Raw genomic sequence first — 230,686 nt, 5'->3', positions numbered from 1 at the left:
CCGGTCAAGCCACTGATAAAGGCGGCGGGGATGAATACCGCACACAGTACCAACGCGGTGGCGATAATCGGCCCGGTCACTTCGCTCATGGCTTTTTCAGTCGCCGGGAACGGCTCCAGGCCCAGCTCGATATTACGCTCGACGTTCTCCACCACCACGATGGCGTCGTCCACCACAATCCCGATGGCCAGTACCAAGCCGAACAAGGACAAAGCGTTGAGCGAGAACCCGAACAGGTGCATCACCGCAAACGTACCGATCAACGATACCGGCACCGCCACCAACGGAATGATCGAGGCACGCCAGGTCTGCAGGAACAGGATCACCACCAGCACCACGAGGATCAGCGCTTCGAACAGGGTGTGCACCACTGCTTCGATGGAGCCGCGTACAAAGATCGTCGGGTCATAGGCGATGCGGTAATCCATGCCCGCCGGGAAGCTCTTTTTCAGCTCGGCCATTTTGCTGCGTACATCGTTGGAGATGTCGATAGCATTGGAGCCGGGGCGCTGGAATATCGGAATCGCAACCGCAGGCTGGTTATCGATCAGCGAGCGCAGCGCGTATTGGCTGGACCCCAACTCGACCCGGGCGATGTCCTTGAGGCGCGTGATTTCACCGTTGTCGCCGGCGCGAATCACAATGTTCTCGAACTCTTCCTCGGTGACCAGGCGGCCCTGGGTATTCACCGACAACTGGAAGCTGGTGTCCGTCGGCGCAGGCTGGGCGCCAAGAGCACCGGCTGCGACCTGACGGTTCTGTTCGCGGATCGCGTTGACCACATCGGTCGCGGTCAGGTTGCGTGAGGCCGTCTTGTTCGGGTCAAGCCATACGCGCAGGGAGTAGTCGCCCATGCCGAACAACTGCACGTCGCCCACGCCGCCCAGGCGGGCCAGCTCATCCTTGATGTTGAGGATCGCGTAGTTGGACAGGTACAGCATGTCGTAACGCTGATCCGGGGGAGGTCAAGTGCACCACCATGGTCAGGTCGGGGGAGGCCTTGTCCACGGTGATACCGATGCGCGTCACTTCCTCAGGCAGTTTCGGCTGAGTCCGCGTTACACGGTTTTGCACCTGTACCTGCGCATTATCCAGGTCGGTGCCCAGGGCGAAGGTGATGGTCAGGGTCAGCTTGCCGTCGGCGGTCGACTGCGAGGACATGTACAGCATGTTCTCGACGCCGGTGATGGCTTGCTCCAGCGGAGCAGCCACGGTTTCACCGATGACTTTAGGGTTGGCGCCCGGGAAGTTGGCGCGCACCACCACGGTCGGTGGCACCACTTCCGGGTATTCACTGATCGGCAACTGGAACAGCGAGATCGCACCGGCGATCAGGATCAGCAGCGAGAGCACCGCTGCGAAGATCGGCCGCGAAATGAAGAACTTGGAAAAATTCATCTTGAGTCGTATCCCTTAACCGCGTGGCGTCGCAACGGCTGCGAGTTTGGGCGCGGTTTTTTCCGGCGCCACTTGCTCCAGGTTGCTGGCTTCAAGCGCTTGTCGTTGTTGTGCCAAGGCAGCGAGGGTTTCCTTGCTGGCCATCGGGATGGTTTCCGGTGCAACCGGCGACCCGGGGCGAACGCGCTGCAGGCCCTTGACGATAATCGTGTCGTCTTTGTTCAGGCCGCTGCGCACGATGCGCAACCCTTCGATCTTCGGCCCCAGTTCCACCGAGCGATAGGCCGGCTTGTCGCCGTCCATCACCAGCACGAATTTCTTGCCGAGGTCGGTGCCCACCGCTTCGTCGTTGATCAACACGGCAGAGTAGGTGCCGCTGCCCACCAGCTTCAGGCGTGCGTACAGGCCAGGGGTGTATTCGCCCTTGCTGTTATCAAACACGGCGCGACCACGGATGGTGCCGGTGGCCGGGTTGACCTGGTTGTCGACGAAGTTCATCTGGCCCAGGTGCGGGTTGCCGGTTTCATTCGACAGGCCCAGGTACACCGGGGTGGTGGCACCACGACGGCCTTGGCGGGCCAGTTCGGTGTACTTGAGGAACACCCGCTCATCGGCGTCGAAGTAGGCGTAGACCTTGTCGGTCGACACCACGCTGGTCAGCGCCGTGGTGTCGGCGGTGACCAGGTTGCCGGCGGTGATTTCGGCACGGCTGACACGGCCGCTGATCGGCGAGGTGACGCGGGTGAAGCTCAGGTTCAACTTGGCCAGGTCCAACTGCGCCTGAATCCCTGCGACGGCGGCGCGGGCTTCCTGGGCGGAGGTGGTGCGCGAGTCAGCCAGTTCGGCGGAAATCGCATTGCTCTGGCGCAGGCGTTCGCCACGCTGGGCTTCGTTATCGCTGCGGGTGGCGGCGGCTTTGGTTTGAGCGAGCTGGGCCTCAAGACGACGCACTTCAGCCTGGAACGGACGCGGGTCGATCTGGAACAGCAGGTCGCCTTTCTTGACCAAAGCGCCTTCGGTGAAAGCGACTTGGTCAATCTGGCCAGAAACCCGCGGACGAATCTGTACGGTTTCCGGCGCCTCCAGGCGGCCGGTGAACTCGTCCCACTCGTTGACCGGTTGTTCAAGCACCTTGGCCACGCTGACTTTGGCAGCTGGCATGGCGGCCGCTTGTTCCGGAGATTTGCCGCACGCGCTCATCACCACCACGGCCAAAATCGCCAGGGGGAAGCGCAAATGTTTGAGTGACTGTTCCATGAGGTGCATCCGCCAATGTATTTGAGATGGGCGGATCATGCGCGGCGAGGTGCTATGTCACGAATCGAATGAAGCAAAGGTAACTATCATTCGGAATGATATAAGCGCGGGATTAGCCCTCTAGGATGCGGCTTTCGTTAGGGTGCTATCAATAGGAGTGATGACAAAAGACTGTTGCTGCCATCGCAATGACGATTGCCGGTCAGGTTCACCGGATAATCCGCCCTCGATCAGTTTGAGCACTGCCCAGACCAGAAACAATTTGTCACATGCAAGCCTGTTTTCCGACTTCTGTTGAAATAGGCAATAAATTCCCTTGATCAGACAATCACCTCTACCGGCTAACTCCACATACTCCGAGCACACTGGGAAACTCATCGGAGGAAGGCCGGGCCGGTTCGCATTTCATGAAAAACCTTGATCTCCAAGTTATCCAGCAAGCCACCACGTGGCTCGAACAAGACCGTTGCGTTTGGCTGTGCACGGTGCTTGCAACGTTTGGTTCAGCACCACGAGGCCCTGGGTCTCTATTGGCAGCCCTGTCGACAGGCGAGTTCTGCGGTTCACTTTCGGGAGGCTGTGTAGAGGAAGACTTCCTTGAACGGTTGGGGCGCCATGAGTTCGTCGAGCATAACCATGTCGTGCGTTACGGTGAGGGCGGGCTTGCACCCTCACTGGAGCTGCCGTGTGGCGGCGTACTCGACGTACTGGTCGAAAAGTTCGAACCCGATTGCGCCGCTAAAGCGCACTTCGCAGTCCTGCTGGGCGCGCTGCAAGGCCGCCAGCGCGTGGTGCGGCATATCACGCTTGGAACCAATGCCCGACAGACTCAGAGCGATGCGGGTGCCACTGCACCGGTCGTCGTTGACGCCGATCAGGTGCGGATTCGTATGGGGGCCGCGCAACGATTGTTGATTGCCGGCCTGTCGCCGGTGGCCGAGTTCTGCGCCGGTTTCGCGGTTGCCTTGGGTTATGAGGTGATCGTCTGCGACCCGCGCGCGGAGTTGACCGCTGCCTTCAGCATGGCCGGGGTGGAAGTACTCAAGGTGTTTCCTGCCACGTTCATTGCCGAGGGCGGATGCCATGACGGCACGGCGATTGTGGCGTTGACCCACGACCCGCGCATGGACGACCTGACATTGCTGGAGGCGGTGAGGACCCGCGCTTTTTACATCGGCGCCATGGGCTCCAGGCGCACCAGCGAAAAGCGTCTTGAGCGGGTCAAGCGCATTGGCGCGTTGGCGCCGCAGATGCTCGAGCGCATTCATGCGCCGATTGGACTTAACTTGGGGAGCAAGACCCCAGCCGAGATTGCCCTCGCAGTCATGGCGGATATTGTTCGCTTTAGCAACGGAGTCGCTCGTGACCAACTCTAGACCTGTGCTGATCAAGGAATCCTATGGGCAACCTGTGCTCATGAAAGAACCGATGGCGTGCGCCGTCAGCCGTCTTGCGGGCGCGGTTGACCTGGTGTTGGGCGGCGATGACGAAAGAATTGGGGCATTGCCTGGGCTGGACCTGTACCGGCGCTTGGACATCACGGCACCCATGCACTGTATTTACGGCCTGGGCATTGGCGTCACCTTGCAAGGTTGCAAGCGGGTATTGGTCGGCAGTGAAGTGCTGACCTACGGGCCCGGCCAGTCCATGGTGACCAGCGTTGATCTGCCGGTCATTTCACAGGTCAGCCAGGCGAGTACGGCCCAGCCGTTCCTGGGAATGATGCTGGCGCTGGACAACGCCACCGTGATGCAAGTGGCTGACCGCATGAAACTGTCCCAACGCATGCGGGAAGACGAATTCCGAGCGGTGACTGTACAACCCCTGGACGCTGGGGTGCTGGATGCCGTGCGGCGCCTGGTGGAGCTGCTCGGCGAGCCACAATTGCTTGAAACCCTGGCCCCGCTGATCAAGGAAGAGCTGATTGCGCGGCTATTGAGCGGTGCCCATGGCCCGCAGTTGCTGCATGTGATCGCAGCCGGGTCGCCCAGCCAGCACATTGCCAGGACCGTTGCCTGGCTGAAACTCAACTATCGCCAGGCACTGCGCATGGATGACTTGGCGGCCCACGCCCATATGAGCCCGTCGACGTTTCGCCAGCATTTTCGCGCCTTGACGGGCATGAGTCCGTTGCAATATCAGAAGCAACTGCGGTTGCAAAGTGCGCGGCAGTTGATGCTCAGCCAGGGCGTGGATGCAAGCAGTGCCGGTGGCATGGTGGGGTATGAAAGCTCGTCGCAGTTCAGTCGTGAATACAGCCGTCTGTTTGGCGAGCCACCGCAACGCGACATCAAGCGAATCCGCGTCTAGCAGCGTCGGATAGTGGAGGGCGCCGTCGCCGCGTTGGCGTTCGCGCTGCCGTCCGTTGAACCGCGCCGTTGCAACAACTCAATCTGATCGGCCGGCACCAGCGTGCGCAAGGTTTTGTAAAGCACGCGGGTTTCCAGCAGGTTCCATACCCGCAGCATGGTTTCCAGCGCATCCAGTGGCTTGCTGATGAAATCCCTGGCGCCGAGCGCGAGGGCGCGCAGGCGGGTGTCGCGGGTGGCGTCGGCGGTCAGCACGAGGATCGGCAGGTATTCACCCTGGGGGATGCGCCGGTTGAGTTGTTCCAGCACGGCAAAGCCATCGAGCTCGGGCATGTGCAAGTCGAGAATCACCAAGTCCGGTTCGAAACTGTTGAACAGCTCAAGTGTGCGCAATGGCTCAGTGCTGCTCACCACGTTGTTCAGCCCTTCGCGGGCGAGCAATTGCTCCACCAGGTCGAGATTCGGGCGTTGGTCGTCGATGATCAGAATGCGCAGGTCGAGGTTCACGCGGGCTCCGGAAAGTATTGTTCGAGGTGGGCAAGAAACGCGGGGACGTTAATCGGCTTATTCAATATGGCCGTCGCGCCCGCGTCATGCAGGGCCTGGCGGGTGAGGTCGCTGGTATCGGCGGTGATCATCAACACCGGTGTGTACCGGGTGATCGCGGACCGGCGCAAGCGCTGCAGCACGGTGAGGCCATCCATGTCCGGCAGTAACACGTCCAGCAAAATCAACCGGGGCGCATGTTGTGCGGCCAGGTCCAGACCCAGTTGGCCTTGCATGCTGGACAGCAGCTTTATGCCCGGCCTGCGGTGCAGCAAGGTTTCGATCAGCGCCAGGCTGGAGAGATTGTCCTCGATGTACAGCACCTTGCCCTGAATCGAGGGGGGCAGGGCGCACCGGCGTGGTCTCGACCACGGCAGCGGCCGGGTCGCTGGGCGCCTGCACCCGCACCAACGGCAGCTCCAGGGTGAAGCGTGAACCGACACCCTGCTGGCTGTCCACGCTCAGTGTGCCATTCATCTTTTCCAGCAGGCTTTTACTGAGTGCCAGGCCCAGCCCGCTGCCTTCGACGTTCGGGTCGGCCCCCAGGCGCTCGAACGGCTTGAACAACTGCCCGATGTGGTCGGCCGCGATGCCCTTGCCGGTATCGCAGACGGCTACGCGGATGCTTGGCCCCAGGGCCACGACCTCCAGGCTGACCTGGCCCTGGGGCTGGTTGTATTTGATGGCGTTTGACAGCAGGTTGAGCAGCACCTGGGTCAGGCGTTGCCGATCCGCCACGATGCCGATATCCACCGCCAGCGTAGGCAGTGGCTGCAACTGGATCCCTGCGTCGGCGGCCATGGGGGATACCAGCGTCAGCGCCTCCTGCAGCGACGCCGCCAGGGGAATCGGCTCGATGTTCAGGGGCAAGCGCCCGGCCTCGATCTTGGCAATGTCCAACACTTCGTTGATCAGCGTCAGCAGGTGCTGGCCGGCGCGCAGGATATGACCGACTTGCGCTTTTTGCCCTGCCGCCGAATCCAGGTCCAGCAGTTGCGCAAAGCCCAGGATCGAATTGAGCGGGGTGCGCAGTTCGTGGCTCATGCGTGAGAGAAACTCGCTCTTGGCCCGGCTGGCACGTTCGGCTTCCTCGCGAGCGGTGCCCAGCGCAATCTCCGCCGCACGACGGTCGGTGATGTCGCGGGTGATCTTCGAGAAACCCCGCAAAGCACCGGTACTGTCGTACTGCGCGGTGATCACCACGCTGGCCCAGAAGCGCGTGCCGTCCTTGCGGCAACGCCAGCCTTCTTCGGTGTAGTCACCGTCGCGGGTGGCCTCGCGCAGCGCCATGTCCGGGTGTTGTGGGCATTCTTCAGGCAGGTAGAACACCGAGAAGTGCTGGCCAAGAATCTCCTGCTCGGTGTAGCCCTTGATCCGCTCGGCGCCGTTGTTCCAACTGGTGACATGGCCTGCGCTGTCGAGGGCGAAGATCCCGTAGTCCTTGACCCCGTCGATGATCAGCCGCAAGCGCTCTTCGTTCTCGCGCAATGCGCGTTCGCGCTCGGCCAGCAGCCCCCGGCCTCCACCAACCGCGTGCCCAACTGGCCGATCTCGTCATTTTCCGGCGGGTGCGCCCGCAGCGGCTGCCCGAGGGCCAGGCGTTGCGCGTTGCCTTGCACTTGCTGCACCCGGGCAACAATGCCCTTGGACAGAAACAGCACCGCGACGATTGCGCCAAACAGCCCGCAGATGGCCGCCAGCCAGGTCGACAGCAGCAGCCGCTGGCGCGTCTCGGCCGCAGCCGAAGTGCGCTCAGCGAGCAGCGAGTCTTCAAGGGTGAGCATGGTGCCGATGTGCTGGCGTAAAGCATCCAGGATGTGTTTGTTGCTGACGAGAATGCTGGTAATCGACTCAGCGCTTGTCGTCGGGTCGTTGAGCATGTCCTCCAGCCCATCGATTTTGCTGTTGATCAGCGGCGTGATCGACGCGAGCTGTTCGCGCACCCGTTGATCGCGAACATTCTGGTCGAGGCGGCGCAGGGCTGACTCAATCTGCGGCTTGGCGTTGAGGTAGCCCGGCAGGAAATCATCGCGGTGGGTCAGCAGGTAGCCGCGCACGCTGGCGGCGGCTTCGGCCAGCAGCGTGTGCACGGCGCGGATATCGCCTTGCACGCGCAGCACTCGGCGCACGTCCTCTTCAGCGCGGGCGGTCTGCCGCTCGGTGATGTAGATCAGCACCAGGGACAACAACAGCACCACCAGCGGCAGCGAAATCACCACCAGCGCTTTGCCGCGCAGGGGCAAGTCCGCCCAACGCCTGGCGTACATGCGCATCATGCTTGCGTCACCAGGCCCAACGCGATACCCCGCACGGCGGCCTGGGTGCGATCGGCCGCACCGAGCTTGCCGATCACCCGTTCGACGTGTGCTTTAGCGGTGCCGGTGGTAATCCCCAGGTGCGCACCGATTTCCCGGTTGCTCATCCCGTTCGCGACCAACCCGAGCACCTGACGCTCGCGTGGGGTCAGGTTTTCCGTGGCCGCCGCGCCGTTGGCGTTGCGCTCGGTCATGCGCCGCAGCAGGCGAGCGCTCACCGCACTGTTGAGCGCTTCTTCACCGGCGGCCACCCGTTGCAAGGCGTCGATTACCTCGTTCCGGCTGGCGTCTTTAAGCAGGTAGCCCACCGCCCCGGCATTCATCGCGGCTTCCAGATGGTCGGGGCTGTCATCCATGGTAAAAATCACCACCTTGACGGCCGGCAGGCGCTGTTGCAGCAGGCGGGCGGCGCCGAGGCCATTGAGCACCGGCATACGAATATCGAGGATGACGATGTCGGGCAGCAACTGTTCGCACAGCTCCACCGCTTGCTGGCCATCACGGGCCTGGCCGACCACTTCGAATTGCGGGTGACCGGCCAGCAACGCGACAAACCCGGTGCGCGTGACTTCATGATCGTCGGCCAGCACCAAGCGCAAGAGTGGGCTCATTGAGGTGTTCCGTTCAGGTGGGCCGGCACGCGGGCGTGCAGTTGGGTGCCGCACTCGATGCTGCTGGCACAGGTGAAATGGCCACCCAGCAGGCTGGCGCGCTCGTGCATGGTGGCGAGGCCCAGGTGCTGGGCGCCCAGGGTGTCGAGTGGCTGGCCTGGGGCAAAGCCTTTGCCGTCGTCGTTCACCCGCAGCGAAACCTGGCCGTCGTGCAGTGCCAGGGCCAGTTGCACATGGCTGGCCTGCGCGTGCTTGAGAATATTGTTGATGGCTTCCTGGCCGATTCTGAACAAGGCGATTTCCACCTGACTGGGCAAGCGCCCCGCGTAGGCGGTGGTCCACTGCACGCTGACGGCGGCTTCGCGCAGGCGGTCAGCTTCTTTGTCGAGCGCCTTGAATAGGCCGAAATCATCCAGCACCGTCGGGCGCAGGCCGGCGATCAGTTGCCGGCCTTCCCCCACCGAGTGTTGGGCCAGGGTCAGAATCGCCTGCAGGTCTGCATTCAACGTGTCTGGCAGCGTCGGGCAGCGGCCGGCAAACCCTTGCAGGCGCTGATGTAACCCCGCGAGGGTTTGCGCCAACCCATCGTGCAAGTCGTAGGCCACGCGCTTGCGCTCGTCCTCCTGGGCCCGCAGCAGGCGGTTCACCAGGTCGGACAGCGTCCTGTCGCGGGTTTTGAGGGTAGTCAGCAATCGTTGGTTTTCCAGGTGCGCGGCCAACAGCGTGGCGAGCAATTGCAGGGATTCACTGTCTTCATGGTCTGGTGCGCGCAGGCTCACACTGTTGCCCAGTACCAATACGCCAAAGGCATCGCCATCGCTGCCGCGCAGCGGTACTTGCAACACACTGGGCAGGGCGCTTCCCGGTAGCTCCAGCCAGCACGGTGTGCGTAAGCGGCGATCGGCGACGGCAGCGAGGCTGCTCAGTCGATCCTGGCTGCCATGGCGTGCTGTGACAGTGGCGCATCCCTCGGCATCCCACTCCTGAATCAGCCCGTGGTCCATCGCAAGAAACGCGCCTGCCCGCGCCAGCACGCGTTCGCGCATGGCATCAGGCGCCAGTTGCGGTAATGCCTGCCCGGTGTCCACCAGCAACCGCAAACGCGCAGTGCGACTTTCGGATTGTCGATAATGCGCACGGATAGCCAGGGCACTGCCGGGATCGTGTGGCGTGTTTTGCATGCTTGGGCTCCGGTGTCACAGGCTCGCGGGCGCGAGGGAGGCTATTAAACCTTGTTGAGCGGGTTGCGCGCCATCTGCCAAATGGCATAGCTAAATAACTCCGGTTGGCCGATGGCGGGCGTGCAGGCGATTGGCAAAGTGTGCTCACCCACAACAGGAGCATCCCAATGAACTTTAAAGCCGTGTCGATCGCCGTGATTTTCGCCTTGAGCGCCCCCCTTCGTGCAGGCTGCCGAGACGTCACCGTATGTCTACCGCGAGGTGGCCCAGGCGCCTGCCAATGCGAAAGACCGCGAGATTGCCGGGTTGTTTGACCGTTGGAACAGCGCCTTGCAGACCGGTAACGTCAAGACAGTGGTCGACTTGTATGCGCCGGGCGCGGTGTTGCAGCCGACCGTGTCCAACCAGGTACGTACCACGCCGGAGCAGATCACCGACTACTTCGATCACTTCCTGATGCTCAAGCCGGTAGGCCAGATCAACTACCGTGAGATCCGCCAGCTTGGCACTAATGTGGCGATGGACAGCGGGGTCTACACGTTCACCCTGACCGAGGCGAACGGCAAGAAACGCCACGTGCAGGCACGCTACACCTTCGTCTACGAGCAGGTGGGTGGCCAGTGGAAAATCCTCAACCACCATTCCTCGGCGATGCCTGAAGTGCAGGTGAAACACGCCAAGCAGTAACCGTTGATTTAAACAGTCCACGCCCTTGCGGGTGTGGACTTTTTTGCGTTTGCGCCACATCAGATCGGGCAAGCAATCGCGTCGATCAGGCAACCATGGCGCGCCGGGGGCACAGCATACTGGTGAGGACTTACCCAATCGATAAGCGTCAAGTGCGCCTTTTTTGGAGAACACTCATGCGTTCGCCTGACCGCGGCACCCAGTTCAGCCAGTTCGTTGAGTTCGTCGTCGACCCACTGCATGTGCAGGATCTGGTGACGGCTTTGATCGAGCGCGTCGAGCGCTTTACCCGTCTCTGCCCCGGATTTATCAGCGCGCAGGTGCACGTCAGCGAGGCCGGCGACCGGGTGCTGATGCAACTGTTGTGGCCCTCCAGGCAATCCGGCGAGCTGGCGATTGAACGCGCCCAAACGGTTGAGCCGGATCTGTTTCACCTGGCACGCCAGCACCACGCCAGCGCCCTGTTTTTCAGCACCTTCAATGCGCTGGCGCAGGTGTGCGCAGTACCGGCTTCCGAAGGTGGGGGGCAATGACGCCTGCGGGGACGTTCAAGTGGGCGCACGTCTTGCCGGCGGAAAGAGCAGCACTGCTACTGGGTTTCGCCTTTCATTTCTGCGTGTTGGCCAGCTACTACCTTGGTGCGGCCTTTGCGTGACGCATTGGGCCTGGAGGGCGGCGCAGACAAGTTACAGTGGCTGTTCACCGCGACATTTGTGGTGATGCTGCTGATGGTTCCGCTGTTCGGCGCGCTGGTATCACGGCTGCCGGCAACGCGGTTCATCCCGCTGATCTATCGCCTTGTGGCAGGCACCATGCTGGTGTTTGGTGTGTTGATTACGGCAAAAATTGCGCCTGTGCAGGTTGGCCAGGTGTTCTTCGTGTGGATCAGCGTCTACAACCTGTTCATCGTCTCGATTTTCTGGAGCGTTCTGGTCGACCGCTTTTCCAGCGAGCAAGGCTTGCGCTTGTTTGGCTTTATTGCAGCGGGCGGGACGCTGGGCACGTTCATTGGCCCACTGTTGGCCGCCACCCTGGCCACCCGGCTTGGGCCGATTGCACTGACGCTGGCAGCAGCACTGCTGCTGGAATTGGCGGTGCGTTGCTATCGGGCACTGTTGTCACGCACCGATGCGCAGGCGACGTGCCAGGCGCAAGGGCATCGCGGGATGGGCGGCAGTATGCTCGCCGGCCTCACGCTGATTGCTCGTTCACCCTATCTGCTGGGGCTGGTGGTGTTCATGCTCCTGCACACCACGGCTGCCACCTTTCTGTACTTCGAGCAGGCTCGGATAGTCGCTGGGAGCTACGCGGATGTGGCCAGCAGAACCCGGTTTTTTGCGCTCATCGATCTTATCGTTTCGGCCTTGACCTTGACCTTTCAACTCTTGCTCACGGCGCCGTTGATTCGCCGGGTGGGCGTCGGTGGTGCGCTGGTGGCGCTGCCCGTGGTGACGCTGGTGGCATTCACTGCAATGGCGATGTCGCCCGTGCCGGCGACGGTGGCGTTGGCGCAGGGCTTGCGTCGTGCGATTGAATTTTCGGTGGTGCGTCCGGCACGTGAAGTGCTCTGGACCGTCGTCAGCCGTGAGGAAAAGTACAAGGCCAAGAACGTCATCGAGACCCTGGTGTATCGAGGTGGGGATGCGCTCAGCGGTTGGCTTTCGGTCGGGTTGGCTGCAGCGGGCGCCGGGTTTGGCGTGGTCGCGGTGTTGATTGTGCCGGTCGCCGGCATGTGGGGCGGGGTGTGCTTTTGGTTGGCAAGGCGTCAACGACAGATGGCTGCCAAGGCATCAGTTCAAGCAACTGATGCCGAATAGGGCAATTATTGTGCGCCGTCCAGCAACCATTGGGCGATTGACTTCGCGTCGGCGTCAGACACCTGAGTTTGCGGCGGCATCGGCATCGGCCCCCATTTGCCGGTGCCGCCAGCCTTGATGCTGGCTGCCAGTTGCTCAGCCGTGGTATCGCTGCCAGCATACTTTTGCGCGATACCTTTCCAGGAGGGGCCCACCACCTGTGCATTGGCTTGATGACAGCCCACGCAAGCGTAACGCTGGACCAGTGCCTGGCTCGCTACAGCCTCGCTGGTGAGTGTGCCCAGTGCCGCCGCAAGCAGGGCGCTGTAGGCCAGGAGGGGCGCCCGAGGCATCCGCGGTAATTTCAGGTATTGGTTCAATTGGAGTCTCTCTCAATCAATCAAAAAGGCGGTGCAGCCGAGTGCACCGCGTGGCTCAGGCGAGCTTGAAGGGCAATTCACGTAAAGGCTTGCCGGTGATTTGCGCAATGGCGTTGGCGAACGCCGGCGCCAGCGGCGGCAGGCCAGGTTCGCCCATGCCGGTGGGCGGCTCCGCACTCGGCAGCGTGTGCACCGAAAACTCCGGCATATCGGCGATGCGTGGCACGCTGAAGTCGGCAAAATTGCTTTGCTGCACCACACCGTCCTTGAGGGTGATGGCGCCGCCCGGCAGGCACATCGACAGACCCATCAAGGCTGCGCCCTGTACCTGGGCTTCGACGCTGCGAGGGTTGACCACCAGGTTGCAATGCACGCCTGCGGTCACATGGTGCAGCACTGGACGGCCGTCCTGTACCGAGGCTTCGACGACATAGGCCACCACCGAACTGAACGACTCATGCACCGCCACACCCCAGGCGCGACCCGCCGGCAGTTGGCGCTTGCCGTACTCACTCTTGTCCACCGCCAATTGCAACGCCGCGCTATGGCGCGGGCTTTTGTCGGCGAAGAGTTTCATCCGGTAAGCCACGGGATCCTGCCGGGTGGCTCGGGCAATTTCATCAATCAACGTCTCCATCACGAACGCGGTATGGGTGGAGCCCACACTGCGCCACCACAGCACCGGCACGTTCAGCTTGGGGTGATGCACTGTCAGGCGCATCGGAATCGGATAGGGGTCACGCAGGCCCTCAGTGGCCGTGGGGTCAATGCCATTCTTTACCCGCCCACCGAACATGGTGCCCGTCACGATCGACTGCCCGACCAGCACGTGGTCCCAGGCCAGGACATTGCCGCTGTCGTCGAAACCGATGCGTGCGCGGTGCAGGTGCATGGGGCGGTAGTAGCCGCCTTTGATGTCGTCTTCGCGGCTCCATACGGTGCGCACGGGCACGGTTAACCCCGCTGTTCGTGCCGCTTTGGCCACTTCACAGGCCAAGACCACAATGTCGCTGGTGGCGATGCCGCGCCGCCCGAAACCGCCGCCGGCCGTCTGTACGTTGATCTGTACCTGTTCGGGCTTGAGATTCAGCACGCGTGCGGCCGCGGCGTTGTCGGCCCCGGCAAACTGGGTACCGACCCATAACTCGGCGCGGCCCTGTGACAGTTGCACGGTGCAGTTCAGCGGCTCCATGGGGGCATGGGCCAGGTACGGAAACACAAACTCGGCTTCGAGGGTATGCGGCGACGTTGCCAGCGGCGTCATATCCGCATTGAAAAGCTGGGGCCCCGGGCGACCGGCCTGGGCTTTGTAGTCGGCCAGTTGCCGCTCGCTGTCGACCTTTTCTACCGCCGCCGTATCCCACTGAACGTTGAGGGCATCACGCCCCTGTTTGGCCTGCCAATAGCCTTCAGCCAAGACGGCCACGCCTTCAGCACCGCCATCAAGCGGCACGCGATAGACCGCCTTTACACCACGGATGGCGCGTGCTGCGCGGTCATCCAACGCCGCCAGCCTGGCGCCGAATACCGGGGGGCGCGCCACCACGGCGGTGAGTTGCTCCGGCAGGCGCATGTCAATCCCGAAATCCTGTTGGCCGCTGCTCTTGGCTTTGGCATCGATGCGCGTCGTGGCCTGGCCAATGATGCGGAAATCCTTGGGATCCTTGAGGCTGACCTGGTCCGGTACCGGCATTGCCATCGCGGCCTCGGCCAGTTCGCCGTAGCTCGCGGTACGGCCACCCGGGCCTAGCACCCGGCCGGCGCGGGTACCCAGACGGGCCACGTCGACGTTCCAGCGCGCTGCCGCAGCAGCCAGCAGCATGGCGCGAGCGCGGGCACCGAGTTCGCGGTATTGGGTGTAGCTGTTCTTGATGGAGTTGGAGCCACCGGTCAGGTGCATGCCAAAGCGCGGGTCCTGATAGGCGATGTCACTGGTGCCGTTGCGACTGCGCACCAGGCTCCAGTCGGCATCCAGTTCTTCGGCAAGAATCATCGGCAAGCCGGTCTGTACGCCCTGGCCGAACTCCAGCCGGTTAATGGTCACGGTCACTTCGCCATTGGAGGCGATCTGTACGAAAGCGTTGGGTTGCTCAGTCGGCTTCAGCGGCTCCATCGCCACGCCGTTAGCCTGCTGCGCCAGGGCCAGGTGTGGAAAGGCGCCCAGGGCCAGGCCGCCGATCCCGAGTATCTTCAAGAAACTACGCCGGGCGTAGGTGGCAGGGCCGTCGACCTGATCGCGCTCCAGCATATGTTGCAAGGCGCGAGGCAGCTCCTCTGGAAAAAGATCGTTCAACATGGGGCTGCTCCTGTCAGGCAAGGGCTTTGGCGGCGTCAGCCACCGCAGCACGGATGCGCACGTAAGTGCCACAGCGACAGATGTTGCCCATCATCGCCGAGTCGATCTCCGCCGCCGTGGGCTGCTTGCCCTTGGGTTGAGCCTTGAGAAAGGCCGTTGCGCTCATGATCTGGCCGCTCTGGCAGTAGCCGCATTGCGCCACGTCGTGTTTGACCCACGCCTCGTGCACGGCCGTGCCGACGGGGTCACTGCCGTTGGTAGCCGCCTCGATCGTGGTGATCCTGCGACCCAGGGCGGCGGTTATCGGCGTGACGCACGAACGAATCGCCTGGCCATCCAGGTGCACGGTGCATGCGCCACACAGCGCTGCGCCGCAGCCGAACTTGGTGCCGGTCATGCCCAGCGCGTCGCGCAGGGTCCAGAGAATGGGGGTGCCGGGGTCGACGTCGACGGTGTAGTCACGGCCATTGATAGTGAGGACGCTCATCGTTGACAGCTCTCTTGATAATCAATCGGGGTCAGTGTTTTCAACATGCGGCGTGTGCCCTGGCGACAGCTGTCACCGGGTCATGCCTCAGGCGGCAAATTCAACAAACGTCGCAATGCCGGTGCATCGGTATTGGCTCTGAAGCCGACGCCACCGCGTTGAAAGCTGCGCGCCGTGGACAGATCGCCAGTGATGACCGGCTCAGCGGCGACATCGCGCACCAGCTGTGCAGCCACTTGAAGCGCCTCGGGGTCATTGCTGGCGATGGGCACGCCCAAGGGTTCACCGTTACCGCGAGCGGACGCATTGACCGCCGTGGCATCCACCGCGCTGAAGGCCCTGACCAACCGGGTGCCGGGCAAGTACTTGGCCGAGGTTTCGCCGACACCGTTGGCGTAGGCTTCGCGCGAGAGGGGATTGCCTTCATCCGGCGCAGGGTTGGTCGCATCCAGCACTATTTTGCCGCGCAGTTGCGGGGCCAGGTCGCGTCCGAGTTGGGGCAGGGCGTTATAAGGAACGGCGAACAGAATGACCGATCCGAACGCAGCGGCCTGCTGGGGAGTACCGGCCGACGCGAGCGGGCCGAGCTCCTTCACCAGCGCGTCAAGCTCTGCCGGGTTGCGTGTGGAGAACATCACGCCATGGCCTGCCTTGACCAGCAATTGGCCGATGGTGCCACCGTGTGAGCCGGCCCCGATGATCGCGATGCGCAGTTTTTCTGTCGCATTGGCGGTGATCGGGCATAGTCCGAGTGTCCAGAATGCAACGAGTGCAAATGCTACGGAACGTAGAAATACAGGCATGTGCAAGGTCCTCTTAAACCAGGTGCTGACCGAAAAATCCTGACAATTTGTCGACTGCAGGGCTTACATATTGCGGTTTGTCGTACATGTCGATATGCGTTGCGCCGGGCACCAGGTGAAGTTCCTTGGGCTGCTTCGCGTTCTTGTACGCCACCTCGCTGATGTACAGGCTGTCGGCGTTACCGCCCGCGATCATCAGCACAGGCCGTGGTGAAATAGTCTCGATCTGATCAAACGCGAAGAACGCCATTTGCGCGGGCAGGGCGGAGAACACTGAGCGGCCGGGAGCGTTCGGGTGCTGGCCACGCGGCGTGCGGTAATACTCGTAGCCTTCGCGGTACATGACCGGCGTGCTGGGGGTAAAATCCTTGCTTGACTCCGGCACTGTGGCGGTCAGCCGAATCGGCTCCCCACGCGCCTCGCGACTGCGTTGCGCCGAGGCGTCCTGCAGCAGCTTCATACGCTCCTCGTAGCTACGTGCATTGGCCAGACCATTGCGGCGCAGGTCACCAATATCCGCGGCGCTGACGGTGGCCACAGCTTTGATACGTTGCTCTGTCTGGGCTGCGTTCAGCACATAGCCACCGCCCCCGCAGATGCCCAGGGAGCCGATGCGATTGGCATTTACCTGGGCCAATGTGCTGAGGAAGTCCACCGAACTGCTGATGTCATCGACGCGTGCGGTAGGCAGTTCCATCAAGCGTGGTTCACCGCCGCTGTCGCCTTGGTAAGAGGCGTCGTAAGCCAGGGTGATAAAGCCCTGCTGGGCCAGGCGCAGCGCGTACAAGCCTGCGGTTTGCTCCTTGACGCCGCCGATGGGGTGAGTGATGACAATGGCGGGGTACTGCTTGTTGGCATCGAAGTTGGCGGGTTTGAACAGATTGGCCGTGATATGACTGCCCGTATTGCGGTTGGGGTAGCTCACGCGCTCGACCGAAATACCCTGTGTGTCAGGCTGGCCAATGACGGTGGGGCCGAAGGCGGCTTTCGTTTGAGCAGACGCCAGGCCCGGTGCGAGCAACCCAGGCCCGGCAATCGCAACGCTGCACAGCGCGACTGCTGAGGCACCCATGAAAATACGGCGATTTTCGTCTACATCACTTTTCTTCATGGCTGACTCCGGGGTCGGCATGGGTACGGAAAGTAAAAAGTATAAGTGGCCGCCCTGGTCGCCCGTTTGCTCAAACGAGGCAGATGATTGCCTGATATGGCGATATTGAGTGCCTCTCGTGAGCGTGCAAACAGCTGAACTTCAAACGTCTTGAATCAGGCAATGATGCCGCTGGATCAGGCAATTTCAGACGCGATTAACTTTTCATACTCACTGCGCACCAACGCTTTCCCGACCCGTGTGAGTAGGTTCCATGAATAACAACCCAATTCGATTTGCCTGCAACGGCTGCGGCGTTTGCTGCAAGGGCCGTTTGATTCCCCTGACGTTGAGTGAAACCCGGCAATGGTTACAGCGAGGGCACGACGTGGCGGTGCTGCTGGAAGCATTCAATGAATCGACCTGGGCTGCACATCCCGGCCAATATGCTCACAGCGCCAGGCGTGCGGTTGAAGTGGTGAGTGGGCGTGCACCCGTCCGGGTCGTTGCGATAATGGCCGGCAATGCGCTTGGGCAGTGCCCGAACCTGGGGGCGGATGATCGGTGCGGTATTTATGAGCAACGGCCGCTGGTGTGCCGGATCTATCCGATGGAAATCAACCCGTTCATTGCCTTGCGCCCGGAAGACAAAGCCTGCGCGCCGCAGGTCTGGGAAACGGGTGAGGTGTTGTTCACAGACCGGATCGTCGACCCGCTGCTCAACGATCAAGTCGAGCGCTCCCGACAAGCCGACCGCGACGATGCCGAGGCGAAAATCGCCGTATGTGAAGACCTGGGGCTGAACGTTGCCGCGTGGAAAGGCAATGCGCTGGCGGTTTACCTGCCCGCGCACGCGACGCTGCTGGCGGCGATCAATCGCTACGATGCGGGGGATCATTCGCCCGCCACGCAGACGTGGAAGGTACGAGCGGATGACGACACCTTGCGCACGCAACTTCATGTGCTCGGTGTGGCATTGGCTGAGCAGGGCCAGGCTGACTATATTTTTCACCGGGTCTAGACGGCCGAAAGGCGACGCGGGCGCGTCGCCTTTCACGCTCACCTCAGGAATCGACCAGGCCAAGCGCTGCTTGATGCAGGCGCTGTCCTTGTACCGGGATGCGCGCCAGCGCCTCTTCGAGGGTGCGCAGGTCCTGCTCGGTCAGCCGAACCGTCGTTGCACCGAGGTTTTCTTCCAGACGATGCAATTTTGTCGTGCCGGGTATTGGCACGATCCAGGGCTTGCGTGCCAGCAGCCAGGCCAGGGCGAGTTGGGCCGGGGTTGCATTCTTGTCCCCGGCGATTCGCTTCAAGGCATCCACCAGCGCCATATTTGCCAAACGCGCCTCGGCTGAAAAACGTGGCACCGCACTGCGGAAATCACTCTCGTCAATTTTCGTGTCAGGGGTAATGGAGCCTGTCAGGAAGCCCGCGCCCAGTGGGCTCCACGGCACAAAACCAATACCCAGTTCTTCGCAGGCTGCGAGTACGCCGTTATGTTCGACATCCCGAGTCCACAGCGAGTATTCGCTTTGCACCGCAGCCACCGGTTGGGTCGAATGCGCACGGCGAATGGTTGACGCGCTTGCCTCGGACAAGCCCCAGTGCTTGACCTTGCCTTGGGCGATCAACTCACCGACCGCACCCGCAACGTCTTCAATGGGCACGTTGGGATCGACTCGATGCTGGTACAGCAGGTCAATCTTTTCGACTTTCAGCCGCGCCAGCATCCCGTCCACGGCCTTGCGCAAGGTGGCGGGGCGACTGTCCAAGCCGTAGCGCGATCCATCCGGGTTCAAGCCGAAGCCGAACTTGGTCGCGATGTGCACCTTATCGCCATAGGTGGCGAGGGCATCGCCCACCAGTGATTCATTGATAAACGGGCCGTAGACCTCTGCGGTATCGAAAAGGGTAACGCCGCGTTCGACCGCAGCGTGGATCATGCTCACGCCCGCAGCCTTGTCCAGCGGTTGGCCGTAGGTGGTATTCAACCCCATGCAGCCGTAACCCAGTTCTGAAACCACCAGCCCATTGGTACCGAGTGTTCTGGTTTTCATGCTGTTCTCCGCTCTTGATTCCCATAAGCGCCACTGCATTTTCCAACCGCAGTGCGCACCGCTCAGCACGCTTGCGCGTGCAAGAAACGTCTCTATGTTGGGCGTCTTTGCTGTTGGCTGTTTGCTTGATTCGGGGCAAGCCTTGCCTGAACTGACGATTATTAACCCGCCGCGAACGCTCAGCCCGGGCAGGCCCGAAGTTCGCCGGAACAGGCAGTATTTGCCTTGAATCAGGCAAGTCGCGAGTTGGGTGCAACGCCGAAGATAGGCGCGCTTTAAACCGCCCGCGTTGAAACGGAGTGATACATGTCGAAGTTTTTCATTGAACGCCCGATCTTTGCGTGGGTACTGGCGCTGATTGTGATGCTGGTGGGCACGTTGTCGATTCTTAACCTGCCCATCAACCAATACCCCACCATCGCAGCGCCCGCGGTTGCGATTCAGGTCAACTACCCTGGAGCTTCCGCCCAAACCGTGCAGGACACCGTGGTGCAGGTGATCGAGCAACAAATGAACGGCATCGACAACCTTCGCTACATCGCGTCGGAGAGCAATTCCGATGGCAGCATGCGCATTATCGTGACGTTCAACCAAGGCACCGACTCGGACATCGCCCAGGTTCAGGTGCAGAACAAGCTGAACCTTGCGTCGCCGCTGCTGCCGCGTGAGGTGCAACAACAGGGCTTGCGGGTCACCAAGTTTCAGCAAAACTTCATGATGTTTATCGGGCTGGTGTCCACCGACGGCCAATACACCAAGGAAGACCTGTCCAACTACATCGTTTCGAACATTCAGGATCCGATTTCCAGAACCTCCGGCGTGGGTGATTTCCAGGTGTGGGGCACGCAATACGCGATGCGTGTGTGGCTCGATCCAGCCCGGCTCAACCAGTTCCAGCTGACGCCGGTGGATGTGACTGCAGCGATTGAAGCGCAGAACGTGCAGGTCGCTTCAGGTGCGATCGGCGGCCTGCCTGCGCGCAGTGGCACGGTGTTCACTGCGACGATCATCGGCAAGACGCGCCTGCAAACCTCAGAGCAGTTCGGGGACATCTTGCTGAAAGTCAACGGCGATGGTTCCCAGGTGCGCCTGAGTGATGTGGCAAGCATTGGCCTGGGCAGCGAGAACTACAGCATTGATGCACAAAGCAATGGCCGGCCCGCTTCGGGTATTGCGATCCGCTTGGCCACTGGTGCCAACGCGCTGGATACGGCCAAAGCTATCCGCGCGACTGTGGATCGCTTGAAGCCATTTTTCCCGGCCGGGGTCGAGGCGATTTACCCCTATGACACCACGCCGGTGGTCACTGAATCGATCAAGGGCGTGGTCTACACGCTGATGGAGGCGGTGGTACTGGTGTTTCTGGTGATGTTGCTGTTTCTGCAGAACCTGCGTGCCACGATCATCACCACCATGACGGTGCCGGTGGTGCTGCTGGGCACCTTCGGGATACTGGCCGCGGCGGGGTTTTCGATCAATACGCTGACCATGTTCGGCATGATCCTGGCCATTGGTTTGCTGGTGGATGACGCCATTGTTGTGGTCGAAAACGTCGAACGGGTGATGGCCGAGGAGCATTTGTCGCCCAAGGCCGCCACGCGCAAATCGATGCAGCAGATCCAGGGCGCCCTGATTGGTATCGCGCTGGTGCTGTCGGCGGTATTGCTGCCGATGGCATTCTTCGGCGGCTCCACCGGGGTGATCTACCGTCAGTTCTCGATCACGATTGTTTCGGCCATGGTGCTCTCGGTGTTCGTGGCCTTGATCTTTACGCCGGCATTGTGCGCGACGATGCTCAAGCCGATTGATCCACGTGAGCACGGCAAGCCCAAACGCGGCTTTTTTGGCTGGTTCAACCGAGGTTTTGACGCTTTTGTGAATGGCTACGAGCGTGGGGTCGGCCAGATTATCCGTCACAAGGTGCCGGGCTTTGTGGTGTACCTGGTGATCGTTGCCGGCATGGTCTGGTTGTTTGCGCGCATTCCAGCCTCGTTCTTGCCTGCCGAGGATCAGGGGGTGATTTTTACGCAGGTGCAGACACCGGCCAACAGTTCGGCCGAAACCACACAAAAAGTCCTCGACCGCATGACACGGTTTCTACTCGATACGGAGCAGGGCGAGGGCAAGGCCGTGAGTTCGGTGTTTACCATCAATGGCTTCAACTTTGCCGGCAGAGGACAGAACTCGGGGATTGCGTTTGTACTGCTCAAACCCTGGGATGAGCGCGACAGTGACAACACCGTGTTCAACGTTGCACAACGTGCGCAGCAGGCGTTCTCGAAGTACCGCGACGCGATGGTGTTCGCCATTGTGCCGCCTTCCGTGCGGGAGTTGGGCAACGCCACGGGTTTTGACTTCTACCTGCAAGACCAGGACAACGTGGGTCATGCAAAACTCATGGAGGCGCGCAGCAGGTTCATTGAGCTGGCCGCGCAAAGCCCGATCCTCGCGGCCGTTCGGCCCAATGGCCTGACCGATGAGCCGCAGTACCACCTGACCATCGACGATGAGCGCGCCCGGGCGATGGGGATTTCCTTACTGACATCAACACCACCCTGTCGGTGGCGTACGGGAGCAGCTACGTGAACGACTTCATTGACCGTGGCAGGGTCAAGCGGGTGTACGTGCAGGGTGACCCGGACTCACGTAACTCGGCCGAAGACCTGTCCAAATGGTTTGTGCGTAACGACCAGGGCCGGATGGTACCGTTCTCGGCATTTGCCAGCGCCGAGTGGGGGTTCGGTTCACCGAAATTATCGCGCTACAACGGTGTACCGGCCGAGCAGATACTCGGCACGCCAGCGCCAGGTTACAGCTCGGGGGAGGCCATGGACGAAGTCGAGCGTATCGCCGCAGAGCTGCCACCAGGTGTGGGTATCTCGTTCACCGGCCTGTCTTATGAAGAGCGCCTTTCCGGCTCGCAGGCGCCGGCTTTGTATGCGTTATCAATCCTTGTGGTGTTCCTGTGCCTCGCGGCGCTCTATGAAAGCTGGACGATTCCAATCGCGGTGATGTTGGTGGTGCCCCTTGGCGTGATCGGCGCCTTGATGGCCACCGCCATGCGCGGGCTGTCCAACGACGTGTTCTTTCAGGTCGGGCTGTTGGTGACCGTAGGGCTGGCGGCAAAAAACGCAATTCTGATCGTGGAGTTTGCCAAGGAACTGCACGAGAAAGGCAAACCGCTGCTTGAAGCCACTGTCGAGGCGAGTCGCATGCGTTTGCGGCCGATCATCATGACCTCAATGGCCTTCATCCTGGGCGTGCTGCCGCTGACCCTTTCCAGCGGTGCCGGCTCCGGCAGCCAGCACGCCATCGGTACCGGGGTAATCGGCGGCATGATCACCGCCACGGTGCTGGCGGTTTTTTGGGTGCCGCTGTTCTTCGTCGCCGTGTCGTCGTTGTTCAAAGGCACGCATCTGAAGCAGGGCGACACGGCGACGGAAGATGAGGCAGAGCGCTGAAGCAATCAGAAGTCCAGCGTCACGCCGCTATACAAAGCACGCCCGTCACCCGGTGAGTGCAACGACGCACGCGCACCGTCGGGGTCGTACCAGACGTACTCGTAATAGCGGTTGGTGAGGTTTTTAAGCTGCAGGTCAACGCTGACCGACGGGGTCACCTGGTACGTAGCCCCCAGGTTCATCAGGACATAGCCGCCGTAGGTGCCCTTGGTGTTCTCGCGCTCCAGATAATAGTTCGTCTGGCCGTTCATCCAGCCGGTGAGTTGCAGGGCCGGCGTGGCCTGGTAACTGATACCGGCGTTGTACAGGTGGTGGGGGATGTGGTCGATTTCCTGGCCTTTGCTGTTGGGCAGCGTTGCACTGGGCTGGAGGATCTTCGAGTACTGCCAGGCGTAGGCCATCCAGATCTCGGTGTGTTCATTGGGGTGCAGGTTCAACTGGGCGTCGTAACCCCAGCGGCGGGTTTCGCCGACGTTATCCGACTCGCCGCTGGGGTCATTGAGCCGCCGGCTGACTTCGCCACTGGCCTCCTGCTGCCAATAAGCCACGCGGCCGTCGATCCAGTCGGCGGGGGTGAATTTGATCCCGGTTTCCCAACCTTCATTGATCGACGGGGCCAGGTCGGTGTCCCTCGGCGGAATCTTGTAGGCCGCCGCGCCGGTGCCGACCTGGAACGTACGCCCCCAGTTGGCGTAGAGGCTGGCCACGTCCCAGGGTGAGTACACCACGCTGAGCTTGGGTTGTTTGATCAGCCCGTAGTCATTGATGGCGTAGTCCATGCCGGTCATTTGGTTGGTGAAGTCTCCCTGGATCTTGTCGACGCGGTACGCCGGGATGATCTTCAGCGACTCAAACGGCTTGATCTCGGCCTGCAGGTAGGCGCCGTAAGTGTCGAAGTCAAATCTCTGGTCGCGGGTTTGTGCCAGGCGCACCCGGTCTTTGGTGCGGTAGCGCTCGCTGGTGTTCTGTTGCTGCTGTACGTCTGCGCCGCCTTCCAGGGCGAAGTCGTAAAGCCAGCTGACCTGCGGACGCCATGTCAGGGAGGTGAGGGCGCCGTACTGGGTTTCGTAGGCGTCGCGCTCCTGCTGGGCGCTGGTGCGCCAGTATTGCGTCCAGCGTCGGTCGTCAAAGGTATTGACGTAGGTTTTTGCCGACCAGGCCAGGTGCTCGGCCAGTTCAGTGTCGAAATGCACGCTCAGCTGGTTCATGCGCCGCGTGCCTTTGTCGGTGGCGTTGTAGCTGTTGGTCATGGTTGGGTGGCGGTGCGCATCGTCTTCGCTCAAGTAGCCGGGCTCCTGCGCCTCGGTTTCGTAGTGACGGGCGATCAGCCCAACGCGGTAGCTGTCGTCGTCCGGGGTGTAGAACCATTTACCCGACAGCGAAAATTTGTCCGCCGCGGCGTGATCGCGGTAACCGTCGGATTTTTGGTAAGCGAAGAAGTAATTCTGCGTCCAGTTGCTGCCCTCGAGGCCTGTGGCGAGTTGCGCCTCCCGGGTGTTGTAACTGCCATAACGCAGCCGCGCCTGGGTGTACTCGCCGCCGGTGCGGGTAAGCATGTTCACGTTGCCGGCGATGTTGTTCAGGCCATAGCGCGCATCGCTGGTGCCGCGCACCACTTCGATACTGTCCAGTTCCAGCGGGAAAATCATGTCCATGAACGGCATGTTGCCGTCATTGCTGTTGCTCGGAATACCATCGATCAGCAGCTTCACCGCATTCACTTCACCTTCGCCATTGAAGCCGCGAAACGAGATCTTGCCGGAGGTAGTGCCCTGGTTGAATTCGGTGAGCATCACCCCCGGCGCACGGCTGAACAGCTCCCAGCTGTAGTTGACCGGCATCTTTTGCAGAATGTCCGCGCCGAGAATATCCACCGAACTCAGCACACTGGCGGTGTTCAACGGGCCGCTGCTGCCGGTCGCACCCTGGACCGTGACGGTGCCGAGGGTCAGGGTCGAATTTTCGCTGTTGCCGGTAGCTGTGAGCGAGTGAAACGTAAGCAGGCCGGTTGAAAGCAGCGGCCACAGGTAACGCGAACCCGGGCGACGCTTGGCGCCGGGCACAAAGAATGAAGCAGGCATGAGGCAAACCTCTTGATGACCAAAAGACGAACACAACGAATGTGAGGTCGATCAGGCAACAGGTGAGGCGCGTGGGCTCAGGTTCGGCCAGCGGATCCTGGGGTGCAACGCTGGCAGGGGCGGGTTGTCGAGGAGGGTGTCCGGTGTGAAGCGCGGCAGCCAATGCCGGTAATAATCGGACGGCAACGCGGCCAGGCCCGCATGCCCGCAGCAGCAGTCGCCGTGTTTCATCGCGGTTTTCGCCGGGCCCGACTGCAGCGGGTCGAGCAGCTTGCCAAAGCCTGGCGGCAGGGCTTGCGAGGCGCCTGCGGAGCAAAATCCGCCCCACAGCATCAGGCCGACATCCGGCGTCTGCATCGCGCGGCTCAGCGGCATGGCCAGCATGTTCAGCAACAGGGCCAGGCAGGCGACCCAGGGGCTTATGCGTTTGAACGTGGCCATCACAGATGTCGTGGCAAAGGGGCGGGTATTTAGCCGCAGTTCGGGCATGAAGTAAAACGCGCTATTTTGCCGCAGGCAGCGCGCGTGCAGTGTTGGTGGCGCAACAGCGGTTCAGTAAAGTGTTCGATTGCCCAGGCCGCAATGTGGCAGCGGGCTTGCCCGCGATGGCGTCATATCAGCCGACACAGGCATTGGCTGACACACGGCTATCGCGGGCACGCCTGCTTCCACATTGGCGCTCTAACGGCTTGGCATGAATTGTGTTGTCAGTCGCTTGAGCTGACCCGACAACGGGAGGGAAATCCCCACCTTTCATAAGAACCCACACCCATGCACAACGTCTTGCAACGCACAGTTATCGCCAGCCTGCTGGCACTCGCAGCTCTGGGCGGGCCGCTGTCTACCGTCGCCCAGGCCGCCAACGATCAACAGTTCATTCCGCTGGCCACCTACCGGGTCGGCGCGTATGCCTCCAGTGGTATCCCATGGTGGGCGGGCGAGATCGACTACTTCCGCTATATCAACGAGGTCGAAGGCGGGGTAAACGGCGTGAAGCTGGTCTGGCAGGAATGCGAGACCGAGTGGAAGACCGACCGCATCATCGAATGTTATGAACGCTACAAGACCGGCCTGGATGGCGCGCCTACCGGGTTCTTCTTCACCCACAGCACCCCGGCCTCCTATGCGTTGATGGACCGTGCCGCCGTCGACCATACCCCGTTGATCGACGGCGCCGGAGGGCGTACCGAGTCTACCGACGGCCGTGTGTTCCCGTATGCGTTCCCGTTGCTGCTCAACTATTACGGGCAGGCGTCGCTCGGTATCAACTACATCGCGCAGCGCGAAGGCGGCCTGGACAAGCTCAAGGGCAAGAAGATCGTCACCGTCTACCATGATTCCGCCTACGGCCGCGAAACCCAGGCCGCCCTGCAATTGCTCGCCGAAAAATACGGTTTCGAGAATATTCAGATCCCCGTGGCCGACCCGGGCAACGAGCAATCCACCCAATGGCGCCAGGTTCGCCAGATCAACCCGGACTGGGTATTCCTGCGCACCTGGGGCGTGTCCACGCCGGTCGCGATCAAAACCGCCGTGCGCTTTGGCGTGCCGGTGGACCGCCTGATCGGCGACGTATGGGCCGGCTCCGAAGCCGATGTGATCCCCGCTGGAACCGCCGCCAAAGGCTACCAGGCGCTGGCGCCATTCCCTGGCGGCGACACCTTCGAGATCCATAAAAAGCTCAAGCAATTCATCCTCGAACCGGGCAAAAGCAACCTCAAGGACCCCAGCTACTTCGGCAAGGTCTACTACAACATCGGCCTGATCAATGCCGCCATCGCCGTGGAAGCGCTGCGCACCGGCCAGGCCAAATTCGGCAACCGGGCACTCAACGGCGAGGAAACGCGCTGGGCGTTTGAGCACTTGGATATCGACCCCGCACGCCTCAAGGCCATGGGCTTCGAAGGGCTGCTGGCACCCTTGAAGCTGTCCTGCGCCGACCATGAAGGCGGCGGCTCAGCCCGGGTGCAGCAGTGGGACGGGCAAAAGTGGGTGCTGGTGACCGACTGGCTGCAGGCCGACCGCGCCACCTTGCGCCCGTTGATCGAAGCCAAGTCGGCCGCGTATGCCCAGGAGAAGGGCATCACGGCGCGTGACTGCGCGGCGCAGTAAGCCTCAAGCGGCGGTTGCGGTGACTTGTCGGCCAGGGATGGCCGCAATCAGCTCACGCGTGTAATCGCTGGCGGGCGCATTGAAGATCCGCTCCACCGAACCTTGTTCAATCACCCGGCCATTGCGCAACACCAGCACCTCATGGGCAAAGTTGGCGACCACCGACAAGTCGTGGGACACCAGCACATAGGCAATCCCCATCTCGCGTTGCAACTCTTGCAGCAAGTCGAGGATGTGCGCCTGCACCGACACGTCCAGCGCGCTCACCGGTTCGTCAAGCAGCAACAGGTCGGGCTTGAGCGCCAGGGCCCTGGCGATGGCGACCCGTTGGCATTGGCCGCCCGACAGCTCACGCGGCAAGCGGTCCAGAAAGCTCACGGGCAAGTGCACGCGGCTGATCAACTCACGCGCTGCGTGCTCCAGCGCCGCGCCTTTAAGCAAACCGAACGACACCAGCGGCTCGACGATGCTGTCGAACACGGTGAAGCGTGGGTCCAGCGCGGCAAACGGGTTTTGCTGCACCAGTTGCAGGCGCTGGCGCAGCGGGCGGAAGTCGCGCCAGCTGAGGTCGGTGACGTCCTGTTGTTCGAACCACACCCGCCCGCTGTTGGGTTTCTCCAGGCCCAGGGCGATGCGCAGTGCGGTGCTTTTTCCCGAGCCGGACTCACCGACGATGGCCAGGGTTTGCCCAGGGAACACCTGCAGGCTCAGGTCCTCGAGCGCCACAAGCGTCGCGTCCTCACCCTTGACTTTGGGCAGTGCGAAGCTCTTGCCGACGTTCTGCAGGCGCAGGATCGGTGGTTGCGTCGAGTCACGGCGCGCCAGGGGTTCCCGACGTTTGGCGAACGCCGGGGCCGCAGCGATCAGTGCCCGCGTGTAGTCGTGCCGGGGCGCGACCAGGATTTGCCGTGGCGGGCCCTGTTCGACCACCTCGCCTTGCTGCATCACCAGGATGCGGTCGGCGCGGTCAAGCGCCACGCCGAGGTCGTGGGTGATGATCAACAACGAAATCCCACGCTCACTGACCAGGCGCTGCAAGTGGTCGAGGATCTTGCGTTGCACTGTTACGTCCAGCGCGCTGGTGGGCTCGTCGGCGATGATCAGGCGCGGGTTGCCGGCCAGGGCGATGGCGATCAGCACGCGCTGGCGCATGCCGCCGGACAGCTCATGGGGGTACTGGCGTGCGCGCAGCACCGGCTTGTCGATGCCCACCTGTTGCAGCAACTCGACAATATCGGCGTCGACGCCGGGGTAGCGCTTGCCCTTGGCCAGCACCAGCGCTTCGGCAATCTGCTGGCCGACGCGCAGGGTCGGGTTGAGGCTGACCATCGGGTCCTGGGGCACCAGGCCGATGGTGCGCCCGCGCAGGTTGCGTTTCTGCCGTTCGCTGGCGTGGGTCAGGTCGTGGCCGTCCACCCACAGCTCACCGGCGCTGATCTGTGCGTTATCCGGCAACAGGCCGAGGATCGCGTTGGCCAGGGTCGATTTGCCCGAGCCAGACTCGCCGACAATCGCCAGCGTCTCGCCTTGGGCGATGGTCAGCGACAGACGATTGACCGCCAAGTTGCCGTGCCGGTAGCTGACGCTGAGTTGACGAACATCCACTAAAGCCGTCATCGCTGGATCTCCTCGAAAGTGCGGGCGATATGGTTAAGGCTGAATACCACCGCGACCAGGAACAGGCCCGGCAGCAGGGACACCCAGGGCGCCGTGATCAGAAAGTGCCGCCCGTTGGCGATCAGCGTGCCCCATTCCGCCGCCGGCGGGGCGGCGCCGAAGCCGAGAAAGCTCAGACCCGCGGTAGCGAGGATGGCCGCGCCAAAATCCAGGGTCGCCAATACCGCCACCGGGCCCCAGGCATTCGGCAGAATGTGCCGCAGCAAGGTCCGGCCCCAGCTGGCACCGCCCAAGCGTGCGGCTTCGACGTAAGGCAGGGTTTTGACCCGCAGCACCTCGGCGCGGGTGGTGCGGGCGAACCCCGGAATTATCCCGACGCCCACGGCGATGGCCACCGGCACCGTGCCGAAGCCGATGGCGGTGACGATTGCCAGGGCCAGCAGCAGGCCGGGCAGGGCCAGCAACACATCGACAAAACGCATGATCACCGCATCGATTCGGCCACCGGCAAAACCGGACAGAATGCCCAGGCCCAGCCCGCCCAGCAGCGCGATACCCACGGCCAGAAAGGCCGCCAACACCGACAGGCTGGAGCCGTAGACCACGCGGGTGTACAGGTCGCGCCCCAGTTCATCGGTGCCGAACCAGTGGCTCAGGTTCGGCGCGCTGAGCTTCACGGCGGGCGCGGTGGCGTAGGGATCGAAGCTGGTCAGCCATTGCGGCACTACCGCTGCGACTAAAGCGAACACTACGATCAGCAGCGCCAGGCTGAAGCCGGGCCTGCGCAGCAAGGGCAGCACCGCCGCCGATGCGCGTTGCCGACGGGTTCGGCGTTGCCACAAGGGGGCCGCACGGCCCAGGTTCTGCTCAAGGATCGTCATGGTTCAGGACACCTTTGGCGTGTGGGAGATGCGCGGGTCGAGCCAGGGGTAGAGCAGGTCGACCAGCAGGTTGACCACTACAAATGCCGCCGCCGACACCGCGACAATCGCCAGTACCACCGGAATGTCCTGGCGCAGCACCGCTTCCTGGGCCAGGCGACCGATGCCGGAGCGAGCGAAGATGGTCTCCACCAGCACCGCACCGGACACGGTGTTGCCGACTTGCAGGCCGATCAGCGTGAGGATCGGCAGCGCCGCATTCTTGAACCCGTGGCGCGCCTGCACCTGGCCACGGCTCAGGCCCTTGGCGTAAGCCGTGGCGATGTACGACTCTTTCCATACCCCCTGAAAGCTGCGCTGCAGCACCTGGGCGTACACTGCCGCACTCGGAATCGCCAGGGTGATCGCCGGCAACACCAGGCTTTCAACGCCACGGCTGCCGGTGGCCGGGAACCAGCCGAGGCCGAAGGCGAACACCTGGATCAGCAGCAGGCCCATCCAGAACACCGGCACCGAGAACCCCAGGGAAGGCAAACGCGCCAAGGCTTTTTTCAACGGTTGCCAGCGAATGTAGGCGGTCAGGTAGGCCAGGCCGATGCCGCCGACCAACGACAGCACAATCGCCAGGCCGGCCAGGGACAGGGTCTGCGGCAGGCGTTCGGCGAGCAACTCGGCCACCGGGCGGTTGAGCGACAGCGACTGGCCGAAGTCCCCGCGCAACGCACCCAGCAGCAGGTCGACATATTGCTCGAACAGGCCCTTGTCCAGCCCGTAATAGGCCCGCGCTTTGGCCAGGTCAGCCACCGACAGCGAGTCGGCTTCCATGCCCGAGGCGCTGAGCATGATCGACAGCGTGTCACCCGGCAGCAGATAGAGGATGAAGTAGGTGATGCTGTAGGCGCCCCATAGCACCAATAGGGCCTGGCCGACACGGCCGATCAGGTAGCGGCTCATGGCGTGCCGATCTCGATATCACCCAGCAGCGCGAAGCCCTCGGCGGTCCAGCGGAAGTTTTTCACCTTGGCCGACGTCGCCGCCTGCCACACACGCTCATACACCGGGAATGCCGAGCTTTGATCAATCAACAGGTCTTGAAGGTCGCCGTAGGCGGCTGCACGTTGTTGGCTCTGGGTGGCGGTGATCCCGGCATCAAACAGCGCCGTGGCTGTTTGCAGGACGGCCGGTTCGTAGGTGTTGGTGGCCACGGTGGAGCTGTTGGCGCTGCGCGGATCGAGGATGGTCTGCAGGATGATCGGGTCGGCACGGGTCATGTAGTTGATGGTCAGGTCGTAGTTGCCGGCGGAGTTGTTGGCCACCCATTCGGCGCGGGTCACCACGCTGAGTTTCAACTCGATACCGACCTTGCGCAGTTGGTCCTGGATCAGTACGTCACCGGCGGTTTCGGCCGGGCTGATGTTGTAGCTCAAGCTCAGGCGCTTGCCGTTTTTCTGCCGGTAACCGTCGGCGCCTTTGGCCCAACCGGCCTGATCCAACAGTTTCTCCGCACCTGCAGGGTCGTAGCCGAGCTTGCTGCCCTGGCTTTTGAAGTAGGGCGTGGTCACGTCGAAGATGCCGTCCACCACCGGGAACTCGGCGTTGTACACGGTGCTGGCGTAGCTCTTGCGGTCGATGGACTTCTGCACTGCAAGACGCACCTGTTGATCGGCGAGGATGCGTTCGCCACGGGTGTTGGGGTACAGGTTCAACGCAGGGCCCGGCAGCGAGCGGCTCTGGATGGTCGCGCCCTTGGACTGGAACAGTTTCAGGTCGACTTCCGAGAACGGGTTGCGCGGCCACAGGATGTCGGCCTTGCCTTGCAGGAACAGGCCGTTGCGCACGCTTTCTTCAGGGATGTAGCTGATGTCCACGGCTTCCAGGTGCGCTTCGCCCTGGTTTTTCATATTGGCCGAGGCCCAGGCGTAACCCTTGCGTTTGGTCAGGTGGGCGCCGACTTCCGGCGTGTAGCTGGCCAGCACGAACGGCCCGGTGCCGATAATCTTGCCGAGTGAGCGCTCCTTGGCCGTCAATGCATAGGAAGCGGGCGCGAGGATCGCCAGGTTGGTGGTGGACGTGGCTTGCAGGAACCCTGCGTTGGGCTTGGCCAGTACCAGTTTGACGGTGAAGTCGTCGACCACTTCGGTGTGGTCAAAGCCCGCCAGGTAGGTGGCGCCGAAGGTGGCCGGCAGCGCGGTAGCCAGTGCCTTGTCGCTGTCGAAGGCGGTCTTCACTGCTTTGGCATCGAAGCGCTCGCCGTTGCTGAAGGTCACGTTGTCGCGCAGGTGGAAGGTGTAGGTCAGCGCGTCGTCACTGACCTCCCAGCTCTTGGCCAGCCAGGGAATGATCTTGCCGGTTTGCGGGTCTTGGTCGGTGAGGGATTCGGCGACATTGCGCAGCAGCACCCGGTGTTCGAGCCAGTAGACCTGGAACGGGTCGACGCTGACCAGCGTGGTGTTGTCGCCAAAGAAGGCGATATTCAGGGTCTTGCTCGCCTGGGCCTGATCACCCGAAGGTGAGCAGGCGGTCAGGCTCAAGGCCAGGGCGCAGGAGGCCAGCAGACGGCTTGGCAATGTGGATCTATTCAATGGAGTGCCCTCGTTTTCGATTCGGCTTAAAAGTCGTAGGCCAGCTTGGTGTACCAGTAGCCGCCGCCCGGGTAGAACGGTGGGTTGCCGTAGGCCGCCAGGCCCAGGTTGCTGTAGACGGCATGTTTGTCGGGGCGTACGTCGAAGATGTTGGTGCCACCGATGCTCACGGTGAGGCTGTCGACGAAGGTGTAGCTCACGTCCAGGTCGGTGATCCATTTGGCGCCGAAGCTGCGGTCGCCCGTGGGGTTGACCGCCAGGGTCTTGACCGCGCCGTAGCGCGCGGTCTGCAGGTTGACGGCCAGGTCCTCGACCTTCCAGTTGGCGCCCAGGATCCACTTGGTTTTTGGGGAGGCGTCAGTCAGGTCGCCTTCACGGTCGCGGCCCACCAGGGTCACGCCTGAGCCCGCCAGTGCACTTGGCGTGTCACGGGAGCCTTCAATCGTGGTTTTGTTCCAGTTGAAGCCCAGGCTCCAGCGCACATCACCCCAGGCATCCAGTGGCGTGGTGTGGTCGGCGACCACGTCCAGGCCACGGGTGCGGGTGTCGAAGGCGTTGGTGTAGTAATTGACCCAGGTGCCGGTGGGCACGCCCTGGGCGGCGAGGATCGCATTGACCGCGCCATTGCCTTGGTCATAGATATTGCTGGTGAGGGCGATGCGGTCATCGATGTCGATCAGGTAGGCGTCGGCGGTGATGCTGGTGCGCGGCGCCGGTTGCCAGGTCAGGCCCAGGCCGAGGTTGCGTGACTTCTCCGGCTTGAGGTCATCGCCGCCCAGCGCCTTGGCCAGGTTGCTGCCCGAAGGGGTCAGGCGCGTGACCGCGGGCACCACATTGCCGTTCACATCGACGGCCACCCGATTGTCGGCCACGGTGTAGCCGATCTGCGTCAGCGACGGCGCACGGAAACCGGTGCCGACCGTGCCGCGTACCGCCACGGTGTCGGTCAGTTCGTAGCGCGAATTGACCTTCAGGCCGAAGGTGTTGCCTGAATCATCGTCGTAATGTTCCACCCGGCCGGCCAGGTCAAGGAACCAGCGCTCGGTCAGGTCAAACCCGAGGTCCAGGTAGCCGGCGTAGTTGTTGCGGATCAGGCTGACTTCATCCTCGGGGCGAATCGTGACGGCGGCCTGCGCGCCCGAGGCGGCCGGGTAAGTGCCGGTGATATAGGCTTCGGGGTCGCCGGCGAAGGTACTGAAATGCTCCCAGCGATGCTCCAGGCCAGCCGAGACCTGCACCGGCGAGGTGAGGTTGAACAGGCTGTCGTAGCGGCGCGTGAAGTCGAGGTTGTTGACCCATTGCTCGAAGCGGAAGGTCGCCAGGTTGTCGAATTTGGTGGGCGAGGCGGTGCCCAGCGACGGGTTGATATTCAGGTCGCTGGAGTGGTGGACGTTGTTGCGCCCGTAGGTGGTGCTCAGGTCCCAGTTCCATTCGGCCAGTTGGCCTTTGCCGCCGAACAGCAACTGGTAGTCGCGGTCCTTGATGTTGTTCAGCGGGAAGTAGCCGTCGGGGAATACCTCAGGCACGGCGGCCCGACCGGTCGGCAGGCGGAAGTAGTTGGCCGCCTCGGCATCGCGCTCGCCGTAGGTGGAAAAGGAGTAAAGCGTCAGGTTTTCCAGCGGCAATTCGGCGTTGTAGGCGAGGTTGAAGGCCTTGAGGTCGGGGTCGCCGTTCTTGATCGCCACCCGGTCCCAGGCGGCTTGTTTGGCCGGGTCGTTGAAGGCGCGCACGCTGCTGTCGGCCTTGTCGTTCCAGGACGCTTCGCCACGTTTACGGGCGTCGGCGGAGAGGTGGAAAAAGCCCCGCTCGCCGAGTTTGAAGCCTTGGTCGCCGGCCACCTTGATGGTCTCACCCTGGCCGGAATACAACTGCCCATAGCTGGTTTCCAGGTGCCCGCCGTTGTTGGCGGACTTGAGGATGATATTGATCACCCCGGCCACCGCGTCCGAGCCGTATTGCGCGGCAGCGCTGTCTTTGAGCACTTCGATATGGTCGACCGAGCTGACCGGGATCAGGTCGATGTCCACCGCATTCGCGCCGCTGTTATCAATCGAACCGCGCTGGCCGGTGGCGCCGTTGTGTCGGCGTTTGCCGTTGACCAGCACCAGGGTGTACGCCGGGCCGAGGCTGCGGTTGCTCAGGGGGCGCGTCACCGAGTTGTAGCCAGCGATATTGGTGCCGAAGTTGAACGAGGGCAGCAATTTGGCAATCGCCTCGGACAGCTCGGCGCGCCCGGTCTTGAGCAATTGTTCACTGTTGATCACATCAATCGGCGCCGGGCTGTCGGCGACAGTGCGTTCCTGGCCACGCAAACCGGTGGAGATCACGGTCACGGTGCCGAGCTTGGCGTCTTCCGTCGCAGCCTCGGCGAAGGAGGGCGCGGCGGCCAGCAGCAACGAGCCGGTCAGCAGCGACAGGTGAAACTTTTTAACGGGAGCGGGGCGTGTGATGTCGGGCATGTAGGCAACCTGGTGGCTTTGGGTACGTCCTCCGCCAGGCATGGGGTCGGTCTGTGAAGCGAAGATATCTCTATAAAAAACCGTGTGGAAAGTCTTTTTTGGAATAAGCTAATTATCAGATATTGTTATCTTGTTATTTTATAAGATCATCTATTTTTATTATGTGTTGGCGCGCACTGCTGCTCCCCGCTTGATGTGCCAGGTGTCGAGGCCTGTCATAATCCGCTCTCGCTTAAGTCGCCACCGATCATCACCGGCAATCCAGCCTGATTTCAGAACCCGTAGGGAGTGCATGCCATTGAGGGTGCTGTTCAATCGATTGAGCGCGTTTACCGTCCAGGCGCGCCGGGCGCTTGGGTTGGTGTGGGACACCTCGCGCCCGTTATTCATGGGGCTATTGCTGGCCACGATCATTGCCGGTCTGTTGCCGGCGTTGGCTGCCTGGATCGGCCAGCGCATTGTCGATGGCGTGGTCCACGCCATGCAGATTCATGCCGCCGGCAGCCAGGCGCCGGTCTGGCCGGTGATGCGCTATGTGCTGGCCGAGGCGGGTGTGCTGGCGCTGCTGGCCGCCGCGCAACGCGCCTTGTCGATGCAGCAATCGTTGTTGCGGGTGCAGTTGGGGGTGAAGGTCAACCTGATGATTCTGGAAAAAGCCCAGACTCTGTCGCTGCTGCAATTCGAAGACGCCGAGTTTCACGACAAGCTGGTGCGCGTGCGCCAAGGCGCGTCGACCCGGCCGCTGAGTCTGGTCACAAAGGGCTTGGGCCTGGTGCAAAACCTTATCTCGCTGATCAGCTTTGCCGTGCTGTTGGTGCATTTTTCGCCGTGGGCGCTGGTGATTCTGGTAGTCGGTGCGTTGCCGGTGTTCTTCGCCGAGACGCATTTTTCGGGCAATGCGTTCCGCCTGTTCCACCGGCGTGCGCCGGAGACCCGCCAGCAGAATTACCTGGAATCGCTGCTGTCCCACGAAGCCCATGCCAAGGAGGTCAAGCTGTTTGGCCTGGCGCCGTTGTTCCTGAAGCGCTACCGCGACAACGCCCAGCGCTTGTATACCGAGGACCGCCAATTAACGGTGCGCCGCGACGCCTGGGGCTTTGCCTTGGGCCTGCTGGGCACTGCAGCGTTTTACCTGGCTTACGCCTGGGTGGTGTTGGACACCGTGCGCGGCCAGACCAGCCTGGGCCAGATGACCATGTACATCGTGCTGTTCAAACAAGGGCAAAGCGCGATTACCGCCAGCCTCAGCGCGATTGCCGGTTTGTATGACGATAGTTTGTTCCTGTCGGACCTTTATGAGTACCTCGAAACCCCCGTGGTAGTGCCGCGTGGCCGGCTTACCCAGGGCGTGCGTCCAGGGGATGGCCTGCGCTGTGAGCAGGTGGGGTTCAGCTACCCCAATGCCGAGCAGCCGGCGCTGAGCAACATCAACCTGCACCTGGCGCCGGGGCAAAGCCTGGCGTTGGTGGGCGAGAATGGTTCGGGCAAGACCAGCCTGATCAAACTGCTGACGCGTCTTTATACCCCGGACGAAGGTCGAATCCTGCTGGATGGCAGCGACCTGCAAGACTGGGATGAACACACGCTGCAGCAACGCATCGGGGTGATTTTCCAGGATTACATCCGCTATCAGATGAGCGTCGGTGAAAACCTCGGGGTGGGCGATGTCGAGGCGTTGAACGACGAGGCGCGCTGGCGCACGGCTGCGACTCAAGGGGTGGCCGCCGAATTCATCGAGCGCCTGAGCAATGCCTATGCAACGCAATTGGGGCGCTGGCTTGGCGGGCAGGAACTGTCTGGCGGGCAATGGCAGAAGGTCGCCTTGTCACGCGCTTATATGCGTCAGGAGGCAGACCTGCTGATTCTTGACGAGCCGACTGCCGCGCTGGATGCCGGGGCGGAGGCGGCAGTGTTCGAGCACTTTCGTGAGCATGCCAAGGGGCGCATGACCCTGTTGATTTCCCATCGCTTCTCCAGCGTGCGCAATGCCGACCACATCATCGTGCTGGACGGTGGGCGGATTCTGGAGGAGGGCAACCACGCTCAACTGATGGCGGCGGGCGGGCGGTATGCCGAGTTGTTCGATGTTCAGGCGCGGGGGTATCGCTAGGTACCGAGCGCCTGTTGAATCGTGGCGAATTGTGTCAGGCAGACCCTCAGGTCAAGGCGGCACAGTTTCCGGCACTGGTAACGGCCGAAGGTCAACATCGGCACTTCAAGCCTTGTGCGCGGCAGATCAGTCACCTTTCAAGCGGCCCGCAACCGTCCGACGCTGACCTGGAACGTGGCCGCAACACAGCCAACGATACCTCCAGGGTATCCATTCAGACCTTATCCATATTGGACGCCCCATACCCCAGGCGTCAGCCTACGCCCAATGAATTAAGCCCCAATAACTATAAAAGAGGCGCAACCATGACCGTGCTATTGAGTGAGCGCAGCCAGATATTCCAGCGTGCCGATGCCTACGCGGTATCGGACTACGTCAACCAGCATGTGGGCAGCCACTGTATCCGCCTGCCGCCAAAAGGTCGGCCGCAGGCGAGCATCAGCCATCGCACCTTCTCCAGCCTGGACTTGTGCCGCATCAGCTACGGCGCGCCGGTACGGGTCACGTCGGTGGCGCTGCAAACCATCTATCACTTGCAGATCCTGCTGACCGGCCATTGCCGTTCCAATTCACGCGGTGTGGAGCATGTGTTCGGGCCGGGGGAGATCCTGCTGATCAACCCGGATGACCCGGTTGACCTGACCTATTCCGCCGACTGCGAAAAATTCATCATCAAGTTACCGGTGCGCCTGCTGGAAAACGCCTGCCTTGAGCAGCATTGGAGCCTGCCGCCGGCGGGCATCCGTTTTGCGACGGCACGCCATGCGCTCAGCGAAATGGATGGTTTCCTGCAATTACTGGGGCTGATCTGCCATGAGGCGGAAAACGCCGCCGAGCCGCAAATGCAGGGCCTGTATGAGCGCATCGTGGCGAACAAGCTGCTGGCACTGCTGGCCAACAACGTGTTGCGGGTGATCCCCCAGCCGGCTCAAGGCGGCGGCTTTGAGGCGGTGCGCGAGTTTATCGAGCAGCACCTGGCCGAGGACATCAGCGTCGAACAACTGATGGCGGTCGCCAAGGTCAGCGAGCGCTCGCTGTATAGCCTGTTTGAGCGCCAGGTCGGCGTGTCTCCGCGTGACTACGTGCGTCGACGCAAACTCGAACGGGTGCACGCACGCCTGCAACTGAGCACTGCGCGCAGCGTGACCGAGGTGGCGCTGGACCATGGCTTCATGCACCTGGGGCGCTTCAGCGAGGCCTATCGCAAACGCTTCGGCGAGCTGCCGTCGCAGACCTGGAAGCGCCATCGCTAAGCGCCCTGCGCCAGGCGGATAGTGATGTGCAGAAAGCGGATATTGGGGAGCCGGTAAAACACCTACGGTGAGGGTGCCTGATACAAGAACAACGGAGGGCCTGCCCCATGATCAGCACACTCGACCGCCTCGCCAACCAATTGCGCGAGTCCGTTCAGGAAGATCCCGCTACCGGGGTTTTCCGTTGCCGCCGCGACATCTTCACCGACCCCGCGCTGTTCGCCCTGGAAATGCAGCATATCTTCGAGGGCGGTTGGCTGTACCTGGCCCACGAGAGCCAGGTGCCCGAGGTCAACGACTACTTCACCACCTGGATCGGCCGCCAGCCCGTGGTCATCACCCGTGACAAACAGGGCAGCCTGCATGGGCTGGTCAACGCCTGCGCGCACCGCGGCGCCATGCTGTGCCGGCGCAAACAGGGCAACAAAGGCTCGTTTACCTGCCCGTTTCACGGCTGGACATTCAGCAACGCCGGCAAGCTGCTCAAGGTCAAGGATGCAAAGACCGGGGCTTATCCGGACAGCTTCGACTGCGACGGTTCCCATGACCTCACACGCCTGGCGCGCTTTGAAAACTACCGTGGCTTCCTGTTCGGCAGCCTCGGTGAAGACGTGCCGGAACTCAGCGATTACCTGGGAGAAACCCGCGTGATCATCGACCAGATGGTTGACCAGGCACCGCTGGGTCTGGAGGTGCTGCGCGGCAGCTCATCGTATGTGTACGACGGCAACTGGAAGTTGCAGATCGAGAACGGCGCCGACGGCTACCACGTCAGCTCCGTGCACTGGAACTACTCGGCGACCATGGGCCGGCGCAATTACGCGGCGGAAGGCACGCGTACCGTCGACGCCAATGGCTGGTCGAAAAGCCTGGGTGGCGTCTATGCCTTCGATCACGGGCATATCCTGCTGTGGACGCGCCTGCTCAACCCCGAAGTACGCCCGGTGCACGCACACCGCGCCGAGCTGGCCGAACGCCTGGGCCAGGCGCGTGCCGACTTTATCGTCGACCAGACCCGCAACCTGTGCCTCTACCCCAATGTGTACCTGATGGACCAGTTTTCCACGCAGATCCGTGTGGTGCGGCCGATTGCGGTCGACAAGACCGAAGTGACGATCTACTGCATGGCGCCTATCGGCGAAAGCGCCCAGGAGCGGGCGACGCGCATCCGCCAGTACGAGGATTTTTTCAACGTCAGCGGCATGGGCACCCCGGATGACCTGGAAGAGTTCCGCGCTTGCCAGACCGGTTACCAGGGCGCGAGCAGCTTGTGGAATGACCTTAGCCATGGCGCCAAACAGTGGGTCGATGGGCCCGACGAGAACGCCCTGGCGATGGGCATGCACCCGCAACTCAGCGGGGTTAAAACCGAAGACGAAGGCTTGTTTGTGCGCCAGCATGCGCACTGGGCCCAGAGCCTGCAGCGGGCGATCCAGCGCGAACAACAAGGGCTGATCGCCAGCGACCGCGAGGTGCAGCCATGAGCCTGCCCCGTGACCGCCTGCTGGACTTTCTCTACCGCGAGGCGCGCCTGCTGGACGACCGCCAATGGGATGAATGGCTGGCGTGCTACTCGCCCAAGGTGGAGTTCTGGATGCCCGCCTGGGACGACCACGACACCCTCACCGAAGACCCGCAAAGCGAAATCTCGCTGATCTACTACCCCAGCCGTGACGGCCTGGAAGACCGCATCTTCCGGATCAAGACCGAGCGCTCCAGCGCCAGTACGCCCGAGCCGCGCACCGTGCACATGCTCACCAACCTCGAAGTGCTGGCCGACGACGGCGCGCAAGTGGAGTTGCGGTTCAACTGGCAGACCCTCAGCCATCGCTACAAGACCACGGACAGCTATTTCGGCACCTCTTTCTACCGCCTTGATACCCGCGCCGAACAGCCGCTGATCACGCGCAAGAAAGTCGTGTTGAAAAACGACTACATCCACCAGGTCATCGACATCTACCACATCTGAGGACACCGCCATGCGCTATGCCATTGCCCTGAACTTCGAGGATGGGGTGACCCGTTTCATCGACTGCAAGGTCGGTGAAAAGGTCCTCGATGCCGCCTTCCGCCAACGCATCAACCTGCCCATGGACTGCTCGGACGGCGTGTGCGGCACCTGCAAATGCCGCTGCGAAACCGGCGCTTATGACCTGGGTGACGACTATATCGAAGACGCCCTCAGCCAGGACGAAGCCCAGGAGCGCCAGGTGCTGACCTGCCAGATGGTGCCGCAGTCCGATTGCGTGATTGCCGTGCCGCTGCCTTCCAGCGCCTGCAAGACCGGCACCGCGCAGTTTGCCGCGAGGCTTACGAGCATTGTCCGGCATGCCGATGCCGCGCTGGAGGTGAGTTTCGAGCTGGATCAGGCGCCGGTGTTTCTGCCTGGCCAGTACGTGAACATCGGCGTGCCCGACAGCGGGCAGACGCGCTCGTATTCGTTCAGCAGCCGCCCTGGTGACCGCCGTGCGAGCTTTCTGATCAAGCACGTGCCCGGCGGTTTGATGAGCGGCTGGCTGGAGCGCGCCCACCCGGGCGACAGCGTGTCGATGAGCGGGCCTTTGGGCAGTTTCTACCTGCGTGAAGTCGCACGGCCGCTGTTGTTGCTGGCCGGCGGCACCGGCCTGGCGCCGTTTCTGTCGATGCTTGAGGTGCTCGCGCAGCGTGGTGAAAGCCGCCCGATCACGCTGATCTACGGCGTGACGCGGGATCAGGACCTGGTGTTGGTCGAGGCGCTGCAGGCGTTCACTGCGCGCTTGCCCGGGTTGAGCCTGGTGACCTGCGTGGCCGACCCGCACACCGTCCACCCGCGCCAGGGCTATGTGACCCAGCACATGCCCGATCAGGCGCTCAACGGCGGCGAGGTCGACGTGTACCTGTGCGGCCCGCCGCCGATGGTCGACGCGGTGCGCCAGCACTTCAAGCAGCAAGGCGTGACCCCGGCCAGTTTCCATTACGAGAAGTTCACCCCTAACGCCATCGCCAGCAGCGATGCGGCCTGAGGAGATGCCCATGCACCCACGTTTTCACAACAAGGTCGCGCTGGTCACCGGCGCGGCGCAGGGCATCGGCCGGCGGGTCGCCGAACGTTTGCTGGAGGAGGGCGCCTGGCTCGTCGCGGTCGATCGTTCGGAGCTTGTGCATGAATTGCAGCACGAACGGGCGCTGATTCTCACCGCTGACCTGGAACAGCACGCCGAGTGTGCGCGGCTGATGGCTGCGGCCCGGGCGCGGTTCGGGCGCATCGATATTCTGGTCAACAACGTCGGCGGCACTATTTGGGCCAAGCCCTTCGAGCACTACGCCGAAGGGGAGATCGAAGCCGAAGTGCGCCGTTCGTTGTTTCCGACGCTGTGGTGCTGCCATTGCGTAGTGCCCTACATGCTGGAGCAGGGGAGCGGCGCCATCGTCAATGTGTCCTCGGTGGCCACACGCGGGGTCAACCGCGTGCCCTATGGCGCGGCCAAGGGCGGGGTAAATGCCCTGACCGCCTGCCTGGCGCTGGAAACCGCCGGCAGCGGCATCCGCGTCAACGCTACCGCGCCCGGCGGCACCGAGGCACCGCCGCGCCGTATCCCGCGCAACAGCCAGCCGCAGAGCGAGCAGGAGCGGGTCTGGTACCAGCAGATCGTCGACCAGACCCTCGACAGCAGCCCGATGAAGCGCTACGGCAGCATCGACGAACAGGCCGGCGCGATTCTGTTCCTGGCCTCTGACGAAGCCTCCTACATCACCGGCGTGACCTTGCCGGTAGGAGGTGGAGACCTCGGCTGACCCGCTGTACCTGCAGACACTGACTCACAACAACAATAAAGAGAGCACTGCCATGCGTACCCATGATGTTCATTCAATTATTGATAATGCGCCGTTCAACCGCTTTCACTGGCTGGTCGTGAGCCTGTGCGCCTTGCTGTTGATCTTTGACGGTTATGACTTGTTTATCTACGGCGTGGTACTGCCGTCGATCATGCGCGAGTGGGGGCTGACCCCCTTGCAGGCCGGGGCCCTGGGCAGCTATGCGCTGTTTGGCATGATGTTCGGCGCGTTGATCTTCGGCACCCTGGCCGACCGCTTTGGGCGCAAGAAGGGCATCGTGGTGTGCTTCGCGCTGTTCAGTATCGCCACGGTGGTCAACGGCTTTGCCAGTAGCCCCACCGAGTTCGGCATTTGCCGGTTTTTCGCCGGGCTTGGCTGTGGCGGGTTGATGCCCAACGCAGCCGCGCTGATCAACGAATATGCACCGAAGAAGTTTCGCAGCACCTTGATGGCCTTCATGTTCAGCGGCTATTCGCTGGGCGGCATGTTCGCCGCGTGTGTGGGGATTTTCATGCTGCCGGCCTATGGCTGGCAGTCGATGTTTTTTGTCGCGGTGATCCCGCTGCTGCTGTTGCCGTTGATTGTGTACAAGCTGCCCGAGTCCATCGGCTTTCTGATCCGTCAGGGCCGGCATGACCAGGCACGGGCGCTGCTCAATCGCCTGTCGCCGCACACCGCGATCCAGGCCGATGACGAACTGCTGGTCACCGACAGCAAAAGCAAGGGCGCCTCAGTGGTGGAGCTGTTCCGCCATGGCCTGGCCGTGCGCACGGCAATGATCTGGACCGCGTTTTTCTGCTGCTTGCTGATGGTCTACGCCTTGAGTTCGTGGCTGCCCAAACTGATGGCGGGCGCCGGTTACAGCCTGGGGTCGAGCCTGTCGTTCCTGATTGCGCTGAACCTGGGTGGCATGGCCGGGGCGATTGTCGGCGGGCGCTTGGGCGACCGGCTGAACCTGACCACCGTGACCATCTGTTTCTTTGTCGCCGGGGTGGTGTCGATCAGCCTGTTGGGCATCAACAGCCCGATGCCGGTGCTGTACCTGCTGATCTTTATCGCGGGCGCTACCACCATCGGCACGCAAATCCTGCTGTATGCCGGGGCGGCGCAGCTGTATGGCCTGTCAATCCGCGCTACCGGCCTGGGCTGGGCCTCCGGCATCGGGCGCAATGGCGCGATTGTCGGTCCGCTCTTGGGCGGCGCGCTGATGGCGATTGAACTGCCCCTGCAACTGAATTTCATGGCCTTTGCGATTCCCGGCGCTATTGCGGCGCTGGCCATGACCCTGTTCGCCCTGAATGAACGGCGCACCCGTGTGGTTTTGCCGACCGCCCAGGCGCTATGACCTGCCAGACCGTCGATAACAATAACTAAGAGCAACGACATGAACACACCACGTATCTGGCTGACCCTGTTGGGTGTGCCCCTTGCGGCGACGGCTGACGAGGGCGATTTTTTCAAGGATTCCACGGCCACCTTGCAGGCTCGCAACTATTACTTCAGCCGTGATTTCTCGGATATCGTCGGCGCCAATAAGCAATCCCGGGCCGAGGAATGGGGCCAGGGGTTTATCCTGACCTACAAATCCGGCTACACCCAAGGCCCCGTGGGCTTTGGCCTGGATGCGCTGGGCACCCTGGGCCTCAAGCTCGACAGCAGCCCGGACCGGACCAATAGCGGTTTACTGCCGGTCAACGACGATGGCCGTGCCGCCGATGAGTACAGCCGCCTGGGCCTGACCTTCAAGACCCGGGTGTCCAAAACCGAGCTTAAACTCGGTGAGTTGCAGCCCAACCTGCCGGTGCTGGCCTTCAGCGACATCCGCTTGCTGCCGCCGAGTTACCAGGGGGTGAGTATCAGTTCCGGCGAGATCGCCGGCCTCACGCTGCAGGCCGGGCACTTGACCAGCACCCGCCTGCGCAATGAGGCCGGTGACGGGAAAATGCTCGCCATGCTCGGCCATGTGCCGCAGCGCGGGGCCGAAAGTGACGCGTTCAACTACGTCGGCGGCGACTATGCCTTCAACCGCAATCGCACCAGCGTCAGCCTCTGGCGGGGCCAGCTCAAGGACATCTATGCCCAGCATTTTATTGGCCTCAAGCACAGCCAGCCGGTCGGGGCCTGGGTGCTGGGCGCCAACCTGGGCTATTACGCCGCACGGGAGGATGGCGACAAACTGCTCGGCAACATCGATAACCAGGCGTTTTTTTCGTTGCTGTCGGCCAAGCGCGGCGGCCACACCTTCTACGTCGGTTATCAGGCGATGTACGGCGACAGCGCCTTCCCGCGGGTATTTGCCAACATCACGCCGCTGGGCAACGAGGTGCCCACCTATGAGTTCGCCTACACCGACGAGCGCTCCTGGCAGGCGCGCTACGACTACGACTTTGCCGCGCTGGGCATCCCGGGGCTGACGACCACCGTGCGCTATATCACCGGCGACAACGTGACCACCGGGGCCGGCTATGAGGGCAGGGACCGCGAGCGCGACCTCGATATCGGTTATGCCGTGCAAAAAGGCGTATTCAGCGGCCTGGGTATTCGCTTGCGCAATGTGATGGCGCGCTCCAACTACCGCAGCGACATCGATGAGAACCGGCTGATCCTCAGCTACACCTGGAAACTGCTTTAAACCCCGCCCTGGCAGGTGCCCATCACCGTATAAGTGACGGTGTGGCTGACGCCCTGGCTGTCGAGATACACCAGGGTCGCCGGCTCCACCTGGCAACTGCCCGGTACCGGAGTGGTGGAAACCACGTGCTGGATATCCAGCGCCGGGCGGTTATTGCTGCCGGCGGCGAAAGCGCCGGTGGCGGTGAAGAGCAGGATAAGGCTGAGAATTCGGATGTTCATGCGCTGGCCCTCTGTGCAGTAGGCGCAAGTGTAGTGGCTGCCACGCGGGATTAAAGCCTCGAATCGGTAAATCACTTATACGTATCACGTAGCAATCAAGGTGCATCTACACAACAGTATGCGGGTGTCTGCGTGCGCACCTGGCTGCGGTTAGCGCAGACCTGCTTGTGCTTCATCCAGATGATCGATCTGCTTGAAACGCTCGACCAGAAAATCAATCAGGCTGCGCACACGCGCTGACAGGTGCAACTGTTGCGGATACACCGCATACACATCTGCGCGGGTAGGGCTCTGGTCCTCCAGCACCAACCGCAAGCGGCCGCTGCGTACGTAACGGGCGATGTCCCATTCGGCGCGAAGGAGTATGCCGTAACCTTCCAACGCCCAGTTCAGGGCCACTTCGCCGTCGTTGCAGCCCAGGGCTCCGCGTACTTTGATGTTTTGGGTACGACCGCCGTGGGTGAAGCTCCACACCCCATAGGGCGTTTCGTTCTGGCGCAGGAAGATGCAGTTGTGTTGCTGTAAATCCGCCAGGCGCTGGGGCACGCCGTGCTTTTCCAGATACAAGGGCGAGGCGCATAACAGGCGACGATTGGAGGCGATCTTGCGCGCATGAAAGGCCGCGTCCGGCAGCGTGCCGAAACGAATCCCCAGGTCAAAGCCATGGGTGGTCAGGTCGAGTGGGTGGTCGGTGATTTCCAGCTGTATTTCCACCTCCGGGTACTGCGCGAAGAATGCGCCCAGCGCCGGGCCGATGTAGCGCCGCCCGAACCCGAGCGAGGCATTGACCCGAATCAGCCCTTTGGGGGTCGCCCGACTGCTGCCGAGCAACTGCTCGACCTCATCGATCTGCGTCAGGATGCGCGCAGCATGCGAGAAATACACTTCACCTTCCGAGGTCAGGCTCATCGAGCGCGTGGTGCGGTTGACCAGGCGTATGCCCAGGCGTGCTTCCAGCGCGGTCAGGCGTTTGCTCACCGCCGGCGGTGTCACACCCAGTTCTCGCGCCGTCGCGGCGAGGCTGCCTTTGTTGGCCAGCAGGTAGAAAAAAGACAAATCCAGGGTCTGGCTCATTCGTAACTCACATTCATCTATGTAGTGATTTTGAGTAACTCACGCTTATTTGTTCACTACATATACTCCGTTCACACCCTGCTTGAACATCCCGTTCAACAGGCACAACAAGAACGTGATGACAGTGGAGTTTATTGATGAGCGCCTACAAAATTGCTGCAGTTCCTGGTGACGGTATCGGTGTTGAAGTGATCGCCGCAGGTGTCGAGGTGCTGCAAGCCTTGTCGAAAAAGTCCGGTTTCGAACTGGATTTCAAACACTTCGACTGGAACTCGGACAACTACCTGAAAAATGGTTATTACATCCCGGAAGGTGGTCTGGAAGAGCTGAAAACCTTCGACGCGATTTTCTTCGGTGCTGTCGGTGCACTCAACGTACCGGATCACATTTCGCTGTGGGGCCTGCGCCTGCCGATCTGCCAAGGCTTCGACCAGTACGCCAACGTACGCCCGGCTCGCGTGCTGCCTGGGGTCAAAAGCCCGCTGCTCAACGGTGATCAGATTGACTGGGTGGTGGTGCGTGAAAACTCCGAAGGCGAGTACTCCGGCAACGGTGGTCGCGTGCACCGGGGCTTGCCGGAAGAAGTCGCCACCGAAGTGTCGGTGTTCACCCGCGCCGGGGTCGAGCGCATCCACCGCTTCGCCTTCGAACTGGCACAAAGCCGCCCACGTAAACACCTGACTATGGTCACCAAGTCCAACGCCCAGCGGCACGGCATGGTGCTGTGGGACGAGATTTTCTACGAAGTTGCCAAGGACTTCCCGGATGTGAAGATCGACAAGGAACTGGTCGACGCCGTGACCACGCGCATGGTGCTCAAGCCCTCGACGCTGGACGTGATAGTCGCCACCAACCTGCACGCCGACATCCTGTCCGATCTGGCCGCCGCGCTGTCGGGCAGCCTGGGCATCGCGCCGACCGCCAACCTGAATCCGTCGCGCCGCTTCCCTTCGATGTTCGAGCCGATCCACGGCTCGGCCTTCGACATCACGGGCAAGGGTGTGGCTAACCCGATCGCGACCTTCTGGACTGCGGCGATGATGCTCGAGCACCTCGGCGAACCCGTTGCGGCCAAGCAGTTGATGTCGGCCATTGAAGCCGTCACTGAAAGTGGCCTGCACACCCCGGATCTGGGCGGCAACGCCACCACGCGGCAGATCACCGACGCTGTGATTGCCCTGATCAACCGCTGATATTTTCCACTGCGGCACAACGCCAAGGGGCAGGCCAGCGGCCTGACTCCTTGGTATTTCCTGACAACAATAAAAAATCAGGGCCCTGTCATGAAAAGAATATTTGGCAAACTCTACGTACAAGTGCTCATCGCGGTAATTCTCGGCGCCCTCGTCGGGGTACTCGTGCCCGACACCGGTGCTGCGCTCAAACCCCTGGGTGACGCGTTCATCAAACTGATCAAAATGCTCCTGGCTCCGGTGATCTTCCTGACCGTGGTCACAGGTATCGCGAAGATGGAAAACATGAAAGAGCTCGGTCGCGTCGGGTTTCGCGCACTGATCTATTTCGAAGTAGTGTCCACGCTGGCCCTGGTGGTGGGGCTGGTGGTGGTCGATGTGTTCAAGCCCGGCACCGGCATGAACATCGATGTTGCCACGCTCGATACGTCAAGCCTGGCCACCTATACCTCGGCGGTCAAACACGCATCGTTCATGGATTTCGTCATGAACATCATCCCCGACACCATCATTGACGCCTTCGCCAAGGGCAATGTGCTGCAGATCCTGCTGTTTTCGATCTTGCTCGGCGTCGCGCTGGCGTATGTGGGGCCACGCGGGAAAGTCTTCGTCGACACGCTGGACAGCCTGATGCAGGGCATGTTCCGCATCGTCAATATGGTCATGCGCCTGGCGCCTATCGGTGCATTCGGCGCCATTGCCTTCACCATCGGCAAGTACGGCTTCGGCTCGTTGTTCTCGCTCGGCAAACTGATGGCCTGCGTGTACCTGACCTGTGCCGTGTTCGTGATTTTTGTACTGGGCCCGATTTGCCGCTACAGTGGTTTCAGCCTGTGGAAGTTCCTCAAGTTCATCAAGGAAGAGTTGTTCACCGTGCTCGGCACCAGCTCTTCGGAATCGGTGCTGCCACAGATGATTTCCAAGATGGAAAGGGCCGGTGTGTCCAAGCCTGTGGCCGGCATGATCATCCCTCGGGTTTGACCTTCAACCCGGATGGCCAGGCGATTTACTACACCATCGCGGCGATCTTCATCGCACAGGCCACCAACACACCCTTGACCCTGACGGATCAGTTGATTGTGCTGGCGGTGTTGATGTTCACCTCCAAAGGCTCGGCGGGTGTCACGGGCTCGGGGTTCATCATCCTGGCGGCGACGTTATCGTCCCTTGGCACCATTCCCGTTGCCGGTATGGTGCTGCTGCTGGGCGTTGATCGCTTCATGTCCGAAGCACGTGCGATCACCAATACCATCGGCAACGGCGTCGGCACCATGGCCATCGCCAAATGGGTCGGGGCGCTGGACAGCGTGAAGATGCACAAAGCCCTGAATGGCGACCCCGAAGACAAGCCGTCCGAGACCGTTCAGGCAGGTCGCGGCGCGGTGGCCATCAGCCCCTTGAGTGCAACGAGAGCATAGGCGCGATCAGCCGGGATACGTGACTTTTGCCGTCCACGTATCCCGTTGCCCGGGTCACTTCAACGCCGGATCTGAAGGGTTAAGCTGCTTCCAGGCCTGCATCACCCGCTGCGCCTTGGGCTCTTTGCCGTTCTCCAGGTAATACTGAATCAGCGACAGCCGCGCATTGCGGTTATATGGCTGCAACGCGAGCAGTTTTTCCAGTTGCTCGCAGGCCGGGTCCACCTGCCCGCTATCGTGCAACGCAACGGCCAGCACATAGGTGTATTGCGGATTCGCCGGCTCCAGCCGCGCTGCTTCGCGCAGATGTGGCAGCGCGTTGGCGGTATCCCCGGCCCGAATCAGCATCAGCCCTTGTGTGTGCTGCAACAGCGCGGCCTGCGGGTGTTGCTTGAGGTGGTCGGCAATCAGCGTGCGTGCCTCCTGGGACCGGCCATTCGCCTCCAGCCATTGCGCCAGGGTCACCAGCGCCGGGAAGAAATCCGGATCTCGCAGCAACGCACTACGCAGCTGGGCTTCAACCTTGTCGCCCCGACCTCTGGCCTGATACAGCATCGCCAGATTGAGATTGGCTTCGGCCCGCTCCAGCAAGCTCAACTGCACCTTTTCGTAGTCCATGATCGCTTTGTCCCAGGCCGGCCCAAGGCCCTGTCCCGACGCGCTCAACAGGTCGCGTGCGGCGACGATCCGCACCGCCAGCACCGGGTCGCTGAGCAGCGGTCCATACAGCGCCACCCGCTCAGCTGGTGGCAGAAACGCGCTGGTCGCCCGCACCGCGCTCTCACGCACTTGCGGCGCCGGGTTGCCGAGGTCCCGGGTTGCCAGTTTCAACGCCTGTTCACTCGGGTAATTGGGCAGTTCGGCGAGCAACGTTGCGCGCTGGATCGCCGGCAGGTTGTTGCGCGCCAGCTGGTCATACAGCGCTTGCGCCGCGCCAGGCTGACCGCCACGGATCAGCGCCATGCTCTCGGCGTAGCGCGGCGCATGCTCGGCTTCTGTGCTGTTCCAGAGTGTGAACTGCTCGCTGACCTTATCGCCGGGTCGGGGAATGCTGAAACTATGGTCATGCCGAAAGTCATTGCCCATGTAGAACTTGCCCGGCATATGGCAATCGACGCAGAACGAACCCGGCTCACCCACCGCGTGGCGGGTGTGTTCGGGCGCGTCATATTGCTTGGCCTGCAACCCGCGACCGTCCACCGTGGCCACGGCGGTTTTGCCCGCCGGGTTGTGGCATTGCAGGCACACGCCATTGCCCGGCGCCTTGAGTTCGGCGCTGTGGGGGTTATGGCAGTCGCTGCAGCGCACGCCCTTGTCGGCCATTTTGCTTTGGGCGAACGAGCCGTGTTCGAACACCTCATCCTTGATCTTGCCGTCCAGCGTATACAGTTCGCGGGTCAGGACGCTGGGCAGGTAGTCGTCCATCAGGCGTTTGCCGACGGTGAAGCCATCCCCCAGCGGAGCACGGCGGGCATGGCAGCGGGCGCAGGTTTCGAGCTCGACGGTGGCGTCCTTGTCTTTCAGGTCCACGGCAAACCCTGCGTGCAGCAAGTCAGCTTTTTTCGCCGCCCACGCCACATGGTTCGACGCCGGGCCATGGCACGCCTGGCAACCGACGCCCAGGCTGTTCCACTGGCTGTCGAAGGTGTTCTTGGCGGCATCGAAATTGCGCTGGTAGCCGGTGGTGTGGCATTCCACGCACATGAAGTTGGCGTTCTGGCTGGGCTTGCTCCAGTGCAGCGGGTTCTTGAAGTTCACGCCCTGGCCGGGGTAGAGGTGAAACCAGCGGTTTTTCTGCGTATCCCAGGCCACACCCAAGGCCTGCAAGCGCCCGTCACCGACCTCGATCAGGTACTGCTGCAACGGAGCGATGCCGAAGGTATAGGCGACCTTGAAGTCTGCGGCCTTGCCGTCGGCGCCGGGTGTGTTGACCCAGAACTCATCGCCCCGACGCGAGAACCGAGTGGTCTCGCCTTCGCTGCTGAACGACACATCGTTGAAGTCCGCCGGTACTGTTTCAGGCGTGGCGGCCTGCATCGCCAGTTGGTGATGCGAGCCTTGCCAGTCCTTGACCTGGGCCTGGTGACAGCCCTGGCATTGCTGCTCATCAACCATGTTTGCAGGGGGCACGACCGCCACCGGCTTGACCACCGGCGCCGGCAGCGGCAGCTTGGGGGTGCTGGCCTGGAGGAACAACCAGATCCCCGCCATGCCCAGCAGCAACAGGGCGATCACGATGGGGTACAGGTAACGGCTGGATGAATCACGGCGAGGTACGGCTTTATTCTCAGGCTTGGGCATTACGACTTCCGATGTCCGATGCATTGACGCTCTCATGGCGCGCTTAAGCTTCGTGCAGCTTTGACGTTGGGGGCATGCCTGTCAAATAGGCGCTGTGAAATTCACCACAACCCGCAACGCCAGTCGGGCTATTTTCCCAGAGTTGGCTATACCTACAGCTCAGTGTTCCTTCGATGACAGCCAGGGAGTTCGACGATGAAACTAGGACTAATGATCGGCACGGTGTGCATCGCCTCAATCGGGGTGGTGGGGTGTTCCAGCAACGTTACACAACCAGACGAGTATTCCGGGTTTCTCTCCGACTACAGCCAGTTGAAGGAAGCCAAATCACCCTCAGGCGCAGAAGTCATGCGCTGGGTGGACCCCAACCTGAACCTGAGCCGCTATAACGCGGTGTACATCGAGCCCACCCAGTTCTACCCCAAGCCGCAAGCCACCACCAAGATCCCCGAAAGTACCTTGCAGGGCATCAACAGCTACTACAACCAGGCGCTCAAGCGCGAACTGGAAAAATCCCTGCCACTGGCCAACGCGCCTGGCCCGGGCGTGATCGTGGTGCGGGCGGCGATCACGGCGGTCAGCAGCAAGACCGAAAGCCTCAAGCCGTATGAGTACATTCCCGTCGCTTTGGTGGCCGCAGCGGTCAGCACCGGCACCGGGATTCGAGACCAGGAAACCACCCTGGGCACCGAAGCCCAATTTATCGATGGCTCCAGCGGCAAGGTGATCGCCCAGGTCGTGCGCAAAGGCACCGGCAAGCCGTTGGCCAACGAGTCCCAGGTGATGAAAGCCGATGACGTGAAAAGCGTGATCGACGGCTGGGCGTCGGACCTGCATCAGTCGTATCTGAAGTTCAAACGCTGATGCGCCGTGCCCGGGGTTCGCGCCCCGGGCCGGATAAACCCGGACTACTGGCCGATAAACCAGCGGTAATACGGGTTGGCGCTGTCTTGCTGCAACACCGCCTGGATGTCCCGCCCCAGGCGGCGCGGTCGCCGTCGTAGGCGTGCAGGCTGGCGCGATAGAACTGCATCAGGCGTTGCTGCTCGCTGGCCAGCGTGCGTGCAAATGCCGGGTCCGCATTCAGCACCGGCGCCGGCACGCGCAGATCCAGCAACGCCGGCAGAACCCGGGTGATCTCTTTGCTGCGTACCCATGGCGCATATTCGATGCGCGGTTGGTCGTCGGTGACCGGCAATGCGCTGCCGGCAAAACGCTCCAGGCCCTGGCGATCGGTGACCCAGGTGGCGAGCAGGGTGGCGGCCGAATCGATGCCCACATCCCCCAGGGCACTGCTGACGGTGGGTTGTTCGAAGCGCTGGCGAATCCGTGTGGCGTCCAGTTCGATGGGCTCCAGGGAGCCCACCAGCAGCATTTCGTGGAACTCGCTGGTCCACAGCGTCGCGTAGGGGAACACGTCGAGAAAGCTGCGCACCAGCGACTGTGAGTCCTCGATGTTTTGCGTCGGCAGCGGCAGCCACTGGGCCAGCAGACCATTTTTTTGCAAACGCCGGGCGGCCAACTGGTAGAAATCGCGGGAATACAGGTTGACCACCCCGGCCGCCGAGGGTGGCGGTGGTTCGAGGGTGATCAAGTCGTAGGCCTGCGGGTTGCGCAACAGTTCCTGGCGACCGTCGCGCAGGCGCACATCCACGCCCGGGTCGTCAGCCGCATTGAAGTTGCCCTTGAACAATGGCGCGGCCTTGATCACCGATGGCAGCAACTCGGCGACCACCCGGTGTTCCAGCCCTGGATAGCGCAGCAAGGCCCCGGCGGTAATCCCGGTGCCGAAGCCGATCACCAGCGCCGAACGCGGTTCGCCGTTGTGAATCAGCAGCGGCAGCAGTGCCTGGATCCGCATATAGCGCAGGGACGGCATGGCGTCGCCGGTATTCGACACGCCCTGGATGTACAGGCGCTGAAAGCTGCGGGCGCCCTGGCCCTGGGTGACCACGGCGACGGTGGCGCCACGCCCTTCCTGATAAAACGCCAGGCTGGCATTGCGTGCGCCGGGCAGCAGCTTGGCCAGGCGGTCCACGGGAGTCAGCAGCGCCACCGCCAGTGCCAGCGCACCGAGGGCGACCACCGCCTGGCGTCGGCCTTTCTTCACCCCGTGGCCACGGCGCACAGCCAGGTAACCGACTGTACCTGCAATCACCGCCAGCAAGCCGAGGGTACGCACCAGGCCGAGCCACGGAATCAGCACAAAACCGCACAGCATCACCCCGACAATCCCGCCCAGCGTATTGAACGCCACCACCGCACCGACATCCCGGCCCACCTGCTGACTGCCCACGCTCAAGCGCAAGGCCAGCGGAAATGCCGCGCCGAGCAACAGGGTCGGCACAAACACAATGCACAGCGCCGCCGCCGCAAAGCGCGCGCTCATGCCGGGCAGTTCGGCGCCGCCCAGGCTGAGCACCAAGGCTTCGGCCTGGGTTTGCAGGAACACCAGCCAGCGGCCCAGCAAGGCGATTTCCAGCAGGGCCACCAACCCGGCACCGGCGATCAGCAGGCCGAACACGCCCCATGGATCACGGATGCGTTCCACCCGGCGCGCCATCAACTGGCTGCCGATAAACAGCCCGGCCAGGTAGGTGCCGAGTACCACGGCGAACGCATAGGTGCGGGTACTCATGAATTGCACAATGGATTGCGACCACACCACCTCGTAACCCAAGGCCACGCCACCGGCGATGGCGTACAGCACCAGGGCCAGGCGCGCCGGTTTGGCAGGGTGGGTATGGGTTGAGGGCGTGGGCGTGTGATGCCGCACATACAACAGCGCGCCGACGGCGGCCAGCAGGTTGAGCAGCGCCGCCACCAGGGCACTGCCGCGCACGCCAAACGTGGCGATCAGCACAAAGGCGGTGAGCAAGGTGCCGACAATCGCCCCGGCGGTGTTGGCCGCGTACAAGCGGCCGCCAGCCTGGCCCAGGGCCTTGGGGTCAATGTCCAGCGAACGCACCAGCACCGGCAAGGTGCCGCCCATCAGCAGCGCCGGGAGGCCCACCAGCACAAACGGCAGGGCCCAGGCCAGCAGGCCGATGTGTTGCGCCAGCCAGGCAAACGGGCTGGCGGCCATACTCAGGGCGACAGTGGCGCCGACACCGAGCACGGCGACCAGAATTTCGAGGATCGCGTACAACAACAGTGGTCGCGCCAGGCGATCCGCCCAGCGTCCGAACAGCAAGCCACCCAACGCCAGCCCGGCAAAAAAGGCGCTGATGCCGGTGGTGATGGCGTACACCTCCACACCCACGACCAGCGATAGCTGCTTGATCCACAACACCTGGTACACCAGCGCGGCCATGCCGGAGATGAACAGCAGCACGGCGGGAATCAGGGTGGTGGAGGCGTTAGCCAGTGCGGCGGGTTTGCTGGCGGTGCGTGACAACATTGCCTATAGCCTTGTTCAAAGGAAACACATCTTGAAAACCTGCACAGAACCCATGTGGGAGCGGGCTTGCCCGCGAAGGTGGTGTGTCATTCAGCGCATGCATTGACTGATCCACCGCCTTCGCGAGCAAGCCCGCTCCCACACAAGCTTGCTCCTTTTTTTTGGGCAGCGCTTTTATTGCGCCGGGTTAGCCTTCATTTTTTCTTCAATCTTCTTGTCCACGGCTGCGCGGATCTGGTCGATGCTGAAGCTGGCCGGTTTCTGGCTCGGCGGGTACTCGATAAAGGTCTCGAGGAACTTCGCCGATTTGGTCACCGCCACTGCACCCAGGTAGACGTTTTTGGTGCTCCAGTCGTAGTACTGGTCAGACACCACATCCGCCCGCTCATACGGGTCCATCCTCAAGTTGAAGATCTTCGGCACCCGCAGTTGCACGAAGGGTTCGCTCCACACCCGGAAACCACCCGGCTGGCGCTGTTCGGCGAACACCACTTTCCAGTTGTCGAAACGTACGGCCACCAGCGCGCCATCGTCGTTGAAGTAGAAGAACTCGTGACGTGCGCCTTTGGGTTGCTGGCCGGTCAGGTACGGCAGTTGGTTGTAACCGTCCAGGTGCACCTTGAAGCTGCTGCCGCCGGTTGTGGGGGCCCAGCCCTTGAGCAGCTTGTCTTTCACCTCCGCGTCACCGGCGGCGGCCAGCAGGGTAGGGAACCAGTCCATGCCCGAGACCATTTCGTTGGAGACTTCGCCGGGCTTGATCTTGCCTGGCCACCGGATGATCGCCGGCACCCGGTAGGCGCCTTCCCAGTTGGAGTCTTTCTCGTTGCGAAACGGCGTGGTCGCCGCGTCCGGCCACGAGAACTGGTTCGGCCCGTTGTCGGTGGTGTAGACCACGATGGTGTTGTCGGCGATTTTCAGGTCGTCGAGGGTTTGCAGGAGTTTGCCCACATCGCCGTCGTGCTCCAGCATGCCGTCGGCGTATTCGTTGCCGGGCATGCCGCTCTGGCCCTTCATCGAGTCACGTACATGGGTGAACACGTGCATGCGCGTGGTGTTCATCCACACGAAGAACGGCTTGTTGGCCTCGGCCTGTTTCTTGATGAACGCCTGGGCAGCGGCGGTGGTTTCGTCGTCGATGGTTTCCATGCGCTTGGCGGTCAGGGCGCCGGTGTCTTCGATCTTGCCGTCGGCAAAGCTGTGGATCACACCGCGTGGGGTGTTGGCCTTGACGAACTCGGCATCATCCTTGGGCCAGTAGGGGCGCTCCGGCTCTTCTTCGGCGTTGAGGTGGTACAGGTTGCCGAAGAACTCATCGAAACCGTGGTTGGTAGGCAGGTATTCATCCTTGTCCCCCAGGTGGTTCTTGCCGAATTGTCCGGTGGAATAGCCCAGCCCTTTAAGCGCCTGGGCGATGGTGATATCGCGCTTTTGCAAACCCACCGGCGCACCGGGGATACCCACCTTGGACAAGCCAGTGCGCAACGGCGTCTGGCCGGTGATAAAGGATGAGCGCCCGGCGGTGCAGCTGTTCTCCGCGTAGTAGTCGGTGAACATCATGCCTTCTTTGGCGATACGGTCGATATTCGGGGTTTTGTAGCCCACCACACCCATGGAGTAGGCGCTGATATTGGTTTGCCCAATGTCGTCGCCGAATATCACCAGGATATTCGGCTTGTCGGCGGCCCAGGCAGATGCCGAGACCCCCATCACCGATACCGCCACCAGGGCGAGTTTCGGCAGCCACTTGCGTATGCGAGTCATATGACTTGCTCCTTTCTCGGCTTGAGTCGCATTGCCTGCGACCAACGTTTATTACAGTCCATCGCGACGTCTTTTCTTATTGCACCTGCTTTTGCACAGCCGGCTCGAAGGGGTAGATACGGCTCCATTCGGTCGCCATGTCAACCACGGTCCAGCCCCGTGTCCTGGCTTCATCCAGCGCCTTGTCCAGGCGCCCGATCTGGGAGTTGCGGTCATAGGCCCACTCGCGCTTGGCGTCGGTGTGGTGCACCAGGCCCATAAAGCGTCTGCCTTGGCCTGCGGCGGTCCACTGGAGCATTTGCAGGTCGCCGTCGGAGTTGCCGAAGGCCAGGATCGGCCGGCGGCCAATGATCGAATCGATGCTTTCCGGTTTGCCCGGGCCATCGTCGTTGTGGGCGAGCTTGGCGGTACGCAGCACCTGCGGGGCGCCGTCCTTGATCTGGAACGCGGTGACGAAGTTGGAGCCGATCACCTGTTCCGGCGGCACGCCGTAGACCACCTCGGCGAAGGCGCGCATAAAGGCGGTATCCCCACCGGACACGATGTAGGTCTTGAATTGCTGGCCGCGCAGGTAGTCGAGCATCTCCAGCATCGGCTGGTAGATCATCTCGGTGTAGGGCTTGCCGGTTTTCGGGTGACGGGCCTGGGCCAGCCAGGTTTTGGCGTTGTCGATAAACGCGTCGGTGGTGAGGCCGGTATGGGTTGCGCCGATGATTTTCAGCAGGCCCTCCATGCCGCTTTGGGCCAGGGCCTGGTGATCATTTTCGAGCACGGCCTTGAACGGTTGGGTGGTTTTCCATTCGGGATGTTGGGGGCCAGGCGCTTGATTTCGTCGAACGCAAACAGCACCTCGAAGTAGGCCGGTTGTTCGGTCCACAGCGTGCCGTCGTTATCGAATACGGCGATGCGCTCGGCGGGTTTTACGTAGTCCCTGGAGCCTTCAATCGTGACGGCCTGGACGAATTCGAGGACGTGCTTTTTGCTCGGCCCATCGTTCCATGAGGGCAGCGGGTCGCTCGCCAGGGCTGGCAGGCTGAACAGCAGGAGCAGCGGCAGGACAGAACGGAGAGACGTCATGGGAAATCCTTTTCGCGACGGGGGTTCAGTGGTAGCAAGCGTAGTTGACGAAACCGCCGGTGCAATGCCGCCCAACCACGTCGCCACAGCGGCGCAACTCGTGGCCAGATGCCATGTACGAGGTACGCCGCCACTCCCAGCACCAGTAAGGCAGAGCCCCAGGCCAACCCGTGGCGCGACAGCTGCCAACGGCTGTGTTGCCCCAGTTGCTTGAGGTCTTCGGCGATGGAAAATATCGGGGTGTAGGCGCTCGCTGCGAGTGCCTCGATGTCGATCTCAGGCACTTGCGTTATTTGCAGGCGATGGTTGCGGCTGTCCCACCATTTCACGCGGATGGCGGGCAGTTGGTAATGACCGGCGTGTTCGATGCGGTACACCTGCCGGTCGATACGCTGGCCGCCGCTGATGGTGCCGCGCCCGTCATCCAGGTTGCTGATAACCGGCGACTGCGGGTAGCGGCGCAGACCCTTTACCCGCGCCTGGTCAGGCGGCGGCAGGGACAGGCCGGGGGTGTTGTCGGCTTGCAGCGTGAGCGTGCGGGTGAGGGTGTCGCCGACCTTGAGCGGTGTGGGGGTGAGCGTCTGGGTCAGGCGCAAACCATCGGCCACCAATACGCTTTCTCCGGGTTCGAACCCCGGCGGCTGGGTGGCCTGGAACGACAGCGCTGTTGTCTGGGCCGTTAACGGCGCGCTGGCTTGGCCCGGCTGGGCCTGCACCGTCAGCGCCGGAATGTTAAAAGTCTGGGCCACCGCAGGCGTGATGCGGTAGCGGTAGCGCATGCCGTAGAAGGGCTTGCCTTCAATCACCTGGTTCAAGTGCTCGGACTCACCGTCCGGCGCCTGCACCCGCGCACCGGGCAGTTGCAACGGCGGCAGCCTGGCGGCGGCGGTGAACCAGCTGTCGGTCAATACATCGACCTGCAATTGCACTTGCTCGCCCACGACCACCTGAGTGCCCGGCACCAGCAGTGCCTGCACCCTCAGTTGTGGCTCGTCCGCCCACACTGGCCCGCAGATCAGCAGTAACAGCCCGTAGAGCCGCTTCATGGCTGCGCCCCCTGGTCTTGCAGGCTGAACTTGCGCCGCAGAAAGTTCGCCGGGGAAGTCGTCAGGTTCTGCAACCACAACGCATCGTTGCTCGCTTGCTCGGTCTGGAGCGTCTTGCTCTTGCCCTTGCCGGCCGCCTTGTCGAACTTGAGCGCATCGGGCTTGACCTCGGGGGCGTTGTCCGAGGCGTTTTCGGTGTCTTTCTTCAGCGCTAACGCCAGGGCCAGGTTGGCGCTGGCTTCGGGGAATTGCGGCTGTTGCTGGAGGGCGTGTTGATAGGCGGCGATGGCGTCGTCGAACTTGAAGCGGCGCACGTGGATATTGCCCCGGTAGAACGCCGCTTGTGCGCTGTCGAGTTGCGAAAAGGTCGCCAGGGCGAGGTCGTAGTCGGCGGCGTTGTAGGCGGCGATGCCTTTCCAGTAGGGGTCGACAAACAGCGCGGCAGCGGCGGGGTAGTGATGCTGTTCGAAGGCCCAACGGCCTTGTTGGTCGCGGGTCAAGAATGCGTCAGTCAGCGCATTGGCCTCGGCGGGCGCCGGTTGCAGGCACACCCCGAGCACCAGCACCGCCATCCAGTTCAGGCTCCAGCCCCGGCGCACACTGCACAACGCCAACAGCAGCAGCGGCCAGCACAGCCAGTAGCCAGCGTCTTTCCATTGCAGGTTGCGTTGTTGCTCGTCGGCGTTCTGGAAATGCTGTTGGGCGTGCAGCTCCACCCACTCCAGGTCGTCGTCATTGAGCGTCAGACTGCCCAGTGGCGCGTCAGTGGCGCCAGCCAGTTGCTTGAGCACGCCAGTATCGACGTTCACCCCGACCGCCAGTACCAGCACCTGCAACGGGCTGTCCGTCAGGTGTTGTTTGAGCGGCGGCAGTTGCGCGGGGTCGGCGCCGTCGGTAATCAGCAGCAGGCTGCCGGGCGCCTTTTCGGCCGCCAGCAAACCCTTGGCCTGGTCGATCACCGCGGCCACATCCCGTCCGGGTTTGCTGATCAGGTCGGTGGCCAGTGCCTGGATGAAACTGTCCAGCAGCGCCGGGTCGTCCGTCGGCGGTAATACCAAGTGCGCGCTGCCGGCATACACCAGCAGCGCGGTGCGCGCCCCTGGCGGCGCTGTACCAGGTCTTGCAGCTTGTGCTTGGCGGCTTGTAACCGGGTAGGCGGCACGTCGGCGGTGTCCATCGACGGAGACAGGTCGAGGGCGATGATCAGCGGCGCACGGTTTTCCAGGAAGTCGGGGCGGTCCTGTTCCAAGGTGGGGCCCGCGCTGGCCAGCGCGCCGAGGATCAACAAGGCGCTCACCAGGTGCACCGGCCGCAGGCGATGGCGGTCTGTCGGCGTCAGCAACAAATGCGGCAGCAGGTGCGGGGCGATAGTGCCGCGCAGCCGGCGTTGCAGGTCTTTGCTGCGCCGCCACAGCAGTGGCAGCGCCAGGCCAAGTAACGCCAGCAACAGCCAGTCCGGGCGCAGGAAGTGGAAGTCACTGAGGTTGACTTCCATCGCGGACCTCCCGAGGGCGCAGTCTCAGGTGCGGCCAGAACGCGGCGATCAGGTGATACAGCGCCAACCCGCTGATGGATGCCGCCAGGGGCATCCAGAACAGGTCACGCCTGGGCCGGTGGCTCAGGGTCTTCACCTGGTGTGGGGTGATCTGGTCGAGGGTGGCGTAGACCTGGTCCAGGGTGTTGCGGTTTTCCGCACGGAAATACCGCCCGCCGGTGGCTTCGGCAATCTGTTGCAGGGCGCTGAGGTTGACCTTGGCTTCACCCGAGGCATCCGGGTCGCCAATGCCGATGGTATGAATCACCACGCCCTTGGAGGCCGCCATCGACGCCGCATGGTCGGGCGGGATCGCGCTGCTGGTGTCGTTGCCGTCGGTGAGCAGGATCAGCACTTTCTCTGGCTCATGGGCCTGGTCCAGCAGTTTCAGGCTCAGGCCGATGGCATCGCCAATCGCGGTGTTGGGCCCGGCCATGCCGATGCCGCCGTCGTCCAGCAGCAGCGACAGGCTGGCGTGGTCCAGGGTCAGCGGCGCCTGGGGGTAGGCGCCGCTGCCAAACAGGATCAGGCCGATGCGGTCATCAGTGCGGCGCTGGATAAAGCCGTGCACCACCTGTTTGACCGCTGCCAGGCGGTTGATCTTCTGGCCGTTGACGTCGCTGAAGTCCTCGGTCTCCATGGACTGCGAGATGTCGATGGCCAGCATCAAGTCACGCACCGGCTGTTGGCGTTCGATGGGTTTTTCGATCCACACCGGGCGAGCGATGGCCAGCACCAGCAAGGCCCAGACCAGCAGGTTGAGCTGCAGTTGCAAGCGGTTGGTGCGCAGGCCGCTGGCAGCCGGCGTCTGGCCGACCGCCCGGCTAAGGCCGGTAAAAAACGGCACGCGCACGGCGCTGCGGGCTTCGCGGTAGTGCGGCAGGTAACGGTAGGCCAGCCATGGCAGCGGCAGCAGGAGCAACAGCCAGGGGTAATCAAGCTGCCACATGGTGATGCTCCACCCAGGCTTTGCTCTGCGCCAATAGCTGTTCACGTTGGGCGTTGGGAACGTTCGCTGATCCATACGCAAGGTTCGCCAGTTGCCGGCTGAAATCCTCCGGCAGCGGCGCACTGGCATGGCGCAGCAGAAACGCTTGCCAGTCGTCGCCGCTCAGGGTCGGCACGCGCTGGTGCTCTTCAGGCGCAAGCGGCATCGACAGGGCCACACGCTTAAGCAATTCGGGTAATTCGCGCAGGTCTTCGAGTACATCAAGCCGCGCCAAGGCTTCGCGGCGATAGGCATTGCGCCGCCAGCGCAGCCAGGCGCGAACGCCCAGCGCCAGCAAGGCGACAGCGACTAAACCGAGCAGCGCCCACCAGCCCCAGGTCTGCGGCCAATAGTTGACCGGCGCGGGCAACCCCAGCTCCTTGAGTTGTTCGATGCTCGGCACGTGGGCGTTCATCGCCGCGTTCCCGTGCGCCGGCCCAGTTCATCGCGCAGTTGGTCGATGGCGGGCAGCGCGGTGCTGATCATCAGCAACGGCACCTGACTGCGCCGCAGCAGGCTGGCGACGTCTTTGAGCCGGCCGCCGAGAAAATCGCCCAACGGCTGGCGCACCTGGCGTTTGTGTACCGCAAGCTCCACCTGTAATTGACCCTGAGTGATCATCAGCTGCCCGCTGTCCGGCACGTTCAACGCCAGCGGATCGTAGACTTGCAGGGCGATCACATCGTTGTGGGCCGACAGTTGCCGCATCAATTGCAGGGTGCGCTCAGCGGCCCCGGCGAAGTCACTGACGATGCAGATCAGATGGTCATGGCCGGCCAGCGCCAGGCAGTGTTGCAGCACCTTGTCGAGTTGGCCGTGCGCTTCACGATCCGGCTGGGTGGCGTTCAACGCGGTGTTCTGTTCGACGATCCGGCTGCACAAGGTTTCCACACGCTTGCGGCTGCGCAGCGGTGCCACGCGGTCGATGCGTTGATCGTTGAACACCACGCCGCCGACCCGGTCACCGGCGTTGAACACCATCCATGCCGCCAGCGCGCCCAACTCGGCGGCGATGGCGGATTTGAAGCTGCGCACCGAGCCAAAAAACATCGACATGCGCTGGTCGACCACGATCAACGCCGGGCGGTCGCGTTCTTCGGTAAAGGTGCGGATCACCGGTTTGCCAGTGCGCAGGGAGGCGCGCCAGTCGAGATGGCGCAGGTCATCGCCGGGTTGGTAGCGGCGCAGTTCGTCGAAGCTCAGGCCGCGCCCGCGCAACCGTGAGGCATGGTTGCCGGCGAGAATGCTGCCCTGGGGCTGGCGCGCCACAAAGCTCAGGCCGCGGGCCTGGAACTGCAGGGCCATCAACTGCCCCAAAGACACGTAAACCAGGCCATCGGCGTTCATGCCGGGATCGCCACTTTGGCCAGCAGACGGTCCAGCACCTGGTCGGCGCTGACACCCTCTGCCACCGCGTCGTAGCTCAATTGCAGGCGATGACGCAGTACCGGATGCGCCACCGTGCGCACGTTGTCCGGGGTGACGAAGGTTTGGCCTTGCAGCCAGGCATCGGCACGGGCGGCGCGGTCCAGGCCAATGCCGCCACGCGGGCTGGCGCCGAGGCTGATCCAGCGCGCCAGGTCGGCGTCGTAGTCGGCGGGATGGCGGGTGGCGTTGATCAGGTCGATCAGGTAGCGGTCGATGGCGGGGGACACCTTGACCGCGCTGACTTCCTTGCGTGCGGCGAAGATCACCTCGGGGCCGAGCGTGAAGCCCTGGGTGGCCGCCGTGGCAGCGCGCTGTTCTTCTTCGCGCAGCAGGCGCAGCACCTGGCTTTCGTTCTCGGCGCTGGGGTAATCCAACAGGACCTTCATCAGGAACCGGTCCATCTGCGCTTCGGGCAGTGGGTAAGTGCCTTCCTGTTCGATGGGGTTCTGGGTGGCGACCACGATAAACAGCTCGGGCAGCGGATGGCTGGCGCCGGCCACGGTGATCTGGCGTTCTTCCATGGCTTCCAGCAACGCCGCCTGGACCTTGGCCGGGGCGCGGTTGATTTCATCGGCGAGGATCAGGTTGCCGAACAGCGGGCCTGGCTGGAAGCGGATCTGGTTCTGGCCGTCTACCTGGTGCAGCACTTCGGCGCCGGTTATGTCCGAGGGCAGCAGGTCGGGGGTGAACTGGATACGGCTCATCTTCGCCTCCAGGTGCCGGGCCAGGGCCTTGACCGTGCGGGTCTTGGCCAGCCCCGGCAGGCTTTCGAGCAGTAAGTGACCGTTGGCCAGCAGGCCGATGAGGATCTGCCGGATCACCTGGTCCTGGCCCAGCACGCTTTCGGCGATGCTGGCTTGCAGGGCGGTTAAATCGTTGAGCGCTGTCATCACATTCCTCCTAGAACCGGTGGGTCACCCAGGCGCGGCGACTACGATGTGCTGCACGTGTTCACCAGACGTACTGCAGGCGGAAGGTCCAGGTGTTCACATCGGGTGAGCCGGTGCGCTCGGAAACGGTGTCGGAGTAGGCCAGCAGCCCGCCGAACTGGGGTGTCAGCATAAAGCCGAGGCTGGCACCCAGCAGGCCGTTTTCCTGCTTGTTGTCCTGCCAGTCACCGTCGATTTTGCTTTCGCCGCCCCGGTTGTAGGTGGCATCCAGCGACACCCACAGGGCCCGGTTGAGGGTGTAGCTGTAGTGCCCTTCAATCGCGTACAGCGGCTTTTGTTCCAGCTTGCTGTCGCCGTGGTAATCCTTGTTGTCACCGAACAGCGACACATAGGTGTTGATTTCCAGCCAGGTCGGGCCAATCGGGGTGCCAAAACCGATTTCCGGCTTGAACACCCAACGATTGGAGCCGATGTTAATGATGCGGTCCTTGTCGTAGTCGCCGTTGGGTATCGTCAGCCAGAAGGCCCCGGTGAGAAATGTCTCGGGCGTCCATTTTGCAAATTCTGCGGCGGTCAATGCGGGGCCGCCGAAGAAGTTGTGGGCAAACACCAGCTGGGTATCGCCCATGCCACCGTTGTGCTTGGTGCCGCTGAAAAATTGCGCATTGTCGAACGATGCCGAAATATCGGCGTAGGGCTGGATGATCTGGATCGCGCTGTTGCGCCCGTCAATGCCGAATGAACGGGCATAACGAAACAGGTAGACGTCGGCATTCAATGACAGGCCGGTAATCGGCAGCGAGGTGTCGATCGGCGTGTTGGTGTCCAGCCGGTTGTAGTAGCCGAACACCATGTTCAGATCCGTCGGAGTGTTTTGCCAGTCTCTGGCATTGTCGGCAAACCCCAGCCCTGGCAGCAGTGCCAGCGTGGCGGCGGTAAACGCACTCATTTGACTACGTGAAACCATGGCGCTACTCCTTGTAAATGCCTGATGTCAGGGACCGCGGTGCTACAGGATCAGGCGCTATTTGATCGGCGTAAGCGGTGGCAGCTTCCACTGGCCGTTACCCACTTCAGGCTTGGGCAGGTAGATGCGCAATATGGCGTAGAACGGACCTGGAGGCGCCGGCAGCCAGTTGCTTTGCTCGGATTTCGGTGGCTCGTGATGCGCCACCAGCAGGGTCAGGCCGCCGTCGGCGTCGAGTTTGAAGCCGGGCAGCATCCGCGAGTTGAGCAGGTAACGTTGCTTCAGGTTGGGCACCAGCAGCTTGGTCTTGGCGTCGTACAGGGTCAGTGACCAGAACGCGTCGGCGGGTGGCAACTGGTCCTTGGCAAAATGCACGGTGTAGCTGTGACGGGCGCCATTGGCCGGTTGGCCTTCGCTGTCGACGAAATAGCTCAGGTAGGCGGCTTCGTCTGTCGAGTTGCCGAAGATTCCGAGGTTGGCGCCCACGTAGCGATACAGATAATTGTTGTTCAGGTGGTCCCGCGTGCCGAAAAAGTCGCCGCTGGCGACCTGGTGAGTGTCGATCTTGTCCTTTTTGAACGCGGCAAACTCTGCCTTGCCGTCGGCGATCCCGTCTTCCAGGGCTTTGCGTTGCTCAACCGTCAGGGCCTTGAGGTCAAACGGCTTGCCCGCCTCGATGCCGATCCTGGCAAAACGCGCCAGCAGGTCTTTTTCGCTGTCCTGAGGGGCTGCGTAGCCGAGTATGAAGTTCAGGTAGCGGAACAGGTGGGGGCTGTCGCTCATGTCGGGTGTCGGCTTGGGCCACGCGATCTTCAGCGGCTGGGTGGGTTTTGGCTGATTCACATAGTTGCTGAGGGGCTGAACCTTGTAGCCGCTTTGGATCTGCTTGACCTTGCCCAGGTCCTTGTCATCGAACAATTGCGTGCGGTACAGCGCGTAGGCGATGTTGCTTTCGCTGTACACCACGCGATCGATGTCAGTGGGCTGCTGACCTTTCCAGTCGGGGCCCGCCACCATGTAGTGCCCGCCGTTGTTGCCGGTGGTGCGGGTACCCAAGTAGCCGAAGTTCTGCGTGTACAGGTCGATCAACTGCACCGAGTAGTAGCGATTGTCCTCGATCTTCGGCAGGGTCAGCACCACCGGTTCGGCGCGCAGGTCCAGCCAGACGAAGGAGTAGGGCGTGTCGGAGTTCGGCGTCACGAATGCAGTGTCTTTGGGCGTGAACACTTGCGCGGTGTTGCCGATATGGTTGAACGGCGCCTTGAAGTTCGGCCCGCTCTTGTCGACGGCCTGGGTGTAGAGGGTCTTGTACATCTCTACCACCGGGAAGCCATAGAGGTAGGCTTCCTTGGCGATGGCCCGGGCTTCGCTCGGCGTAGCGGTGAAGTCGGCGCAGGCGCCGGTGCTGATGAGTATTGAGAGCAGGGATGGCAGGCAGAAACCGGTACCACGAATCAGAGCGTGCATAACACTTCCTTATTTTCCAAACGTCACGTTGATCCCGGCAAACAGGGTGAACTGCGGCAGGCCATCGCCTTTGCGGGCCACGGTCCACTGCGGTTCGATATAAGCGTTGAGGATATTGGTACCGGCCTTCCAGGCCTTGCCGGCACCGAAGCCGACAGGGATGTAATGGGTGTCGTTCTTCAGGTCGAAGGTCCAGGTGCCGGTGGAGCGCAGGTACCAGCCTTTGGGCAGGTTATGAATGATGAAGGGCTGAAAGGTGGCACTTTCCACATGAGCCCGGTCGCGGTCGCCGGCGAATGAGCTTTGGTACTGCACCAGCGCGCCAAGCAGGCCACGGGGGGATGAATCGATGGCGATTGCCGCGAGGCCGGCCTGCCATTTGCCGGTGCCCAGCTCATCGTGTTCGGCAGTGGGCGCGGTGATTTGCGGACCAATGCCCAACTGCACGCCGTCGGTCTTGAGCAGGAAAATATCGAACAGGTTCAGGTCGCCAATCCCGGTGCTGTAGCCGCTGTGGGGATCGGGGCGGGTGCTGATGGGCAGGGTGGCGCGCAATAGCTGCGGTACGCCAATGAAGTCCGAGGGGGCTACTGGCAATATGCCGCGCAGCAGCAGATCATTGGTGTGGGCATTGCTGTCGAAGAGCCTGGGGGTGTAGTAGTCCTGCAGGTTCGCGCCCGGCGCGAGGTTGAGGGGGTTGTTGCTTTTGTTGGCTGTCTCGGCGTTATCGGCGTGGGCGGCAAACATCGGCAACACGGAGGACGCCAGCAAAAATGCCGGAAGACACGCGGACCTGAACATGACAACTCCCCAATTCCCTGGTGATGAACCCGATAGCGTGTTTATGCAGGCTGACGGGCTGTCGTTATTCGCTATTTCTTGTAGGACATGTCGTTTGAACCTAGCAGTTAAATCCAGACTCGCTAGGGACTCGAAAGAATTAGTTGGTTTGTGCGGGGGCAGGGCACATGTTCAGGTCGATAAAGCGTGCCTCTATTTCGCTTGCGGCTCGCCCATCAGCGGCAATCTGGTCAACATGTTTTTAAGTGCCAAGGCGTCCCACGGCAGGTGTTCGGCAATGCCGATTCCAACCACATCGACGACGTTGGCCACATCAGCGAGCAGGCGAATCACCTGTTCCATGGTCATTTTTCCCTGAGCGACGCCGTGCCATGTGCTGGCAGGAACGTCAGGGTTGGCGAACAGCAATGAACGAAACAACGTCGGGTCCAGCACGTCCAGGTCGAAGTGGATCGCCAGATGCCTGGCGCCTGTCGATTTCAGCCACTGCAAGACAGGTGTGCTGGAGTGCGCGAGTTCTTCAGGGCTCGCGCTTTGCAGCCCCAGCCTGGCAATCATGGCTGTTTCAACGTCCATCGTTGGTTGCAGGCCCGCATACATCACATTGGCAGGTTTGACCGGGCGCTTTACCGCTTTGAGAAAGTCGGGGTCGCCTTCGCCCAGCAGGCTTCCCAGTACCATCGCGTGGGCGTGCTGGAAGTCTTTGGGCGTCAGAATGTCCGGGTGGGCATCAACCCAGAGAATGGCTAAATCACCCTCGTAGCGTTCGTTGAGGTAAGCAAAGGGCGCCAGATCCACCAGGCAGTCGCCGCCCAGAACAACGAGGCGATCCGGTTGATGCTTGTCGATCAGCGCACGCGCCGCGTGCAACTGGCGCAGCAACGCGCTGCGGCCGACGATGCCGCCTTCCAGCGCAAGTGGCGAGCCGTCCGGCAGGCTGACGGGCACCTCTTCGACCGGGCCGCTGTGTTCAGGCGCCAGCCAGGACAGCAACTGAGCGCCCAAGTGATAGGGCGGATTGTTGCCACCTTGCCATTGCGGGAACAGCAATCGCAGGGTCTTGCCGTTGGCGTCGGGCATTTAAACTTCTCCGGTTCAGGAATAAACGTGATCAACAGTGCGGCACCTTCTTCCAGGTGGTGGTGAGCCGGTATCGCAGGGGCGCTACCGTATTCGCTTAGCGGGCGAAGATATACCGGGCTATAGTTGACGCTTTGTTGCACCGAGCGCGCAGATGGACCGATTGACAGCGGCAAAAGTATTTCTTGAAACGGTAGCCAGGGGCAGCATCTCGGCGGCGGCCACGCACCTGGATATGTCCAGGGCGATGGCCACACGCTACATCGGCGTGATGGAGGAGTGGGCCGAAATCCGCTTGCTGCACAGGACCACACGCAGACTCAGCCTCACGGCAGCGGGCGAGCAACTGCTACCGATTTGCAAAGAACTCGTAGCGCTGTCGACAGACGTCAAGGTGCTGGGGGCGCAAGCCGAGAGTGCGCCCAAGGGGTTGCTCAGGGTTACTGCACCGTCGATCTTTGCCGAATATTGCCTGACGGACCTGCTGATGGAATTTCTTCAGCTATACCCGGCTGTCACCATCGATTTGCAGATTGCCGATGGCATGACCAATCTTGCGCAAGAGGGGATTGACCTGGCGATCAGGGTGACGAGCAACCTCGATCCGGGCGTTATCGCGAAGAAGCTCGGCGAAGTGGACTCGTTCATCTGCGCAAGCCCTGCCTATCTCCAGCGCCATGGCATGCCTGGGGACGTGCGAGACCTGGCTGTCCACAATTGCCTGACCTACACGTATTACGGACGCAGCCTCTGGCATTTCATCGTCAACGGTGAAAACGTCAGCGTGCCTGTCACCGGCAGCTTCAGCACCAACGAAGCGTCGATCATCGTGCGCGCTGCGTTGAGCGGAACAGGCGTTTCGATGCTACCGCATTTTGCCGCCGCGCAGGCCATCAAGGACGGGCGTCTGGTTCGACTGTTTGCTGAGCATCGCATCAAGCCTATCGGTATCCATGCCGTTTACCTGTCACGCCAGCGAATGCCGAACGCGCTCAAGGCGTTGATAGACTTTCTGTCAATGCGTCTGGCCGATTGAGTCCAGCGCTGCCCATCAGGTGTTGGCGGGTTAAAAAAACGCCGATCAGTGATGATCGGCGTTTTTGAATGCCCCCATTTTTGCCCCCACGACACTGGATGCACCAGCGATCGTGAACAGCGATATCCCTTAAGCTACGAGAGCCTTCACGTCATGTAGAGGCACGTATTCACTAGCTGATCAATCTGGCATTGCGGCAGTACTCAAATAGCTCGGCATCAGACGTGATCCCTAGCTTGCCTTTAGCTGAAATTTTGGTCCAACTGATGGTTTTTATACTACGTGATAGTTTGTCCGCAATTTCGCTGGGGGTATAGCCCGCGGCTAGCAGACGGATGACTTCGATTTCTTTGGGGGCCAGCTTTATGGTGGTTTTTTCCGGGCTAATAATGCATTCATCAGCCAGTGCTTTGCGGAAAAAGTCACTCAAGAATATTTTGTTATTCATGACGTGTTTTATAGCGAGCGACAGCTCTGCCGGGTCTGCGTTTTTTTCAATTACCCCGTTCACGTTCAAATTCAAGATGCTCAATACCAAGCTGGAATTTTGCAGCGAGGTGAGAACGATGATTTTCAACGTCGGGTAAAGCTGTCTCAGGCGCCTGAGCATTGCAAGCCCATCCCGCTGGCTACCCGGCATGGCGAAATCCGTCACCAACAGATCACAAGGGGTCTTGCTTAAAACGACTTCGAGTTCTTCAGGGCTTTTGGCTTGGCCGGTAACGATGCCGCAACCATTTTTCTCCAACAACAGTTGGGTGCCTAGCAGGACGATCGGGTGGTCATCGGCGATGACAATGCGAAGGTTCACGGTGAACTCCCCTGGTGTTGTCAGACTTTTCAGTTGATGAGGGGTGGAGCCTGCGTCTTTGGCGTATGCCCAACAGGTACCTGCGGCACTGCGCGCAACGTCATGTAAATACATAGACATCACAAGACGCAGAGGGTTACGGACTATCAAAGTTTTGTCCTGCCAACGGTCACTGCAGCATTGCGCGCCCTGAACGAATACGGCCCGTGTCGTCGATCAAATCATAGTTCAATTGCACCGTTTCCTGGCTTTTTAGCAGGCTTTGGTCAACATGGTAGCGACGTTCACTGTAAGGGCTGCTAAGCAGATCGGTGTCAGTCACACGGGCAACGCCTTGCCCATCCCGGATTAAGCCCAGGGACGCAAATGAAGCGTGATAGGGGCTGTCGTTGCGACAGACCAGGGTCAGGCCCTGGGTGGTTTTTTCAAGGCGAAAGTGCAGTGAGTCCGTGAGCTGCTCTGGCGAGGAAGGCAGACCTTTAGGGCGATAGAAAATTTTCAATTGGGTGTTCATGGCTAGGGTCACGCGAGTCGCGTCCGTCGCGCTCGCATCGTTACGGGGTGGAATCTCGTACAGGTTGAGCCAGAACAGCGACTCTCGGTCTTTGGGCAGCGCTGGGTCGGTTAGGATTATCTGAAGATTTTGCAGTGCAGAAGGTTGCAGGCGGAACACCGCTGGCATAGCAATAAAGGCTGACACGATATTCTGCGGCAGTTTGTCGCCCTGGCCTTTGTCTATCCAGGTCTGCACTACCACCGGGTAGACATTGGTATTCGCGAGCGTGAGCGTTTGTCGTGCTTGCCCTTCCTGAAAAATCAGGCGAGTGCGGTCCGCCATTACCCCAGCTGAACAGGATGTACTGATTAACCCCAGCAGTGCGGCCAAGAGCGATGAAGCAAGTTGCTGACTGACACGGTTCATTGGATTTTCACCAGCACATAAGCAGTCGCATCGACTCGACCTGCAGTGGGTTGCAGCCGTGGCAGCTTTTCCAGCACGGCAGTGATTACCTTTGTGTATCGAGTATAGCCAGCTGCACTTTCGCCCTGAGACGTGGCTTGATCCAATACCGGGTACCAGCCCGCCAGCTTGCCGGTGGGGTTGTTCGCCCCCGTATTGCCAGGCCAACCAACGAAGTTCATCGGGTTGCCGGCGGCGCTGTCGCGCAGGCTGATCCCAACCCCGGTGGCCACGCCAGGGTCGATGCCATAGCCATTGGAAAGCAGATAATCGACGCCACCATAGCTGTTGACCAAGCCCAGTTCCTGAGCTTTGGCGAAGGCTGGTTGCGAGACCTGAATACCGAGCGCGGTCTGACTCGATTGAACTCCGGAAGTGGCGCTGTTGCTGCACTCAAGTTCGACCGTGAATTGAGCCTCGCGACTTTCTCCGCTGCTCAGTTGCTGAACGCTGATGGTCGGAAAGGTTACGACGGGGGTGACATTGCGCGCTACACAAGTCGACGTCGCGCTCAAGGTCGAGGCATTACGTAAACCGTAGGCGATGCCGTTGCCGGGCCCCCAAAATCGATAATTGGTGTTGCTGTCAGATCCCACCGGATCGTAAACAAGCCCGGGCGCCTTGAACGTTACATAGGCGTTAGGCTGGGTGCAGGCGTAATTATAGCTGGCTGTCGAGCTGACGACTTGTGCCTGCGCGCCACAATAGTTGCTCCCGCTGCCGCCTTCGGGCGGGGTAGCGGAGACCTTGATCAATTCTGCCTTGAGTGCGCTCAAATGCTTGGGTTTGACTTGCAGCTTGTTGCCGACCACGTCATAACGGGTGATCTTGCTTTCCTGCCAGTAGCGCGAAAAAACCTTACCTGAATCCAGGTGCGTTATCTTTATACCCACATAAGGGAAGTACGTGGCATAGACACCCGGCAAGCCATCGTTGATAGCGGTGCCTGCGCCGTTGCCAATTTCCCAGTATCCGCCCAGGCGGTCGTCGCCATTGGTGGCGAACAATTCGTAGAGACTATCCTTATCGGCCAAGTCGCATTCAAACAACACGGTATCCGCTCCCAACCAATCGTTAGGCGAGGTAATGGTGGTGGCCAGAGGAGTACCCGCCGGCTGCAGGTAGCTTGAGCTGAGGTTGATGCGTCCGGCCTTGATTTGTACAGAGTTGCCATCCCAATTGGCCCAGCCGTTGTATTTTTGTTGGCAATTGGCATGCGCAGAAGTACTCACAAATAGCCCAAGGCTAAACACAAGAGCAAGACGTAGTCGGGTTGATTCAAACATGAAAAGTCTCAATAAGGACTGTGGCGGAGTCATTGGTTCACGGGCAAGCGGCATTCGCTGTCCAGTTGGATCAAGGGGGACGAGGCGGCTTGTGCATTGACTGCGTAGTCCAGCACACAACGCTCGCTTGGGCCTTCACCCCAACGCAGGGTCAAGCGTCCTTCCCGGGTTTCGCTGCGCACATAAGCCTGGCCGCCTTGCCCAACCATACCGATAACACGATCTTGTGCATCGAGCACATCAGCACCCAGCGGTACTTGCTGACCATTGTCCAGGTGCGTGCGAATGAGCAGGGCATCACCGTGTCGAGTCTTGAAGGTGACCTTTAACGTTGCCCCGGCGTAGGGCGCTACACGGCGCTGGGCATCCTCCAGCTCGGTTTTATCGTTCATGCCCTCCGGGCTCAGGCCAATGTTGTTGTAGCGGTAGGGCAATAGTGAGGGAGCAGGGCGTAGCCACGCCCGTCTATGCTCGCACCCTGGGCGTTCATCAATGCTGCACCGCGCGCGCCTTGGGCTTCGACCAAGGCAAAGCTGTCACCCAGATAAGGCCCCAACGTCAGGCCACCACTGTGCAGTGCTGCCGCACCGCGCGCGTTGGCTGACATTTGCCAATAATCCTCGCCTTGGGAAACGCTGCCGCCGATGCTGGCATAGGCGGTTTGCTGTTGCAGGCCTGCACCCAGTGTAGTCGTGCGTGCAGCGCTGTCACGCGAGGTATCCACGCTGTAGCTCAGTGGGCGCTGCTCGCCGAGCGTACCGGATAATGAGGCCTGGGTAAGGGTGGTCTGAGCGCTTTGGCTGATGGAGGTGCTCACGTAGGGCGTGCTGGATTTCCCCGACGAACCCAACGGGAAGGATACTGAGAGCAGGCTCAAGGTTTGGCGGGTGCCGTCAATGGTAAGCCCTGCGGTATCGCCCTGACGGCTCAGATCGTCGGGCTCGATGTATGGGTTGCCGCGATCACTAAGGTAGCCGCCGACACGTTGGCGGCCCACCGACAGGCTCACGCTGAGGCCGTTGCCGAAGGTTTTCGAATAGCCGAATTGCAGTTGTGTGTCGCTTTCGCGCTGCCCGCGATAGTCCTGTCTAGCACCGGACAGAAACAGGTTGCCCCATTTATCCAGACTTTGATTGACCGATACTTCCAGGCGCGACCGTTGCTGGTAGGTGTTCGAGCGCCACGTCTTGCCCTGTGCATCAGCAGCGCGCAGGCCCAATACGTCATTCAGGTCGCGGTAGCCTGTCGTTGAGTACTGGTAGGCGGTCAGTGCAAAGCTGGTGCGGGTCGGTTCGAACGTTCGGCTGTAGCCTAAGCGCAGCATCCAGCCTTCTTGGGTGCCTTCACCGGGCAGTTCGGCTCTGGAGAATGTGCTGTCCAGGCCAAATGCTCCGAGCCAGTTGCCGTAGACGCCGCCAATGGCCAGTGCCTGGTAGCCCTGGGCGATACGCAGGCCGGTGTTGGCGGTGAAGCTGTTGTCCAGACCACGCTGATAGGTAAACTCGCTGAACGGCGCGGCGCTGCCGGTATCGCGACTTTTACCTAAAGCAAAGCTGTAGCGTGAGTCGCCAGGACGCAAACTCTCTGGCAGGGCCGAATTGGGTACGCTGAAGCTGCTGACGGTACCGTCGGCTTCTTTAACGATGACTTCCAGATCGCCGCTGTAGCCGCTGGTGGTCAGGTCGTTGATTTCAAACGGGCCAGGGGCGACGGAGGTCTGATACAGCTCGCTGCCGTTCTGGCGGATCACTACTTGGGCGTGGGTTTTGGCGATTCCTCGGACTGTCGGCGCATAGCCGCGTAGCGAGTCCGGACGCATGCGCGGATCACTGGTCAGTTCAATGCCGAGGTAGTTCATGCTGGAAAAAAAACGCCCGGAAGTGAAGCCCTCGCCCGCAGTCAGTTCACTGTCCAGCGCAGGCAACGCGCGTTGAAGGTAGGTGCGGGTGATGTCCCAGCGGCCACCTTGCAGATTGTCATAGTGGAGTTGGGATTGTTGGCGCAGGCGCCATAGACCGAAGTTGACGCCTTCGTTGAGCGCCAGATAGCTTGAGTCGGTTCGATTCGCGTAAGTGCCGGAGTAGCTGGCGTGATATTGGCTTGCGCTGTAGTTGACGAAACCAATGGTCGTGCCGGAGTCAAGATTTTCGGTTGCTACGAAACCGCGTGGGCGCTGTTTGGTCATGATCTGCGGTACGCTCAAGTCCAAGCGCAGTTGTGCCGGATCGAAGCTGCTCGAAGCGCCATCAACAAGATGCTCCAAGGTATCGCAGCCGCCTTTGTCTGGCGTGCGAATGGCGCTGTCGAGTACTTCCAGGCGCAAGAGTAAATCGCGCTGCAGGCACGCTTTCACACCACCGTCGGGTTGCGCAGTGAAGTTAATGCTCACGCGATCAATAAAGCGCTTGTTCATGTACAGCTCGACTTGATATTCACCTGGATCAATAGCATCGACACGATTGAAGCGTGCCAGCGAACCCATTCCCGGTATGCCGCCAGGCAGCAGGCTGTCGTCGAATCGGTAGCCGTCACTCGACTCCGGCTCTGCGCCATAGCCTGCGACCGTGTAGCAGCCTGTGCACAGCGCAGCTAGTACCCATTGGCGCAAGCAGGCGGCTCGAAGGCGGCGCAACACGGCAAGTGGTCTGTCACGGTTCAAGCGTCAACTCATGGGTGACATCTGCACCGTAATCATTCACTAGCGTCAGCGTGATGTGACTGCCAACCGACAGCTTTTGCGCCTGCGCAGGAAGTGGCCATGACTGGACGGAGTGCGGCGCGAGTATCACCGACTCGGCCAGTGCTGCAGTGTGCGCATCCTGGCTAAGGCGTGCCTCGCGGATGACCGCAAAATAGCCCGTGGGGTTTTCGACGCGCAGTTGGTTTTTGCCGTCCTTGAGTTCACGTTTGAACGTTAAGTGCTCGCCAACTTTTTCGGGACTTCCTTGCAGGTTGTCGGGGCGATAAAACACCTTCAGTCGACTTACCGTTGTTATGAGTAATCGGTTGGCCTGCTCTGAGCTCGCCTGCAGTGCAGGAATTTGCAAAAAATTAAGATAGAACAGCGACTCTCGGTCGGTCGGAAAATCTGCGGCGGTTTTGATCAGTCGCACAGACTGGCCGCCGTTGGCGTTAATCCGGAACACGGGTGGAGTCGCCACAAACGGGGCATCGGCAGTAGCGGCGGTGGAGTTCGCGTTGCCTTTGTCCAACCAGACCTGCACCGCGTAAGGCACTGGCCCCTCGTTGCTGAACTGCAGGGTTTTTTCGTTGGCTGAGGCAGGGAAAATAACCCGAGTTCCGTTTAGCACTACACTGGCGCTGGCGGAGCTGGCTACTGTCATGGCCATGACGAAGGTAATTGAAAGTGCTTCGCGCCAATGTCTGAACATTTTGGTGTGCCTGGGGGGTGAAGTGCGCTGAACGCAGAAAAGGAAAGCCTGCCGCAGACGCAGCGGCAGGCGACTGGACGCTTACAGGTAGCTGAATGAGTACTGCACTTGAGCGCCGACCGAGCCGGTGGTCGCCGAACCTGCTTCGCTGATGTAGCGAACGGCGTAGTCATGACTAGTCGACGTCTGGTTCAGTGCCAACGTCAGCCCATCAACGGTCGTAGTACCGGTGCTGCTCAGGACGACAGGAGTGGCGCTGCCTGGAGCGGGGAGCAACTGCAACGCAACGTTCTTGGCGTCACCGGAGGTATTGGCCAGGTTGCCAGCAGAAGTGACGTTGTTCGTGCCAAACATGACGTTGATCTTTTGCGCATCTGTGGTGGGTGCTGTGCAGTCTCTCAGCGCAATAGTGAACGTGGTTTCGCCAGCAGTACTGCCTTTGGCAGACAGTGCCGAAGACGACACAGTTGGCAGCAGAATCAAAGGGTTGGCCTGGTCGCCGTTAACCGACACTTTGCAGGTCTGGCTGGAAACTTGACCTTTAAAGGTGATGGTGTTGGTGCCGGCGGCAAAGCTGAGGCTTGGCAACGCGCTGATGGCCAGTAATAGTGCGGTACGCTTCATGGATACTTCCTTACATAACATGTCATTGATCTGGGCAATGACACCCTTAGGGAGGTCGTTCCCCCTGCATTAAGGCCGTGGTGCTTCGGATGACTCAGCGGCTGTGGTGTAATTATTCCGAGGGGGGGCGTTGGATAAACCCGGAATATTCTGGTAATTGCCAAAAGTGGACGGGAGAACTCAAAATACGTGTGAACTTGTTGGCTCATTGATCCATTGCTATGACGATTCAACGTTTCACGGTAATCTCACCTATCCTTACCCGGTGACTGAGTTTATGAGACCTCAACCAAGACGCTTCGGAACACGTGCGTTGTTATCCGCCTGCTCGCTCATCACGTTATGTTGTGTATTTTTTACATCGCCTGCTGTTGCCAATGAGCCGGGCTACAGCACGCTTGAGCAAGCGTTTCTTCAGCGCAGTCCGGAATGGATCGTGGGGATGGTTGACAGCAGTCAGGCTAAAGATCAGTCGATGTATTCCCCCAACTATGGGGCTGAATTTTTGACGATGATTGCTCACCAGTTGAACGTGTCTCTGGTCTTCAGAAGGTACCCGTCTGTTACCGAGTTGGACGCTGCACTGTGTCAAAAAAGTATTGATATTGCAGTTGATGTTCCTATGAGTAGTGATCGTTCGTCATGTGCGACTTTTTCAGCACCTTACTTCAAGACGCCCGCTATGTTGATTGCACCGGAAAGCCTCACCAACGGTGCATCGATAGACAGTTTGCTGGCATTGAGAGTGGTTATTGTTGACGGCGATTCGACAGCGGACTGGATTAACATACTGCATCCCAATACTCGACTCCTCAGCGTAAACAGCCTGTCTCAAGCGCTGAAACAGCTGGAGCTGGGCAAGGCTGACGTGTTGATAAATGACGGCGCGGATACCTATCCTAATATGGGCGAACTTGTAGATCGCCAACTCGGTGCTCTTCCGCTGCCTGACGTTCAAACCTCCTTGCGTTTCGCGGTACCCAAGGACGACCCGTTGCGCAGTTCGCTGATCGCGAAGGCGATGAATCAAATTACTGATTTACAGTATTCGCAGTTGCAATCGCGCTGGCTGAATCGAGAGCACGCTTCATCAGCGCTGTTTCTCAGCGATGATGAACGCCATTATTTGAACAGCCTTCCTGCGTTGAGAGTTGCCTATGACCCGGGTTGGTACCCCGTGTCGTTTATTAACGCTCAGGGCCAGATGGACGGGCTAACCAATGAGTATTTTAAAAATATTGTTGATCGGCTTGGACTAAAAACAGTAACGGTTACTTCCAAAAAATGGAAGCAAACCTTGTTCAGTATGGCGTCGGGTAACGCAGACATTATCCTGCCGGTTACCTACGCTGAAAGCAGTCACGGGACAGTGCTTTATACTCGCCCGCTGGTGTTTTTCAGTAATGTTATTGTGACTTCAGGTCTGCGTGTTTCGCGCCTCGCCGAGCTGAATGGAAAGCCTATTGTGGTCAGTGACCCCTTGTACCTGCGTGATCAGTTACATGCCATGCTGCCCTACAGTCGCATTGAAGTGGCTGATTCGCCCGAAGAGGGCATGCAGCAAGTCTTGGACGGTAAGGCGCTGGCCTATATCGGTAATTTGACGGTTATCAATGACCTGATGCATAAACGATTCTCCGGAATCTTGCAGATTGTTGCACCGGTGGATATTTCCGGTGACCTTTCAATTGGAGTGATCTCGGAGTACGCGCCTCTATTGCCGCTGATCAATCGCGCGTTGCGCACTATAACCAAAGAAGAGCGAGAGGCAATAAATAAGAAATGGTTGCATGCCACGCCCCATGGACAGCGTGTCATGGGCCTCTATCAGGCAGTGGCTATGGCTTTCTTTAGCTGTCGTTTTGATCGCCAGTGTCTTGATAACCTTTTTCTACCGTCGTCTACGCCGTGAAGTAAACCAGCGGCGTGCCGCTGAATGCCTGGTGGGCGATCAATTACAATTACGCGAATCTTTAATTGAAACCTTTCCTTATCCGGTCATCGTGAAAGATGTGCGCAAACGGTATTTTTTGATAAATCATGCCTATGAATTGGCGTTCAATGTGGATAAGCAAGACTTGCTGGGTAAGACTACGCTGGAAACCTTGCATTATCCTGGGGACTGGTCATTCACCATCGATGAACTTGCGACGCGTGTCATGAAGACGCAAGACAGTTATCACTCGGAACTCTCCATGCTTGATGAGCAGGGAGAAACGCATGTTTGGCTTTATTGGATGAAACCTTTCTACCAAGCAGACAAGGCGCTGGCGGGCGTTATGGTGTCACTGGTGGATATTACTCAAATTCGCCACACCGACCAGCGCGCCAAGTCACTGGAGGCGCGCCTTAATCGAATCACCAGCAATTTATTGGTCGGCGTTTTCGAGGCAAGTCAAGAACCAGGACAATTGCCGGTATTCAGTTATTTGGCGGGGCCGATCGAGGAGTTGCTGGGGATCACCATTGAGGAGGTTCTCGGCAATTCGAAGTTGCTCTTCGATTCGATTCACCAAGAGGATTTCCAGCAGTTGATGGAAGACCTCGAGGAAAGTGCGGCAAACCAGCTAGCGCTGCGAGCATTTTTCCGTTGTCGGGCGCGTGGCCGCGAAATGCATGTGCGCATTGATGCGGTACCGCAGACTACGGACTCTGCTGCGATTATATGGAACGGCGTTTGGGTCGATGTCACAGAGTCGAGGGAGAAATCTTTAAAACTCTCGCAGGCGAAAGAGGCGGCAGAAGAAGCCGCTCATGCTAAATCGCAGTTTTTAGCGACGATGAGTCATGAGATCCGCACCCCCATGAATGGCATTCTCGGTCTTCTGGAATTACTACACTCCAAAACCATGAGTCCAGTTCAACAGCAAATCATGCAGATGATTGACGACTCAGCCAAATCACTGATGACGGTACTCAATGATGTACTCGATCTGTCGAAAATCGAGTTCAACCAAATGGAGCTTAATTTCCAGCCGTGCGACGTGCGTGCATTGATTAGCAGTGTAATGGGAATCATGGCGCATCAAGCGCATGTCAAAGGTTTACGAGTGAGGGTGTGCGTCGCGCCGACATTGGCAAGGGTCCTCGATGTTGATGATATGCGCTTACGTCAGGTATTACTGAACCTGCTCAGCAACGCGATTAAATTCACCTCCGATGGCACGGTTACGCTCAATGTGACGGTGACTCATTCCACGGCAAATACCCAAAATATACTGATCACCGTAAGCGACACCGGGCCTGGCATGAACGAAAGCCAGTTAGAACGTGTATTCAAACCCTTTACCCAAGGCGATGCCTCTATTACACGTCGTTACGGTGGCACCGGGCTTGGGTTGGTGATAAGCCAGCACCTGGTTCGCTTAATGGGGGGCAATCTAAGTCTCGAAAGTGAAGAGGGGGAAGGGGGCACAGGTTTCTATAGCATTACCTGTGGTTATTTCGAATTCCGACAGCCAGCCTTTGGAGCTTACCGGACGCGTCGCCCGGGTTGATCTTGCCGATAAACAAGACAACGAGGAGCTGACTTATCTGTTGCTCGCACTCGGCGCTACAGTGGCTTCGTTGGAGGATGTAGAGGCAGGCGTCGCCTGCGATCTGTATTTTTTCGACAGTGCCGATAAAGCTCAGCATGTGCCCGATGCTCGCTTGGTTCAGGTGACGGAGTTACCGATTCTTTCTGGCTGGAAGGATACGGAGCGTGGTTACCCGTCGTTGAGCAGCAACCCGTTCATGTGGGGAAGCCTGGTCTACGTGTGCAATGAGCTATTAGGAGGGTGCGCAGTAAGTTCCAAGGCTCACTTGCGCAGTGGCGGACCTGGACGGCCACTGATTCTCGTAGCAGAGGATCACCCTACCAACCAGGCGTTGATAAAGTGGCAGCTCGACCGCCTGGGTTTCGATTGTGAGCTAGCAGGGAATGGCAGCGAGGCGTTGCATCAGTTTAACGAGAACATTCACTGTATGTTGATTACAGACTGTTATATGCCGGTGATGGATGGTTATACATTAGCGCAAAAAATTCGCGCAAAAATAGACAGCCATTCAGGTTTCCCCATTTTAGCAATGACCGCCAGTGTGCTTGTCGAAGAACAAAAGCGCTGTGCGGCCGCGGGCATCAATGCGTGCCTGCTGAAGCCGCTTAACCTCGATACCTTGCGTGAAGCGGTCAATAAATGGATGCCTCGCGCTACTGCTTCCGACGATTCTGGCTCCGCCGAGGTAGACAATGACTGGCAGTCCTTACTGGCGTTACTGGATACAAATCCTGAACTTAAGGGGCTGATCAGCGGGTTTATCGAGACCAGTGAAGTTGATATTGCGTATATGGAAAGACTGCCATTGAATGGGCAACCGCTGATTGAGCAATTACATCGTTTACGAGGCGCGTTACGACTGTTTAACCTTCACGAGTTGGCCGCCCAATCAGCGAATTTGGAACAGGCGCTTGGTGATACCGGTCAGGTGGTAGAGCGCGCAGACCTACTTGAATATTTGCAGCGCGTTCAAGCCGTGCTGGCCAGGATGAAGCTGCTGGTCTAGAGGCTGCCATCAGAGCAGCGCTGCTCCACTCCAGCGCACACACCAAGCCTTGATCTTTTCCGATGAAAGCGGGGCACTGAACAAATAGCCCTGGCCATGTTCGCATCCTATATTTTGCAGCTGAATGAGTTGCTGAGGTGTTTCAACTCCTTCAGCAACTGATTTCAAGCCCATGTCGCAGGCCAGGGCTACAATATACTTGATCGCCTTGCTGTAGTTATCGTCGACCATCATGTTACGGACGAATGATTGATCAATCTTTAATTCCGAGCATTTGAGCTGACAGATGCGCTCGAAAGATGAGTAGCCTGTTCCAAAGTCGTCGATCGCCACGCTCCACCCGACGTCTTTAATCGCCGCTATGTTTTTTGAATACTTGGGGGATTGCAAGTTTTCATCTCGGCTTTCTGTAATTTCAATAGTCAGTGGGCGACGATTGACGGACCCTTGATGGACTTGCGCAATCAGCGTATTGATAAAGCAGGTGTCGCCCAGTTGACTGGGTTCAAGATTAATTGAAATAGGCAAGTCAAAGCCTTGGCTGAACAACGTATTTTGTGTGTCCAGTGCTTGCTTGATCAGTGAATAGCTCAGCTCATTGAAGAGTCCCGATGTCATTATCGAGGGGAGGAATGTATGCGGCGCCATTAATCCGAGGCGCGGGTGGTGCCAGCGCGCCAGTACCTCTAGCCCCGAGACCTCATAACTGGTGAGTTCAACTTGCGGCTGGTAATACGCTCTGAATTCATTTCGCTGTATCGCTGATTGAATTTCTTGGCTTGTAAATGTATCGGGTCGGCTTATGTGAGCTAAAAACATTTCATAAAACCTTTGCAATTATCTTAGTAAATACTTTTTGGTCAGCGCGGCGGACCACGTGATTCAAAAATCCCAGCGGCGGGATTTCATGTCCGTGTCATGCGTCTGGTAATTAACAACGATGCCTTTCACCGGAAGAATTGACGTTGGAACCGGTAACGAAGAACCAGGAAAAACGCTTGTGCCGATGTATGTTTTTTTGCAGTGGTCTTCAGAGTGGTCGGAACACGTGGCGATATCTTTTATCCAGACATGAATATTTCCGGTGTTTTCTACCCGGGCACTTTTTAGGTCTAGGGTTAAATTACTGGTGGGGTCTTGAGGAAGACTGTAAACCAACACACCCCTCGTCAAGCTCGTGACTGACGCATTCTGCTCCTCTTCGTTCGCCGAAGGGTCGGCAGGCGCAGGTTTTACAAAAACCCGATACAGCGCTTCTTTTTCGGGAGTGGAGATTGTTCGAAGTGTTATGGTTTGCTCGCCGCCTGCCGGCAATAAGACGCTTTGCGGGGATGCGATCAGAGATTGTGTATCGGTAGCGGGCGCCGGAATTTCGTCTTCATCTGCGGTGGCAGGATTGATGATTTTCCTCACCGACACGGTCACGCGTTGTAACTGGTCTGACTTCGAATAGATTTTAAATTTATTTTTGCTTGTCGTACTTGGTGTTATTTTAAGTGACATTGGATAAATCGTGATGTTTGCGCTTGAGGTGGCGGGAAGTAATATTCCCAGCAGCAAACTTGATATTTTGGGCTTGAGCTTCATAAGTTAAGTGCCTGTTGCTAGGTGTTGTTAACGGGTGCTGTTGCGCACGGCCGAATATATACTTTGATTATTATCGCGTCGGCCTGATTGAGATGAACCCGGAAAAATCCGGGTTTATTCAGGCTGTGATCCCTGATATTCATTCAACGTATTTATCCAGTAAGCGCACGGCCAACACAGCTAGGCTCGGTTGGGAATCCGATAGGCATCAGGCAGGTCACGTTAAACCACCGTTATAATCGCAAGCGGCTAACACTGAATCGCCCGTCTGTTGTAATGACTTCACGCCTGACGCCAGTGCGGGCGATAAATTACGCTCCTGAGTCGGGATGAACGCCAGTACCCATGCAATTTGAAATTGGGCAGGAGCTATCAGTCGATTGCATACGCACGTGGGCGGAGTAGAGCGCCTCGTCGGTCTACCTTCACTCGTCGGTTTTGGTGAGAACAACGGGTATTTTTTGCGGAGGGGACTGTTGATCCCATGCTGAGGGCATGCTTTCAATCGGTTGAAAACACACCATTTGCTATGCCACCAGGCGTGGCGATCTTCTGGAGGTATATGGGCCTCTGTGGTCCATAAACAGGTAGAAGGGATCAGGCGAACAGCCTACCTGACGACGTCTAAAGACTCTCAGGATCCCCAAAAAACATCTGTATCCGCGACCGCAACCAGCGCTCACCCGGATCGTTGTCCTGCGAACCCCGCCACGCCATGTGCAGTTCGAAGCTGCGCACCGGTAGCGGTGGCTCTTCTGCGCGCAAACCACCGGCTGCGGTCAGTGCTTCGGCGGCGTAGTCCGGTACGATCGCGACGATATCGGTGCCTGACAGCAGCGTACCCAGCCCGTTGAACTGTGGCACAGCCAGTACTACATGGCGTTTGCGATCAAGTTTTTCCAGCTCTTCGTCAATAAAACCGCTCAAGTCGCCGGCAAATGACACCAGCGCGTGGGGGCGGGCGCAGAAGTCGTCCAGGCTCAGGGAGCCCGGTACGCTGTCGGCGCGCAGCAGTTTGGGCAGGCTGCGGCGCAGTACTTTGCGCTTGGCGTTGGCCGGCAGGTCAGCGGTGTAGCTGACGCCGATGGAAATTTCGCCGGAGGCCAGCAGGCCGGGCATCAGAATGTAGTTGACGCGTCGCACCACCAGCACGATGCCGGGGGCTTCGGCGCGCAGGCGCTTTAGCAATTGTGGCAGCAGGGCGAATTCGACGTCGTCGGACAGGCCGATACGGAACACTGCGGTGCTGGTGGCCGGGTCGAACTCGGCGGCGCGGCTGACGGCGGTGGAAATCGAGTCCAGGGCCGGGGAGAGCAGGGCGAAGATTTCAACCGCTCGCGCCGATGGCTCCATGCTGCGCCCGGTGCGCACAAACAACGGATCATCAAACAGCCCACGCAAGCGCGACAATGCGGCGCTGATGGCCGGCTGGCCAAGGAACAATTTCTCGGCGGCGCGGGTCACACTGCGCTCATGCATCAAGGTTTCGAATACGATCAAGAGGTTAAGGTCGACACGACGCAGGTCGTTACGGTTCATCTTGTGTCCTGGAAGAGTCTGCAAGCTTGACGAGAGCGGCCACATGTAAACAATGACCGGCATGAATCTTACGGGGAAAGGCTGGTACTCTGCACCGGCTAATTGAGTTTTCCTACGATACTTGAGGTCTATTCCTCGGTTGCGGAATCAATGACAGACATGTCGACTATTAATGGCGACCGGTGGTCTTACCCGGAAAGCCCAGATAGAGTTCATGGCATTAGAGGTTACTTTGACGAGGTTTGCGATGTCCCGCACGATCCGTTTTCACAAGTTTGGTCCGGCCGAGGTGCTCAAGTGCGAAGAGCATGTAGCCGCGCAGCCCGCACCGGGCGAAGTGCAGGTGCGTGTCGAGGCGATTGGCATCAGCTGGTATGACATTCTATGGCGCCAGAACCTGGCGTCTTCCCACGCACGCCTGCCGTCCGGCCTTGGCCATGAGATGGCCGGGGTAGTGGTCGCCGTGGGCGACGGCGTGGATGACTTGGCAGTGGGCGATAAAGTCGCCAGTTTTCCGGCCGAGAGCCCCAATGATTACCCGGTGTATGGCGAACAAATCGTTCTGCCCCGTTCGGCCCTGACCCGTTACCCGGACGTCTTGAGCCCCATCGAGGCCAGCGTGCATTATACGCCGCTGCTGATCGCCTACTTTGCGTATGTGGACCTGGCGCGGGTCAAACCCGGGCAGTTTGCCCTGGTGACCGACGCCAGCCACTGCGCGGGCCCTTCGTTTGTGCAACTGGGCAAGGCGCTGGGTGTGCGGGTAATTGCCGCCACCAAGGACGCCGAAGAGCGCGAATACCTGCTGTCGCTCGGTGCAGAAAAGGTGATTGTCACCGAAGAACAGGACCTGCTGATGCAAATCAACAAGTTCACCGACGGCCGCGGCGTAGACGTGGTGTTCGATGGCTTGGGTGGCCCGCAGATGTCGTTGCTCGGTGATGTGCTGGCGCCGCGTGGCAGCCTGGTGCTGTATGGCCTGCAGGGCGGGAACCAGACCCCATTCCCGGCGTGTGCGGCGTTTCAGAAGAACATTCAGTTCTTTGTGCACTGCATCGGTAACTTCACCGGCAAGCCTGAGCTGGGCATCATCCAGGATCAGGTGGCGTTGCAGCGTGCCTTGCGCGATATCAACCAGCTCACCGCCGACCGCGTGCTGGTACCGCTGAAAACCACGGTGTTTCCGTTCAGTCAGTTTGTAGAAGCACACCGTTATATGGATGAATGCCCGTGCCGCGAGCGCGTTGCATTGCAGGTTGAAGCTGTTTAAGACGTAGGAATATTCTCAAACGGATATTCCTGACCCTTGGCGCATGGGGCAAATGCGCCATTTGACAGGGCTGAACCCTCGCACACCACAAGCGCCACACCTGGCGCTTTAGCCCCTGATTCCTGCCTTTACTTCCGGACGCCGCCCTGAATTCCAGCGCGGCGTCGTCGTATATGCGCTCCTCATTGATCGCCTTTTGCGCATCTGCACTGCTTTCCGGCCAGCGTCTGTATCTATTAATCATTATTCCAGCCCCGATAATTGCGCCTTCACTTTCATCTCAAGGATTGAGCAATGATTGAACTGTCGCGCGTTATTCGAACTAATCCGATCGCCGCCGTGTTGTGCCAGGAAACAGGCACTTGCACGCAAGGTCCTAGTCTGCAAATGGGAAAGTTACTTGGGGTTATTTGTCGGACACTTCTCTAAATTGTTGGTTAAAGACGTGTAGGAGCTTGTCGGAACGGTCCTAAGGCTATCGCCTTGCCCCATTATTACCCAGTAAATACGGGCATTTTGGCGTAGGCCGTGTCCTGCAGGCACCCGTGTCGTTTTGTTACGCAGTGCTAGTCTCTGGTCATCGGCGCACGTAACGGCGCACGAACTTCCCACACGCGTAATAAGTCGGGCAATTACGATTGGCAGTTGCTCGAAACTGATATTTCAACTCAGGTAGTAGAACGATGAGCACTATTCACGAACAGGCTATGAATTATGTTTACCAGCAAGTTCTGCAACGTTTGGTTGGACACTTTAATCGCGCTGAACGCACGGCACTTCAACTGTTGATACAACGTATCGTTGTGTCGGCGGGCGGTATGGAGCAGGTGGGTGACTACAAGGTGCTGATGGCCCATGGTGGCGGCGAAGTCAGCAGTTACACCCTGGCGTTGCTGCGCGCTGCGCAATTGTCCATTGCCGGTCGAGCCCCGCGAACCTTTCACTTGCGGGTCGCCACCTTGCGGCACTCCGGGATGTCCGAGGGGCAGTTGGAGACCCTCAACCGCGGTTACAGCCGCTTGTTTCTCCACGACGATCCCCGGGTGGAGTTGCTGATGGTGGAAAACCAGGAAGTGCAGCCCTTCAATCACCTGCGGCCGGTCTCGGCCGTCGGCCGAGAAATCAGCCAGCGCAACAGGCTGATGGTCGGGCATCTGACTTCCGGGGACTGCCGTGCAACGCTGTGCAGTGACACTTACCTGGCCCTGGGGGATTTCTACCAGCGTGTCAGTACCTGGCATGGCGGTGTCCACGCGCTGGTCAGCGGCGATTCCCCGCGCAAACAAAGCCACTTGCTCGCCTGGCTCAAGAAAACTGCCCAGGGGCCGGCGTGCCGATCCCCAAAACCTGGCCGCTCTCGCTAAACGGTTTGTTCGCACGCATGGAAGAGTGGAGCAGCGGGTACTACCGCGACGTGTTCGGCGAGCACTATGTGGCGCATGACAACCCCAGCAGCGCCGGCCATCGTCACCTGGCTTACATCGGCATTGCGGACCTGCTGGACGACATAGACCTGGCAGCGTCGCCGTTACTCGGCGAGTTCATGGCCTATGCGCCCGACCCGTTGGGCTTTCATTTCAGCCATCCAGCGTTTTCCATGCCGTTGCTGATGGCCCATTTGCGTGGGCTGCAGGCTCAATGCCTGCGAGAGCTGGACTATGAAGAGGGCGTAGAGGGCTTTATCCAGCAGGCGCTGCCGTATATGCGCCGCCTGTATTTGTCCGAGGCGGTGCTGGCCGAGGCAAGTACGGCTGAGGGGCGTATGGCGTCGAGCGCCTACGCCAATCAGTTCTTTGGTCTGGATGAAACCCAACTGACGTGCCTGCTGTTCTCGCCGTTCATTCATCACGGCGAACGGCTGGAAAGTTATTTGCGCCAATGCCACCCGGGCATGCTAGTGGCATTGCCCGAATTGCATAAGGTGTTACAGGGCAAACTGTCCGCCGAAATGTTGCAGCAGTGGGTCGTCGACGCTAGCGGTTTGCCCATGCCTTTGTTGCAGCACTTGTACCGTAAACGGCCGCTGGTCGGTGGCAAGGGCACAGTGCGCAATACCCGTGCAACCGCCAGCAGCACTGCGCAGGCCTTTCAATTGTCCGGCCGATGATGCTGCGCGGCGAGCGGCAGGCGGATTTCGCGTACCAGGCGGTGTATCGCTACATGATCAGCTTGATCAACGAAGTCGGCACCGATGCCCGGGTCAAGTTGCCCTCCCTGCGGCAATTGGCCGGGCGCCTGAATGTGTCGATTTCGACGATCCAGTACGCCTATTCGTTATTGGAGAAGGAGGGCCGGGTGTATTCGGTGGCCAAGTCGGGCTATTACGCACTGCCGATGTCGACAAACCCTTCAAACACGGGCGGTGGCGATTTGCTCGATCGCCTCTACGCAGCCGCCCGCCGGCCCGGCATGGTCGTGCTCAGTGGCGATGAGCCCGCGCTGCTGGCTTCCCTGGATGCGGCCCTGTTGCGGCTGGAGCGGGAGCTGGTGCGCCATTACCCGCGCCATTTGCAACCTTGGGCCCAGCCGTGCGGCGTGTGGGAGCTGCGTGCGGTGTTGGCGGCGCGCTACACCTCGTCGCCCACACGCTGCTGGCATGCCGACGACGTCTATATCGGTGCCGACCTGCGCGGTGTGCTGGACATCCTGATCGAAGTGCTGGGCCTGAGGGGCACCACCGTGATTGTCGAGTCGCCCTGCGACTGGCTGATCCTGCGGCTGCTGCAAGATGCCGGGGTGCAGATCATTGAGTTGCCCTGGACGCCGGAGGGGCGGCTGGACCGGGCGACCTTTGATCAACTGTTGCGCAATGAGTCGGTACAGCTGGTGGTGCTGTCGTCGGTGGTCAGCCTGCCTTCGGGGGTGGCGCTGCCTGCCGAAGATCGCCTGGAAGTGGCGCAACTGTTGGATCGCCATGGCTGTTGGTTGCTGGAGAACGACACCTTTGGCGAACTGAGCTTCCAGGCGCCGCAAGCGCCGTTGCGGGCGCTGGTGAACCCGGAACGGCTGATCGTGTTTTCCTCGTTCGAGAAGGTGCTCGGCTCGGAAGCGCCCTATGGTTATGTGCTGTCGCGGTGCATGGGCAGTGAATTACAGCGCCAGTTTCTGCTGCGTTCGTTTCGCCTGTCGTCAATCCGCCAGCGCGCCATTGCGCGTCTGTATCAAAGTGGGCGTATTGACCAGCACTTAGGTGCACTGCGCCGGTTACTGCGCGAGCAGACCGAGGAAATGAGCCTGCGCCTGGGCCAGCACCTGGGGGATCAAGTCATCTATCAGCCGCCAAACGCCGGGGCCACGTTCTGGCTAGGCTCCACGCGGCCTGTGGACATGCGCCAAGTGTTCCAACGCCTGCTTGCCCAGCATGTGGTGATGGCCCCCGGTGAGTTGTTCAGCATCAGTGGTTTACATCACCAGCACCTGCGCTTGAGTCATACCTTTCACGGGCAGCCCAACTTGAATACAGCCCTGATGGCGTTAAGCGAGGCATTGCGCCAGGCTCAGATTGGCTGATTGCGAGAAGTTTCTCTTGATGCTGTAGGATCGATACCGTCGCGCAGCAGTCCAACTCTCAGTAAACTGCCTTCTTTCCGAATCCTTCTTTCCGAGGTTTATGCATGACAATCAGTCCTTTTGCGGGCAAGCCGGCGCCAGCCCAGTTGCTGGTGGATATCCCGCGACTGGTCACGGCCTATTACACCGGCCAGCCTGATGCAGCAATCTCCACCCAGCGCGTGGCCTTCGGTACCTCCGGGCACCGTGGCAGCTCGTTCGAGCTAAGTTTCAACGAATGGCACGTGCTCGCCATCAGCCAGGCCATCTGCCTGTATCGCGAAGCCCAGGGTATTGACGGCCCGCTGTTCGTCGGCCTGGATACCCACGCGCTGTCGACGCCGGCCGGTGCCAGTGCCCTGGAAGTACTGGCCGCCAACGGTGTGCACGTGATGCTGGCCGAGGGCGATGAATACACGCCAACCCCGGCGATTTCTCACGCCATTATCTGTTACAACCGTGGCCGCACCAGCGGCCTGGCCGACGGCATTGTGATTACGCCGTCGCACAACCCGCCGCAAAGCGGTGGTTATAAATACAACCCGCCCAATGGCGGCCCGGCCGATACCCACGTCACCAAATGGATCGAAGCCAAGGCCAACGAGTTGCTGGCCAATAAACTGGCCGGGGTCAAGCGCATCACCCACGCCCAGGCACTCAAGGCCGACACCACCCATCGCCATGACTACCTCAACAGTTATGTGGCCGACCTGGTCAATGTGATCGACATGGACGCCATCCGCAGTGCCGACCTGCGCCTGGGTGTGGACCCGCTGGGCGGAGCAGGGGTGCGCTACTGGTCGGCGATTGCCGAGCACTATCGCCTCAACCTGGACGTGGTGAACACCGAGGTTGATTCCACGTTCCGCTTCATGAGCGTCGACTGGGACGGGCAGATCCGCATGGACCCGTCCTCCAGCTACGCCATGCAAGGCTTGATCGGCCTCAAGGAACGGTTTGACGTGGCATTCGCCTGCGACCCGGACCACGACCGCCACGGCATCGTGACCCCGTCCGGCGGCTTGTTGGCGCCGAACAATTACCTCGCGGTGTCCATCGATTATCTGTTTCAGAACCGTCCCGACTGGCGCGCCGACGCCGCCGTGGGCAAGACCGTGGTCAGCAGTGGTCTGATCGACCGCGTGGCCGCACGCATCGGCCGTCGCCTGTACGAGGTGCCGGTGGGCTTCAAGTGGTTCGCCGATGGTCTGTTCGAAGGCTCGTTGGGCTTTGGCGGTGAAGAAAGCGCCGGCGCGTCGTTCCTGCGCAAGGACGGTAGCGTGTGGAGTACCGACAAAGACGGCCTGATCCCCGCACTGCTGGCCGCGGAAATGACCTCGCGCAAAGGCCAGGACCCAAGCCAGATCTACCGTGGGCTGACCGACGCCCTGGGCGAGCCGTTCGCGATCCGTGTCGACGCCAAGGCCACCCCGGCGCAAAAAGCCTTGCTGGGCAAGCTGTCGCCGGACCAAGTCACTTCTACACAGCTGGCCGGGGAAAGCATTCAGCAGATCCTCAGCCATGCGCCAGGCAATAATCAGGCGATTGGCGGTTTGAAAGTCATGACCGAAAACGGCTGGTTTGCCGCACGGCCATCGGGCACCGAAGACATCTACAAGATCTACGCCGAGAGTTTTATTGGCGAAGATCACCTCAAACAACTGGTGGAAGAGGCCCAGGTGTTGGTTGACGGCGCGATTGCCCAGTAACTGACAACCTGCTGTAAACAACGGTGGCAGGGGGCTTGCCACCTGCCACCGTTGTTTTTGGTCAGGCTTGAGCTCAGGCGAGGTCGACCAGCACGATCTCGCTGTCTTCAATTGCGGTGACGCGCAACACCTGCTCAGCCTCCACCGCGACACCGTCCCGAGCCTGTGCACGCAAGCCGTTGACTTCAACCACACCGGTCGCCGGCACCAGATACGCCCGACGGCCCTGGTCCAGGCGGTATTCGGCAGTCTCCCCGGCCTTAAGGTTGGCCGCCACCAAGCGTGCATCGGCACGAATGCGCAGGCTTTCGCTGTCACCGGCTTTGCCGCTGGCTAGAGTTACAAAGCCTTCGCGATCGCCTTTCGGGAACGGCTTGGCGCCCCAGGAAGGCGGCAGGCCAGCTTCATTCGGGATAATCCAGATCTGGAAAATCTTGGTCGGCGTGGCCTCCAGGTTGTATTCGCTGTGGGCGATCCCGGTGCCAGCGCTCATCACCTGCACATCGCCAGCCTCGGTACGGCCTTTGTTGCCCAGGTTGTCCGCATGGCTGATAGCGCCTTCACGCACATACGTGATGATCTCCATGTCGCGGTGTGAGTGCTGCGGGAAGCCGGTGCCGGGAGCGATGATGTCGTCGTTCCAGACCCGCAGGTTGCCCCAGTGCATGCGCTTGGGGTCGTGGTATTCGGCAAATGAAAAATGGTGATGGGCGTCAAGCCAGCCGTGGTGGGCGCCGCCCAGGAGTTGAAAGGTCGAAGTTCAAGCATGATCGTCTCCTGTTGATGGCGCCTATGATCCGACAGGCCATGATCGATAAAAAGCGTAAAAAATGCCTGATTCCTATCGGTTAACTCGATTGATTGCTGGCGTTTTGACTTTCATTTCATCGCCTAACTGTATGACCGCAAAGCAATTGGCTGGAACTGAACGCCGATTCCGGCGACCATGGCGCTCTTGTCAAAACCAACCTCATCGCAGGAGTCCGCGTGCCGCAACACAAGCCTGATTTGCCCCCCGAACTGCGACCTATTGCCGAAATGCCCCTGTTCAAGCGCCTGGCCGCTCGCTTGTTCGGCCATGGCCTGACCCGCTTGCGCGCTCAGCACCGGTTTTCCTGGCTGCATGGGCAGGCGGACGGTTTCCGTAGTGGCCACGAAGCGGGGGTGGAGTATGGCTATCGCGAGGGCAAGGCAGACGGCCTTGAAGAAGGCCGGCAAGTCCTGCTGATTCGTGACTTTCGCCCGGATGAGCACCAAGCGCCAGGCGTGGACGACAGCCTGTTCGATGATTGGCGCCTGCCGCTGACGGCCGATATCAAAAAGCGCATCAAGGCGGATTTGGCCCGCTTGCTTCCGGCCCATGCCCAGCCCAGCGCGGCGCAATGGAAGATGATTTTCAGCGACACGCCTTCGACTTCGGTGATTGCAGGTGCCGGCGCCGGCAAATCCACCTCGCTGGTACTGCGCATTTTGCTGCTCACCCATTACCTGGGCTTCGAGCTGAGTTCGATGACCGTGGTGACCTTTACCCGCGAGTCGCGCAAAGACTTCGTCAACAAGCTCATGGAAATTCTTGGGTTGTGGGGCCAACCCCTTGGTCTCAAAGAGGCTCAGGCCGTCGTGCGGACCTTTCACTCGCGCATCCTGCCGATGGTACGCAGCTTGCCGGGGTTTGAGCGGTTGCAGGCTTTCGAGAACCTCAGCGCCGGTTTTGAGGAAGCGGACAGCAACCCCTTCGATCTGCGCATCAGCGACGCCCAGCGCCAACAGATGAACGCCTGCTATCACCGGCTGCATGGCCGCCATGCGCGGTTCCGCGAGCTGATTGCGCCGCTGGCACGCCAGGGCCTGCAGCTGAGGGAGCTGGAGCGTGATCACCCGGACGTACAGAAACGCGTGGCGGTGACCGAACTGGCCGCCAAGCGCGATGAAGAACTGTGCGATGTGCTCGAAGACCTGTGGTTTCGCGCCGGCGCCTGGCCGATCAAAGGCATTGAGCCGAGCCGCCAGACCTTCGAAATCAATGGCGCGCAATTTCATTGTCACGGTTACATCCCGGAGCTGGACGCCTGGGTCGTGCTGGGCTTCGATGCGCGGGAAAACCCACAGATCAGCCGGCCGAACTCGAAACTGTCGGTGCGTGCAGAGTGGGCGGTCAAGCGCACGCTGTTTCAAGCTTTCTGTCGTAAGCCTCTGATTTGGCTTGATAGTTATGATTCATCAACGCGCCTTTTAAGCAGTTTGGCCGGTGATGCCAGCGCCGGGCCGGGGTTTGATTACAAGGTCAAAGGCGAACTTGCCTCGGCGCCGTTGCTGGACAGTTTTGTGATGGCGGCCGGGTTTATCGAAAACCTCGGCCTGGACGTGCCTACTGCCGTCGGCCAGATGAGTTTCGCCAAGGACGACCCGGACCGGCTGTTCTTCGAGGCCCTGAGCATCTTCTGGAAAGCCCTGGAAGATCACCTGCTGGATCAATCGCCGCCGGTCATGACTTACAACCGGATGTTCTCGCTGTTCGGTGAGAACACCCCGGAAAACCTCAAGTTGCTGAGTGATCCGCTGCTGCGGCCGATGTCGCATTTGATGATCGACGAATTTCAAGACGTTTCGCCGCAGATCGTCTCGTGGATTCGCGCCAGCTTGCGTGAAATTCGCAGCCGTGGCCCGGCGATGCACGTAGGGCGTGGCGCGCAGCGTTCTTCGCTGTTGTGTGTGGGGGATGACTGGCAGTCGATCTATGGCTGGCGCGGCAGTTCGCCGAAGTTCTTCATGGACTTTAACCAGGAGTTCCCATCCCCGAGCACCACCCGCGTGATGCTGGCAGAGAATTACCGCAGCCATCAGCACATCGTCGATGCCGCTGAACATATCGTACGTGCGGCCCCGGCAATTCCCGGGAAAAAAGCCAAGGCCAGCGGCACCCCCAAAACGTTGGTGCCGGTTGTGGTGCTGGAGCGGGACGATGCCGCGCTCGGTCGGCAACTGCTGGAGCATTACCAGAAGGGCGAATCGATCTTGATGTTGTATCGAAAAAGCAGCGATAAACTATTGATACAAGAGCATATTCAATCCGTAGTTAATGTGGATTCTAGCTTGCCACCTCAATCACGCAGGTTGAGACAACTGACCTATCACAGTGCCAAGGGCCTGCAGGCAGACGCCGTGTTTCTGCTTGGGGATTGCCAGCACGTGACTAGCTCGCCCTACAAGAACCAGGTCTATCGCATGGCCGGCTTAGGCAAGGATGGCGACAGCGAGCCCTATGACACGGCGCAAAAAGACGAAGTGTTGCGCCTGGCGTATGTCGGCATTACCCGGGCGGTGAGCCACTGCTATTGGTATGTGGAAAAACCGGAAGGCGCAGCGGTGAATGTGCCGAAGGCGTCACAGCGGGTCGATGGGAAGAAAGCGTTTTTTGACGATCGGCGCTCCTGAACACTGCCGATAAGCAATGTGGGAGCGGGCTTGCCCGCGAAGGCGGTGGTTCAGCCACCATAGATGTCGACTGATATGCCGTCTTCGCGGGCAAGCCCGCGCCCACAGTAGATAGTGAGTGTCTGAAAAAACCGGTAAATCAGGCCCGCAACGACAGCGGGGGTACAAAGGATTCCAGCTCATCCTCCACCGCTTCGATAATCCGCTCCACATCGGCGGCATTCATCACCGTGGCGCAGGGGATGCCGGCTATCGCGATCAGCGTCTCGCCGCTGGCCCGGTCGAACAGGCGGGCGATCATGCTGCCGGGCGCGTCCATGCTTGCCTCGAAACCCATCGGATGAAAATGCCAGCGCATCAGCTGGCAGGCGTTGGGGAATGTCACTTTGTTCATCTTGCCCACCTTGTTCATTGAGCGCTTCCTTTAGCTCGCGGCAGGGGAGCCATAACCTTCAATGGTCGTGGCGTCGAAGTTTCAAAATAGCATTCGTTCGCAAGCCCAAGGGGACTTTTTTCGCCCCGTTCGGCGGTTGTTTTTCATTCACTTGATGTGGGTCATGTTCCGCGCAAAACCAGGCAAAAGGCCATTAGTCAGAAGCGCCAATCAGCCATTGAATGCGCCGGTAAAATTCGGCAATCTCCGAGGTTTATTCGCCGCAGAGCCTTCCATGCCCGACATCGCCCCGGACGACGATAACCAGCATTCCCACGCCACGGGCGAGCTGGTGTTGCGCCATCACCTGTGCTGGCGCCATCGAGATCTTGAAGGGGTAATGTCCTACTACCACCCGGACATCCAATACCACGACTTTTTCCAGAACCGTGTCATCGGTCACGCCGAGTTGCGTGAGTACCTGCAAGCCAGCATGCCGCGTGAGGCCGACGAGGCGATTGAGCACACCGACCGCATCCGCGCCGATGGCGACACGGCGTTTATCCAGTACCGCATCACATTGCGCGGCAGCCAGGGCCTGGTGTCGTTTCGCACCAGCGAGGCGATCACCGTGCGCGACGGGCTGATCTGGCGGGTCAACGAGTATGCCTCGCTGGTGCACGAACAACCTGCCCAGGCACTGCGCCCCACGGTCAGTCGGCTGGGCCTCTCGCCCCAGCAATTGGGGCATATGGCCAATGATCTGCAGCAATACTTCGAGCTCAAGCAGCCGTATCTGGACCCGGAACTGGACCTGCAGCGCGTCTCGCGGGAGTGTGGCTATAGCCGCAATCAGATGTCCTACTTGCTGAACCAGGTGCTGGGGCAAAGCTTCTACCGTTACGTCAATCAGGCGCGGCTCCAGCATTTGCTGGCGGCCCTGAACCACGCCGTGCCGCCGATCAAGGTCGATGACCTGGCCTTTGCCGCCGGTTTCAACTCGCTGTCGGCGTTCTACAGCGCATTCCGCCAGCACACGGGCCAGTCGCCCAAGGCTTACGTCAAACAAATTTCCCTGCGTGCACGCGCGCAAGACAGCCCCTGACACCGCGCTCTAGGATCGCCTTACCGAAACGAGGTAGGGGAACCTGGCATGCCGGCATGGCGCAATATCAGTTTATGGATGGACCAGTTGGACGACCCGCTGCAGGCGCGGCCGGCGCTTGCGCATGACCTGGACGTCAACGTGGCCATTATCGGCGCCGGCTACACCGGCCTGTGGACCGCCTATTACCTGAAACGCCAGGCCCCCGAGCTGAAAATCGCGATTATCGAAGCGCAAACCGCCGGCTTTGGCGCCTCGGGCCGTAACGGCGGCTGGCTGATGGGCAACCTGCTGGGCGAAGACCGTTTACTCGCCGGCCTAGCCCCCGAACAACGCCGCGCCTCGTTTGACCTGTTGCATGCCATCCCCGACGAAGTGGCCCAAGTGTTGGCCCGTGAAGGCGTCGACTGCGACTACCGCAAAGGCGGTGCCCTGTACTGTGCGGCGCGTTACCCGGAGCAGGAAGCCAGCCTGCGTCGCTATCTGGACAAGCTCTACGCCCAGGGCCTGACTGAAGCCGACTACCGCTGGCTCGGCCCGCAACAGCTGGCCGAGCAAATCCGCATCGCCAAGCCGTATGGCGGGATTTTCGCCCCGCATGTCGCGACCATCAACCCTGCCAAATTGGTGCGCGGCCTGGCGCGGGTGGTGGAAAGCATGGGCGTGAGCATCTATGAAAACAGCCCGGTCACGCACTGGCAGTCCGGCAGCCTGCGCACCGCCCAGGCCAGCGTAAGGGCGGCTTGGGTGGTGCCGGCGGTCGAGGGGTATGCCAACACATTGCCGCCGCTGGGGCGTTATCAGTTGCCGGTGCAAAGCTTGATTGTCGCCACCGAACCGTTGCCCGCCAGCACCTGGGATGAAATCGGCTTGAGCCAGGGCCAGGCTTTTGGTGAAAGCAGTCGCCAAGTCACCTATGGGCAGCGCTCGGCAGATAACCGGTTGGTGTTCGGTGCCCGTGGCGGCTATCAGTTTGCCGGCAAGCTGCGGCACAACTTCGATTTGACCGACAGCGAAGTGGAACTGCGTCGCTATCTGTTCGGTGAACTTTTCCCACAGCTTAAAAACGTACGGATTACCCATTCCTGGGGCGGTAACCTGGGCATGTCGAGAAATTTCCGACCGCACATGCTGTGTGACCACAACACCGGGATCGCTCTGTCCGGCGGCTACGGCGGGGAGGGCGTCGGCGCCACGAACCTGGGAGGCCGGACCCTGGCCGACCTGATCCTGGGCCGCGACACCCCGCTGGTTGAGCAACCCTGGGTGCTCCGCGAGCGTGGCCTGGATGCGCTCAAAGCCTGGGAGCCCGAACCCTGCCGCTGGCTGGGGTACAACGCGATCATTCGCAGTTTTGTCCATGAAGACCAGGTGCTGGCCAACCCCAACAGCGCGCCCTGGCGCCGCAAGCTGGCGACTGGGGTGGCCGGGTTCATGGAAGGTTTCATGCACTAAGTCGTTTCACTCACACGGGAAACCCCATGAGCATCACTCAATTCAAAGACACCCTGAATGCCCACCTGCCGGACTCCTCACCGGTCGCCGTGCCTTTGGGCGAGCCCGTCGCCGTGGCCTCGACCTTGAGCGTTGAGCGCAACGACGGCGTCGAAACCGGCATCTGGGAATGCACCCCGGGCCGCTGGCGTCGGCAGATCAAATCCCAGGAGTTTTGCCACTTTGTCCAGGGCCGCTGCACCTTCACCCCCGACAGCGGTGAAGTGGTTCACATAGAAGCCGGCGATGCACTGATGTTGCCGGCCAACAGCACCGGCATCTGGGATATCCAGGAAACCGTGCGCAAGACCTACGTATTGATTCTGTAACGCTTTGATCCTTGATCGCCTGCCATAAAAACAGCCCTAAAACCGCCAGGAAATCGAACCATGAAAGCCATTGCCCTGTTGCCCTTGATGTTGGTGGCCTCTATCAGCCAGGCCGCCGAGACGGTGAAAATCTACAATTGGTCGGACTACATTGCGCCGGACACCACGAAGAACTTCCAGAAAGAAACCGGCATCGGTTTTACCTACGACGTGTACGACAGCAACGAAACCCTCGACGGCAAGTTGATGACCGGTAAATCGGGGTATGACGTGGTGTTCCCGTCCAACCATTTCATGGCGCGGCAGATCCAGGGCGGCGCCCTTAAAAAACTCGACAAGAGCCAGTTGCCCAACTGGAAAAACCTCAACCCCGTGCTGCTCAAGGCCCTGGAAAACAACGACCCGGGCAATGCGCATGGTTTCCCTTACCTGTGGGGCAGCACCGGCATCGGCTATAACATCGACAAGGTCAAAGCCGTACTGGGCGATAACGCGCCGGTGGATTCCTGGGACCTGATCTTCAAGCCCGAAAACATGGCCAAATTGCAGAAGTGCGGGGTGGCGATCCTCGATAATGGTCCGGAACTGTTGCCTGCCGCGCTGAATTACCTGGGTTTGCCGCACCACAGCAAGAAGGCCGAGGACTATAAAAAAGCCGAAGACTTGCTGATGAAAGTGCGGCCTTACGTGGCGTACTTCCATTCCTCGAAATACACCGCCGACCTGGCCAATGGCGACATCTGCGTGGCCGTCGGCTTCTCCGGCGACATCCTGCAGGCCGAAAGCCGTGCCAAGGAAGCTAAAAACGGTGTGAACATCGGCTACAACATTCCCAAGGAAGGCGCCGCCATCTGGTTCGACATGGTCGCCATGCCCGCCGATGCGCCTGACGAAAACGCCGGCTATGCGTTCATGAACTACCTGTTGCGCCCGGAAGTGATGGCCAGCATCACCAACTACGTGCACTACGCCAACGGCAACCAGGCGGCCGACAGCCTGGTAGACCCGGCGATCAAGGCCGACACCAAGGTGTACCCGAGCCCGGAAATGATGGGCAAGTTGTTCGCACTGGAAGCGATGCCGCTGAATATCGACCGGATCCGCACCCGGGTATGGAACACCATTCGCACCGGTCGCTGAGTTAGCGCGAGGGCTTTGTGCGGTGCGGCCGGTTCATCTGGGACGCTGACTCATGTCGCGAGCAAGCTTGTGTGGCGAGCGGGCTTGCCCGCGTTGGGGCGCGAAGCGGCCCCCTCTCAAGGCAATGCGGTGTATCTGGTCATCCGTGGCTTCAGGTCTTGGGGCAGCTGCGCAGCCCAACGCGGGCAAGCCCGCTCGCCACAAAAGCCCACTTACCAGATTAGTCCGTACCCATAATTGGGCCTTGCGGGCTATTGTCCCGGTAATAGGGGCCAGCCATAAGTAATTAGTTAAGGTAGTGGCTGTTTAATGTTGCCAATGACACCCTGCCAATATATTGGATCCATTTATAACGCGCCCACTCGCAACTTAAGCGGCTTTACCGCTATTTAATATTTAAATAACTGGCGCTGTCTTTTGTCGGACAAAACCAAGTGCGCCCAATAGATACGGCCTCGCAAATTTTTAAGTTGTTTGCGCGGCTTTTTTTTGCCAGGAAATAGAGGTAGACGAAAGATTTCAAGTTGTGTCAGTTTCCTTACGCCTCCAAAAGAGGCGAGTGATAGGACGATCTCGCCCGCGGGGTTCCTATCGATCAAAGACTGATGAACTTGCAAACAAGGAAGTACGTTTATGTCAAAAGTAAAAGACAAGGCTATTGTGTCGGCGGCGCAAGCCAGTACCGCTTACTCGCAAATCGATAGCTTCAGCCATTTGTATGACCGTGGCGGCAACCTCACGGTCAATGGCAAACCCTCCTATACCGTTGACCAAGCGGCTACCCAGCTGCTGCGCGACGGCGCCGCGTACCGGGATTTTGACGGCAACGGCAAGATCGACCTGACCTACACCTTCCTGACCTCGGCCTCCTCGAGCACCATGAACAAACATGGCATCGCGGGCTTCAGCCAGTTCAACGCACAGCAAAAAGCACAGGCCGTACTGGCCATGCAATCCTGGGCGGACGTGGCCAACGTCACCTTCACCGAGAAAGCCACCGGCGGTGACGGCCACATGACCTTCGGCAACTACAGCAGCGGCCAGGATGGCGCGGCAGCCTTCGCTTACCTGCCCGGCACCGGTGCAGGCTACGACGGCACGTCGTGGTACCTGACCAACAACAGCTATACGCCAAACAAAACCCCGGACCTTAACAACTACGGCCGGCAGACCCTCACCCACGAAATCGGCCACACCCTGGGCCTGGCTCACCCTGGCGACTACAACGCCGGGAATGGCAACCCGACCTACAACGACGCGACCTATGGACAGGACACGCGCGGCTACAGCCTGATGAGCTACTGGAGCGAGAGCAATACTAACCAGAACTTCAGCAAAGGCGGGGTCGAGGCCTACGCGTCCGGCCCGCTGATCGACGATATCGCGGCGATCCAGAAGCTCTACGGCGCCAACTACAACACCCGCGCCGGCGACACCACCTACGGCTTCAACTCCAACACCGGGCGGGATTTTCTCAGCGCCACCTCGAATGCCGACAAACTGGTGTTTTCGGTGTGGGACGGCGGTGGCAATGACACCCTGGACTTCTCCGGTTTTACCCAAAACCAGAAGATCAACCTCAATGAGGCTTCGTTCTCCGACGTTGGCGGCTTGGTGGGTAACGTGTCCATTGCCAAGGGCGTGACTATCGAAAACGCCTTCGGTGGTGCGGGCAACGACCTGATCATCGGCAACAACGCGGCCAACGTGATCAAGGGCGGTGCCGGCAACGACCTCATCTACGGCGGTGGCGGGGCGGACCAACTGTGGGGCGGCGCGGGCAATGACACGTTTGTGTTCGGCGCCAGCTCCGATTCCCGGCCGGGTGCCGCGGACAAGATCTTTGACTTTACCTCCGGTTCCGACAAGATCGACCTCAGCGGCATCACCAAAGGCGCGGGCCTGACCTTCGTCAATGCCTTCACCGGGCATGCCGGCGATGCGGTGCTGAGCTACGCGGCAGGCACCAACCTGGGTACCTTGGCCGTCGACTTCTCCGGGCACGGCGTGGCGGATTTCCTCGTCACCACCGTAGGCCAGGCAGCCGTCGGCGACATCGTGGCGTGATGCACGGGCGCGGCGTTTCGGCGCCGCGCCTTCCAGGAAGGAGCTTGCAATTGAGCCGTTTTTTTCAACTGATCGCCTGCGTTATGCAGGTGATGTTCGTGTCGGCAGGAGCCCACGTCATGGCGAGCAGTCTTGTTTTACCCACCACCGCACAATTAGCCGGCCACTGGCAGTTGCACCAGCAGGGCAAGGTCTGTGCGCTGGACTTGCTGGAACAGGCGAATGCCTTGGCCGGTGATGTGGCGTGCGCCGAACAATGGCTCGGGGACAAACCCCTGAGCTGGTCGCCGACCCCCGATGGCATCTGGCTGATGAATGCCGAAGGCAGCGGTATTACGCATTTGAATCGCCAGAAAGAAGGCGAATATAAAGGACGCACGCCTTCCGGCAGCGAAGTTGTATTGCAACGAGCGCCTTAGTTGTTCGTTATAACGCTATAACCCGATTTTAATAGTTGGCCGCCTCGTACTCAGGGGTTGGGGCAACTATTGCCCGTCTTTCGCTCAGAGAAGATCAAACACTATGGCGAAGTCCCCTGCCGTTGCGCCCTTATTCAAGGCGCTGGGTGAATACAAGAGCATCTTGATCAGCATTGGTTGCTTTACCGCACTGATTAACCTGCTGATGCTGGTGCCGTCGATTTACATGCTGCAAGTGTATGACCGCGTGCTGTCCTCCCAGAATGAAACCACCCTGGTGATGTTGACGCTGATGGTCGTGGGGTTCTTTGCGTTTATTGGCCTGCTGGAAGTCATCCGCAGTTTTATCGTGATCCGTATTGGTAGCCAGTTGGAGCGGCGCTTCAACTTGCGCGTGTACAAGGCCGCGTTTGAACGCAACCTGCAGCGCGGCCAGGGGGCATGCGGGGCAGTCCCTGGGCGACTTGACCCAGATCCGCCAATTCATCACCGGGCCAGCGCTGTTCGCGTTTTTTGATGCGCCGTGGTTTCCCATCTATCTGTTTGTGATTTTCCTGTTCAACGTGTGGCTCGGCGTGTTGGCCACCGCCGGCGCGCTGCTGTTGATCGGCCTGGCGTGCCTCAACGAATACCTGACCAAAAAACCATTGGGCGAAGCCAGCGGTTACTCCCAACAATCGACCCAGTTGGCCACCAGCCATTTGCACAATGCCGAGACCATCCAGGCCATGGGCATGCTCGGCGCGTTGCGCACGCGCTGGTTCGCCGTGCATTCGCAGTTTCTAGGCTTGCAGAACAGCGCCAGCGATACCGGCTCGGTGATCACCTCCCTGAGCAAATCCCTGCGCCTGTGCCTGCAATCGCTGGTGCTGGGGCTGGGCGCACTGCTGGTGATCAGGGGCGATATGACGGCCGGGATGATGATCGCCGGCTCGATCCTGATGGGCCGCGTGCTGAGCCCCATCGATCAGTTGATTGCGGTGTGGAAGCAGTGGAGTTCGGCCAAATTGGCCTACCAGCGGCTGGATGACTTACTGCGCGAGTTTCCACCGGAAGTGGAGCAGATGAAGCTGCCGGCGCCCAAAGGGCAGGTGAGTTTCGAACAGGTCAGTGCCGGCCCGCCCGGGCAGCGCATGCCCATCCTGCATCAGGTCAGCTTCAACCTCGGCGCTGGCGAAGTGCTAGGCGTGCTCGGCGCCTCGGGTTCCGGCAAATCCACCCTGGCCCGTGTGCTGGTGGGCGTATGGCCAACCCTGGCCGGCACCGTGCGCCTGGACGGTGCGGATATCCATCGCTGGGACCGCGACGACCTCGGCCCGCATATCGGCTATCTGCCGCAGGACATCGAGCTGTTCAGCGGCAGCATTGCCGACAACATCGCGCGCTTTCGCGAGGCCGACCCTGAGCAAGTGGTGCGCGCCGCGCAACAGGCCGGCGTGCATGAACTGATCCTGCGCTTGCCGCAAGGCTACGACACGCTGTTGGGCGACAACGGTGGCGGCCTGTCCGGCGGCCAGAAACAACGCGTGGCCCTGGCGCGTGCGCTGTACGGCGGGCCGCGCCTGATCGTGCTGGATGAACCCAACTCCAACCTCGATACCGTCGGCGAAGCCGCGCTGGCCAGCGCCATCGTGCAGATGAAGGCCCAGGGCAGCAGTGTGGTGCTGGTGACCCATCGTTCTTCGGCGTTGGCCCAGGCCGACAAGTTGCTGGTGCTCAACGAAGGGCGCTTGCAGGCGTTCGGACCAAGTCAGGAAGTGCTGCGGGCGTTGTCCGGTCAGCAGGAAGCCCCGAGGGAAAAGCCCGGGGTGAGTTTCAGTCGTCAGTATCAAGCCGGAAGGAATCCAGGCGCATGAGCAGCATCACTTTTGAGCAACGCGACGCGGGTTTTTTCGTGCGTTTGGGCTGGTGGCTGACGGTACTCTGCGCCGGTGGATTTTTCCTGTGGGCCAGCCTGGCGCCCCTGGATCAGGGCATTCCGGTACAAGGCACGGTGGTGGTGTCGGGCAAACGCAAGGCGGTGCAAACCTTCAGCCCCGGCGTGGTCAGCCGGATTCTGGTGAAGGAGGGCGAGCTGGTGAAACAGGGCCAGCCGCTGTTTCGCCTCGACCAGACCCAGAACAGGGCCGATGTGCAATCCCTGCAAGCCCAGTACCGCATGGCCTGGGCCAGCGTGGCCCGCTGGCAAAGCGAGCGCGACAACCAATCCAGCATCACCTTTCCCGCTGAGCTGAGCGCCGACCCCGACCCAGCCCTGGCGCTGGTGCTGGAAGGCCAGCGCCAACTGTTCAGCAGCCGTCGCGAAGCCTTTGCCCGTGAACAGGCAGGGATTCGCGCCAATATCGACGGAGCCACCGCGCAACTCGCTGGCATGCGCCGTGCCCGCAGCGACTTGACCGCCCAGGCCCAATCCCTGCGCGATCAACTGAGCAACCTGCAGCCCCTGGCGGACAACGGCTACATCCCGCGCAACCGGTTGATGGAGTACCAACGCCAGCTGTCCCAGGTGCAGCAGGACCTGGCGCAGAACACCGGCGAAAGTGGCCGCGTGGAGCAGGGCATCCTCGAATCGCGCCTCAAACTGCAGCAGCACAGCGAGGAATACCAGAAGGAAGTGCGCAGCCAGTTGGCCGACGCGCAACTGCGCAGCCTGACCCTGGAGCAGCAACTCACCTCGGCCGGGTTTGACCTGCAACACAGCGAGATCAACGCCCCGGCGGATGGCATCGCGGTCAATCTCAGCGTGCACACCGAGGGCGCGGTGGTGCGTGCCGGTGAAACCCTGCTGGAAATCGTGCCCCAAGGCACGCGCCTGGAAGTCGAAGGGCATTTGCCGGTGCATCTGGTGGACAAGGTCGGCACGCACTTGCCAGTCGATATCCTCTTCACCGCCTTCAACCAAAGCCGCACACCCCGCGTGCCGGGTGAGGTCAGCCTGATTTCCGCCGACCAGATGCTCGATGAAAAAACCGGCGCGCCGTATTACGTGCTGCGCACCACGGTCAGCGACGCCGCGCTGGAAAAACTCCACGGACTGGTGATCAAGCCGGGCATGCCCGCCGAGATGTTTGTGCGCACCGGCGAGCGCTCCTTGCTCAATTACCTGTTCAAGCCGCTGCTGGATCGCGCCGGCTCAGCGTTGACCGAGGAATGAGCATGAAGCACGTGTTTATCGCCTTGCTGTTGACCTGCGCCAATGCCCAGGCCGCCATGGGCCCGTTCGATGTGTATGAGCAGGCCCTGCGCAATGATCCGGTATTCCTGGGCGCCATCAAGGAGCGCGACGCAGGCCTGGAAAACCGCACCATCGGCCGCGCCGGCCTGCTGCCCAGGCTGTCCTATAACTACAACAAGGGCCGCAACAACTCCCAGGCCACCTTGCCGGACGGGCGCGGCGGCAATTATCACGACGACCGCAACTACAACAGCTACGGCTCGACCTTCAGCCTGCAACAGCCGCTGTTCGACTATGAAGCCTACGCCAACTACCGCAAAGGCGTGGCCCAGGCGCTGTTCGCCGATGAAAGCTTTCGCGACAAGAGCCAGGCGCTGCTGGTGCGGGTGCTGAGCTATTACACCCAGGCGCTGTTTGCCCAGGACCAGATCGACATTGCCCGCGCCAAAAAGAAGGCATTCGAGCAGCAGTTTCAGCAGAACCAGCACCTGTTCCAGCAAGGCGAGGGCACGCGCACCGATATTCTCGAAGCCGAGTCGCGCTATGAGCTGGCCACCGCCGAAGAGATCCAGGCGCTGGATGAGCAGGATGCTTCGCTGCGTGAACTGGGCGCATTGATTGGCGTACAGAGCGTCAACATCCACGACCTCGCGCCGTTGAACCAGGGTTTCGCCGCGTTCACGCTGACCCCGGCCAACTTCGACACTTGGCATGAACTGGCGATCAGCAACAACCCGACCCTGGCCTCGCAGCGCCAGGCGCTGGAAGTGGCGCGTTATGAGGTGGAACGCAACCGCGCCGGGCATTTGCCCAAGGTCACAGCGTATGCCAGCTCGCGCCAGCAGGAGTCGGACAGCGGCAACACTTACAACCAGCGCTACGACACCAACACCATCGGGATTGAAGTCAGCCTGCCGCTGTATGCCGGTGGCGGCATCTCGGCCTCCACCCGCCAGGCCAGCCGCGCCATGGAGCAGGCCGAGTACGAGCTGGAAGGCAAGACCCGCGAAACCCTGATCGAGCTGCGTCGGCAGTTCAGCGCCTGCCTGTCGGGGGTGAGCAAATTGCGCGCCTATCAAAAGGCCCTGGCGTCAGCGGAAGCGCTGGTGGTGTCGACCAAACAAAGCATCCTCGGCGGCGAGCGGGTCAACCTTGATGCGTTGAACGCCGAGCAGCAGCTCTACAGCACGCGCCGCGACCTGGCCCAGGCGCGCTACGACTATTTGATGGCCTGGACCAAATTGCATTACTACGCGGGTAATTTGCGCGATACCGACCTGGCCAAGGTCGACGAAGCATTTGGCCCCGCTGAGCCAAAAAGCATTTCAAGGTGACATTCCCGATTCCAACAACAAGAGAGGCACTAACATGGGTGTGTTTGACTATAAAAACCTCGGGGTCGAGGGCTCCAAAGCATTGTTCGCCGATGCCATGGCGATCACCCTGTATACCTACCACAACCTGGATAACGGCTTTGCCGTGGGCTACCAGCACAATGGCTTGGGGCTAGGCCTGCCGGCCACACTGGTCGGAGCAGTGCTTGGCAGCACCGATTCCCAAGGGGTGATCCCCGGTATCCCGTGGAACCCCGACTCGGAAAAAGCCGCCCTTGACGCGCTCCATGAAGTCGGCTGGACCCCCATCAGCGCCAGCGCCCTGGGCTACGGCGGCAAGGTCGATGCGCGGGGCACGTTCTTTGGCGAAAAGGCCGGCTACACCACGGCGCAGGTCGAAGTCCTGGGCAAGTACGATGACGCCGGCAAGCTGCTGGAAATCGGCATCGGTTTTCGCGGCACCTCCGGCCCGCGGGAGAGCTTGATCAGCGATTCCATCGGTGATCTGGTCAGCGACTTGCTGGCGGCGCTGGGCCCCAAGGACTACGCGAAGAACTACGCTGGCGAAGCGTTTGGCGGCTTGCTCAAAACCGTGGCCGAGTTTGCCGGCGCGCACGGCCTGAGCGGCCACGACGTAGTGGTCAGCGGCCACAGCCTCGGCGGGCTGGCGGTCAACAGCCTGGCGGACCTGAGCAACAGCCAATGGTCGGGGTTCTACAAGGATGCCAATTACGTGGCCTACGCGTCGCCGACCCAGAGCGCGGGGGACAAGGTGCTCAACGTTGGTTATGAGAATGACCCGGTATTCCGTGCGCTGGACGGCTCCTCCGTCAACTGGTCGTCCCTGGGCGTTCACGACAAGCCCCATGAATCGACCACCGACAACATCGTCAGCTTCAATGACCACTACGCCTCGACGCTGTGGAATGTGCTGCCGTTTTCCATCACCAACCTGCCCACCTGGGTCTCGCATTTGCCCACCGGGTATGGCGATGGCATGACGCGCATCCTAGAGTCCGGCTTCTACGAACAGATGACCCGTGACTCGACGATTATCGTCGCCAACCTGTCGGACCCGGCACGGGCCAACACCTGGGTACAGGACCTCAACCGCAATGCCGAGCCGCACAAGGGCAATACCTTCATCATCGGCAGTGACGGCAATGACCTGATCCAGGGGGGCAAGGGCGCGGACTTTATCGAGGGCGGCAAGGGCAATGACACGATTCGCGACAACAGCGGGCATAACACCTTTCTGTTCAGCGGGCACTTTGGTCAGGATCGGATCATTGGCTACCAACCGACGGACAAGTTGGTGTTCCAGGACGTCGAGGGCCGTGTGGATTACCGTGAGCACGGCGCGGATACGCTGATCAGTGTGGGCGGGGATTCGGTGACGTTGGTGGGGGTCAATGGTTGGTCGGGGGAGGGGGGTGGTCGTTAGCTGATGTGAGGTGATAACCCGATCAAGGTGGGAGCTGGCTTGCCTGCGATGCGCACGACTCGGTTTGGCAGGAGGAACGAGTTGATGCCATCGCAGGCAAGCCAGCTCCCACATTTGATCGGCGTTGTTTAGTCTTCCTTGCGGACCGTGGCCACGTCATCGGCCTTCACCCGAATGCGCTTGCCGGCGATGTCGGTGAACTCGTAGAAACCGTCGGCGGTCTTGGTTTTTGGGGTGTCCCTGGTCAAATACTGAGTACCATTTTGCAGCGTCACTACGGTTTGCGTCGCGCAACCGGCCAATGCCAGAAAAGTGAGTGCAACCAGTGGCAGACCCAAATTCTTCATGTTCATTACCCTTACCTTTGACCTTGAAAAGTCCCACGCCAGGGGCGCGGGCGACAAATGTTACGCCATCGACTCCCCATCTGATCACTTTTATGCAGAAAGTTGCGTGCGCCATTTATCCATTAGCCATTGCAACCAGGCGTTTGCGGCGGCACTCTGTATGCATAACCAGTATTTGATCAATGCGTACCATGGCCAACCCCCTCGAAAATCCGCTCTATTACCTGCATAACTTCCGCCAGGTCCTGCATTGGCTGGGGCAACGCTATGCAGATCTGCTCGACCCTGACGAACAGCATTTCATTCAGCAATTTGACAGGTTGGCGCAACCGTCCCAGGCGCTATTGGTGCGCATGGTGATGCGCAAGGGTGTGCATTTTCGTGCGGGCAAGCTCAATTACCTGGAGATCGGTTGCCCCCACGTCGCTGCCAGGCCATTGCTGGAACTCGGCTGGGTTGACGCGCACGGCCTGCTGGCCTTTGAAGAGCTGTTCGGATTGCTGCAAAAGGGCGAAATCCTCGGAGCCTTCAAACCCTGGATCGACCAGCCCAAAGCCAGGAAAACCGATTGGCTGGAGGGTTTGGCGGCGCAATTCAGCGAGCCGCGCAGTTTTGCGCAGTGGTGTCCCGATCTGGCCGATAGCCTGTACAGCCTCACCGTGATGCCGTTGTGCGACCGCCTGCGCTTGATGTTCTTCGGCAACCTGCACCAGGACTGGTCCGAATTCGTGCTGGCGGACCTGGGCATCTACACCTATGAAAAGGTCGAGTTCTGCGCCGAATCCCGTGGCTTGCGCACCCGCGATGACGTGCTCGGGTTTCTGTTCCTGCACCAGTGCCAGCAAGCATTTGAAGCCGGCGAGGCGCTGGAGGCGGTGCTGGCGCAGGTCGCGACGCTGAGCACCGACAACCCCTGGCTGGAAAAACGTCGGGCCAAGCTGTTGTTTCAGATCGGCCAATACTGCGAGCGCAGCGCCGAACTGGGCCTGGCGCAGCAGATCTACCGCGCCTGTACTTACCCCGGCGCCCGCGCACGGCTGATCCGCGTGCTGGAACGCCAGGAGGATTTCGCCCAGGCCATGGCCCTGGCAAATGTCGCGCAAGAGGCGCCGGAAAGCCCCGCCGAACAGCAACACCTGTTGCGGGTGTTACCACGCCTGCGCCGCAAGCTGGGCGAGCCGGCCTTGCCCAAGGCCAAGCCCCGGCAGGTCACGCGTCTGGACCTGGCCCTCATGCCTGCAGACCCGCTGATGTCGGTGGAGTACTGCGTGCAGGCGCACCTCAGCGAGCCTGATGCGCCGGTGCATTATGTGGAAAACGGCCTGATCAATTCGCTGTTCGGCCTGCTGTGCTGGGAGGCGATTTTCGCGCCGCTGCCGGGTGCGTTTTTCCACCCCTTCCAGCGCGGGCCGGCGGACCTGCACAGCGAAGACTTCCACCAGCGCCGTGCAGCGTTGTTTGCCGCGTGTTTCGAGCAACTGCAGGATGAGCGCTACAAGACCACCTTGCGCCAGCGCTACCGCGACAAGTGGGGCATTCAATCGCCCTTCGTGTTCTGGAACCTGTTGAGTGAAGAGCTGCTGGAACAAGCCCTGGAATGCCTGCCCGCCGAGCATCTGCGCTATTGGTTCGAGCGGCTGTTGCTGGATATCCGTGCCAACCGCGCCGGCATGCCGGACCTGATCCAGTTCTGGCCGGCGCAAAAGACCTACCGGATGATCGAGGTCAAGGGCCCCGGCGATCGCCTGCAAGACAACCAGTTGCGTTGGCTGGAGTTCTGCGGTGAATACCAGATGCCGGTCACCGTTTGTTATGTGCGCTGGGCGGAGCAACCGGCTTGAGCTACACCGTAGCCGTGCGGGCGCTGTGCGAGTTCACGGCCAAGGTCGGCGACCTGGACCTGCGCTTTACGCCGTCGCCCAGCGCGCAGGAAGGCATTGCCGGGCATCGCACCGTCGCCTCGCGGCGTAGCGCCCACTACCAGAACGAAGTGGCGCTGGACGGCGAATACCAGCAGCTCAAGGTGCGGGGCAGGGCCGACGGCTATGACCCGGATGCCAATCGCCTCGAAGAGGTCAAGACCTATCGCGGCGACCTCGACGCCCAACCTGCCAACCACCGACAGCTGCATTGGGCCCAGGTCAAGGTGTACGGCTGGCTGATGTGCCAAAAGCTCGGCCTCACGGACATTGACCTGGCGTTGGTGTACTTCGACATCGTCGGTGAAGGCGAGACCGTGCTCAACCAGCGCGCTCAGGCCGCCGAACTGGAGGTGTTCTTCAACCAGCAATGTGCCTTGTTCCTCGGCTGGGCCGAGCAGGAAATGCAGCACCGCGAAGCCCGTAACAGCGCCGCCAAAGCCTTGGGCTTTCCCCATCCCGACTTTCGCCCCGGTCAGCGCGCCCTCGCCGAATCGGTGTACAAGGCCGTCACCACCGGCCGCTGCCTGATGGCCCAGGCACCTACCGGGATCGGCAAAACCATCGGCACGATCTTCCCGCTGCTCAAAGCCCTGGCGCCGCAGCAACTGGACAAGGTGTTCTTTCTGACCGCCAAGACCCCTGGGCGCAAGCTCGCCCTCGATGCGTCGCAGGTGCTGTTCAGCAGCAGCCCCGAGTTGCAACTGCGCGTTCTGGAGTTGGTGGCGAGGGACAAAGCCTGCGAACACCTGGACAAAGCCTGTCACGGCGATTCCTGCCCGTTGGCCAAGGGTTTCTACGATCGCTTGCCGGCTGCGCGCATCGCCGCCTCCAAGGTGCGCCTGCTGGACCAGCGCAACCTGCGCGACGTGGCCTTGGCCCACGAGGTGTGCCCCTATTACCTGAGCCAGGAAATGGCGCGCTGGGCCGACCTGGTGGTCGCCGACTACAACTACTATTTCGATTTTGGCGCCATGCTCTTCGGCCTGGCCCAGCTCAACCAGTGGCGTGCGGCAGTGCTGGTGGACGAGGCCCACAACCTGGTGGAACGCGCCCGTTCGATGTACAGCGCCAGCCTCGACCAGTACAGCCTCAAGACCCTGCGCGACACAGCCCCCGCACCATTGAAGAAACCCCTGCAGCGCCTGAACCGCGAATGGAATGCGCTGCACAAGGACCAGCTCGCACCTTATCAAGCCTATGCCGCACGGCCGGAAAAACTGCTGCTGGCCCTGAGTTCGTGCGCCAGCGCCATGGGCGACTACTTCAATGACCATCCCGAGGCGCTGGCGGGGGACCTGCAAGCCTTCTACTTTGAGGCCCTGCAATTTGCCAAGGTCGCGGAGCTGTTCAACGAGCACTTCATCTTTGATATCAGCAAGCGCGAGTTCAGTGGCAAGCGCAGCAGTTCAACCCTGTGCCTGCGCAATGTGGTACCCGCCGAGTTCATTCGCCCTCGATTGACGGCGGCCCGCAGCAGCGTGCTGTTTTCTGCCACCCTGAGCCCGCGCCACTATTACGCCGACTTGCTGGGCTTGCCCGCAGATACCGCGTGGGTTGATGTGGAATCGCCGTTCAAGGCCGAGCAATTGCGGGTGCGCATCGTCGATGAAATTTCCACGCGCTTTGTGCACCGCCAGGCATCGCTGGAACCGATCGTCGACTTGATCGCCCACCAGTTCGCCACGCAACCGGGCAACTATCTGGCGTTTTTCTCAAGCTTTGACTACCTGCAACAGGTGGCGCAGCTGATGGCCCAGAGGCACCCGCAGATAGCCCTGTGGGCGCAATCACGCGGCATGGCCGAGGCTGAGCGCCAGGCGTTTCTCGATGCCTTCACCGAACACAGCCAGGGCATCGGCTTTGCCGTGCTGGGCGGCGCGTTCGGCGAAGGTATCGACCTGCCCGGCGCACGCCTGATCGGCGCCTTTATCGCCACCCTGGGGTTGCCGCAATTGAACCCGATCAACGAGCAAATGAAGGCGCGCATGGGCGCGATCTTCGGTGCCGGTTATGACTACACGTATTTGTATCCTGGCATCCAAAAAGTCGTGCAGGCGGCGGGGAGGGTGATTCGTAGCCAGCAGGACAGGGGCGTAGTGATGTTGATCGACGATCGCTTCGGCGAGGCACGGGTGCGCCAGTTGTTGCCGCGGTGGTGGGCGCCGGTGACTAAAACGTGACGCCGCTCAGTTGCTCGCTCAACACCCACAACCGCTGGGCCTGCTCCGGATCCATGGCCCAGGGGTAGACGCCGCTGCGCTTGGTTTCATCCTGAGCGAGGGCCGCCACATCACAGTCTTCACAATACAGGCCACCCAGCCCATCGAGTTGAGGGCTGACGCCACACCACACCATCGTCGCAGCACCTTGTTCGGCGCTCTTGTAATGACTGGCCGAACGAATATTGCCTTGTTCATCCAATGCGCCGACAAATGCCAGGTCGTCCTTGTCCAGGTAGCGAACCAGATCGGTAAGGATTTCGCCAGGATGTACGGAAAACGCGCGCACGCCGTTGGATTCGCCTCGCTGATCCAGCGCCACGGCAAACAGCGCGTTGGCGGTTTTTGACTGGCCATAGGCGAGCCACTTGTCATAGGTGCGCTGATCAAACTGCGGGTCTTCGAAATGCAGCGGGCTCAGGCGATGACCGAGTGACGAGACCGCCACCACGCGTGCGCCGTCAGCTTTGCACAGGGCCGGCCACAGCCTGGCGGTCAGTTGGAAATGGCCCAGATGGTTGGTGGCGAACTGCGCTTCTACGCCATTGGCATTGCGCTGCAGCGGGGTCGCCATGATCCCTGCGCTGTTGACCAACAGAGGCAAAGCCCGGCCGGACGCCAGGAAATTTTGCGCGAAACGGTCTATGGACAGCGGATCGAGTAAATCCAGGCTCGCCAGTTCAACGCCCTGAATGCCACGTAAATTGCGCTCGGCCTTGATCAAGTCGCGTGCGGGCACGATCACCTGTGCACCCGCGCCGGCCAACGTCCGCACTGCTTCCAGCCCAATGCCGGAATAGCCGCCGGTCACGATGGCGGACATACCGCGTAAATCTTTATTCGCCAACGCTTGTGTCGCTGTCGTTGCGCCGTCGAATCCACTGTTAATTGGGGTTTGCTTGCTGTTCATAAAGGCACTCCACTCAGGGAGCTCTATAGTGTTTTTTAGAGGTCGGACGCGGAATAGCCTAAAGTCTGTAATTCTGTCGCGATCGTCCGGAGCTTTTGAATTATGGATACCCTGTCCGATGTGGTGGCGCTGTTGCGCAGCCACCGTGCATATTTTGCGGGCCTGAAGGCCGGCGGTGACTGGGCGCTGGATTTTCCAGCGCCGGGGGGAATCAAGTTCAATGCGGTGGTGGAGGGGGAGTGCTGGCTGGAAGTGGAGGGGATGCTGGCGCCCATCCGCTTGTACGAAGGCGATTGTTTTTTATTGACGCAAAACCGACCGTGGAAGTTGTCCAGTCATCTGTCGCTGAAGGGCAGGGATGCACGTGAGGTCTACAGCGAGGCCGTAGGCGGTATTGCCAGCGTGGGCGCCACGGTTGAACTGTTTCTGATTGGCGGCCTGTTTACCTACGGTGACGAAGCCCGTTTGTTACTGGACGGTTTGCCGCCTGTGGTGCGCATCAGCGCGCGATCCGATCAGGCCAGCGTGCTGCGCTGGTGTCTGGAGCGTCTGTCCTGGGAGTACGCGAGCCCAAAGCTGGGCGCGGCGTTGATGACCGAGCATTTGGCGCAAATGATGCTGGTGCAGATCCTGCGGCTCTATCAATCTTCCCTGGGCGCCAGTACCACCGGCTGGCTGGCCGCGTTGACGGATCCAAAGTTGGCGCCGGTGTTGGCGCAAGTTCACGCAGCACCGGCACGGCGCTGGACCCTGAGTGAAATGGCCAGCACGGCCAATCAGTCGCGCTCCACGTTTGCCTTGCATTTTAAACAACGGGTCGGCATGGCACCCCAGGCATATCTGACCCGCTGGCGTATGCACCTGGCGGTACGGGCCTTGAACAGCTCCGGCAGCAGTGTGTCGAGCATCGGTCAGGCGCTGGGTTATCAGTCGGACAGTGCATTCAGTAGCGCCTTCAAGCGCCTGATGAATTGCTCCCCACGGGAATACCGCGAGCGAAACCTACCCAAGGAGGCCAGTGATGAACGCTATCGAGCAATACAGGATTCAGGTCAACGGTATTGATTTGAGTGTGCATGTCGCGGGCCCTGAACAGGGCCCGCCGATCTGGCTGCTCCACGGTTTCCCGGAGTGCTGGCACTCCTGGCGCGAGCAGATCCCCGCATTGGTTGGCGCAGGTTATCGAGTGTTCGCCCCGCAGATGCGTGGTTATGGGCAATCAAGTGCGCCGGCTGAGGTCGCCGACTACGACCTGTTGACGCTGTGCGCCGATATCCAGCAGGCCATGGCTCACTTCGGCCACACACAGGTGGTGATGGTCGGCCATGACTGGGGCGCCGTGGTGGCCTGGCACCTGGCGTTGCTGGAGCCTGAGCGCATCACGCACCTGATCACGATGTCGGTGCCGTTTGCCGGGCGGGCACGCAGGCCGGTGATCGAGATCCTGCGCGAGCTGTACGCCGACCGCTTCAATTACATCGTGTATTTCCAGACGCCCGGAGTGGCCGAGCAGGAGTTGAACGCGGATATCGAGCGCACGCTGCGCCTGTTCATGCAGGATCAGGATGTGTTCTTGCAGAAGAAACCGGCGAATGCCCGCTTGCTTGAGGGCGCGCCAACCCCGGGCGCCTTGCCTGCATGGTGTTCACGCGAGGACTTGGAGGTCTATGTGCAGACCTTCGCCGAGCATGGGTTTCGCGGCCCGCTGAACTGGTACCGCAATTTCGAGCGCAACTGGCAGCGCACCGAGTTCCTGGCCGGGCGGCAGGTGCTGCAACCCACACTGTTCCTGATCGGCGATCGCGATCCGGTCGGCGTATTTGAAGCGCATACCCTCAAGCGCATGCCGGACGTGGTGCCTGACCTCGAGCAGCAGGTCCTGGCCAATTGCGGCCACTGGATCCAGAACGAGCAAGGCCAGCGGGTTAACACGTTGATGCTCGCGTTTCTAGGCAAAAGGTAAAGGTCGCGCCGCGACCGGGCCGGTCCACCAGGCGAATGCTGCGCCCGTGCAGTTGCAGGATACGGTGCACGATGCGCAGCCCCAGGCCGCCATCGCGGCGTGCGCCGCCGATGGTAAAGGCGCGCAGGAACAAGCCTTCGCGCAATTCGGCATCAATGCCTGGGCCACTGTCGCTGACGGTCACGGCGACGCCATCGGCCACAGTCGCCAGGATCACTTCGACTTCGCCATTCACCGGCGTATGGCGCAGGGCGTTGTCCAGCAAATTGGTTAGCACCCGTTCGATCAGTCCCAGGTCGGCCAGCACCGTGGGCACCTGGGGTGGCAGGGTGGCGGTGAGGGTAATGGCACGTGCTTCGGCGGTCAGTTCGAACTTCTGGAAGATGTCCTGCACCAGATCCGGCAGCGAAAAACCTTCGATCACCGGCTGCACAAAGCCATGTTCCAGGCGTACCAGTTCCAGCAACGACTGGGCCAGGCCGCCGACCTTGCGGCTCTGGTCCAGGGCGATGCCGAGGTAGCGGCGCCGTTCTTCGACGCTGAGGCTGGCGTCCTTCAGCGACAGGGTTTCCAGGTAGCCATGCAGGGACGCGAGCGGCGTGCGCAGGTCATGGGAGATATTGGCCACCATTTCGCGGCGTTCCTGATCCTGATGGGTGAGGGCGCGCCATTGTTCACCAAGGCGGTTTTCCATCTGCACAAAGGCATGGTCGAGTACGGCGATCTCGTCGCTGCTGTCAAGTTGCGCAGTGGCGGGCTGTTGGGTTTTGGGCGCGCCATTGATATCGAACTGGCCGACCTTGTCGGTGAGCTGGCGCAAGGGCCGGGTGATCCAGGCAAACGCGATCAACCCCGCCAGCAGACACAGCAGGGCTACCAGGCCGATGGACCACAACGCGATCTTCAACGCCATGCCGGTGGCGTCCTTGGCGTCGTACACATCATGGGCTTCGCCCAGCAGCACCACGTACAGGAAGCCGGTTTGCCGGCCGTTGGCGTTGAGTGGCGCGGCGCTGAATACCTTGCGCCCGTTAACGCTGCGCGGGTCGTCGCCGAGGATCGGCAGCATGGCGCCGCTCAGGAAGCGGCGGATCGGGGCCAGATCGACCTGATCCCGGAGCAGGTGCCCGCGGGGCGCCGCATTGCCGACCACCCGGCCGTTTATATCCAGCAGGTACACCTCGACGCTCGGGTTGACCAGCATCAATTGGCTGAACAGGGTGCGCACGGCATCGGGCTTGAGGCCATCGGCGTCCATCAGTTGGGTGTCGCGGGCGATATGCGCCGCCAGGTCACGGGATAGACCTTGCACCACCTCCAGTTCATGCATGCGGTTGGAGCGTACTTGCAGCCACGCCGAGGTGCCGCTGCAGATCACCAGTAACACGGCAAATACCACCGACAGGCGCTGGGTCAGGGTCAGCCTCATGCTGGGCCCTCGGCAAATTTATATCCCCGGCCCCATACCGTAAGGATGCGCGCCGGGTTGGCCGGGTCGCTTTCAACTTTGGCGCGCAGGCGGTTGATATGGGTATTGACCGTGTGTTCATAGCCTTCATGGCTGTAGCCCCACACGGCGTTGAGCAAGTCCATGCGCGAGAACACCTTGCCGGGTTGGCGGGCGAAGAAGTACAGCAGGTCGAATTCCCGTGGTGTGAGGTCCAGCCGCTGACCTTGCAGGGTCGCGTCGCGGGTCAGCGGGTTGATGAACAACTGGCCAAGGTCCAGGCTGCCGGCGTCCATCTTCAAATTGCGCGCCATGGCATCGACCCGGCGTAGCAGGGCCTTGACCCGCGCCACCAGCTCCGGCATCGAAAACGGTTTGGCCAGGTAGTCGTCCGCGCCCAGCTCCAGGCCCAGGATGCGGTGCAATTCGCTGGAGCGCGCACTGGTGATAATGATCGGCGTGTAGCGCGTCATGGCGCGGGCGCGGCGGCAAATTTCCAGGCCGTCGACGCCGGGCAGCATCAGGTCGAGGATCAGCGCATCCCAGCCGCCTTGTTCCAGCAGGCGCAGCCCTTCGTTGCCGTCGGCGCTGTGCACCACCTCAAACTGCTCGTCACGCAGGTGCAGGCAAATCAGGTCGGCAATATGCGCATCGTCCTCGACCACCAGGACACGTTTGGGCTGATCCATGTAAGAGAAACCTTCGCTTGTAGTGCGCGCATTGTGCGGCTTTTGCCACAGTGTAGTTATCACGAATTGTTTAACTCTGCGTGAGGATTCCGCGACCGCCCAACGCGCACGATAACCCCATTACCAAACCGAGCACGGCCCCTGTGGCAAGCGGAGCTTGTGGCGAGCGGGCTTGCCCGCGTTGGGCTGCGTAGCGGCCCCAAAAAAGCGGGAGCGCTGCGCACTCCAACGCGGGCAAGCCCGCTCGCCACGGGATCAAATGAGGAGAACCCCATGTACTCACGTCGACAAATACTGCTGGCCGGCGGCGGCCTGGGTGTCGCCGTCCTGGCTGGCGGCCTGTTGAAGCAGCCCAACGTGATCACCGAGGCGGAGGCCGCCGAGGCCTTCGAGGTCAGCCACACCGACGCCCAATGGCGCAGCCTGCTGAGCGCCGAGCAGTACAGCATCCTGCGCGAGGAGGGGACCGAGCGCCCCTACACCAGCGCCCTTAACGACGAACACCGCGCCGGCACCTTTGCGTGCGCCGGCTGCGCGCTGGCGCTGTTCTCCTCGGCTACCAAGTTTGACAGCCACACCGGCTGGCCGAGTTTCTGGCAGCCGCTGGACCACGCGGTGTCCAGCCGTACCGACACCTCCTATGGCGTGGTGCGCAAAGAAATCCACTGCCGTCGCTGTGGCGGCCACCAAGGGCACGTGTTCGATGACGGCCCTGCACCCACCGGCCTGCGCTATTGCATGAATGGCGCAGCCATGACGTTTACCGCGGCTTAAGCCGATGCCTATCTATTTGTATAAGGGAAGATCCCATGTGGCTTCTGGTTCTCGCGTACCTGGGCGGCGTGCTGACAATCGTCAGTCCGTGCATCCTGCCTGTTCTGCCTTTTGTCTTCGCTCGCACCGGGCAGCCGTTTTTGCGCAGTGGCTTGCCGCTGTTAGCGGGCATGGCGGTGACATTTGCCCTGGTCGCCTCGCTGGCGGCGGTGGGCGGCGGCTGGGTGGTGCAAGTCAATCAATACGGGCGTTGGCTCGCGTTGCTGTGCGTGGCCCTGTTCGGACTCACGCTCCTGTTGCCGCAGTTGTCCGAGCGCCTGACGCGCCCGTTGGTGGCTGCCGGCAGTCGCCTGTCGGAAGCCGCCGGGGCCGACGCCAGGCCACGGCCGGGCGCCTCGTTTCTGATCGGCGTGGCCACAGGGCTGCTTTGGGCTCCCTGCGCCGGGCCCATTCTCGGGTTGGTGCTGACCGGCGCCGCGCTGCAGGGCGCCAGCATCGGTACTACCTTGCTGTTGCTGGCCTACGCCGCCGGTGCTGCCACCTCCCTCGCGCTGGCGTTGCTGGTCGGCGGTAAAGTCTTCGGTTTGATGAAGCGTTCCCTCGGCGCCGGAGAATGGCTGCGCCGTGGCCTGGGCGCATTGATGCTGGCCGGCGTCGCGGCAATCGCCCTGGGCCTGGATACTGGCGTGCTGGCGCGGCTGTCGACCGCGTCCACTGGTGGCCTGGAACAAAGCCTGGTGGATAAGCTCAACGCCAAACCGCAGCCAAAGGGCGGGGCGATGATGGCCGCCGTCAGCCACAGCGACGCGCTGCCGGTCGAAGGTGCGTTGCCATCGCTGGACGGCGCCGTGCAATGGCTCAACAGCCCGCCGCTGACCGCCGAAGCGCTCAAGGGCAAGGTGGTGCTGGTGGATTTCTGGACCTACTCCTGCATCAACTGCCTGCGCAGCTTGCCGTATGTAAAAGCCTGGGCCCAGAAGTACCACGACCAGGGTTTGGTGGTGATTGGCGTGCACGCGCCGGAGTTCGCCTTTGAACGCGACGTAAGCAACGTCACCCAGGCGATGAAAGACCTGGGTATTACTTACCCGGTGGCCATCGACAACAACTACAAGGTCTGGCGCGCCTTCAACAACCAGTACTGGCCGGCGCATTACTTTGCCGATGCCAAGGGCCAGATTCGCTATCACCACTTTGGCGAGGGCGACTATGCCGAGTCGGAGCGGGTAATCCAGCAGCTGTTACGTGAAGCTGGCGCAAAGAACGTCGCAGGTGGCCTGATTGAAGCCGACGCCACAGGCGTACAGCAGGCGCCGGACACTCATGAAGTGCAATCGCCGGAAACCTACCTGGGCTTCCAGCGTGCCGAAAACTTCGTCACCACTGCCACCCTGGCCACCGACACAGTCGCGAACTACCCGGCAGCCGGCAACCTGGCCTTGAACAACTGGACGCTGGAAGGCCACTGGAACGTCGGCGGCCAGCAAGCCACCCTCGATCAGGCCGGCGGGCGCGTCGTCTACCGCTTTCATGCCCGCGACCTGCACCTGGTGCTGGGCCCCGGCGCGGATGGCAAGCCGGTGCGTTTCAAGGTGACGATTGATGGCCAGGCCCCCGGCGATGCCCACGGCACCGACGTGGCCCCGGATGGCAGCGGCACCGTTACCGAGCAACGCCTGTACCAGCTGGTGCGTCAGCCAGGTGCAGTGAAGGACCGCACGTTCAGCATCGAATTTCTCGACCCGCACGTGTCGGCCTATGCCTTCACCTTTGGCTAACTGATTTTATGGCTTGAAAACCCAATCAATGTGGGAGCGGGCTTGCTCGCGAATGCGGTGAATCAGTCACCCAATGCATTAGCTGAAACACCGCTTTCGCGAGCAAGCCCGCTCCCACATTCGACCGCGTTCTGGAGTGACTGCAATGAAACTGCTCAAGATCTTACCCGCTCTGGCTTTTGCCGCGTTCATCGGCCAAAGCCCAGCCTTCACGTTCGGCGCCGCCGACGACGCCGTGACGATCGCGCCGCCCGCGTTAGACCTGCCCGCCGAGCCCGGCAACCTGCAAACCGCCGTGTTCGCCGGTGGCTGCTTCTGGGGCGTGCAAGGGGTGTTCCAGCATGTGCAGGGGGTTAAAAACGCCGTCTCCGGCTACGGCGGCGGCGCGGCCAATACCGCCCAGTACGAGGCTGTGAGCGAAGGCACCACCGGCCACGCCGAGTCGGTGTCTATCACCTACGACCCCAGCAAAGTCAGCTACGGCAAGCTGTTGCAGATCTACTTCTCGGTGGCCCACGACCCCACTGAACTCAACCGCCAGGGCCCGGACACCGGCACCCAGTACCGTTCGGAAATCTTCGCGCAGAATGCCGAGCAGCAAAAAGTCGCCCAGGCCTATATCGTCCAGTTGGACGCGGCAAAAACCTTCGACAAGCCGATTGTGACCAAGGTCGAGGTGGGCAAGGCGTTTTACCCGGCGGAGTCCTACCATCAGGACTTCCTTACCGAGAACCCGTCTTACCCGTATATCGTGATCAATGATTTACCCAAAGTAGCGCAGCTGAAAAAGCTGTTCCCCGACCAGTACCGCGCAGAGCCCGTGCTGGTCAAAAACCAATAAACACCACACCTCCCAATGTGGCTGTCTCAGACCACTTCCAGGTAGGAGCTGTGTATCGCCCGCGCCAGTTCCCGCACGGTGTCGATGAATTCCGTCAGACGGCTGTGCAGACCGTCTTCGAGAATCTCATCGATGCCCGTGTACCTCAGCCGCGCTTCAAACTCTGCGGCCAGGCGCTGCGCCTCACGCCCATAGCTACCGGGCAGGTCTGCGAGGATATGGCTCAACTCCTCGATGCACGCATGCAACGAACGCGGCACATCGCTGCGCAACAGCAGCAGCTCCGACACCGAGCGCGCATTCAGTGCATTCGGGTACAGCTCGGTGTAGGCCTCGAACGATGACAGTGCACGGAGCAGGGCGCTCCACTGGTAGTAGCCGCGGGCGGACAGGTCGCTGACCTCTTCCGATTCCTCGCCAAACATCTCATAGCGCGCATCCAGCAGGCGCAAGGTGTTGTCTGCGCGTTCGACAAAGGTGCCCAGGCGGATAAACCGATAGGCGTCATTGCGCATGATGGTGCCGGAAGTGGCGCCACGAAACAGGTGCGAACGCTGCTTGACCCAATCACAGAAGTGGCTGATGCCATGCCGCGCCAGGCCGCCGGCGGCGATGCTGCGCATTTCCAGCCAGGTGGCGTTGAGGTTTTCCCACATGTCGGCAGTGATACGCCCGCGCACCGCGTGGGCATTGCCGCGGGCGGCGCGCAGGCAGTTGTAGATGCTGGCGGGGTTTTCTTCGTCAAGGGCAAAGAAATGCAGCATGCGCTCGGCATCCAGCGTCTGGTGGCGTTCCAGGTAACTGTCCAGGGTGCCGCTGCTGAGCAACGACATCGCCAGTTCGTCCAGGCCATCGCTGCGCCCGGCCTGGGGCATCAAGGACAATGAATAACTGACTTCAAGCATGCGCGCCAGGTTCTCGGCGCGTTCCAGGTAACGGGACATCCAATACAGATCTGCGGCGGTTCTACTCAACATACTCAGCCCTCCACCACCCAGGTGTCCTTGGTTCCGCCGCCTTGCGACGAGTTGACGATCAACGAACCTTCACGCAGGGCAACCCGTGTGAGGCCGCCGGGGACCAGGCGGGTTTCCTTGCCCGAGAGCACGAAGGGCCGCAGGTCGATGTGCCGGGGCGCGATGCCGTTTTCGACAAAGGTGGGGCAGGTGGACAGGCTCAGGGTCGGTTGGGCGATGTACGCATGCGGGCGTGCCTTGATGCGTTGGCGGAAGTCCTCGATTTCGGCGGCCGTGGAGGCCGGGCCGACCAGCATGCCGTAGCCGCCGGAGCCTTGGGTTTCCTTGACCACCAGCTCTGCCAGGTTGGCCAGCACATGGGACAGCTCGTCGGGTTTGCGGCATTGGAAGGTCGGCACGTTTTGCAGGATCGGCGCTTCATCCAGGTAGAACTTGATCATCGCCGGCACGTAGGGGTAGATCGATTTGTCATCAGCCACGCCGGTGCCGATGGCATTGGCCAGCACCACATTGCCGGCGCAGTAGGCGGCCACCAGGCCGGGCACGCCAAGCATGGAGTCGGGGTTGAAGGCTTTCGGGTCGAGGAAGGCGTCGTCGATACGCCGATAAATCACGTCCACCGGCTTCGGCCCGTCGGTGGTGCGCATGAATACCTTGAGGTCGTGCACGAACAGGTCGGCGCCTTCCACCAGTTCCACGCCCATTTCCCGGGCCAGGAACGCATGCTCGAAAAACGCGCTGTTAAAGCGGCCCGGGGTCAGCACCACCACATTGGGGTTGTCCAGGCGGCTGGAACTTTTCAGGGTTTTGAGCAGCAGGTTGGGGTAGTGGTCCACCGGTGCGATGCGCTGCTTGGCGAACACTTCGGGGAACAGGCGCATCATCATCTTGCGGTCTTCAAGCATGTAGCTCACGCCGCTGGGAGTGCGCAGGTTGTCTTCGAGCACGTAATAGGTGCCGTCGCCATCGCGCACCAGGTCGACCCCGGAGATGTGCGAATAGATATCGCGGTGCAGGTCCAGGCCGACCATGGCCTTCTGATAACCCTCGTTGCCCAGCACCTGGTCCGCTGGAATGATCCCGGCCTTGATGATGCGCTGGTCGTGGTAGATATCGGCGAGGAACATGTTCAGCGCGTTGACCCGCTGGATGCAGCCGCGTTCGATCACGCTCCATTCACTGGCGGGGATGCTGCGGGGGATGATGTCGAAGGGGATCAGGCGCTCGGTGTCTTGTTCGTCGCCATAGAGGGTGAAGGTGATCCCCGCACGATGGAACAGTAAATCGGCTTCGCGACGACGCTGGGCCAGCAGTTCCGGCGGCGTGTTGGCCAGCCAGCGGGAGAAATCCTGATAGTGCGCACGGCACTCGCCGTTTGCATCATTCATTTCATCAAAGAAAGATCGAGCCATTCCAGTACCTTGTCAGTGCCGAGGGGTGCGTGGGGTGGCACTGCCGCTTTAAAAAACGCATTTTTTTATGAGCCCGTGGCTGATGGTGCCAACAGACCTGGTCCTTACTTTCTTATGGGGTCGGCTCTGGGTCGGGGGGTAACGAATGCTCCTGTATCCGGGCAGATGAATGGATAAAGCAATGCTTGTGCCGGAATGGGCAGTTGGCACTGATTACTCGGTGGCGAGCGAGCATTTGTGGCGAGCGGGCTTGCCCGCGTTGGAGTGCGCAGCGCTCCCGCTTTTTTTGGGGCCGCTACGCAGCCCAACGCGGGCAAGCCCGCTCGCCACACTTGTCACCCACTGCCTGCTCATCACGTGGGCAACAGCTGCTCTAAATTGGTGCGCGAACAAACTGAACTTCGCAGTGCCGCGATTCTTCTAAAGGGTCTCAGCCCAGCACGGAGCACGGATGTGCCCAGAATCATTTCACCCGACACCCCGGAAGCGAACCTGACCGATCACAGCGAACACAACGCCAAGATCTTCGGCTCGCCCAAGGACCGCTTGGACTTCTACCGCCGCGAGATCCAATATGAGACCTCGATTCTGGCCAACCGCACCGACGCCTACCTCACGGCGCAGTCATTCCTGGTGATCGCGTTTGTTTCGGGCATGGGCAACCTTAATCCGGAGTGGGGCAAGCTGTTCACGCTGGTGGTGCCGGTGTTTCTGGCGTTTCTTGGCATTCTCAGCTCCCTGAACGCCTGGCCGGGCATTCGTGCCGCCTACGAAATCATCGACCACTGGCATTACAAGCAAAGCGAACTGCTGCGCAGCGAGCCGGTGATGGGCATGGCCTACGATGAATCGCCGCTGTTTGCCGAGATGGAGTCGTCCCACAAGGGCTATCGCAAGTCGCTGCTGTTCTCGATGCGCGCGCCCTGGCTGTTCATGGTGTTCTGGGTGTTGCTGGGCGCCTACGCGTTTTATATCCAGGTGGACAATCCGGGTTCCTAAGCAATTGGAACTTCGCCCGTGCGCGCATGACCTTACCTTTACGCAGTCTGCGTTTTTCAACCGAGGTGACCCATGAGCACAGACAACGATCCCCAAGTCAGCAACCGAAACGACCCGACCATCGACGGCGGCGAGCCGGCACCCGGCACTGCCGCCGACGCGCCGAAAGATCCGAAACCGGCGAGTGACCCCAAGGCCAAGGAAAACGACTACAGTCCAGACTTCAAGCCTGAGCCTGAGGCCAAGCCTGAAACCGATGCTGATATCGACACCCAAGGCGGTTAGAGGAGACGGTCATGTCAAAAGAACTCGATGAAGAACTCAACGACCCAGGCAATGAAGACCCGGGTTCGCTGATGGATGATGCAGAGGTGCCGCTCAATGATCTGGATGAAGCGGCGGATGTTGGCAATAGCGAAGATCAGGACTGAGCTTTCACCTTGGCACGTCGTTCATACCACGCCAGCATCGGCTGGGTACTGAGGCCATGAACGACGATGCTCAAGGCGATCACCGACAAGGTCAGGTTCACCGCCACCGCGCTGCTGGTGCCGCTCAACCCGTGGTTGAGCGCGTAGAACAGGTAGTAAATACTGCCGATCCCGCGAATCCCGAACCAGCCCATCAAGCCGCGTTGCTGGCGATCGACCAGGCTGCCCCAAGGCATCGCACAGACGCTGAGCGGGCGAATCACACAGAACAGCAGCGCCGCCAACGGCAGGGCGCGCCAATCCCAATGGCTGATCAGCACGATCCCCAGCAGCGTCACCAGAAACACCTCCATCGAACGCTCCACCAGGCTGCCGAACGACAACATGTCGCCCATCATCACGCCGGCGGCGATCTGCGTGTCCGCCAGTTCGCTGACATCGCCTTGCAGCGCGCGCTCAGGCTCCACCTCCAGATGGCCCACCACCGGCAAGGCCAAATGCTCCGACGGGGTCTGCGCATTCCCCGTGGACCGGAACTCCGCCTGGCGCAAGCCCAGCCCGGCGGCGAACACCGACAAAAAGCCATAGCCGCCCATCGCCTCCGCCACGACGTAGGCCAGGGCGATCAGCGCCAGGGTCAGGTAATCGTTGGGGGATAAGGTGCTGTCAGCATTGGTGATGCGCATCCATAGGGTCATGCGGCCGATCCCCCGGCCCATCCAGTAGCCGACCAACAGCCCGGTTGGCACCGCCCACAGCAAATTTTTCAGCGCCCAGCCTCCCAGCCAGTCGCCGTCAAACCCGCCGTGCTGCATAAACAGCAGCGCAAAAATCACAAACGGGAAAGCCGTACCATCGTTCAAGCCCGCCTCACCCGACAGCCCGAAGCGCAGCGCGTCGTAGTCCTGGGCGTTGTTGACCTGCACCAGGCCAGCCAACACCGGGTCGGTCGGGGCCAGAATCGCGCCGACCAGCAGCGACACGCCCCACGACAATTCAAACAGGTAGTGCAGCGCCAGGCAGGTGCCGAGGATCGTCAGCAGCATCACCGGCCCGGCCATGCCGAACGCGATACGCCAGGTGCGGTGCTTGAGCGGCAAACGCAGCTTGAGCCCGCTGACGAACAGCGAAAACAGCACCGCGACTTCGGTGAGATGCTCCATCCAGCGCGCCGAGTCCTTGATGTCCAGGTGCAGCAGGTCTACGCCCAGCGGGCCAATGCCCACGCCCAGCAACAGGCACACCGCCGAGGTGGTCACCGGCATCCAGCGCAGGTAGGAGGAGGTGAGGGCAAGGGTAAGCAATACCGCGCCCAGTACGGCCAACCATAGGATAAAAGTCATCGAGTGTGTTCCGGGCCGTGGTCTATCCAGGTTGGAGGATGGCGGCCGGGTGCCGGTTCAATGTGATTCGATCAACTGTGAGCCGAGGGTTTGAAGCCTCTTGAGCGCGGCTTGATCGAGTGCCTGCGCAAGCAAATTTCACGCACCCACTAACCCGCGCTTTTCCAGCAGCAGGCGCTCAAGCTCAGCCATCGGCAGCGGTCGGCTGAACAGGTAGCCCTGGATCTGATCGCAGCCGGCGTCCTTCAAGAAGGCCAATTGCGCCTGGGTCTCTACACCTTCGGCCACTACCCGCAGTTGCAGGCTGTGGGCCAGTTCGATAATGGTGCGGGTGATTGCGGCATCCTGGGGGTTACTGGTGACTTCGCGGATAAACGCGATGTCGATCTTCAACGTGTCGATGGGGAAGCGCCGCAGGTAGGCCAGGCTTGAGTAGCCGGTGCCAAAATCATCAATCGAGATCTTCACCCCCATCGCCCGCAGCCGTTGCAGGCTGGCGATGGTGTGCTGGGTGTTTTCCATCAGTGAACCCTCGGTCAGCTCGACCTCCAGCCAGTGGGGCGCGACCCCGGTGCGGGTGAGGATGCGCCCGATATCGGCAATTAGATCACCCTCGATCAATTGATGGCCCGACACGTTCACCGACACCTCAACCGCACCGATATCGCTGCGCTGCCACGCGGCAATCTGTTGGCACACGTTATTGATCACCCAGCGCCCCACGGGGACGATCAACCCCAGGCTTTCCAGGATCGGCACAAACACCGCCGGCGATACCGCGCCGTAGCCGGGGCGGTCCCAGCGCAGCAAGGCTTCCAGCGCACAAACCTGGCCGCCGGCCAGTTCGACCTTGGGTTGGTAATGCACGGTAAACTCTTCGCGCTCAACCGCCCGGCGCAGGTCATCTTCCAAGGCTTGTCGCGCCAGGTCATGCACGCTCATGCCGGACATCGCGGTGGTTTGCTGCTGCAGTTGGTGCTCCAGCATCACGCTATGGTTTTTCAGCTGATCGCCGCGAGCCTTGAGGCGCAGCAGGTTGCGCACGCGCAACCACAATTCCACGCGTTCCACCGGCTTGCTGATGAATTCCTCGGCGCCGGTTTCCAGCCCGCTGACACGTGCACTCGCCTCACTGAGGGCCGAGAGCATGATGATCGGGATGTCCGCCGTGGTTTCGTTGCCCTTCAATTGGCTGGCCACTTCGTAGCCGTCCATGCCCGGCATCATGATATCCAGCAGAATCAGGTCCGGCGGCTGTTGCGCCACCAGCCGCAGGGCTTCCTCGCCGCTGCCCGCTGTCAGGGTCTGGTAACCCTCGTGTTGCAGCAGGGTTTCCAACAGTTTGCGAACCTGCGGTTCGTCGTCAACGATCAACAATGTTGCGGGTTGGCTGGCCATGGAGAGGACTCATATGAGGGGGCTGATGTTCTGTTGCAGCAAGCTGTCGATCACCTGGTACAGCTCCTTGTAGCGCAGCGGCTTGATGACGTAGGCATCGCAGCCGGCCAGCCGGGTTTTTTCCCGGTCTTCCTTCATGGCCATCGCGGTCAAGGCAATGACCGGGATATGCGCGGTATGCGGGTCTTGCTTGAGCAGCGAGGTGGCGGCCAGGCCGTCCATGCCGGGCAGTTGGATATCCATCAGGATCAGCGCCGGCTGTTTTTCCCGGGCCAGGGTCAGGCCACTCTCGGCATCGGCGGCCCACACCACGGTATGCCCGGCGTTCATCAGCAGTAAGCGCGCCAGGCGCATATTGGCTTCGTTGTCTTCGACAATCAGGATTTCGGCCATGTGCCCTCCGGCGCGAGATGCAACGGCAGCCACACCACAAAGCGCGCACCCAAGCCTTCGCGACTGGCTACGGCGACGCTGCCACCATGCAGATCGGTCAGTTGCTTGACCATCGCCAGCCCCAGGCCGGTGCCTTCGAATTTGCGCGCCAGGCTGCTGTCGATCTGGCTGAACGCCTTGAACAGTTTGCCCATGTCGTCCTCGGCGATCCCGATGCCGCTGTCGCTCACACTCAGTTCAAGAAACTGCCGATGGGCACTCGGCTGCAGTGCAAAGCTGTGCTGCGGCCAGTCGCCGGGGATCTGCCCGACCTGCTCGCGAGGCACGCGACGCACCGCCAGGGTCACGGAGGCGCCGTGTTCGCTGAACTTCACCGCGTTGGCCAGCAGGTTGTAGATGATCTGCTTGGTCTTGCGGAGGTCCAGTTCGAGGACGCCGAAATCGTCCTGGCTTTCCAGCTTCAATTGGATGCGTTGCAACGCGGCTTTTTCGCGCACGATCAACAGGCTGTTGGCCAACAGGCCCGCCAGCTCTACGGCCTCCAGCTCCAGGTCCATCATCCCGGCCTCGACCTTGGACAGGTCGAGGATGTCATTGATCAGCGACAGCAAGTGCTGGCCGCTGGTGAAGATATCGCCGATGTACTCGCGCTGCACCTCACTCATGTCGCCAACCAGGCCGTCTTTCAAGGCTTCCGAGAAGCCGATCACCGCATTCAGCGGGGTGCGCAGTTCGTGGGACATGGTGGCGAGGAATTCGGACTTCATGTGGCTGGCGTGTTCCAGCTCCAGATTCTTTTCTTCCAGTGCGCGCTCAAAGCCTTTGCGCTCGGCTTCTTCCTGTTTGCGGGCGGTGTTGTCGGTGCCGATCAGCAGGTAGCCGATGATGGTGTCGTGGCGGTTGCGCAGGGCGGTCACCGAGACCATGGCCGAGAGGCGGCTGCCGTCCTTGCGGATATAGGTCAGCTCGTAAATATCCTCGATGCCACGCGAAGCCTTGAACACCAGGGCTTCGAACCCCGGGTTGATCGGCGTGTCGAGTTCCAGGCTGAGGGCGGCGGCGCGGGTGATGAGTTCGGCGGGGTCGGAAATATCGGCGGGGGTAATACGGTTCAGTACATCGTCGGCGGCATACCCGAGCATGCGTTCAGCGCCGACATTGAAGATCTGGATCACGCCTTTTTCGTCGGTGGCGATGCTGGAGAAGTAGGCGCTGTTGAAAATCGCGTCTTGCAGGGCGCCGGTCTTGAGCAGGGTTTTCTGGCGTTTGAATTCGACGATTTTTTCGGCGCGCGATTGGGCTTCGGGCGGATTCAGGGTTGGGTTTTTATCCATCGCAAGGGCGTTCCGTGACATTCAGGCCCGCCACCGTCAAGCGACGAGGGCGCAGAGCATGCTCACAGAAGATCCCATGGAGGCGATGAGGAGGAGATGAAGTCTTTGGACAATAGCAGAGATTATGGCGTTTTGATGGTGGAAAACCACCACCCGTTGAACTTTGCCCTTCAATTGAATGGTTCAGGCGGTTTTCTGGCAAATCGCCATGATTAAACGTTTCACCAAACGATAAATGGCCAACGCAAGCGCTTGCGTAAGCAAATGTATCTGACTAGAGTCAGCGGCACTCGACTACAAAAATAATAAACGCAGGAGCTCATTCATGAGCCTTGAACCCTTGCTTGAGATGCAGGGCATCAGCAAGACCTTCAACGGTCTGCGCGTGCTCAAATCAGTTGGCCTGAAGGTCTACCCCGGCGAAATCCACGCCTTGATGGGGGAGAACGGCGCCGGCAAATCCACCTTGATGAAAATCCTCTCCGGCGCCTACCAGGCCGACCCCGGTGGCGAAATCCGCATTGCCGGCCAGCCCGTCACCAGCTTCACGCCTGCCACCGCCAAAGCCCTCGGCATCGCCGTGATCTATCAGGAACTGAGCCTGTGCCCGAACCTGAGCGTGGCCGAGAACATCTACCTGGGCCGCGAACTGCGCCGAGGCTGGACGATCGACCGCAAGGGCATGCAGGCCGGCTGCAGCGAGGTGTTGCAGCGCCTGGGCGCCGAGTTCACAGCGGCCACGCCCGTCAGCAGCCTGTCGATTGCCGAGCGCCAGTTGGTGGAAATCGCCCGGGCGCTGCATGGCCACGCCAGGATCCTGGTGATGGACGAACCCACCACGCCATTGTCGTCCCGCGAGACCGACCGCCTGTTTGCGCTGATCAAACAGCTGCGCAGCCAGGGCCTGGCGATTATCTATATCAGCCACCGCATGGCCGAGATCTACGAGCTGTCGGACCGGGTGTCGGTGCTGCGCGACGGCCAGTACATCGGCGAGCTGACCCGCGACGCACTGTCAGCCGAAGTGCTGGTGAAAATGATGGTGGGCCGCGACCTGTCCGGTTTCTACAAGAAGGAACACGCGGCGTATAACCCCGGCAACGTGGTGATGCGTGTACGTGACATGGCCGACGGCAAGCGCGTGCGCCATTGCAGTTTCGAACTGCATGCCGGTGAAGTGCTGGGCATTGCCGGGCTGGTGGGGGCAGGGCGCACGGAACTTGCGCGACTGATCTTTGCCGCCGACCCGCGCACTTCCGGAACCCTGGAAGTGGTGGGCAAGACCGTCACCCAACTGCGCAACCCGGCGGATGCGATTCGCGCAGGCGTGGTGTACCTCACCGAGGACCGCAAGGCCCAGGGGCTGTTCCTGGACATGAGCGTGGCCGACAACATCAACGTCTGCGCCTGCGTGCCGGATGCGCATGCGGGCGGGGTGCTGGATCGCAGCCATGGCGCGCAACGCTCGAATGACGCGATCAAGTCGCTGTCGATTCGCGTGGCCTCGGGCAAGGTCAGCGTGGGCTCGTTATCCGGTGGCAACCAGCAGAAGGTCTTGTTGGCGCGCCTGCTGGAGGTCAAGCCACATGTGCTGATCCTCGACGAACCCACGCGCGGGGTGGACATCGGTTCCAAATCCGAAATCTACCGCATCATCAATCAACTGGCCCAGGCCGGAGTGGGCATCGTGGTGATCTCCAGCGAATTGCCGGAAATCATCGGCACCTGCGACCGGGTGCTGATCATGCGTGAAGGCCAGTTGGTGGCCGAAGTCGGCGGGGCTTCCGGCCACGTCATTTCCCAGGAACGTATTATTGACCTCGCCACCGGTGGCGATCAGGTGGTTGCCCATGGCTGATTCAATGATTGCAACAACAGGCAAAGCGGAACGTGTTCGCGAACTGATGCGCACGGTCGGCATGCTGCCGGTGCTGGTCTTGTTGCTGGTGGGCTTTGCCCTGGCCAGCGAAAACTTCCTGACGATGCAGAACCTGTCGATCATCACGCAGCAGGCCTCGGTCAACGTGGTGCTGGCGGCCGGGATGACGTTTGTGATTCTGACGGCCGGGATCGACCTGTCGGTGGGCGCGATCCTCGCGGCCTCGGCGGTGGTGGCGCTGCAGGCGTCGATGTCGCCGCAGTTCGGCATGTTCGGAATTGCCGCCGGTGTCGGCTTCGGCCTGTTGCTGGGCCTGGTCAACGGCGGGCTGATCGCATTCATGCGCCTGCCGCCGTTTATCGTCACCCTGGGTGCGCTGACGGCCATGCGCGGTCTGGCGCGCTTGTTGGCGGATGACAAAACCGTGTTCAACCCCGACCTGCCGTTTGCCTTTATCGGCAATGACTCGATTCTCGGCGTGCCCTGGCTGGTGGTGATTGCCGTGGCGGTGGTGGCGCTGTCGTGGTTCATCCTGCGCCGTACGGTGATGGGCGTGCAGATCTACTCGGTGGGCGGCAACCCGGAAGCGGCGCGTTTGTCGGGGATCAAGGTGTGGAAGGTGCTGCTGTTCGTCTACGCCATGTCCGGTGCGTTGGCCGGGCTCGGCGCGGTGATGAGCGCCTCGCGCCTGTTCGCCGCCAACGGCCTGCAACTGGGCCAATCCTACGAGCTGGATGCGATTGCGGCGGTGATCCTGGGCGGCACCAGTTTTACCGGCGGCGTCGGCACCATCGGCGGCACGCTGATCGGCGCACTGATTATCGCGGTACTCACCAATGGCCTGGTGCTGCTGGGGGTGTCGGATATCTGGCAATACATCATCAAGGGCATCGTGATCATCGGCGCGGTTGCGCTGGATCGCTATCGCCAGTCCGGTGCACGGACCTGATTTCACCCCCATAACAATCACAAGAGAGCACCGCATGAACCTCAAACGCATGTTTCCCGTCGTTGCCTTGGCTGCCCTGATGTCCCAAGCCGTCGAAGCCCGAGAACTCAAGGCCCTGGGCATCAGCATGGGCTCGCTCGGCAACCCGTATTTCGTCACCCTGGCCGATGGCGCCACGGCGCGGGCCAAGGAGTTGAACCCCAACGTCAAAGTCACGTCGGTGTCGGCCGACTATGACCTGAGCAAGCAGTTTTCGCAGATCGACAACTTTATCTCGTCCAAGGTCGACCTGATCCTGATCAACGCCGTGGACCCTTCGGCCATGGCGTCGGCGATCAAGAAAGCGCGGGACGCCGGGGTCGTCGTGGTGGCGGTGGATGTGGACGCCAAAGGCGTGAACGCCACCGTGCAGACCGACAACGTCGAAGCCGGCAAGCTGGCCTGCCAATACCTGGTGGACAAGCTCTCGGGCAAGGGCAATGTGATTATCCAGAATGGCCCGCAAGTCACCGCCGTGACCGACCGCGTCAAAGGTTGCAAGGCCGCGCTGGCTGCGGCGCCTGAGATCAAGGTGTTGTCCGATGACCAGGATGCCAAAGGCTCCCGCGAAGGCGGCTTGAATGCCATGCAGGGTTACCTCACGCGCTTCCCGAAAATCGACGGCCTGTTCGCGATCAACGACCCGCAAGCCATCGGCAGTGACCTGGCGGCCAAGCAACTCAAGCGCAGTGGCATCATCATTACCTCGGTGGACGGCGCGCCGGATATCGAGAACGCGTTGAAGACCGACACGCAGATCCAGGCGTCGGCCAGCCAGGACCCATGGGCCATGGCCCAGACGGCAGTGAATGTGGGTAATGACCTTCTGAATGACAAGGCCCCGGCCGAAGCGGTGACCCTGCTCACGCCAAAACTGATCACCCGCGACAACGTCGCTACGTACAGCGGCTGGTCGAGTAAACACTGAGGGGAACCGCGCCGTGGTGACGATGGATGACGTGGCAAGCAGGGCAGGTGTGTCGTCGTCCACCGTGTCTCACGTGTTGAACGGTACGCGCAAGGTCAGCGCGGCCACGGTGCAGGCGGTTCAGCGGGCGATCCAGGAACTGGGTTACATCCCCAACACCCTGGCGCGCTCGTTGGCCCGCTCCAGTACCAGCACGATTGGCGTGGCGATTTCGGCGCTGTCCAACCATTACTTCAGCGAGACGGTGCACGCGATTGAAACCGAGTGCGCCAAGCACGGCTACATGATGCTGTTTGTCGACACCCACGATGACCCGGAGCAGGAATTGCGGGTGGTTACCGCGCTGCATCACCGGCGTGTCGACGGGATTTTGCTGGCGCCGTCGAACGGTTCCAGGGCTCTGGAGTATCTGCGGGCCAACGAGATTCCGGCGGTGCTGGTGGACCGAATGATGAGCGAGCAGTTTGATCAGGTCGGCGTGGACAATGCCCAGCCCACGCAGGCGCTGATTGCCCACTTGATAGCCCATGGGCACAGGCGTATCGGCTTTATCGCCGGGCGTGAAGGGTTCAGTACCACGGACGAGCGAGTGGCCGGCTACCGGGCGGCGCTGCAAGCGGCAGGGCTGGGGTTTGATCCGCAGTTGGTGGTCAACGGCGGCTCGGACACCGCGCCGGCGCGAGAGGCCACGGCGCAATTGCTGGCCTTGCGCGAACCGCCCACCGCGATCATGGCCGGCAATAACCTGATGACCCTCGGCGCCATGCACGCCCTGCGTGACGCGCATATCGAGGTACCGCAGCAGATGGCGCTGGTGGGTTTTGACGATTTTGACTGGGCGGATTTTTTTGTGCCGCGCCTGACTTTGATTGCCCAGCCCGTCAAGCAACTGGGCGCTCGGGCGGTGCATATGTTGTTGCAACGCATGGCCTCGCCCGATGCACCGCCCCAAAGCGTGCGCCTGGCCCCGACCCTGCAACGGCGTAATTCATGTGGCTGTACTGGATTGGAATGACCCGCGTATGAACAACCCTGTTTCTCTCGGCATAGACCTCGGCACTTCAGAACTCAAGGCGATCCTGATGGACGCCGACGGCGCCGTGCTGGCCCATGCCGGCGTGCGTTTGAGCGTGTCACGGCGTCACAGCGGCTGGTCCGAACAGGCGCCGCAGGATTGGTGGCAGGCGTGCCTGCAGGCGCTCGACCAACTGCGTGCCCATGAAGCCTATGCCCGCGTGGCGTGTATTGGCCTGTCGGGTCAGATGCACGGCGCGGTGGTGCTGGGGGATGACGACCGCGTGTTGTACCCGGCGATGCTGTGGGACGACTCGCGGGCCATCGCCGAGGCAGAAACCCTGGGGGTGGGATTTGCCGAGGTCACCGGCAGTCTGCCGATGGCCGGGCTGACCGCGCCGAAACTGCTGTGGCTGCAACGCCACGAACCCGAGGTGTTCAAGGCGATTGACTGCGTGCTGTCGCCCAAGGACTACCTGCGTTTGTGCTTGAGCGGCGAACGTATCAGCGAAATGTCGGATGCTGCCGGTACGTTATGGCTGGATGTGGCGCAGCGTGAATGGTTCAGCCCCATGCTGCACGCCACCGGCCTTGAGCTACGGCAGATGCCCCGGCTGGTGGAGGGTGGCGCGGCGAGTGCGGTGTTGACTGCGAACGTTGCGGCACGTCTGGGCTTGTCATCTGAGGTGGTGATTGCCGGTGGCGGCGGCGACAACCCGGTGGCGGCCGTCGGCATTGGCGCCGTCAACGCCGGTGATGGCTTTATCACCCTGGGCACCAGTGCGGCGATTGTCGCGATTACCGATCACGCCGCCGGTAACCCTGCCAGTGCGGTGCACAGCTTCTGCCACGCGCTACCCAACCGCTGGTACACCATGGGTGCCATGTTGGCCGGCGCCAGTTGCCTGCGTTGGGTAACGCGCCTGACCGGCACGGTGGATGAACAGACGCTGTTGGATCAGGTACAGGCGCAATTGCCCATGGGCCAGCCGGTGCCGTTGGATACGCCGCTGTTTCTGCCGTACTTGGCAGGTGAGCGCACGCCGCATAACGATCCGTTGCTGCGCGCAGGTTTTATGAGCCTGGGCCATGACTGCACCCCGGCCATGCTTGGTTATGCGGTGATGGAAGGCGTGGGTTTTGGTTTGCTCGACGCGTTACGTGCCGTGCAATCGACCGGTGCCGACGTGACGTCCTGTGCCCTGGTGGGCGGCGGTGCACGCAGCACGTACTGGGCGCAGTTGCTGGCGAATATCCTGCAGCGGGAAATCTTCACCTTGCACGGCAGCGAATTGAGCGCCTGCATCGGCGCGGCGAAGCTGGGGTTGCTGGCGATCGGGCAGGGCGGCGAGTTGTTGGCGGCGGGGATGCCGGTCAAGACGCGGTACCTGCCTGACCCTGCGCAGCACCCGGGGCTGATGGCGCGCCATGCCAGGTTCCAGGGGTTGCTGCCGGCCGCCACGGCGCTGCATGCCTGAAGCGGTTGTGGTTGTGGCGAGCTGGCTTGCTGTGGCGAGCGGGCTTGCCCGCGTTGGGGCGCGAAGCGGCCCTGTATTTACTGCAAATATTTTGGGGGTATTTTGGGGGCTGCTGCGCAGCCCAACGCGGGCAAGCCCGCTCGCCACAACAAGCAGGCTCGCCACAATTCAGCAATCAGCCAGCGGCGGCAAGCGTCGTTTGACCGGGGTTTTCTTGACAATGGCCGTGTTGGTTTCGGCATAGGCGTTGAGCCGGTCGAGGAGGGTGTCCAGGTGGTCCATGGTGCGCACGTGCAGGCGGGCGATAAAGCAGTCATCGCCGGTGACCTTGTCGCACTCGGTGAACTCGGGAATCGCCTGGATCTGGCGTTCCACCTCCTGCAATTTTCCGGGCAACGGGCGAATCCGCACGATGGCTTGCAACAGGTAGCCGAAATGTTTGGGGTCGATGTCGACGGTGTAGTGGGTGAGCACGCCGCGCTCTTCCAGGCGACGCAGGCGCTCACCAACACTGGGCGAGGACAGCCCGGTAATGCCCGCCAGGGCCTTGAGTGACAGCCGCGAGTCGTCCATCAAGGCGGCGATCAGTTGCTGGTCGATGGTGTCAATCATGCTGTCTGCCTAATAAGAAAAGGTGATTGTCGATGTTTGCCTATTTTTGTCGCTGGAGCCGCTGTTCGCCAGATTGCCATAATTGAGCCTCACTTGAGGAGCATCAATCGTGGACACATCTATCCGTCGCGGGTCGTGGGAAATGGTCGCCGCCATGCTGATCTCGGGCACCATCGGCTGGTTTGTGCTGGTTTCGGGCGTGTCGGTGATCGAAGTGGTGTTCTGGCGTTGCGTGATCGGCGCGCTGACGCTGTTGCTGGTCTGCGCGTTGCTGGGCTACCTGCGCCTCGAGCTGCTCAGTTGGGCCAAGCTCGGCTTGGCGATGCTCAGCGGCGTGGCCATCGTCGGCAATTGGCTGCTGTTGTTCGAGTCATATTCCCGCGCCTCTATCGCCATCAGTACGGCGGTGTACAACGTGCAGCCATTTATGTTGGTGATGCTGGCGGCGGTGTTTCTCGGGGAGCAAATCACCCTGCAGAAACTCGCGTGGTTGAGTGTGGCATTCCTGGGGATGTTGGCGATTGTCACCGCCCATGGCGAGCAACAGGCCGGTGGCGCGGATTATCTGGCGGGGATTGCGCTGGCCCTGGGCGCGGCGTTGCTGTATGCGATTGCCGCACTGATCATCAAGCGCCTGAAGGAGGTGCCGCCGCATTTGATGGCCCTGATCCAGGTCACCACCGGTGCGGTGTTACTGGCGCCGCTGGTGCCGTGGCATAGCCTGGCGGAATCGAGCCATGCCTGGGCCGCGCTGGTCACACTCGGCGTGGTGCATACCGGGTTGATGTATGTGCTGCTGTACGGGGCGATCCAGAAACTGCCGACTGCGCTTACCGGCGCGCTGTCGTTTATCTACCCGATTGCGGCGATCCTTGTGGACTGGATCGCTTTCGGGCACCGCCTGGGCTGGCTGCAGTGGTTGGGGGTTGCCGCGATTCTGCTGGCGGCTGCCGGGTTGCAGCGGGGCTGGTGGTGGCCCCGCTCCCCGAGTGCTAGTGCGTGCCCTGAAAGATGATGTTTTCCGGATTGAAGTGGCCCACACCGCTGCCCGGCTGCGGCAGACCGAGGATATGCCCCTTGATCTTGCCCACCACGTGCATCTCGCACGGCTTGCAGTCGAACTTCAAGGTCAGCACTTCGTCGCCGTGGATCAGTTGCATCGGCGCCACCTTGGTCTTCACGCCCGTCACACCCTTGGCCTGTTTCGGGCACAGGTTGAACGAGAAGCGCAGGCAGTGCTTGGTGATCATCACCGGTACTTCGCCGGTTTCTTCGTGGGTTTCAAAGGCCGCGTCGATCAGCTTCACCCCGTGCCGGTGGTAGAAGTCGCGGGCCTTCTGGTTGTAGACGTTGGCCAGGAACGACAGGTGCGCTTCCGGGTACACCGGCGGCGGGGTGGTCTCGGCCTTGCGCCCACCACGCGGGTGCGCGGCGATACGTGCGGCGGTCAGCGCTTCGATCACTTCGCGGCGCAACGCCTTGAGCTGCGAGTTGGGGATGAAGAACGCGTGCGGCGCGTCCAGCTCGATCTGGGTGGCGTGATACTCGGTAGTGCCGAGTTGGCCAAGCAGATCGCGCAGGGTGTCCAGCGCTTGTTCCGGCTTGTTGGCCACGCCAAACGGGCCGGGCAGGGTGACGCTGGCGCGGATGCCTTCTTCGCTGGTGGCCGTGACGTGCAGTTGGTCTTCACGCAGGCGTGCGACCCATGCCAGGCCGATTCGGCGCTCAGCGGAGGTCTTGAGCAAGGCCTGTTGCCAGTTATGGTCCAGGTTGCGGTTCAGCGGGTGGTTCGGCCGCAACTGATGCAGGCCGGCCGGCATTTCATTCGGCTCGACGCGGTAGCGGTAGCGCTTCTGGCCATCTTCTTCGAACTCGCCTTTGGCTTCTGCGATGTTGGCGCGGAACCCCACGACTTCACGCTTGATCAACACATTGAGGCCGTCGCCATTGGACAGCGGCTCATGGGTGACCACCTGCAAGTCACGCTTGCCGGCTTTTTCCACCACGCCCACCGGCAGCCCGGTAAACGTCGGGGTGTCGAAGGCGCCGATGTCGATCTTGCGGTCGGTGACGAAATAGTCGGTGCTGCCACGGTGGAAGGTTTTTTCCGGGTCGGGCAGGAAGAAATGCGCGGTGCGGCCGCTGGAAGCGCGAGCCAGGTCCGGGCGGTCTTCAAGGACGTCGTCGAGGCGCTGGCGGTAATAGGCGGTGATGTTTTTCACATAGCCCATGTCCTTGTAGCGGCCTTCGATCTTGAACGAACGCACGCCGGCTTCGACCAGCGCGCGGATGTTGGCGCTCTGGTTGTTGTCTTTCATCGACAGCAGGTGCTTTTCAAAGGCCACGACGCGGCCCTGGTCGTCTTTCAAGGTGTACGGCAGGCGGCAGGCCTGGGAGCAGTCGCCACGGTTGGCGCTGCGGCCGTTCTGCGCGTGGGAGATATTGCACTGCCCGGAAAACGCTACGCACAGGGCGCCGTGGATAAAGAATTCGATGGCGGCATCGGTTTCGTCGGCGATGGCGCGGATTTCCTGCAGGTTCAGCTCACGGGCCAATACCAACTGCGAGAACCCGGCCTGGTCGAGAAACTTGGCGCGGCCCAGGGTACGAATATCGGTCTGGGTGCTGGCGTGCAGCTCGATCGGCGGAATATCCAGCTCCATCACACCCAGGTCTTGCACGATCAGCGCGTCGACACCGGCATCGTAAAGCTGATGGATCAGCTTGCGCGCTGGTTCCAGCTCGTTGTCATGCAAGATGGTATTGATGGTGGTGAACACGCGGGCGTGGTAACGGCGGGCGAATTCGACCAGCTGAGCGATATCGCTCACCTCATTGCACGCGTTATGGCGGGCGCCGAAGCTTGGGCCGCCGATGTAGATGGCGTCGGCGCCATGCAAGATGGCCTCGCGTGCGATGGCGACATCGCGGGCAGGGCTGAGCAATTCCAGGTGATGCTTGGGCAAGGACATAGTTTTTTTAGTCAGGCTTGTCACGGTTGAGGCGCGCATTGTAGCTGTGAAATGCCTGACCGGCACCACCTCAGGCTTGAGCGGCCATCGCGGTGACTTCCACGCGCATGCCGTCTACCGCCAATGCGGCCACGCCAACCGCAGCGCGCACGGGCCAGGGCTTGGCGAAGAAGCGTTTGTAGACCTCGTTGAACGCGGCGCGGTCGGCCATATCGGTCAGATAAATGGTCAGATGCATCACCCGGTCCATGGAGCTGCCGGCTTTTTCCAGGGCGACTTTCAGCGCTTGCAGGGTGCATTCGCTTTGCGCGGTGATATCGCCCAGTTCCAGGCTGCCGTCGGCGCGGGTCGGGATCTGGGTGGAGACCAGGATGCCGTTGAAGCCGATCACGTCGGAAGAAATCGAGTCGGCATCCGGGTCGGGGGTGTAGGACAGGTCGTGGTTGGCCATGGGCGCCTCTGGTTGGCTGTAACAGAAGGCGCCATGGTCCCCGAAAATCAGAGCTGGGGCAAACCGCCGGTTACACCCAGCGGCGGAACAACACGCTGGCATTGACGCCACCAAAGCCGAAGCCATTGGACAGCGCGTACTCCATCGCCATTGGGCGTGCCGCGCCACGCACCATGTCCAGGCCATCGGCGAGGGCGTCCGGGTGCTCCAGGTTCAGCGTCATCGGCGCCACCTGATCGCGCAGCGCGAGCACGGTGAAGATGGCTTCGATGCCACCCGCCGCGCCGAGCAAATGGCCGGTGGCGGATTTGGTCGAGCTGATGGCCAGCCCGCCGGTAGCACCGAATACCGTCTTGATCGCCGCCAATTCGCCTTTATCACCCACCGGCGTCGAGGTGGCGTGGGCATTCAGGTACTGCACCTCAGCCCCCTCGATCCCGGCCTGGCGCAGCGCCTGCGTCATCGCCCGACGCGCACCATCGCCGTCTTCAGGCCCGGCCGTCATGTGGTAGGCATCGGCGCTGGTGCCGTAGCCCACCAGCTCGGCAATCGGCTGCGCGCCACGAGCCAGGGCATGTTCGAGTTCTTCGATGACCAGGATGCCGGCGCCTTCGCCCATGACAAAGCCGTCGCGTGCCTGGTCGAACGGCCGCGAGGCGCGCTCAGGCGTGTCGTTGAAATCGCTGGACAAGGCCCGCGCCGCAGCAAAACCGGCGAGGCTCACCCGGTGAATAGCGGCTTCGGCACCGCCACAAACGGCCACATCCACTTCGCCGGCGCGGATCATCCGCGCCGCGTCGCCAATGGCCTGCACGCCTGCCGCACAGGCGGTGACCGGAGCGCCCAGCGGGCCTTTCAAGCCGTAAGTGATCGACACATGCCCGGCGGCCATGTTGCTCAGAAACGATGGAATGGTGAAGGGCGACAGACGCCGCGGGCCTTTGCTGTCGGTGGTGCGAACCGCATCGGCAATCGCCGGAAAGCCGCCCACGCCCGAGGCGATGATGGTGGCGGTGCGCTCCTGCGCTTCAGCGGTTGTCGGGGCCCAGCCGGCTTGCTTCAGTGCCTCATCCGCCGCCGCCAGCGCGAACAGGATAAAACGGTCCATCTTGCGCTGTTCCTTGGCCGCCAACAGGCGATCAGGATCAAACCCGGCCTCGGGGTCCTGCAACACGCTCTGCACCTGGCCGCCGATGCTGATGGCGAGGTCGCCGATCAGTTCTTCCGGCAGCCGACGAATCCCCGATTGCCCGGCCAAAAGGCGTTGCCAGGTGGCTTCCACGTCAGCACCCAGCGGCGTCAGCGCGCCCATGCCCGTCACGACTATACGTTTACTCATGATCAATCGACTCCGGTTGTGTTGAAGACCCTATGGACGTCACTATCATCATGAAAGTAACATGCCCTCACACAACTTTGTACACGCACACAGGAACCCGCATGCAGCGCACATCCCTCACCAGCGACGAATGCCCCATCGCCCGTAGCCTCGACCGGGTAGGGGAGTGGTGGAGCATCCTGATCATGCGCGACGCGTTGCACGGCTTGCGGCGCTTTGATGAATTTTCCCGCAGCCTGGGTATCGCGCCGAACATGTTGACGCGCCGTCTGAATGCGCTGGTGGAGGCGGGGATGCTCGAGCGTCGCCGCTACAGTGAACGCCCGCCGCGCCATGAATACGTGCCAACGGCCAAGGGCGAGGATTTTCGCATGGTGCTGATGTCGCTGGTGGCCTGGGGCAATCGGCATTACGCCGAGGAGGGCACCAGCGTGGAGGTGGTTGAGCGTGAGACGGGCCGGCCGTTGCAGCCAATGATGGCGAGCGCCGAAGGGCAGGTGGTGGCTTGGGAACATTGCGTTTTGCAAGCGGGCCCGGCAGCCAGCGAGGGCATGCGTGAGCGGCTGGCCTCAGGTGACGCAAAGCGCTGACAGCCTGCTGTTTTTCACCGTTATTTGACGTCAGAAAATAATCATTTTTACCGCGTAAAGTCGCGTATTTCGCAGCCGATAGCCAAGGATGAAACAAGGTTCTTCGCACGGCTGAGGGTACGTCATGTTCAATACAGCACTTAAAACAGAACTGGCGGCCAGGACGGCCGAAGTCACCGAATACAAAGGACTGATAGCGGCACTGGAGCGCTCGATGGCCGTGGTCGAATTCGACCTGAACGGCAAGGTGCTGCGCGCCAACGACAACTTCCTCAACACCCTGGGCTACCGCAGCGACCAGTTGGCCGGCAAGTCCCATCGCGACTTTTGCTTACCCGCGCTGACCAACAGCCCGGCGTACGCGCAATTCTGGGGCGAGCTAAAGGCTGGCAAGTTCGTGTCGGGCACCTTCAAACGGGTAGACGGCAACGGCAAGACCATCTGGCTGGAAGCCAGTTACAACCCGGTGCTGGACGATCGCGGCCAAGTGCTGAAAGTGGTCAAGTACGCGCTGGACGTTACCGCCAAGGTCGAGCAAGAGGCGGCCACCCGCAGCAAGCTGGCCGCGCTGGACCGCGCAATGGCGGTGATCGAGTTCGACTTGCGTGGCCAGGTGCTGGACGCCAACCCGAACTTCCTGAATGTGATGGGCTATTCGCTGGCGGAAATCAAAGGCAAACATCACCAGTTGTTCTGCGAACCGGCGCTGGTCAACAGCAATGAATACGCAGACTTCTGGCGCCGCCTGAACAACGGCGAGTTTTTTACCGGGCAATTCAAGCGCCTGGGCAAACACGGCCGGGTCGTGTGGTTGGAGGCCAGCTACAACCCGGTCTACGACGGCGACGGCACGTTGATCAAGATCGTCAAGTTTGCCAGCGACATCACCGAGCGCGTCGAGAAGTTCGAGGAAGATTCCCGTGGCGCGTCCCGGGCCTACCATATTTCCTCCGAGACCGAGCGCTTTGCCGAGCATGGCACGCAGGTCATCCAGGAGACCGCCAGTGAGATGCGCCGCATCGCCGACAACATCGGTGCGTCGGCGCGGTTGGTTGGGCAATTGGGCGATCGCTCCGAGCAGATTACCGCCATCGTCAATACCATCCGCGGTATCGCCGACCAGACCAACCTGCTGGCGCTGAATGCGGCCATCGAGGCGGCGCGTGCCGGGGATCAGGGCCGAGGTTTTGCGGTGGTGGCCGATGAAGTGCGGCAACTGGCAGGGCGTACCAGCCGCTCCACGGCGGAAATCGCCGAGATGATCGGCATGATCCTTTCCGAAACCCGTGATGCGGTGACCAGCATGAACGCCACCCAGGAAGGCGCGCAACGCGGCGTGAGCCTGGCAGACCAGGCGGGGTCGGTGATTTTGCAGATTCGCACCAGCACCAGTGATGCGGTGGAGGCGGTCAGCATGTTTGCGTCGAAGCTAGATGAATCCGAGGTCATCCCTAAAACCGCCGTCGGCTGGGTCGGGTAACCCCCGAACCTGTGGCGAGGGAGCAAGCTCCCTCGCCACAGGGGCCGCTTTACAGCAAGGTGAAAGGGTAGTCGACGATCAACCGCAGCTCGTTCAAGTCACCATCACGCTGGTCGGCGTTCGACGCAACAATCGCATCGCGCACGCGCAGCGACAGGGTTCTTTGCCGGGCCGCTCTGGACCACGTATTTGGCTTCCACATCGGTTTCGTGGTGCGCGCCGTCGGCCCCGTAGTCGCCCGCATAGGCGCTGCCGACCGGCGTGTGGGTGCCGTTGATGTCCGAGCCGTTGATGTAGCGGGTCATAAAGCTCAGCCCCGGCACGCCATAGCTGGCCATATTCAGGTCGTAACGAATGCCCCAGGACTGCTCGCCCGGGCCGTTGAAGTCGCCCCACTGCACCGAGTTGGCCAGGAACACCGAGTCGCCGCCTTCACCGGCGCCATTGTTGCCGGTGCCGATATAGTCAAAGGGCGTGTCGCCATGCACCTTCTGGAACGACAGCGTCAGGGTGTGGGCCTGCAGGAACGAGTACGCCGCCGCCACCGAGTAGGTCGTGTTATTGATCGCCCCGGCCTTGGCGCTGCCGGTGTCGAGGGTGCGGTACAGGTTGCCGTCGAGTGCCAGCGACTGGTCGTGCCCCAGTGGGATCACGTAGTTGAGATTGGTGTAGTACTGGCGCCAGATATCTTCCAGTTCACTGGCGTACAGCGTCGCGCTCAGTGACGGCGTGAAGGTGTACTTGCCGCCGACGAAGCTCGCACTGTTGGCAGGGACATTCGCGTAGGTGGCGTACATATCGTGGTCATGGTTGCTGGTCATGCCACTGTTGGTGCTGGTGAAATGCCCGGCTTCCAGGTCCAGGCCGGCGATTTCGCTGCTGGTGAGGTCGAAACCGGTGGCGGTCTGCGGTAGCAGGCGGGTACCGCCGGTGGCGAAGACCGGCGCGGTGGGCTGCATGTCGCCGAATTTGAGCTGGGTTTTGGAGATTTTTATCTTCACCGCCGCACCGACAGAACCGTAGGCATCTTCGGGGTCGCCATGCCGGTCGGTCGGCAGGTTGCCGGTGCCGGCGTCCGCGTGTGTGGCGTCGAGTTTCAACCCGCCGTAGGCGTAGGCATCCACGCCGAAGCCGAGGGTGCCCTGAGTGAAACCCGAGGCGTAGTTGAGCATCGCGCCCTGGGTCCAGTCCCGGTTATCGGCCCGGCCGCCTTCACGGTTGCGGTCGAAATAATAGTTACGCAACAACCCGGTGACGCTGCTGCCTTCGATAAAACCTTTCGAATCGGCCTGGTCGGTCACGGCGTCGGCAAACGCGATTTGGCTGAGACTGGCGCACACCGCCAGCGCTAACAGGCTGCACTGTTTGATCATGTTATTAGTTCCCCGGAATAATTAACGCGCACACAAACATCGCACTTATTGGATGGCGCACACCGTTGTTTTGGCAGATGTTTTTAAGGTCAGGCGTTAAGTTTTTTATTGTGTTCGACGTGGTTGCCGAAGCTGATTCTAAGCACAGTTCACGCGGCCCGCAGCCAGGCGCAGGATTAAACTTGATTAATTAAACTTCACTATTTTTAACCGGCAGAGGGTGTAGCGTTGGCGCTGTCTTGGCCGCTCTGCTTGGACAAAAGCCTTTGGTTGCCGCCGCACACCCTGCGGCGGATTTTTTCGTGCTTAGTTAAGTAAGGCTGTATGCATACTTAACACGATGGCTATATGACTCGATCCAAGCCTGAATGGCTGGAGGAGGAGGGCAGCGCGGGGGATGTTCCGGCGCGAGCATGAAGGTTCGACCTTGCGGGAGAACCTTGGGCTGCCTCGGCCGGCGAACCGGTTTTTCAGCTGATTACTCTTTTACATCCATGAACTCTTGCGCCCAGGCCACGTAGCTTTCCGGCAACGTGTAGGTGTGCGTCAGCTCGGTCGCGCTGAGGTTATCGGTGCTGTGAGTCAACTGGCGCTGGGCGCGCAAGCTGTCGTAGGTGGCCTTGATCGCGGCAAAGTAAGCACCGTGGCCGGCAACCACCACGCGCACACCGAGGCTGGCCAGACGCTTGGCGTCATTGAGTTTAGGGTTGCCATAGGTCACCAGCATCAGCGGCACCGTCAGGTTCTGCGCGATCTTTTCCAGGTGCTCGAAATCCGCCACACCGACCATGCAAATCCCGTCGGCACCAGCCTTTTGATAGGCCAGGGTGCGTTCGATCACCGCTTCGGTCGGCAACACGCCGGCGTTGGTGCGGGCAATGATCGCCAGTTCGGGATCAACCCGCGCTTCCAGCGCTGCCCGGACTTTGCCGATGCCTTCGCCGATGGAGATCAGGTCGGTGGATTTGCGCCCGAATTGCGCGGGCAGCAGGGTGTCTTCAATCGTCAGGGCGGCAACACCGGCGCGCTCAAGCTCTTCGACGGTGCGCATCACGTTGAGCGCATTGCCGTAGCCGTGGTCGGCGTCGGCAATAAAAGGCAGTTGGGCGACACGGCCGATACGGGTGGCCTGTTCAACAAACTCACTCAGCGTGATCAACGCAAAATCGGGCGCGGCCAGTACCTGCAACGAGGCGACGGAGCCACCCAGAATGCCAACCTCAAACCCCAGGTCGGCGGCGATACGCGCTGACATCGGGTCAAATACGGAAGCGGTTTCTACGCAGGCGGGTGTTGCAAGCAATTCACGGAAATTGCGGCGTAGCGCTGAGTGAGATTTTTTCGGCATGTTCTTTCCTGGCTCTGGTCATCGTCAAGTGACGATCAATGTCTATTCGTGGTCGCGCGAGATTACCATGCAGGCGGGCCGGGGATTATGACGTTTGAGAATGGGGTATGCGCGAATCACATACGCGTGCTCTTTATTTGTGCAGTCACTCCTGGGAGGAGCAAATTTACCTGTGAAAGTGCATGTTAGAGTGCTCACCTATCTCTGTTCATGATGTGAAGAATGAAACGTCCGTTGTTTGTTTCTCTAGATGGGCCCAAGGGCGTCGGTAAAACCACACTGTTGGAGGCCGTCACCAAAGTACTGAGGGCAGATAACCAAACGGTGATCCGACTGTGCGAAAGCAAAAGCGACCCCTACAGAGCGCAAACAATGGCCCTGGTGAATAAACTCGTGAGGAATCCCACGCGGGATCTGGAGTTGGAAGTATGCGAACGCTTTGCGGATAGCCGTCACTGGATCTCCCACCAGGTGCTGGTTAAACAGCCACCAGCCAGCATTATCTTGATTGATCGCTGGTACCCGTCGGATGCCGCGTTTCGCCACATAGTCCCGTTTGCAGAGATTTTGCAGCTGAACATGGATCGCAACGTGCAAGTGCCAGATCTGCATGTCGGTGTTGTCACCGCGCCTGATATTTCATGGAGGAGGGCAGCGGCGCGCCGTCGCGGCCTGGGCAGTACGCTGATTCATGCGCAGGAACAGCATGTCGCGTGTACCCGCGCATTCGAGCAAGCGATTGCGGACCATGGCTGGGTTTTATGCCGTAATGAAGGAACAATCGAAGAGGCAACGATGCACGTGGTTTCTGAGATCTATGGTGTTCTGAAGCGATCGGCAACCACTATCAAGTGCGTCGAGATGAAGTCTATATTCAGTCAATCTTGAGCAAGGAGCCTTAAATGGATTTTCAGGTATGGCAAGCCGTCTTCGCGTTGCTTATTCCCGCTTCGACGTTATACGTAACATGGCGCCACACCACGGCCAGCATCTCTCATCAGCGAACACAACGCTTGCGTGATCTGGTCCATTCCGGAGAGTGGTGCAAGGCACACCCGCTGGTGCTAGTGATGGACGTACGCGAGGCTTTTAATATGCGGATCAATCTTGATGCGCGAGCATTGCGCCTGGCATTGGGGTATCAGGACCATGCCTATGCAGCGCTCAAGGACTACCTCGTCGCCCGTGATTTTGTGCATATATCCGAAGACGGCCGTCGCTTTCAACGCATGGCACAAGGTAACAATGCCAAGACCTACGGGAATTTACCCCTCTACGTAATTTTGATTGGGTTGGGTGTCTACACCGCATTCATGGGGCTACATTTTTACTTAGGCGGGCTTGGACAACCTGAAGCCTGGTTGGCTTTTTTACCCGCCGTTCTCTGCCTGCTGCTCTCAATGAAACTCACCTTCAGCCTGAGCGCGGCTAATCGCCTGTTTAAACTTTCGCCGCCTGATCAGAGTGATGCTGTGCAGTCCGTGTTTGAGGATATGGAACGGGCACACTGAGCGAATGCTGCGATGGGGTTAAGCGTCAGTGTTGACGTGTCTGTATCCAATAACCTCCGCATTCACCCTAACCCCTTGCCACCATTACGACTGCCCGCAAAAATTCCACAAACCACCGATTTTTCAAAACGCAAATTTCACAAGTTCGCGAAACACAAAAATCAATATTTGTGTATAAAACAATAGCTTATAAACTTGCGAAATTTCCAGTTGCACCGCCCTTAATTGCTGCTAAACCTTAAAGAATATTACTCACTTGAGGTAAGTTGTAATGACCTATGTCGGCGCATTTGTCACGCACGGAGATGACCCCGAGCTTTACATCGTCACCGGCAAGGTCTCAGCGGGTGCTCGCGTCCGCATCCTCAAGTGGGGTAAAGGTCAAGTCAGGACTGCCAAGCAGAAGGATGTTTTGGTGATTCCGGCGCTGGTCGCGGTCGAGCGTCTACGCATCTTGATCGTGGCACAGACCCCGAAAGGAAATCACGATGTCCTAGATGGGAAAGAGGATTTGGTGGCAGCCGCGTACGCCTACATTTCCAGCCACGAGTCAGCATTTTACACTGCGCGGATGGCTAGGCGTACGAGCTTGAGCGCTGGCCGGGTAGACACAAGCGTCGCAGCGAAGAAGTCCCACAAGCCCCAGCCAGCTCAGCACACCAGACACCTGAAACCTCCAGTACAGTCAGAACCGTCATCCAGGATCCTTCCTTATGAGGAGGACTTCATCAGGGAAGGTGTCATCACCGAAATGGTGGCATCAAACTTGGTTCTCACTGACGCAGGTCAAATCGAAGTCTTGGGCACCAAAGTCGATCTGTGCCGGCTGATCCAAATCTATTGCGCAACAGCAGGGGTGAGCGCACCCACGAAATCCCTCATGCTCCGTCGAATCCATGACATCACGACATTCCTCTCACAGGGCGACCCTGACCCTACAGTGATCGCCACTCCGCGTGGACTGATCTTTGACATCAAGGGGATGGAGCCATGACCGCCCTGGTGCGTATCGGTGAGCTAGTTACAGTTGATGAAGTCAGTGAAGCCATCGACGCTAAAGTCGCGAGATCGCCAGGCGAGTTCGCCCCCAGCGAAGAGCAGGATTCCACGCCTGTTGAGGGCAATCCGGGCATCGACGATCCAATGGCCGCTGAAGAAGTATCAATCCCTAGTCCGGCGTTCTCGGTTTACGAAGTGGTCACCTACGACCTCACATCTAACACCTACAGGCTCAAAACGATAATCGGCGTGGAGACCTTCCGTACTGTCTCTCAGAAGAACGTCGTCACAATGGATGGCCATTTTGACAAAGCAGCCATCGCAGCATTGGCCGAGCACCACGAGCACTTTCGAGCAAGTCTGGGTGAGCATGAGCCAGTTCCGGTTACTGAAGCTGAGAGCGAGGCGGAAACGGAGGCTCAACGGCGAACGGATATAATGCGTCAGCACTGCGCGAAGGTCGATCCGATTTCCAAGCGCCAGGCCATGGCGGAATTGAAGGTCGGCCCGACTATCTTCCACAAAATAAAACGCATCTATCTTCTGAACCCTGATTGGCGAGCGCAGATAGCGGGTAAAGATGGCAGACGCCCAGGTGAAAAACGCATCGACCCTGATGTGGATGCGATAATCACTGCAGTGTTTGATAGTCATCGTATTAACTATGGTGCCAACGACGCTGAGGCGCTGGATGAGATCCAGCTGCAGTGCAAAAATATCAACAAGCGTCCTCCCAGCCGTACCACTGTGTGGAGACGTTGGCATGCACTTTCGGAGAGAGATCGGCTTAAGTCAACTGATGGGCCTGAAGCAGCGCAAGCGAAGTTCGGTAATTATCCCACACCCACTGTGGAAGAGTTCTATCCCGGGAGAATTCATGATATTGACCACACGCCATTAGACTGCCATGCGCTTTCTCCTACGGGTGACCCTTTGGGCAGGGCCTTTCTCACGCTCGTCCGTGATCGAGACACACAGGGCATCATGGGGTTTGCACTATTATTCGGCGCTCCAAAACGCGCTAGCATATCTGCAGCCGTACATATGGCCTTATGTCCCAAAACGGCGCTTTTGGCTAAGTTCGGACTTTCTCATCTCCATTGGCCACTCTATGGAAAGCCGGTGCAATATGTCGTAGATCATGGATCTGATTTAATGGCCGAAAGCTACAGGGTTGCCTGCGACCACGAAGATATCAAGCACATCCCACGACTGCGCCCTGAATCGGGAGGCGGGGTGGAGAGGGGCTTAGGGATACTAAACCGGAGCTTCGTCCAAACCTTGGATGGTGCCACAGCCTCTGCCACTAAGAAGGGGCCTGGTTATAAGCCTCATAAAAAAGCAGTTTACACATTAGAGAGACTGACCGAGCTCATAATCGTCTGGATATGTAAGTTTAATAACAAGAAAGGTCGCAAAGATCAGTTGTCGCCCAATCAGCGCTTTGAGCGAAAATATGGTCTGCACGACGGCGTGATAATTCCACCGCCGACAGTCTCCGACCCAGGCCGATTTGTTATTGATATTCTAGAAGGGCGTGAGGTAACCGTAGCACGTAATGGTGTTGTTACGCGCGAATTGGTTTATAAGTTCGGGCCTTTCTCCAAGATGGTCGGCGAGAAAATTTATATTAAGATCGACCCAAATAATCTTCACAGGATATGGGGGCTTCATAAAGATCACTGGCATCCCCTCTGGTTGGTCAATCCGCACACTGAGCCACTCACTTTAGCTGAGCAAAAGATGATCCTGAAGGCAAGGCGTGAAGACACCGACGCTGATGACAAGCGCCTGGATGCTCAGGAGCAACTCAACATCATCAAGGCGAAGGGCAAGAAGGAGGCTAAAGCCATCCAGAAGGCTCAGGAGGATGTCGCCCAGCTCGAGCGTATGGGGCATTTCGGGCCGACGCAAGCGCCCAGTGAACCCGATGATGCGAAGCCAACTAAGCCTATGCCGATCATCATCGCCGAGTTGGATGAGGACATATGAACGATCACCTCACCAGGAAGACCCGCGAGTATTTACTCCTGCCACCCGAAGAGCGCGCGCTCTTGTGCTACCGAGATGTGTGGGTACCCCATCCCTACGGTACCGCGCTGACTGAATGCGCCAAGCTTCTGGTGTCGTTGCCGAGGGTAAAGGCGAATCCCGGGATGGCCGTTATCGGGGCTCCTGGCGTCGGAAAAAGCAGGCTCGCTCAGCGGTGGAGCGAGGAGAGCTCTTCCGACAAGGGAGGTTGGGCAGGAAAGGTCATGTACATCGATCTGTCCAATCGCAAGAAAGGTGTCGATCTGGAGAAAAGGTTCCTGCAGGAACTGGGGATGATTGTCCGTGGTAAGGCTTACACTTTCAGTCCCAGAGACTACGCAGAAGCACAGCAGTCTGTCCGACGGCTCAATATCCGCGCAGTCATTTTCGACGAAGCCCATGGTCTTGACCGGCGCGTGACGAGCCAGCGGCTCCACAATATGTTCGAGGCATTGAAGGGCTTCTCTAATCAGGACTGGGGCTTGAATGTGATCCTGTGCGGTACCAACGAGCTCCAGGATATGCTGGAGCTCGACGACCAGATTCAGTCGCGTTACGGGCATCGCACGACTGAGCTGCCTGAATGGGAAAAAGACAATCTGCTTGCATCCTTCATTGCGTCCTTCATGTGCTACATGCCCCTGCGACTTCCATCCGGAGTGTCATCAACCCTTTTCCGCGACAAGCTGTACGAATTGGCGTTGCCTGCGCGTGTTGGAGCCAAGACACAGAAGGGTAAAAAATTCCGGGCTCGTAGCAAGTGCAGCTCACTGAGAACCATGATCGACATTTTGAAGGAGGCATGTCGCCACGCCGTTATTTCGGGTGAGGAGTACATCGATGTCGTGAGCCTCCAAACTGCAGCAGATAGGCTTCATGGGAAAGCCGATGCTCAGGCCCTCTTGATCCAGAATGCGCGGATCACCATGGCAACGAGTGAGTGAGGAATGCGAGCCATCAGACCTGTTGGGGACTTGTCCCCGTGGATTGCGAATACTAGCAATGACTCGGTCTTACGGGACTGTCTGGCTGCGATTGCCGAGCATCAAGGAACGATGCCCCGGGCCATCTGCATCACCGGACTATCGGGGGCCGGGTCGTCCATGCTGATGGAAAGAGTATCCGCCCGAGCGCGTAAGGATGGAAAGCGAGTGCTGATGCTGGATGACACCCCGTTTCCTGGGAACAAATACTTGCACGCTAAATTGCTCCATTGCCTGGGGGTGGGTACGGTAAGTTCCATACCCTGCTTCCATGGCCTATCGAACATGTGCGCCGGGATTTTAGAGTTGCGGCAGTACGATGTATTAGTCATGGAGGATGCGCAGAAATACAAAGACGTTGAGTATCGGGGCGTCCGTCCTAACATGGAGACACTTTTGAGCATTCCCCGCCTGCGGCGTCCGCCCTTGCTCATACTTAGTGGGCTTACTGACGCAGTAGAGCTCCACCATGCAAGACTCGTGGATGCTGGCATTCCTAGCGAGATCAAGGTGCTGCAACCGATGAAGCTTGATCAGGACTACCAAGCTTTCGTGGAAAGAGTCTGTCAGGCATATTCGTTGGGCTCAGACCTCCTCATGTCGCTTGATATCTCCCAGTTGTATCGCGAATCACATGGACTGATAGGCCTTACAGTCAGGATTATTCAGTGGTTGTATCTGCAGCGTGGCGCCATCGCTCGAGCCTCACGGAGCAAGGTCTATCAGCAGTTGCTTGTCGAGAACGAGCACGACGAAGATTTCGAAGACGGGGCTGGCGACGGGCCACCCGTAAGCAATGAGTAGGGGCTCGACGGTGCGTGCGTTTTACGGGCTCCTGAAGCCACTGCACGACGAATCACTGTCGTCGTGGTTGAACCGGATGCTCCATCTAAATTACGTCGATTCGACTTTCGAGACAGAAATCCTACGCCTGGCGGCCCGAGACCCCGGAGTGAAGGGTGATTTAGATCTGATTTACAAATCTTCTGCATTTCTAGATCTGTTCAAGTGCAATCATAGGCCCCAAATCCTTGCTCAGTTTGAGATGGTTGAATCCCACACAGTCCCGTCCGGAGTAGACAATAAATATTGCCGGTTGTGTTTTCAGAACGACATCAGCGCCTGCCAGACACCAATCTGGCGAAAGTCATGGAAAATGCGCGGCGCATCTGTGTGCGTACTTCACGATCGTCCTGTCCTCCTTACCCGGCTTATTGAGCGGCCAAAGGATCTACGGGATCGGGGATGGCAGGGCTACTAGGAGTATCTAGATAGCCCATTGTCTCGACTGGACGTTGATTTTGCCCTGCGAAGGGCAGCGCCTGATTCAGTAGTCGCGAATAACCGGAAGCTGTTGCTGCTGACTCAGCGGGTTCAGCACTGGTACCAACGTGTCCTCTGCGATAAAGCTGGCGAAAAAGCCGGGAATGGACAAGTGGGCAGCGGCTTACAGTTTTTGATGGGATTATGGCTACACTCATCCACCTATTATCGGTTGAGCCCAGGCATTGCGCGTACCTATTTTCATGTTCCTTTCAGATCCCCCAGTAGCGGCATAACTGAAAGGATCACATCGCCTCAGGTTTCGATTGACACCGCGAGCCCGCGGGAAATTGCGGTAGCGTATTGGTTGTTGGGAATCGCGTACGGGCTCATCACGCCGGAAGAAGGCAAGCTTATAAACCAGATCACCCGATCTGAAAGTGCCGAGTTCCCTACTACCAGGCTGCAGGTGGCGGCGGCTACCACCCGAAACTATCTAGAGGAAGGGTTGGCCAGGATGCTGGAGGAAGCGACCGAATCGCTGACCCCCAAAGAATTTCAGGCGATCTCATGGGTGTTTGTTCGGCTGCTCAGGTCAAAGGGCGCACCGTAGCTAACTCGTGCATTTCTATGCTATGCGCATTCAAGTTAATCAGCTTGACCGCGGATGCAACATTCAGCCCCCAGGAACCTGTGTCATCCACACTAACCGACCTCATTGCGGCTGTTTGGGCGACAGATGCTCGGTGACGTAGGTGACGAAGGTCACGTGCGGCTGTCTCGCGACATCCCATCTTTTGCCCGCCGATATTCCCGCTGGACGTTGCCTCTGGTTCGCCGTGGTGATGATCAGGCGATCCTTTGCTCGAGAGACTGCGACGAAGAAGACCTGTCGCTCGTCCTCGATTTTACCGCGGAAGGTTTGCTGCTCGACTCCGGAGATGATCACTGAATGAAACTCCAATCCTTTGCTTTTGTGCATGGATAAGAATCTCACTGCGTTGTCGTCGGAGAACCGGGCAAGCGCCCTTGGCAAGTCGGGTTCTGTCTGCAGGAGGGTGGTGATGTGATTACGAGTATCGCGAATGATCTCCTTCAGGCGTCGCTTGGTTTCGTAGTCTGAAGAAAGAGCCGTCATCACGGGATGCCCCAAGGTGTCGAAGAACTCTTTGGCGAGCTTCCACCAATCGGCGTAAGGGGTCGTTGTCTTTGCTGCCGCCTTTACCTGCTGCTGATGCTGCTTGTAGCAAAGCTCGAACGATTTGTGAGTTCTGTCGCTGGTGCCCTCATCATCAAACGGCGCGAAGAGATCCATCAGCCGCGACCAAGCCTTATTGGAGCCTCGCGTATAGAGGCAGGTCAGGTAGTCGATCATCAGCCTGGCTGCAGGCTCCTTGAGTAAGTCCTGAAGGGTGTTCTCATTGCGGAAGGGTATGTTACGAAGCGTCAGCTGCTCCATGAGTTCTTCCGCGTACAGATCGATTTCACCGCGGAAAAGAACGGCGATCTCGGCTGGTCTTAACTCTTCGACCTCAATCCATTTCTGGATCAGGTTTGCCAGAGAAACGGCCTCAGCGGTGCTCGAGGAAAAATTTCCTGCGCGGATTACACCGTTGTCTCCGTCGATTAATTCGTCGGGCATAAGGGCCGAAGGGTCGATATCCCGAATGACGCTGTTCTGCATGCGCAGCAGGCGCGGCTTGGATCGGAAGTTTCGGTAGAGCCGTAGTGGTCGGGCGGCGAAGTCATTGGCGTAAAGCTTGAAGATGCCGTCTAACGCGCCGGCCCAACCCATGATGGTTTGCTTGGTGTCGCCTACAGCGGTCAGGAGCGCCGGCGTTCCTTCAAACAGGAGCTTGATCAGTTGGTACTGATCTGAGGTGCAATCCTGGAATTCGTCGAGAAATACGTGCGCATAGGTCTGACGGATAGTGTTTCGGGCGATCTTGCTTGTACGCAGAATCTTGAGCGCCATGGGAAGCAGCTGCATGAAGGTAATCTGCTCGCCAGGAATGGCCTCTTTGCCTATTGAGTAACCAGGGTTCAGAGCCTCTGAGCCGGTCAATAACACCCGAAAGCGACTGACAATTCGGTTGGCAAAGGAGTGAAACGTGAAGCTGTCGAAGCGTGTTGCTTGCTCCCATCCGCATCGCAGGCTTACACGTTCCTTAAGATTGCGACTTGAGTCGGACTTGAAGGAAATCGCAAGAATTCGCTTGGGATACCGGCAACTGCCAGAGCGCAGGAGAAAATCCGCGCGCTGGGCTAATATCTCCGTCTTGCCTGCGCCTGGCCCCGCCAAAAGGACAAGCGAATGCTGGGTGTCCTTGATAGCGTGCCAAGCGTTCGTTTCCAGAGTCAGCCCAGGTGAAGGCGTCCAACGGTCAGGGTGAATCACTCCGGTGACTCCTCTAGCGCTGCAATCACCGCGTTAGCGAAGTCGATCCAGTGCAGGTGGGAGGCCGGCGAGGAGATCAGCGTCAGAGAGGCTGGATAGCGCGGTGAGATGAGCTGCGGGTTTACTGCCGAGTTTGAAGAGATGGTGGTAGGCATCGAACCAAGCCTGCTCTTGCGGGCTGTATTGATCAGCGCCTTGATGGCTTTTTCCGAGAACCGCCTTCTGGCTTTCTGAAGTTGAAACAGCAGGTAGTGCGTTGAATGCTAGAGGGAAGGCGGTAAGCATGGCAAAGTCTAGATCCAGTGGTGCCGAGAAAAACACGCCGCGCTGTTCAAGGAGGTCGAATAGGGTCTCTGGTGATGTAGACGAGACCCCGTTGTGGATTCTGACTTTAAATTCATGGCTGTCCCAGGCCGGGATCGTATAGGGCAAAACCTTGAAAGGTTGAAAAAGCCCTAATTGGTCGTTGACATATTTCAGCCGCCCCCAGCCTCCTGGTACCGTGCGAGATCCAGATCAAGCAAGGTGATGTACGGCGTGCCGAGCTGGGAAAGCAAACGCCAGAAGTGATTCACGTGACGGCCACCCAGGGGCGCGATGGTCACCGCCGATTCGTCGACCGGCGCCCCTTTGGCTTGAAGAATCCTCGGAAGGACGATCTCCTCGCTGTCACCTTCACCCAAGACTACAAGCCGGGAGAAATAGATCTCGGGAAAGGACTGGACGGCTTCTCGGACGAATTTATGGGCTACATCATCCTTGGCGGGAAGCGTGATGCCACTGACTAGAGAGCACCGATTCGAGCCGAGTCGCAAGTAGCGGATGTTCTCAGGATCAACCCGGCGCAGCATCGAGGGCGCGTGTGTTGCGATCAGTGCCTGAGCATCAACACCTATGGATCCTTTCAGAGCATTAACAATCCTGCTCAGGTACTGAGGTGACAGGCTGTTCTCGGGTTCCTCCATAGCCAAGATGGTGAATGCGGGTGGTTTCAACTTGGCTGGATCAATAGCCGTATTCTTACCTGACTTCACGTCACGGTTGATCGAATGGGCAGCGAGTACCAGAGAGAGGTAGAGCATCGATTTTTGCCCGTCACTCAGCCTAGAAAAATCTACCTCACTCACTCCATGCCCCGGTGTGAATGAAACCGACATGTGGCGTAGCAGCATCTCGATGTCCGAATTCACGAAGGTGAGCTTGGGCTCGGCGAAGAACGCTCCTTTGTGTAGGCATTTCCATGACGCATTCAGGCTTTGCCCGAGCGCTTTGACAGAAGCATTACCTGCGAGGCAGTTAGTAATCTGGTCGGTCAACTCCTTGACCGTATTGCGATCGCCGCCCCATTGAGTCGCACGCAATAGCCGTCCGAGTAAAGCTGTCGCCCCATACGCGATGTGGTCGGATGGATCACGCCGGGCCGGGATGTAGTGAAGGTGGATCTGGTTGCGTTGGTGCTTGGGAACTATGGAGCTAACGGTGGGGTTGCCATCGGCATCCGCCTGCGTGACGTAGACGAGCGATTCTTCGACATCACCTTCGTCGTCGACCATGGCAGTAAGGCGGTAACGAACTCGCGGCACATCGCCCGCAGCCTGGAGGCGCATGTGATCGAAGTGCGGAGCAACTGTATCGTTGTCCTCATCATCAGCTGTCTCCGGGAAGTTAAACTCGGCCTCCAACCACAGCGTGCTGCCGCCCTCAGCATTGCTCTGGCCAATTGGGACGTGAAAGTCAGAAGGCCGGACGCGACGCAACCCTGGCTCAAATGCGAATAGCCTGCAAAGAGCCTGGAGGACTGCGGTTTTGCCTGCGCCGTTCGGGCCCAGGAGGTACGTTATGTCTTCGAACGTGATCGGGGTCGGCACAGGGCCAAACGACTGAAAATTGGATATCCGCAGGCTGCACAGCTTCATTGCTCGCTTTCCTTATCTGACAAGCTGTCTATCCGAAAACACGCAGGAATTACTAGATACGGCTCGCTCTATCCCTGTCCGTGTGTTGCGCGCTGCGGTGAAGAATACTGCGCCTGCTTGGGTGTCAGAAAGGCCCGTTGGAAAAATTCTGCCTGTATCCAGAGTTTCCTAAACCATGTAGTTGCTATTGACGCTATCAGGCAGTGCTAGTCGAAATGGTTATTGTTAGGCTAAAGAAATGGAAGTAGGGATAATATTTCTCCCTCTATTGTAAAAAAGGCTCGCGCCGCTCTTTATTTGTTTGCATGCGCACCATGACCGTCAGCTAACTAGGCTCAGTATGAGATTGTGCTTGCAAAGTGACCCTGCATTAATGTTGAAAAGCGCGTCATGGTATATCCAAGATTACTGACTAGTTCAAAGGAATAATATGACGCGAAGCTCCCTGTTTCTAATAACTATCGCCATCTCTTCAGATACGTTGCTCACGCCCAAGCTCGCGTAGACCATCACGTCCAAATTTGCAAATGCCAAAATCCCATATGGCTGGATAAGATTCACTTTCGGCGCCCGGGCCATTACCACGCAGATTTCCAGATAAGTATCGGCCAGTACTTATGGGTAGTCACATGCCTTGGGCGCCTTTTGGGGATATGAAGCCACCGCGGCTCAACTAGCAGATTCTCGTTCATTTCAAAGGCAGGCGAGAAGGTGTTATAGGCGCAAAGCCCCGTGCTAGAGCCTTTACTACTCGCATCGACGGATTTTACCTAAATTGATCACTGAAACGGTTTCGGCCTATATTGATCTGGGTGTACAGCGCATGCCCTAAAAGGCTGGCCATCATACTTGGGGGGAATGTTCGGTTTTTACGAATGATCCATCCCGTCTCGATTTCGTCAGTCGTTCTGGTTCCTTAAGGCAACCTGCTCTCGATGGTTCTCACACGCCTGCAAGCAGCCAAAATACTGACGCTAAAGGCGTCTATAAAAGGCCCTTAACCAGCCGGAGGGTAACCGTCAGACTGGGTTTCTTCAAGGGGATGCATCGGCTACACTCAACGCACATGGCTCACTCAGCGCAGATTGGTGGATGATATGAGCAGGTCGCATACCCTTGTCGAGTTACGGCTGGCTGAGCATCAACTGGCCACGATGCTGGTCGCTCTGTCGAAGAAGAAAGGTCAGCCTGACTATCTGCTGGACATCGAGTTTCAGACTCAGCTCAAGGCACTGATGATCGAGTTTGGTTATACCACGCCTCAAGTTGTCAAATTGCTCCGCGCGCGCGAAAAATTCACCAAGCGGGGTGTGAATCCATTGCTAGATCTTATTCCAAATGGAAGTACTGAGAACAATTTCGTCGATGGTGCAGAACCCGCAAAAAATGAGCGATCCCGAGCTCGGGAAAGCTCTTATGCCTGATAGCTTTTATTTGCATAAGGTGAGAGCGCTATGGAAAAGTTGATTGAGCTACTTGAAGTAAATGATCGGCTTGCCAATGAATGCTCTACTGCCATGCCGCTCGTTAATGATCCTGAGGTAGTCAAGGCTTTTAACTTTCTGACTCGCCTGGACTCACTTGCTGATAAGTATCAGTTTGCTTCGAAGGACATAGTAGTGCTTCTTGATCCTAGCCTTGGCTCCGAAGAATTTTCTAAGGTGTCTGCAGGGCAACTGAATTCACCTGCTAAAAAAAGAAAGCCCCGTCCGCTGAAGAGCTACCTCAACCCTCACACGGGTGAAGTGATAGAGACTCGCGGTGCTAACCATAAAGTATTGAAGCAGTGGAAAGCTTTACACGGCGCGGCAATTGTCGAGAAATGGACGCGCTAGAGCCACTAATCGGTCGCTGCAAGCATGACCTAAGGCGCCGAGTCGACAGGGCGCTGGTTGATAGTAAGCGTTCATGCCGTAGAGGGTGCCAGTCCGCACTACACGGAGGACTGAACCAGGCGCAGGGTCACCAATGATCGTTGCCGTGGAATCCCGCGCCACTGTCGGGTGGCAGCCATCTGTACACCCCAAGATTTGGGACGTCTGTGCCTGCGCTAGGCCTTGAAACTTGAATACCTGGATCGACTTCTTGAAAACTTGATCAATGAAGCGGCTTGTCGGTCGACTCCGCAGCTCACCTTCATCAAATTCAGCTCGCGGTGACCCGGGGAGATGTTTCAACCTTCGTCCTTCCAAAGCCTGCTAACCGTCGACTGCCCAAGCCCCAGCAGCGCCGCAGTCTCCACCTGCGTCTTCCCCTCAGCCTTGCACTTGAATACTGCTGCCCGATTGATCTCTTTTGATCGAATACGGGGATGCACCGAGTGGAGCTTCCCATCACTGAACTCGCCGTCGAGGTTGTCCAGGACACCTAGCTTTTCCAGCTTGGCAAGCTCGCCGGCCAAGTCCTTCAAAAACTCCTTGGGTGTCTGACGGCGACCATGGGAGGAGGCCGCAGCGAGGAGGGCGACTAGATTGATGTCGAGGATTGCAGATATGTCCTCGAGGGTGGAAAGGGTAGGACTGCTTTTGCCGTGTTCGATATTGCTGAGCTGGCGAGGCTCTACTCGACCATGGAAGTCCTCTTGGGAGAGATTCTGGGCTGCGCGCGACAGCCTCAGGACGGCGGCGAGTGGTTCTCTCAGCGACATTTGGAGCATCCAAAGCTGAGGATAAAGCCATATTGCGCGCTTCCGTTCCATGCAATATAGTGCGCGGAGTGGATATAAAGGCGCCGTGTCTGGATTTTTATGGGAGCACTGGGAAGCCCTCAATCCCTCGCATCGGCATACCCACGCGCTCGCCGCGCTGACAGATCCGGTGCGCTTCAATTTACAGCTAAATCCTCAAGAGCCAGCGTTTGCGAATCAGAATTTACTCAGATCTCCATGCCGAGTTCCACCGTTTCGACCCGCCGCCCCTTGATGGTGGAGTTGACCTGGTAATCCTCGCCGGCGATATCAACAAAAAGGTCAGGGGGAGTCCAGTGGGCCAACGAGACGTTCGCCTGCCAGGTCGTGTACGTCACAGGGAACCACGAATATTACGACGGGCACCTTGATCGCACCTTGCAGAAGATGAAGGACGCTGCGGCCAGCCACGTGCATGTTCTGGACAACGAATCGCTGATTCTGGGGGATGTCAGAATCCTCGGCAGCACAGCATGGACTGACTTCACGTCAACAGGGAACCAGGTCGCGGCCAGTAACGCTGCCAGGCAAGGCATGAACGACTTCAAGTACATCAGGGCAGAATCGAACTACAGAAGATTGAGACCGGGTGACCTGATTACCCGGAATCACATCGCAAAGGACTGGCTCACCCAAGAGCTGGCTCAACCGTTTGGCGGCAAGACGATAGTGGTGACCCATCACTCACCATCGCCCGTGGTGATAGGCGAACAGCATGAAGGGCATTTGACCGCCGCGTACACGAACGACTGGCTTCGTCTGATCGAGAAGGCCCACGTATGGGTGTTCGGACATACGCATGAAGCTACAGATGTTGAATTCGCAGGCTGCCGGGTGATCTCTAACCCACGTGGCTATCCCAACGAAAATACCGGGTTCGACCCTTATTTCGAGATTCAAATCTAATGGCCACTTCGGTGATGAAGCACTTTTTTGACCACGCTGTCGAGCCGATTGAACTTGAACGGGATCTTCCCTCAGAAGTCCTTCAAGCGCAGGGCATAGACTGGGGGGTGAGAGTCGACGCTTACCTTATCAACGCTGCAAAGGCAGGGCAGAATTACGCCGCGCTCGTTTACAACGATCAGTCAAACGTGAGCACGAACGGAATGACCGTGGCGACCCCTCCGCTAGAGCTGGTTGAGACGAGGGCGGGGTTCAAGCTAATGCGCAGTCTAAGTGGCAGAGATTACTACGTTATCGCTAGTGAGCTCAGCGAGCCGCGGTGAGCCTGCCCATAGGTTGGCCCACCCAGCCTGAAGGCCGCTTTCAAGCTGTAGTACTTGGCAAGGCGCGGCGAGCACCTTGGATTTAAAGCTTTGTATACCCCGCTGACCAACCCGCTGGACGGCTTCGTGCGCGCTCGTGTTCACGTGGCCTTTTGAACGCACTAAGGAAAATGCATGCCTGATCTGAAAAGAATTGAGCTTACCGTCAAGAACTACAATGTTAAAAACTCAGCTGACATTGATACGCTCTATGACCAAGTTCGGTGCGAGGACAGTGAAGGGAAAACCTTCTATTTCAAAGAAGTTTGCATACTGGACTACCTGAAAAGGCACGGGGCGATCGTTACTGATAAGCCTCGTACGTGGTACTACAAGCATTTGAACAAGAAAACCATCGTTCTAGTTGCGTTCCAAAAGGCAGATGGAAAGGTCGAGTATGACCTTGATCACCTGAAGCTTGTCGCCAGGTCTAGTGTGCTGAAAGGTATTGTATTCACTCTGGCAGCGGTTCCTGCAGGACTAATTATCGCAACCGCCACATACGGCCTGGGTCTTTTGTTTGTTCCGGTGGGTCTTTTCTACGGATATCGAAGCATTTTCACAATTCCCAAAATGCTTCGGCGTAAAACACTAGTAAGCGAACTGGCAGGTCATGGTATCGTGGTTCGCTAACGGCTAAGTGCCCGTGAGCGCCCAGGCTATGTTATTCGATTGAGGAGAGCCAGATGGTAGAGGGGGTGATTTTCGATGCCTTCGGTACGCTTCTCGAGATTCGGAACCGGCAGAACCCCTATCGACGGCTTCTCCGCTTGGGCTCACAGCAGGGTCGCGCAGCATCACCCAATGACATACGCTGGATCATGACCCACCACCATGGCCTCGAAGACACCGCGGCTGCATTTGGAATCAAAATCTCGCCTGCTCAGTTTGCCAGTCTCCAAGCTGCTCTGGAGCTGGAGTTGCAGTCGATTCGAGTGTTCGACGACACGTGGCCAGCGATAAATTTGCTGAGATCCCATGGCATCAAAATTGGTGTCTGCTCGAATCTGTCTGGGCCTTATTGCTCCCGCGTTAGAGAACTGCTTCCCGGGCTCGATGGCTACGCGCTCAGTGCTGATTGCGGAGCGATGAAGCCAGATCAGGCTATCTATCAAAGTATTCTCGGGATGTTGAGTTTAGGGCCTGGTGATCTACCTGATTCCGAACGGAGTGTCGTGATGATTGGGGATTCAAAAAAATGTGATGAGCAGGGGCCTCGCGCATCCGGCATTCTTGGCTATCACCTTGATCGTTCCGGGCTGGGGAGGTTTCGCGACCTGCTTGAATTGTCCAGGCTAATTACCGCGCAATGCTAAGACTGGCGTTGCGTACGACCAACTGTATTCCGAATGGTCTTAGCACCGCGGTGAGGCCTAAGGCCCTCCACGCGCACCTCGAGTTTCCAAAAGGAAAGCGCCTGCTGACTGTTGTGCCAAATGTCCATCACAGTTGTTGTGCTTGGAGAGACCTAAGCGATCTGATCTCATTTGGTTTTGAGTTCCATTGCTCCCACCAGCGTTGCGCCCGTTTGAACCACATCCCTCCGGGCTAACAAAAAACGCGATTTCATCCAGTCTAAACCTATGCCGATCACTCTACGAATATTGCCATGGTTACGGCATTGAAGCCGAGCCGTGGCTACTGAGGTAACTGGATGCTCCGCATTTGAGAATTGAGTGAGTAAGTGATGACTAAGCATCGGGTATTGGGGATCTGAGGTAGCTTGAAATCCCAGTCGACTAATAGCCTTTTTCACATCCTGGGCAAACGAAAGGAAGAGGAGTGCAATCCCAAGGTAACTTTGGGTGAGCCTTTCATCCTGTCTGATCAGGATGTCGAAGGTGTCCCTGAGTCATCCGCTGACTGGACCGAGGATCGAGGGTGCTTTGGGGAAATATCGAGAAGCGTCTGGATGCGGAAAGGGCGGGCCTGGAACAACCTCCAAGCCTGAGTCGATACCTCCGGTAGTAGGAGAGAGATTCCGTCTTGCGCTTATTTAGTAAAGTGCGTTGCTTTACAGTAAAGTTATGTGCTTTACTAGGTTCGTCAGGCCACGATGGCCTAATAGAAACCTGGCTACGGAATAGGAGGCCTCATGGCCCAAATCAATGCTCGTGTTGCAGACGAGGATAAAGAAAAGGCTGAGCAGATACTCAAGGCCCACGGCTTATCCGTGAGTGGGTATTTTGCGAGTGTGATTGAGTACATCGCAGATACCGGGGCTGTCCCCTTTGAGATCAAGCAGAAGCCGAAGCTCATCAACTTTGATGAGGTCTATGCCGAGGCGGTCGAGAAATTTTCCGATCTCTATAATGGCTTGGCCTCCATGAGAAATGCAGTGCAGCCTGGTATCGACGACCAGATGGAAAGATGCCGGCCTCTCTGTCATGACCACTCACTCGCTTTGAGTTTTTTGCGAGAAAATGAGCGGTACGTTTACGGCGCGCCATGCCAGGTGGAAAAGGTCGAGATCGGTGACGGCTTATTGCGTGACTTTTCGCTGAGCCGTGAAAAGTTTCCTGTTGTGAAAGCTCGTCTGGCAGAGGCTATCAGATGCTTAAACTTCAACAATCGCCCTTTGGAGCCAGGTGATTTACAACAGATGGAGAGTGCCCTTACAGATGCAGAGGCTGAACTCCAAGCCCTACGTAACCTAGTGCCTAGTGAGCGATCTTCTGAGTCTCGCGTTGCATTCTTCGTGATCGCAGCAATGGACACCGTTCAGGCTGCCCGGACTCTGACCGAAGGCCCATATGATCTCTTCATGTTCACGCATTGGTTCTCGCGAGTGGATGCTGGGTGCAGGGAAGTGCATTCATCTTGCAAGCGGGTGGGTCAGAGCAAGTGGGATTTGCAGATCCAGCAAGTGGTCAACCAGATAGCCAAGGTCAGGACAGAAATTGATCGCTGGAATCAGCAGCGGCTTGAGTATGCATCGAAGAACAACCTGAAATGGTTGTCCTTCCCTGGGGATGCCATCGACGTTGCTGACGAGATGGTAAGGACATTGCAGCGCAACGCAGTTCGGGGAGGTTCGCGATAGCCTCAAATCTTGCGCGCCTTCACTGCTGAACGCGCGCAAGGCCAATCACTTTTCCGACTTCGGGCCAGATACCACCAACAGGCTACGCGCAAGCTCAAGCCATGCTTTGGCGGCAAATGAGAGCTGGCCCTGTCGACGCCAGGCTGGGGAAATCTTCCAGGTAAGCGACGGTGACCGGATCTCTGCGACGGTGAAACTGTCGGCATCGAGCGTATCGCAGAAGACTTTGGGCAGTAGGGTGACGCCCACCACCGAGATTGACCAACGAAGTCATGAAGTCCCACTGACCGCTGCGCCCGCTGACCTTGGGTGTGAACCCTCATCTACGCGGTCAACTTCATTTTCTATTTCGTGCACTATGCCGGCATTGAGGTTGCCTCGCCGGCAGGTATTGGGATCATCGCCGCTATCGGCGTCGTCACCATCTAGTTCGTCCGGAAGGGCATGTCGTCCATGCAGTTCCTGCAGACCTGGGGTGTGCCGATCTTCATCGTGCTTTTTAGCTTCTATCTCTACCAGCTGACCCACAACTACGATGTCGTGATGCCGAATGACTGGAAGCCGAAGGGCTAGGTGAATTCCGCTGCCTTCTGGGCCGTCATGATGGCCAACGGTCAGATTGTGTTCCAGTGGTTGTTGTCGACTGACTATGGGGGTTTCGCCAAGCCAGGTATCACGCACGAGGGTGCCTCGGTCATCATGCTTGGTCTGCTGCTGCCAATCGGGTTTGTAATGCTTTGCGGGGCCTTCCTGGCGTATACCTTGATCCCAACCCTGGAGTCGGGTGATGCCTTCGCCTTGGCCAAAGATCCTGGCTTCGTCTTCCCTGCAGTTATAGCGCTGACGGGTGTCGTCTTCACCATTATCACCGAGGTACGTATCAACGTACTGAATCTGTACTTCGGGTCAATTGCTATGTCCAACACCATGGACATGACCTTCAACTTCCGACCTGGCCGTCAGTGGTGGGTGCTGCTGGTACTGGTGTTGGGCGTCGTGGTCTACGTATGCAACATCCTCCAGTACACCGTTACATTCCTCGCAATCACCGGCATCCCGATCAACACCTGAATATTCATCATCCTCGCTGACATACTACATATGTCGGAGACCTCACGACACCTACTAGGGGTCGAAGCCCGTGGTGGAGTTAAACTGAATAATTTCGCCACACAAGACGGGCGCTGACGAGCGTCCTTTTTATCTACAACCCCATCCAAGATTCCAGACAGGCAAGGCGGGATAGAGGAGAGCCATTATTGAATAAAGTCCTATCTCAGCTCCGCGCGCACCACATCCTGTGATGAGCTTGCTTTAGGCTCGCTCAAACGCGATCATGAGATGTCACGTGGCCATCATGCCAATTTTAACTCGACGGTACTGCTCTACGGTGACTAAGGTTATCGTGCCGCGAGGAAATAGTGCGCAATAAAAATGCATCAGCTAGGAAAATAAATGGATATTGACACCTACCGGATTACCGTACTTAACCTACAGCAAAAAATTGCGATATTACATCTGGAGCGACAGAAATTTCTGATCAAGGCAGCTGAAGCCGAGCATGAATTTTCACAGGTTCTGCGGCAGACTCAAGGCTCCAGGTGATGTAGCAATTAAGGCAGGGAAGCGGCTGGAAGCCTTGTCCGAAATAGTCGTCAAGGCGCAATACAGGGTTAACCAGTTAGATAAGAAGGTACATGAAGAATCTGGTCGGCTTCAACAAGCTCAGGAGGCACTCAATCTCTCCTTGAAGAATGAACGCCTCCAGGAGTTGGATCGCGAAAGGGATGCCCTTGCGGTTCAAGACAAACTGGCAAAAATGGAATACTTCAAACGCCAAGAAGCCGCTCAGGAACTTCTGATTTCTGATTTTTATGACATAGAAGAAAAGAAAAAGATATATAACGTACTGCCGCACAAAGGCAAGTTTCACGTCATCACAGGTGTTAACGGCTTGGGGAAGTCTCGCTACCTGAGATTTCTAGCAGACAACCCGTTCGTTCAAGATTATTGTCAGAGGATAATTTGTCTGTCCGGCACTATGTATGATCGCTTTCCTAGGAAAAGCGAGACATCAAAGTATTCTTGTGAATACTTATATTTCGGCAATCGAATAAATAGCAACATCTTGTCCGAAAAAGCTCCTTTTAGAATACTCTCCCGGTACATTCTAAGCGAGGGTTGCAATGGGCTTGCGGGTGGCATGGCAGGTAAGATTCTTGATGAGATTGGGTTTAGTCAGCGGGTAAGATTATTATTTTCTCCAAAGCAGTCGGCCGTTTCGGGAGCCAATAATAGACGCGCTGCGGTATCAGGCGTCACTTTAGAGTTCAATCATACTCTACAGCAATCTGTTGCGACTGAAGATATCTTGGCGAAACTATATGGTAATGAAATTCAGCTTCATGACATCGTTTTTGAAAAAGGAAGCCGCCGGCTAGGTCTGTCCGCACTGAGCTCCGGTGAGAGGCTCTATTTGTTGAGTACGTTGGCGCTATGCTTTTGCGTTACAGAGCGCACGCTGGTGTTATTCGATGAGCCCGAGAACTCCCTGCATCCGCAATGGCAGGCGAAGATCATAAAAGATATGGTAAGTATAATACGCAGTATGGCTGACGAATGTACCGTTGTTATTGCTACACATTCGCCGCTCATTGTTTCAAGCGCTCCAAATGATATCAGTTATGTTCGTGATCTCCCATCAGTCGAGCCTTGGTTAAAATCAGATCTTTACGGCCGTAACGCTGACGCTATTCTGTCGGAGCAGTTTGGACTTATTTCCCCGCGCTCGCTTACCGTCGCAGCACTCATACAAGATTGCCTAACGGCACTGACAGACATCCATACTGAACCCGAAAGGTTTTTAGCTGCGGCAGATAGCCTGCTCAGTCATAATATAAAACTGGATATTGAAGACCCGCTTCATGACACTATAAAGCGAATTGGAGTTCTGAGGGAGAAGTACGCATGAGTCTCGGCCCTTCACAACTCAAGCCCCTGCATGACGACATCATAAAAAAGTATTCTGGTGAGATTGCAAGATTCGCTGCGGGTGAAGTTGATTGGAAGCATGCAGTGTTTGACGATCTTAAAAAATCTCTGCGTGTGTCCCTGAGGTTGCAACAGGATGGACGATGTGTTTATTGCAGGCGCAAAATAAAGATCGAGCGAAGAAATGCCGCAGAGGATATAGAGCACTTCTTGGATAAGTCTAAAGACAAGTACAAAAAGTGGGCTTTTACCGCTGTAAATTTAGCCTTGGCTTGTCATCCATGTAATATGCAAAAATCGACGCGAGATATGGGGGATGCCGTGGTTTCAAGGGCTTCGGAGCTGACGGCAGCCTCGGGTGAATACTCGTGGATACACCCTTATTTTGATGACTACTTCGATAACATAGAAATCATGGATGCCTGGCTATACGTTATAAAAAAGGGAGCTCCGAGGCCGAATCGTGCGCGAGCAATGATCGTAGACTGCCAACTAGACCAAATAAAAACTATTGAAGCTGACCGGGTGGCCCTACTAGACAAAGTTGCTAGACTGCAAGACTTGGCATCAAGATGCTTGGAGAGGGAAAATAAATCTAACAAAGACAGGGCCCTGAAGCTGCTTGAAACTATCGGTAACTATGCCAAGAACGGTTGGAAATTTGTCTAGACGGAATATACCTAATTGGCGTGCTTCTGACGCTAGCGCAACCTCTGAAATGAGTGCTGCCCGGTCTCGGCCCGGGCAGCCTTACGCTGTTACCTCAAGGTGATGGTGGTGTTTACACCATCATTCACGGTCTTGTCGTCGAACAAGCGGCTGGTGACGGTTTTGGTCTGGGTGTAGAAATGCACAACTTGCTTCTCGTATGGGCCCAGTTCACCCAGCTTGGAGCCGCGCGAGCGGGTGAAGCTGAACGCAGGAACCGATGCCGAGATTGGGATGTTGATGCCAGCCTGGCCGACATCGATCTCGCTCTGGACTTGCGAGCAACGGCGCCGCTTTGAGTGAGCATGCCTACACCGTTACCAAACGGGTTGGCGTTCACCAGCTCGATGGTGTCGTCCAGGGTTTCAGCTTCCAGTACCACGAACTCCGGGCCAAAGATTTCCTGGGTGTGGACGTCCATCTCGGTGGTCACACCCGAGAACAGGGTATGACCAATGCCCCCGACATCTCCAACCGAAGAGATGGGGCTCTATATGTACACGCCTAGTTCTGCCCCCTTCACTCGGCGACGTTTCGAAGGCTCATCCACGTGCGACAAGTGCGGATTGATCATCACTGACGATCTCGAATACCGGCATGCGAAAGCTTGCTCATGCATCGGGGTGGATGTATCGGATGGTGATACGTACATTCGCCCAATCCTTCCTCATCTCATTCAGCACTTCGTGGCGGGCGTTGTTGAGATGCCACCGGACATCACCCCTGGGTTGGTGGGCGATTATCTTTTTGAGATTCGACTCGCCTGCCTCAATTGCTTTTGCAAAGACTGGGATCTCAAGATCGTTGGCCAGTATCTGAGTTTGAAGCTCTCTCAGAGCTGTGGCACCAAGGTGCCGAATGCTTTCGTTGGTGGTCGCATACTCTGGATCATATTTCAGTAGCTCAGCTTCTCGAGCATACGAAACGAGAAACCACATCCTTTGATCGTAAGCTTTTAACAATTCACGAAGGATTTTACGGTTTTCAGGCGCGAGCCTCACCATGCAACCTCCTCAGGCAACCATTAGATCGACACAAAAGTTTTTATTGGCGTGAGGGCGATCACGACCACGTGGTTGCTCCCTCGTGATCAGCCTTCAAGCTTTCTAATAAGCCCACCAAACTGCTGCGCAGGCTCGACATAACGCAGCGCGGACTTCATGTCACTCCAGCCGACGTACTCCATTAGCGTCTTGATGTCCCAACCTGAGCTTGCCGCCCAGGAGGCAAATCCTCGGCGGATCGAATGAGCACTGTAGATCTCCGACGGCAAACCACACCGATCTAGCGTGTCGCGGAGGAGGGGTATCAGGCTGTGCGCCGCGAGAGGCCGATGGCTGATGTTTCCCCAGCGATCAATTCCCCGGAACACTCCGCCGCGAGTTAGACCTGCAGCTTCGATCCAGTTCAGGTACGCCTCCACTGGGCAGAGCTTGTTCAGCGATGGCGTCTTGTACTCACGGCCGGTGTTGTGCCGGTCTCCTTTGGAAGACCCCAGGTAGAATCTGATCCCGACGTATCGCTCTGCATGCGTATTCTCGATCGTGAGCCTAGCCAGTTCGTCCCCGCGGAATCCCCTCCAAAAGCCAATTGTGAGCAAAGCGATGTCGCGGGTCGCCTTGAGAAGAGCCGTCATGTTGCCGACGGCTCTTGCCTGAACAACCTCATCCTCCAGGCGCGCCACCGCTTTTTCGAGGTGCAATAACGCCAGAGGAGCTGCTTGCTTCTGCTGCACGGGATGTACTGCCCGGATGCCTTTCAACAACTGCCTGACCTTGGGGGCTTTGGTGGGGTCGGGGAAGCCGTTGCTTTGGTGCCAGTTTGCTAGCGCAGCCAGGCGTTGCTTCAGCGTGCTCAGCGCCAGATGGTCGGCGTACTCAGCGATGTAGCGCACAACGGACTCAGTGGTGGTGGGCAGGAAGCCGCCCCAGGTGATTTCGAAATGGGAGAGGGCGGCCGCATAGCTCTTCGACGTGTTCTGACGAACGCTCGCCTCCAAGTACCTATCTGCCTTGCTGACCACTTCAACCACGGCATTTCCCCGTTTTTAGCCTTCGGTGACTCGGCTTCACAATTTGTACCGGCTTTCAGGGCATTTTATCCCCGCTGTGAGACCTGGCAAGCTATAAACCTCGATTATATCTTGCCAGTTGTCGGCAAGTTCACAGCAAGGTTTGGCATTTTCGTATTATGTAATTGCATGACATGTGACATAACACGAAATCGTCTGGAGGGGGTATGGCGCGAGGCGGCGTTAACCTAGCGGTGGTGCAAAAGGCGCGGAACAGCCTGCTAATGCGTGGTGTTTATCCCAGCATTGATGCAGTCCGAGTGGAGATTGGAAATACGGGCTCAAAGACCACGATCGCTCGGTATCTAAAGCAGCTGGAATCACCAGGATCAGAAGCGAACCCTCGTGAACGCATGAGCGGCGCGCTGCGCGGGGTCGTCGAAAGCTTGTTGGATCAAGTCCAGGAAGAGGGCAGCCAGGCTTTTCTTGAGGCACGTGCAGAGTTCGAGCACGAACGTAAGCTATTGGTCTCACGAGCCGAGGCACTTGAGAGCGAGCTAGATGAAGTCAAGCTCCATTTCAGGGCGCAAGGAGATGTCTTGGCTGCTCAAACTGAAGAGCTTAAGACCACTCAGTCCACACTGCAGACTGAGATCACGCGCAACGCCAGGCTCACCCAGAGCAACAGTGATCTCGAAGTCCGGATTCAAGAGAAGGATGTGCAGATCCAGTCTCTGGAGCAAAAGCATATGCATGCCCGGGAGGCCCTGGAACACTACCGTGCTTCGATCAAGGAGCAGCGAGACCAAGATCTGAATCGCCACGAGTCCCAGCTCTATCAATTGCAGCAGGAGCTAACCGTCCTTCAGCAGACGCTCATGGTCAAGCAGGAGGAGATCACCCGATTGATCCGGGATAACGAGCGCTTCATTGCCGAAAATCGCCAGCATGCCAGGGAAGCCTCGCAACATCGTGAGGCTGTCGAAACCCTGCGGGGTGAGCTGAGCATTGCCAATGCTACTACTGCGCGTGCGGAAGGTGCGAAGGAACTGCTCGCTCAACAGTTGGAAGCAAAGGCTAAAGAGGCTGGTGAGTCTCAGTCGCAATTCGCAGCCGCGAAGCTAAGGGAGGTGGATCTGGCACACAAACTCACCACCGCAGAGGCTGAGCTCATGGCTTTGCGCGTATCGAGTGAGGCGGATGGCTCGCAGGCGTAGTCCAGAGAACCTTGAACCCATTAGCACATCGCTGAGTATATTTGTACTCCTGCCAGAATTCGCAGCTCGCGATCCGAGCCAGGTAGTCCCCATGCGAACCAGCGCCTGCCATACCCTCTAACTTCAGGCTTACCAGTATCTGTATAGCCGAAGCCAGCTCGCTCAAAGCCCATGCAGCCACCTACACATAAGCGGCCGAAATCATGGGCGTGGAGAAGAGCGAAGTACTATTCGTTGCCAACCTGCGACTCCAGTGTAAGGAGTCGAGCTGTGGTGACCGCGGCTTGGAGATCAAGATGGCTTGAGGCGAACGACTTCATAAGAAGCGGGCGGGGAAGGGCCCAATCCCATTTCTCTCGGATCATGTTTTCGACATTTTCCAAGATCGGTTCTACGTTCGAGATGTCCATTTGACCGACCACGCGCAACGCTCGCAATGTGTCCTCCGCGCCGAATGCAACTTCCAGGAATAGCCCGGTGTTTTCACACTGAATACCCACATGCCTGAGCAACAAGGCCAGCGCATCGTTGGTGTAATCCCCTCGCCAGGTTGCCACATGGCTTACGCTGGCAGAGCCAATTATCGCCGCGTCACCCAACCCGAGAGCGCGGAAGTTATTCCGAGCCTCGTCTAGGAGCGCTTGAGCGTGTTTGTCTAGGAAGGGGCAGGATGTGGTCTCCATCAACACGTTTCGCATTTCAAGCCTGACACGATCATCCACCTGGGCACCAAGCCCATCAAACTGAGGAGGCTCGCCGCCCCGCGCCGGTGTGACCACGATCACCTTTGCTTCGAGGTCGACATCCTGAACCTGCCAACGCCTTCCGCCGAAGATGATGCGTTGTCCCTTGGTCAGGGGTTTGCTGACGGGCAGCGAGCCAAGTGGCTTCCCATCCCGGAGCAAACGAAACTCTTCATCGCTTGTGAAGGCGGTGTAGAACTCATAGTGGTTGATCAACCGCTCCCCGAGTTCGCCTGGTAGCAGAAGTCCTGAGCTGTCCTGGACGATCAATTCCTTCTCACCCATACCCTTGAGCAAACCCAGGAAATCAGGCTTGGTGACGCTCGCAAAACTGCCGCTTGCGATGAGATTCCCCCATAATTGCGCCGCAGAAGCACCGCCGAGCTGAGCAATTGAGGATAGGCACTGTTGCACCAGTGTCGAAGCGTGTAGGCCTCCCGATCGAGGCGGCTCAAACCATCCACTGATCAGCAATCGGATCATGGCGACTGTTTGGACAAGGCCCTCACGTAACTGATCGGAGAGATCCGACTTATCTGTTAAAGGGCGCTCCCGGCAGTACGTCCTGAGCATCGCAGGCTCACCGGCGCGGCGACCCGAGCGGCCAAGCCTTTGCCTGAGACTTGCCACAGAGGGAGGACAGCCGATCTGTGCGACCGTCCTGATGCTACCGATGTCTATACCCAGTTCCAGGGTGGTAGTGCATACGGCAGAAGCTGGAGGATCTCCCGCTTTCAACGCCCGCTCGGCATCCTGGCGTAGCTCCTTGGACAAGCTACCGTGATGCGGCCAGAACTCGTTCGGAACACCATCGTTCTCGCACAGTGAGCGCAGACGGTCGGCAAACCATTCAACCTCTTGGCGCCTGTTGGGGAAGATCAGGTTGTTATGCCCCCTCAGCACCTTGTACAGGTGACCTGCGATAGCCACTTTGGTACCTGAGGTGTCTTCCTTCTCTGCGCCTTCATCTGTTGACGCATTCCCCGGGTGTTCCACCACCAGCTGCTGCATGGGCTGCTCAATGTAGCCACGCACCTGTACCTGGAGCTCTTGGCCAGAGGACTTTGACTCAATAACCGTGATGCCATCCGGGCACGCCGGCCTCAGGAACTTGCGGGCCAGCGACATCTCCCCAAGCGTCGCCGAAAGCCCTACACGGGGCAGCGTTCTACCCACGACGATTTCAACCCGTTGCATTAGCGATTGCAGCTGCTTTCCACGCTCACTTCCGATGAAGGCATGAAGCTCATCGACGACGATGTAGCGAAGGTTCTGAAAAGCCCCTGGTAAGCCTGAGCCTCTGTTTACGAACAGGGCTTCTAGGGACTCCGGAGTGATCAGCAAGATGCCCTCAGGCGATTTCAAAAACCGTTGTTTCTTGCTTGCTGCCACATCGCCATGCCAAGCAACGACGGGCAGTTCGAGCCTCTCACATAACCGGCTAAGCCTGTCCCACTGGTCGTTGATCAGCGCCTTGAGCGGGCTGATATACAGCACCGCGCCGGCTGGATCACTGTTGTTGAGCAGGTTGGTCAGGATCGGCAGGAATGCGGCCTCTGTTTTACCTGCGGCAGTGGACGCTGCAATGATCACATCGCGATCGGCGCCCACCAATGCCGGTACCGCCCACTCCTGCGCATCACGCAGGGACGTCCACCCCTGTGACCAGATCCATTGCTGAACCTCCGGGTGTAAACGCTCGAACGAAGAAGAGTCAGAGCTTGAAGCTGGCGAGCTCATCGTCGGCCTCAACTTCTAGATCTTGCTGCCCGGCCTCATCCTTGGTCAGCTCCACGGCGCCCAATAAGGTTCGCCAATCCGCGGTAGGGTTTTGCTCGATCACCGCGAGCAAGTTGATGAAAGCCGTAATGGTCGTGCGCGGCGTCCGGAAATATGCCTCGCCCAAGCGCTGATTACAGTGCGCCATGAAAGCGGGGATGGCTTCATCCGGCAGCAAAAACTTCTCAGGCTCACCGTAGGCGTAAACATTGCGCAGCTTCTGCAAAAGCACGTAGAAGTCTTCAGGTGTCAGGCTGCTGAGTCGAATGACAGGCCCAGAAAGGTCGACCAGGCCAGACTTAGCAAAGCTGTTTTCAGCGAGGCGGGATTGCAGGGCAGGGTAGCTGTAGAGCCCCCGACGAGTGTCCATCAGAAACTCTGGTGTGCCGCCCAATACAAAACCCAGGCCTTCAGCGGAACCCTGCAACGAATCGTTGAGGATGCGCAGAATCTGTTCGTAATTGGCGTTACGGGCCTGGGTGTTTGCCAGTTTGTACAGGTTGACCAGTTCATCCAGGCATACCATCAAGCCGCCGAAACCAGCCAGGCGTACGAATCGTGACAGCAATTTCAGCTGGTCGTAGACAGAAGCATCATCGACGATCGTCCGCACGCCCAGAGCAGCGCGGGCGTCAGTCTTGGTGGAGAATTCCCCGCGTAGCCAACGAATGGCGTCAGCCTTGAGCTGCTCGTTACCTTCCTCGAAGCCGCGGCAGTAGGCGGCAATGACGTCGGCAAAATCATACCCATTGACCATCTCGGTGAGCTCTGCCAGGTACTCACGAATGACCGCCTCACTCTCGACACCTTTGGTCTTGGCTTCCGTTTTAGCTTGGGAGATGAACTTCTCAACGATACCCTGCAGAGCGCCGCCTTCTGGCTTGGTGCGGGTGGCCATGTTTTTGGCCAGCTCCGAGTAAAGTGAGCGCGCTTGGCCACCTGAAGCGTGAAGCCGGCGGTCTGGATTCAAATCGGCGTGCATGGTGACAAGCTTGCGCTCCATGGCGATGCCGCGTACTAGGTTCAGGAAGAAGGTTTTGCCCGCGCCGTACTCGCCAACGACGACGCGAAAAGCCGAGCCGCCATCCGCGAGACGATCCACATCTTTGAGCAGCGAATCGAGTTCACCCGCTCGACCTACCTGGATGAGATGCTGCCCAACACGGGGCACTACGCCCGCACGCAGCGATTGAATGACCGCGTCGCGATCGCTTGGCTCGTATCTTACTCATAGGGCTAGCTCATCCAGAATGTCGGGGTTGATTTCGATGGGATCATCACCTTCGGTCACGGGCATGTCGAACAGCTCGAACGCTGTCTCGTTGATCCGCTCCAAGGCGCCATCCAGCATCAGTTCCATATCACTGGCTGCGTCTTCCAGCTCGGCACGACTCCACTCAGCCCGTGACACCAGAAGCCGAAGGAACGCTGAATGCTCGACGTCCAGGCCATGTACGGTAGCAAGCTGTTCGGCGATACTTTCTTCCTGCCGTTGGGGCGCCTCGGGCTCCAAGGCGCTAGGCGTCTCAGTCAGCGATTCTTCATTGAAGACGCTGGCCAGGAGCGCCGACACTTCTGCCGTTTCTTGTTGCAAGCGAGCGACCTTGTCCATGTCCAGTGCAAAGCCAGAGCCAGTGCTTTCTGATGTCTGTGTCGCAGTGGCCAGCGCGGCATTCGCAGTCAGTGCCTCCACTCCATGGGAGGGACGAACAGCTGCACTGTGGAGGTCGCTGTAGACGAACTGCGGATCGAGGGCGAGCGACTTGTATACGCGCTCAAGGAGCTTAACTTCCTGTGGCGTCACCTCGCCATCCGCTTGTGCCAGGTGGGCCAGGAAGCTGGCAATTTTCCGCTTGGCCTCGATCGTCAGCGGCTCAAGCTTCTTCTTGAGGCTTGCCAGTGTCGGCGGTTGCTTCAGTTGAATCTGGAGGTGCGCCTTCAAGCGTTTTCGATGCGCGACGCAGAGGTGATCCCATGAGTCAATGTGGCCGGACAGCAGACTCACCTCTTCTAGCGAGGTGTCACCGTCTGCCGCAGCCACTGCACTGGCCAGGTCTAAAGTAACTGCTGCAGCGCTGTAAGCATCGGTCGAACGAAGAGTACCTTCATCAGAGTCCGCTGCGAACAGTGCGATGGTGTCTTCTGCCTTGGGCGTACGGCTGCCAGAAAGCACATCGGGCTCTAATCCGATCCGCTTGCTTTCCAAGGCCCGTGCGAGTGCCACGACTTTGTCGCGGGAAAGCGCGCCGGCGGATTTGAAACGGCCTGCCAGCTCAGCGAAACTCATGCAGATAGTTTCGCCGCCGACGCGTTGTGCCAACTGTTCGAGTTCGGCTTTTGCTTCAGCAGGCCAGAGTTCTGTTGGCAACTGCAGGATGGCTTCCAGACTATATCCAGCGTCTGGGTTGCGCCCCAGATATCGACTGTAAGCGTCTAGAACGGTGGTGCATTCTTCCACTATACCCTGCAGCTTGTTACGCGTTCCTGAGGTTGCGGCGACATCGGGGAGGTCGCCCACGGCTGCTGCCGGGATGCTCAATCCGGAAGAAGCGGGGCGATAGGCAATCTTCAGCTTGGTCTTGTTCTGAGGAAGCACAATGCCGTTGGGATAACGTTTTGCGAATTGGTTTTTGAAGAGCGCTGCGAATTGCTCAGGACAACGGGTCACAGGTGTGCGTCTGGAAATGTTGGGCTCTGCGAGCGCCCAGGCCAATGCCCAGCTCGGATTGAGAGGGTATTTATCCACGGCCATCTGACCCAGCGCGACTCTCAGTGACATGGGCAGCTCGTACCCATCTGCGGCACTGGCAATCGGTTCACTCATATAGCTCTGAGGCTGAACAGAACCCGCGTCGATATGGGCGAGAAAGCGGATAGCGTAGCCGCGGAAAGAATGGTTGTCGCCGTAGAGACCAAGCAAGCGTTCGACCTCGGCCTTGATGGCAGCAGTCTCTACCTTAGCCTGAGGATCGCTCGGTGCATCGATCAGCGCGCGGCGTTCCAGCCCGTAAAAAAACAGGAACACGTATCCCGCATCCGCAGGCTGGCGGCGACCTCCTGCCAACCATTGCAGATACGCTCGCCGCGCCTCAGGCGTGATGCTTCGGTAACTTGGCCAATAGGGCATCTGCCGCTCGGTAAGGCTCATGGGTGAGCGTGCGACTCGAAGCGTTGCATCAATCAGGGACGGTTCAGTCTGACCGAACTGGGTTGCCCGCTCGGTGATGTAGAGCATTCCACCCGGGATAGCCAATCCGGCCACGGTGATGGACTCACCTTCTGCAAGCCAGCGAACGCCCATGGGCTTTGCACTTGGCTTTGGGATGGCGTAGTTCTGACTATCGCTGGACGAACCGACTTGGACAGTATAGAAGTCTCGCTCGCGGGTACTGGTGCCGAACTGGACGGTGAGACTGGGGGAGGTTGCCTGTCGAGATTCAGCGGCGATCTCCGCAACAATGTCATCCTCAGGCGCGTAACGCTTTGCCTGGGTGGTGCGTCTGACGGCCCATACCAACGCACTTACGCCCAAGATAACTCCAAGGGCGATCCACGCTTGCTTTGGAACTTGCGCCAAAAGGGCAACAACGAATAACAAGGCGTACAGAGCGATCGGCCCGCCGCCGCTCCCTTTGCGCTTCCGTGGCATATGAGTATTCCGTACAGTTGGTAATGGCCAGATGACATTCTTACGGATTTCACGAGGCGGGCCAAGCGGAACAGACGAAGGGAGCGCTGGGGCGAGATTACTTAAACGGATCCCCAACAAAGCCATCTGCTTACAAGGCTATGTCAGGGCTGTGTTGCGGAGGTGAATGGATCGTGGCGCTGCTCTTCATACGCCTAATTCTCAGTGAGACCATAATCTTGGTAGCGTCTCGCGATGGGTGATTAAACCCAAGAGTACATATGTACTCCTTCGCATCTCTGGCGCCTCAACTGGTCGATTAAGGCGGCTTTCGACGACGTCTCTTCTGCACTTCAAATAGCGTCTTCCAATGCAGCGATTAGCGCCTCCAAAGCCTCAGCCAGGCGGGCGTCTTCACGGGTATCTCCGCTGTCAGGAACAAACTCTTGGCAGTGTCGTAGCAGTGCGTCGCGGTCGTTACGGTTCAGATCAAGCTGAATGTGCATGTTCGGAAATCCCTAGATGGTAGAACTGCACCCGACCCCTAGCGCTCAAGCGCGCTTTGGTCGAATATTGCGCGCCGATTGGAAGCGAGGAGGACAGGGCATTGAAGGTTGAGCAGGAAGCGCAGGTGTGGTTGTGCGCCGCTGAGCACTATCGTGATTCTCTCATGGCGATAGTGGTTGATGCAGTCGCCAGCTACCGCCGTAAACCGGGCCTGGACAGTTTGACTCGCATCTACAAGCAAGACGTTGGCGCCGTAGCGTTTGCAGTGCTTGAGCGCGTCCTGCCCAGCGCGGATTTGCCGCGCACCGACAGCAGCTACGTCCCTGCCCGGGAACAGTTACGGTCACATGTGATTTATCAGGTGCTAAAACGCCTTGTAGAAGAGAAGGCCGTTCCAGTTGAGCTTACGGATATCCTGTTTTCGATTGACCTTGGACTCTGACACTCGGCGATCGCAACCTCTGCTACTCGGCAAAGCACAGTTCAGCTTGCGATGACGGGTAAATAGCCTTGTGCCGGCGTGCCGATGAGGGCTTTGTTACGCAGATCGGAGTCGCTGATGAGACTACCAGGCCGCTGAACGCGCCATTGGTCTCCAGATCTGCAACTTCAGCTTTCAGCTGCTGTACCAGGGTATCAATTGATTGACCGCTCTCTACGCTCAACGTCAGTGTGAGAAGGGTCAAAGGGCTGAGCCCCATCGCATCACCTATCGCAGTCAGCTTCTCTACCGTAGGGCTTGATCGGCCGTGTTCCAGCTTCAGCATGTAGCCACGGCTGCTCGCTAAGGCCATATCTTTATGCGTCAACCCGCGGCTAATGCGCATCGCTTTCAGTACAGTGGCGAAAGCTGCTTTCAGCGACATAGATGCTCCTGGCCAATGTCAGGCGAGAAAGACCCGCAAACCATTTTCAGCGGAAATACCCGACGTAGAGCATCTGACAGTACCACAGAGACCTTCCCGCCGGTCTCAACGAAGAACCTTTTCAGGCCAGCATCGGGATAGGCGTGCAGCTTTCCCGGCGCGGACTGCCCGAGACTATCGTGCTCCGCAATCTAGTTGTTTTCACTGATTAGTCTCGCAGAATCAGTGATTCTCTCTGTATTTCAACTATTTTCCTGCATGCACCCTTGAAATTTTTTTCGCGAGACGGAGTTCTATATTTGAGGACAAGAAAAAAGCGAGTGGTGTGCAGCCGCAGGTGATCAGCAAGGTTCACACACGGTTTGCCGGTTCGGTTTTTGCTTTTGACGGTTTTCAGATTTGGTCTCTGTTGCCAGGCTCGCATCTGCATTGCCCCGCAGGGGCTGAGGGAAAATCGCCTTCTTCGCGGCCTTTGGCCGCGCTTATGCTTTGAACACAAACAAGCGCGCTGCTTTTTGAAAAAATCGCTGCGGTTAGTTTGCTTCGTGGTTAGCCAGAAAAAGTAGGACGTAAGGGGCACCATTTGAACATCGCTGGCAGGATGCACCCTTCTTGTCGATAGCTGGTGGCTACAGCCTTACCGTACAGGGAGATGTGGCACCGAATTTCGCCTAGGGGGAACAGATTGCGGCGCAGCAATACGGCACTAGCCAAGTTTAGCCTAACGGAGCGATTTCGCTTTTGCTCACGTTCCCGTCTGGCGTTGACTGTGGCTAATGGAGGCTGGTGCAACGTTTTGTGCGGAACCGTCGTCGCTGCCGGCGTTGTCGTGGGTCAGACAGCTTGGTCGGGCAAGGCGAACGCGATTTATGAAGTCATCCAATCAGCTACTACCTTCGTGGCCTTGACCGTAGCATTGTTCAAGTAAACGGGCATGAGAGGTCGGTCAGTCCGACCTCCATGCCCCTTGCTCGGATGCCTCACATCGCTCGTACAACAGTGGTCAAGCTATCGAGCTAAGGCTGTTATGGTTGCGCTGCCTCAGCCCAACGTTGATAGCTCTGTTGGGCATGGTCGGGGTTGTCGATCTTTGGCTTAGTACGCAGGGCGAACCCCTTTTGGGCCAGCACCTCCAAGCGTTCAGCTGCCTTGGGCAGCCAACCATGTATGACAGCCCAACGCTTGATGTTTTCTGCAGGCTCCTTGTGATTGCGCGAGCGGAGAATTCGAAGGATCCGCTTGGCGTGTTCCTCGTCAGATGGATGCAAGATGTTATGGGCTTTGTTGATCATATTGGTCAGCGATTTCATCGCTTGTTCAACGACCGGGTCAGCAATTAGCCTCGCTGGCGACTGGGCCGGTTGACTCGGTTGACCTAATACTTGTGGTGACTAAGGTCGTCGCCCAATCCTCGATCTCACCTGCCGTCCAAGGGATAGCGACAACTGCTGCCACATTCTGTAGCGCGTCGATCCTGTCCATCATCTTTTGACTAGCAAATACCGCGATCACCACGGACGGACGCGATAGCCATTGCAGTGTTTGCATCGTCTCGCAGCGCAGCTGCGCACCACTTTCAAGCTTGACCGGTTTACCTTTGACGAGTGCGTCGTGGGCAGTTTGACCAAGAGCGGTATGAAGTGAGCCTAAGGTAAGTGAGGCTTTGACTGGCACGAGGAAAATGACTTCGGTGACGTTCAGCGTGGCGCAGAGGTGATCAGCAACGCCGATGCTCTTCAGGATGTGTTCGGGGCTCTGGTTGGTGTCGGGTAGAAGAATCCTTTTTACAGCGGGCATGAGGTTGTCCTTGTGACGGTGGCTACGGAAACGAAGCTGTTCTGGGCTGCAGCTTCGGTGCGCCATAGCGCAGATTTAATAATGCAAAGCAGCAGGCGTCGTAAGGGGCCGGGCTGCTACCTGGTACACCTCTATACCGCCCTCAAATCGGCACGATGATGCGACTCCGCGCTACACACACGTTATCTTTTACCGCGTAGCATTCTACGTAATGATCGCCTTGGAAGGTTGAGTGTTCGGTGATTTGGCGGTGACCGCTGTCGATACGGATCTCGCCGCGGATCATGTCTCTTTCGATGGCCTGTGGGCCGACATTCTTCACCTTCCAATAGATCTTGTACGGAGGTGGTACATCGATCTCAGCGACCCAGAATGTTAGTTCACGTTGCTTGGGAATTCGGTATGTCATGACGCGAGACATGAGGTTGCGAAGCCGATCGCCTTCGTTCTTGACGGAGCAATCGATGCGCAGAGTGTACTGGATGTCGAGGCCGAATTTTTGACCGATGAATTGCTCGGCATTTTTGACCCGGTTCTCTGCGATTGCCTGTTTCTTTTCCTGCTCAACATACTCTGGAAAGTGTTCGCCGAACACAGTGCTCCACCGCTCATGGGCAACCTCGGCATCACCCAGCGCCTCCTGTAAGCGTCTCAGGGCCTTCTTGGCCTTGGGATGAAAGTTGCCTGATTTGGTAACAATAGAGCCACTGCCGGGCGCGCGCCATTGCTCCTTGTCTTCATCGATATCAACCAGGTAGGCGAAGAAGTCCCGGGTCATTTCGCTGTAGGCGGCATAGGACTTGTTGTCGTAGTCCGTGGTGCCCTTCAAGAACTGGTAGCACAGGGTGTCGATCAGCATTCCCTTCAGCGGCACACCATGGTCGTTTTTCCAGGCTCGCACCATTTTGCATAGACGCTTGAGGTTATGGTTTTTGTCCTGGTTCAGCGAGTTGATCTCATCGATTTCAGCGACTGGGTTACAGGTTTCCCAGCTGCCTCCATCATTGGCATCGGGGTAGGTGTAGCTGCCATCCTCATGCTCGAATGCCGGAAGCACCTCGACCACGTAGTCCGAGAAATTTATCGATACTACCTGCTGCTGAGCCCTCACCTCATGGTTTGGGAAGCGCTCTTTCAGAGCCAGGCGAATCTCACCGAGTAGTGACGATTGCTTGTTGTTCTCGTAGCGCTGAAATCGGTCGTACACCGACCACGGGAGTACGAAGGCCATGTCCAGATCGCTCACGCCGTGGACTGCGGTATGTCGACCGTACGACCCGACCTGGCGGCAGTGAAGTGTCTCTGAGGTGCTGTCGTAGTATTTCCCATTGAGCTTCTCGGTGATCTGCCGGTAGCTTTTGGAGATCTCGTCGGCATTTTTGACCGCCAGGTTTCTACGAAACTGCTCGAAAAGCTCTTTACTCATGGATGCAGACTTCCTTCAGCGAGAGGAGGAGCTCCGGATGCGCAGCAAGCCATGATGCGCCGGCAAGAGCGATCAGAATGACTACGATAAGGGCGTATACGGAAAACGGGATCTTGTCCCTGAAAAACTTAAATTCACGGTGCTCAGCGATCCAATCGATCTGGTGATCCCAGAAGAATTTTTGTGAGCCAGCCAGCCCGAGAACAGGATGTGCTTCCGCTGACAGGCCGATCGGAAATCAGTGGTGACTTGATCCAGTTCAGCTTGATCGGCGGCGGAAAATTGCTGGTTGGATTTGCATCGGGCCGACATCCCCTTGAGCTGATCAAGTAATTTCGTCAGCTTGTTGCCGGCCTGAAAATACTGCTCTTTGGAGTCGGCGTAATAGGTGATGTAAAGGCTGCAGATGCCAATCACCGTGATGAGTGCTGAAACGTGTTTTGCCGCCAAAAAATCGATGTAGAGCGCTAGTACGCCTATCACCAGTGAGATCAGGCCGATCCACCCTGGGGCTTTTTCCACAATGTCGTAGGTGGAGAAGTGAAGCTTGGCGGAGTAGCCGACGTCGTAGGCCTTCTCGGCGATCAACTTTAGCGCAACCTGGTGATCCATGTAGCGTACCTGCAGTGAGTCTCATCGGTCGCCTGGCTGCCGCGAATGAACGGCGTGCCGACGCGTATGGCAGAGCAAGCGAAAGGGCAGAGTTGCTCGCGCGCGCTCAGGGCCGCGAAAGAATCAGACCTGTGGCAAATTTCTGAGGTTGTCTTTAGCGGTGCTGTTGCGGTTAGCCCGGAGAAAGACGTCTTCATAGACTTCCACGTCTGCACCGGTTTGCCAGCCATTGCCGTCGTGGTACCGAGATTTGAATGACACGCCAGTTTGTATGAGCTGAGCAACGAATTCGCGCGGCACCATGAAGTGCTGCTTTGAGACTGCTTTGCGAACTCGAACAAACTGGATGTGCTCCTCAGTTTTGTCGAGTCTGATGCCATTGATGTAATAAATGTCTGCCATAGGGGCTCCGATATAGTGGGGTTGCCGATCCAGATCTCGGGGCACTAGTTGCCAATTCAAGGCTTACTTTCTGATTTATTTTTTTGGCAGAAAGTTGACGTTATTTAAGTCAATAAACCGGCATCGATAGCATCCATTTGAATGTGTATTGAGTTCTTATTGATCCTGTTGAGTGGCTGCCTGGCAGGAGCGCCTGGCTCTTTAGGATCGGCAACCGTTTCTGAGCCATTGGGATTGCTATCTTTTTGCGGTATGAATACCTTCCTCACTGAATCGTGAGCAGTTTCTCGCTCTCGTTTGAACACCGCGTTGGAGGTAGTTTTTGAGTAAGGAATACGTCTGGGGCCCTTCGTATTGGGGCAGGGTTCTGACTAAGTCTTCATCCTGGTTGTTGCGACTCGCAAGTGGGCGCTTGGAACTAATCATCGACGGCAAAAGTGTCGTGATCGGAGAGAGTGAGCGGAACCGGATAGCCGCAGCAGAAGGCATGCTGTGGGGCAAGTTGCGGTATCCGGGCGGTGTCCTACGCGGGCTACCTAATCTTTATGTATCAGGACTAAATGCTGCCATCGCAGAGTTTATCAGGACTGATGAAAGACTGGCGGCAGAAAAACTGCTGGAGGCGGAGAGTCGAAAGCAGGAGCGGGCAGAGCGCTTTAGGACAGCTCACACTCTCCTAAAAGGCTGGTTGTCCGAGGCGAGCCGGCTGCTGACTGATGCGAGAACACAGCGGCGCTGGATCACCCATGAGCAGCAGGTCAGTTTGCAGGCGGCCAAGCCGAGCTTGCCGGTTTCTGATAAAGAGCTGGATGCACTGTTGCAAGACCAAGCGCTCAGGGACGCTCTCGGGATTTCGCTCGAAGAGATTCAGCGCGCGCTTGCCATCTGGCGTGGTGATTGGGATGCCCTCTGGAGAAAGATCAATCAGGAGCACACAGACAAAGAGCTGGTGGCATCGAAATGGCTGCTGTCCAAGGTGGAAAAGCTGCCACTGAATGATGAGCAAGCCAAGGCAGTGATCTGTTTCGACAACAGAGTGCAAGTTGCAGCCTCCGCGGGTTCAGGTAAAACCTCCACGATGGTGGCCAAGGCTGCATATGCGATTGACCGTGGGTTCTTCCAGCCGAAAGAAATTGTGATGCTGGCCTTTAACAAAGACGCTGCCGAGGAGCTCGCTCAGCGAGCAGAGCAGTCGTTCACGCGGTTAAAGATGGACAACGTCAAGGTTCGCGCCAAGACCTTCCATCGGCTTGGACTTGCCATCATCGGCTATGCCACCAAGAAAAAACCGCGGGTACCGGATTGGGTGGTCAAGGAAAAGCTGGCATTCAAAAAGCTCGAGGAATTGGTCGACCACCTGAAAGACAACTCCGTCGCATTCCGCAGTCGTTGGGATTTATTCCGTCTTGTCTTCGGTCGAGACCTACCCGAGTTCAAGTCGATGAAGGCGCCTCCCAAGGCGGGCTCCAAGTCAGGTCGCCTCATCCCGATCCAGGGTGATCCGGTGAAAAGCCTCGAAGAGTGCATGATTGCCAACTGGTTGCATTATAACGGTGTTGAGTATCTCTACGAGCGTCCCTACGAGCACGACACCGCCACCGAAACCCATAGCCAGTATCACCCTGACTTCTACTATCCAGCGATTGGTTTGTACCACGAGCATTTCGCGTTTAATGAGCATGGGCAGCCACCCGCCCACTTCGAGGGGTACCTTCAGGAGGCAATGTGGAAGCGTGCGCAGCATCGCGCGCGCGGTACCCAGTTGATTGAAACCACCTCGCATCAGATCCGGGATAACACTTGGGTTGAGCATCTCACGCGGGAGCTGACGAGCCGAGGAATCAAGCTCGATCCTAACCCTGATCGACCTGTTCCCGAAGGCCGTCAGCCGCCCCTGTCAGCCTTGAAGCTGATTGGGTTGATCCGCACCTTTATCGCTCATGTGAAGAGCAATTGCCTGAAAGAGCAAGACTTGCTCGCCCGGGTCGAGGAGTTGCCTTCAGGGTTGTTCAAACACCGCTACAGAATGTTCCTCGACATCCTTTGGCCTGTAATGAAAGCCTGGGACGCGGAGCTCAAACGAGTAGGTGGACTCGATTTTGAGGACATGCTCGTGCAAGCAGCTGAACACGTGGAGCAAGGTCGATGCGTGCCGAACTTCCGATTGGTCATGGCCGACGAATTCCAAGATGCTTCCAGAGCCAGGGCACGCTTGTGCAGGGCATTGGTAAGTCCTCCAGGGCGGCATTTCTTTGCGGTGGGTGATGACTGGCAGTCCATCAATAGGTTCGCCGGTGCCGACGTTTCTGTGATGACTGACTTCAAGGATTTTTTTGGTTCGGGCCAGCTGTTGAAGTTGGAGCAGACCTTCAGATGCCCTCAAGCCTTATGCGATGTATCCAGTCAATTTGTCAGCAAGAACCCAGTTCAGCTGCCGAAGACGGTGTATTCCAAAACACCAGCAGTGGGGCCTGCGCTACGTGCGGTGATGTTACGGGGCGCCCAGGAGATAGGGCCAGCTATAGTCCATTTTCTGGAGGGACTGGTCGCTGGTTTGATGGATGGCTCAATCCCGAAAGCGAATGACCGCCTGATCAAAGTCTGCATCTTGGGGCGCTATAACGACGAGGAAGCCTATGTCCCAGGAAACTGGCAGGCCAGATTTGGGAGGTTCATCCAAGTATCATTTCTCAGCGTCCATCGCTCCAAGGGCACCGAGGCGGACTACATCATCTTGCCGGCGATGCTCAGCGTAAAACGACGTCGGAGCTTTCCCAGCACCATGACAGACGATCCCGTGCTCGGTTTGGTCATGCCAAAGGGAGACTCATACCTCTTCGCGGAGGAGCGCCGGCTGTTTTATGTCGCCCTCACACGAGCTCGGCGTACAGTGGTGATGTACACGGTTCAGAATCAGGTTTCGGTCTTCCTGAAGGAGTTGGTGCAGGACAGCGCGCTGCAGGTGGAAGACATTCAGGGGCGTGCGCTGAGGCTTTATCCCTGCCCTAGTTGCAATATTGGCGATCTGATCTTGAGGGATGGGAAAAATGGAAAATTCCTGACATGCAACAATTTCCCTGAGTGTGACTACAAGCCACCCAAGAAGAAATCTGTCAAAAAAGCTCAATACGTAGGCAATCGATATAGCAGGAAGAAATACCGAGTGTGAATGGTGAATTAGCCAAGCCTTCGGAGTGGGGGATTGATGCGTTATCGCAGCGGATAGCGCATCTCGCGGCTCACCGGGCCTATGAGTTCAAGAGGTTTTCAAAGACACTGAACCGCCGCTAGTCGGGTACAAGTTGGTCGAATTGTGTAGCTCACGCTAATTTTTCATGGCATATAGCTACCACATCCAGGGAGGGATGCTGCCGCCCATGCTGGCGCTGAGCAACCTTACCTACCACACAAAAAGGTGAGGGCTGCACTGTGTTCCTTTCGGCTTTGAAAATCGAGAATTTCCGCCAGTTCGGGCATGGTGATCATGCGTTGAACATCCAGTTCAACGAAGGCGTGACGGCTCTCGTCGGCGAAAACGACGCTGGCAAGACCGCGGTCATCGATGCGATTCGTTATGTGCTGCAAACCCGGGATGCCGAATACCTTCGACTGCAGCTCGAGGACTTCCACATCGCCAGCGGTGGCATCCAGGCCGAGAACATCACGCTGAGGTGCACTCTGGAAGGACTGAGCTCCGCGGAATTGGGGGCTTTCGCTGAGTATGTGACCTACACCGGTGGCGTAGGGCGGCTCTACGTACACTGGTCAGCCCGCCGCGTTGTCGCCTCAGCCTCAACCCGCAAATGGGTGGATATTTCGGTTCGTTCGGGGGAGAACGGGGAGGGGCCGTCTCTAGACGTCGGTGTACGGCAACTGCTCGCCACTGCCTACCTCAAACCGCTGCGCGATGCAGAGCGGGAAATGTCTCCAGGCCGGAATTCCCGGCTATCTCAAGTATTGAGCAGTTTCCCTAATATTGATGCGGGCGATTCTTTTGATCCCGCAGCACTCCCGACAGACCTCACTGATGCAGAGGCGCTCAGCATTGCCGGCATGGGTGATTTCCTGCGCCACTTGGTGAATCGTCACAGTGCCATCGTGTCCGCTCAAACGGAGATTAACGACACCTACCTTCGCCCGCTGTCACTGGCAGGCCAACCCCTCACCAGTCGCATCGGCTTCGGGGAAGCCGGAACTGACCCAGCCAAGCTCAAGCAAATCCTGGAGCGATTGGAGCTTGGGTTGCTGGATCATGCCACTGGAGAGGCGCGCGGCATCTACGGGCTGGGCTCCAACAATGTGTTGTTCATGGCCTGCGAACTCCTACTTCTCGGCAAAGAACCCGACGGACTCCCGTTGCTCCTTATCGAGGAGCCGGAGGCTCACCTGCACCCGCAACGTCAGCTCCAGTTGATGGAGTTCCTCGAAGCCGCAGCAAAGCCCTCCACGGGGTTAAGGCCGGTTCAGGTCATCCTCAGCACCCATAGCCCCAATCTGAGTTCCAAAATACCTCTGCAGAACCTGGTGTTGATGCAACGACAGCGGGCCTTCTCGCTCGCTGAGGATCAGACATGTCTCGCGGCTGATGATTATCGATTCCTCAGTCGATTCTTGGATGTGACCAAGGCAGGGTTGTTTTTCGCGAAAGGATTGCTCGTCGTCGAAGGGGATGCGGAAGCGATCCTTCTGCCGTCACTAGCGCGTCGGTTGGGCAAGGATCTCACCAAACATGGGGTCTCGATCATCAACGTAGGCGGTGTCGGTCTGCGACGCTATTCGAAGATCCTGCAGCGCAAGGACACGTCGAAGGGCGAGATCACCGTTCCCACCGCCTGCATCACTGACATGGATGTGATGCCAGACTGCGCGCCCGAGATTCGGGGCTTGAAGGGTGTGAAGGGGCCAGTTTGGCCAGACATCGCCAAGCGGCGTTGGCGCGCCAGAAAAGACTTTGGTTCCACACCGGCCGAAGTTGAAAAGGGCCTGAAGGCACATCGCGAGAAACGAGGCGAAAGTGATGGGCAGTGTGTGCGCACATTCGTCGCCGACCACTGGACGCTCGAATATGACCTGGCACTGAAAGGCTTCTCGAAGGAAGTCCATCACGCGGCATACCTTGCCATCTATGAGGAGAAGATCGACAAAGGCTCGGAGACCAAAGCCGGCCTGCTGAAGCAGGCGCAGACCGCCTTCGAAAAAATTCAGACAACCCATGCCACCGAGGAAGCCCGTTGCTCCGCGATCTACAAACTCTTCAATCGGGCGTCAAAAGCGATCGCAGCCCAGTACCTGATCGACTTCATTGACCAGGGTTTCGAAAAAGGTTCGATGGATGCCACTACACTGCGAGGGAAGTTGCCGATCTATGTCGTCCACGCGATCGAATATGCAACCGGCGGTTCAGCCTTGGCTACAACCTCCAGCCCGGCTCATCCCCTTATGGTGCCAGCAGCGCTGGCAGGATCCACTGATCCGCTGGAAGAGTCCGCCGAATGACGCTCAGCCAACTGGTAGCGCCCATCACCGACGCTGATGTGGACTGGGTAATTACGCTAATGGGGCTGGAGATGCTTGACGAGCCCCGTCGTGACTTCTTGAAGTCCATGGATACCATCGATGTAGCGGCTTGCCCGGGGAGCGGCAAGACCACCCTGGTCGTGGCTAAACTTGCCATCCTGGCTCGCCATTGGAAGAGCCGTATGCAGGGTATCTGCGTGCTTTCTCACACCAACGCAGCTCGGGAAGAGATCGAGAAACGCCTCGGTGACACTGAGGTAGGCCAGCGGCTCCTGCGCTTCCCCCACTATATCGACACCATCCATGGTTTCACCGGCCGATTCTTAGCTTCACCGTGGTTACGCTCTAAAGGGATTGCATTGCAGGCGATTGACGATGAGCTCACGCATAAGGCACGTCGTAGGGGGCTGACGAACAGCGAGCATTTCGGTGCAAAGGCTGCCTTCGAGGCGAAGCACAAAAACCTCCACAGCTTGCGAGTCCGGTCTGCCGATTTCGATGATCCACTCGGAGGTGAAGACATCGGATTTGCGCCACACACTCCTACCTACAAGAGTGTCGTGAAATCGCTGAGCGGAGCCGCCAAGGCTGGTTACTTCTGTTTCGATGAAGTGTTCGTACTAGGCCACGCGTTGCTTGATCAGGAGCCGACTGTGGGCGGTGCATTGCGTCTGCGCTTCCCATGCGTGTTGATAGATGAGATGCAGGACACCCAGCCAGACCAGGCGGACGTGCTGCATCGGATTTTTCCTCACGATGATCCGGATGTCCGCGTCATTCGCGTTGGCGACCCAAACCAAGAAATTTTTGAGAAGACCGCGCCACTCCAGGATCCATTCCCAGACCCTGGGCGCCAGTTGGAGATCGCGAGCAGCTTCCGGTTTGATCAGGCCATTGCATCGATTGCCAACCCGTTTGCGTATGTCCCTATCACGGCTGGCCTGATCGGGCTTCGTGCTCCGCAGGCCCCGGACAACACACCTAACACGATCATCGTTTTCCCCGACGACGATGCGACTGATGTACTTGATGAATTCGGGAAGTTAGTGCTGAAGCACCTGTCGACGGAATCCCGTAAGGCTGGTGTATTCGCAGTCGGGGCGGTGCACCGGCTGGACAACTTCAAGGCGAACCAGTACCCGAAAGCTCTGGAGCACTACTGGCCATCCTACCGATCTGATACGACGAAGGCCTCGTTCAAGCCTCGTACGTTCGCGGAAGGTGCTCATATCGCCCGGCGTTATGCCATGAAAGAGCCAACCGCCTCTTCTGCTGTTGAGTTGTTGGCTTCGTGCCTGGCCAACCTCGGTGAGTTGGCGTTTCCATATAGCCTGGTTCAACTGAAGGGCCGACGCCAAGCTGCGGTACAGGAGAAACTCACGACCAAGCCTGAATCGTTTGCACAGTACCGCGAATGCCTCCGGCAGATCCTGTTTGTGCCATCCGAGGTCACGCAGCATGATTGGATCAACGAAATCTCACCGAAGCTCCTGATGCTGGCGGCTGCTCTCCATGACGCCGAGGGAAATGCAATTCATAGCGAAGGCCATCGTTATCTCGCCTGGGAGCCTGCTCCCGCGGCTACTGAGGTCGGAGAGAGTGGCGGATCCCTGGTTAATACTTACCGGTTCCAGGATGGTGGCGATGGCGTCGACATCCGAATGGCATCCATTCACTCGGAGAAGGGCAAGACTCATGCCGCGACGCTGATTCTGGAAACTTTCCGGGGTACCCATTTCATCAAGAAGCTCATGCCGTGGCTTGAGGGCAAAAAAACAGCTGCCAAACGCCCCCAAGTAACGGCGAAGAGAGACATGATGCTGATGTACGTGGGGATGACCAGGCCGTCGCACATGCTGTGTCTGGCTGTACGGCAGAGCAGCCTGGGAGAGGGACGCAGCGGGGAGAAGCGAAGGGCCGCGCTGGAAGCAGCAGGGTGGTCGATTCTGGATCTAACTACCTGATCTGGAGCATCGTTAAATCGGGGAGCTAGTCCGGAACATCGCACCCAGCCTCCCCACCAACAACTGGTTCGAATTTCGGGTGAGCATACCTTCATGCCTAAGTGGGACATGGTTAGCATGATGATCATTGCCCATGATCTCATCGAGGCAGCCTACCGTTCGTCGCCAAACCCCATATATTGCGTTAGCTGCACCTTGAAGACACTACATATTGGGCTAAATTGAGCTTGAGAGCTTATATCTGGTGTTTTTGCCATGAACGACGCTTATATCGAGAAGGCAGCGACTGACCTGCTCATGCAGATTTACCGTGACCGGCGATACCTTTGGCCAGATCAAGACGTCATTCCGATGATGATGCGCAGCCCCAGTATCGCTGCTTTGGTCTGTGGTTATGATTTCCAAGTCCATCCCACCTTAGGGGACACGCAGTTCAATCGGCACAACACCGGTACTCGTATTGCAGGCTTGATAGATCGTCAATCGATCAAGATTGCAGTTGCCACAGAGTTCGGAGAAAAAGTCCAACTCTTTACTGGAGCCCATGAGATCGGCCATCTCGTGCTTCACGAAAATACCGTCATGCATCGTGATCGAGCCTTTGATGGGAGCCCGTTGCAGATACCGCGTCCACCCGCAGAGAGGCAAGCGGATCGCTTCGCTGCTTGTTTCCTCATGCCTCAGAAGCTCGTCCGAGAGCGGTTTGAATTCATGTTCTGCTGCAGCGGGCAATTGCGCTTCAGCGACGTGATTGCCTATCACCTCGATCCCATCAATCCAGATCGACTGCTCTACGCTCCAAAAGAATCGAAGGAACGTGAGCTGGCGCTGGCGCGGTGCACCCGTTTCAACAACAGGAACCTAGTGTCCTTGGCCCAGCAATTTGGGGTCTCAGATTCGGCTATGGCCATTCGGATCAAGGAGCTGGACTTAGTACGCTGGCCTTAAAGCGGGCAGGGAGCTCGGGGAGATTTGGGATGTGGGGATGGCGGTGACAGACAGTCCGGGTAAAGACAGTGACCACTGTTGTTGTACAAAAAAAGGGCCATGACCAGGCCCTTTCTCATAGTCGAGGATTTACTTAGCCAGCCAGCTTTCAACCTCGTCAGAACCGTACTGGCTTTTCCACTCTTTCAGGGTCTTATGGTTACCACCCTTGGTTTCCACGAGCTCACCGGAGTGGGGATTCTTGTAAACCTTGGTCTGACGCGGCTTGCGGTTGCTCTTCTCAGCAACAACAGCTGGCGCTCGTCGAGAAGCGGATTGTGGATCAAGAATGGCTATGATATTGCGCAGGCTGTAGCCGTATTCAGAGAGCAGATCACGAAGCTTTTTTTCGAACTCGATTTAGCGCTTTAAACCATCATCGTTTTTGAGGCTCTCGAGCTCGGCCAACTGAGCAGCCAGTTGTTGCTCCAACGCACGAAATTCTGCAAGTCTGGACATTTGATACTCCTGTATGGGATGCGTGGAGTATAGGTGGCGCGTTATATGCCATCAATGCTCTGTGCTGTATCGCCAAGCCGTTCCGATCCTAAGGGTCGCTCTGGATTTGAGCGAGAAAGGCTCGACTGGCTCCTAGCTCAGAAATGCAATGTCACATAAGTCGCCACAAAAATTGCGATTCCAGCAATTTTAATTTGCTAATTATCGCTGTAGTCGCATCAATCACTGATGCTTAGCATAGGGTAATCGCCTCCGTTGCCCAGTGCAGACGAGGTCGTAAAACTTACCCTCATCAGTGAGACTTACTATGACTGACCTTTTCAGACCTTTTGATCTCTAGGGCCTCAATTTACAGAATCGCATCGTAATGGCACCTATGACGCGCGCCAGGGCATCCAATGATGTCGCGGACGAGCTGACGGCGCTCTATTACACCCAACGTGCAACAGCTGGTTTGATCGTCAGCGAGGGGACATCCATTTCACGGGAAGGTCGGGGCTACCTGTTCAACCCCGGAATTTACAGCGCAGCGCAGATCGATGGCTGGAAGCTGGTAACCGATTCGGTGCATGCGATCGGTGGGCACATTTTCGCTCAGCTGTGGCACGTAGGGCGTGTCTCGCATCCTTCGATTCAGGACGACGGCAAGTTGCCCGTCAGCCCTAGCTCTCAGCGTGCCAAAGACTCCGCAGCATTTGGCTACAACGAGAAGGGTGAGCCAGATCGCGTCGAACCTCCAGCGCCACGGCAACTCCGCACCGATGAGGTCGAGCGGATCGTCGAGGACTTCGCACAAGCTGCTGAAAACGCAATTCAGGCCGGTTTTGATGGCGTTGAAATTCACGGAGCAAACGGCTATCTCCACGAGCAGTTTTTGAATCCAGGGGTCAATGACCGCACAGATAAGTACTCCGGTGATCTGCTGGAAAATCGGCTGCGCTTTACCGTTGAGGTTATTGATGCAGTCGTCAAACGAATTGGCGCGCACCGTGTGGGGATTCGAATCTCACCCTATGGTCAACTTTTCGACATGCCCCTCTACGATCAAATTGATGAGACCTACCTCGCGCTCGCCGAGGAGATCGGCAAGCGCCACCTGGCTTATGTCCACGTGATGAACCAAGACAGCTTCGAGCGAATTGATCGGGCCGTTCAGGGCGAGTCCGGCGGTGGCCTATTTGGACTGTTGAAGCAGATCAAGCCAAAACTCGGCGGTACCGCACTGATATTGGCCGGTGGGTTGAGCCGTCAACGCGCTGAGGAGCTGATATCTGAAGGCCTGATTGACCTCGCTGGGTTCGGCCAGGCTTTCATCAGCAATCCGGATCTGGTTGCCAGGCTCGAGCATGGCTGGCCGCTGACTCCTGCAGATCGTGACACCTTCTACGGCGGCGATGAGAGAGGCTACATTGACTATGCGCCTCACAAGGGGTGAGAGCCTCTACTCAGGCTCGGGACGGTCTCGTTCTGCCTGCATCACCAAGTCCTTTTGATGGGGTCTTTTTATGAAATTTTGGAAATACTTAATCGCAGCTGCCGCAGTTTGTGGCTGGAGTTTAGCGGCCTATGCAGAGCCCGTTAAACTATGGCGCCTGGACTGCGGGACGATAGAGTTGTCGGACATGAGCTCCTTTTCCGACACCTTTGGCTATGCCAGCAAGCCTAGGCATTTTGTGGATAGCTGCTATCTGATCCGTCATGACAAAACATGGATGTTATGGGATACAGGTCTTCCGCTGTCAGACCTCGGAAAAGACCAAGGTGGCACCGGTATCAGGCCACGGATCGAGCAGTCGTTGGTCACCCAACTTGCTGAGCTCAAGGTGACGCCCGCTATGATCTCAACGGTCGCGCTCAGCCATTATCATTTCGATCACGCAGGGCAGCTCGCTAGCTTCCCGAACGCGCGCCTGCTGATCGGCGCAAGTGATATGGCGGTTGTTCGGTCGCAAAAGCAGGACGAAAATCTTGATCGGAGCCAGTTCACCCACTGGCTGTCAGGGAGCGCGAAAGTGACGGAGGTCGACGGCGACCTGGACATTTTTGGTGACGGCAGCGTTGTGATGCTGAAGACACCAGGGCACACTCCAGGCCATCATTCTTTGCTGGTACGCCTTCACGATCGAAATGTCGTCTTGTCAGGAGATCTTTGGCATTTCGCAGCCTCAGTTCCTATGCGAGCTGTGCCTACATTCAACACCGATCGCGCGGAAACCTTGGCGTCTCAAGATAGACTGAGCCAAATTGTCAAAAATCTGAACGCAGAACTCATCATTGGTCATGAGGTAGGGGATATAAACAAGCTACCAAAATTCCCGACAGGCGCCGAATGAGGCTTTGACAAGACGGGCATCTCCATTCGCACGCAGTGTGCCCGCAGCGTGAGCTGCGGGCACACATGTGGAAATGTTCAGCCAGATAGTAGGGATGTGCTGACCTGGGTGTTGCAAGTCTAAAAGGGCACTGAGAGTGCTGAATGATGTGATCATCTGTTTGATCCAGCACTACTCATATGACAATTTGTGGCCAAAAAGCGGTCAGGGGAGGAGGGCTAGGGCGTCCCGATCAGCTCCTGGGTAGAGACAGCAACCGCCACTGATTGAGAGAAGACGCAAATCACGGCAAGCTGAAAAAGCTGCCAGACAATCAGGAATACTAATGACTACTGCTATCCCATTTCGCCTGATTATCGACGATCGCCAAATCATGGTCGTCCTGGATACCTCGCCTGTTCGCGAGCTTGCCCATGAAGTCAATTGCCCTGACTGGGCTTCCACGTTCGAAGAAATGTCCCTCGAGGGTTATTCATTTTCCCTTGCCGATGGCACCTTTGCAGAGCTCATAAACCAACGCCGCAACGGGCAGCTTTCAGTCGGCGAGTTCGAACGCATGTGCTCACGGTTATCTCGATTTCTCAACCTAGATTTTCCGGTCATTCTGGGACGAAGCGACGTGCTAGGGATGAGTCAGCTCAATTCGACCTCATGGAACGAAGAGGAATGTCGCGTACTTTCCCAACAAGCATGGGATGAGCTGCTTCGCTGCACTCAGAATGGATACATACCCAAATCTGCGGAATCCTTGCTGGAAGCAGCACGTGCTGAATGGCGATCAATGCTAAAGGGTTGGCAGCACGGTGTAGACTCGATTCGAGCGGTCAAGCGAGCGCAGTTAGACATCCTCCGCGGGCTGGATGGGGCAGGCTTATTAATGGGATTCATGGGGATGCGCGTTGAACAGGCTCTGAAGACGTTAGATACCCTCCGCACGCTGTCGGTGCCTATCAATGAGGAGTTCATTGCTGCATTTCAGCCAATCCCTGCTGCTGTGATTGAGAGGATTGCTGAGGCGCTCCGGTCGATCGACCCGGCAAACCTGCCCGGTATCCTGGATCTTCACTATGCCTATGAGATGCAAAAGGCCCACGTGTCGGCTTCCGATTGTGATCCGGAAATAGCCTGGGCAGAGTGGATGGATGAACGACTCAGCTGGAAGGTAATTGGGCCTCAGATCAGCGAAGGATTTATGAAGTCCTTTCAAGTCAGCGACTCCGGTGAATTCACCGAGAATATGCGAAGCCATCTCGAGCTGGTGTACTGCTGGAGACAGTTCGCGCGTATGCAACAGACAAAAAACGGGTATGACCCGGACAATGATCAGAAGCGCAACGATGGCATCGATTTCGACCTCTATCGCTTCCTCAAACTGCGAGCGCTTGTCGTTACCGAAGACAGGGCTTTTCTCACTGGTTTATCAGACATCAAAAGCTACCAGGCGGCTTGGTTCTATACACCAAGGAATCTGGCAAGCCGTTGGGCTGGTGGCAAATCATCAGCACCGGCGTGGCCGCAGCCTAAACACCTGGCCAAGCGCTGAGAAGGCTCGGGCGTCCGCAATCGACATCAGAGCCAACGTAGCTTGAGGAAGAGCCGACATGGGCCAGCGCTCAAAACCGGTGTGAGACAGGGTACGTTCATTCCTCGTCATCAGTCGCAGGTGGCGGATTCCAGCCGTCGACCTGAAGGAGTGCGAAAACTTCTTCATACTTCTGAAGAACTCCCCTGCGGTGAGCAAATTGATGGAAACGATCCCGCGCTGCCGCTGTAGGTAGGTTGGCGTGCGGCGTGTTACGCAGTAGTGCGAGCAACAGCGTATCAGTCTCCATCGCGTGCCAGTTCTGGTCATTCTGCATAATCGATTCGAGTAAATCGTCCTGCTGCTGCCTGTCAAGAAACCCTGCAAACGGCATGACCATGCCTCTGAATTTATCTTCTGAGCCCCTCCAACTAGCCGATCTCGCATAGGCTTCCAAAGCCCTCGGCCATAACTCTCCAAGGGGGCGAAATGCGATCGCGGCGGCGAGTTGCTGATGCGTGAGACCGCCTATAAGGGCCGCCAGTGACGCGCGGAACTGAGGAAGCGCGACCCCCGCAAGGATTCGATAGTCTTGGATGTCGGGGCCGAGAGTGTTATTCACGGTTTCCACCAGCGCAGTTTGGGTCGGATGTTGGATGCGCTGCCAAAAATCAGGAAAACATGCGATGAAGGCCACACTACGGGCACGTGCTGCCGGCTCGCCATTGTCCAGTAGGTTTGTGATTACCTGAGAGATTTCCGGCCAAGCATGAGGCGCTCGATCCCTCACCGCGACCAATGACGAAATGATTTTGTGATGAAGCGTTTCCCATTGTGGTGGAACACCTCTGAGAAGTGACTTTGCAAGCACCGTAGCGAAATTGCGGACGTTTTGATGCCGAACGCGCGCCAAGTATCGCTGCTCAACATAGTCAAGGATGCGGAAGTGGCTCATAGGGAAGCCTGGCGACTGAACATCGACGTCGAAGAGATCCGAAATTGCTTTGCCTTGCAGAGGCTCTTGGGCCAGAACCAGATCGACCGTATTTACGAGATGAAGCCGAACTAGTTCGGCGGACGGTTCGAACAGCTCTGCCTCGGCGGAGAATGCAGGGTGAGCACACAGATTTCGATCATCTCGAAGGCGTTCTAGGTGTTTGCGAGCGATTTGATTCAGCACCTGCGTGGTACCCGTAGCGTGTTCCAGGATCGTTCGTTCCAGCAGGAGCAGCTTGCTGATATCACCAGTATTGGTTGCGTTGTCCCACGTCTGTAGGAAAGCGGCTGCGGCGGTGTCGCCCAAGGCGCTTAGCTCCCGATATTTGGTAATCAGGTCATATGCCAGGGCGACCCAGGCAGAGGTCAATGCCCCCCGCAATGCCCCTGCCTTGTAGGCCTTGATGGCATCCAAAAATAGACTTTCGACTGGGGGTGTCGAATGCGGGTGAGTAATATGTCGAGATCTACGAATCCTGCATCCATCTCTTGGCTTCCAGCGATCAAGTATGTTGATAGATAACTCCCGCCTCTGAGACATGTGCCAGAAGGCTGGCAACTGGGTGGTGAGTCCATGCTAATCCGCGAGGTTTTTGCGCATGCCGCTACCTTTTTGTCCCTAGAAGAATCTTTCGACTGCTAAGCGTGAGGCGCCTCTTTTTAGAACTGTGCTTCCGTCGCAATGGTGTTGCATCACACTACATTTTTTTACGGCGGTATTACCGAAGTGCTTCCCTGGTTTCTCGGCTGGGGGAGGCCACCTGGGCTGGGCTGACCAAACTTCCGGTATCGTTGGTGCCGGGGGCAATCCGCGCATGGATCTCACAGCTTAGGAGTGCAAGCTGTTGGCCGCCTAGGTAGGCTGAACGCTTGGCAAAATCTTCAATTACATTCCAGGTAAGCTAGACCATCTTGGGACTCATCGCTCGCCGATTGATGGGAAACCTAAGTCTGGTTGAATATCTCTACGGATGGAGCACAGTACTTATGCAACTCCCGTCTTTTTACGACCTCAGTGACGACGAGCAAGAGTTGATGATGGCGGTCACGCTGGGCAATCGCGGGGTGGTAGTCAAGCGCCTGAACGGTTTGTGTGGTGTCATCTTCGTCTTGGATCAAGGAGAGGCAGTCAATCCTCGCTATGTATGCGCCAAAGTGCCTCGTAAGCACGAGACTGTCTCTGTTGGGGAAATGAACAGGCGTTTTCTCTGCGAGCTGGCTCTCCAGCTTCATTTCTCCCACCACACATTTGTGCACTGGTGCTTCGATATGCGCGAAGTCTTGGGTGTTCCAGTAGCGCTGTTCCGATATTGGGACGGTGACTTATGCGGTTATATGTCGGGACGCAGTGATATCCGGCAGCTGTCACTAATCGTCTATTGTTGCTCTGGTTTAATCCATTGCTATGATCGTGGGCTTACAGCTCACCAAGACTTGAAACCGGCCAACATCTTTGTGCGTGATTTTGAAACGGTTATCACTGGGCTGCCGGATCTTGATATCTATCAAGTGGCAATGATTGCCGATTTTGGTCTCGCGAACGCGTTCATGAATACCCCACCGGTATTCGATGGGTCAAGACCATACATGGCACCAGAGCAATGGCAAAAATCCATGCTCTCCGAAAAAACCGATGTATTTGCACTTGGCGTCATTTTTCATGAGCTGCTGACCGGCGGTTTTCATCCAGCCGGCATCCGCACGGCTGAAGTGTGGCCAACTCCTTTATTAGGGCAGCCTTCGAAATGGACGCGCTCACAAAGTTGGAAAAAATGGATAGCCCGCAATTGCCCCCTTAGTGCGCCAGTTGAGATTGATATAGACATAAAGATAGTGATCGAAAAAATGCTTTCAATTGAGCCTAGCTGCAGGCCGAGCATGCTTGATGTTAGAGAATTAACTCTCGACCTTATAAAAAGCCGATGTGAAAAGGCTCACGATCAACTAAACTACCTTATAAAGTATTTTGACAGTAACGCCTCACGTGGTTCGCTAGAGGAGGAGTGGCCCTACCTTGCGAATAAGTGGAAGCGGCTTCAAAGTCGATTCGGATAGCGATCCATTTTCCTCGCTGCCTTGGCGCTCTTGAGGACAAGCTTTCTACTTCGTTACCCCGGCACAGTCGATATGCGGTGCGGTAGCTTGAGCCTCCGGTCAAAATCGCGCGCGTTCGGTAGTGACCTCTCGTTAGTGGCGATCCCGCCCTAGCTGGGCCATGCAGCATGAGAATATGGCGGCCCGCAGATAGGCTAGAAACCAGTGGTATGGCATGATGTGGCTTTGAAAATGGACTCAGTTAAATGAGCTTGGAAACGCCCGACCTAATCATAAACTGCGGCATCGCATTCTTCTCGGCCCTCGCCGGTGCTTACGCGGGTGCCCGCGGTGCTACGCACTGGCAAGAAAGGCGCGAGGACAAGCAGCGGGAAGCGGATCGTGAGGCAGTTATTTTGCGGGCGGCTATGCTCTGCAAGCACTACTCCCAGATATGTTCAAAGATTAAAGGAAAAATAACTGAAGATGGCGTGAAGTTGGAATGGTTTCAGGTGAATGTTGTTGATATTTCCATGTCATCATCACTAGAGCAAGACCTCCCAGGTTTGTTTGCGAGTCTCGGTAGGAATCATGGTGAGCTGATCGAAAGCCTTATTCATGCTGAATGGGTTGCAAAGTCCGCACTATCGGTTTCGCGTATTAGAGACATCGAATATCGTGAGCTACAAAGTTTTCTTATTAAAAAAGGTTCTGCGCAAAAGCTCTCTAAGCCTGAGGCGAATACACTTATTGGTTCCGCTTGGATAGCTAAGCTTGACTCTATGACCAAGGACTTGCATGAAGCAGTGTCGCAATCCATGGAGCAGAATAGAGTATGCCATAATGAACTGATTGGTTTGCTTCCCGCGGACAAGCGAAAGGGTAAGGAACTAATAAAGAAAGAGCCGACCCTGAACCTTTGAATTTTTCAAGATTTTACCTTTTCGACTCGTTTTGTAGGTCAATAGTCGGCATGCCAACGGATATACATTTCAGTCTCCATGGAGGCATGTCGCGAGGTTACAGCGACAATCGGAGAACGTTTCCGTATGGCTAACCGTAGCTGGCAGACCATCATTGCCCGGTAGGCACCTTGGGAGAGGCGATCGAAGAGAATCGGGTGTACCCTGATCCTTAGGCAGACTGAGACGGTGAAGCATGGAACATACTGGGGAAGTCGTAAGGCAGGCAGGCGAGATCGACCTGGATGAGGGGCAGCTTTCATGGGAGCGCTACGAACGGGCGGCTCGGCATGATGTGCCTCTTTGCCCTAATCGTTTCGTGGTTGCTATGGACGCTGTTCGATGCTCAGGCTTCGCCTTGGCGTTATTACATGAACACCTACACCTTCGCGCGTCAGCTAGGATCGAGTTTTCAACATGCAGCAACTGCTATTTTTTGCAGTTGGACGACGTTGATCGTTATCAAAACTCCCGGGTTGGCATGCTTGATGCCATTTCTACGATGCCTTTCCGGTCAAGCGAAATCTTCAAGGCAGAGATTTGGAATTGGACGCGCTCGGACATATCTCGAGTCGAAGACGCTGAGGCATTAAAAGCTCTCAAGGAGATCGGGCTGACTCCTTGAGTAAATTGAGTTCCCAAAGCCGTCGCGTCCTGGCCCTTGGCCGAATGGTTGTGGCGGGCAGCAGCATCTCCGCGGGGGCTGCACGTCCGCAGTGGCCGGTTCGACGCGGTGCCTAACCAAGGGGGTACGAAACGCGGCTCACAGACCGTTACATAGTGCACTATCCCTGACTTCGCCCTGGGCAAACAGTTTGGCAAGGCATTTGAAATACCGCTCAGGCCAACTCGTATGCGGGCCCAGAGCCAAGGCAATCATCCAAGCAAATCAGCCTTCGACGGAGGGCTGCTAACCCAGACGGAATCTCTCAATGAGCAATTTGCCCCCTGATCAACGCGCCCGCTATTCAGAAGTGCTCGATGCAGCAACGGGTCTGTTCGGCGGCGATCTTGATGCAGCTCGGCGCTGGATGTCGGGCCCGCTGAAAGCGTTTGGCGGCAAAGCTCCAGAGGCCATGGTCACAAAAAGGCTCGAAACTGATACGGCCATTGAGTACATCAGGCGCTTGGAGCATGGGTTTGTGGCCTGATTGTCGTCAAGCAGCGCTTTAGAGGCGTGTCAGATGTCGAGCGTGATTCACCTCAGGGCTGGCAAGTCAGCCACACCCCTAATGATGTAAACCTGCTTTTTATACTGTAAACCACGAAGGTTTACAGTATGGAAAACTGGTTTACACCCACCTAAATTGACGTGAGGGTGTGAGATGAAGTCGGGGTTTAGGCAGAATCAAAGCCGCAAATTCACCGTTGCCGAAATGCGTCAAATCGTATCACTTTCCGCTGCTGTAGATAATAAGCAGAAATGGAAGAGGACGGATGTCAATCAGGCAAAAAATGCTTACAAGCCGGCTGGCACGGGCATCCCTCTTGAGGTTCGTAGCCTCTATTCCAGGGTGCAAGAATCCTCGCTAGAGCACGGGTTTGACATTGAACAGGTGAATTTAATCTGGCGGGCGGCGAGCTTAGCGTACTCAGTGAAAGATATATCTTCGATGTTCGAAGTTATTCTGGAAAAATTCACCTCGACGCTAAGTTATCACGATCACCTACGAAGGGCCTTAAGGTCACCCTCACCAGCATTTGCTCAACCAGCGGAGATCCTTGAAGGGAAGGGCGCTGTAGCAATAAGAACGCTTGCACATCTGAAAGCACAACTTGATCGACAGGCTTTCATCTGGACTCCTGACACGACCTGGAATCACTCAGTCGCTTCATGGGTCGATTTTACTTACGCGTTACTGGAAAAACTCGTTAAAGATGGGCTGGTAACAGATGCCCTTCGCTGCAAGCTATTCGCACGAGATCTTGGCTTGTAATGCCTGGGGCCTACATGCCTGCTCAGGCATTGCGCGAAAATTCCTTGCTGTACCGGTCGCCTTCTTTACAGGAGCCGAAGCACTCCTTTTATGGTGCTGGCTCCTTGTGATTATCAGAATTTGCCGCATCAGGGCTTGACCAGCGTCAGATCGCCTTCACCCGCCAGCGGATTCACATAGAGTTGAGGGATATGAGCCTCACCAGGGTACTTCATCTCTAGCTGCGTGACGGCCCTATCAAATGCCTGGAGAACGCCCTGTCCGAAGCCGATCGACGCATAGAATCGCGCCGCGAAGTCTTTTGCTGCGACATCGGCGATAGCGCCATCCATGCCAATAGCGGCAAGAATGTGCTTGGAACATTGTTCCGCCAATTCATGGGAGTGGCAGCAGTTGAATACAGCGACTTTTAGGTACCTTTTGCTTCCGACCACCGCGCGCAGCATCCCTTGTAAGGGAACCACGTGAGGCTCACCAGTAGGTGTCTCCACCACTAGGTGTCCACCAGGGGTGCCATGCCCACTAAAGTGGATGACAGCGGGCTCGCTTTCATCCAGAGCTTGAAGTATGTCTTCAGCTTGCACTGCCCAGTGCGAATCAACTTTTAGGGCGTCGCGGTGTTTCGAGGCGCGAATATGGGCGTTCACCTGACGAATCTCGTTTTGCAGATCCAACGCTTTCTGAGATTTACGGCCGGGATCAGCACCGAAGAACAGAATCTGGATTTGCTCAGGCAGTTCCTGAAGCTTTGCTAACTCGCGTTCAAGCTCTTCTGCCCGAGCCACCTGGTGGGCGAGACCAACTTGAAGAGAACCGAGCTGGCGACTCTGCGCTTGGGCTCCCTGGAGGGTTTTCCGTTGAAGACGTGCCTGCTCAGCCTTGAGCTTACGAGCTTCGTTAATCTGCTCACGTTCCAGGGCCTTGTCTAGTCGCTGCTGATCGGCAGTGAGGCGAACCATCTCGCGGTTAATCTCTGCGATGATTTTTGCAGCATCTGTCTCGGCCTTGGTTCTTTGACCGTCGTACCGTTGAGCCTGCTGTTGCTTTGTTTTGGCGGTCGAAGCAGACTGAGCCCGGGTTGCCTCCACCGCGGCCTTTCGTGCGGATTCACCATGCTTCGCCGCTTCATGGATTTTTCGCGAGTGTGACTCTCTCAGGCGAGCGATTCGCTGCTGGTGGCCACGCAATAAACTGCGATAGTGATTTGAGCTCATGACTTCCCCCAACCCCATGGCGTTGAAGTGGCAGCTTGGCTTATCCGCGCTTCGCTTGACCAGTATTTTTGAGACCCGCCGCCTCCAAATTGAAGACGGCCAGACGGACACCTTCATGGACGACACCCTGGCTTACCTGAAAGATCGTTACAAGGACGAGCAAGCCCGGTTCGATCACTTCGAAAACAAATGCGCTAAGTTCCTGACCGCTGTTTCGGTGGTAATCGCCGCATTGACGGCACTCGTCAGCGCCAAGGGGAGGGTGCTCTTCACTCTCAACGGCCCGTGGGACTTCATTGCGCTTGGGTGCTTTTTCGCTGCAGCTTTCTGTGTGGTGTGCTCGTGGGGCCATGCCCTGAGCGCCTTGAGGATTCGAGACTGCCCAACGCTACCATCCAGTCGTACGACTGTAGAATGGCTTAAAGCGGCTGATGCATCAGATCACCAGCAGCATGTCTACAACTGCTACATAGATACGTTGGAAAAATTGAAGTCAGCCATCGACGAGAAATCCATACCTCTAGATTTTGCCTACAACGAGATGGTCTACGCCGCCTGGGCGTTGTCACTGTTGGCAGCAATAAACATCGGCAAGGAGCTATTTGCATGAGTAACGATCAGAAACCCAAGAATCAGGAAAACAAGACACCGCCGCCGCCAACCACTGAGTATCACCGACGCTCTGAGGAACGCCCTGTGAACCGAAAAGATCAGACAGACCGGCGTTAACCAACAACTCCTGCTGAATCGGGTGCTGTGGGCCAGGGAATACTACTACCCAATCCGCCGTGCCCTCAGCAATCTGCAATCTGCAATCAGCCGAGGCAGCCAAGTCGCCGGCTGGTTGTAGCACATCTGACCCAGGCAAAGATTTCCCTTGATGGCGATCGTAAGCGGAGCGCGCAGGCGTGAGGATGTAAGCCCGCCAGGGTCAAGACGCGCGCCCAGCGGGCGGCTTGATTCACGACAGCCGTGCTCTTAGAGCCACGCCAATTGAAGGCAGCGAAGCCATATCTGGCGATCTCTCATGAAGATTCAACCAGTGACTACCTGGAACGTTTGACCCATTCGCGACGACGCTGAGCAACGAACTCTGCCCCATAGGTCTTCCAAGTAAATATTGTCGATCGTCGAATCGTGGTGAATGTCATGCCTGCGAAATTAGTTTCCGCTCTCGCGATCGCCGAGTCAGCACAAACGCTAGCCGCACTTGCCAGCCGTTTGCGAAATTGTTTGAGGTGCGACTTGAGCGTATCAGTCGCATAACTGATGCTGCCGTCATTCGAAGGGAAAGCCGGCAGTACTGGCAATGGTTCACAAAGATCAATTGAGTACCATCCGAGGTAACGCTCCAGATGAGCCGAAAATTCGGAGGTAAGTTCCATTACAGCCCCAGATGGCAGCCCGTTCTCGAAAGTCCAGCCACTGTCTGAGTTCCTTTGAAACTGGCTCAAGGAATGTACATGCGAAATTTTTATACGGGAAAATCGGGCAATTGCCATGTAGAAGAGTATCTGCTCTGACCGTAATATCGGAACGGTACCGTCCACCAGTTGCTGGAATGCCCAATCCAGCTCGTGAGGCTCGTGGGTCACTAATGGCCGGCTTTGAGCCAAGGTTTTGAAGAGACCCGTCGGGGCGGCTTGGGCGCAGTTCACTCTGAGCTGGGAAGGTGAAGCATTGCCTGTGTGGCTATTTATAGCGTCGTTTTTGGCGGTATTTCTGGCTGTCGTTGGAGCTTTCTCTACAGAACGGGCTGATGAGCCGGTGTCCGAAAAATTTGCCGAGCGATTGTCGGAGAAAGTTTCGGGGGTGATATCCGAGATGTAGAAATCGAAGAAATCCCTCACGATCTTAGCGCACCGCTGCATGTCTCTGCGGGTAGGCTTGGCAGCACCCGCACTGTCAATATGTCGGTAAAAGAGCTTCCATCGATCATTGATGGGCCGGGTTTTGAAGGCCTGTCCTGCAGTCCCTCCGTATTTGGTGTGTGACGATGCTGAACACCATGAAATCGGGGGATAGCATAGAAATTCGAGAAACTGCAGGAAATGCGGCGTCTCCCAGGCCAAGAGTGAAATGCCAGCATTAAAGCTCCAATTCAGCATCTGCTCGAGGAATCGGCAAGTCTGGGTATAGAGAGACTTGGCCCAAGCTGGGGCCCACCGGTGTGATGAATATTCCAGGAAATGCGAGCAGTACAGGATGCTCATGTACGCCTGGCAGGCTGGATCGACGTCGTCGAGTCTACGTCGGACGGCTAGGTTTTCCGGAACATCGGTTGCGCCAACAGGCTTCCAATGTTCATACGGCGCGAAAATAGGGAATGGAGTGAACGGCACCGCCATAAGCGCTCCCACGAGCTACAATCTCGTTGAGGTATTCGGGGTCGGTTTGAAGTTGGCTTCAGGTTAGCAAAGAAAAATGAAAGGGAAATAGATGCTGTATCTATAGCGTGAATTTAGTTCGGCAGTGCGTGACCTGATCAGTGACATGTAGTGGTAGCTAAGTTGGTGATGGTCACCGTTTTGGTGAAGATGTTTAGGTCATTAGTTCACCAGCGTCGTGATGGGAAAGCGGTATAGGAATGAATTGGGCGGCGGTGAATACTGATAGTGCTTCGCGGGTTTGAGAAACGGGAGATGACAAAATGCTTGAGCTCTGGGTGCCATGGATGCTGATTTGCAAGGATTACGGGGGTTTGTGGAATCGGCTGCGTAGGTTAGTGGAGACAGACATGACGAGAGCCCACTTCGGCATACTACATGATTTAACATAATATACATTATGCGCAATACCGTATTACGTAACCAGGGGCAGTGCCAGCCAGATTTCAACAGGCAAAACCCCTGTCTGGCTCAAACCTGAGCAAACCCTCCATCCACAAACAGTTCGCTGCCGGTCATGAAGCTGCTTTCATCCGACGCCAGGAACAACGCCGCCGCTGCAACTTCTTCAGGCTTGCCAATGCGACCCAACGGAATCTGCGCCGTCATGTCATCGATGATCGCTTCCTTCTGGCCTGTGCCGGACAACGCCAGGTCCAGACCCGGAGTCGAGATCGGCCCGGGCGAAAGTACGTTGACGCGAATGCCGGTGCCTTTCAGATCCAGCGCCCAGCTCCTGGCGAAATTACGCAGTGCGGCTTTGGTGGCGCTGTACACGCTGAATGCCGGTGTGCCCATTGTGCCTGTGGTCGAACCGGTGAGGATCACTGAGCTGCCGGCGCTCATCAGTGGCAAGGCTTTTTGTACGGTGAACAATGTGCCCTTGACGTTGATGCCGAAGGTACGGTCAAACGATTCCTCGGTGATCGCTCCGATCGGCTGGAAATCCCCCAGGCCCGCATTGGCGAACAACACGTCAACCCGGCCCTTGGCGGCCTTGACCTGAGTAAAGATGCGCTCCAGGTCGTCCAGGTTTGAAATGTCCCCCTGGATGGCGATGGCTTCAGGGCCAATCAGCTGCAACGCCTTATTCAGTTCTTCCTGCCGACGTCCTACGATGACTACCTGCGCGCCTTCAGCTGCAAAGCGAATGGCGGTTGCCAAGCCGATGCCGCTGTTGCCGCCGGTAACCACTGCGATTTTGCCGTTGAGCCTGCTCATGGTGAACTCCAATGAATAATGTTGAAGCCCAACTGTAGATCTACGCTATTATTTTGAATAGTATGCACCTTTAAGTAAGTACCCCCATAGGAGCCTGCACGATCATGGCCAACAACTCATTCAACTGTGGTCTCGAAGCGGCCCTGGCGGTGATTGGCGGTAAATGGAAGCCCCTGGTGCTGTTCAACCTGGCGCAAAATGTTCATCGATATGGTGAATTAAGACGCGCGATTGGCGGTGTGACCGATAAGGTGCTGATCCAGCAACTCAAGGAGCTGGAGCGCGACGAGATCATTGCCCGGGTGGATTTCCACGAGATACCGCCCAAGGTCGAGTACTCGCTGACACCCTTCGGGCACTCTCTGGCCACGGCGCTGGGCGCGTTGTGCCAGTGGGGCACGCAACATATGCAAACGGTTGAGCGCATCGCCGAACGGCGCACTGCCCTCGCCCAACCCTGAGCCCCCTGCCCTTGATAGCCAACTCAACTAAATGACTATTTAGTTGAGTTAAATCAATTAGTTAACAAAATCAAAGCTGAAAGCGGTCCACCGATTGCGATAGCTGCCCTGCCAGGTTCGACAGCTCGTCGGTCGTCGATGCAGTCTCCCCAACGACCCGGCTATTGCTTTGCGACATGCTGGCAATCATCTCCACCTGATGGGCGATCTCATTGCTGGCCAGGCTCTGCTCACTGATGGTGCGGGAGATGTCATTCACCATTTCGGTGGTGCTCAGGGTGGCCTGCAGAATCTCCCGAATCGCCCGTTCCACATCGGCCGTCACCGCCATGCCTTTGTCCACTTGAGCAACGCCCTCCTCCATGCTGGTCACTGCCTCCCGCGTGCTTTGCTGGATACGCCCGACCATACTGGCAATCTCCTGGGTCGACGCACTGGTGCGCCCCGCCAGGCTGCGCACCTCGTCGGCGACCACCGCAAAACCGCGCCCCTGCTCACCCGCGCGGGCGGCTTCGATCGCGGCGTTCAGGGCCAGTAGATTGGTTTGGTCGGCAATCCCCTTGATCACCTGAATAATGCTGAAAATCGCCTCGGACTCCTTGTCCAGCGTGCGGATCACTTGGGCGGACTGCTGCGCCGAACGGGCAATCCCGTCCATGTCACTGACCACTTGGTGAATCACCCGGCCGCCATCTTTAGCCAGGGTTTCTGCCTGGTTGGCCATGGACAAAGCGCGCTCGGCATGCCGAGTGATTTCCTCGATACTGGCGGTCATTTCACTCGCGGCCGCGGCCATGGTGCTGGAGGCGGCGCTTTGCTGCTGGCTGCTTTCGGCGACTTCATGGCAACCCTGGCTCAATTGCTTGCTCATGCCATTCACGCCATGGGCATTGCTGCGCACGACTTCGATCATGCTGCGCAAGTCTCGTTGCATGATGGCGAGGCTGCGGATCAATGAGCTGGCTTCGTCCTTGCGGCTGGGCTCTACAATCGGCTCGCTCAGGTTGCCCCGCGCGATGCTGGCGGCAATGCGGCTGGCCGTCTGTATCGGCCCCATGATGCTCAAGATCACCCAGCGGCCTTGAGCCAACAACAGCAAAAGGCTGGCGATCAACACCGTGCCCAAGGTCAGGTTAGCGTGGCTGATGGTCTGCCGAGTGCCAGCGCTGGTCTGCTGCGTGTTGTTCTCGATCAGCTCACTCAGGCTCGCCATTTGGTCTTCCAGTTGGCTGAAAGCGGCGTTGAAGTTCCCCAGCTCTGCGCGAGCGGCCTCGGGATTGTCCAGGGCAAGCGCAACAATGCGCTCGCCGGCGTTTACATAGGTGTCGAGGCTGGGTTTGATTTTTTCAAGATTGGCCTTGAGCGCGTCGTCCAGCGGCAGCTTGAGATTGTCTGCCAACACTTGGCGAAAATGCTCGGCATGCTCCTTGAGCGAGTTGCTGACTTCAGCCCTGGTGCTCGTGCTTTTATCCAGGCCCACCAACATCGCCGACAACACATCGGCGCGCAGCGCGTCGTGCATCATGTCGGCTTCCATGTGGTTACGCAGCACCGTCATGCTGACTTCGTTGTTTTGCACGGCGTCGCCCATCCGGGTATTTCCCAGGTACCCGGCCAGGCTCATGATCAAGGCAGTCAGCAGCCCGGTCGCAATCAACAGCATCAAGCGTAATTTGATCGTCATGCAGGTATCCCCATAGCCTGGACAGGCGGTTGGGAACCCAACCGCTTGAGCGTCTACTACCGTTATCGGCATCAGTTGACTATTAGTGAAGCGCAAGTTGGGGGATCTGCGCGTTTCCCTTGCGCTGACGCGCAGGGGAACAGATTCATCAACTTCATCTTGTACAGCCGCAGTCGGCTCACTAAGCTGGGCGGCCCCCTGATGGCGACGGAAAATCCATGTCTCGAAGCATCGCCCACCTCGCCCTGCTCCTGGGCTTGATCACTGCCGTCGGCCCCTTCGCCATCGACATCTATCTGCCGGCCTTACCGACCCTGGGCGCGAGCCTGCATGCCTCGCCGGCGCTGGTGCAGATGAGTCTCACGGTGTTCTTCGTGATCGTTGGCGTGTGCCAACTGTTCTACGGGCCGATCAGTGATGTGTTCGGGCGCAAGCCGCCGATCTATGCCGGGCTGGTGATTTTTGCCGTGGCCAGTGTCGGCTGCGCCTTGGCGCCCACCATCGAAACGCTGATCGCCTTTCGCGCCCTGCAGGCGTTCGGCGCGTGCGCGGGCATGGTGATTCCCCGCGCCATTGTGCGGGACCTGTACACCGGGCATGAAGCCGCGAAACTCATGGCCTTGCTGATGCTGGTGATGAGCGTCTCGCCGATCCTCGCGCCGCTCGCCGGCAGCCTGGTGATCTCGTTGTGGAGCTGGCGCGAAGTGTTTGCCGTGCTGGCGGTGGTTGCCGTGGCGTGCCTGGTGATGACCATCGTGCAACTGCCCGAGACCCACCCGGCCGAGCGTCGCCTGGGCAAGACCCTGGGCAGTGCCTTCAGCAGCTATGGCGCGTTGCTGCGTGACCCGGTCTTCATCGGGCTGTCAGTGGTGTGCGGGTTTGGCCTGGCAACCTTCTTCGTGTTTATCGGCAGTGCGCCGTTCGTGTACATCGAGTATTACGGCCTGACGCCGACCCAGTTCAGCCTCGGCTTTGCCCTGAACGCCGCTTCGTTTTTTGCCATGAGCCAACTGACTGCACGCCTCAGCGCACGCTTTGGCCTGGCGCCGCTGATTCGTTGGTCGGTGGTGGCCGTGGCGGCGGTCATGGCCGTGCTGGCGGCGACCACGCTATGGGTCGACAGCCTGGCGTTGACGATGACGTTGCTGTTTATCGGCTTCGGCTTTCTCGGCCTGCTGCTGCCGGCAGCCGGTGTGTTGTCGTTGGAGGACCACGGCGCAGTGGCGGGTTCGGCCTCGGCCCTGCTCGGGGCGATCCAGATGATCACGGCGGCCGTGTCCATGACATTGGTCGGTGTGTTCGCCGACCATACCCCGGCGCCGATGCTGGTGGGGATCGCGCTGTGCGCCGTAGCGGCGATGCTCACCACACTGTGGACGCTGCGCCGCCTGCCGGCTCACTTGGCGAGCGCCCCGCCCTCCTCCTGATCGCTGCCCATTTGCGCCAGCAACGCCCAGGGATAAATCCCGCGCTGGTGGCCATCGCTGAACACCAGTTGCACGCCATACCCCTGAGGGTGGATCTCCACCACCCTCACCGCGTCGAGACACCAGCGGCGGGCTGCCCCGCAGTCGAAACGCCCGGCACTGCGAACACGGGCATTCGCGGCGCAAACGGGCGTGCCGGATCCACTGCGCGCCTTCGGCCCATTCCAGGCGCAGTCGCCCGTCGCGGCCTTTGCCAATGGCGTTGGGGGCGACGGTCATTGCAGTTGCGCCAAGGCAATCCGCACGGCCTTGCGCACTTCCGGGTCGCCATCGTCGGCCGCGTCACGCAACGCCACCAGCGCCTGGCGATCACCCAGTTCGCCGAGTGCCAGAGCGGCTTCCTTGCGCAGGTTGCTGATGCTGTGGCCCAGGGTCTGGATCAGCGCCTCCAGCGCGGGCAGATAACGCAGCCGGCCAAGGCTGCGCGTAGCCCGCAGGCGAACCTGCCAGTACTCGTCCGCCAGCGCAGCGACCAGCGCATCCCCAGCGTTGATACTGCCGACCTTGCCCAAGGTGGTGGCGGCTTCTTCACGGACTTGCCAGGCCGGGTCCAGCAATGCCAGGTGCAGCGCCGGCAGCACCTGATCGTCATTCGCCAGGCCCAGGGCACCGGTGGCGGCGCGGCGCACTTCGGTGTCCGGATCGCTGCTGGCCAAGGTGGCAAGGGCCCCAAGCGCCGGCAAGTGCTTGAGCCAACCCAGTACGCCTACCGCTTCACGCCGGATACCCGCATCGGCGTCCGCCAATGCCCGCAACGCCGCCGGGGCCGCAGCGGCCAGGCGCAACTCGCGCAATGCACGGAATATCGCGGTGCGCACGCTCACCTCGGCATGCTCGGTCCAGGGCAGCAGCAACGCCCCCGCCTCGGCGGTTTTCAATACACTCAGGCTCTGGGCAGCCGCCTCGCGCACGGGCGGCTCGGCATCCGTAAGCGCCTCGCACAACGCCTGCACCACCTCGTCGTCTTCCCAGGCTTCCAGCAAGGTGGCCGCCTGGGCACGTACATCAACCGACGGATCGTTACGCAGGCTGTCCACCAGCCACTCAAGGCTGTCGGGGTCTTCGAGGTCGGCCAGGTCGATCAGGGCAATGCGGCGCATGCCGGCGTCCGAGGCTTGCAGGCGCGGGCGCAGGGCTTCTATTTCCGGGTTATAGGTCATATGGCAAATCGCGGTGTTGAATGATCGGTGGGCAGCCCGAGCGGGTTCAGGCGAGGCAACTGGCGGCCATCTTCATGGTGCAGCAGTTCCAGGCAATGGCGCTTGAGGTGAGTGAATTCGGGGGTGGTCATCAGTTCGGTATGGCGCGGCCGAGCAAAATCCAGCGGGAAGTCTTCGATAATGCGCCCCGGGCGCGGGCTCATCACCAGGATGCGATCGGCCAGGAACAGCGCTTCATCGATGTCGTGGGTAACAAACACCACGGTGGTGCGGATGCGCGTCCAGATCTCCAGCAACAAGGCCTGCATCTTCATGCGGGTCAGCGCGTCCAGTGCGCCGAACGGCTCGTCCATCAGCAACAGACGTGGGCGGTTGACCAGCACCCGGGCGATTTCCACGCGCTGCTGCATGCCGCCCGACAGCTGGTTCGGCCAACGCTCGGCAAACCCTTCAAGCCCGACCAGGGCCAGGATCTCGTCGGCTGCCGCCAAACGTTCAGCCTTGCCCACGCCGCGCATCTTCAAGCCGAACGCGACGTTCTCGCGCACGCTGCGCCACGGGAACAGCGTGTGCTGCTGGAACACCATGCCGCGCTGCTGTGACGGGCCGATCACCGGCTGCCCATCCATCTGCAACGTGCCCTGGCTCGGCACCAGGTGGCCGGCCAGCGCGCCAAGCAGGGTTGACTTGCCACAGCCCGACGGGCCGAGGATGCACACGAATTGCCCGGGCTCGATGCTGCAATCCAGCGCCTTGACCGCTTCGAACGCCTGCGCCTGCTCGCCCAGCACAATCGACAACCCGCTGATTTGAATCCTTCCTTCCATCAGGCTTTACCTCGCGAACGGTGCCAGGGGGTGAACACGGCGCCCAGGCGCTTGACCAGCCAGCTGCTGCCCATGCCCAGCACGCCGATCAACAGCATGCCGACCACAATGTCGGCATAGTTCTGGATGGTGTACGACTCCCAGGTGTAATAGCCGATGCCAAACTGCCCGGAGATCATCTCTGCCGTCACCAGGCAGAACCACGAGGTGCCCATCCCGATGGCCAGCCCGGTAATGATGCTCGGCGCAGCGCCCGGCACCACCACTTCCCACAGGATCGCGACCGGCCCTGCCCCCAGGCTGCGGGCTGAAGCAATCAACCGAGGGTCGACGCCTTCGACGCCATGTACGGTGTTCAGCAGGATCGGAAACAGCGCGCCGGTAAAGGTGATGAACACCATCGACAGCTCCGAGGATGGAAACATCAGGATCGCCAACGGTATCCACGCCACCGCCGGAATCGGGCGGATCACTTCCAGGGGCGGCAGCAGCATATCTTCAGCCCATTTCGAACGACCGATGGCGATGCCCAGACCAACCCCCACCAGCACGGCGGCCAGGTAACCTTCGAAGACCCGGGTCAGGCTGGCACTCAAATGCCGGGCCAACTTGCCCGAGTCCACCAGGCCCAGCGCCGCCTCCACCACGGCGCCTGGGGTGGGTACGTTGGCAAAGGTCACCAGCCACAGGTCCCAATGTTGGCTGGCAGCGAGTTGCCAAAACCCGAGGCACACCAGCAGCGAGGCCGCGCGCAGTAACCAGCGGTAAGCTGCAGTCGACATGTCAGCGACCGGCCACGGCCTGGGCGCCGGCACTGGTGAAATCGAACACCTTGCCGCCCTCGGCGTCAGCGAACTGCTGTGCCTGGCCCTTGAGCAGGAACGCACTCAAGTTGCCTTGGCGATCACTGGCGAACCAGGCTTGGTTGGCGAGCAACTTGATGCCGCTGTCTTCGGCCTGGGCGTACACCGCACGCACCTCCTTGCCTTCTTTTTTCAAGCTGGCCAATGCACTGAACGCCGATTCGGCTGACGCGTAGTCACGCACCTTGGGCTCGCCTTTCACCCAGATTTGCGCCACGTGTTTCCAGTCGCTGATGGGCTTGCCGGTCAACGCATCGTTGGCCTTGAGCGGGGCCTGGGCGTAATTGCCCAACTGTGCTTGATAGTCCAGGCCGGACGCCTTGAAGGCCGCACGGATGTACTGGTCATCGATAAAGGTATTGAGGTCCAGGCCACGGTCGGCTTTTTTCAGCAGCTTGAGGGTGTCGATGGCGGTGCCGACGGCCTGGCGGTATTCCGGCTTCCAGCTCAGGTCACGGGTTTGCACGCCGAGCGGGCCGTGGAACAGGTAGTTGACCTCGGCTTCGACGCCGGTGACTTTCTCGATCAGTTCGCTGTATTGCTCCGGTTCCGCCGCCAGCAACTGATTGGCTTCGAGACTTGCACGCAGGTAGGCGACCACCACTTCCGGGTACTGGAGGGCGTAGCTTTCGTCCACCAGGGCACCGTGGAAGGTCGGCGTGTTGGACTGCGAACCGTCATAGATCTTGCGGGCGAACCCCCGGTTGGGAAACAGCTCGGCAAACGGCACAAAGTCGGCATGTGCCTCGATTTTGTTGGCTTGCAGCGCCGAGCCCGCCACTTCCGGGGCCTGGGCGATGATGTTCACGTCCTTGAGCGGGTCCCAGCCTTGCGCTGCGACGGCACGCAGCAGCATGCCGTGGGCGGTGGACGCAAACGGCACCGAGATGGTCTTGCCTTTCAGGTCGGCCAACGACTGGGCGCTGGACTCGGTCGGCACCACGATGCCGTTGCCACTGCCTTTGATATTGCCCGACAGCACGCTGATAAACAGGCTGTGCTTGCCCGCGCCCTCAAACGCCACGCCGTTGAAGGCCCCGGGGAAATCGGCCATGGCGCCGAAATCGAGCTTGCCGGCCACCATTTCATTGGTCAGCGGCGCGCCACTGGTGAAGTTTTTCCACTGGATATCGTAGGTGGCGTCCTTGTACTTGCCGTCATGCGGCAAGTACTTGTCGAGCAGGCCCAACTCGCGGATCAGCAAGCCGCCGGCCGCGCAGTTGATGGTGGTGTCCTGGGTGCCGATGGCGACCCGGATCGTTTGCGCCTGTACCGACAGGCTCAAGGAAGCCAGCACCAGGCTGGTAAAGGTTGCGCGCAAGAACATTGGGTGTTTCCCCTCGAATCATGGTTATAGGATCGTCTCCGCCGTGATCAGGCACGGTGGGAAACGAGGGGGTACGGCATTGGCGTCCGGTGTTGGCGGATGGCTTTGAGTCGAAACGCTCAGCGCAGCAGGTACGGGATCTCGACCTTGACTGCGCCGGTGGGGCAATCCTTCTCACACGGCATGCAGTACCAGCATTCGTCGAACGCCATGTACGCCTTCTGCGTTGCGGGATTGATCGCCAACAGGTCCATCGGGCACACGTCGACGCAGACGGTGCAGCCTTTTTCGGCGATGCACTTGTCTTCGTCGATCGTCACCGGCGCGTTGGATCGGAAGAATATTTCCTGGGGTTGGTAGGCCATTTCACGGTGTCCTGGGCGCATGTTTGCGCTCTCTGTTCTCTGTGGCGAATAACCTGTGGCGAGGGAGCTTGCTCCCTCACAGGTACAGGGTTCTATCTCAGGCAGCATCAGCCCCTACACGCAGGCGGTCGTAGGCTTGCATTTCTTCGGCGTCCAGCGGGATCACGTAGGGCTCCACGGGTTTCTTGAAGCTGACCATCTGGCCGTCATCGCCTTTTTTCAGGTGGCAATGGCAAAACCATTCGGCGTCATTGCGTTGCGGGTGATCGACGCGGTGGTGGTACAGGCCCCAGCGGCTTTCGGCGCGGTACAGCGAGGCGCGGGCGGCCATTTCGGCGCAGTCGCGGATCACGCTGGTTTCCATGGCACGCATCAGCTCATGGGGGTTGTGGGCTTTCATCTGGTCGAGGTCGCGCTCGATGTCACTGAAACGCTGCAGGCCGATTTCCATCTTGCGGGTGACCTTGGGCGGCTGCAGGTAGTCGTTCACGAAACGGCGCAGCTTGTACTCGACCTGCGCCGGCGGCAGGCCGGTCTCGCGGTCCAGCGGCGCATACACGCGGGCCTGTTCGGCGGCGACCTGCTCGGCATTCACCGCGCTGAAGTCTTTCTCCACCACATACTGGGCCGCGTTGGTGCCGGCGAACCAACCGTAGGTAAAAGCGCCCAGCATGTAGTTATGCGGCACCGCCGCCATGTCGCCGGCTGAATACAAGCCTTTCACCGAGGTCTCGGCACGTTCGTTCACCCACACGCCGGAGGCCGAATGCCCGCTGCAGAAACCAATCTCGGAGATGTGCATTTCCACCATGTCGCTGCGGTAATCAGTGCCGCGGTTGGCGTGGAACTGGCCACGGCTCGGCCGCTCGTTGCTGTGCAGGATGGTTTCGATGTTCTGGATGGTCTCCTCGGCCAAATGGTCGAGCTTGAGGAACACCGGGCCATTGCCGCTTTCGAGTTCTGGTGGAACTCCCACATCATCTGGCCGCTCCAGTAGTCGCACTCGATAAAGCGCTCGCCCTTGTTATTGGCGGTGTAGCCGCCCAGCGGGCCCGTCACATAGGCGCAGGCCGGGCCGTTGTAATCCTTGATCAACGGGTTGATCTGGAAGCACTCCAGGTTCGCCAGCTCAGCGCCCGCGTGGTAGGCCATGGCGTAGCCGTCTCCGGCATTGGTCGGGTTTTCATAAGTGCCCATCAGGTAACCCGACGATGGCAAGCCCAGGCGGCCCGCTGCGCCGCAGCACAGGATCACCGCCTTGGCCTTGATCACCTGGAAGTCGGCGGTGCGGCAATCAAAGCCCATCACGCCGTTTACCGCGCCTTCGCTGTCGGTCAGCAAACGCGTGCACACCAGGCGGTTGGTGATCGTCACTCGGGCGCGCTTGAGCTGGCGGTACAGCACCTTCTTGATGTCATGACCCTCAGGCATCGGCAGCACGTAGGCGCCCATGTGATGGACTTTTTTCACCGCGTAGTCGCCGGTCTCGTCCTTTTCGAACTTCACGCCCCAGCGGTCCAGTTGCTCGATGGTCTCGAAACTGTGGGTGGCATAGGCGTACACCGCCGCCTGGTTGACGATGCCGTCGTTGGCGATGGTGATTTCCTTGGTGTACTGCTCAGGCGTCGAGTGGCCGGGGATGATCGCGTTGTTCAGCCCGTCCATGCCCATGCTGATCGCGCCGCTGCGCTTGACGTTGGCTTTGTCTACCAGCAACACGCGCAGGTTGCTGTTGGCTTCCTTGGCTTTGATCGCCGCCATCGGCCCGGCCGTGCCGCCGCCGATCACCACGATGTCGTATTCCAGTTCCAGGGTTTGGCGGCTCACGGGCGGCTTCCTCGTTCACGGTCGATGCGCAGGCGATACTGGAAAGCGTCGCCACGGTAGTACAGGTGTTCAAAGTCCACCGGCTGGCCGTCGGCGGTGTGGGTCAGGCGCTCGATGTGCATGATCGGTGAGCCCGGTTCTACATTCAGTGCCTGGGTCAGGTCGCTGTCGGCCAGTACCGCGTCGATGGCCACATCGGCATGCCCCAGCTGCAGGCCGCAGTCGTTTTCGAGGATCAGGAAGATGTCGCGGGTGACCAGGTCAGCCTTTTCCAGGCGCTCGCCGAGGGGTTGTGGCAGGTAGGTGATTTCCAGCGACACCGGCTCACGGTTGATCAGGCGCACCCGCTTGATTTGCGCAACCACGGTGCCCTCCTCCACGCCCAGACGCTCGGCCACCTGTTTGTCGGCCGGCACGAAACGGAAACTGCGCAAGCGGTTGATCACTTCATAGCCGCGCTCGGTCATGGATTCGGCCAGGCCCTGCAAGGTGCTGACGTTCTGGAAGGCCTTGGGCTTGGAGACAAACGTGCCTTTACCGTGAATCTTGTAGATCAAACCCTCTTTTTGCAGATCGCCCAACGCCTGGCGCACGGTGATACGGCTGACGTTGAAGCGCGTGCCCAGCTCGCTCTCGGAAGGCATTTGAGTATTGGGGGCGTATTCACCGTCGAGAATGCGGCTGCGCAACAGGTCACGCAGTTGCGCATGCAAGGGAATGCTGGACAGCGGGGAGAGGCTGGAATCGTTCATCAAGGTCACTTGTCATAACGAGTTATGACGTGATCTTAAGAAGTCTAATGGCGCCGTTGGAAATACCGTTTATGCATAAGCTTAAAGCCAACCACTCGTCGGGCTTGCGCGGCATCCGTTACAACTATCGCCCGGCGTGAAACTACTAATCCCATAGCACCCTTGCAAACCTATGGAGATTGAAATGACTGACTACCCTCGCCCACCCTTCGCCCCGCAAGCGCAGAACGTGCCCGGTTCACAAAAGAAAATGGACCCGTACCCGGATTGCGGCGAACAGAGCTACAAAGGCTCCGGGCGGTTGGCCAACAAGATCGCGCTGATCACCGGTGCCGACAGCGGCATCGGACGTGCAGTGGCCATCGCGTTTGCGCGTGAAGGGGCTGACGTGGCTATCGCCTACCTGGATGAACATGAGGACGCCCGCGAAACTGCGCGCTGGGTCGAAGAAGCCGGCCGCCAATGCCTGTTGCTGCCGGGTGATATCGCGCAGAAAAGCGTGTGCCAAGAGCTGGTCGACAAAACAGTTGAGCAATTCGGCCGCATCGACGTGCTGGTCAATAACGCCGCGTTCCAGATGACCCACGAAACCCTTGAAGAAATCGAGGATGAGGAATGGGTCAAAACCTTCGATATCAACATCACCGCGATGTTTCGCATCTGCAAGGCCGCGCTGCCGCATATGAAGGCCGGCAGCTCGATCATCAACACCAGCTCGGTCAATTCCGACATGCCCAAGCCGACCCTGCTGGCCTATGCCGCCACCAAGGGCGCGATCGCCAACTTCACCGGGGGCCTGGCGCAGTTGCTCGGCAGCCAGGGCATTCGCGTCAACAGTGTGGCGCCGGGCCCGATCTGGACGCCGCTGATCGTGGCGACCATGCCCGATGATGACGTGCAGAGCTTCGGCAGTGAAACCCCGCTGGGTCGCCCTGGCCAACCGGTGGAAGTGGCACCGATTTATGTACTGTTGGCCTCGGATGAAGCCAGCTACATTTCCGGTTCGCGGTATGCCGTCACTGGCGGCAAGCCGATCCTCTAACCTTTACACCAATCCTTTGTGGGAGCGGGCTTGCTCGCGAATGCGGTATGTCAGTCACAGGTCCAGTGACAGATACACCGCCTTCGCGAGCAAGCCCGCTCCCACATTTTGGGTCTTCACCCTGCCTGACGTTACAGGTCAAACCGATCCACCGCCCGCCGCCGCTCATTGTCGTCACGCACGTCATAGCTGGCGGTGGTCTGGATATTGGTGTGGTGCGCCAGTTTCTGCGCGATCGACAGGTCATGCTCCTCGATTACGCGGGTGATGAACGAGCGGCGAAAGTCATGAGGCATGATCTTGACCCCCACCTGCTCACCGCGCTGGCGGGCGATGTAGTAGATCGCATGCTTGGTGATGCGCTCGCGGGTGATATGGCTGCCCCGGCGGATACGGTTGAACAGAAAGGCGTCATCCTGCTCGCCTTCCTTGAGCTGCTCGCGGCGAAACGCCAGCCATGCCTGCAATTTGGCGAATGCCCAATCCGGCGCGTACTTGATCAGCTCTTTGTTGCCTTTGCCGATCACCCGCAAGCTGCGCTCGTCGAAGTTGATCTGCGCCAGGTCCAGGTTGACCGACTCCGACTTACGCATGCCCGAGCCATACAGGATGCCGATCACCGCTGCGTCCCGCAGGCCCTGGGGGCGTGGGTCGGCGGCGCAGACCTCCATCATTTCGCGGATCAGCGTACGTCGCAGGTTGCGGCCCTGGCCCAAACGGGTGCCGGGCGCGGCCTTGACGGTGCGCATGCGCAACAGGTGTTCCTGGCTGATCAGGCTCAAGCGCCAGGCTTCATTCATCACCCCGCGCACCGCATTCACGTAGAGCGACGAGGTATTCGGCGCATAACCATCCTCGCGTAACGCGGCGACCAATGCGATGACGTGTTCGGGCTGCAGCAGGTGCCAGTCGATGTCTTCAAGGTTGATGTCCTCGAAGCCCAGGCGGTCGGCGGCGTCCTGCAGCACATAACGCATGGTCAGTTGGCTGGACGGCGCCAGGCGGGTGAGGTAAAGGGTCAGCGGGTTGCGGATAGACTCAGTCAAAATAAATCAGCCTTTGGATTAAATACCTCGGACAAGCCATTGTTTAATCGAGATATTTAGTGAATTGGCGAAGGCTGAGTCTAGCGCACCCTGCGCGCCCGCACCAAATCATGGGGCGCTATCTTCATCCTCGACGGGGTCTTGAGGCTGAGTCTGGGTCTGGCTCCATTCGGTGTCCTGCTTCTGCATCAGCGCGAACCAGTGCTGGCGCATGAAGGCCAGGTAAGCCTCCGGCGCCTTGGCAAAATCCTTCTCCTCGCCATAGCAGCCCGGCAATGGCAGCTCGGTGCCCTGCTCCTTGTACTGGCTGACCAGCGCCTGCTGGCCGGCTACGCTGCAATCCTTGGGTAACGGCATGCCCCGCAGCGCGCCGGCCTCTTCGTCCCACCAGCTGGCGCCCACGCGGTCGACGCCGCGCAGGCGGTATTTCTGGGACTTGCCCACGTGCATGATCAACTTGAATTCATTGGGGCTGACATCGCTGGTACAGGTGCGCGAATACCCTACCGTGGCTTGGGTAATGCCATCGCCAGTCAGGTCGGTGACCTTGGTCGCAGCCCTGTCGAAGCGCAGGGACGCGTCGAATTCGCAATGCTGCACGTCGTCATAGAGCATCCACACGCGTTTGGGGCGGTTGCCGTCGATCAGGTACTGGGCCGCGTACACAAACGCCGACTGGGTGCCGTCGTCATCGCGCTCGCTGACCTGCTCGGCAAGCACCAGCAGGTTCTTGCCCTGGCGATCCTCCCAGGTGTACGCGGCGATCTGCTTGCCCCGTACTTCCACACCCTCAGGCACCTCGTCGATGCTGGTGAGCGCAACGCCCTCATCGGCCCGCACGGTGGTGACACACGCAACGGTCATCAACAACCCCATCAACACTGGCCGCAACTGGCCGCGTAAAAGCTGCACGCTATTCATCCGACTACCCTGGCAAGAGACGGCTTACTTTACCGGCACTTGGCGCCCAGTGCAGAGAAGATTCTTCAATAAAGTTCCCCGACGTGTACGGCGCAAGCCAGATGAACCAAACGCCCTGCGGACAGTTCTTACTTGGCTGGCCAAATACCCGCTGCAACGCCCCTGTTCGTTTAGCTGAACCCTAGCTGTCTACCTGTCAAATAAACGAGTTTTTCATCTGCCTTTCATATCTGTTCAACATTTTTGCGCTTAATCTTAAACATGAAACTTCAGGGCAAATTCCGCTACACCGTCTAACCTGTTGATTACGCATCACCTTTAGCGCCGTGTTTTATCAACGGGCTAAACATTCGCCCAATGATTATTGCTGTTTTCACGCTCCAAGTTGCTCTAACCCCCGAGGTCATGAATCTTTGAAACCCTACCCTATTCATTGCGTGTCGATCGTTATCCCGGTCTACAACGAACAAGAAAGCCTGCCTGAATTGCTGCGTCGCACCACCGCAGCTTGTCAGCAACTGGCCTACGAATACGAAATCATCCTGGTGGATGACGGTAGCCGCGACAATTCAGCCCAACTGCTGGAAGACGCCGCCGAGCAGGAGGGCAGCAACGTGGTCGCGGTGATCCTTAACCGTAACTACGGCCAGCATGCGGCGATCATGGCCGGTTTCGAGCAGTGCCGTGGCGAGGTGGTGATTACCCTAGACGCCGACTTGCAGAATCCGCCCGAAGAAATCCCGCGCCTGGTCGAGCAAGCCGCCCTGGGTTACGACGTGGTTGCCACCGTACGCAACAACCGCCAGGACTCGGCCTTTCGCCGCTGGCCTTCGCGCCTGATCAACCTGGCGGTGCAACGCTCCACCGGCGTGGCCATGACCGACTACGGCTGCATGCTGCGCGCTTACCGGCGCACCATCGTCGACGCGATGCTTGCCTGCCGCGAGCGCAGCACCTTTATCCCGATCCTGGCCAACGGCTTTGCCCGCCACACCACCGAGATCCTGGTGCACCACGCCGAGCGTGAACACGGCGAATCCAAATACAGTGCCATGCGCCTGATCAGCCTGATGTTCGACCTGCTGACCTGCATGACCACCACCCCGCTGCGCCTGCTGTCCATCGTCGGCTTCAGCCTGGCTGCGCTCGGGGTGTTTTTTGCCTTCGCCTTGATCGTCATGCGCCTGGCCTTCGGCGCCGACTGGGCGGGCGACGGCCTGTTCGTCTTGTTCGCCGTGCTGTTCGTGTTCACCGGTGGCCAATTCATCGGCATGGGCCTCTTGGGTGAATACCTGGGCCGCATGTACAGCGATGTGCGCGCCCGCCCCCGGTTCTTTATTGAAAAAGTGCTGCGCAACCAACCGGCAGCACCGGCTCCCGTGGTCGTCGTTGACGGCCTGGTGTCCTCCCATACCTCTACTTCTGCTGATCAGGTCTAATCATGAGTTCAAAAGCTGTTGTATTCGCGTACCACGATATTGGTTGTGCAGGCATCGAAGCGCTGCTCAATACCGGTTACGAAATTGCTGCTGTGTTCACCCATGCCGATGACCCCAAGGAAAACAACTTCTACGGTTCCGTCGCCCAACTCTGCGCCCGCAACGGCATCCCGGTGCACGCCCCGGAAGACGCCAACCACCCACTGTGGATCGAGCGCATCGCCAAGCTCAACCCGGAGTTCATCTTCTCGTTCTACTACCGCAACCTGCTGAGCGAGCAATTGCTGGCCACCGCCAGTAAAGGTGCGTTCAACCTGCACGGCTCGCTGCTGCCCAAATACCGTGGTCGCGCTCCGGCCAACTGGGTGCTGGTAAAAGGTGAAACCGAAACCGGCGTGACCCTGCACCGTATGGTCAAGCGTGCCGATGCCGGCGCGATCCTGGCTCAGCAAAAAGTCATCATCGAGCGCAGCGACACCGGCCTGACCCTGCACGCCAAACTGCGCGACGCCGCCAGCAACCTGCTGCGCGATGCCCTGCCGCAATTGGCCCAAGGCAAGCTGACTGAAACCGCCCAGGACGAAAGCCAGGCCACCTACTTCGGCCGCCGCACCGCCGCCGATGGCAAGCTGGACTGGAAACAACCGGCTGAAGAGCTGTTCAACCTGGTGCGCGCCGTGACGCAACCGTACCCGGGCGCCTTCTGCGCCGTGGGCGAGCACAAGCTGATCGTGTGGCAAGCCGACGTGATCAAGGGCAACGAGGGCCTGGCCCCTGGCCGTGTGATCAGCGTCAACCCGCTGCGCATTGCCTGCGGTGAAGACTCGTTGGTGGTCAAGTTCGGCCAGCGCAACGACAACGGCCTGTACCTGGCCGGCCCCTCCCTGGCCAACGAATTGGGCCTGGTGGACGGCTCCGTGCTGCGCGGTGCCGAGTCGGGCCGCAAGCCCCGCCGTACCCGCGTACTGATCCTGGGCGTGAACGGCTTTATCGGTAACCACTTGTCCGAGCGCCTGCTGCGTGACGACCGTTACGAAGTCTACGGCCTGGACATCGGCTCCGACGCCATCGAGCGCCTGCGCAGCCACCCGAATTTCCATTACGTGGAAGGCGATATCAGCATCCACACCGAGTGGATCGAGTACCACATCAAGAAGTGCGACGTGGTCCTGCCGCTGGTGGCCATCGCCACGCCCATCGAATACACCCGCAACCCACTGCGCGTGTTCGAGCTGGACTTCGAAGAAAACCTCAAGCTGGTGCGCTACTGCGTCAAGTACAACAAGCGCGTGATCTTCCCGTCGACCTCCGAAGTCTATGGCATGTGCCAGGACCAATACTTCGACGAGGACACCTCCAACCTGGTAGTTGGCCCAGTCAACAAGCAGCGTTGGATCTACTCGGTCTCCAAACAACTGCTGGACCGGGTGATCTGGGCCTACGGCGCCAAGGGCCTGAACTTCACGCTGTTCCGTCCATTCAACTGGATGGGCCCGCGCCTGGACCGTCTGGATTCGGCACGTATCGGCAGCTCCCGTGCGATCACCCAGCTGATCCTGAACCTGGTGGAAGGCACGCCGATCCGCCTGTTCGACGGCGGCGAGCAGAAACGCTGCTTCACTGACATCGCCGACGGTATCGAAGCGCTGGCGCGCATCATTGATAACGACAACGATGTGTGCAACGGCCAGATCATCAACATCGGCAACCCGGAAAACGAAGCCAGCATCCGCCAACTGGGCGAAGAGCTGCTGCGTCAGTTCGAAGCCCACCCGCTGCGCAGCAACTTCCCGCCGTTCGCCGGTTTCCGTGACGTAGAGAGCAAAGCGTTCTACGGCACCGGTTACTCAGGACGTGGCCCACCGCAAGCCAAGCATCGAAAACGCCAAGCGCCTGCTGAACTGGGAGCCGACCGTGGAGATGAGCGAAACCATCGGCAACACGCTGGATTTCTTCCTGCGTGAAGCCATGCTCGAAATTGCGGACAAAAAGTAATGGATGCAGGTCTTCGCATCGACGTCGACACCTACCGTGGCACCCGTGAAGGTGTGCCGCGGTTGCTCGAAACCCTGGATGAAGCCGGCGTAAAAGCGACGTTCTTCTTCAGTGTCGGGCCGGACAACATGGGGCGCCACCTGTGGCGCCTGATCCGCCCGCAGTTTCTGTGGAAGATGCTGCGCTCCAATGCCGTCGGCCTGTATGGGCTGGACATCCTGCTGGCCGGCACTGCCTGGCCGGGCAAGCCGATTGGCCGTGACCTGGGGCATTTGATGCGCCAGGCCAAGGCGGCCGGGCATGAAGTCGGCCTGCACGCCTGGGATCACCACGGCTGGCAGGCCAACACCGGACGTTGGAGCGAAGCGCAGCTGATCGAGCAGATTCGACGCGGCGTGGACACCCTGAGCGACATCCTGGGCGAACGCATCGACTGTTCAGCCGCCGCCGGTTGGCGTGCGGATGAGCGGGTGGTGCAGGCCAAGCAAGGTTTCAACTTTCGCTACAACAGTGATTGCCGGGGCACCAGCCTGTTTCGACCAACCCTGGCCGATGGCAGCGCGGGCACCCCACAGATTCCGGTAGACCTGCCGACCTTCGACGAAGTCGTCGGGCCGGTGGTGGCTGCCAAGGATTTCAACCGCTTCATTCTTGACCGCTTCAGCGCGTCGAAGCTGAACGTCTACACGATCCACGCAGAAGTAGAAGGGATTCTGATGGCCAATGATTTTCGCCAGTTGCTGGCCCAGGCAGGGCAGCGCGGCATCGACTTCAAACCGCTGGGCGAACTGTTGCCCGCCGACCTGACCACCCTGCCCCAGCAACACCTGGTGCGCGGCGCCCTGAGCGGCCGTGAGGGTTGGCTCGGAGTGCAACAAGCATGATCCGCCGTTGGGCCTTGCCCCTGCTCTTGTTGGCATTTGGCGTGTTTTATCTGCTGCCGCTGGCCACCCATGGCCTGTGGATTCCGGATGAAACCCGCTACGCGCAAATCAGCCAGGAAATGCTGCTGACCGGCAAGTGGGCCTCGCCGCACTTCATGGGCATTCGCTACTTCGAAAAACCGGCTGCCGGCTACTGGATGATCGCGCTGGGCCAGGCGATCTTCGGTCAGAACCTGTTTGGTGTGCGTTTCGCCTCGGCGTTAAGCACCAGCTTGAGCATCCTGCTGGTGTACCTGGTGTCGCGCCGGTTGTGGAATGACCCGCAAAAGAGCCTGGTCAGCACCGTGCTGTACATGAGCTTTGTCAGCGTCGCGGCGTTGGGCGGGTATGCCAACCTCGACCCGCAGTTCACCTTCTGGGTCAACCTGACCGGCGTGGCCTTGTGGTTCTGCTTCGACAGCACCACCCGCAATGGCCGCCTCGGCGCCTGGGCCCTGTTGGGGTTTGCCTGCGGCATGGGCTTCATGACCAAGGGCTTTCTCGCCTGGCTGCTGCCGGTCTTGATCGCCCTGCCCTACGCCATTTGGCAGAAACGCTTTCGCGAGCTGCTCGGCTACGGGCTGGTGGCGGTGGTCGTGGCGGTTCTGGTCAGCCTGCCATGGGCCCTGGCCGTGCACCTGCAAGAGCCGGACTACTGGCACTTCTTCTTCTGGCATGAGCATATCCAGCGTTTTGCCGGCGAAGACGCCCAGCACAGCGAACCGTTCTGGTATTACCTGCCGCTGCTGGTGGCCTTCACCCTGCCGTGGGTCGCGTTGCTGCCGTCGACGATCAAGCACGCATGGCTGGAAAAACGCCTGCCGAAAACCCTGTTCCTGCTGCTGTGGCTGCTGATGCCCCTGGCCTTCTTCAGCCTGGCCAAGGGCAAGCTGCCCTCCTACATCATGCCGTGCCTGTTGCCGCTGGCCTTGCTGATGGGCTCGACTCTGGCGGACAAACTGGCTGAAGGTCGCAGCGGTGCCTTGCGCATCAATGGCTGGCTGAACCTGGTGATTGGCGTGGTGGGTGTGCTCGCGCTGACCTGGGTCCAACTGAAAAAGCCGGTGTACGAACATGGCCACGAAACCCTCAACCTGGTGTTGGTGTTCACCTTCCTGTTCGGCTGGATCATCGTCAACCTGCTGCAGGCCGCGCGCCCATTGAAACTGTGGGCCGCGCCCCTGATCGGCAGCGGATTGCTGGTGGCCCTGGTACCGGCCGCGCTGCCGCACTCGGTGGTCTACAACAAGATTCCGGACCAGTTCATCATCGACCATCTGCAAGAACTGCACCCGGCCACGGCGCTGCTGAGCAATGACCTGGGCGCTGCATCGGCCCTGTCCTGGCGCCTGGGGCGTCCGGATGTGACGCTCTACAACACCGTCGGCGAAGTGAAATACGGCCTCGCGTACCCGGATGCCGGCCATCACCAAGTGGACACCACCCAAGTCCAGCAATGGATGAGCGATGCGCGCAAAAAAGGCCCGGTCGGTGTGGTGATGCGCGTCAAGGGTGACGATGAGAAGGCCGAAGTGGCGTTGCTGCCGACTGACGGCCAGCGCCATGAGCAAGGCAACCTGGTGATTCTGATCTTCGCGCAGGTGACGCCGTGATCACCCTGCTGCTGTTATTGGCCGCCTGCCTGCTGACCTGCATGGGCCAGGTCTCGCAAAAGTTTGCCGTGGAAAGCTGGCGCGACCTGCCGCACGGCTGGGCGCCGAAACTGCGTTCGCCGTGGCTGTGGGCGGCGCTGGTTTGCCTGGGCCTGGGTTTGCTGGTGTGGTTGCTGGTGTTGCAGCGCCTGGAAGTGGGCATTGCCTACCCCATGCTCAGCCTGAATTTTGTGTTGGTCACGTTGATGGCGCGCTTTGTGTTCCATGAACACATCGATGGCCGCCACTGGCTGGGCGTGGCGCTGGTGATTGCCGGTGTCGTGCTGCTGGGGCGCCACGTATGAGCCGCGTGAGAGGTTTTGCCTTGGCGCTGGGCAGCGTGGTGCTGGTCAGCGCGGCGCAATTGGGCATGCGTTGGAGCATGACGCGCTTGCCGCTGCCCAACGAATGGCTCGGTGCGTTCACAAACAATGCCATCGACCTCGGTGCCCTGGGCGTGGTGCTGCTGGCCATCCTGGCCTATGCGCTGTCGATGCTCTGCTGGCTCGGCGCACTCAAGCACCTGCCGTTGGGCCGTGCCTATTCGCTGCTGAGCATCAGCTACGCGCTGGTGTACCTGCTGGCCGCCAGCCTGCCGGTATTCAACGAACAGTTTTCCGTTTCAAAAACCCTGGGGGTGGCGTTGGTCATCCTCGGAGTGCTGGTTATCAACTCTCGCCGCGCTAGCGTTACAAGTCCCAGGAACATTCCATGAAAATCAGTGTATTTGGTAGTGGTTACGTCGGTCTGGTACAGGCCACCGTATTAGCCGAAGTCGGTCACGATGTGATCTGCATGGACGTCGATCAGAACAAGGTCAAGCTATTGCAGCAGGGCCATGTGAGCATTTTCGAGCCGGGGTTGGCCGCCATGGTCAAGGAAAACCTGGAGAGCGGGCGCTTGCATTTCACCTTTGATGAAAAGCTTGCGGTCGAGCATGGCGAAGTGCTGTTTATCGCCGTGGGCACGCCCTCGGATGAAGATGGCTCGGCAGACCTGAAATACGTGCTGTCGGTAGGCGATGCGGTGGCGCGCCATCGGATCGAACCGGTGATTCTGGTGGAAAAATCCACCGTGCCGGTGGGCACTGGCGACACCCTGCGCGCCCATATCGAAAAAGCCCTGCACCTGGCGGGCCGGCACCTGGAGTTTGATATCGTCTCCAACCCGGAATTTCTCAAGGAAGGCTCGGCGGTTGCCGACTGCCGCCGCCCGGACCGCATCATCATCGGCTGCGAGCGCGAAGAAGTGCGCGACGTGATGCGCGACCTGTACGCCCCGTTCAACCGCAACCATGACCGTATCATCTTCATGGACCTGCGCAGCGCCGAGCTGACCAAATACGCCGCCAACTGCATGCTGGCCACCAAGATCAGCTTTATCAACCAGATCGCCGAGCTGGCCGAGCACCTGGGCGCCGACATCGAAGCCGTGCGCCTGGGGATCGGCGCCGACTCACGTATCGGCTACCACTTTATCTACCCCGGTTGCGGCTACGGCGGCTCGTGTTTCCCCAAGGACATGCGCGCCTTGATCCACAGCGCCAAGCAGGCCAACTGCTCCAGCGACCTGTTGGAAGCCGTGGAAGCGATCAACCAGCGCCAGAAGAGCAAACTGTTCGAGCGCATCAATGCGTTCTTCCAGGGCAACCTGCGCGGCAAAACCTTTGCCTTGTGGGGGCTGGCGTTCAAGCCCAACACCGACGACATGCGCGATGCCCCAAGCCGGGTGCTGATGGAAGCCCTGTGGGCCGCCGGCGCCAACGTACGCGCCTTCGACCCGGAAGCCATGCAGGAAACCCAGCGCATCTACGCCGATGAAGAACGGCTGATGCTCATGGGCACCCCGGAATCCACCTTGGTTGGCGCGGATGCGCTGATCGTCTGCACTGAATGGCAGCAGTTCAAGGCACCCGACTTTGACCTGATCCACCAGCGCCTGAAAACACCGGTGATCTTCGATGGCCGCAACCTGTACGACGGCGAACGCTTGGCGCGCAAAGGCTTCCAGTATTTCCCGATTGGCCGTGGGGATTCCTGCCAGCTGCCGATTCCCCAGCAGCAGTGGACGCCGCGGGTCGTGGAAGCCTGATTCGTGAACAAAGCTCAACCGCCCCTGCTGAGCCAGACCATCCGCCGCCACTCCCTCGGCTTGGGCCTGCTGGCGCTGTTATTGTTTATCGCCGGCAGCTGGCACCAGGCGATTATCGGCTTCGACTCGCGCTTCGTGGTGTTTGCCCAGGAGATGCTGCGCCATGGGCCGGGGTTTTTCCCCACCACCTACGGCCAGCCGTATGCCGATTACCTGGCCACCTCGACGCTGTTGACCTGGCTGCTGTCATTGCCACTGGGCCAGGTCACCAGCCTCACGGCCTGGTTGCCCACGGCAATGGCCTCGGCGGTGATCGTTATCCTGGTGTATCGCCTTACGGCGCCGTACTCCCAACGCTGGGGCCTGCTGAGTATCGCGGTGCTGCTGCTCAGCAGTACCTTTATCAGCGAAACCCGCTCGGTGTCCCTCGACCAGATGCTGGCCGCGATTGCCTTGGCGGTGTTTTACCTGGGTTACGCCCATGACCACTTCGGTGCCGGTAAGCGCCTGCACTGGCTGTACCTGCTGCTGATTGTCGGCTTTGCGATTCGCGGGCCGATCGGGCTGGTCATCCCCACGGGGATGCTGTGCAGTTACTACCTGATCAACCGGCAATGGCGCCAACTGTTCAGTTTCGGCTTGCTGGCCCTGGCGCTGCTGGCTGCCTGTGTCGGCCTGTTGCTGCTGATGGCCAAGCTCAGTGGCGGTGAGAGCTTCATGCAGGATGTAATCCGCATGCAGTTCCTGGGGCGCATGGACGGCAGCGAAGGTTCCAGCAGCGTGCTGTATTACTTCACCAGCTCGCTGGGCAATTACGCCCTGGCCTACCCGATGGCGTTGCTGGTGCTGTTGGCGGTGGCAACCGGTGGGCGGCGTGTGCCGGACCCGGCCTTGCAGCTGGTGTTGTATTGCGCGGCCGCAGGTTTGCTGGTGATGCTGGGCCTGTCGATTCCCCAGGCAAAGAAGGCGCGCTATGTGCTGCCGATGTTGCCGATGGCGGCGATCATCGCGGCGTATCCCTTCTACGTTGCGCAGGGCCGTATGTTTGTCTGGTTGCGCGGGCTGATGCTGGGCCTGTGGACGCTGCTGCCGACATTCCTGATCGTGGGGCTGGTGTTAGCGCGTCGCCATTACCCTGAGCAGTTGAGCCATCTCGGGCTGATGTTCGGCGTACTCGGCGGGCTGCAGGTGCTGGCGCTGCTGGCCCTGTTGCGTGCTCAGCTGCGGCCGCTGGGGCCGGCGCTGGCCGCGGTACTGGCAGTATGGGCAACGTATATCGGGGTGGTCGAGCCGTTGGTGCGCAGTGTTTACGACACGCGCACCTTTACCCTGCGTGTGCATGAGCAGGTCATGCAACAGCGCGCGCCTGTGGTACTGCACGGCCTGGGTAAAGACGCCAAGGCGATTAAATACATGGTTAACCTCGACTGCGACCAGGTGCCGTTATTTACCCAGCAACCGGCTGATCTGGCGCCGCTGCAAGGGCCGGCCTGGCTGGTGATGAGCGAGGCGGATTACCAGGGTTTGAAAGACACACGCTTTGGCACAATCACCCCGACGCTCACCGGCGAGTTCGACAGAAACCCCTATGTGCTGCTGCATCTGGCCCAAACCCCACGACCTTGACGCCTGCGTCGGCGCTGCCGACGCAGAAAACTCCTACGTAGCTATGCGTAATGGCTGGTGCCATTTCCCTTTCCCGCGTCCGAAACCCAAATGTACACTCCAAGGCCATGTGCGGTAGGTATTTAACGCCATAGGTCATGCATAACAACAAGGACGCTCTGGGCCGCAGCTGTCACCGCGGCTTACTTCAAAAGAGGACAATGCCGTGCCAGATGATAGTTCGCCCAATGCCCGCGATGAAGTGCACGTCGGCTACCTGCCCATCCCGCCCTTGCATCGGCTGATGCAGCTGCGCAATGCCCTCGTCGCGCTGAATGGGCCGCTTGGCAGTGACCCCGGGCTGCAGGCAAACCTGCGCAGGCGTCTGTTCAATGCAGAAACCGATGACCGCGTCCTCGGAAAGCTCAGCACAGCGACCTCCCCGTAAGCTGACGGCCTTTAAACTCATTATTTTTGTATTTAAGCTCCATTAATATGCATTGGCGCATTATTGGCTGCCACGGCACACTGCGCAGGTTCCTTCCCCCAAATGTTGGAACCTTCAGAGGCTTCTCCGGGCAACCAGACAGGCCTTTTTTTTGCCCGCTATTTATGGACTCTCTTTTAATGCTCGCTCGCTGGTTTCCCGCAGCCATCAATACCCGCCCAACTGAATGGGGCCGCGCCGCCATCGGCATGGCGCTGGGCACGCTGTTCAGTGTCTGGTTATGTGCCCAGATGTTTGGCATGGAGGTGGCGTTGCACCTGCTGGGGCCGCTGGGGGCTTCAGCGGTGTTGTTGTTCGCAGTGTCGTCCGGTGCGCTGGCGCAGCCCTGGTCGATCATCGGCAGCTACCTGTGCGCCGGTGTGGTGGCCTTGCTGGTGGCCCGCGTGCTCGGGCGCACCCTGGGCGGCGCCTGCCTGGCGGCGGGGATGGCGGTGGTGCTGATGTGCTGGTTGCGCTGCTTGCACCCGCCTGCCGGTGGCCTGGCCATGACCCTGGTCCTGGCTGACCCGGCTTCCGCTGCCCTTGGCTGGCATGAGCTGGGCGCCGTGCTGCTGGGTGCCGGCGCCCTGCTGGCCTGCGCACTCGCCTACAACAACGCCACACGCACGCGCTACCCCAAGGGTGCTGCCGAGGCACCGACGGTTATTTTGCCTGACCCTGACGCCGCTCGAGACCCGGCCATCACTGCCGCCGATTTGAAGCTGGCACTGGCCGACATGGAGCAGTTCTACGATATAGCCCCGACAGAACTGGAACAGTTGATCCACACTGCAGAACAGCATGCACGCCGCCGCAGCGTTGGTGATGTCCTGGCAAGCCGCGTACCCTGAGCCCAGGCTCAGCACCCTGCATAAATGCAAAAACGACCTGCATGATTCCGGGTTGTACTGGGCAAATTTGCACTGTTACGATCACGAGAGAGTTCGCCCGCGAACATCTTGATAAAGAACAATAAAAGCAGGGAGTTACAGATGACTGCTCAGGTTTCATCCGAAGCAAGCAGCGCCGATGTACACCAGGACGACGTACTCGCCGAAGTGCGTAACCATATTGGTCACCTGACCCTCAACCGCCCCGCCGGCCTGAATGCCATCACCCTCGGCATGGTGCGCAGCCTCGCGCAGCAGCTGCAAGCCTGGGAGGACGACCCCGAGGTGTACGCGGTGGTCCTGCGTGGTGCTGGGGAAAAGGCCTTCTGCGCCGGTGGCGATATTCGCTCCCTCTACGACAGCTTCAAAAGCGGCGACACCCTGCACCAGGACTTCTTCGTCGAAGAATACGCACTCGATCTGGCCATCCACCATTACCGCAAACCGGTGCTGGCCCTGATGGACGGGTTTGTCCTGGGGGGCGGCATGGGGCTGGTGCAAGGCGCCGACTTGCGTGTGGTGACCGAGCGCAGCCGCCTGGCAATGCCGGAAGTGGCAATCGGGTATTTCCCGGATGTGGGCGGCAGCTATTTCCTGCCACGGGTTCCTGGCGAGTTGGGGATCTATCTCGGCGTCACCGGCGTGCAGATCCGCGCTGCCGACGCGTTGTACTGCGGCTTGGCGAACTGGTACTTGGACAGCACAAGGCTTTCGGAACTCGACCAGAAACTCGACCACCTGCAATGGCACGACGCGCCGCTCAAGGACCTGCAAGGCGCACTGGCCAAACTCGCCGTGCAACAACTGCCCGATCCACCGCTGGCCGCCTTGCGCCCGGCCATCGACCACTTCTTCGGCCTGCCGGATGTACCGAGCATTGTCGAGCAGTTGCAGCAAGTCACCGTCGCCGACAGCCACGAATGGGCACTCAACACCGCCCACCTGATGCAAACCCGCTCGCCCCTGGCCATGGCCGTGACCCTGAAAATGCTGCGTCGCGGCCGCCGTTTGTCGCTGGAACGCTGCTTCGCGCTGGAACTGCACCTCGACCGTCAATGGTTCGAACGCGGCGACCTTATTGAAGGGGTCCGCGCACTGATCATCGACAAGGACAAAACCCCACGCTGGAACCCGCCGACGCTGCATGGGTTGGACAAAACCCATGTCGACAGCTTTTTCCACCACTTCGAGCAGGGTGTGAACTAAATCATGCAAGATATTGAATACACTGAAGAACAGGTAATGATCCGCGACATGGCTCGCGACTTTGCACGCGGCGAAATCGCCCCCATGCCCAAGCTTGGGAGAAAGCCGGCTGGATCGACGACGCCCTGAGTAGCGAAGATGGGCGAACTCGGCCTGTTGGGCATGGTAGTGCCGGAAGAATGGGGCGGTACCTATGTCGACTACGTGGCGTATGCCTTGGCCGTCGAGGAAATTTCCGCCGGCGACGGTGCGACCGGCGCACTGATGAGCATCCATAATTCAGTGGGTTGCGGGCCAATCCTCAACTACGGCACAGATGCGCAGAAACACACCTGGCTGCCCGACCTCGCCAGCGGCCAGGCGATTGGTTGCTTCTGCCTGACTGAGCCCCAGGCCGGTTCCGAAGCCCACAACCTGCGCACCCGCGCCGAGTTGCGCGACGGCCAGTGGGTGATCAATGGCGCCAAGCAATTTGTCAGCAACGGCAAACGCGCCAAGCTGGCGATCGTATTTGCGGTGACTGATCCGCAGTTGGGCAAAAAAGGTATCTCGGCGTTTCTGGTGCCGACCAACACGCCGGGGTTTGTGGTTGATCGCACCGAACACAAGATGGGGATTCGGGCGTCGGACACTTGCGCCGTCACGCTTAACCAGTGTTCGGTGCCGGAGGCCAACCTGTTGGGTGAGCGCGGCAAAGGTTTGGCGATTGCGCTGTCGAACCTGGAAGGCGGGCGTATCGGCATTGCGGCTCAGGCGTTGGGGATTGCTCGGGCGGCGTTTGAGGCGGCGTTGGGTTATGCGCGTGATCGGGTGCAATTTGACAAGGCCATCATTGAGCACCAGAGCGTGGCGAATCTGCTGGCTGATATGCAAACTCGGTTGAATGCGGCACGGTTGCTGATCCTGCATGCTGCTCGTCTGCGCTCTGCGGGTAAGCCGTGTTTGTCGGAGGCGTCCCAGGCCAAGTTGTTTGCCTCGGAGATGGCTGAGAAGGTTTGTTCTTCAGCAATGCAGATTCATGGTGGGTATGGGTATTTGGAGGATTATCCGGTAGAGCGTTATTACCGGGATGCGCGGATTACGCAGATTTATGAAGGGACTAGTGAGATTCAGCGGATGGTGATTGCTCGGGAGTTGAGGGGTTATCAACTTTGATGGGGGGTATATCCGTTATTTGGGTAACGGCCGCCTATGGTTTCGCT

At 59.1% G+C, this 230,686-nt stretch carries 177 protein-coding genes and 22 pseudogenes (1 of these 199 only partly in view); 104 read left to right on the top strand and 95 right to left on the bottom strand.

The window, feature by feature from the left end:
- Both LRS56_12155 and LRS56_12150 read right to left on the bottom strand, forming a co-directional pair.
- Positions 1 to 1,398, bottom strand: a pseudogene (locus tag LRS56_12155) (efflux RND transporter permease subunit) (it extends 1,783 nt beyond the left edge of the window).
- Between the two features lie 15 nt (positions 1,399 to 1,413).
- Positions 1,414 to 2,655 carry an efflux RND transporter periplasmic adaptor subunit gene (locus tag LRS56_12150; GenBank protein ID WDU65132.1) on the bottom strand — a complete coding sequence of 414 codons (1,242 nt, stop codon included), beginning with the start codon at positions 2,653 to 2,655 and terminating at the stop codon, positions 1,414 to 1,416.
- A gap of 407 nt (positions 2,656 to 3,062) precedes the next feature.
- On the opposite strand from LRS56_12150, the gene LRS56_12145 reads away from it, so the two are divergent.
- Complete coding sequence (locus tag LRS56_12145) at positions 3,063 to 4,031, top strand: XdhC family protein (GenBank protein ID WDU65131.1); 969 nt, start codon at positions 3,063 to 3,065, stop codon at positions 4,029 to 4,031.
- A gap of 52 nt (positions 4,032 to 4,083) precedes the next feature.
- Entirely contained in the window at positions 4,084 to 4,965 is an 882-nt protein-coding gene (locus LRS56_12140) for an AraC family transcriptional regulator (protein ID WDU65731.1), read from the top strand.
- Here the strand turns inward: LRS56_12140 and LRS56_12135 are convergent.
- The 4 genes and pseudogenes from LRS56_12135 to LRS56_12120 form a co-directional block, all read right to left on the bottom strand.
- Positions 4,962 to 5,471, bottom strand: coding sequence for a response regulator (locus LRS56_12135; protein ID WDU65130.1), 510 nt, complete (start codon positions 5,469 to 5,471; stop codon positions 4,962 to 4,964). The two genes, LRS56_12140 and LRS56_12135, sit on opposite strands and share 4 nt — an antisense overlap.
- Positions 5,468 to 7,786, bottom strand: a pseudogene (locus tag LRS56_12130) (ATP-binding protein). Before LRS56_12130 ends, LRS56_12135 begins: the two are co-directional and overlap by 4 nt.
- Positions 7,783 to 8,436 (bottom strand): response regulator transcription factor, encoded by a 654-nt coding sequence (locus tag LRS56_12125; protein ID WDU65129.1) that lies wholly within the window; start codon positions 8,434 to 8,436, stop codon positions 7,783 to 7,785. Before LRS56_12125 ends, LRS56_12130 begins: the two are co-directional and overlap by 4 nt.
- Positions 8,433 to 9,617, bottom strand: coding sequence for a sensor histidine kinase (locus LRS56_12120; GenBank protein ID WDU65128.1), 1,185 nt, complete (start codon positions 9,615 to 9,617; stop codon positions 8,433 to 8,435). Before LRS56_12120 ends, LRS56_12125 begins: the two co-directional genes overlap by 4 nt.
- A 167-nt stretch (positions 9,618 to 9,784) precedes the next feature.
- On the opposite strand from LRS56_12120, the pseudogene LRS56_12115 reads away from it, so the two are divergent.
- The 3 genes and pseudogenes from LRS56_12115 to LRS56_12105 all read left to right on the top strand — a co-directional run bounded on the left by LRS56_12115 (position 9,785) and on the right by LRS56_12105 (position 12,121).
- Positions 9,785 to 10,304, top strand: a pseudogene (locus tag LRS56_12115) (SgcJ/EcaC family oxidoreductase).
- A gap of 176 nt (positions 10,305 to 10,480) precedes the next feature.
- Positions 10,481 to 10,837, top strand: a complete 357-nt coding sequence (locus tag LRS56_12110) for an antibiotic biosynthesis monooxygenase (protein ID WDU65127.1) — start codon at positions 10,481 to 10,483, stop codon at positions 10,835 to 10,837.
- A pseudogene (locus LRS56_12105) lies at positions 10,834 to 12,121 on the top strand (MFS transporter). The gene LRS56_12110 and the pseudogene LRS56_12105 overlap by 4 nt, the downstream one beginning before the upstream one ends.
- Before the next feature lie 5 nt (positions 12,122 to 12,126).
- Here the strand turns inward: LRS56_12105 and LRS56_12100 are convergent.
- The 5 genes from LRS56_12100 to LRS56_12080 all read right to left on the bottom strand — a co-directional run bounded on the left by LRS56_12100 (position 12,127) and on the right by LRS56_12080 (position 17,177).
- Positions 12,127 to 12,480 (bottom strand): c-type cytochrome, encoded by a 354-nt coding sequence (locus LRS56_12100; protein ID WDU65126.1) that lies wholly within the window; start codon positions 12,478 to 12,480, stop codon positions 12,127 to 12,129.
- Between the two features lie 55 nt (positions 12,481 to 12,535).
- Positions 12,536 to 14,776 carry a xanthine dehydrogenase family protein molybdopterin-binding subunit gene (locus LRS56_12095; GenBank protein ID WDU65125.1) on the bottom strand — a complete coding sequence of 747 codons (2,241 nt, stop codon included), beginning with the start codon at positions 14,774 to 14,776 and terminating at the stop codon, positions 12,536 to 12,538.
- A gap of 13 nt (positions 14,777 to 14,789) precedes the next feature.
- Positions 14,790 to 15,263 (bottom strand): (2Fe-2S)-binding protein, encoded by a 474-nt coding sequence (locus tag LRS56_12090; GenBank protein ID WDU65124.1) that lies wholly within the window; start codon positions 15,261 to 15,263, stop codon positions 14,790 to 14,792.
- Positions 15,264 to 15,343: 80 nt separating this feature from the next.
- On the bottom strand, positions 15,344 to 16,066 hold the full coding sequence (locus tag LRS56_12085) for an NAD(P)-binding domain-containing protein (protein ID WDU65123.1): 723 nt from the start codon (positions 16,064 to 16,066) through the stop codon (positions 15,344 to 15,346).
- Between the two features lie 13 nt (positions 16,067 to 16,079).
- Positions 16,080 to 17,177 carry an alpha/beta hydrolase gene (locus LRS56_12080; protein ID WDU65122.1) on the bottom strand — a complete coding sequence of 366 codons (1,098 nt, stop codon included), beginning with the start codon at positions 17,175 to 17,177 and terminating at the stop codon, positions 16,080 to 16,082.
- A 253-nt stretch (positions 17,178 to 17,430) separates the two neighbouring features.
- Here LRS56_12080 and LRS56_12075 point away from each other — a divergent pair, with 253 nt between their 5' ends.
- Positions 17,431 to 18,177, top strand: a complete 747-nt coding sequence (locus tag LRS56_12075; protein ID WDU65121.1) for a YkgJ family cysteine cluster protein — start codon at positions 17,431 to 17,433, stop codon at positions 18,175 to 18,177.
- Positions 18,178 to 18,220: 43 nt separating this feature from the next.
- On the opposite strand, the gene LRS56_12070 is transcribed toward LRS56_12075, so the two are convergent.
- Entirely contained in the window at positions 18,221 to 19,213 is a 993-nt protein-coding gene (locus LRS56_12070) for an aldo/keto reductase (GenBank protein ID WDU65120.1), read from the bottom strand.
- 306 nt (positions 19,214 to 19,519) lie between these two features.
- Here LRS56_12070 and LRS56_12065 point away from each other — a divergent pair.
- A pseudogene (locus LRS56_12065) lies at positions 19,520 to 22,674 on the top strand (efflux RND transporter permease subunit).
- Between the two features lie 5 nt (positions 22,675 to 22,679).
- On the opposite strand, the gene LRS56_12060 reads toward LRS56_12065, so the two are convergent.
- Both LRS56_12060 and LRS56_12055 read right to left on the bottom strand, forming a co-directional pair.
- Positions 22,680 to 24,755, bottom strand: coding sequence for a TonB-dependent receptor (locus LRS56_12060; protein WDU65119.1), 2,076 nt, complete (start codon positions 24,753 to 24,755; stop codon positions 22,680 to 22,682).
- Positions 24,756 to 24,806: 51 nt separating this feature from the next.
- Complete coding sequence (locus LRS56_12055) at positions 24,807 to 25,196, bottom strand: DUF2946 family protein (GenBank protein WDU65118.1); 390 nt, start codon at positions 25,194 to 25,196, stop codon at positions 24,807 to 24,809.
- A gap of 330 nt (positions 25,197 to 25,526) precedes the next feature.
- Here LRS56_12055 and LRS56_12050 point away from each other — a divergent pair, with 330 nt between their 5' ends.
- The gene (locus LRS56_12050) at positions 25,527 to 26,867 is read left to right on the top strand and encodes an ABC transporter substrate-binding protein (protein WDU65117.1); all 1,341 of its coding nucleotides are present in this window, start codon (positions 25,527 to 25,529) and stop codon (positions 26,865 to 26,867) included.
- Positions 26,868 to 26,870: 3 nt separating this feature from the next.
- On the opposite strand, the gene LRS56_12045 is transcribed toward LRS56_12050, so the two are convergent.
- Genes LRS56_12045 through LRS56_12025 form a run of 5 tightly spaced genes read right to left on the bottom strand, consistent with a single transcriptional unit; the run spans position 26,871 to position 34,406 of the window.
- Positions 26,871 to 28,484 carry an ABC transporter ATP-binding protein gene (locus LRS56_12045; GenBank protein ID WDU65116.1) on the bottom strand — a complete coding sequence of 538 codons (1,614 nt, stop codon included), beginning with the start codon at positions 28,482 to 28,484 and terminating at the stop codon, positions 26,871 to 26,873.
- Positions 28,481 to 29,365, bottom strand: coding sequence for an ABC transporter permease (locus LRS56_12040; GenBank protein WDU65115.1), 885 nt, complete (start codon positions 29,363 to 29,365; stop codon positions 28,481 to 28,483). Before LRS56_12040 ends, LRS56_12045 begins: the two co-directional genes overlap by 4 nt.
- A gap of 3 nt (positions 29,366 to 29,368) precedes the next feature.
- Positions 29,369 to 30,319 (bottom strand): ABC transporter permease, encoded by a 951-nt coding sequence (locus LRS56_12035; GenBank protein ID WDU65114.1) that lies wholly within the window; start codon positions 30,317 to 30,319, stop codon positions 29,369 to 29,371.
- Positions 30,316 to 31,947: an ABC transporter substrate-binding protein gene (locus LRS56_12030; GenBank protein ID WDU65113.1), complete on the bottom strand. Its 1,632-nt coding sequence runs from the start codon at positions 31,945 to 31,947 to the stop codon at positions 30,316 to 30,318. Before LRS56_12030 ends, LRS56_12035 begins: the two co-directional genes overlap by 4 nt.
- A gap of 26 nt (positions 31,948 to 31,973) precedes the next feature.
- Positions 31,974 to 34,406 carry a TonB-dependent receptor gene (locus tag LRS56_12025; GenBank protein ID WDU65112.1) on the bottom strand — a complete coding sequence of 811 codons (2,433 nt, stop codon included), beginning with the start codon at positions 34,404 to 34,406 and terminating at the stop codon, positions 31,974 to 31,976.
- Positions 34,407 to 34,698: 292 nt separating this feature from the next.
- Here LRS56_12025 and LRS56_12020 point away from each other — a divergent pair, with 292 nt between their 5' ends.
- From LRS56_12020 to LRS56_11985, 8 genes are all read left to right on the top strand, one after another.
- On the top strand, positions 34,699 to 36,516 hold the full coding sequence (locus LRS56_12020) for an ABC transporter ATP-binding protein (protein ID WDU65111.1): 1,818 nt from the start codon (positions 34,699 to 34,701) through the stop codon (positions 36,514 to 36,516).
- A gap of 305 nt (positions 36,517 to 36,821) precedes the next feature.
- A complete protein-coding gene (locus LRS56_12015; protein WDU65110.1) occupies positions 36,822 to 37,769 on the top strand; it encodes an AraC family transcriptional regulator in 948 nt (315 codons plus the stop codon).
- 107 nt (positions 37,770 to 37,876) lie between these two features.
- Positions 37,877 to 39,253: a Rieske 2Fe-2S domain-containing protein gene (locus LRS56_12010; protein WDU65109.1), complete on the top strand. Its 1,377-nt coding sequence runs from the start codon at positions 37,877 to 37,879 to the stop codon at positions 39,251 to 39,253.
- The gene (gene benB, locus LRS56_12005; GenBank protein ID WDU65108.1) at positions 39,250 to 39,738 is read left to right on the top strand and encodes a benzoate 1,2-dioxygenase small subunit; all 489 of its coding nucleotides are present in this window, start codon (positions 39,250 to 39,252) and stop codon (positions 39,736 to 39,738) included. The genes LRS56_12010 and benB overlap by 4 nt, the downstream gene beginning before the upstream one ends.
- 10 nt (positions 39,739 to 39,748) lie before the next feature.
- On the top strand, positions 39,749 to 40,771 hold the full coding sequence (benC, locus tag LRS56_12000) for a benzoate 1,2-dioxygenase electron transfer component BenC (GenBank protein ID WDU65107.1): 1,023 nt from the start codon (positions 39,749 to 39,751) through the stop codon (positions 40,769 to 40,771).
- Positions 40,772 to 40,781: 10 nt separating this feature from the next.
- Complete coding sequence (locus LRS56_11995) at positions 40,782 to 41,543, top strand: 1,6-dihydroxycyclohexa-2,4-diene-1-carboxylate dehydrogenase (GenBank protein ID WDU65106.1); 762 nt, start codon at positions 40,782 to 40,784, stop codon at positions 41,541 to 41,543.
- Between the two features lie 52 nt (positions 41,544 to 41,595).
- Positions 41,596 to 42,930, top strand: a complete 1,335-nt coding sequence (locus tag LRS56_11990; protein WDU65105.1) for an MFS transporter — start codon at positions 41,596 to 41,598, stop codon at positions 42,928 to 42,930.
- A gap of 39 nt (positions 42,931 to 42,969) precedes the next feature.
- On the top strand, positions 42,970 to 44,217 hold the full coding sequence (locus LRS56_11985) for an OprD family porin (protein WDU65104.1): 1,248 nt from the start codon (positions 42,970 to 42,972) through the stop codon (positions 44,215 to 44,217).
- Here the strand turns inward: LRS56_11985 and LRS56_11980 are convergent.
- Complete coding sequence (locus tag LRS56_11980) at positions 44,214 to 44,438, bottom strand: DUF2790 domain-containing protein (protein WDU65103.1); 225 nt, start codon at positions 44,436 to 44,438, stop codon at positions 44,214 to 44,216. The genes LRS56_11985 and LRS56_11980 overlap by 4 nt on opposite strands.
- Before the next feature lie 150 nt (positions 44,439 to 44,588).
- Entirely contained in the window at positions 44,589 to 45,512 is a 924-nt protein-coding gene (locus LRS56_11975) for a LysR family transcriptional regulator (GenBank protein WDU65102.1), read from the bottom strand.
- A gap of 137 nt (positions 45,513 to 45,649) precedes the next feature.
- On the opposite strand from LRS56_11975, the gene LRS56_11970 reads away from it, so the two are divergent.
- Positions 45,650 to 46,705 (top strand): tartrate dehydrogenase, encoded by a 1,056-nt coding sequence (locus tag LRS56_11970; GenBank protein ID WDU65101.1) that lies wholly within the window; start codon positions 45,650 to 45,652, stop codon positions 46,703 to 46,705.
- A gap of 90 nt (positions 46,706 to 46,795) precedes the next feature.
- A pseudogene (locus LRS56_11965) lies at positions 46,796 to 48,123 on the top strand (dicarboxylate/amino acid:cation symporter).
- Between the two features lie 54 nt (positions 48,124 to 48,177).
- Here LRS56_11965 and LRS56_11960 read toward each other — a convergent pair.
- The gene (locus LRS56_11960) at positions 48,178 to 50,424 is read right to left on the bottom strand and encodes a tetratricopeptide repeat protein (protein ID WDU65100.1); all 2,247 of its coding nucleotides are present in this window, start codon (positions 50,422 to 50,424) and stop codon (positions 48,178 to 48,180) included.
- 195 nt (positions 50,425 to 50,619) lie between these two features.
- Here LRS56_11960 and LRS56_11955 point away from each other — a divergent pair, with 195 nt between their 5' ends.
- Positions 50,620 to 51,288: a DUF3313 domain-containing protein gene (locus LRS56_11955; protein WDU65099.1), complete on the top strand. Its 669-nt coding sequence runs from the start codon at positions 50,620 to 50,622 to the stop codon at positions 51,286 to 51,288.
- 44 nt (positions 51,289 to 51,332) lie between these two features.
- On the opposite strand, the pseudogene LRS56_11950 reads toward LRS56_11955, so the two are convergent.
- The 13 genes and pseudogenes from LRS56_11950 to LRS56_11890 all read right to left on the bottom strand — a co-directional run bounded on the left by LRS56_11950 (position 51,333) and on the right by LRS56_11890 (position 66,863).
- Positions 51,333 to 53,824: pseudogene (locus LRS56_11950) on the bottom strand (fused MFS/spermidine synthase).
- 174 nt (positions 53,825 to 53,998) lie between these two features.
- Entirely contained in the window at positions 53,999 to 55,585 is a 1,587-nt protein-coding gene (locus LRS56_11945) for an arylsulfatase (GenBank protein WDU65098.1), read from the bottom strand.
- 76 nt (positions 55,586 to 55,661) lie between these two features.
- Positions 55,662 to 56,662 (bottom strand): annotated as a pseudogene (locus LRS56_11940) (HAD family hydrolase).
- Complete coding sequence (locus LRS56_11935) at positions 56,659 to 57,708, bottom strand: hypothetical protein (GenBank protein ID WDU65097.1); 1,050 nt, start codon at positions 57,706 to 57,708, stop codon at positions 56,659 to 56,661. The pseudogene LRS56_11940 and the gene LRS56_11935 overlap by 4 nt, the downstream one beginning before the upstream one ends.
- Positions 57,705 to 59,203: pseudogene (locus LRS56_11930) on the bottom strand (VWA domain-containing protein). The gene LRS56_11935 and the pseudogene LRS56_11930 overlap by 4 nt, the downstream one beginning before the upstream one ends.
- Positions 59,184 to 60,191, bottom strand: coding sequence for a VWA domain-containing protein (locus LRS56_11925; GenBank protein WDU65096.1), 1,008 nt, complete (start codon positions 60,189 to 60,191; stop codon positions 59,184 to 59,186). The pseudogene LRS56_11930 and the gene LRS56_11925 overlap by 20 nt, the downstream one beginning before the upstream one ends.
- Positions 60,178 to 60,645 (bottom strand): DUF4381 domain-containing protein, encoded by a 468-nt coding sequence (locus tag LRS56_11920; GenBank protein WDU65095.1) that lies wholly within the window; start codon positions 60,643 to 60,645, stop codon positions 60,178 to 60,180. The genes LRS56_11925 and LRS56_11920 overlap by 14 nt, the downstream gene beginning before the upstream one ends.
- The gene (locus tag LRS56_11915) at positions 60,642 to 61,577 is read right to left on the bottom strand and encodes a DUF58 domain-containing protein (protein ID WDU65094.1); all 936 of its coding nucleotides are present in this window, start codon (positions 61,575 to 61,577) and stop codon (positions 60,642 to 60,644) included. Before LRS56_11915 ends, LRS56_11920 begins: the two co-directional genes overlap by 4 nt.
- Positions 61,574 to 62,548 carry a MoxR family ATPase gene (locus LRS56_11910; GenBank protein WDU65093.1) on the bottom strand — a complete coding sequence of 325 codons (975 nt, stop codon included), beginning with the start codon at positions 62,546 to 62,548 and terminating at the stop codon, positions 61,574 to 61,576. Before LRS56_11910 ends, LRS56_11915 begins: the two co-directional genes overlap by 4 nt.
- A 61-nt stretch (positions 62,549 to 62,609) precedes the next feature.
- A complete protein-coding gene (locus LRS56_11905) occupies positions 62,610 to 63,515 on the bottom strand; it encodes a transporter (GenBank protein WDU65092.1) in 906 nt (301 codons plus the stop codon).
- A 57-nt stretch (positions 63,516 to 63,572) separates the two neighbouring features.
- Complete coding sequence (locus LRS56_11900) at positions 63,573 to 64,982, bottom strand: DUF1254 domain-containing protein (GenBank protein WDU65091.1); 1,410 nt, start codon at positions 64,980 to 64,982, stop codon at positions 63,573 to 63,575.
- A 9-nt stretch (positions 64,983 to 64,991) separates the two neighbouring features.
- Positions 64,992 to 65,729 (bottom strand): hypothetical protein, encoded by a 738-nt coding sequence (locus tag LRS56_11895; GenBank protein WDU65730.1) that lies wholly within the window; start codon positions 65,727 to 65,729, stop codon positions 64,992 to 64,994.
- Between the two features lie 246 nt (positions 65,730 to 65,975).
- A complete protein-coding gene (locus LRS56_11890) occupies positions 65,976 to 66,863 on the bottom strand; it encodes an arginase family protein (GenBank protein WDU65090.1) in 888 nt (295 codons plus the stop codon).
- Between the two features lie 154 nt (positions 66,864 to 67,017).
- Between LRS56_11890 and LRS56_11885 the strand changes: the two genes are divergently transcribed.
- On the top strand, positions 67,018 to 67,899 hold the full coding sequence (locus tag LRS56_11885) for a LysR family transcriptional regulator (protein WDU65089.1): 882 nt from the start codon (positions 67,018 to 67,020) through the stop codon (positions 67,897 to 67,899).
- 172 nt (positions 67,900 to 68,071) lie between these two features.
- On the opposite strand, the gene LRS56_11880 is transcribed toward LRS56_11885, so the two are convergent.
- The 7 genes from LRS56_11880 to LRS56_11850 all read right to left on the bottom strand — a co-directional run bounded on the left by LRS56_11880 (position 68,072) and on the right by LRS56_11850 (position 74,973).
- Positions 68,072 to 68,710 (bottom strand): response regulator transcription factor, encoded by a 639-nt coding sequence (locus LRS56_11880; protein ID WDU65088.1) that lies wholly within the window; start codon positions 68,708 to 68,710, stop codon positions 68,072 to 68,074.
- A gap of 169 nt (positions 68,711 to 68,879) precedes the next feature.
- Positions 68,880 to 69,632 carry a molecular chaperone gene (locus tag LRS56_11875; GenBank protein WDU65087.1) on the bottom strand — a complete coding sequence of 251 codons (753 nt, stop codon included), beginning with the start codon at positions 69,630 to 69,632 and terminating at the stop codon, positions 68,880 to 68,882.
- Entirely contained in the window at positions 69,629 to 70,957 is a 1,329-nt protein-coding gene (locus tag LRS56_11870) for a fimbrial protein (GenBank protein WDU65086.1), read from the bottom strand. Before LRS56_11870 ends, LRS56_11875 begins: the two co-directional genes overlap by 4 nt.
- 29 nt (positions 70,958 to 70,986) lie before the next feature.
- Entirely contained in the window at positions 70,987 to 71,349 is a 363-nt protein-coding gene (locus LRS56_11865) for a hypothetical protein (protein ID WDU65085.1), read from the bottom strand.
- An 11-nt stretch (positions 71,350 to 71,360) separates the two neighbouring features.
- Entirely contained in the window at positions 71,361 to 73,616 is a 2,256-nt protein-coding gene (locus LRS56_11860; GenBank protein ID WDU65084.1) for a fimbrial biogenesis outer membrane usher protein, read from the bottom strand.
- On the bottom strand, positions 73,606 to 74,349 hold the full coding sequence (locus LRS56_11855; GenBank protein ID WDU65083.1) for a molecular chaperone: 744 nt from the start codon (positions 74,347 to 74,349) through the stop codon (positions 73,606 to 73,608). The genes LRS56_11860 and LRS56_11855 overlap by 11 nt, the downstream gene beginning before the upstream one ends.
- An 81-nt stretch (positions 74,350 to 74,430) precedes the next feature.
- Positions 74,431 to 74,973, bottom strand: a complete 543-nt coding sequence (locus LRS56_11850; protein ID WDU65082.1) for a fimbrial protein — start codon at positions 74,971 to 74,973, stop codon at positions 74,431 to 74,433.
- A gap of 277 nt (positions 74,974 to 75,250) precedes the next feature.
- On the opposite strand from LRS56_11850, the gene LRS56_11845 reads away from it, so the two are divergent.
- Genes LRS56_11845 through LRS56_11835 form a run of 3 tightly spaced genes read left to right on the top strand, consistent with a single transcriptional unit; the run spans position 75,251 to position 79,518 of the window.
- On the top strand, positions 75,251 to 76,885 hold the full coding sequence (locus tag LRS56_11845) for a transporter substrate-binding domain-containing protein (GenBank protein ID WDU65081.1): 1,635 nt from the start codon (positions 75,251 to 75,253) through the stop codon (positions 76,883 to 76,885).
- Complete coding sequence (locus LRS56_11840; protein WDU65080.1) at positions 76,776 to 78,470, top strand: ATP-binding protein; 1,695 nt, start codon at positions 76,776 to 76,778, stop codon at positions 78,468 to 78,470. The genes LRS56_11845 and LRS56_11840 overlap by 110 nt, the downstream gene beginning before the upstream one ends.
- Positions 78,409 to 79,518, top strand: a complete 1,110-nt coding sequence (locus tag LRS56_11835) for a response regulator (GenBank protein WDU65079.1) — start codon at positions 78,409 to 78,411, stop codon at positions 79,516 to 79,518. Before LRS56_11840 ends, LRS56_11835 begins: the two co-directional genes overlap by 62 nt.
- 9 nt (positions 79,519 to 79,527) lie before the next feature.
- On the opposite strand, the gene LRS56_11830 is transcribed toward LRS56_11835, so the two are convergent.
- The 3 genes from LRS56_11830 to LRS56_11820 form a co-directional block, all read right to left on the bottom strand.
- Entirely contained in the window at positions 79,528 to 80,337 is an 810-nt protein-coding gene (locus tag LRS56_11830; protein ID WDU65078.1) for an EAL domain-containing protein, read from the bottom strand.
- A gap of 63 nt (positions 80,338 to 80,400) precedes the next feature.
- The gene (locus tag LRS56_11825) at positions 80,401 to 81,105 is read right to left on the bottom strand and encodes a hypothetical protein (protein ID WDU65077.1); all 705 of its coding nucleotides are present in this window, start codon (positions 81,103 to 81,105) and stop codon (positions 80,401 to 80,403) included.
- Positions 81,106 to 81,729: 624 nt separating this feature from the next.
- Entirely contained in the window at positions 81,730 to 82,644 is a 915-nt protein-coding gene (locus LRS56_11820; protein WDU65076.1) for a LysR substrate-binding domain-containing protein, read from the bottom strand.
- Between the two features lie 247 nt (positions 82,645 to 82,891).
- On the opposite strand from LRS56_11820, the gene LRS56_11815 reads away from it, so the two are divergent.
- From LRS56_11815 to pgm, 4 genes and pseudogenes are all read left to right on the top strand, one after another.
- Complete coding sequence (locus tag LRS56_11815) at positions 82,892 to 83,914, top strand: zinc-dependent alcohol dehydrogenase family protein (protein ID WDU65075.1); 1,023 nt, start codon at positions 82,892 to 82,894, stop codon at positions 83,912 to 83,914.
- Positions 83,915 to 84,597: 683 nt separating this feature from the next.
- A pseudogene (locus LRS56_11810) lies at positions 84,598 to 86,021 on the top strand (hypothetical protein).
- Entirely contained in the window at positions 86,018 to 87,424 is a 1,407-nt protein-coding gene (locus LRS56_11805) for a PLP-dependent aminotransferase family protein (protein ID WDU65074.1), read from the top strand. The pseudogene LRS56_11810 and the gene LRS56_11805 overlap by 4 nt, the downstream one beginning before the upstream one ends.
- A gap of 104 nt (positions 87,425 to 87,528) precedes the next feature.
- Positions 87,529 to 89,172 (top strand): phosphoglucomutase (alpha-D-glucose-1,6-bisphosphate-dependent), encoded by a 1,644-nt coding sequence (gene pgm, locus LRS56_11800; GenBank protein ID WDU65073.1) that lies wholly within the window; start codon positions 87,529 to 87,531, stop codon positions 89,170 to 89,172.
- A 73-nt stretch (positions 89,173 to 89,245) separates the two neighbouring features.
- Here the strand turns inward: pgm and LRS56_11795 are convergent.
- Positions 89,246 to 89,940 (bottom strand): annotated as a pseudogene (locus tag LRS56_11795) (pirin family protein).
- 219 nt (positions 89,941 to 90,159) lie between these two features.
- Between LRS56_11795 and LRS56_11790 the strand changes: the two are divergent.
- A complete protein-coding gene (locus LRS56_11790; GenBank protein ID WDU65072.1) occupies positions 90,160 to 92,607 on the top strand; it encodes a UvrD-helicase domain-containing protein in 2,448 nt (815 codons plus the stop codon).
- A 139-nt stretch (positions 92,608 to 92,746) separates the two neighbouring features.
- Here LRS56_11790 and LRS56_11785 read toward each other — a convergent pair whose 3' ends face one another.
- The gene (locus LRS56_11785; GenBank protein WDU65071.1) at positions 92,747 to 93,019 is read right to left on the bottom strand and encodes a DUF1652 domain-containing protein; all 273 of its coding nucleotides are present in this window, start codon (positions 93,017 to 93,019) and stop codon (positions 92,747 to 92,749) included.
- Positions 93,020 to 93,275: 256 nt separating this feature from the next.
- On the opposite strand from LRS56_11785, the gene LRS56_11780 reads away from it, so the two are divergent.
- The 10 genes and pseudogenes from LRS56_11780 to LRS56_11735 all read left to right on the top strand — a co-directional run bounded on the left by LRS56_11780 (position 93,276) and on the right by LRS56_11735 (position 105,487).
- Entirely contained in the window at positions 93,276 to 94,085 is an 810-nt protein-coding gene (locus LRS56_11780) for a helix-turn-helix domain-containing protein (protein ID WDU65070.1), read from the top strand.
- 48 nt (positions 94,086 to 94,133) lie between these two features.
- Positions 94,134 to 95,540: an FAD-binding oxidoreductase gene (locus tag LRS56_11775; protein ID WDU65069.1), complete on the top strand. Its 1,407-nt coding sequence runs from the start codon at positions 94,134 to 94,136 to the stop codon at positions 95,538 to 95,540.
- A gap of 26 nt (positions 95,541 to 95,566) precedes the next feature.
- Positions 95,567 to 95,908: a cupin domain-containing protein gene (locus LRS56_11770; GenBank protein WDU65068.1), complete on the top strand. Its 342-nt coding sequence runs from the start codon at positions 95,567 to 95,569 to the stop codon at positions 95,906 to 95,908.
- Positions 95,909 to 95,968: 60 nt separating this feature from the next.
- Positions 95,969 to 97,048 (top strand): polyamine ABC transporter substrate-binding protein, encoded by a 1,080-nt coding sequence (locus LRS56_11765; GenBank protein WDU65067.1) that lies wholly within the window; start codon positions 95,969 to 95,971, stop codon positions 97,046 to 97,048.
- Positions 97,049 to 97,681: 633 nt separating this feature from the next.
- Positions 97,682 to 99,115, top strand: a complete 1,434-nt coding sequence (locus tag LRS56_11760) for a serralysin family metalloprotease (protein ID WDU65066.1) — start codon at positions 97,682 to 97,684, stop codon at positions 99,113 to 99,115.
- Positions 99,116 to 99,165: 50 nt separating this feature from the next.
- Complete coding sequence (locus tag LRS56_11755) at positions 99,166 to 99,534, top strand: protease inhibitor Inh/omp19 family protein (GenBank protein ID WDU65065.1); 369 nt, start codon at positions 99,166 to 99,168, stop codon at positions 99,532 to 99,534.
- A 103-nt stretch (positions 99,535 to 99,637) separates the two neighbouring features.
- A pseudogene (locus LRS56_11750) lies at positions 99,638 to 101,390 on the top strand (type I secretion system permease/ATPase).
- Positions 101,387 to 102,688: an HlyD family type I secretion periplasmic adaptor subunit gene (locus LRS56_11745; protein ID WDU65064.1), complete on the top strand. Its 1,302-nt coding sequence runs from the start codon at positions 101,387 to 101,389 to the stop codon at positions 102,686 to 102,688. Before LRS56_11750 ends, LRS56_11745 begins: the two are co-directional and overlap by 4 nt.
- 2 nt (positions 102,689 to 102,690) lie before the next feature.
- Positions 102,691 to 104,043, top strand: a complete 1,353-nt coding sequence (locus LRS56_11740; GenBank protein ID WDU65063.1) for a TolC family outer membrane protein — start codon at positions 102,691 to 102,693, stop codon at positions 104,041 to 104,043.
- A gap of 34 nt (positions 104,044 to 104,077) precedes the next feature.
- Positions 104,078 to 105,487: a lipase gene (locus LRS56_11735; GenBank protein WDU65062.1), complete on the top strand. Its 1,410-nt coding sequence runs from the start codon at positions 104,078 to 104,080 to the stop codon at positions 105,485 to 105,487.
- 128 nt (positions 105,488 to 105,615) lie between these two features.
- Here LRS56_11735 and LRS56_11730 read toward each other — a convergent pair whose 3' ends face one another.
- Positions 105,616 to 105,840 carry a YgdI/YgdR family lipoprotein gene (locus LRS56_11730; GenBank protein WDU65061.1) on the bottom strand — a complete coding sequence of 75 codons (225 nt, stop codon included), beginning with the start codon at positions 105,838 to 105,840 and terminating at the stop codon, positions 105,616 to 105,618.
- Between the two features lie 185 nt (positions 105,841 to 106,025).
- On the opposite strand from LRS56_11730, the gene LRS56_11725 reads away from it, so the two are divergent.
- Together LRS56_11725 and LRS56_11720 are read left to right on the top strand one after the other, a co-directional pair.
- The gene (locus LRS56_11725) at positions 106,026 to 107,675 is read left to right on the top strand and encodes a VRR-NUC domain-containing protein (protein WDU65060.1); all 1,650 of its coding nucleotides are present in this window, start codon (positions 106,026 to 106,028) and stop codon (positions 107,673 to 107,675) included.
- Positions 107,672 to 109,936 (top strand): ATP-dependent DNA helicase, encoded by a 2,265-nt coding sequence (locus LRS56_11720; GenBank protein ID WDU65059.1) that lies wholly within the window; start codon positions 107,672 to 107,674, stop codon positions 109,934 to 109,936. The genes LRS56_11725 and LRS56_11720 overlap by 4 nt, the downstream gene beginning before the upstream one ends.
- On the opposite strand, the gene LRS56_11715 is transcribed toward LRS56_11720, so the two are convergent.
- Positions 109,926 to 110,885, bottom strand: a complete 960-nt coding sequence (locus tag LRS56_11715; GenBank protein WDU65058.1) for an oxidoreductase — start codon at positions 110,883 to 110,885, stop codon at positions 109,926 to 109,928. The two genes, LRS56_11720 and LRS56_11715, sit on opposite strands and share 11 nt — an antisense overlap.
- Before the next feature lie 102 nt (positions 110,886 to 110,987).
- On the opposite strand from LRS56_11715, the gene LRS56_11710 reads away from it, so the two are divergent.
- Positions 110,988 to 111,950 (top strand): AraC family transcriptional regulator, encoded by a 963-nt coding sequence (locus LRS56_11710; GenBank protein WDU65057.1) that lies wholly within the window; start codon positions 110,988 to 110,990, stop codon positions 111,948 to 111,950.
- Positions 111,907 to 112,848: an alpha/beta hydrolase gene (locus tag LRS56_11705; GenBank protein ID WDU65056.1), complete on the top strand. Its 942-nt coding sequence runs from the start codon at positions 111,907 to 111,909 to the stop codon at positions 112,846 to 112,848. The genes LRS56_11710 and LRS56_11705 overlap by 44 nt, the downstream gene beginning before the upstream one ends.
- Here LRS56_11705 and LRS56_11700 read toward each other — a convergent pair.
- Positions 112,811 to 114,277, bottom strand: coding sequence for a HAMP domain-containing sensor histidine kinase (locus LRS56_11700; GenBank protein WDU65055.1), 1,467 nt, complete (start codon positions 114,275 to 114,277; stop codon positions 112,811 to 112,813). The two genes, LRS56_11705 and LRS56_11700, sit on opposite strands and share 38 nt — an antisense overlap.
- Positions 114,274 to 114,984 carry a response regulator transcription factor gene (locus LRS56_11695; GenBank protein WDU65054.1) on the bottom strand — a complete coding sequence of 237 codons (711 nt, stop codon included), beginning with the start codon at positions 114,982 to 114,984 and terminating at the stop codon, positions 114,274 to 114,276. Before LRS56_11695 ends, LRS56_11700 begins: the two co-directional genes overlap by 4 nt.
- Positions 114,985 to 115,257: 273 nt before the next feature.
- Here LRS56_11695 and msrB point away from each other — a divergent pair, with 273 nt between their 5' ends.
- From msrB to msrA, 3 genes are all read left to right on the top strand, one after another.
- The gene (gene msrB / locus LRS56_11690) at positions 115,258 to 115,758 is read left to right on the top strand and encodes a peptide-methionine (R)-S-oxide reductase MsrB (protein ID WDU65053.1); all 501 of its coding nucleotides are present in this window, start codon (positions 115,258 to 115,260) and stop codon (positions 115,756 to 115,758) included.
- A gap of 35 nt (positions 115,759 to 115,793) precedes the next feature.
- Positions 115,794 to 117,536, top strand: coding sequence for a cytochrome c biogenesis protein DipZ (locus tag LRS56_11685; protein WDU65052.1), 1,743 nt, complete (start codon positions 115,794 to 115,796; stop codon positions 117,534 to 117,536).
- Between the two features lie 145 nt (positions 117,537 to 117,681).
- Complete coding sequence (gene msrA / locus LRS56_11680; protein WDU65051.1) at positions 117,682 to 118,377, top strand: peptide-methionine (S)-S-oxide reductase MsrA; 696 nt, start codon at positions 117,682 to 117,684, stop codon at positions 118,375 to 118,377.
- A gap of 26 nt (positions 118,378 to 118,403) precedes the next feature.
- Here msrA and LRS56_11675 read toward each other — a convergent pair whose 3' ends face one another.
- Together LRS56_11675 and LRS56_11670 are read right to left on the bottom strand one after the other, a co-directional pair.
- Positions 118,404 to 119,354 (bottom strand): alpha-E domain-containing protein, encoded by a 951-nt coding sequence (locus tag LRS56_11675; GenBank protein ID WDU65050.1) that lies wholly within the window; start codon positions 119,352 to 119,354, stop codon positions 118,404 to 118,406.
- A gap of 2 nt (positions 119,355 to 119,356) precedes the next feature.
- Entirely contained in the window at positions 119,357 to 120,766 is a 1,410-nt protein-coding gene (locus LRS56_11670; GenBank protein WDU65049.1) for a circularly permuted type 2 ATP-grasp protein, read from the bottom strand.
- Positions 120,767 to 121,219: 453 nt separating this feature from the next.
- On the opposite strand from LRS56_11670, the gene LRS56_11665 reads away from it, so the two are divergent.
- From LRS56_11665 to LRS56_11655, 3 genes are all read left to right on the top strand, one after another.
- Positions 121,220 to 121,765: a hypothetical protein gene (locus LRS56_11665; protein WDU65048.1), complete on the top strand. Its 546-nt coding sequence runs from the start codon at positions 121,220 to 121,222 to the stop codon at positions 121,763 to 121,765.
- Between the two features lie 72 nt (positions 121,766 to 121,837).
- Positions 121,838 to 122,050 (top strand): hypothetical protein, encoded by a 213-nt coding sequence (locus LRS56_11660; GenBank protein ID WDU65047.1) that lies wholly within the window; start codon positions 121,838 to 121,840, stop codon positions 122,048 to 122,050.
- An 11-nt stretch (positions 122,051 to 122,061) separates the two neighbouring features.
- Positions 122,062 to 122,196: a hypothetical protein gene (locus tag LRS56_11655; GenBank protein WDU65046.1), complete on the top strand. Its 135-nt coding sequence runs from the start codon at positions 122,062 to 122,064 to the stop codon at positions 122,194 to 122,196.
- Here the strand turns inward: LRS56_11655 and LRS56_11650 are convergent.
- The 4 genes from LRS56_11650 to LRS56_11635 form a co-directional block, all read right to left on the bottom strand.
- Positions 122,187 to 123,539, bottom strand: coding sequence for a sodium:proton antiporter (locus LRS56_11650; GenBank protein ID WDU65045.1), 1,353 nt, complete (start codon positions 123,537 to 123,539; stop codon positions 122,187 to 122,189). The genes LRS56_11655 and LRS56_11650 overlap by 10 nt on opposite strands.
- 138 nt (positions 123,540 to 123,677) lie before the next feature.
- Positions 123,678 to 124,937 (bottom strand): EAL domain-containing response regulator, encoded by a 1,260-nt coding sequence (locus LRS56_11645; protein WDU65044.1) that lies wholly within the window; start codon positions 124,935 to 124,937, stop codon positions 123,678 to 123,680.
- A gap of 9 nt (positions 124,938 to 124,946) precedes the next feature.
- Positions 124,947 to 125,330 (bottom strand): response regulator, encoded by a 384-nt coding sequence (locus tag LRS56_11640; protein ID WDU65043.1) that lies wholly within the window; start codon positions 125,328 to 125,330, stop codon positions 124,947 to 124,949.
- A complete protein-coding gene (locus tag LRS56_11635; GenBank protein ID WDU65042.1) occupies positions 125,315 to 126,664 on the bottom strand; it encodes a PAS domain-containing sensor histidine kinase in 1,350 nt (449 codons plus the stop codon). The genes LRS56_11640 and LRS56_11635 overlap by 16 nt, the downstream gene beginning before the upstream one ends.
- Positions 126,665 to 126,989: 325 nt before the next feature.
- On the opposite strand from LRS56_11635, the gene LRS56_11630 reads away from it, so the two are divergent.
- Genes LRS56_11630 through xylB form a run of 5 tightly spaced genes read left to right on the top strand, consistent with a single transcriptional unit; the run spans position 126,990 to position 132,951 of the window.
- Entirely contained in the window at positions 126,990 to 128,522 is a 1,533-nt protein-coding gene (locus tag LRS56_11630) for a sugar ABC transporter ATP-binding protein (GenBank protein ID WDU65041.1), read from the top strand.
- Positions 128,515 to 129,492, top strand: a complete 978-nt coding sequence (locus LRS56_11625) for a ribose ABC transporter permease (GenBank protein ID WDU65040.1) — start codon at positions 128,515 to 128,517, stop codon at positions 129,490 to 129,492. Before LRS56_11630 ends, LRS56_11625 begins: the two co-directional genes overlap by 8 nt.
- 34 nt (positions 129,493 to 129,526) lie before the next feature.
- Entirely contained in the window at positions 129,527 to 130,459 is a 933-nt protein-coding gene (locus LRS56_11620) for an ABC transporter substrate-binding protein (GenBank protein WDU65039.1), read from the top strand.
- A 13-nt stretch (positions 130,460 to 130,472) separates the two neighbouring features.
- The gene (locus tag LRS56_11615; GenBank protein ID WDU65038.1) at positions 130,473 to 131,474 is read left to right on the top strand and encodes a LacI family DNA-binding transcriptional regulator; all 1,002 of its coding nucleotides are present in this window, start codon (positions 130,473 to 130,475) and stop codon (positions 131,472 to 131,474) included.
- Positions 131,475 to 131,481: 7 nt separating this feature from the next.
- On the top strand, positions 131,482 to 132,951 hold the full coding sequence (gene xylB / locus LRS56_11610) for a xylulokinase (protein ID WDU65037.1): 1,470 nt from the start codon (positions 131,482 to 131,484) through the stop codon (positions 132,949 to 132,951).
- 168 nt (positions 132,952 to 133,119) lie between these two features.
- On the opposite strand, the gene LRS56_11605 is transcribed toward xylB, so the two are convergent.
- A complete protein-coding gene (locus LRS56_11605; GenBank protein WDU65036.1) occupies positions 133,120 to 133,563 on the bottom strand; it encodes an Lrp/AsnC family transcriptional regulator in 444 nt (147 codons plus the stop codon).
- 109 nt (positions 133,564 to 133,672) lie between these two features.
- Between LRS56_11605 and LRS56_11600 the strand changes: the two genes are divergently transcribed.
- Positions 133,673 to 134,578 carry a DMT family transporter gene (locus LRS56_11600; protein WDU65035.1) on the top strand — a complete coding sequence of 302 codons (906 nt, stop codon included), beginning with the start codon at positions 133,673 to 133,675 and terminating at the stop codon, positions 134,576 to 134,578.
- Here LRS56_11600 and LRS56_11595 read toward each other — a convergent pair.
- From LRS56_11595 to fabF, 3 genes are all read right to left on the bottom strand, one after another.
- Positions 134,556 to 136,535: a U32 family peptidase gene (locus tag LRS56_11595; protein ID WDU65034.1), complete on the bottom strand. Its 1,980-nt coding sequence runs from the start codon at positions 136,533 to 136,535 to the stop codon at positions 134,556 to 134,558. The two genes, LRS56_11600 and LRS56_11595, sit on opposite strands and share 23 nt — an antisense overlap.
- Before the next feature lie 70 nt (positions 136,536 to 136,605).
- Entirely contained in the window at positions 136,606 to 136,986 is a 381-nt protein-coding gene (locus LRS56_11590) for a RidA family protein (protein ID WDU65033.1), read from the bottom strand.
- 70 nt (positions 136,987 to 137,056) lie between these two features.
- Positions 137,057 to 138,325 (bottom strand): beta-ketoacyl-ACP synthase II, encoded by a 1,269-nt coding sequence (gene fabF / locus LRS56_11585; protein ID WDU65032.1) that lies wholly within the window; start codon positions 138,323 to 138,325, stop codon positions 137,057 to 137,059.
- A 101-nt stretch (positions 138,326 to 138,426) separates the two neighbouring features.
- On the opposite strand from fabF, the gene LRS56_11580 reads away from it, so the two are divergent.
- Positions 138,427 to 138,915, top strand: a complete 489-nt coding sequence (locus LRS56_11580; protein ID WDU65031.1) for a helix-turn-helix domain-containing protein — start codon at positions 138,427 to 138,429, stop codon at positions 138,913 to 138,915.
- Between the two features lie 124 nt (positions 138,916 to 139,039).
- A complete protein-coding gene (locus tag LRS56_11575; GenBank protein ID WDU65030.1) occupies positions 139,040 to 140,395 on the top strand; it encodes a PAS domain-containing methyl-accepting chemotaxis protein in 1,356 nt (451 codons plus the stop codon).
- 49 nt (positions 140,396 to 140,444) lie between these two features.
- On the opposite strand, the pseudogene LRS56_11570 reads toward LRS56_11575, so the two are convergent.
- Together LRS56_11570 and LRS56_11565 are read right to left on the bottom strand one after the other, a co-directional pair.
- Positions 140,445 to 141,768, bottom strand: a pseudogene (locus LRS56_11570) (OprD family porin).
- Between the two features lie 478 nt (positions 141,769 to 142,246).
- Complete coding sequence (locus LRS56_11565; protein WDU65029.1) at positions 142,247 to 143,116, bottom strand: oxaloacetate decarboxylase; 870 nt, start codon at positions 143,114 to 143,116, stop codon at positions 142,247 to 142,249.
- 222 nt (positions 143,117 to 143,338) lie between these two features.
- On the opposite strand from LRS56_11565, the gene LRS56_11560 reads away from it, so the two are divergent.
- The 8 genes from LRS56_11560 to LRS56_11525 all read left to right on the top strand — a co-directional run bounded on the left by LRS56_11560 (position 143,339) and on the right by LRS56_11525 (position 150,516).
- Complete coding sequence (locus LRS56_11560) at positions 143,339 to 144,004, top strand: dTMP kinase (GenBank protein ID WDU65028.1); 666 nt, start codon at positions 143,339 to 143,341, stop codon at positions 144,002 to 144,004.
- Between the two features lie 14 nt (positions 144,005 to 144,018).
- Complete coding sequence (locus LRS56_11555; GenBank protein ID WDU65027.1) at positions 144,019 to 144,627, top strand: hypothetical protein; 609 nt, start codon at positions 144,019 to 144,021, stop codon at positions 144,625 to 144,627.
- 271 nt (positions 144,628 to 144,898) lie between these two features.
- The gene (locus LRS56_11550) at positions 144,899 to 145,621 is read left to right on the top strand and encodes a hypothetical protein (GenBank protein WDU65026.1); all 723 of its coding nucleotides are present in this window, start codon (positions 144,899 to 144,901) and stop codon (positions 145,619 to 145,621) included.
- Positions 145,618 to 147,618, top strand: a complete 2,001-nt coding sequence (locus LRS56_11545) for a Mu transposase C-terminal domain-containing protein (protein ID WDU65025.1) — start codon at positions 145,618 to 145,620, stop codon at positions 147,616 to 147,618. The genes LRS56_11550 and LRS56_11545 overlap by 4 nt, the downstream gene beginning before the upstream one ends.
- Positions 147,615 to 148,601 carry a TniB family NTP-binding protein gene (locus LRS56_11540; protein WDU65024.1) on the top strand — a complete coding sequence of 329 codons (987 nt, stop codon included), beginning with the start codon at positions 147,615 to 147,617 and terminating at the stop codon, positions 148,599 to 148,601. Before LRS56_11545 ends, LRS56_11540 begins: the two co-directional genes overlap by 4 nt.
- 213 nt (positions 148,602 to 148,814) lie before the next feature.
- A complete protein-coding gene (locus LRS56_11535; protein WDU65729.1) occupies positions 148,815 to 149,444 on the top strand; it encodes a hypothetical protein in 630 nt (209 codons plus the stop codon).
- Complete coding sequence (locus LRS56_11530; protein WDU65023.1) at positions 149,437 to 149,901, top strand: TniQ family protein; 465 nt, start codon at positions 149,437 to 149,439, stop codon at positions 149,899 to 149,901. The genes LRS56_11535 and LRS56_11530 overlap by 8 nt, the downstream gene beginning before the upstream one ends.
- An 18-nt stretch (positions 149,902 to 149,919) precedes the next feature.
- Positions 149,920 to 150,516, top strand: coding sequence for a hypothetical protein (locus LRS56_11525; GenBank protein WDU65022.1), 597 nt, complete (start codon positions 149,920 to 149,922; stop codon positions 150,514 to 150,516).
- A 102-nt stretch (positions 150,517 to 150,618) separates the two neighbouring features.
- Here the strand turns inward: LRS56_11525 and LRS56_11520 are convergent, their stop codons facing one another.
- The gene (locus LRS56_11520) at positions 150,619 to 152,301 is read right to left on the bottom strand and encodes an ATP-dependent helicase (protein WDU65021.1); all 1,683 of its coding nucleotides are present in this window, start codon (positions 152,299 to 152,301) and stop codon (positions 150,619 to 150,621) included.
- Positions 152,298 to 154,217 (bottom strand): annotated as a pseudogene (locus tag LRS56_11515) (AAA family ATPase). The gene LRS56_11520 and the pseudogene LRS56_11515 overlap by 4 nt, the downstream one beginning before the upstream one ends.
- Before the next feature lie 1,097 nt (positions 154,218 to 155,314).
- Here LRS56_11515 and LRS56_11510 point away from each other — a divergent pair.
- The gene (locus LRS56_11510) at positions 155,315 to 155,641 is read left to right on the top strand and encodes a hypothetical protein (GenBank protein ID WDU65020.1); all 327 of its coding nucleotides are present in this window, start codon (positions 155,315 to 155,317) and stop codon (positions 155,639 to 155,641) included.
- A 30-nt stretch (positions 155,642 to 155,671) separates the two neighbouring features.
- Positions 155,672 to 156,052 carry a DNA binding protein gene (locus LRS56_11505; GenBank protein WDU65019.1) on the top strand — a complete coding sequence of 127 codons (381 nt, stop codon included), beginning with the start codon at positions 155,672 to 155,674 and terminating at the stop codon, positions 156,050 to 156,052.
- A gap of 338 nt (positions 156,053 to 156,390) precedes the next feature.
- On the opposite strand, the gene LRS56_11500 is transcribed toward LRS56_11505, so the two are convergent.
- The gene (locus LRS56_11500) at positions 156,391 to 156,864 is read right to left on the bottom strand and encodes a helix-turn-helix domain-containing protein (protein WDU65018.1); all 474 of its coding nucleotides are present in this window, start codon (positions 156,862 to 156,864) and stop codon (positions 156,391 to 156,393) included.
- A gap of 209 nt (positions 156,865 to 157,073) precedes the next feature.
- Here LRS56_11500 and LRS56_11495 point away from each other — a divergent pair.
- From LRS56_11495 to LRS56_11460, 8 genes and pseudogenes are all read left to right on the top strand, one after another.
- Positions 157,074 to 157,809, top strand: a pseudogene (locus LRS56_11495) (metallophosphoesterase family protein).
- The gene (locus tag LRS56_11490) at positions 157,809 to 158,132 is read left to right on the top strand and encodes a hypothetical protein (protein WDU65017.1); all 324 of its coding nucleotides are present in this window, start codon (positions 157,809 to 157,811) and stop codon (positions 158,130 to 158,132) included. Before LRS56_11495 ends, LRS56_11490 begins: the two are co-directional and overlap by 1 nt.
- Before the next feature lie 174 nt (positions 158,133 to 158,306).
- Complete coding sequence (locus tag LRS56_11485) at positions 158,307 to 158,804, top strand: hypothetical protein (protein WDU65016.1); 498 nt, start codon at positions 158,307 to 158,309, stop codon at positions 158,802 to 158,804.
- A 53-nt stretch (positions 158,805 to 158,857) separates the two neighbouring features.
- A complete protein-coding gene (locus tag LRS56_11480; GenBank protein WDU65015.1) occupies positions 158,858 to 159,487 on the top strand; it encodes an HAD family hydrolase in 630 nt (209 codons plus the stop codon).
- A 779-nt stretch (positions 159,488 to 160,266) separates the two neighbouring features.
- Positions 160,267 to 161,214, top strand: coding sequence for a type II toxin-antitoxin system RelB/DinJ family antitoxin (locus tag LRS56_11475; GenBank protein WDU65014.1), 948 nt, complete (start codon positions 160,267 to 160,269; stop codon positions 161,212 to 161,214).
- 573 nt (positions 161,215 to 161,787) lie between these two features.
- Entirely contained in the window at positions 161,788 to 162,285 is a 498-nt protein-coding gene (locus LRS56_11470; protein ID WDU65013.1) for a hypothetical protein, read from the top strand.
- Positions 162,286 to 162,775: 490 nt separating this feature from the next.
- On the top strand, positions 162,776 to 164,185 hold the full coding sequence (locus tag LRS56_11465) for an AAA family ATPase (protein WDU65012.1): 1,410 nt from the start codon (positions 162,776 to 162,778) through the stop codon (positions 164,183 to 164,185).
- Entirely contained in the window at positions 164,182 to 164,874 is a 693-nt protein-coding gene (locus tag LRS56_11460) for a hypothetical protein (protein ID WDU65011.1), read from the top strand. The genes LRS56_11465 and LRS56_11460 overlap by 4 nt, the downstream gene beginning before the upstream one ends.
- Before the next feature lie 89 nt (positions 164,875 to 164,963).
- Here LRS56_11460 and LRS56_11455 read toward each other — a convergent pair.
- The 3 genes and pseudogenes from LRS56_11455 to LRS56_11445 form a co-directional block, all read right to left on the bottom strand.
- Positions 164,964 to 165,370: pseudogene (locus LRS56_11455) on the bottom strand (aldehyde dehydrogenase family protein).
- 154 nt (positions 165,371 to 165,524) lie between these two features.
- Positions 165,525 to 165,917 carry a hypothetical protein gene (locus LRS56_11450; protein WDU65010.1) on the bottom strand — a complete coding sequence of 131 codons (393 nt, stop codon included), beginning with the start codon at positions 165,915 to 165,917 and terminating at the stop codon, positions 165,525 to 165,527.
- A gap of 86 nt (positions 165,918 to 166,003) precedes the next feature.
- Complete coding sequence (locus tag LRS56_11445) at positions 166,004 to 166,945, bottom strand: tyrosine-type recombinase/integrase (GenBank protein WDU65009.1); 942 nt, start codon at positions 166,943 to 166,945, stop codon at positions 166,004 to 166,006.
- A gap of 206 nt (positions 166,946 to 167,151) precedes the next feature.
- Here LRS56_11445 and LRS56_11440 point away from each other — a divergent pair, with 206 nt between their 5' ends.
- Positions 167,152 to 168,141: a DNA-binding protein gene (locus LRS56_11440; protein ID WDU65008.1), complete on the top strand. Its 990-nt coding sequence runs from the start codon at positions 167,152 to 167,154 to the stop codon at positions 168,139 to 168,141.
- 227 nt (positions 168,142 to 168,368) lie between these two features.
- On the opposite strand, the gene LRS56_11435 is transcribed toward LRS56_11440, so the two are convergent.
- From LRS56_11435 to LRS56_11420, 4 genes and pseudogenes are all read right to left on the bottom strand, one after another.
- Positions 168,369 to 170,555 carry a DEAD/DEAH box helicase gene (locus LRS56_11435; GenBank protein ID WDU65728.1) on the bottom strand — a complete coding sequence of 729 codons (2,187 nt, stop codon included), beginning with the start codon at positions 170,553 to 170,555 and terminating at the stop codon, positions 168,369 to 168,371.
- Between the two features lie 43 nt (positions 170,556 to 170,598).
- A pseudogene (locus LRS56_11430) lies at positions 170,599 to 171,895 on the bottom strand (ATP-binding protein).
- Positions 171,892 to 174,312: a TerB N-terminal domain-containing protein gene (locus tag LRS56_11425; protein WDU65007.1), complete on the bottom strand. Its 2,421-nt coding sequence runs from the start codon at positions 174,310 to 174,312 to the stop codon at positions 171,892 to 171,894. Before LRS56_11425 ends, LRS56_11430 begins: the two are co-directional and overlap by 4 nt.
- A 332-nt stretch (positions 174,313 to 174,644) precedes the next feature.
- Positions 174,645 to 174,797, bottom strand: coding sequence for a hypothetical protein (locus tag LRS56_11420; protein WDU65006.1), 153 nt, complete (start codon positions 174,795 to 174,797; stop codon positions 174,645 to 174,647).
- A gap of 101 nt (positions 174,798 to 174,898) precedes the next feature.
- Here LRS56_11420 and LRS56_11415 point away from each other — a divergent pair, with 101 nt between their 5' ends.
- Entirely contained in the window at positions 174,899 to 175,240 is a 342-nt protein-coding gene (locus tag LRS56_11415) for a hypothetical protein (GenBank protein WDU65005.1), read from the top strand.
- Positions 175,241 to 175,262: 22 nt separating this feature from the next.
- On the opposite strand, the gene LRS56_11410 is transcribed toward LRS56_11415, so the two are convergent.
- From LRS56_11410 to LRS56_11385, 6 genes are all read right to left on the bottom strand, one after another.
- Positions 175,263 to 175,664 carry a helix-turn-helix transcriptional regulator gene (locus LRS56_11410; protein ID WDU65004.1) on the bottom strand — a complete coding sequence of 134 codons (402 nt, stop codon included), beginning with the start codon at positions 175,662 to 175,664 and terminating at the stop codon, positions 175,263 to 175,265.
- 1,025 nt (positions 175,665 to 176,689) lie between these two features.
- The gene (locus LRS56_11405) at positions 176,690 to 176,974 is read right to left on the bottom strand and encodes a hypothetical protein (GenBank protein WDU65003.1); all 285 of its coding nucleotides are present in this window, start codon (positions 176,972 to 176,974) and stop codon (positions 176,690 to 176,692) included.
- 19 nt (positions 176,975 to 176,993) lie between these two features.
- Positions 176,994 to 177,461 carry a hypothetical protein gene (locus LRS56_11400; protein WDU65002.1) on the bottom strand — a complete coding sequence of 156 codons (468 nt, stop codon included), beginning with the start codon at positions 177,459 to 177,461 and terminating at the stop codon, positions 176,994 to 176,996.
- 142 nt (positions 177,462 to 177,603) lie between these two features.
- A complete protein-coding gene (locus LRS56_11395) occupies positions 177,604 to 178,887 on the bottom strand; it encodes a nucleotidyltransferase (GenBank protein WDU65001.1) in 1,284 nt (427 codons plus the stop codon).
- Positions 178,888 to 178,968: 81 nt separating this feature from the next.
- Positions 178,969 to 179,499, bottom strand: a complete 531-nt coding sequence (locus tag LRS56_11390; protein ID WDU65000.1) for an SLATT domain-containing protein — start codon at positions 179,497 to 179,499, stop codon at positions 178,969 to 178,971.
- Positions 179,500 to 179,622: 123 nt separating this feature from the next.
- A complete protein-coding gene (locus tag LRS56_11385; GenBank protein WDU64999.1) occupies positions 179,623 to 179,901 on the bottom strand; it encodes a hypothetical protein in 279 nt (92 codons plus the stop codon).
- Between the two features lie 412 nt (positions 179,902 to 180,313).
- Here LRS56_11385 and LRS56_11380 point away from each other — a divergent pair, with 412 nt between their 5' ends.
- The 4 genes from LRS56_11380 (at position 180,314) to LRS56_11365 (ending at position 188,330) form a co-directional block, all read left to right on the top strand.
- Positions 180,314 to 183,070 (top strand): UvrD-helicase domain-containing protein, encoded by a 2,757-nt coding sequence (locus LRS56_11380; protein WDU64998.1) that lies wholly within the window; start codon positions 180,314 to 180,316, stop codon positions 183,068 to 183,070.
- Between the two features lie 260 nt (positions 183,071 to 183,330).
- Positions 183,331 to 185,397: an AAA family ATPase gene (locus LRS56_11375; GenBank protein WDU64997.1), complete on the top strand. Its 2,067-nt coding sequence runs from the start codon at positions 183,331 to 183,333 to the stop codon at positions 185,395 to 185,397.
- Entirely contained in the window at positions 185,394 to 187,382 is a 1,989-nt protein-coding gene (locus tag LRS56_11370) for a UvrD-helicase domain-containing protein (GenBank protein ID WDU64996.1), read from the top strand. The genes LRS56_11375 and LRS56_11370 overlap by 4 nt, the downstream gene beginning before the upstream one ends.
- 255 nt (positions 187,383 to 187,637) lie before the next feature.
- Positions 187,638 to 188,330: an ImmA/IrrE family metallo-endopeptidase gene (locus LRS56_11365; protein ID WDU64995.1), complete on the top strand. Its 693-nt coding sequence runs from the start codon at positions 187,638 to 187,640 to the stop codon at positions 188,328 to 188,330.
- A gap of 129 nt (positions 188,331 to 188,459) precedes the next feature.
- Here the strand turns inward: LRS56_11365 and LRS56_11360 are convergent, their stop codons facing one another.
- Positions 188,460 to 188,729, bottom strand: coding sequence for a DNA binding protein (locus LRS56_11360; protein ID WDU65727.1), 270 nt, complete (start codon positions 188,727 to 188,729; stop codon positions 188,460 to 188,462).
- 406 nt (positions 188,730 to 189,135) lie between these two features.
- Here LRS56_11360 and LRS56_11355 point away from each other — a divergent pair.
- The 3 genes and pseudogenes from LRS56_11355 to LRS56_11345 all read left to right on the top strand — a co-directional run bounded on the left by LRS56_11355 (position 189,136) and on the right by LRS56_11345 (position 192,704).
- Positions 189,136 to 190,263 (top strand): annotated as a pseudogene (locus tag LRS56_11355) (alkene reductase).
- 70 nt (positions 190,264 to 190,333) lie between these two features.
- The gene (locus LRS56_11350; protein WDU64994.1) at positions 190,334 to 191,161 is read left to right on the top strand and encodes an N-acyl homoserine lactonase family protein; all 828 of its coding nucleotides are present in this window, start codon (positions 190,334 to 190,336) and stop codon (positions 191,159 to 191,161) included.
- A gap of 325 nt (positions 191,162 to 191,486) precedes the next feature.
- Positions 191,487 to 192,704, top strand: coding sequence for a hypothetical protein (locus LRS56_11345; GenBank protein ID WDU64993.1), 1,218 nt, complete (start codon positions 191,487 to 191,489; stop codon positions 192,702 to 192,704).
- 97 nt (positions 192,705 to 192,801) lie between these two features.
- Here LRS56_11345 and LRS56_11340 read toward each other — a convergent pair whose 3' ends face one another.
- A complete protein-coding gene (locus tag LRS56_11340) occupies positions 192,802 to 194,094 on the bottom strand; it encodes a hypothetical protein (protein ID WDU64992.1) in 1,293 nt (430 codons plus the stop codon).
- Positions 194,095 to 194,666: 572 nt separating this feature from the next.
- Here LRS56_11340 and LRS56_11335 point away from each other — a divergent pair.
- The 5 genes from LRS56_11335 to LRS56_11315 all read left to right on the top strand — a co-directional run bounded on the left by LRS56_11335 (position 194,667) and on the right by LRS56_11315 (position 198,612).
- Entirely contained in the window at positions 194,667 to 195,734 is a 1,068-nt protein-coding gene (locus tag LRS56_11335; protein WDU64991.1) for a protein kinase, read from the top strand.
- Positions 195,735 to 195,979: 245 nt separating this feature from the next.
- Complete coding sequence (locus LRS56_11330) at positions 195,980 to 196,636, top strand: hypothetical protein (protein WDU64990.1); 657 nt, start codon at positions 195,980 to 195,982, stop codon at positions 196,634 to 196,636.
- Between the two features lie 235 nt (positions 196,637 to 196,871).
- Positions 196,872 to 197,300 (top strand): hypothetical protein, encoded by a 429-nt coding sequence (locus tag LRS56_11325; protein ID WDU64989.1) that lies wholly within the window; start codon positions 196,872 to 196,874, stop codon positions 197,298 to 197,300.
- A 307-nt stretch (positions 197,301 to 197,607) separates the two neighbouring features.
- Positions 197,608 to 197,826 carry a DUF2384 domain-containing protein gene (locus LRS56_11320; GenBank protein ID WDU64988.1) on the top strand — a complete coding sequence of 73 codons (219 nt, stop codon included), beginning with the start codon at positions 197,608 to 197,610 and terminating at the stop codon, positions 197,824 to 197,826.
- A 174-nt stretch (positions 197,827 to 198,000) separates the two neighbouring features.
- Positions 198,001 to 198,612, top strand: a complete 612-nt coding sequence (locus LRS56_11315; GenBank protein ID WDU64987.1) for a hypothetical protein — start codon at positions 198,001 to 198,003, stop codon at positions 198,610 to 198,612.
- Positions 198,613 to 198,740: 128 nt separating this feature from the next.
- Here LRS56_11315 and LRS56_11310 read toward each other — a convergent pair whose 3' ends face one another.
- Positions 198,741 to 199,826: a hypothetical protein gene (locus LRS56_11310; protein WDU64986.1), complete on the bottom strand. Its 1,086-nt coding sequence runs from the start codon at positions 199,824 to 199,826 to the stop codon at positions 198,741 to 198,743.
- Between LRS56_11310 and LRS56_11305 the strand changes: the two genes are divergently transcribed.
- Positions 199,825 to 200,436 (top strand): hypothetical protein, encoded by a 612-nt coding sequence (locus LRS56_11305; protein WDU64985.1) that lies wholly within the window; start codon positions 199,825 to 199,827, stop codon positions 200,434 to 200,436. The genes LRS56_11310 and LRS56_11305 overlap by 2 nt on opposite strands.
- 436 nt (positions 200,437 to 200,872) lie before the next feature.
- On the opposite strand, the gene LRS56_11300 is transcribed toward LRS56_11305, so the two are convergent.
- Positions 200,873 to 202,174, bottom strand: coding sequence for a hypothetical protein (locus LRS56_11300; protein WDU64984.1), 1,302 nt, complete (start codon positions 202,172 to 202,174; stop codon positions 200,873 to 200,875).
- Between the two features lie 510 nt (positions 202,175 to 202,684).
- Positions 202,685 to 203,434, bottom strand: coding sequence for a glucose 1-dehydrogenase (locus tag LRS56_11295; protein ID WDU64983.1), 750 nt, complete (start codon positions 203,432 to 203,434; stop codon positions 202,685 to 202,687).
- Positions 203,435 to 203,538: 104 nt separating this feature from the next.
- Between LRS56_11295 and LRS56_11290 the strand changes: the two genes are divergently transcribed.
- Positions 203,539 to 203,895, top strand: a complete 357-nt coding sequence (locus LRS56_11290; GenBank protein WDU64982.1) for a helix-turn-helix domain-containing protein — start codon at positions 203,539 to 203,541, stop codon at positions 203,893 to 203,895.
- 70 nt (positions 203,896 to 203,965) lie between these two features.
- On the opposite strand, the gene LRS56_11285 is transcribed toward LRS56_11290, so the two are convergent.
- Entirely contained in the window at positions 203,966 to 205,579 is a 1,614-nt protein-coding gene (locus LRS56_11285) for a methyl-accepting chemotaxis protein (protein WDU64981.1), read from the bottom strand.
- A gap of 218 nt (positions 205,580 to 205,797) precedes the next feature.
- On the opposite strand from LRS56_11285, the gene LRS56_11280 reads away from it, so the two are divergent.
- Positions 205,798 to 207,006, top strand: coding sequence for a multidrug effflux MFS transporter (locus LRS56_11280; protein ID WDU64980.1), 1,209 nt, complete (start codon positions 205,798 to 205,800; stop codon positions 207,004 to 207,006).
- On the opposite strand, the pseudogene LRS56_11275 reads toward LRS56_11280, so the two are convergent.
- The 8 genes and pseudogenes from LRS56_11275 to LRS56_11240 all read right to left on the bottom strand — a co-directional run bounded on the left by LRS56_11275 (position 206,976) and on the right by LRS56_11240 (position 214,187).
- Positions 206,976 to 207,285: pseudogene (locus LRS56_11275) on the bottom strand (DUF971 domain-containing protein). The gene LRS56_11280 and the pseudogene LRS56_11275 overlap by 31 nt on opposite strands.
- Positions 207,282 to 208,226, bottom strand: a complete 945-nt coding sequence (locus LRS56_11270; protein ID WDU64979.1) for a HEAT repeat domain-containing protein — start codon at positions 208,224 to 208,226, stop codon at positions 207,282 to 207,284. Before LRS56_11270 ends, LRS56_11275 begins: the two are co-directional and overlap by 4 nt.
- On the bottom strand, positions 208,223 to 209,053 hold the full coding sequence (locus LRS56_11265; protein WDU64978.1) for an ABC transporter ATP-binding protein: 831 nt from the start codon (positions 209,051 to 209,053) through the stop codon (positions 208,223 to 208,225). The genes LRS56_11270 and LRS56_11265 overlap by 4 nt, the downstream gene beginning before the upstream one ends.
- Positions 209,053 to 209,835, bottom strand: a complete 783-nt coding sequence (locus tag LRS56_11260) for an ABC transporter permease (GenBank protein ID WDU64977.1) — start codon at positions 209,833 to 209,835, stop codon at positions 209,053 to 209,055. Before LRS56_11260 ends, LRS56_11265 begins: the two co-directional genes overlap by 1 nt.
- 1 nt (position 209,836) lies before the next feature.
- Complete coding sequence (locus LRS56_11255) at positions 209,837 to 211,243, bottom strand: ABC transporter substrate-binding protein (protein WDU64976.1); 1,407 nt, start codon at positions 211,241 to 211,243, stop codon at positions 209,837 to 209,839.
- A gap of 119 nt (positions 211,244 to 211,362) precedes the next feature.
- Positions 211,363 to 211,608 carry a ferredoxin family protein gene (locus LRS56_11250; GenBank protein ID WDU65726.1) on the bottom strand — a complete coding sequence of 82 codons (246 nt, stop codon included), beginning with the start codon at positions 211,606 to 211,608 and terminating at the stop codon, positions 211,363 to 211,365.
- 97 nt (positions 211,609 to 211,705) lie between these two features.
- Positions 211,706 to 213,369: pseudogene (locus LRS56_11245) on the bottom strand (fumarate reductase/succinate dehydrogenase flavoprotein subunit).
- A 62-nt stretch (positions 213,370 to 213,431) separates the two neighbouring features.
- Positions 213,432 to 214,187 carry a GntR family transcriptional regulator gene (locus LRS56_11240; GenBank protein WDU64975.1) on the bottom strand — a complete coding sequence of 252 codons (756 nt, stop codon included), beginning with the start codon at positions 214,185 to 214,187 and terminating at the stop codon, positions 213,432 to 213,434.
- Positions 214,188 to 214,371: 184 nt separating this feature from the next.
- Here LRS56_11240 and LRS56_11235 point away from each other — a divergent pair, with 184 nt between their 5' ends.
- Positions 214,372 to 215,229, top strand: a complete 858-nt coding sequence (locus LRS56_11235) for an SDR family oxidoreductase (GenBank protein WDU64974.1) — start codon at positions 214,372 to 214,374, stop codon at positions 215,227 to 215,229.
- Positions 215,230 to 215,360: 131 nt separating this feature from the next.
- Here the strand turns inward: LRS56_11235 and LRS56_11230 are convergent, their stop codons facing one another.
- Positions 215,361 to 216,275: a tyrosine-type recombinase/integrase gene (locus tag LRS56_11230; GenBank protein ID WDU64973.1), complete on the bottom strand. Its 915-nt coding sequence runs from the start codon at positions 216,273 to 216,275 to the stop codon at positions 215,361 to 215,363.
- Positions 216,276 to 216,383: 108 nt separating this feature from the next.
- Positions 216,384 to 217,196, bottom strand: a complete 813-nt coding sequence (locus LRS56_11225; GenBank protein WDU64972.1) for a hypothetical protein — start codon at positions 217,194 to 217,196, stop codon at positions 216,384 to 216,386.
- A gap of 413 nt (positions 217,197 to 217,609) precedes the next feature.
- On the opposite strand from LRS56_11225, the gene arnC reads away from it, so the two are divergent.
- The 12 genes and pseudogenes from arnC to LRS56_11165 all read left to right on the top strand — a co-directional run bounded on the left by arnC (position 217,610) and on the right by LRS56_11165 (position 230,639).
- On the top strand, positions 217,610 to 218,635 hold the full coding sequence (gene arnC / locus LRS56_11220) for an undecaprenyl-phosphate 4-deoxy-4-formamido-L-arabinose transferase (protein WDU64971.1): 1,026 nt from the start codon (positions 217,610 to 217,612) through the stop codon (positions 218,633 to 218,635).
- 2 nt (positions 218,636 to 218,637) lie between these two features.
- Positions 218,638 to 220,630 (top strand): annotated as a pseudogene (gene arnA / locus LRS56_11215) (bifunctional UDP-4-amino-4-deoxy-L-arabinose formyltransferase/UDP-glucuronic acid oxidase ArnA).
- On the top strand, positions 220,630 to 221,514 hold the full coding sequence (arnD, locus tag LRS56_11210; GenBank protein WDU64970.1) for a 4-deoxy-4-formamido-L-arabinose-phosphoundecaprenol deformylase: 885 nt from the start codon (positions 220,630 to 220,632) through the stop codon (positions 221,512 to 221,514). Before arnA ends, arnD begins: the two are co-directional and overlap by 1 nt.
- The gene (gene arnT / locus LRS56_11205; GenBank protein ID WDU64969.1) at positions 221,511 to 223,166 is read left to right on the top strand and encodes a lipid IV(A) 4-amino-4-deoxy-L-arabinosyltransferase; all 1,656 of its coding nucleotides are present in this window, start codon (positions 221,511 to 221,513) and stop codon (positions 223,164 to 223,166) included. The genes arnD and arnT overlap by 4 nt, the downstream gene beginning before the upstream one ends.
- Positions 223,163 to 223,510, top strand: coding sequence for a 4-amino-4-deoxy-L-arabinose-phosphoundecaprenol flippase subunit ArnE (gene arnE / locus LRS56_11200; protein ID WDU64968.1), 348 nt, complete (start codon positions 223,163 to 223,165; stop codon positions 223,508 to 223,510). Before arnT ends, arnE begins: the two co-directional genes overlap by 4 nt.
- Complete coding sequence (gene arnF / locus LRS56_11195) at positions 223,507 to 223,920, top strand: 4-amino-4-deoxy-L-arabinose-phosphoundecaprenol flippase subunit ArnF (GenBank protein WDU64967.1); 414 nt, start codon at positions 223,507 to 223,509, stop codon at positions 223,918 to 223,920. Before arnE ends, arnF begins: the two co-directional genes overlap by 4 nt.
- Positions 223,917 to 225,296, top strand: a complete 1,380-nt coding sequence (locus tag LRS56_11190) for a UDP-glucose/GDP-mannose dehydrogenase family protein (protein WDU64966.1) — start codon at positions 223,917 to 223,919, stop codon at positions 225,294 to 225,296. The genes arnF and LRS56_11190 overlap by 4 nt, the downstream gene beginning before the upstream one ends.
- 3 nt (positions 225,297 to 225,299) lie before the next feature.
- Positions 225,300 to 226,922, top strand: coding sequence for a glycosyltransferase (locus tag LRS56_11185; GenBank protein WDU64965.1), 1,623 nt, complete (start codon positions 225,300 to 225,302; stop codon positions 226,920 to 226,922).
- Between the two features lie 271 nt (positions 226,923 to 227,193).
- The gene (locus LRS56_11180) at positions 227,194 to 227,349 is read left to right on the top strand and encodes a hypothetical protein (GenBank protein ID WDU65725.1); all 156 of its coding nucleotides are present in this window, start codon (positions 227,194 to 227,196) and stop codon (positions 227,347 to 227,349) included.
- A 179-nt stretch (positions 227,350 to 227,528) separates the two neighbouring features.
- The gene (locus tag LRS56_11175) at positions 227,529 to 228,239 is read left to right on the top strand and encodes an HPP family protein (protein ID WDU64964.1); all 711 of its coding nucleotides are present in this window, start codon (positions 227,529 to 227,531) and stop codon (positions 228,237 to 228,239) included.
- Positions 228,240 to 228,380: 141 nt separating this feature from the next.
- Entirely contained in the window at positions 228,381 to 229,484 is a 1,104-nt protein-coding gene (locus LRS56_11170; GenBank protein WDU64963.1) for an enoyl-CoA hydratase/isomerase family protein, read from the top strand.
- A 3-nt stretch (positions 229,485 to 229,487) separates the two neighbouring features.
- Positions 229,488 to 230,639 (top strand): annotated as a pseudogene (locus tag LRS56_11165) (acyl-CoA dehydrogenase family protein).
- Positions 230,640 to 230,686: the final 47 nt, after the last annotated feature.

The organism is Pseudomonas poae (assembly GCA_028869255.1).
Taxonomy (GTDB): domain Bacteria; phylum Pseudomonadota; class Gammaproteobacteria; order Pseudomonadales; family Pseudomonadaceae; genus Aquipseudomonas; species Aquipseudomonas poae_C.
Note: the sequence above shows the minus strand (reverse complement) of the source record. Positions and strands in the feature narration are given on the sequence as shown.

Excerpts from the sequence above, each read along its gene's own strand:
- LRS56_11770 (WDU65068.1), top strand. The coding sequence starts at position 95,567 with ATGAGCATCACTCAATTCAAAGACACCCTGAATGCCCACCTGCCGGAC.
- LRS56_11490 (WDU65017.1), top strand. The coding sequence starts at position 157,809 with ATGGCCACTTCGGTGATGAAGCACTTTTTTGACCACGCTGTCGAGCCG.
- LRS56_11730 (WDU65061.1), bottom strand. The coding sequence starts at position 105,840 with ATGAACATGAAGAATTTGGGTCTGCCACTGGTTGCACTCACTTTTCTG.
- LRS56_12050 (WDU65117.1), top strand. The coding sequence starts at position 25,527 with ATGCACAACGTCTTGCAACGCACAGTTATCGCCAGCCTGCTGGCACTC.
- LRS56_11970 (WDU65101.1), top strand. The coding sequence starts at position 45,650 with ATGAGCGCCTACAAAATTGCTGCAGTTCCTGGTGACGGTATCGGTGTT.
- LRS56_11635 (WDU65042.1), bottom strand. The coding sequence starts at position 126,664 with ATGGATAAAAACCCAACCCTGAATCCGCCCGAAGCCCAATCGCGCGCC.
- LRS56_11700 (WDU65055.1), bottom strand. The coding sequence starts at position 114,277 with ATGAGGCTGACCCTGACCCAGCGCCTGTCGGTGGTATTTGCCGTGTTA.
- LRS56_11805 (WDU65074.1), top strand. The coding sequence starts at position 86,018 with ATGATGCTGCGCGGCGAGCGGCAGGCGGATTTCGCGTACCAGGCGGTG.
- LRS56_11225 (WDU64972.1), bottom strand. The coding sequence starts at position 217,196 with ATGAATAGCGTGCAGCTTTTACGCGGCCAGTTGCGGCCAGTGTTGATG.
- LRS56_11960 (WDU65100.1), bottom strand. The coding sequence starts at position 50,424 with ATGCCCAAGCCTGAGAATAAAGCCGTACCTCGCCGTGATTCATCCAGC.
- LRS56_11450 (WDU65010.1), bottom strand. The coding sequence starts at position 165,917 with ATGGTGAGGCTCGCGCCTGAAAACCGTAAAATCCTTCGTGAATTGTTA.
- LRS56_11900 (WDU65091.1), bottom strand. The coding sequence starts at position 64,982 with ATGCACGCTCTGATTCGTGGTACCGGTTTCTGCCTGCCATCCCTGCTC.
- LRS56_11310 (WDU64986.1), bottom strand. The coding sequence starts at position 199,826 with ATGAGCTCAAATCACTATCGCAGTTTATTGCGTGGCCACCAGCAGCGA.
- arnT (WDU64969.1), top strand. The coding sequence starts at position 221,511 with ATGATCCGCCGTTGGGCCTTGCCCCTGCTCTTGTTGGCATTTGGCGTG.
- LRS56_11350 (WDU64994.1), top strand. The coding sequence starts at position 190,334 with ATGAAATTTTGGAAATACTTAATCGCAGCTGCCGCAGTTTGTGGCTGG.
- LRS56_11825 (WDU65077.1), bottom strand. The coding sequence starts at position 81,105 with ATGAAGCTCAAGCCCAAAATATCAAGTTTGCTGCTGGGAATATTACTT.
- LRS56_11555 (WDU65027.1), top strand. The coding sequence starts at position 144,019 with ATGGATTTTCAGGTATGGCAAGCCGTCTTCGCGTTGCTTATTCCCGCT.
- LRS56_11745 (WDU65064.1), top strand. The coding sequence starts at position 101,387 with ATGAGCAGCATCACTTTTGAGCAACGCGACGCGGGTTTTTTCGTGCGT.
- LRS56_11400 (WDU65002.1), bottom strand. The coding sequence starts at position 177,461 with ATGCCCGCTGTAAAAAGGATTCTTCTACCCGACACCAACCAGAGCCCC.
- LRS56_11765 (WDU65067.1), top strand. The coding sequence starts at position 95,969 with ATGAAAGCCATTGCCCTGTTGCCCTTGATGTTGGTGGCCTCTATCAGC.
- LRS56_11785 (WDU65071.1), bottom strand. The coding sequence starts at position 93,019 with ATGAACAAGGTGGGCAAGATGAACAAAGTGACATTCCCCAACGCCTGC.
- LRS56_11285 (WDU64981.1), bottom strand. The coding sequence starts at position 205,579 with ATGACGATCAAATTACGCTTGATGCTGTTGATTGCGACCGGGCTGCTG.
- LRS56_11395 (WDU65001.1), bottom strand. The coding sequence starts at position 178,887 with ATGAGTAAAGAGCTTTTCGAGCAGTTTCGTAGAAACCTGGCGGTCAAA.
- LRS56_11895 (WDU65730.1), bottom strand. The coding sequence starts at position 65,729 with ATGTTTGCCGCCCACGCCGATAACGCCGAGACAGCCAACAAAAGCAAC.
- pgm (WDU65073.1), top strand. The coding sequence starts at position 87,529 with ATGACAATCAGTCCTTTTGCGGGCAAGCCGGCGCCAGCCCAGTTGCTG.
- LRS56_11650 (WDU65045.1), bottom strand. The coding sequence starts at position 123,539 with ATGACTTTTATCCTATGGTTGGCCGTACTGGGCGCGGTATTGCTTACC.
- LRS56_11565 (WDU65029.1), bottom strand. The coding sequence starts at position 143,116 with ATGCCGAAAAAATCTCACTCAGCGCTACGCCGCAATTTCCGTGAATTG.
- LRS56_11385 (WDU64999.1), bottom strand. The coding sequence starts at position 179,901 with ATGGCAGACATTTATTACATCAATGGCATCAGACTCGACAAAACTGAG.
- LRS56_12020 (WDU65111.1), top strand. The coding sequence starts at position 34,699 with ATGCCATTGAGGGTGCTGTTCAATCGATTGAGCGCGTTTACCGTCCAG.
- LRS56_11715 (WDU65058.1), bottom strand. The coding sequence starts at position 110,885 with ATGAACAGCAAGCAAACCCCAATTAACAGTGGATTCGACGGCGCAACG.
- LRS56_12085 (WDU65123.1), bottom strand. The coding sequence starts at position 16,066 with ATGCCTGTATTTCTACGTTCCGTAGCATTTGCACTCGTTGCATTCTGG.
- LRS56_11505 (WDU65019.1), top strand. The coding sequence starts at position 155,672 with ATGGAAAAGTTGATTGAGCTACTTGAAGTAAATGATCGGCTTGCCAAT.
- msrA (WDU65051.1), top strand. The coding sequence starts at position 117,682 with ATGAAACTGCTCAAGATCTTACCCGCTCTGGCTTTTGCCGCGTTCATC.
- LRS56_11175 (WDU64964.1), top strand. The coding sequence starts at position 227,529 with ATGCTCGCTCGCTGGTTTCCCGCAGCCATCAATACCCGCCCAACTGAA.
- LRS56_11655 (WDU65046.1), top strand. The coding sequence starts at position 122,062 with ATGTCAAAAGAACTCGATGAAGAACTCAACGACCCAGGCAATGAAGAC.
- LRS56_11330 (WDU64990.1), top strand. The coding sequence starts at position 195,980 with ATGAGCTTGGAAACGCCCGACCTAATCATAAACTGCGGCATCGCATTC.
- LRS56_11725 (WDU65060.1), top strand. The coding sequence starts at position 106,026 with ATGGCCAACCCCCTCGAAAATCCGCTCTATTACCTGCATAACTTCCGC.
- arnD (WDU64970.1), top strand. The coding sequence starts at position 220,630 with ATGGATGCAGGTCTTCGCATCGACGTCGACACCTACCGTGGCACCCGT.
- LRS56_11890 (WDU65090.1), bottom strand. The coding sequence starts at position 66,863 with ATGCCCGACGCCAACGGCAAGACCCTGCGATTGCTGTTCCCGCAATGG.
- LRS56_11500 (WDU65018.1), bottom strand. The coding sequence starts at position 156,864 with ATGTCGCTGAGAGAACCACTCGCCGCCGTCCTGAGGCTGTCGCGCGCA.
- LRS56_11605 (WDU65036.1), bottom strand. The coding sequence starts at position 133,563 with ATGATTGACACCATCGACCAGCAACTGATCGCCGCCTTGATGGACGAC.
- LRS56_11980 (WDU65103.1), bottom strand. The coding sequence starts at position 44,438 with ATGAACATCCGAATTCTCAGCCTTATCCTGCTCTTCACCGCCACCGGC.
- LRS56_12090 (WDU65124.1), bottom strand. The coding sequence starts at position 15,263 with ATGAGCGTCCTCACTATCAATGGCCGTGACTACACCGTCGACGTCGAC.
- LRS56_11845 (WDU65081.1), top strand. The coding sequence starts at position 75,251 with ATGAGACCTCAACCAAGACGCTTCGGAACACGTGCGTTGTTATCCGCC.
- LRS56_11300 (WDU64984.1), bottom strand. The coding sequence starts at position 202,174 with ATGGCGGTGCCGTTCACTCCATTCCCTATTTTCGCGCCGTATGAACAT.
- LRS56_11855 (WDU65083.1), bottom strand. The coding sequence starts at position 74,349 with ATGTTCAGACATTGGCGCGAAGCACTTTCAATTACCTTCGTCATGGCC.
- LRS56_11440 (WDU65008.1), top strand. The coding sequence starts at position 167,152 with ATGGCGCGAGGCGGCGTTAACCTAGCGGTGGTGCAAAAGGCGCGGAAC.
- LRS56_11670 (WDU65049.1), bottom strand. The coding sequence starts at position 120,766 with ATGGCTCGATCTTTCTTTGATGAAATGAATGATGCAAACGGCGAGTGC.
- LRS56_12070 (WDU65120.1), bottom strand. The coding sequence starts at position 19,213 with ATGAAAACCAGAACACTCGGTACCAATGGGCTGGTGGTTTCAGAACTG.
- LRS56_11475 (WDU65014.1), top strand. The coding sequence starts at position 160,267 with ATGGCCCAAATCAATGCTCGTGTTGCAGACGAGGATAAAGAAAAGGCT.
- LRS56_11985 (WDU65104.1), top strand. The coding sequence starts at position 42,970 with ATGAACACACCACGTATCTGGCTGACCCTGTTGGGTGTGCCCCTTGCG.
- LRS56_11535 (WDU65729.1), top strand. The coding sequence starts at position 148,815 with ATGCTGGATGACACCCCGTTTCCTGGGAACAAATACTTGCACGCTAAA.
- LRS56_12040 (WDU65115.1), bottom strand. The coding sequence starts at position 29,365 with ATGACGATCCTTGAGCAGAACCTGGGCCGTGCGGCCCCCTTGTGGCAA.
- LRS56_11870 (WDU65086.1), bottom strand. The coding sequence starts at position 70,957 with ATGTTTGAATCAACCCGACTACGTCTTGCTCTTGTGTTTAGCCTTGGG.
- LRS56_11575 (WDU65030.1), top strand. The coding sequence starts at position 139,040 with ATGTTCAATACAGCACTTAAAACAGAACTGGCGGCCAGGACGGCCGAA.
- xylB (WDU65037.1), top strand. The coding sequence starts at position 131,482 with ATGAACAACCCTGTTTCTCTCGGCATAGACCTCGGCACTTCAGAACTC.
- LRS56_11990 (WDU65105.1), top strand. The coding sequence starts at position 41,596 with ATGCGTACCCATGATGTTCATTCAATTATTGATAATGCGCCGTTCAAC.
- LRS56_11510 (WDU65020.1), top strand. The coding sequence starts at position 155,315 with ATGAGCAGGTCGCATACCCTTGTCGAGTTACGGCTGGCTGAGCATCAA.
- LRS56_11295 (WDU64983.1), bottom strand. The coding sequence starts at position 203,434 with ATGAGCAGGCTCAACGGCAAAATCGCAGTGGTTACCGGCGGCAACAGC.
- LRS56_11775 (WDU65069.1), top strand. The coding sequence starts at position 94,134 with ATGCCGGCATGGCGCAATATCAGTTTATGGATGGACCAGTTGGACGAC.
- LRS56_11550 (WDU65026.1), top strand. The coding sequence starts at position 144,899 with ATGACCTATGTCGGCGCATTTGTCACGCACGGAGATGACCCCGAGCTT.
- LRS56_11625 (WDU65040.1), top strand. The coding sequence starts at position 128,515 with ATGGCTGATTCAATGATTGCAACAACAGGCAAAGCGGAACGTGTTCGC.
- LRS56_11270 (WDU64979.1), bottom strand. The coding sequence starts at position 208,226 with ATGACCTATAACCCGGAAATAGAAGCCCTGCGCCCGCGCCTGCAAGCC.
- LRS56_11410 (WDU65004.1), bottom strand. The coding sequence starts at position 175,664 with ATGTCGCTGAAAGCAGCTTTCGCCACTGTACTGAAAGCGATGCGCATT.
- LRS56_11420 (WDU65006.1), bottom strand. The coding sequence starts at position 174,797 with ATGCACATTCAGCTTGATCTGAACCGTAACGACCGCGACGCACTGCTA.
- LRS56_11485 (WDU65016.1), top strand. The coding sequence starts at position 158,307 with ATGCCTGATCTGAAAAGAATTGAGCTTACCGTCAAGAACTACAATGTT.
- LRS56_11915 (WDU65094.1), bottom strand. The coding sequence starts at position 61,577 with ATGAACGCCGATGGCCTGGTTTACGTGTCTTTGGGGCAGTTGATGGCC.
- LRS56_11335 (WDU64991.1), top strand. The coding sequence starts at position 194,667 with ATGCAACTCCCGTCTTTTTACGACCTCAGTGACGACGAGCAAGAGTTG.
- LRS56_11260 (WDU64977.1), bottom strand. The coding sequence starts at position 209,835 with ATGTCGACTGCAGCTTACCGCTGGTTACTGCGCGCGGCCTCGCTGCTG.
- LRS56_11170 (WDU64963.1), top strand. The coding sequence starts at position 228,381 with ATGACTGCTCAGGTTTCATCCGAAGCAAGCAGCGCCGATGTACACCAG.
- LRS56_11780 (WDU65070.1), top strand. The coding sequence starts at position 93,276 with ATGCCCGACATCGCCCCGGACGACGATAACCAGCATTCCCACGCCACG.
- LRS56_11705 (WDU65056.1), top strand. The coding sequence starts at position 111,907 with ATGAACGCTATCGAGCAATACAGGATTCAGGTCAACGGTATTGATTTG.
- benB (WDU65108.1), top strand. The coding sequence starts at position 39,250 with ATGAGCCTGCCCCGTGACCGCCTGCTGGACTTTCTCTACCGCGAGGCG.
- LRS56_11305 (WDU64985.1), top strand. The coding sequence starts at position 199,825 with ATGACTTCCCCCAACCCCATGGCGTTGAAGTGGCAGCTTGGCTTATCC.
- LRS56_11425 (WDU65007.1), bottom strand. The coding sequence starts at position 174,312 with ATGCCACGGAAGCGCAAAGGGAGCGGCGGCGGGCCGATCGCTCTGTAC.
- LRS56_12145 (WDU65131.1), top strand. The coding sequence starts at position 3,063 with ATGAAAAACCTTGATCTCCAAGTTATCCAGCAAGCCACCACGTGGCTC.
- LRS56_12055 (WDU65118.1), bottom strand. The coding sequence starts at position 25,196 with ATGGCCACGTTCAAACGCATAAGCCCCTGGGTCGCCTGCCTGGCCCTG.
- LRS56_11920 (WDU65095.1), bottom strand. The coding sequence starts at position 60,645 with ATGAACGCCCACGTGCCGAGCATCGAACAACTCAAGGAGCTGGGGTTG.
- LRS56_11885 (WDU65089.1), top strand. The coding sequence starts at position 67,018 with ATGGACCGATTGACAGCGGCAAAAGTATTTCTTGAAACGGTAGCCAGG.
- LRS56_11630 (WDU65041.1), top strand. The coding sequence starts at position 126,990 with ATGAGCCTTGAACCCTTGCTTGAGATGCAGGGCATCAGCAAGACCTTC.
- arnF (WDU64967.1), top strand. The coding sequence starts at position 223,507 with ATGAGCCGCGTGAGAGGTTTTGCCTTGGCGCTGGGCAGCGTGGTGCTG.
- benC (WDU65107.1), top strand. The coding sequence starts at position 39,749 with ATGCGCTATGCCATTGCCCTGAACTTCGAGGATGGGGTGACCCGTTTC.
- LRS56_11660 (WDU65047.1), top strand. The coding sequence starts at position 121,838 with ATGAGCACAGACAACGATCCCCAAGTCAGCAACCGAAACGACCCGACC.
- LRS56_12025 (WDU65112.1), bottom strand. The coding sequence starts at position 34,406 with ATGCCCGACATCACACGCCCCGCTCCCGTTAAAAAGTTTCACCTGTCG.
- LRS56_11255 (WDU64976.1), bottom strand. The coding sequence starts at position 211,243 with ATGTTCTTGCGCGCAACCTTTACCAGCCTGGTGCTGGCTTCCTTGAGC.
- LRS56_11480 (WDU65015.1), top strand. The coding sequence starts at position 158,858 with ATGGTAGAGGGGGTGATTTTCGATGCCTTCGGTACGCTTCTCGAGATT.
- LRS56_11620 (WDU65039.1), top strand. The coding sequence starts at position 129,527 with ATGAACCTCAAACGCATGTTTCCCGTCGTTGCCTTGGCTGCCCTGATG.
- LRS56_11955 (WDU65099.1), top strand. The coding sequence starts at position 50,620 with ATGAAACTAGGACTAATGATCGGCACGGTGTGCATCGCCTCAATCGGG.
- LRS56_11640 (WDU65043.1), bottom strand. The coding sequence starts at position 125,330 with ATGGCCGAAATCCTGATTGTCGAAGACAACGAAGCCAATATGCGCCTG.
- LRS56_11390 (WDU65000.1), bottom strand. The coding sequence starts at position 179,499 with ATGGATCACCAGGTTGCGCTAAAGTTGATCGCCGAGAAGGCCTACGAC.
- msrB (WDU65053.1), top strand. The coding sequence starts at position 115,258 with ATGTACTCACGTCGACAAATACTGCTGGCCGGCGGCGGCCTGGGTGTC.
- LRS56_11370 (WDU64996.1), top strand. The coding sequence starts at position 185,394 with ATGACGCTCAGCCAACTGGTAGCGCCCATCACCGACGCTGATGTGGAC.
- LRS56_11540 (WDU65024.1), top strand. The coding sequence starts at position 147,615 with ATGAACGATCACCTCACCAGGAAGACCCGCGAGTATTTACTCCTGCCA.
- LRS56_11290 (WDU64982.1), top strand. The coding sequence starts at position 203,539 with ATGGCCAACAACTCATTCAACTGTGGTCTCGAAGCGGCCCTGGCGGTG.
- LRS56_11815 (WDU65075.1), top strand. The coding sequence starts at position 82,892 with ATGTCCCGCACGATCCGTTTTCACAAGTTTGGTCCGGCCGAGGTGCTC.
- LRS56_11685 (WDU65052.1), top strand. The coding sequence starts at position 115,794 with ATGTGGCTTCTGGTTCTCGCGTACCTGGGCGGCGTGCTGACAATCGTC.
- LRS56_12140 (WDU65731.1), top strand. The coding sequence starts at position 4,084 with ATGGCGTGCGCCGTCAGCCGTCTTGCGGGCGCGGTTGACCTGGTGTTG.
- LRS56_11675 (WDU65050.1), bottom strand. The coding sequence starts at position 119,354 with ATGTTGAGTAGAACCGCCGCAGATCTGTATTGGATGTCCCGTTACCTG.
- LRS56_11320 (WDU64988.1), top strand. The coding sequence starts at position 197,608 with ATGAGCAATTTGCCCCCTGATCAACGCGCCCGCTATTCAGAAGTGCTC.
- LRS56_12060 (WDU65119.1), bottom strand. The coding sequence starts at position 24,755 with ATGCCTGCTTCATTCTTTGTGCCCGGCGCCAAGCGTCGCCCGGGTTCG.
- LRS56_11695 (WDU65054.1), bottom strand. The coding sequence starts at position 114,984 with ATGGATCAGCCCAAACGTGTCCTGGTGGTCGAGGACGATGCGCATATT.
- LRS56_11865 (WDU65085.1), bottom strand. The coding sequence starts at position 71,349 with ATGAACGATAAAACCGAGCTGGAGGATGCCCAGCGCCGTGTAGCGCCC.
- LRS56_11560 (WDU65028.1), top strand. The coding sequence starts at position 143,339 with ATGAAACGTCCGTTGTTTGTTTCTCTAGATGGGCCCAAGGGCGTCGGT.
- LRS56_12120 (WDU65128.1), bottom strand. The coding sequence starts at position 9,617 with ATGCAAAACACGCCACACGATCCCGGCAGTGCCCTGGCTATCCGTGCG.
- LRS56_11405 (WDU65003.1), bottom strand. The coding sequence starts at position 176,974 with ATGAAATCGCTGACCAATATGATCAACAAAGCCCATAACATCTTGCAT.
- LRS56_12080 (WDU65122.1), bottom strand. The coding sequence starts at position 17,177 with ATGAAGAAAAGTGATGTAGACGAAAATCGCCGTATTTTCATGGGTGCC.
- LRS56_11905 (WDU65092.1), bottom strand. The coding sequence starts at position 63,515 with ATGGTTTCACGTAGTCAAATGAGTGCGTTTACCGCCGCCACGCTGGCA.
- LRS56_12110 (WDU65127.1), top strand. The coding sequence starts at position 10,481 with ATGCGTTCGCCTGACCGCGGCACCCAGTTCAGCCAGTTCGTTGAGTTC.
- LRS56_11190 (WDU64966.1), top strand. The coding sequence starts at position 223,917 with ATGAAAATCAGTGTATTTGGTAGTGGTTACGTCGGTCTGGTACAGGCC.
- LRS56_11545 (WDU65025.1), top strand. The coding sequence starts at position 145,618 with ATGACCGCCCTGGTGCGTATCGGTGAGCTAGTTACAGTTGATGAAGTC.
- LRS56_12010 (WDU65109.1), top strand. The coding sequence starts at position 37,877 with ATGATCAGCACACTCGACCGCCTCGCCAACCAATTGCGCGAGTCCGTT.
- LRS56_11250 (WDU65726.1), bottom strand. The coding sequence starts at position 211,608 with ATGGCCTACCAACCCCAGGAAATATTCTTCCGATCCAACGCGCCGGTG.
- LRS56_11590 (WDU65033.1), bottom strand. The coding sequence starts at position 136,986 with ATGGCCAACCACGACCTGTCCTACACCCCCGACCCGGATGCCGACTCG.
- LRS56_11935 (WDU65097.1), bottom strand. The coding sequence starts at position 57,708 with ATGAAGCGGCTCTACGGGCTGTTACTGCTGATCTGCGGGCCAGTGTGG.
- LRS56_11580 (WDU65031.1), top strand. The coding sequence starts at position 138,427 with ATGCAGCGCACATCCCTCACCAGCGACGAATGCCCCATCGCCCGTAGC.
- LRS56_11875 (WDU65087.1), bottom strand. The coding sequence starts at position 69,632 with ATGAACCGTGTCAGTCAGCAACTTGCTTCATCGCTCTTGGCCGCACTG.
- LRS56_11820 (WDU65076.1), bottom strand. The coding sequence starts at position 82,644 with ATGAACCGTAACGACCTGCGTCGTGTCGACCTTAACCTCTTGATCGTA.
- LRS56_11710 (WDU65057.1), top strand. The coding sequence starts at position 110,988 with ATGGATACCCTGTCCGATGTGGTGGCGCTGTTGCGCAGCCACCGTGCA.
- LRS56_12075 (WDU65121.1), top strand. The coding sequence starts at position 17,431 with ATGAATAACAACCCAATTCGATTTGCCTGCAACGGCTGCGGCGTTTGC.
- LRS56_12035 (WDU65114.1), bottom strand. The coding sequence starts at position 30,319 with ATGAGCCGCTACCTGATCGGCCGTGTCGGCCAGGCCCTATTGGTGCTA.
- LRS56_12015 (WDU65110.1), top strand. The coding sequence starts at position 36,822 with ATGACCGTGCTATTGAGTGAGCGCAGCCAGATATTCCAGCGTGCCGAT.
- LRS56_11975 (WDU65102.1), bottom strand. The coding sequence starts at position 45,512 with ATGAGCCAGACCCTGGATTTGTCTTTTTTCTACCTGCTGGCCAACAAA.
- LRS56_11925 (WDU65096.1), bottom strand. The coding sequence starts at position 60,191 with ATGTGGCAGCTTGATTACCCCTGGCTGTTGCTCCTGCTGCCGCTGCCA.
- LRS56_11850 (WDU65082.1), bottom strand. The coding sequence starts at position 74,973 with ATGAAGCGTACCGCACTATTACTGGCCATCAGCGCGTTGCCAAGCCTC.
- LRS56_11460 (WDU65011.1), top strand. The coding sequence starts at position 164,182 with ATGAGTCTCGGCCCTTCACAACTCAAGCCCCTGCATGACGACATCATA.
- LRS56_11840 (WDU65080.1), top strand. The coding sequence starts at position 76,776 with ATGGACAGCGTGTCATGGGCCTCTATCAGGCAGTGGCTATGGCTTTCT.
- LRS56_11645 (WDU65044.1), bottom strand. The coding sequence starts at position 124,937 with ATGGCCAGCCAACCCGCAACATTGTTGATCGTTGACGACGAACCGCAG.
- LRS56_11735 (WDU65062.1), top strand. The coding sequence starts at position 104,078 with ATGGGTGTGTTTGACTATAAAAACCTCGGGGTCGAGGGCTCCAAAGCA.
- LRS56_11345 (WDU64993.1), top strand. The coding sequence starts at position 191,487 with ATGACTACTGCTATCCCATTTCGCCTGATTATCGACGATCGCCAAATC.
- LRS56_11315 (WDU64987.1), top strand. The coding sequence starts at position 198,001 with ATGAAGTCGGGGTTTAGGCAGAATCAAAGCCGCAAATTCACCGTTGCC.
- LRS56_11830 (WDU65078.1), bottom strand. The coding sequence starts at position 80,337 with ATGTTTTTAGCTCACATAAGCCGACCCGATACATTTACAAGCCAAGAA.
- LRS56_11325 (WDU64989.1), top strand. The coding sequence starts at position 196,872 with ATGGAACATACTGGGGAAGTCGTAAGGCAGGCAGGCGAGATCGACCTG.
- LRS56_12045 (WDU65116.1), bottom strand. The coding sequence starts at position 28,484 with ATGACGGCTTTAGTGGATGTTCGTCAACTCAGCGTCAGCTACCGGCAC.
- LRS56_11465 (WDU65012.1), top strand. The coding sequence starts at position 162,776 with ATGAATTTTCACAGGTTCTGCGGCAGACTCAAGGCTCCAGGTGATGTA.
- LRS56_12150 (WDU65132.1), bottom strand. The coding sequence starts at position 2,655 with ATGGAACAGTCACTCAAACATTTGCGCTTCCCCCTGGCGATTTTGGCC.
- LRS56_11760 (WDU65066.1), top strand. The coding sequence starts at position 97,682 with ATGTCAAAAGTAAAAGACAAGGCTATTGTGTCGGCGGCGCAAGCCAGT.
- LRS56_11240 (WDU64975.1), bottom strand. The coding sequence starts at position 214,187 with ATGAACGATTCCAGCCTCTCCCCGCTGTCCAGCATTCCCTTGCATGCG.
- LRS56_11280 (WDU64980.1), top strand. The coding sequence starts at position 205,798 with ATGTCTCGAAGCATCGCCCACCTCGCCCTGCTCCTGGGCTTGATCACT.
- LRS56_11910 (WDU65093.1), bottom strand. The coding sequence starts at position 62,548 with ATGACAGCGCTCAACGATTTAACCGCCCTGCAAGCCAGCATCGCCGAA.
- LRS56_11945 (WDU65098.1), bottom strand. The coding sequence starts at position 55,585 with ATGACTCGCATACGCAAGTGGCTGCCGAAACTCGCCCTGGTGGCGGTA.
- LRS56_11740 (WDU65063.1), top strand. The coding sequence starts at position 102,691 with ATGAAGCACGTGTTTATCGCCTTGCTGTTGACCTGCGCCAATGCCCAG.
- LRS56_11995 (WDU65106.1), top strand. The coding sequence starts at position 40,782 with ATGCACCCACGTTTTCACAACAAGGTCGCGCTGGTCACCGGCGCGGCG.
- fabF (WDU65032.1), bottom strand. The coding sequence starts at position 138,325 with ATGAGTAAACGTATAGTCGTGACGGGCATGGGCGCGCTGACGCCGCTG.
- LRS56_12095 (WDU65125.1), bottom strand. The coding sequence starts at position 14,776 with ATGTTGAACGATCTTTTTCCAGAGGAGCTGCCTCGCGCCTTGCAACAT.
- LRS56_12125 (WDU65129.1), bottom strand. The coding sequence starts at position 8,436 with ATGAGCCCACTCTTGCGCTTGGTGCTGGCCGACGATCATGAAGTCACG.
- LRS56_11235 (WDU64974.1), top strand. The coding sequence starts at position 214,372 with ATGACTGACTACCCTCGCCCACCCTTCGCCCCGCAAGCGCAGAACGTG.
- LRS56_11365 (WDU64995.1), top strand. The coding sequence starts at position 187,638 with ATGAACGACGCTTATATCGAGAAGGCAGCGACTGACCTGCTCATGCAG.
- LRS56_11530 (WDU65023.1), top strand. The coding sequence starts at position 149,437 with ATGAGTAGGGGCTCGACGGTGCGTGCGTTTTACGGGCTCCTGAAGCCA.
- LRS56_11595 (WDU65034.1), bottom strand. The coding sequence starts at position 136,535 with ATGTCCTTGCCCAAGCATCACCTGGAATTGCTCAGCCCTGCCCGCGAT.
- LRS56_11265 (WDU64978.1), bottom strand. The coding sequence starts at position 209,053 with ATGGAAGGAAGGATTCAAATCAGCGGGTTGTCGATTGTGCTGGGCGAG.